The organism is Bradyrhizobium symbiodeficiens, assembly GCF_002266465.3.
Lineage (GTDB): Bacteria > Pseudomonadota > Alphaproteobacteria > Rhizobiales > Xanthobacteraceae > Bradyrhizobium > Bradyrhizobium symbiodeficiens.
This window is the reverse complement of record NZ_CP029427.2, coordinates 6809860-7025104: the sequence shown is the minus strand read 5'-3', so window position 1 is coordinate 7025104 and position 215245 is coordinate 6809860. Positions and strand designations below refer to the sequence as shown.

General features: G+C 64.3%; 185 protein-coding genes, 1 tRNA gene and 2 pseudogenes (1 of these 188 cut by a window edge). 86 read left to right on the top strand and 102 right to left on the bottom strand.

What is annotated here, in order from left to right; all coding sequences use genetic code 11:
• Positions 1–1217 precede the first annotated feature (1217 nt).
• Positions 1218–1484: a 30S ribosomal protein S20 gene (gene rpsT / locus CIT39_RS33130; RefSeq protein WP_094976146.1), complete on the bottom strand. Its 267-nt coding sequence runs from the start codon at positions 1482–1484 to the stop codon at positions 1218–1220.
• 404 nt (positions 1485–1888) lie between these two features.
• On the opposite strand from rpsT, the gene CIT39_RS33125 reads away from it, so the two are divergent.
• From CIT39_RS33125 to CIT39_RS33115, 3 genes are all read left to right on the top strand, one after another.
• Positions 1889–2206 (top strand): hypothetical protein, encoded by a 318-nt coding sequence (locus CIT39_RS33125; protein WP_028133689.1) that lies wholly within the window; start codon positions 1889–1891, stop codon positions 2204–2206.
• Positions 2207–2381: 175 nt separating this feature from the next.
• The gene (gene msrA / locus CIT39_RS33120; RefSeq protein ID WP_094976147.1) at positions 2382–3038 is read left to right on the top strand and encodes a peptide-methionine (S)-S-oxide reductase MsrA; all 657 of its coding nucleotides are present in this window, start codon (positions 2382–2384) and stop codon (positions 3036–3038) included.
• Between the two features lie 217 nt (positions 3039–3255).
• Positions 3256–4002 carry a polysaccharide biosynthesis/export family protein gene (locus CIT39_RS33115; RefSeq protein ID WP_094976148.1) on the top strand — a complete coding sequence of 249 codons (747 nt, stop codon included), beginning with the start codon at positions 3256–3258 and terminating at the stop codon, positions 4000–4002.
• Positions 4003–4064: 62 nt separating this feature from the next.
• Here CIT39_RS33115 and CIT39_RS33110 read toward each other — a convergent pair whose 3' ends face one another.
• The 5 genes from CIT39_RS33110 to CIT39_RS33090 form a co-directional block, all read right to left on the bottom strand.
• Positions 4065–5183, bottom strand: coding sequence for an acyltransferase family protein (locus CIT39_RS33110; protein WP_162308819.1), 1119 nt, complete (start codon positions 5181–5183; stop codon positions 4065–4067).
• Positions 5184–5324: 141 nt separating this feature from the next.
• Positions 5325–5807, bottom strand: a complete 483-nt coding sequence (locus tag CIT39_RS33105; RefSeq protein WP_094976149.1) for a hypothetical protein — start codon at positions 5805–5807, stop codon at positions 5325–5327.
• 93 nt (positions 5808–5900) lie between these two features.
• A complete protein-coding gene (locus CIT39_RS33100) occupies positions 5901–6572 on the bottom strand; it encodes a dienelactone hydrolase family protein (protein ID WP_094976150.1) in 672 nt (223 codons plus the stop codon).
• Positions 6573–6729: 157 nt separating this feature from the next.
• Positions 6730–7068: a hypothetical protein gene (locus CIT39_RS33095; protein ID WP_094976151.1), complete on the bottom strand. Its 339-nt coding sequence runs from the start codon at positions 7066–7068 to the stop codon at positions 6730–6732.
• Between the two features lie 20 nt (positions 7069–7088).
• Entirely contained in the window at positions 7089–7853 is a 765-nt protein-coding gene (locus CIT39_RS33090) for an alpha/beta fold hydrolase (protein WP_094976152.1), read from the bottom strand.
• A gap of 388 nt (positions 7854–8241) precedes the next feature.
• On the opposite strand from CIT39_RS33090, the gene CIT39_RS33085 reads away from it, so the two are divergent.
• On the top strand, positions 8242–8733 hold the full coding sequence (locus CIT39_RS33085) for a (2Fe-2S)-binding protein (RefSeq protein ID WP_094976153.1): 492 nt from the start codon (positions 8242–8244) through the stop codon (positions 8731–8733).
• Positions 8730–11015, top strand: a complete 2286-nt coding sequence (locus CIT39_RS33080; RefSeq protein ID WP_094976154.1) for a xanthine dehydrogenase family protein molybdopterin-binding subunit — start codon at positions 8730–8732, stop codon at positions 11013–11015. The genes CIT39_RS33085 and CIT39_RS33080 overlap by 4 nt, the downstream gene beginning before the upstream one ends.
• A 116-nt stretch (positions 11016–11131) precedes the next feature.
• Here CIT39_RS33080 and CIT39_RS33075 read toward each other — a convergent pair whose 3' ends face one another.
• Complete coding sequence (locus CIT39_RS33075; RefSeq protein ID WP_094976155.1) at positions 11132–12196, bottom strand: SDR family oxidoreductase; 1065 nt, start codon at positions 12194–12196, stop codon at positions 11132–11134.
• A gap of 145 nt (positions 12197–12341) precedes the next feature.
• Here CIT39_RS33075 and CIT39_RS33070 point away from each other — a divergent pair, with 145 nt between their 5' ends.
• Positions 12342–12968, top strand: a complete 627-nt coding sequence (locus CIT39_RS33070) for a cell envelope biogenesis protein TolA (protein WP_094976156.1) — start codon at positions 12342–12344, stop codon at positions 12966–12968.
• A 246-nt stretch (positions 12969–13214) separates the two neighbouring features.
• On the top strand, positions 13215–14309 hold the full coding sequence (locus CIT39_RS33065) for an HD-GYP domain-containing protein (protein ID WP_094976157.1): 1095 nt from the start codon (positions 13215–13217) through the stop codon (positions 14307–14309).
• Between the two features lie 53 nt (positions 14310–14362).
• On the opposite strand, the gene CIT39_RS33060 is transcribed toward CIT39_RS33065, so the two are convergent.
• Both CIT39_RS33060 and CIT39_RS33055 read right to left on the bottom strand, forming a co-directional pair.
• Positions 14363–15943, bottom strand: a complete 1581-nt coding sequence (locus CIT39_RS33060) for an AMP-binding protein (protein WP_094977010.1) — start codon at positions 15941–15943, stop codon at positions 14363–14365.
• Between the two features lie 221 nt (positions 15944–16164).
• Positions 16165–16575: a VOC family protein gene (locus CIT39_RS33055; RefSeq protein WP_094976158.1), complete on the bottom strand. Its 411-nt coding sequence runs from the start codon at positions 16573–16575 to the stop codon at positions 16165–16167.
• 124 nt (positions 16576–16699) lie between these two features.
• On the opposite strand from CIT39_RS33055, the gene CIT39_RS33050 reads away from it, so the two are divergent.
• The gene (locus CIT39_RS33050; RefSeq protein ID WP_094976159.1) at positions 16700–17674 is read left to right on the top strand and encodes a Bug family tripartite tricarboxylate transporter substrate binding protein; all 975 of its coding nucleotides are present in this window, start codon (positions 16700–16702) and stop codon (positions 17672–17674) included.
• Between the two features lie 148 nt (positions 17675–17822).
• The gene (locus CIT39_RS33045) at positions 17823–18101 is read left to right on the top strand and encodes a DUF3551 domain-containing protein (protein ID WP_094977011.1); all 279 of its coding nucleotides are present in this window, start codon (positions 17823–17825) and stop codon (positions 18099–18101) included.
• Positions 18102–18113: 12 nt separating this feature from the next.
• Here CIT39_RS33045 and CIT39_RS33040 read toward each other — a convergent pair whose 3' ends face one another.
• Entirely contained in the window at positions 18114–19361 is a 1248-nt protein-coding gene (locus CIT39_RS33040) for a S1C family serine protease (protein WP_094976160.1), read from the bottom strand.
• 193 nt (positions 19362–19554) lie between these two features.
• Between CIT39_RS33040 and CIT39_RS33035 the strand changes: the two genes are divergently transcribed.
• The 5 genes from CIT39_RS33035 (at position 19555) to CIT39_RS33015 (ending at position 22526) form a co-directional block, all read left to right on the top strand.
• Positions 19555–20172: a hypothetical protein gene (locus tag CIT39_RS33035; protein ID WP_094976161.1), complete on the top strand. Its 618-nt coding sequence runs from the start codon at positions 19555–19557 to the stop codon at positions 20170–20172.
• A complete protein-coding gene (locus CIT39_RS33030) occupies positions 20159–20533 on the top strand; it encodes a winged helix-turn-helix domain-containing protein (protein WP_162308818.1) in 375 nt (124 codons plus the stop codon). The genes CIT39_RS33035 and CIT39_RS33030 overlap by 14 nt, the downstream gene beginning before the upstream one ends.
• Before the next feature lie 31 nt (positions 20534–20564).
• Positions 20565–21302 (top strand): di-trans,poly-cis-decaprenylcistransferase, encoded by a 738-nt coding sequence (locus CIT39_RS33025; RefSeq protein ID WP_094976163.1) that lies wholly within the window; start codon positions 20565–20567, stop codon positions 21300–21302.
• Between the two features lie 123 nt (positions 21303–21425).
• A complete protein-coding gene (locus tag CIT39_RS33020; protein ID WP_162308817.1) occupies positions 21426–21962 on the top strand; it encodes a GNAT family N-acetyltransferase in 537 nt (178 codons plus the stop codon).
• A 78-nt stretch (positions 21963–22040) separates the two neighbouring features.
• Entirely contained in the window at positions 22041–22526 is a 486-nt protein-coding gene (locus CIT39_RS33015) for a Crp/Fnr family transcriptional regulator (protein ID WP_094976165.1), read from the top strand.
• Here CIT39_RS33015 and CIT39_RS33010 read toward each other — a convergent pair.
• The 3 genes from CIT39_RS33010 to CIT39_RS33000 form a co-directional block, all read right to left on the bottom strand.
• Positions 22465–23292, bottom strand: a complete 828-nt coding sequence (locus tag CIT39_RS33010) for a metallophosphoesterase family protein (protein WP_094976166.1) — start codon at positions 23290–23292, stop codon at positions 22465–22467. The two genes, CIT39_RS33015 and CIT39_RS33010, sit on opposite strands and share 62 nt — an antisense overlap.
• A gap of 78 nt (positions 23293–23370) precedes the next feature.
• Entirely contained in the window at positions 23371–24423 is a 1053-nt protein-coding gene (locus CIT39_RS33005) for a hypothetical protein (protein ID WP_094976167.1), read from the bottom strand.
• Between the two features lie 3 nt (positions 24424–24426).
• Positions 24427–25821 carry an MBOAT family O-acyltransferase gene (locus tag CIT39_RS33000; protein ID WP_094976168.1) on the bottom strand — a complete coding sequence of 465 codons (1395 nt, stop codon included), beginning with the start codon at positions 25819–25821 and terminating at the stop codon, positions 24427–24429.
• A 339-nt stretch (positions 25822–26160) separates the two neighbouring features.
• On the opposite strand from CIT39_RS33000, the gene CIT39_RS32995 reads away from it, so the two are divergent.
• The 3 genes from CIT39_RS32995 to CIT39_RS32985 all read left to right on the top strand — a co-directional run bounded on the left by CIT39_RS32995 (position 26161) and on the right by CIT39_RS32985 (position 27659).
• Positions 26161–26847: a DNA-3-methyladenine glycosylase I gene (locus CIT39_RS32995; RefSeq protein WP_094976169.1), complete on the top strand. Its 687-nt coding sequence runs from the start codon at positions 26161–26163 to the stop codon at positions 26845–26847.
• 26 nt (positions 26848–26873) lie between these two features.
• Entirely contained in the window at positions 26874–27167 is a 294-nt protein-coding gene (locus tag CIT39_RS32990) for a DUF1330 domain-containing protein (protein WP_094976170.1), read from the top strand.
• A 198-nt stretch (positions 27168–27365) separates the two neighbouring features.
• Positions 27366–27659 (top strand): hypothetical protein, encoded by a 294-nt coding sequence (locus tag CIT39_RS32985; RefSeq protein ID WP_094976171.1) that lies wholly within the window; start codon positions 27366–27368, stop codon positions 27657–27659.
• A 45-nt stretch (positions 27660–27704) separates the two neighbouring features.
• Here the strand turns inward: CIT39_RS32985 and dinB are convergent, their stop codons facing one another.
• A complete protein-coding gene (dinB, locus tag CIT39_RS32980) occupies positions 27705–28805 on the bottom strand; it encodes a DNA polymerase IV (RefSeq protein ID WP_094977012.1) in 1101 nt (366 codons plus the stop codon).
• A 43-nt stretch (positions 28806–28848) separates the two neighbouring features.
• Here dinB and CIT39_RS32975 point away from each other — a divergent pair, with 43 nt between their 5' ends.
• Entirely contained in the window at positions 28849–29292 is a 444-nt protein-coding gene (locus CIT39_RS32975; RefSeq protein WP_094976172.1) for a TspO/MBR family protein, read from the top strand.
• Between the two features lie 94 nt (positions 29293–29386).
• A complete protein-coding gene (locus CIT39_RS32970; RefSeq protein ID WP_094976173.1) occupies positions 29387–29596 on the top strand; it encodes a hypothetical protein in 210 nt (69 codons plus the stop codon).
• A 26-nt stretch (positions 29597–29622) separates the two neighbouring features.
• Here the strand turns inward: CIT39_RS32970 and CIT39_RS32965 are convergent.
• From CIT39_RS32965 to CIT39_RS32915, 11 genes are all read right to left on the bottom strand, one after another.
• A tRNA-Arg gene (locus tag CIT39_RS32965) sits at positions 29623–29699 on the bottom strand.
• Between the two features lie 62 nt (positions 29700–29761).
• Positions 29762–30853, bottom strand: a complete 1092-nt coding sequence (locus CIT39_RS32960; protein ID WP_094976174.1) for a sensor domain-containing diguanylate cyclase — start codon at positions 30851–30853, stop codon at positions 29762–29764.
• Positions 30853–33975 (bottom strand): bifunctional diguanylate cyclase/phosphodiesterase, encoded by a 3123-nt coding sequence (locus tag CIT39_RS32955; RefSeq protein WP_162308816.1) that lies wholly within the window; start codon positions 33973–33975, stop codon positions 30853–30855. Before CIT39_RS32955 ends, CIT39_RS32960 begins: the two co-directional genes overlap by 1 nt.
• A gap of 173 nt (positions 33976–34148) precedes the next feature.
• On the bottom strand, positions 34149–35234 hold the full coding sequence (locus CIT39_RS32950; RefSeq protein WP_181955128.1) for a branched-chain amino acid ABC transporter permease: 1086 nt from the start codon (positions 35232–35234) through the stop codon (positions 34149–34151).
• Positions 35231–36241, bottom strand: coding sequence for a branched-chain amino acid ABC transporter permease (locus tag CIT39_RS32945; protein WP_094976177.1), 1011 nt, complete (start codon positions 36239–36241; stop codon positions 35231–35233). The genes CIT39_RS32950 and CIT39_RS32945 overlap by 4 nt, the downstream gene beginning before the upstream one ends.
• Positions 36238–36960 (bottom strand): ABC transporter ATP-binding protein, encoded by a 723-nt coding sequence (locus CIT39_RS32940; RefSeq protein ID WP_094976178.1) that lies wholly within the window; start codon positions 36958–36960, stop codon positions 36238–36240. The genes CIT39_RS32945 and CIT39_RS32940 overlap by 4 nt, the downstream gene beginning before the upstream one ends.
• Positions 36957–37733 (bottom strand): ABC transporter ATP-binding protein, encoded by a 777-nt coding sequence (locus CIT39_RS32935; protein WP_094976179.1) that lies wholly within the window; start codon positions 37731–37733, stop codon positions 36957–36959. The genes CIT39_RS32940 and CIT39_RS32935 overlap by 4 nt, the downstream gene beginning before the upstream one ends.
• Positions 37734–37900: 167 nt before the next feature.
• Entirely contained in the window at positions 37901–39085 is a 1185-nt protein-coding gene (locus CIT39_RS32930) for a substrate-binding domain-containing protein (RefSeq protein WP_162308949.1), read from the bottom strand.
• Positions 39086–39445: 360 nt separating this feature from the next.
• Positions 39446–40888: a sigma-54 interaction domain-containing protein gene (locus tag CIT39_RS32925; RefSeq protein ID WP_094976181.1), complete on the bottom strand. Its 1443-nt coding sequence runs from the start codon at positions 40886–40888 to the stop codon at positions 39446–39448.
• Positions 40889–41039: 151 nt separating this feature from the next.
• The gene (locus tag CIT39_RS32920) at positions 41040–42776 is read right to left on the bottom strand and encodes a putative bifunctional diguanylate cyclase/phosphodiesterase (protein ID WP_162308815.1); all 1737 of its coding nucleotides are present in this window, start codon (positions 42774–42776) and stop codon (positions 41040–41042) included.
• A gap of 220 nt (positions 42777–42996) precedes the next feature.
• Positions 42997–43962 carry a sensor histidine kinase gene (locus CIT39_RS32915; protein WP_094976183.1) on the bottom strand — a complete coding sequence of 322 codons (966 nt, stop codon included), beginning with the start codon at positions 43960–43962 and terminating at the stop codon, positions 42997–42999.
• A gap of 179 nt (positions 43963–44141) precedes the next feature.
• Here CIT39_RS32915 and CIT39_RS32910 point away from each other — a divergent pair.
• Positions 44142–44975 (top strand): annotated as a pseudogene (locus CIT39_RS32910) (SDR family NAD(P)-dependent oxidoreductase); the annotation flags it as partial.
• Positions 44976–45107: 132 nt separating this feature from the next.
• Here the strand turns inward: CIT39_RS32910 and CIT39_RS32905 are convergent.
• Complete coding sequence (locus CIT39_RS32905; protein WP_094976185.1) at positions 45108–46484, bottom strand: cytochrome P450; 1377 nt, start codon at positions 46482–46484, stop codon at positions 45108–45110.
• A 159-nt stretch (positions 46485–46643) separates the two neighbouring features.
• Positions 46644–47879, bottom strand: a complete 1236-nt coding sequence (locus CIT39_RS32900) for an LLM class flavin-dependent oxidoreductase (protein WP_094976186.1) — start codon at positions 47877–47879, stop codon at positions 46644–46646.
• 205 nt (positions 47880–48084) lie between these two features.
• Between CIT39_RS32900 and CIT39_RS32895 the strand changes: the two genes are divergently transcribed.
• Together CIT39_RS32895 and CIT39_RS32890 are read left to right on the top strand one after the other, a co-directional pair.
• Positions 48085–48294 (top strand): hypothetical protein, encoded by a 210-nt coding sequence (locus CIT39_RS32895; RefSeq protein ID WP_244607489.1) that lies wholly within the window; start codon positions 48085–48087, stop codon positions 48292–48294.
• Between the two features lie 218 nt (positions 48295–48512).
• A pseudogene (locus CIT39_RS32890) lies at positions 48513–49695 on the top strand (extracellular catalytic domain type 1 short-chain-length polyhydroxyalkanoate depolymerase).
• Between the two features lie 61 nt (positions 49696–49756).
• Here CIT39_RS32890 and CIT39_RS32885 read toward each other — a convergent pair.
• Complete coding sequence (locus CIT39_RS32885) at positions 49757–50059, bottom strand: hypothetical protein (RefSeq protein ID WP_244607488.1); 303 nt, start codon at positions 50057–50059, stop codon at positions 49757–49759.
• Between the two features lie 131 nt (positions 50060–50190).
• Here CIT39_RS32885 and CIT39_RS32880 point away from each other — a divergent pair, with 131 nt between their 5' ends.
• Complete coding sequence (locus tag CIT39_RS32880) at positions 50191–50559, top strand: winged helix-turn-helix transcriptional regulator (protein ID WP_094976189.1); 369 nt, start codon at positions 50191–50193, stop codon at positions 50557–50559.
• A 3-nt stretch (positions 50560–50562) separates the two neighbouring features.
• Here the strand turns inward: CIT39_RS32880 and CIT39_RS32875 are convergent, their stop codons facing one another.
• Positions 50563–51243 carry an MBL fold metallo-hydrolase gene (locus tag CIT39_RS32875; protein WP_094976190.1) on the bottom strand — a complete coding sequence of 227 codons (681 nt, stop codon included), beginning with the start codon at positions 51241–51243 and terminating at the stop codon, positions 50563–50565.
• Between the two features lie 162 nt (positions 51244–51405).
• Here CIT39_RS32875 and CIT39_RS32870 point away from each other — a divergent pair, with 162 nt between their 5' ends.
• Positions 51406–53004 carry an alpha-amylase family glycosyl hydrolase gene (locus CIT39_RS32870; RefSeq protein ID WP_094976191.1) on the top strand — a complete coding sequence of 533 codons (1599 nt, stop codon included), beginning with the start codon at positions 51406–51408 and terminating at the stop codon, positions 53002–53004.
• 81 nt (positions 53005–53085) lie between these two features.
• Here the strand turns inward: CIT39_RS32870 and CIT39_RS32865 are convergent, their stop codons facing one another.
• Complete coding sequence (locus tag CIT39_RS32865) at positions 53086–54786, bottom strand: alpha-amylase family protein (RefSeq protein ID WP_094976192.1); 1701 nt, start codon at positions 54784–54786, stop codon at positions 53086–53088.
• A 178-nt stretch (positions 54787–54964) separates the two neighbouring features.
• On the opposite strand from CIT39_RS32865, the gene CIT39_RS32860 reads away from it, so the two are divergent.
• Positions 54965–55456, top strand: coding sequence for an MmcB family DNA repair protein (locus CIT39_RS32860; RefSeq protein WP_094976193.1), 492 nt, complete (start codon positions 54965–54967; stop codon positions 55454–55456).
• 117 nt (positions 55457–55573) lie between these two features.
• On the opposite strand, the gene CIT39_RS32855 is transcribed toward CIT39_RS32860, so the two are convergent.
• Both CIT39_RS32855 and CIT39_RS32850 read right to left on the bottom strand, forming a co-directional pair.
• On the bottom strand, positions 55574–56128 hold the full coding sequence (locus CIT39_RS32855) for an ActR/PrrA/RegA family redox response regulator transcription factor (protein ID WP_094976194.1): 555 nt from the start codon (positions 56126–56128) through the stop codon (positions 55574–55576).
• A 102-nt stretch (positions 56129–56230) separates the two neighbouring features.
• Positions 56231–57553: an ActS/PrrB/RegB family redox-sensitive histidine kinase gene (locus tag CIT39_RS32850; protein WP_094976195.1), complete on the bottom strand. Its 1323-nt coding sequence runs from the start codon at positions 57551–57553 to the stop codon at positions 56231–56233.
• A 106-nt stretch (positions 57554–57659) separates the two neighbouring features.
• Between CIT39_RS32850 and CIT39_RS32845 the strand changes: the two genes are divergently transcribed.
• The 4 genes from CIT39_RS32845 (at position 57660) to CIT39_RS32830 (ending at position 61996) form a co-directional block, all read left to right on the top strand.
• Entirely contained in the window at positions 57660–58463 is an 804-nt protein-coding gene (locus CIT39_RS32845; RefSeq protein ID WP_162308814.1) for an ABC transporter ATP-binding protein, read from the top strand.
• 208 nt (positions 58464–58671) lie between these two features.
• Positions 58672–59490 carry an ABC transporter permease gene (locus tag CIT39_RS32840; RefSeq protein WP_094976196.1) on the top strand — a complete coding sequence of 273 codons (819 nt, stop codon included), beginning with the start codon at positions 58672–58674 and terminating at the stop codon, positions 59488–59490.
• A gap of 121 nt (positions 59491–59611) precedes the next feature.
• Positions 59612–60940 carry a polyhydroxyalkanoate depolymerase gene (locus CIT39_RS32835; protein WP_094976197.1) on the top strand — a complete coding sequence of 443 codons (1329 nt, stop codon included), beginning with the start codon at positions 59612–59614 and terminating at the stop codon, positions 60938–60940.
• A gap of 216 nt (positions 60941–61156) precedes the next feature.
• Complete coding sequence (locus CIT39_RS32830) at positions 61157–61996, top strand: M48 family metallopeptidase (RefSeq protein WP_094976198.1); 840 nt, start codon at positions 61157–61159, stop codon at positions 61994–61996.
• A gap of 234 nt (positions 61997–62230) precedes the next feature.
• Here CIT39_RS32830 and CIT39_RS32825 read toward each other — a convergent pair whose 3' ends face one another.
• Positions 62231–64444, bottom strand: coding sequence for a transglycosylase domain-containing protein (locus tag CIT39_RS32825; RefSeq protein ID WP_094976199.1), 2214 nt, complete (start codon positions 64442–64444; stop codon positions 62231–62233).
• A 182-nt stretch (positions 64445–64626) separates the two neighbouring features.
• On the opposite strand from CIT39_RS32825, the gene CIT39_RS32820 reads away from it, so the two are divergent.
• Positions 64627–65052 (top strand): DUF1330 domain-containing protein, encoded by a 426-nt coding sequence (locus CIT39_RS32820; RefSeq protein WP_094976200.1) that lies wholly within the window; start codon positions 64627–64629, stop codon positions 65050–65052.
• Positions 65053–65187: 135 nt separating this feature from the next.
• Here CIT39_RS32820 and CIT39_RS32815 read toward each other — a convergent pair whose 3' ends face one another.
• The 3 genes from CIT39_RS32815 to CIT39_RS32805 all read right to left on the bottom strand — a co-directional run bounded on the left by CIT39_RS32815 (position 65188) and on the right by CIT39_RS32805 (position 68424).
• Positions 65188–66408: an ABC transporter substrate-binding protein gene (locus CIT39_RS32815; protein WP_094976201.1), complete on the bottom strand. Its 1221-nt coding sequence runs from the start codon at positions 66406–66408 to the stop codon at positions 65188–65190.
• A 238-nt stretch (positions 66409–66646) separates the two neighbouring features.
• Positions 66647–67873: an ABC transporter substrate-binding protein gene (locus CIT39_RS32810; RefSeq protein WP_094976202.1), complete on the bottom strand. Its 1227-nt coding sequence runs from the start codon at positions 67871–67873 to the stop codon at positions 66647–66649.
• 137 nt (positions 67874–68010) lie between these two features.
• A complete protein-coding gene (locus tag CIT39_RS32805; protein ID WP_162308813.1) occupies positions 68011–68424 on the bottom strand; it encodes a DUF1304 domain-containing protein in 414 nt (137 codons plus the stop codon).
• 40 nt (positions 68425–68464) lie between these two features.
• On the opposite strand from CIT39_RS32805, the gene CIT39_RS32800 reads away from it, so the two are divergent.
• Positions 68465–68995, top strand: coding sequence for a methylated-DNA--[protein]-cysteine S-methyltransferase (locus CIT39_RS32800; protein ID WP_094976203.1), 531 nt, complete (start codon positions 68465–68467; stop codon positions 68993–68995).
• A gap of 148 nt (positions 68996–69143) precedes the next feature.
• Here the strand turns inward: CIT39_RS32800 and CIT39_RS32795 are convergent, their stop codons facing one another.
• The gene (locus tag CIT39_RS32795; protein WP_094976204.1) at positions 69144–71933 is read right to left on the bottom strand and encodes a [protein-PII] uridylyltransferase; all 2790 of its coding nucleotides are present in this window, start codon (positions 71931–71933) and stop codon (positions 69144–69146) included.
• 250 nt (positions 71934–72183) lie between these two features.
• Between CIT39_RS32795 and CIT39_RS32790 the strand changes: the two genes are divergently transcribed.
• From CIT39_RS32790 to CIT39_RS32780, 3 genes are all read left to right on the top strand, one after another.
• Positions 72184–72693, top strand: a complete 510-nt coding sequence (locus tag CIT39_RS32790) for an OsmC family protein (protein WP_094976205.1) — start codon at positions 72184–72186, stop codon at positions 72691–72693.
• 182 nt (positions 72694–72875) lie between these two features.
• Positions 72876–73685, top strand: a complete 810-nt coding sequence (locus CIT39_RS32785; RefSeq protein WP_094976206.1) for a hypothetical protein — start codon at positions 72876–72878, stop codon at positions 73683–73685.
• 355 nt (positions 73686–74040) lie between these two features.
• Positions 74041–75717 carry a methyl-accepting chemotaxis protein gene (locus CIT39_RS32780; RefSeq protein ID WP_094976207.1) on the top strand — a complete coding sequence of 559 codons (1677 nt, stop codon included), beginning with the start codon at positions 74041–74043 and terminating at the stop codon, positions 75715–75717.
• A gap of 108 nt (positions 75718–75825) precedes the next feature.
• Here CIT39_RS32780 and mutS read toward each other — a convergent pair whose 3' ends face one another.
• A complete protein-coding gene (gene mutS / locus CIT39_RS32775) occupies positions 75826–78564 on the bottom strand; it encodes a DNA mismatch repair protein MutS (protein ID WP_094976208.1) in 2739 nt (912 codons plus the stop codon).
• Between the two features lie 227 nt (positions 78565–78791).
• Between mutS and pcaF the strand changes: the two genes are divergently transcribed.
• From pcaF to CIT39_RS32745, 6 genes are all read left to right on the top strand, one after another.
• Positions 78792–80000, top strand: coding sequence for a 3-oxoadipyl-CoA thiolase (pcaF, locus tag CIT39_RS32770; protein WP_094976209.1), 1209 nt, complete (start codon positions 78792–78794; stop codon positions 79998–80000).
• Positions 80001–80203: 203 nt separating this feature from the next.
• Positions 80204–80905: a protocatechuate 3,4-dioxygenase subunit beta gene (gene pcaH / locus CIT39_RS32765; protein ID WP_094976210.1), complete on the top strand. Its 702-nt coding sequence runs from the start codon at positions 80204–80206 to the stop codon at positions 80903–80905.
• Entirely contained in the window at positions 80906–81508 is a 603-nt protein-coding gene (pcaG, locus tag CIT39_RS32760) for a protocatechuate 3,4-dioxygenase subunit alpha (protein WP_094976211.1), read from the top strand. It begins immediately after the preceding gene.
• Positions 81509–81731: 223 nt separating this feature from the next.
• Positions 81732–83726: a methyl-accepting chemotaxis protein gene (locus tag CIT39_RS32755; protein ID WP_094976212.1), complete on the top strand. Its 1995-nt coding sequence runs from the start codon at positions 81732–81734 to the stop codon at positions 83724–83726.
• Positions 83727–83941: 215 nt separating this feature from the next.
• Positions 83942–85630 carry a methyl-accepting chemotaxis protein gene (locus CIT39_RS32750; RefSeq protein ID WP_094976213.1) on the top strand — a complete coding sequence of 563 codons (1689 nt, stop codon included), beginning with the start codon at positions 83942–83944 and terminating at the stop codon, positions 85628–85630.
• A gap of 48 nt (positions 85631–85678) precedes the next feature.
• Entirely contained in the window at positions 85679–86773 is a 1095-nt protein-coding gene (locus CIT39_RS32745) for a phosphotransferase (protein ID WP_094976214.1), read from the top strand.
• 92 nt (positions 86774–86865) lie between these two features.
• On the opposite strand, the gene CIT39_RS32740 is transcribed toward CIT39_RS32745, so the two are convergent.
• From CIT39_RS32740 to CIT39_RS32730, 3 genes are read right to left on the bottom strand one after another with little or no spacing between them, the layout of a single operon-like run.
• Positions 86866–88422: an MDR family MFS transporter gene (locus CIT39_RS32740; RefSeq protein ID WP_094976215.1), complete on the bottom strand. Its 1557-nt coding sequence runs from the start codon at positions 88420–88422 to the stop codon at positions 86866–86868.
• A 4-nt stretch (positions 88423–88426) separates the two neighbouring features.
• A complete protein-coding gene (locus tag CIT39_RS32735; protein WP_094976216.1) occupies positions 88427–89602 on the bottom strand; it encodes an HlyD family secretion protein in 1176 nt (391 codons plus the stop codon).
• A complete protein-coding gene (locus CIT39_RS32730; protein WP_094976217.1) occupies positions 89595–90077 on the bottom strand; it encodes a MarR family winged helix-turn-helix transcriptional regulator in 483 nt (160 codons plus the stop codon). The genes CIT39_RS32735 and CIT39_RS32730 overlap by 8 nt, the downstream gene beginning before the upstream one ends.
• A gap of 154 nt (positions 90078–90231) precedes the next feature.
• Between CIT39_RS32730 and CIT39_RS32725 the strand changes: the two genes are divergently transcribed.
• From CIT39_RS32725 to CIT39_RS32705, 5 genes are all read left to right on the top strand, one after another.
• Entirely contained in the window at positions 90232–90726 is a 495-nt protein-coding gene (locus CIT39_RS32725; protein WP_094976218.1) for a Fur family transcriptional regulator, read from the top strand.
• A gap of 36 nt (positions 90727–90762) precedes the next feature.
• Positions 90763–91716 carry a DMT family transporter gene (locus CIT39_RS32720; protein ID WP_094976219.1) on the top strand — a complete coding sequence of 318 codons (954 nt, stop codon included), beginning with the start codon at positions 90763–90765 and terminating at the stop codon, positions 91714–91716.
• A 13-nt stretch (positions 91717–91729) separates the two neighbouring features.
• Entirely contained in the window at positions 91730–93013 is a 1284-nt protein-coding gene (gene ispG / locus CIT39_RS32715; RefSeq protein WP_094976220.1) for a flavodoxin-dependent (E)-4-hydroxy-3-methylbut-2-enyl-diphosphate synthase, read from the top strand.
• A 143-nt stretch (positions 93014–93156) separates the two neighbouring features.
• Positions 93157–94053 (top strand): TauD/TfdA dioxygenase family protein, encoded by an 897-nt coding sequence (locus CIT39_RS32710; protein ID WP_162308811.1) that lies wholly within the window; start codon positions 93157–93159, stop codon positions 94051–94053.
• Positions 94054–94082: 29 nt separating this feature from the next.
• On the top strand, positions 94083–94853 hold the full coding sequence (locus CIT39_RS32705) for an N-acetylmuramoyl-L-alanine amidase (protein WP_244607643.1): 771 nt from the start codon (positions 94083–94085) through the stop codon (positions 94851–94853).
• Positions 94854–94875: 22 nt separating this feature from the next.
• Here CIT39_RS32705 and CIT39_RS32700 read toward each other — a convergent pair whose 3' ends face one another.
• The 5 genes from CIT39_RS32700 to CIT39_RS32680 form a co-directional block, all read right to left on the bottom strand.
• Positions 94876–95160: a type II toxin-antitoxin system RelE/ParE family toxin gene (locus tag CIT39_RS32700; protein ID WP_094976222.1), complete on the bottom strand. Its 285-nt coding sequence runs from the start codon at positions 95158–95160 to the stop codon at positions 94876–94878.
• Positions 95157–95387, bottom strand: a complete 231-nt coding sequence (locus tag CIT39_RS32695) for a hypothetical protein (RefSeq protein WP_094976223.1) — start codon at positions 95385–95387, stop codon at positions 95157–95159. The genes CIT39_RS32700 and CIT39_RS32695 overlap by 4 nt, the downstream gene beginning before the upstream one ends.
• Positions 95388–95424: 37 nt before the next feature.
• Positions 95425–97032, bottom strand: a complete 1608-nt coding sequence (locus CIT39_RS32690) for a Na+/H+ antiporter (RefSeq protein ID WP_094976224.1) — start codon at positions 97030–97032, stop codon at positions 95425–95427.
• Between the two features lie 48 nt (positions 97033–97080).
• On the bottom strand, positions 97081–97938 hold the full coding sequence (gene bla / locus CIT39_RS32685) for a class A beta-lactamase (protein WP_094976225.1): 858 nt from the start codon (positions 97936–97938) through the stop codon (positions 97081–97083).
• Between the two features lie 80 nt (positions 97939–98018).
• On the bottom strand, positions 98019–98393 hold the full coding sequence (locus CIT39_RS32680; RefSeq protein WP_094894613.1) for a nuclear transport factor 2 family protein: 375 nt from the start codon (positions 98391–98393) through the stop codon (positions 98019–98021).
• A 93-nt stretch (positions 98394–98486) separates the two neighbouring features.
• On the opposite strand from CIT39_RS32680, the gene CIT39_RS32675 reads away from it, so the two are divergent.
• Together CIT39_RS32675 and CIT39_RS32670 are read left to right on the top strand one after the other, a co-directional pair.
• Positions 98487–98915, top strand: coding sequence for a GFA family protein (locus CIT39_RS32675; protein WP_094976226.1), 429 nt, complete (start codon positions 98487–98489; stop codon positions 98913–98915).
• A gap of 179 nt (positions 98916–99094) precedes the next feature.
• A complete protein-coding gene (locus tag CIT39_RS32670; RefSeq protein ID WP_094976227.1) occupies positions 99095–100918 on the top strand; it encodes a caspase family protein in 1824 nt (607 codons plus the stop codon).
• 34 nt (positions 100919–100952) lie between these two features.
• Here the strand turns inward: CIT39_RS32670 and CIT39_RS32665 are convergent, their stop codons facing one another.
• Positions 100953–101645 carry a DUF1345 domain-containing protein gene (locus tag CIT39_RS32665; protein ID WP_094976228.1) on the bottom strand — a complete coding sequence of 231 codons (693 nt, stop codon included), beginning with the start codon at positions 101643–101645 and terminating at the stop codon, positions 100953–100955.
• Positions 101646–101653: 8 nt separating this feature from the next.
• Positions 101654–102577, bottom strand: coding sequence for a polyprenyl synthetase family protein (locus CIT39_RS32660; RefSeq protein WP_094976229.1), 924 nt, complete (start codon positions 102575–102577; stop codon positions 101654–101656).
• 161 nt (positions 102578–102738) lie between these two features.
• Between CIT39_RS32660 and mtgA the strand changes: the two genes are divergently transcribed.
• The 3 genes from mtgA to CIT39_RS32645 all read left to right on the top strand — a co-directional run bounded on the left by mtgA (position 102739) and on the right by CIT39_RS32645 (position 104561).
• Positions 102739–103413, top strand: a complete 675-nt coding sequence (mtgA, locus tag CIT39_RS32655; RefSeq protein ID WP_094976230.1) for a monofunctional biosynthetic peptidoglycan transglycosylase — start codon at positions 102739–102741, stop codon at positions 103411–103413.
• A gap of 168 nt (positions 103414–103581) precedes the next feature.
• Positions 103582–103764: a 50S ribosomal protein L32 gene (gene rpmF, locus CIT39_RS32650; RefSeq protein WP_007598106.1), complete on the top strand. Its 183-nt coding sequence runs from the start codon at positions 103582–103584 to the stop codon at positions 103762–103764.
• Between the two features lie 143 nt (positions 103765–103907).
• The gene (locus tag CIT39_RS32645) at positions 103908–104561 is read left to right on the top strand and encodes a hypothetical protein (protein WP_162308809.1); all 654 of its coding nucleotides are present in this window, start codon (positions 103908–103910) and stop codon (positions 104559–104561) included.
• Positions 104562–104567: 6 nt separating this feature from the next.
• On the opposite strand, the gene CIT39_RS32640 is transcribed toward CIT39_RS32645, so the two are convergent.
• On the bottom strand, positions 104568–104828 hold the full coding sequence (locus tag CIT39_RS32640; protein WP_162308947.1) for a hypothetical protein: 261 nt from the start codon (positions 104826–104828) through the stop codon (positions 104568–104570).
• A 221-nt stretch (positions 104829–105049) separates the two neighbouring features.
• Between CIT39_RS32640 and CIT39_RS32635 the strand changes: the two genes are divergently transcribed.
• Positions 105050–106744 (top strand): GGDEF domain-containing phosphodiesterase, encoded by a 1695-nt coding sequence (locus tag CIT39_RS32635; protein WP_162308808.1) that lies wholly within the window; start codon positions 105050–105052, stop codon positions 106742–106744.
• A gap of 97 nt (positions 106745–106841) precedes the next feature.
• On the opposite strand, the gene CIT39_RS32630 is transcribed toward CIT39_RS32635, so the two are convergent.
• The 7 genes from CIT39_RS32630 to CIT39_RS32600 form a co-directional block, all read right to left on the bottom strand.
• Positions 106842–108350, bottom strand: coding sequence for a tripartite tricarboxylate transporter permease (locus tag CIT39_RS32630; RefSeq protein ID WP_094976234.1), 1509 nt, complete (start codon positions 108348–108350; stop codon positions 106842–106844).
• A 4-nt stretch (positions 108351–108354) separates the two neighbouring features.
• Positions 108355–108840, bottom strand: coding sequence for a tripartite tricarboxylate transporter TctB family protein (locus tag CIT39_RS32625; RefSeq protein WP_094976235.1), 486 nt, complete (start codon positions 108838–108840; stop codon positions 108355–108357).
• A 183-nt stretch (positions 108841–109023) separates the two neighbouring features.
• Positions 109024–110001 carry a tripartite tricarboxylate transporter substrate binding protein gene (locus tag CIT39_RS32620; protein WP_094976236.1) on the bottom strand — a complete coding sequence of 326 codons (978 nt, stop codon included), beginning with the start codon at positions 109999–110001 and terminating at the stop codon, positions 109024–109026.
• Positions 110002–110208: 207 nt separating this feature from the next.
• Entirely contained in the window at positions 110209–113076 is a 2868-nt protein-coding gene (locus CIT39_RS32615) for a PAS-domain containing protein (protein WP_094976237.1), read from the bottom strand.
• Positions 113077–113319: 243 nt separating this feature from the next.
• On the bottom strand, positions 113320–114195 hold the full coding sequence (locus tag CIT39_RS32610; protein ID WP_094976238.1) for an acyl-CoA acyltransferase: 876 nt from the start codon (positions 114193–114195) through the stop codon (positions 113320–113322).
• 116 nt (positions 114196–114311) lie between these two features.
• On the bottom strand, positions 114312–115292 hold the full coding sequence (locus CIT39_RS32605) for an amino acid--[acyl-carrier-protein] ligase (protein WP_094976239.1): 981 nt from the start codon (positions 115290–115292) through the stop codon (positions 114312–114314).
• 39 nt (positions 115293–115331) lie between these two features.
• Positions 115332–116549, bottom strand: a complete 1218-nt coding sequence (locus tag CIT39_RS32600) for an acyl-CoA dehydrogenase family protein (protein WP_094976240.1) — start codon at positions 116547–116549, stop codon at positions 115332–115334.
• 357 nt (positions 116550–116906) lie between these two features.
• Between CIT39_RS32600 and CIT39_RS32595 the strand changes: the two genes are divergently transcribed.
• From CIT39_RS32595 to mtnA, 3 genes are all read left to right on the top strand, one after another.
• Positions 116907–117179: a phosphopantetheine-binding protein gene (locus tag CIT39_RS32595; RefSeq protein WP_094976241.1), complete on the top strand. Its 273-nt coding sequence runs from the start codon at positions 116907–116909 to the stop codon at positions 117177–117179.
• A gap of 124 nt (positions 117180–117303) precedes the next feature.
• The gene (locus CIT39_RS32590; protein WP_094976242.1) at positions 117304–118179 is read left to right on the top strand and encodes an S-methyl-5'-thioadenosine phosphorylase; all 876 of its coding nucleotides are present in this window, start codon (positions 117304–117306) and stop codon (positions 118177–118179) included.
• An 18-nt stretch (positions 118180–118197) separates the two neighbouring features.
• Entirely contained in the window at positions 118198–119304 is a 1107-nt protein-coding gene (gene mtnA, locus CIT39_RS32585) for an S-methyl-5-thioribose-1-phosphate isomerase (protein ID WP_094976243.1), read from the top strand.
• 101 nt (positions 119305–119405) lie between these two features.
• Here the strand turns inward: mtnA and CIT39_RS32580 are convergent, their stop codons facing one another.
• Entirely contained in the window at positions 119406–120041 is a 636-nt protein-coding gene (locus CIT39_RS32580) for an HAD-IA family hydrolase (protein ID WP_162308807.1), read from the bottom strand.
• A 100-nt stretch (positions 120042–120141) separates the two neighbouring features.
• Here CIT39_RS32580 and CIT39_RS32575 point away from each other — a divergent pair, with 100 nt between their 5' ends.
• Complete coding sequence (locus CIT39_RS32575; RefSeq protein ID WP_094976244.1) at positions 120142–120888, top strand: S1 family peptidase; 747 nt, start codon at positions 120142–120144, stop codon at positions 120886–120888.
• A 125-nt stretch (positions 120889–121013) separates the two neighbouring features.
• Complete coding sequence (locus CIT39_RS32570) at positions 121014–122516, top strand: flavin-containing monooxygenase (protein WP_094977017.1); 1503 nt, start codon at positions 121014–121016, stop codon at positions 122514–122516.
• 93 nt (positions 122517–122609) lie between these two features.
• Here the strand turns inward: CIT39_RS32570 and CIT39_RS32565 are convergent, their stop codons facing one another.
• Positions 122610–123536, bottom strand: coding sequence for a response regulator (locus CIT39_RS32565; RefSeq protein ID WP_162308806.1), 927 nt, complete (start codon positions 123534–123536; stop codon positions 122610–122612).
• The gene (locus CIT39_RS32560; RefSeq protein ID WP_094976245.1) at positions 123520–126891 is read right to left on the bottom strand and encodes a hybrid sensor histidine kinase/response regulator; all 3372 of its coding nucleotides are present in this window, start codon (positions 126889–126891) and stop codon (positions 123520–123522) included. The genes CIT39_RS32565 and CIT39_RS32560 overlap by 17 nt, the downstream gene beginning before the upstream one ends.
• A gap of 169 nt (positions 126892–127060) precedes the next feature.
• On the opposite strand from CIT39_RS32560, the gene urtA reads away from it, so the two are divergent.
• The 8 genes from urtA to CIT39_RS32520 all read left to right on the top strand — a co-directional run bounded on the left by urtA (position 127061) and on the right by CIT39_RS32520 (position 134819).
• A complete protein-coding gene (gene urtA / locus CIT39_RS32555) occupies positions 127061–128320 on the top strand; it encodes an urea ABC transporter substrate-binding protein (protein WP_094976246.1) in 1260 nt (419 codons plus the stop codon).
• 132 nt (positions 128321–128452) lie between these two features.
• Positions 128453–129379, top strand: coding sequence for an urea ABC transporter permease subunit UrtB (urtB, locus tag CIT39_RS32550; protein WP_094976247.1), 927 nt, complete (start codon positions 128453–128455; stop codon positions 129377–129379).
• A gap of 18 nt (positions 129380–129397) precedes the next feature.
• On the top strand, positions 129398–130540 hold the full coding sequence (urtC, locus tag CIT39_RS32545) for an urea ABC transporter permease subunit UrtC (RefSeq protein ID WP_094976248.1): 1143 nt from the start codon (positions 129398–129400) through the stop codon (positions 130538–130540).
• An 11-nt stretch (positions 130541–130551) separates the two neighbouring features.
• Entirely contained in the window at positions 130552–131307 is a 756-nt protein-coding gene (gene urtD / locus CIT39_RS32540; protein WP_027531396.1) for an urea ABC transporter ATP-binding protein UrtD, read from the top strand.
• A gap of 10 nt (positions 131308–131317) precedes the next feature.
• The gene (gene urtE / locus CIT39_RS32535; protein WP_094976249.1) at positions 131318–132007 is read left to right on the top strand and encodes an urea ABC transporter ATP-binding subunit UrtE; all 690 of its coding nucleotides are present in this window, start codon (positions 131318–131320) and stop codon (positions 132005–132007) included.
• Positions 132008–132034: 27 nt separating this feature from the next.
• Positions 132035–133264: a formamidase gene (gene fmdA, locus CIT39_RS32530; protein WP_094976250.1), complete on the top strand. Its 1230-nt coding sequence runs from the start codon at positions 132035–132037 to the stop codon at positions 133262–133264.
• A 92-nt stretch (positions 133265–133356) separates the two neighbouring features.
• The gene (locus CIT39_RS32525; protein ID WP_094976251.1) at positions 133357–133734 is read left to right on the top strand and encodes an FmdB family zinc ribbon protein; all 378 of its coding nucleotides are present in this window, start codon (positions 133357–133359) and stop codon (positions 133732–133734) included.
• Between the two features lie 44 nt (positions 133735–133778).
• On the top strand, positions 133779–134819 hold the full coding sequence (locus tag CIT39_RS32520; RefSeq protein ID WP_094976252.1) for an aliphatic amidase: 1041 nt from the start codon (positions 133779–133781) through the stop codon (positions 134817–134819).
• A 162-nt stretch (positions 134820–134981) separates the two neighbouring features.
• Here CIT39_RS32520 and CIT39_RS32515 read toward each other — a convergent pair whose 3' ends face one another.
• The 4 genes from CIT39_RS32515 to CIT39_RS32500 form a co-directional block, all read right to left on the bottom strand.
• Positions 134982–135812 carry an MlaD family protein gene (locus CIT39_RS32515; RefSeq protein ID WP_094976253.1) on the bottom strand — a complete coding sequence of 277 codons (831 nt, stop codon included), beginning with the start codon at positions 135810–135812 and terminating at the stop codon, positions 134982–134984.
• A 145-nt stretch (positions 135813–135957) separates the two neighbouring features.
• Complete coding sequence (locus CIT39_RS32510; RefSeq protein ID WP_094976254.1) at positions 135958–138177, bottom strand: acetate--CoA ligase family protein; 2220 nt, start codon at positions 138175–138177, stop codon at positions 135958–135960.
• Positions 138178–138478: 301 nt separating this feature from the next.
• Positions 138479–139090, bottom strand: coding sequence for a class GN sortase (locus tag CIT39_RS32505; RefSeq protein WP_094976255.1), 612 nt, complete (start codon positions 139088–139090; stop codon positions 138479–138481).
• A gap of 118 nt (positions 139091–139208) precedes the next feature.
• Positions 139209–141470: a marine proteobacterial sortase target protein gene (locus tag CIT39_RS32500; RefSeq protein WP_094976256.1), complete on the bottom strand. Its 2262-nt coding sequence runs from the start codon at positions 141468–141470 to the stop codon at positions 139209–139211.
• A gap of 186 nt (positions 141471–141656) precedes the next feature.
• Between CIT39_RS32500 and CIT39_RS32495 the strand changes: the two genes are divergently transcribed.
• Positions 141657–142427, top strand: coding sequence for a helix-turn-helix domain-containing protein (locus CIT39_RS32495; protein ID WP_094976257.1), 771 nt, complete (start codon positions 141657–141659; stop codon positions 142425–142427).
• 76 nt (positions 142428–142503) lie between these two features.
• Here CIT39_RS32495 and CIT39_RS32490 read toward each other — a convergent pair whose 3' ends face one another.
• Both CIT39_RS32490 and CIT39_RS32485 read right to left on the bottom strand, forming a co-directional pair.
• On the bottom strand, positions 142504–143727 hold the full coding sequence (locus CIT39_RS32490) for an ABC transporter substrate-binding protein (RefSeq protein ID WP_094976258.1): 1224 nt from the start codon (positions 143725–143727) through the stop codon (positions 142504–142506).
• A gap of 76 nt (positions 143728–143803) precedes the next feature.
• Positions 143804–145354, bottom strand: a complete 1551-nt coding sequence (locus CIT39_RS32485) for an acyl-CoA synthetase (RefSeq protein WP_094976259.1) — start codon at positions 145352–145354, stop codon at positions 143804–143806.
• Between the two features lie 265 nt (positions 145355–145619).
• Between CIT39_RS32485 and CIT39_RS32480 the strand changes: the two genes are divergently transcribed.
• From CIT39_RS32480 to CIT39_RS32445, 8 genes are all read left to right on the top strand, one after another.
• Positions 145620–146756 (top strand): acyl-CoA dehydrogenase family protein, encoded by a 1137-nt coding sequence (locus CIT39_RS32480; RefSeq protein WP_094976260.1) that lies wholly within the window; start codon positions 145620–145622, stop codon positions 146754–146756.
• Positions 146757–146926: 170 nt separating this feature from the next.
• The gene (locus CIT39_RS32475; RefSeq protein WP_094976261.1) at positions 146927–148090 is read left to right on the top strand and encodes an acyl-CoA dehydrogenase family protein; all 1164 of its coding nucleotides are present in this window, start codon (positions 146927–146929) and stop codon (positions 148088–148090) included.
• Positions 148090–148746, top strand: a complete 657-nt coding sequence (locus tag CIT39_RS32470) for a glutathione S-transferase family protein (protein ID WP_094976262.1) — start codon at positions 148090–148092, stop codon at positions 148744–148746. The genes CIT39_RS32475 and CIT39_RS32470 overlap by 1 nt, the downstream gene beginning before the upstream one ends.
• Before the next feature lie 176 nt (positions 148747–148922).
• On the top strand, positions 148923–149723 hold the full coding sequence (locus CIT39_RS32465) for an AraC family transcriptional regulator (protein ID WP_094976263.1): 801 nt from the start codon (positions 148923–148925) through the stop codon (positions 149721–149723).
• 198 nt (positions 149724–149921) lie between these two features.
• Positions 149922–150788, top strand: a complete 867-nt coding sequence (locus tag CIT39_RS32460) for a beta-keto acid cleavage family enzyme (protein ID WP_094976264.1) — start codon at positions 149922–149924, stop codon at positions 150786–150788.
• A 114-nt stretch (positions 150789–150902) separates the two neighbouring features.
• A complete protein-coding gene (locus CIT39_RS32455; RefSeq protein ID WP_094976265.1) occupies positions 150903–152519 on the top strand; it encodes an acyl-CoA carboxylase subunit beta in 1617 nt (538 codons plus the stop codon).
• Positions 152516–154489 carry an acetyl-CoA carboxylase biotin carboxylase subunit gene (locus tag CIT39_RS32450; RefSeq protein ID WP_094976266.1) on the top strand — a complete coding sequence of 658 codons (1974 nt, stop codon included), beginning with the start codon at positions 152516–152518 and terminating at the stop codon, positions 154487–154489. Before CIT39_RS32455 ends, CIT39_RS32450 begins: the two co-directional genes overlap by 4 nt.
• A 249-nt stretch (positions 154490–154738) precedes the next feature.
• On the top strand, positions 154739–155551 hold the full coding sequence (locus tag CIT39_RS32445; RefSeq protein ID WP_094976267.1) for a hypothetical protein: 813 nt from the start codon (positions 154739–154741) through the stop codon (positions 155549–155551).
• On the opposite strand, the gene CIT39_RS32440 is transcribed toward CIT39_RS32445, so the two are convergent.
• The 7 genes from CIT39_RS32440 to CIT39_RS32410 all read right to left on the bottom strand — a co-directional run bounded on the left by CIT39_RS32440 (position 155508) and on the right by CIT39_RS32410 (position 163921).
• The gene (locus tag CIT39_RS32440; protein WP_094976268.1) at positions 155508–156509 is read right to left on the bottom strand and encodes an ABC transporter ATP-binding protein; all 1002 of its coding nucleotides are present in this window, start codon (positions 156507–156509) and stop codon (positions 155508–155510) included. The two genes, CIT39_RS32445 and CIT39_RS32440, sit on opposite strands and share 44 nt — an antisense overlap.
• A complete protein-coding gene (locus tag CIT39_RS32435) occupies positions 156506–157513 on the bottom strand; it encodes an ABC transporter ATP-binding protein (protein WP_094976269.1) in 1008 nt (335 codons plus the stop codon). Before CIT39_RS32435 ends, CIT39_RS32440 begins: the two co-directional genes overlap by 4 nt.
• Entirely contained in the window at positions 157513–158406 is an 894-nt protein-coding gene (locus CIT39_RS32430; RefSeq protein WP_094976270.1) for an ABC transporter permease, read from the bottom strand. The genes CIT39_RS32435 and CIT39_RS32430 overlap by 1 nt, the downstream gene beginning before the upstream one ends.
• A 9-nt stretch (positions 158407–158415) precedes the next feature.
• Positions 158416–159363 carry an ABC transporter permease gene (locus tag CIT39_RS32425; protein ID WP_094976271.1) on the bottom strand — a complete coding sequence of 316 codons (948 nt, stop codon included), beginning with the start codon at positions 159361–159363 and terminating at the stop codon, positions 158416–158418.
• A gap of 40 nt (positions 159364–159403) precedes the next feature.
• Entirely contained in the window at positions 159404–161002 is a 1599-nt protein-coding gene (locus CIT39_RS32420; RefSeq protein ID WP_094977019.1) for an ABC transporter substrate-binding protein, read from the bottom strand.
• 195 nt (positions 161003–161197) lie between these two features.
• A complete protein-coding gene (locus CIT39_RS32415) occupies positions 161198–162748 on the bottom strand; it encodes an AMP-binding protein (protein ID WP_094976272.1) in 1551 nt (516 codons plus the stop codon).
• 18 nt (positions 162749–162766) lie between these two features.
• Positions 162767–163921: an iron-containing alcohol dehydrogenase gene (locus CIT39_RS32410; protein ID WP_162308805.1), complete on the bottom strand. Its 1155-nt coding sequence runs from the start codon at positions 163919–163921 to the stop codon at positions 162767–162769.
• 329 nt (positions 163922–164250) lie between these two features.
• Between CIT39_RS32410 and CIT39_RS32405 the strand changes: the two genes are divergently transcribed.
• The 3 genes from CIT39_RS32405 (at position 164251) to CIT39_RS32395 (ending at position 170097) form a co-directional block, all read left to right on the top strand.
• Positions 164251–165456, top strand: coding sequence for an efflux RND transporter periplasmic adaptor subunit (locus tag CIT39_RS32405; protein WP_162308804.1), 1206 nt, complete (start codon positions 164251–164253; stop codon positions 165454–165456).
• A complete protein-coding gene (locus tag CIT39_RS32400; protein ID WP_094976275.1) occupies positions 165453–168623 on the top strand; it encodes an efflux RND transporter permease subunit in 3171 nt (1056 codons plus the stop codon). The genes CIT39_RS32405 and CIT39_RS32400 overlap by 4 nt, the downstream gene beginning before the upstream one ends.
• A 280-nt stretch (positions 168624–168903) precedes the next feature.
• Positions 168904–170097, top strand: coding sequence for an ABC transporter substrate-binding protein (locus CIT39_RS32395; protein ID WP_094976276.1), 1194 nt, complete (start codon positions 168904–168906; stop codon positions 170095–170097).
• Between the two features lie 77 nt (positions 170098–170174).
• On the opposite strand, the gene CIT39_RS32390 is transcribed toward CIT39_RS32395, so the two are convergent.
• Genes CIT39_RS32390 through CIT39_RS32375 form a run of 4 tightly spaced genes read right to left on the bottom strand, consistent with a single transcriptional unit; the run spans position 170175 to position 174775 of the window.
• A complete protein-coding gene (locus CIT39_RS32390; RefSeq protein WP_094976277.1) occupies positions 170175–170561 on the bottom strand; it encodes an MAPEG family protein in 387 nt (128 codons plus the stop codon).
• Between the two features lie 29 nt (positions 170562–170590).
• The gene (locus CIT39_RS32385; protein ID WP_094976278.1) at positions 170591–171673 is read right to left on the bottom strand and encodes a lipocalin-like domain-containing protein; all 1083 of its coding nucleotides are present in this window, start codon (positions 171671–171673) and stop codon (positions 170591–170593) included.
• Positions 171663–174125 carry an ABC transporter permease gene (locus tag CIT39_RS32380; protein WP_094976279.1) on the bottom strand — a complete coding sequence of 821 codons (2463 nt, stop codon included), beginning with the start codon at positions 174123–174125 and terminating at the stop codon, positions 171663–171665. The genes CIT39_RS32385 and CIT39_RS32380 overlap by 11 nt, the downstream gene beginning before the upstream one ends.
• On the bottom strand, positions 174122–174775 hold the full coding sequence (locus tag CIT39_RS32375) for an ABC transporter ATP-binding protein (RefSeq protein ID WP_094976280.1): 654 nt from the start codon (positions 174773–174775) through the stop codon (positions 174122–174124). Before CIT39_RS32375 ends, CIT39_RS32380 begins: the two co-directional genes overlap by 4 nt.
• Before the next feature lie 155 nt (positions 174776–174930).
• Between CIT39_RS32375 and CIT39_RS32370 the strand changes: the two genes are divergently transcribed.
• Positions 174931–176265 (top strand): MFS transporter, encoded by a 1335-nt coding sequence (locus CIT39_RS32370; protein ID WP_094976281.1) that lies wholly within the window; start codon positions 174931–174933, stop codon positions 176263–176265.
• A 58-nt stretch (positions 176266–176323) separates the two neighbouring features.
• On the opposite strand, the gene CIT39_RS32365 is transcribed toward CIT39_RS32370, so the two are convergent.
• The 11 genes from CIT39_RS32365 to soxX all read right to left on the bottom strand — a co-directional run bounded on the left by CIT39_RS32365 (position 176324) and on the right by soxX (position 185643).
• A complete protein-coding gene (locus CIT39_RS32365; RefSeq protein WP_094976282.1) occupies positions 176324–178039 on the bottom strand; it encodes an N-acyl-D-amino-acid deacylase family protein in 1716 nt (571 codons plus the stop codon).
• 79 nt (positions 178040–178118) lie between these two features.
• Positions 178119–179336, bottom strand: a complete 1218-nt coding sequence (locus CIT39_RS32360; RefSeq protein ID WP_094976283.1) for an MFS transporter — start codon at positions 179334–179336, stop codon at positions 178119–178121.
• A gap of 116 nt (positions 179337–179452) precedes the next feature.
• Complete coding sequence (locus CIT39_RS32355) at positions 179453–179635, bottom strand: hypothetical protein (protein ID WP_094977020.1); 183 nt, start codon at positions 179633–179635, stop codon at positions 179453–179455.
• A gap of 79 nt (positions 179636–179714) precedes the next feature.
• Positions 179715–180752 (bottom strand): MBL fold metallo-hydrolase, encoded by a 1038-nt coding sequence (locus CIT39_RS32350; RefSeq protein ID WP_094977021.1) that lies wholly within the window; start codon positions 180750–180752, stop codon positions 179715–179717.
• A gap of 270 nt (positions 180753–181022) precedes the next feature.
• Complete coding sequence (locus tag CIT39_RS32345) at positions 181023–181481, bottom strand: DsrE family protein (protein WP_094976284.1); 459 nt, start codon at positions 181479–181481, stop codon at positions 181023–181025.
• Positions 181478–183229, bottom strand: a complete 1752-nt coding sequence (soxB, locus tag CIT39_RS32340) for a thiosulfohydrolase SoxB (protein WP_094976285.1) — start codon at positions 183227–183229, stop codon at positions 181478–181480. The genes CIT39_RS32345 and soxB overlap by 4 nt, the downstream gene beginning before the upstream one ends.
• A 56-nt stretch (positions 183230–183285) precedes the next feature.
• Complete coding sequence (locus CIT39_RS32335; RefSeq protein WP_094976286.1) at positions 183286–183591, bottom strand: hypothetical protein; 306 nt, start codon at positions 183589–183591, stop codon at positions 183286–183288.
• Entirely contained in the window at positions 183588–184451 is an 864-nt protein-coding gene (gene soxA, locus CIT39_RS32330; RefSeq protein ID WP_162308803.1) for a sulfur oxidation c-type cytochrome SoxA, read from the bottom strand. Before soxA ends, CIT39_RS32335 begins: the two co-directional genes overlap by 4 nt.
• Complete coding sequence (gene soxZ, locus CIT39_RS32325; RefSeq protein WP_094976288.1) at positions 184451–184762, bottom strand: thiosulfate oxidation carrier complex protein SoxZ; 312 nt, start codon at positions 184760–184762, stop codon at positions 184451–184453. Before soxZ ends, soxA begins: the two co-directional genes overlap by 1 nt.
• Before the next feature lie 13 nt (positions 184763–184775).
• Positions 184776–185261 (bottom strand): thiosulfate oxidation carrier protein SoxY, encoded by a 486-nt coding sequence (gene soxY, locus CIT39_RS32320; RefSeq protein ID WP_094976289.1) that lies wholly within the window; start codon positions 185259–185261, stop codon positions 184776–184778.
• Between the two features lie 25 nt (positions 185262–185286).
• Positions 185287–185643: a sulfur oxidation c-type cytochrome SoxX gene (soxX, locus tag CIT39_RS32315; protein WP_094976290.1), complete on the bottom strand. Its 357-nt coding sequence runs from the start codon at positions 185641–185643 to the stop codon at positions 185287–185289.
• Between the two features lie 238 nt (positions 185644–185881).
• Here soxX and CIT39_RS32310 point away from each other — a divergent pair, with 238 nt between their 5' ends.
• Complete coding sequence (locus CIT39_RS32310) at positions 185882–186553, top strand: DUF938 domain-containing protein (RefSeq protein ID WP_094976291.1); 672 nt, start codon at positions 185882–185884, stop codon at positions 186551–186553.
• A gap of 203 nt (positions 186554–186756) precedes the next feature.
• Here the strand turns inward: CIT39_RS32310 and CIT39_RS32305 are convergent, their stop codons facing one another.
• A complete protein-coding gene (locus CIT39_RS32305; protein ID WP_094976292.1) occupies positions 186757–188826 on the bottom strand; it encodes a prolyl oligopeptidase family serine peptidase in 2070 nt (689 codons plus the stop codon).
• Positions 188827–189031: 205 nt separating this feature from the next.
• On the opposite strand from CIT39_RS32305, the gene CIT39_RS32300 reads away from it, so the two are divergent.
• Positions 189032–190279, top strand: coding sequence for an MFS transporter (locus CIT39_RS32300; RefSeq protein ID WP_162308802.1), 1248 nt, complete (start codon positions 189032–189034; stop codon positions 190277–190279).
• A 140-nt stretch (positions 190280–190419) separates the two neighbouring features.
• Entirely contained in the window at positions 190420–191658 is a 1239-nt protein-coding gene (locus CIT39_RS32295; RefSeq protein WP_094976294.1) for an MFS transporter, read from the top strand.
• A gap of 102 nt (positions 191659–191760) precedes the next feature.
• Here the strand turns inward: CIT39_RS32295 and CIT39_RS32290 are convergent, their stop codons facing one another.
• Together CIT39_RS32290 and CIT39_RS32285 are read right to left on the bottom strand one after the other, a co-directional pair.
• Positions 191761–192255: a VOC family protein gene (locus tag CIT39_RS32290; RefSeq protein WP_094976295.1), complete on the bottom strand. Its 495-nt coding sequence runs from the start codon at positions 192253–192255 to the stop codon at positions 191761–191763.
• 109 nt (positions 192256–192364) lie between these two features.
• Complete coding sequence (locus tag CIT39_RS32285; RefSeq protein ID WP_094977022.1) at positions 192365–192910, bottom strand: carboxymuconolactone decarboxylase family protein; 546 nt, start codon at positions 192908–192910, stop codon at positions 192365–192367.
• 137 nt (positions 192911–193047) lie between these two features.
• Between CIT39_RS32285 and CIT39_RS32280 the strand changes: the two genes are divergently transcribed.
• Positions 193048–194247, top strand: a complete 1200-nt coding sequence (locus tag CIT39_RS32280; protein WP_162308801.1) for an acyl-CoA dehydrogenase family protein — start codon at positions 193048–193050, stop codon at positions 194245–194247.
• Between the two features lie 153 nt (positions 194248–194400).
• Complete coding sequence (locus tag CIT39_RS32275; protein ID WP_094976297.1) at positions 194401–195540, top strand: acyl-CoA dehydrogenase family protein; 1140 nt, start codon at positions 194401–194403, stop codon at positions 195538–195540.
• 249 nt (positions 195541–195789) lie between these two features.
• Here the strand turns inward: CIT39_RS32275 and CIT39_RS32270 are convergent, their stop codons facing one another.
• The 12 genes from CIT39_RS32270 to CIT39_RS32210 form a co-directional block, all read right to left on the bottom strand.
• Positions 195790–196827 (bottom strand): amino acid ABC transporter substrate-binding protein, encoded by a 1038-nt coding sequence (locus CIT39_RS32270; RefSeq protein WP_094977023.1) that lies wholly within the window; start codon positions 196825–196827, stop codon positions 195790–195792.
• 88 nt (positions 196828–196915) lie between these two features.
• Positions 196916–197509, bottom strand: coding sequence for a L,D-transpeptidase (locus CIT39_RS32265; protein ID WP_094976298.1), 594 nt, complete (start codon positions 197507–197509; stop codon positions 196916–196918).
• Between the two features lie 362 nt (positions 197510–197871).
• On the bottom strand, positions 197872–198846 hold the full coding sequence (locus CIT39_RS32260) for a hypothetical protein (RefSeq protein ID WP_094976299.1): 975 nt from the start codon (positions 198844–198846) through the stop codon (positions 197872–197874).
• Positions 198847–199116: 270 nt separating this feature from the next.
• Entirely contained in the window at positions 199117–200127 is a 1011-nt protein-coding gene (gene cydB, locus CIT39_RS32250) for a cytochrome d ubiquinol oxidase subunit II (RefSeq protein ID WP_094976301.1), read from the bottom strand.
• Positions 200124–201533 carry a cytochrome ubiquinol oxidase subunit I gene (locus CIT39_RS32245; RefSeq protein WP_094976302.1) on the bottom strand — a complete coding sequence of 470 codons (1410 nt, stop codon included), beginning with the start codon at positions 201531–201533 and terminating at the stop codon, positions 200124–200126. The genes cydB and CIT39_RS32245 overlap by 4 nt, the downstream gene beginning before the upstream one ends.
• A gap of 142 nt (positions 201534–201675) precedes the next feature.
• Positions 201676–202239 carry a thioredoxin family protein gene (locus CIT39_RS32240; RefSeq protein WP_094976303.1) on the bottom strand — a complete coding sequence of 188 codons (564 nt, stop codon included), beginning with the start codon at positions 202237–202239 and terminating at the stop codon, positions 201676–201678.
• Positions 202240–202270: 31 nt separating this feature from the next.
• Complete coding sequence (locus tag CIT39_RS32235; protein WP_094976304.1) at positions 202271–202969, bottom strand: cytochrome c biogenesis CcdA family protein; 699 nt, start codon at positions 202967–202969, stop codon at positions 202271–202273.
• Positions 202970–203431: 462 nt separating this feature from the next.
• Positions 203432–204043, bottom strand: a complete 612-nt coding sequence (locus tag CIT39_RS32230; RefSeq protein WP_094892568.1) for a sigma-70 family RNA polymerase sigma factor — start codon at positions 204041–204043, stop codon at positions 203432–203434.
• A 455-nt stretch (positions 204044–204498) separates the two neighbouring features.
• Positions 204499–205236 carry a response regulator gene (locus CIT39_RS32225; protein ID WP_094976305.1) on the bottom strand — a complete coding sequence of 246 codons (738 nt, stop codon included), beginning with the start codon at positions 205234–205236 and terminating at the stop codon, positions 204499–204501.
• A gap of 4 nt (positions 205237–205240) precedes the next feature.
• Complete coding sequence (locus CIT39_RS32220) at positions 205241–206986, bottom strand: ATP-binding response regulator (RefSeq protein ID WP_094976306.1); 1746 nt, start codon at positions 206984–206986, stop codon at positions 205241–205243.
• Positions 206956–209034, bottom strand: a complete 2079-nt coding sequence (locus CIT39_RS32215) for a sensor histidine kinase (RefSeq protein WP_162308800.1) — start codon at positions 209032–209034, stop codon at positions 206956–206958. Before CIT39_RS32215 ends, CIT39_RS32220 begins: the two co-directional genes overlap by 31 nt.
• Positions 209035–209040: 6 nt before the next feature.
• Positions 209041–210036 carry a TRAP transporter substrate-binding protein gene (locus CIT39_RS32210; RefSeq protein WP_094976307.1) on the bottom strand — a complete coding sequence of 332 codons (996 nt, stop codon included), beginning with the start codon at positions 210034–210036 and terminating at the stop codon, positions 209041–209043.
• A 197-nt stretch (positions 210037–210233) separates the two neighbouring features.
• On the opposite strand from CIT39_RS32210, the gene ugpB reads away from it, so the two are divergent.
• The 4 genes from ugpB to CIT39_RS32190 form a co-directional block, all read left to right on the top strand.
• Positions 210234–211556: a sn-glycerol-3-phosphate ABC transporter substrate-binding protein UgpB gene (gene ugpB / locus CIT39_RS32205; RefSeq protein ID WP_181955127.1), complete on the top strand. Its 1323-nt coding sequence runs from the start codon at positions 210234–210236 to the stop codon at positions 211554–211556.
• Positions 211557–211763: 207 nt separating this feature from the next.
• Positions 211764–212723 carry an aminoglycoside phosphotransferase family protein gene (locus tag CIT39_RS32200; RefSeq protein WP_094977026.1) on the top strand — a complete coding sequence of 320 codons (960 nt, stop codon included), beginning with the start codon at positions 211764–211766 and terminating at the stop codon, positions 212721–212723.
• Between the two features lie 375 nt (positions 212724–213098).
• On the top strand, positions 213099–214721 hold the full coding sequence (locus CIT39_RS32195; RefSeq protein ID WP_094976308.1) for an ABC transporter substrate-binding protein: 1623 nt from the start codon (positions 213099–213101) through the stop codon (positions 214719–214721).
• A 111-nt stretch (positions 214722–214832) separates the two neighbouring features.
• Positions 214833–215245: the start of an ABC transporter permease gene (locus CIT39_RS32190; protein ID WP_094976309.1), read on the top strand. Its footprint extends 601 nt past the window's final position; 413 of the gene's 1014 nt are visible here — the first part of the coding sequence; the start codon lies at positions 214833–214835; its stop codon lies off the right edge, out of view.

Sequence of the window (215245 nt, the reverse complement as noted above, 5' to 3'; positions counted from 1 at the left end):
CGTCAAAAAACTTCTCTTGAGAGATAAGGTTGCGTTGTGAGCGCCATGCAGGGGATCCCTGGTCACGGCGCGACCTCAAGCGAGTCCATCGTTAGACATAGCTCGACCGTTCGGCGGATGCGCCGCGGTCAGATCAGCGATGTCGGAGAAGGAGAGTTCGCGAGGTCAGCGCGTACTCGACGCGCCTTCGCATGTGGGAGGCTGAACGCTGGACGGATCGGAGACGGCATCGTTGAACGATGGAACTTGTGTCAATACCGCGTTGAATCCGTAGGACATGATACCTCCCCGTCCTGCCGTGATCGCTCACGGCAAGGTCCTGCGTGTGAAAGACAGTCGCTCACGTCGCGAATGTCCCGCCCGTCGTACTAGTCGTCCGCTCGGCTTCGCCATCGCTCGTGCCGGGGTAACTTTGCGATGTCCGTGCGCCTCGCGAGATTGGGATCGCAAGATCCCGCTTGGAGACGTTCAGACAAAGAGCTACCATTCCCATATTGCTATGGGTTTTTGATCCGACATTCGCTTTTTGAAGCGTCGCCTACGTGCACACCGCCGCCGATTTGCACGCTCGCCCCGTTTCCTAAACCGCGCTGGTCTGAAGATCGTGGGCGCCGCTGACACCTAAGGAATACACTAAGCGGAAAGACTCGCAACGAATTGATTCACACTTGAGCCTCCAAAAAAACTTGACGTCGGTTAACGCCGCACGCGACTTGTGCACAGGCTTCGGAGCAAGTTTCTGGATTCGTGCACAGAATCGAAGATGCCGCGCCTTATGTGACGATTCTCCGCCACCGCCGAAATTTTTTAACAAATTCGTCATGCACCCCGACGCGCGGGTGAATTTTCCAAACGCTTGCGATCGCTATGCCGATAAGTGATTAGCGAGACATCGTTTTTTGAGTCTCATTTCACAGGGTAACTCCCGACCGATGTGCGGACCTGGGAATCTACGGTGTGTAGAACTTTCGTCGCCGGCGGATTCAATTCGAGCCCGCGCCGCAGGGGCTTTTGCGACACACGGAAAGTTTCCGCTGTTGCAAAACATCGGCAGGTAGAACTACGGAACGAAACATAGCGCAGGCGGAGGGTCGACCGCGGTGTGACGCGTGCGCGAATATGACAGGCAACAAAAAAGCCCGGCGCGCTGCCGGGCTGTTTGACGCGTGTGATGTTGAATTGATCGTCGATCAATCCGTCGCCGTTGCTTGACGATCTTACTTGGCGAGCTTGGCGATCTGCGCGGTGAGCCGCGAGACTTTGCGGCTGGCGTTGTTCTTGTGAATGATGTTGCGCTGGGCGGCGCGCATCAGGGCGGGCTCGGCATTCGCCAGCGCCTTCACGGCAGCGGAGCGGTCGCCGGTCGCGATGGCTTCTTCGACGTTACGCACGGCACCGCGCATCTGGGTGCGGCGCGACTTGTTGACGGCGGTGCGGCGGGCGATCTTGCGCGTCGCTTTCTTGGCGGAGGTGGTATTGGCCATGGTCTCAATATCCTTTGCGGGTACCGGTCGCGTCTTGGTCGGGTAGCGCCGGCTTGCTTGACCGCGTAATCGACGCTCGGATTTAGGGTGTTCGGTTGCTGGGCTGTCCCCGGAACATGAGCGACAGCCTTGCGGCTGTCTCTGAGGCCCAAAGAGCCTCTAAGCTCAAGGCGCCTGCAACTGCTCAAAGAACAGCGGCGGCAGGATTGCGCCCGCCGCCAGTTGGCGCCCTTATAGAGAGGGTCTTCGGCACCGTCAACGCTTTCCCGGCTGGAAAAGCGGCTTCGGGGGCTCTCCAGGGGGCGTCGTAACGCCCTGAAGAGGTTGAATTTATGCCGTCTCCCGGCTATTGGCTGGCGGCGTTTTGTCGGCTTCTCCGATCGGACGACCATATAGGGTGAGGCATGATCCGCGGCTTTTTCCGACTGATTGGGCTGTTGCTGCTCGCCGGCGGGTTCATCTTCATGGTCTATGACGGCGCCCGCTGGGTGGCCGACCAGACCCTCAGATTCACCCGGTTCGGCCAGTTCTGGAACGACATCAATCAGGCCAGCCAATCGGCATTCCGCACCTGGGTCGAGGCCAAGGCGCCCTGGCTCTGGACCTCGGTGATACGCCTGCTGCTGGATCAGCCGGTCTTCGCCGTCCTCGGCATTCTCGGCATCCTGCTGATGATTCTGTTCCGTCCGCGGAAACCGCTGATCGGCTATTCCCGGGATTGAGCTAACAATTCCCGCCGGGATTGATCTTCAATTTCCACCGGGATCGATCGCGAGACGTGCGGCGTAACAAGGCTGCCCACGCCAGCGTAGATCCCTATATTCCCACCTGATCGCGAGCACGCCGCCCGAGCATCTGGCTCAGGCGACGGAGAGCTCGTTTCGCGGAGATCCGATCATGCTGTTCATGCGCAAGACCACCGCATTGCCGAGCGCAGCCGAGGCGCTGCCCGGCCGTGCGCAAGCGATTCCGACCGCGACCACCCATTTCGTCAACGGCCGCAAGCTGCAGCCGCCTTATCCCGCCGGTTTCGAGCAGGCGGTGTTCGGGCTCGGCTGCTTCTGGGGTGCCGAGCGCAAGTTCTGGCAGCTCGGCGACGGCATCTACACCACCGCCGTCGGCTATGCCGGCGGTCACACGCCGAACCCGACCTATGAAGAGACCTGCTCGGGCCGCACCGGTCACACCGAAGTGGTGCTTGTCGTGTTCGATCCGAGGAAGGTCTCCTACGAGACATTGTTGAAGACGTTCTGGGAGAGCCACACCCCGACGCAAGGCATGCGCCAGGGCAACGACGTCGGGACGCAGTACCGAAGCGCGATCTATACGTTTAGCGACGCGCAGAAGAAGGCGGCTGACGAGTCGAAGGCGCTCTATCAGAAGGCGCTCACAGCCAGGGGCCTCGGCGCCATCACCACCGAGATCGCGCCGGCAGGCGAGTTCTTTTTCGCGGAGGATTACCATCAGCAATATCTGGCGAAGAATCCCGCCGGCTATTGCGGCCTCGGCGGCACCGGCGTGTCCTGCCCGATTGGCGCCGGTGTGAGCGCGTAAGTAAGCTAGCTGCAGACTCGTCATGGCCGGGCTTGTCCCGGCCATCCACGTTCTTGGTGCCGCAAGAGACGGTCGTGGATGCCCGGGACAAGCCCGGGCATGACGGAGTGTGGGGCCGCCGTCGCGTCCGTTTCGTCGCGCCCGCGCCCCCTTCAACGCTTTGTTAACCATAACCGGTGCATCACTTAACCCGTCTCGTTTCGAGGGATTTGGTCCGGTGCCGGTTGCACGCGCGTTTCGATGGTCGATCTTGGCAGCGTCACTGGCAGCGTCCGCCGCGCTGACACTTGGCGGCTGCATGCAGACCGCCGGTCCCGACGCGATGATGCAGCCGCGCGCCGATCTCGACTCCATGGCCTATGGCCAGCCCTACAATGCTCCGCAGCCGGTCGTCGTTGCCAGTGGCGGCGGCGCCATCGGCGCGCTGACCAATTCCTTCGCTCCATCGCCTGCGCCGATGCCTGTCGGCTACGCCGTCCCCATGGCGGCACCAGTACGCTACGATGCCTCCTATCACCTCGACGCCGGCGACAAGCTTCGCGTCGTGGTCTACGGCCAGGAAGGTCTCACCAACAGCTACGCCATCGATGCCGGTGGTTCGATCACGATGCCGCTGATCGGCGGAGTGCCCGCACGCGGTCGCACTCCGGCAGGGCTCGCCGGTGAAATCGCCGCGCGGCTGCGCAACGGCTACATCCGCGAGCCATCGGTCGCTGTCGAGGTCGAGTCCTATCGCCCCTTCTTCATTCTCGGCGAAGTCACCGCGCCCGGCCAATATCCCTATGTGCCGAACATGACGGTCGAGAGCGCGGTCGCGATCGCCGGCGGCTTCTCGCCCCGCGCCAAGCGCGACGTCGTCACCGTCACGCACACCGAGAACGGCGGCTCCATGCGCGCCGTGGTGCCGCTCGGCACCCCCTTGAATCCCGGCGACACCGTGTTCGTCGGCGAGCGCTGGTTCTAGATCCCGCGAACGCCGTTGGGCATGCGCGCGAATGGTGTAGCCGACCGTGCTTGTCCGTCCGCTTAGGGAGTTGCCTCTTTCAACTCCTCGGCGCGCGTTTGGGAGCTGCCGAATCTCTGCAAGATCCAGCCCGCGAACTGCTTGTGGTTCGCCTCTGTGGCGCGAGCGAGTAGCCAGGCAACCAAATTCGAGATGACGATCGCAGTTGTGAACGTCATCCATAGCGGGGACGGCATGAGCCCCACGACGATCTTCACGATGGTATAGTGGACGAGAAAAAGGGTGTACGAATAACCGGCGAAGAACTCGACCACAGGCCTGGCCCGCAGAAGCCAGTTTTGCCCTTGTGCGGCGACCGCAAGGCTCACGAACCACATCGCAAAGTAAGGTTGCGCCGCCAGCGCATATTCGTCGCCGCGCACATGCGCGACGCGCCACCGCCAGAACAGAAAAAATGACAGGACTGCGCAGGCGACGGTCGTAAGCCGATCGATCTTCATGTTGATCGCGATGAAGTAGCCGCCGAAGCCGAGTAGCCAGAGCGCAAAAAGGCTGTGCGAGGCGTTCGGCCTCTCTGCAAAATGGAATAGCGGAAGGGCGCCAGCTGCGATCGCCAGCAAAAGGCCGGCAATTCGGTTGCGTCCCCTGCACAGGAAGAACAGGCCGCCGACGAAGAAGTAGATGTGAAACTCGATCGCGAGCGTGCCCAGCTGGCCTGCCGAGCCGAAGGCCCCTCCGCCCCACTCGCCCGGGTAGCCCTGCAACATCAGCAGGTTCCTGAAGAAGCTGGTCAGGCTGTCGAGCTGAAACGATGGCAAGCCGAGCGTGAACGCGACATAATCCAGCGCTGCGATGAGGAAGAGGGCCGGGGCGTAAGCTGAATAGATGCGTGCGACGCGCTCGACGCAATAGTTCAACAGAGAGTAGCCGGCGGACTTGGTTCGGTAGTGAAGGGTATAGGCTATCACGAAACCAGAGAGGACAAAAAACAACAGAACGCCGATCTCTGGGATGAGCGTCGGCTCGGCTCCGCCGAATTGCGCGAAAGTCCAATTCCAGGCGTGTCCAACGCACACCATCTGGGCTGCCAGCGCGCGGAGAAGATCGAGGAGCGTCGACGTGTCGTTCTTCGTCCGGTCAAGGCTGAACATCTTCGAAGACATTTCCGTGCTGACGGTCACCGATCTCGCGCAAAAGCTGCGTTAGACCTTACACAGCTTGGGGTCCATTGCACACTCTGCCATCAAGTTTTGGTTGAGCATGGTTTACCATCGCGACTTATCAGCTCAGGCCCCTCAGACGCGGCGCTCTTGTCCAGCCACTCACCTTCGAAAATCCAGCCGTCCGTCCGGAAAGCATCCGTCGATCCTATCAGCGTCGACCACGCGCCCGACCCATGGCCGTGTGATCGCCGGCGTGGTCAGGTTGATGTATTTCCCGACCAGGCGTCCCGCGCCGTCGCGCGCGGCGTCGATCAGCCCGTGCCGGCGTCCGTTGTCCCAGTCGAAGCGCAGGTAGATCCGGCTCCCAGCGATGCGGATCTCCGCGCGCCCCTGTTTCCACTTATCCTGGGTATCGCCGGCAATGGTCGGATCGGCGCCGCCGTTCCAGCGGCTTGCCCAGCGGCCTTCGAGCGGATCGGATGGCACTGCGATCACGACCCACGCCGCCGAGTTGCCGTCGGCGGCATCGCTGGGCAGCGTGGCCGTCGCAGCATAATCCATCACCTCGCAATCATCGGGTGAGGGAACATCCATGGTTCCGAACGGATTGCGGATGACGAGGTGCGTGATGGCCTGCTGCATGGCGATCTCCGGCGTAAGTTGGCTTGATCAGCCAGCTCTATCGCCGGGCGGCAGGATGCAGCCACCCGATTTCTGCTCTGAGGGATCCGCGCCCTATTTCAGATGCTTCGCGAAAAAGTCCATGCTGCGCGGCCAGGCGATGTCGGCGCTGGCCTTGTCGTAGCTGGCGCGTTCGTCGCAATGGAAGCCGTGCTGGGCGCCGGGATAGACGAACACCTCGACGTCCGGCCGCTTCGACTTGATGGTCTCGACGTCGGTCAGCGGGATGCCCGCATCCTTCTCGCCGAAATGCAGTTGCGTCGGCACCTTCGGTGTCTCCTCGGCAAAGCGCACGACCGCGCCGCCGTAATAGCCGATCGCAGCCTTCAGTCCCGACAGCCGCGTCGCCGCGACGAAGGCGATGCTGCCTCCCAGGCAAAAGCCGATGATGCCGACCGGACCCACGCTCTTCACCGCATCGATCGCGGCCTGGGTGTCGCGCAGCATCGCGGCCCAATCGGGGCTGGCGACGAACTTGCGCGCTTCGGCGATCTCATCGGGCGAATAGCCCGACTGGAAGCCCGGCGTGGTGCGGTCGAAGATCGACGGCGCGATCGCCACGTAGCCTTCCCCGGCGAGGCGGTCGCAGACCGAGCGGATGTGGTGATTGACGCCAAAGATCTCCTGGATCACCACCACCGCGCCCTTCGGCGTGCCACCGGGATCGGTGCGATAGGCACCGAGCTGGAAATTGTCGGAGGCCGTCAGCTTGATGTCTTGTCCCACGCGGGTTGTCCTTCTTGGTTGATCGTCGATTGCTCCACAAACTCGTCATGCCCGGGCTTGTCCCGGGCATCCACGTCTGCATGTCTTCGTCAGAAGAACGTGGATGGCCGGGACGAGCCCGGCCATGACGATCCGGAAAGTTCAGCGCGCAACGCCCTCACTCCCACATCCAGTTCTCGCCGTAATCCTCCTTCCATCCCGCCAGCCGTCCGTGACGGAATTGCAGGAACAGGCGGTGGCGGTAGGGGATCAAGCCGCTGCCGCCGACGTTGCGCAGGGCGAGATAGATCTCGTTGCCGGGGCGTCCGCGCACATAGTGCAGGGGTTGCCTGAGGGCACGGGCGGTCTGCTCGGCATCCATGCCGAAGGCGAGCGGAATGTTGTTTGATAAGGTCGTGACGAAGGGCTGGCGCGCCGGCACCGCCCCGAAGGGTTCGGCCTGCGCTGCCGACAACAGCGCCGCCATTGCGCCCGCCGCGAAGATCGCTCGCATCATGGTCTCGCGTCCCTGATTGCTTATGCCGGCAAGTTCTTCAGGAAAGGCTCGACCGCGTCAACAAAAGCCTTGGGCTGATCGATGTTGACGGCGTGGCCGGCCGCGGGGATCACGACCTTTTGTGCGCCCGGGATTTTTGCCTTCATGTAATCGGACGCTGCGAGGAACGGGGTGTCGTCGGCGCCGACCACGATCAGGCTGGGCACCTTGATGTCGGGCAACAGCTCGATCACGCGCGCATCCCGCTGGGTCAGCATGCCGCGCGCGGCCAGCGCCAATCCCCTGGCGTCGCGATGACTGGCAGTGGCGCGCTCGCGCGTCGCCGATTTCAGCATGTCGAGACCTTCGCGATCGAGCCTGTCGGCGGTGCCGAGCGCCCGCGCATTCCAGGCCTCGCGCGCGTCGTCCTTCTTGAAGCCGGGGCCGGTGTCGATGATCAGCAGCGCGCGGGCGCGTTCCGGATAGGCGCGATAGAACGCCAGCGACATGTAGCCGCCGAGCGAGAGACCACCGATGATGGCACGCTCCGCGCCGACGGCATCGAGGATCGCCGCCATGTCGCCGACCGTCAGCGCTTCGCTGTAGGCGTTGGGATCATCGGGATAACCGGACTGGCCGTGGCCGCGCATGTCCCACAGGATCAGCTGATGGTCCTTTGCGAGCGCATCGATTTGCCCGTGCCACATCGCCGAGGTCGAGGAATAGCCATGGGTGAGCAGCAGCGGCGGCCCGTTGCCGTGAACTTCGTAGTAGATCCCGACACCGTCCCGATCGATCCTTGGCATTGTTTCCGCCTCGTTCGTTTTTCATCCCGGTGACGGCCAGCGTCCGCGGTTCACCTCTCCCGAGAGGAGGGAAGGTAAGCGCCTCGCAATGGCTTCACCTCACTTGGTCTCAGTCTAGCCCGCTAAGTTACCTGGAAGAAACTGCCTGAACGCGATTGCACGCATGTCTGATGCCCGCGCTGTTGCGTTCAGTGGCTGCGCCGGCGCCATTGGCGCAGCGCACAACGAGCAAGTGCAGCGGTGGCTTTTTCGACTCGTTCCAAATTGCATTTGCCACCGCACCCGAACCCGATCATTCTTGCGGCCAAGGCTGGCGCCGGCCCGGTGGGCGTCCGCCATTCAAGTTGCCGCCGTAAGCGGCTTCATGCACCGGCAGGGGAAGACGCCTATGCCAACTCTCACCATCAACGGGCGGAGTCTGTCCGTGGATGCGGCGAACGACACGCCGCTCCTCTGGGCAATCCGCGAGCAATTGCAAATGACCGGCACCAAGTTCGGCTGCGGTGCCGGGCTGTGCGGAGCCTGCACCGTGCACGTCAACGGCGAAGCCGTGCGCTCGTGCCAGACCATGGTCGGCGATGTCGCCGGCAAGAAGATCACCACCATCGAAGGCCTCTCCGCCAAGGGCGACCATCCCTTGCAGAAGGCGTGGGTCGCCGAGCAGGTGCCGCAATGCGGCTACTGCCAGTCCGGGCAGATCATGCAGGCGGCGTCGCTGCTGTCGAAGAATCCCAATCCGACCAAGGAAGAGGTCGTGGCGCATATGGACGGCAATCTCTGCCGCTGCATGACGTATTCGCGGATCCAGAAGGCGATCATGCGGGCTGCCACCGAGATGCGCACCGCGTCCGCCTCCGGCAACGAACGGAGGCCCACATGAACAAGCACATCAAGAACGTCATGCCCGAGACGACCGATCTCAGCCGCCGCTCCTTCCTCGTCGGCACCGCCGCGACCGGCCTCGTGCTCGGCTATGCCGGCGTGCCCGGCATCGAGTCCGCATCGGCTGCGGCTCCCGCCAGTTTCGAGCCGAGCGTCTGGTATGCGATCTCGCCCGATGGTCTCGTTACCGTGACCTGCGGCAAGGCCGACATGGGCCAGCACATCGCCTCCACCATGGCGCAGATCGTCTGCGAAGAGCTTGGCGCGAAATGGAGCGATATGCGGGTGCAGCTCGCCTCCAACGACCCGAAGTTCAACGATCCCGTGCTGGGCGCGCAGATCACCGGCGGCAGCTGGTCGACCATGATGAACTTCGACGCCATGAGCCGGGCCGGTGCGGCCGGACGCATGGCGTTGACCGAAGGTGCGGCCGCTTCCATGGGCGTGCCGGCTTCGGAGCTTGTGGTGCGCGATTCCGTGATCTCGCATCCGAAGTCGAAGAAGCAGATGTCGTTCGCTGATGTCGTCAAGAGCGGCAAGGCGACGAAAACCTTCACGCCGGACGAGCTCAAGGCGATCAAGCTGAAGTCGCCGGATCAATACACCATGATCGGCGTGTCGGTGCCGCAGCTCGACATCCCCTCCAAGACCAACGGCACGGCCAAGTACGGCATCGACGTGATGCTGCCGGGCATGGCCTACGGCGCGATCGTCACCCCGCCGGTGCGCTTCGGCGCCACGGTGAAATCGGTCGACGACAGCGCCGCCAAGAAGGTGCCGGGCTTCATCAAGGCCGTCACCCTCGACGACAAGACGCAGACGACATCGGGCTGGGTCGTCGCGGTCGCCAGCACCTATGCCAACGCCAAGAAGGCGGCGCAGGCGCTGAAGATCGCCTATGACGGCGGTCCGAATGCGAAGGTGTCGAGCCAGTCGCTGCTCGATGAGGCCAAGCGGCTTCAGAAGCTGGAGGATTCCGGCCAGTTCTTCGTCAAGGACGGCGATCCCGCAGCCGCCTTCGGCTCGGCGGCCAAGGTGGTGGAGGCGGAGTACACCACCAGCATCAACATCCACGCGCCGATGGAGCCGATGAACGCCACCGCGGAGTTCAAGGGCGACATCCTGCACATCTATTCCGGCAACCAGTTCGCGACGCGCTCAGGTGCGATCGCGGCGGGCGCTGCCGGGATCGATCCGAAGTTCGTGGTCATGCACCAGATGTGGCTCGGCGGTGGCTTCGGCCGCAGGCTCGATGCCGACATGATGATCCCCGCCGTGCAGGCGGCGAAAGCGGTCGGCAAGCCGGTGAAGGTGATCTATACGCGCGAGAATGACATGACGATGGATTTCTCGCGTCCGCTCACCTACCAGAAAGTGAAAGCCGGCGTGGACGGCGACGGCAAGCTGACAGCGCTCAGCCACGACGTGGTCTCGGCCTGGCCGACCGCCCGCTGGGGAATCCCCGACTTCCTGACGCCCTCGGTCGACAAGAAGGGGCCGCTCGACAGCTTCACTGTCAACGGCGCCGACTTCTTCTACACGGTGCCCAACCATTATGTGCGCGCGATCAAGAACGAGCTCGCGCACAACGCGACGCCGTCCGGCCAGCTCCGTTCGGTGGCACCGGGTTGGACCTTCTGGGCGGTCGAAAGCATGATCGACGAGATCGCTGCTGCGACCGGCAAGGACCCGGCCCAGTTCCGCATCTCGCTGCTCGACGGCGCCGGCAAGAACGACGGCGGCGCGCAGCGGCTGCGCAACACGTTGCTCGCCGCGATGGGCCTTGCCGGCTATGGTAGCCGCAAGCTGCCGAAGGGTGAGGGAATGGGCGTCGCCTGCGTGTCGTCGCAGGAGCGCGCAAGCGCGAGCTGGACGGCCTGCGTCGCCCATGTCGCAGTGGCTCCCTCGGGCGAGGTGACCGTGAAGAAGCTCACGGTCGCAACCGACGTCGGCACCCAGGTGCATCCCGACAACATCCGTGCCCAGGTCGAGGGCGCGGCGCTGTGGGGCCTGTCGCTGGCCTTGTACGAGAAGGCGACGCTGAAGGACGGTGGCATCGAGCAGACCAATTTCGACAGCTACACGCCCTTGCGCATGAGCCAGGTGCCCGAGGTCGCGGTCACCGTGATCGCCAATGGCGAGAAGGCCACCGGCGTCGGCGAGCCCGCGGTGACGGTGGTCGCGCCGGCAATAGGCAACGCCATCTTCAACGCCAGCGGCGCCCGCGTGCGGGCCCTGCCGATCACGGCCGAAGCCGTGAAGGGCGCGATGAAGGCGTAAGGCTGGTCTAAGGCTGCTTGAGACAATCCGCCGGAGGGCCAACCTCCGGCGGATTTGCTTGTCATGCGGAAAGCCGCATCAACTTATTCCCAGTGCGCCGCTGCGATGGCAGGACATCATGGAATGATGCGAGCTTCACGCAGCCGCACAAACAGGTTGAAAAAGCTCTCGTCGGTCGCCTGGTAGTCCAGGAAGCCAAGCTTTCGGCTCTTGGTCATGTCGGTCACCACCTCGATTGGACGCCCGAGATCGGCATCGGTGTGCCAGGCCGAGGCTAATCGGCCGAGATCAGGCTCCGCCAAGCGATATTTGCGTGCGATGTCGGTCCAGACCGGACCAGCATCGATCAATTGGCGCTCCAGCGGAATTCCTTCCCCGGGATAGGGCGCCGGCGGGATCCCGAACCAATCAGCTAGCCGGGTCCACATCCAGCTCCAGCGAAAGACATCGCCGTTGACGATATTGAAGGCCTGGTTGCGCGCAGCCTCCGTCGTGGCGGCCCATTCGAGATGACGGGCCAGGAGTGTCGCATCGGTCATGTCGGTGAGACCGTTCCACTGCACGGCCGATCCCGGAAACGAAAACGGCTGCCCGGTTTCCCGGCAGATCGTCGCATACACCGCGAGGGTAACGCCCATGTTCATGGCGTTGCCGACGGCGTAACCGATGATGGTGTGTGGCCGGTGCACGCTCCAGCCGAACCCGTTGCGCTTCGATGCGGCAAAGACTTCGTCTTCCTGCGCGTAGTAGAAATTCTCGATATCGAGCCGCGCCTGGTCCTCGCGGAACGGAGTTGCCGGCAATTTGCCCTTGCCGTACGCCTCGAACGGTCCGAGATAATGCTTCAGGCCGGTGACGAGTGCGACATGCTTGACCGAACCCGCCGCCGCGACCGCGTCCAGCACGTTGCGCACCATCGCGGCGTTGACGCGGATGTTGTCCGCTTCGGTTTGCTGCCGAAGCCAGGTGCTGATGAAGACAGCGGTGGGGCTGAGTCCCATCAGGGCCGAACGAAGCGCAGCTGGATCGAGAAGATCCGCCGCAACCGGGGAAAGGCCGTCGATGTCGGTCGGTGGCCGCCGGGCCAGCCCATGGACCTCCCACCCGCGCTCGAGGAGGCGCCGGGCGAGATTGTTGCCGACGATGCCACTGGCGCCAACCACGAGTGCGGAGCCTGCCATGTTCCGTTGTTCCCATTTTGTGATCCACGTTAGATAGGGACGGACTACGGGTCGGCGAGCAATTTCAGTCGCGGTCGTCGATCACTGTTCCGACATCGCAAGGGTCTCCGATTGGGCGAAAAACCTGGAGGGCGTGGTTGGGCTGATGGCGAGAAAACTGAAGACCTATCAGACATCGCTGGGCTTCTTCGAGCAGGCCATCGCCGCGCCGTCGATGAAGGCTGCCCTGGAGGCGTGGGGCGCCGACAGCAATCTTTTCCACCAGGGCGCGGCGAAAGAGAGCCGCGATCCAGACATTATCGCCGCGACCATGGCGAAGCCGGGCGTCGTTCTCAAACGGCCCGTGGGATCCGACGGGCCGTTTGGTGAGAACGCCGAACTGCCGAAGAATCTCGGAGAGGACGGGCGCAAGAGGGCTGCCCCCAAGTCCGCAGGTCGCAAGTCGGCAGGTGGCAAGGCGAAAAAATCTTCGGCCCGATCGGCCAAGGCGGACGACCGGAAAGCGGCTCAAGCGTACGAACGCGAGCGGCAAAGCCGCGAGCGCGCGGAGGCCAAGGAGGAGGCGGCCCGGCAGAAAGAGCGCGAGCGCAGGCAGCGGGCCGTCGACAAGGCGCAGAAGACTTTGGACAAGGCCAGGGAAGAGCACACCCAACGCGTGGCTGCCTTGCGAGCCGAAATCGAGAGGATCGAGACGAGGCTGAATGCAGAAGATGCCGACTGGACCGAGAAGCACGACAGGCTCAAGGCGTCGTTGCGGCGGGCGCGCGATTAGATCGGGCCCGCCGGCGATGGCTGCGGAGGGCGGGCGCGATCGCCTGAAATATCCCTTTATCATCAATGGCCCGGCTACTGTGCATGGGGTTGTTTTCGACCTTTGAGGCTGGAGCCGCCCCGAACCGACATTCCGTAAAATTGCGCCCAATTCCGCAAGGTTCCATTGAGCACGCCTCTTAAGGGCCGGAGAACCTGATCCGGCTTAGGCTTGAGGCCAAATCCAGTCCCATGCTTTGGGGAAGTCATGAACGCGCCAGCCAAAACCGCCGCCAAACGCCGGCTTCTGCTCGCCTCCGACCGGAGCGATGCGAGCAGCGAACTCGCCAGCATCCTGAAGGCGGTCGGCGACGTCTCGATGGTGACGACGCAAGGGATTCCCGAGCAGCCCTCGCGCGATCTCTCCGGCCTCGTGGTCGACATCAACCTGCGCTCGCCCGAGAGCGTGCAGCGGGTGCGCAACAAGCTGCGCGGCGATGCCTATCGCGCGATGCCGCGGCTGTTCGTGCTCGCCGACGCCCTGCATCACGGCACCATGCAGGCCTGGGCGCTGGGCGCCACCGACACCATCTCGCGGCCGCTCCAGGCGGACGCCATCCTCCAGCGCATCCGCGCCGCCTTCCCCGACACAGCCGCCTATGACGCGACCGACCGCGGCAAGACGCTCAACCGCGGCGTCGAGGCCGCGCACGCGGTGCTGGCGAAGATGTTCGAGAAGCTGCCGCTCGGCGTGCCCCTGACCTTCGACGACGTCATCGCCGCCGAGAGCAAGATCCTGAAGGCGATCAAGCACTCCTCGCTGCGCGAATGGCTCACCACCGTGGGCTGCCACCATGTCGGCAGCTACCGGCACTGCCTGTTCGTCACCGGCTTCGCCGTCTCCTTCGCGCAGCATCTCGGCATGCGCGAGGACGACCAGCGCCGCCTGACCCGCGCCGCGCTGCTGCACGATGTCGGCAAGGCCTTCGTTCCCTCCGCGCTGCTCGACAAGCCCGGCAAGCTCACCGACGAGGAGATGTCCGAGGTCCGCCAGCATCCGCGCCGCGGCTATGACGCGCTCGCCGCGCAAGGCAGCTTCCCGCCGGAGATGCTCGACGTGATCCTGCATCACCACGAATTCCTCGACGGCTCGGGCTATCCGAACGGCCTGTCGTCGAACCAGATCAGCGACATCGTGCGTCTGACGACGATCGTCGACATCTACGCGGCCCTGGTGGAGAAGCGCGCCTATCGCATGCCGTTCACCCACTCGCGCGCCTTCACGATGATGGAAGGCATGGGCGGCAAGCTCGATCAGCAGCTGCTGCAGGCGTTCAGGCCGGTGGCGCTGGGGTCGTTCTGACAATAGCCTGTCATTCCGGGTTCGCGCTTCGCGCGCCCCGGAATGACATTCCTTCACCCCACCATCTTCCTGAGCTCCGCTTTCGCCACCTTTTCCAGCGTCGAGCGCGGCATGTCGTCGACGAGCCTGATCTCGCGCGGCACCTTGAAGTCGGCAAGGCCGTTGCGGCAGGCGGCCATCACGCGCTCGTGCAGATCTGGTGCAGCGCCCGCGACGCCGCCATGCGGGATGATGAAGACGACGGGCACCTCGTCCAGCATCGGATGTTTCTTCGCCACCACGGCCGCCTCGCGCACACCCGGAACCACCGCGATCACCTGCTCGATCTCGGAGGCCGCGACGTTCTCGCCGCCGACCTTCAGCATGTCCTTGGCACGGTCGCCGAATTTGATGAAGCCGTTCGCAAGCCGCTCGACGCGGTCGCCGGTGAGGAAGAAGCCGTGCGCGTCGAAGCTCTCGCGCGTCGCTTTTTCGTTGTGCAGATACTCGGCGAACAGCGACAGGCCGGGGATGCCCTTGATCGCGAGATTGCCGGTGTCGCCGATTTCGGTCGGCCGTCCATCGTCGTCGGTGATGCGGATTTGATATTCCGGCGCGGCGCGGCCGATCGACATGGGTATGTTGGGCTGGTCGACCTCGCCGACGATGCCGTGGGTGATGGTCTCGGTCATGCCCCACCAGCCGATCATCTTGATCCCGAAGGCGGCGAAGGCCGGCGGCTCGTTGATGGCGGTGCCCCACAGGCGGAAGCTGTGGTCTTTCGGGATCTCCTGCTCGAGCAGCGCCTTCATGCAGAACGGAATCGTCGAGGTCCAGGTCGCGCCGTGCTCGCGCGCGACGCCCCAGAACCGGCTGGCGGAGAAGCGTGGCTGGATCACGCAGGAGCCGCCGACCCACAGCGTCGCCAGCATGGAGTAGGCGAGAGCGTTGGTGTGGAACAGCGGCAGATAGGTCTGGTGCACGTCGCTCCCATGGAGGTCCTCGTGCGCGGCGTTGATCTTGGCGCCCCACAGCGCGTTGGCGTGGGTCCACAGCACGGCCTTGGGGCGCGAGGTCGTGCCCGAGGTGTACTGCACGCTGCACGGCGCCAGTGGATCGGCCGCGCGCCTGGGGCGGTCGGCACTGTCGGCGAACAGGGATTCAAAACTGTCGCCGCGCGAGACGCCGTGCACGGGCGCGGCGCCGGCATCATGCGAGGTCACCGCCATCCAGCCTATGTTGCGGCAGTTCTGCGCGACGATCTCGGCATAGGCCGGCTGCGTGATCGCGGCGACCGCGCCGCAATGATCGGCAAAATACGCGATCTCGGCCGGCGCCGAGCGGGTGTTGGTGGTGACTGCGATGGCCCCGAGCTCGACGCAGGCAAACCAGGCCAGCAGCGCCTCGATGCAATTGTCGAGATGAATGAGCACATATTCGCCCGGCTTCACGCCGCGCCGTGCCAGCCCCGCCGCGAGCGCACCGACCCGCTCGTGAAACTCGCCATAGCTCCAGCGCCTCGCCGGCGCATCGAACGGCGCCCAGATCAGGAATGGATGATCACGCCGCACTTCGGCGCGCATCCTCAGGAGCCAGGGTACGTCTAGGCCATCGAATGGGCTGACGATCCCGGCTGCGGTCTGTTGAACTGACATGGCTCCTCCCCGTGCAGCCTGCATCTTGATGGCGGCTGCCTTTTGATGATTGCGTCTTCCTGCCATCGGATGAAGCGGGGAGCAAATGAGGGGATGGCGCGCGCTGGGCAGTGACAGCGTGCTCGTTCTCTCCTTCGTCATTCCGGGATGGTCCAAAGGACCAGATCCGGAATCTCGAGATTCCGGGTTCGGTGCTACGCACCGCCCCGGAATGACGGAGCCTAATTCTCGTACGATGAAATCTCGATCAGGCTCCCATCCGGGTCACGGCAATAGACCGAGCGCAGCGTGCCGCGCGCGCCCTGCTTGAGAACCGGGCCTTCCTCGATCGCGACGCCGTGTGCCCGCAAATGCGCCACCACCTCGCCAGGCGAAGCCGAGGTGAGGAAGCAGAGATCCTCGCTGCCGGCGGTCTGGTGATCGGCGGTGAACCACTCCACCTTGTCGGCATCGCGCGGCCGGACGTTGATCTTCTGGTTACCAAAGTGAAGCGAAGTCCGCGGCGCTTTGCCGCCGCCGGGGTCGAATACCTTGACTTCCATGCCGAGAATCCTGCCGTACCACTCGGTGGTGGCCGCGACGTCGGAGACATTGATCACGAGATGATCGAGAGCTTCGATCTTGACCACCATGCCTTATCCTTTCGTCGTGATGCGCCCCGCGCACTTTCCGCCTGCGGCAAGCTTTGTTACAACCGCGCCGACTCGATTTTCAAGACATCCGGCTTTCAATAACAACACTGGGAGAACCCTTGAGATGATCACTCGCCGTACCGCGCTGGGCCTGCTCGCCGCCAGTCCGCTTGCAGCCACCCCGCTGTCGAAGGCCCTTGCCGCCGATTATCCGGCCCACCCGGTGAAATGGGTGGTCGGCTATCCGCCGGGTGGCGCCACCGACATCCTGGCGCGACTGATCGGCCAGCGGCTTTCCGAGAAGCTCGGCCAGCAATTCGTGATCGAGAACAAGCCTGGTGCCGGCAACAACATCGGCACCGAATCGGTCGTCAATGCCGAGCCCGACGGCTACACGCTGCAGCTGGTCAACCCGGCCAACTACATCAACGCCTCGCTCTACAAGAATCTCAAGTTCAACTTCGTGAACGACATCGCGCCGGTCGCCTCGTTCCAGCGCGTACCGAACGTGATGACCGTCAACAAGGACGTGCCGGCCAAGAACGTCGCCGAGTTCATCGAATACGTGAAGGCCAATCCCGGCAAGGTCAACATGGCTTCGTCCGGCAACGGCACCTCGGTGCATCTGTCCGGCGAGATGTTCATGGCCATGACCGGCTGCAAGATGCAGCACGTGCCCTATCGCGGCGCGGCGCCCGCGATCACCGACATGCTCGGCGGCCAGGTGCAGGTGATCTTCGACAACATGCCCTCGATCATCCAGCACATCCGCTCCGGCTCGCTTCGCGCCATCGGCGTCACCACCACGGAACGTTCGCCGCAATTGCCCGACGTGCAGCCGATCGCCGACACCGTCAAGGGCTACGAGGCCAGCGCGCTGTTCGGCATGGGCGCACCGAAGAACACGCCGAAGGAGATCATCGCCAAGCTCAATACCGAGGTCAACGCGCTGATGAAGGAGCCCGACATGACCAAGCGTCTGGTCGAGCTCGGCGGCGACCCGCGGGTGCAGACGCCCGAGGCGTTCGGCGAGGAGATCAAGGCCGAGACCGAGAAGTGGAAGAAGGTCGTCGAGTTCGCCGGCCTGAAGGTCGAGTAGCGATCTTGTGATAGCCGGAAAATCGAGCCCTGCCGCATGGCAGGGCTTTTTTCTTGCGTGCTTTGTTCGGTTGATCTGGAATAAAGCGGCGCGGCGAAACCTGATGATAGATGGCGCCGTATCTCGTGCCAGCCAAAGAGGAGTGATCATGCGCAAGACGCAATTGGTGCTGCTGACTTTCGGTGCGGTGGTCCTGGCTGGTTTCGCCACCATCACGCCCGCGGCCGCCCGTGACTATCCGTGGTGCGCCCAGGGCGGTGAATATGACTATCCCGGCGAATGCGCCTACAGCACCTATGAACAATGCCAGGCCAGCGTGTCCGGCCGGCTGCTGTACTGCGATCGCAATCCGCGCTTCGCCTACGGTCAGGGGCAGCCGGCGCAACCGCGGCCGCAGCGGCGTGGGCGGCCCGTCGCTCCGTATTGAGGGCAGAGCGGTTTACCGCTTCGCGTCCGCCTGTTCCGTGCCGGTACACGAGATCAGCATCGTGTAGGCGCGGGCGTTGGCGGCGATGTCGGCAGTCTTCAGTTCCCCCTTGGGCTCTGCGGTCTGGTAGGGCACCACGGAGTTGTCGAGGAAGTCGCGCAGCGCGCCGGTCTTGATGGCGAAGTTGATATTCTCCGTCAGCTGCCCGGTTTCCCTGATCATCCTGAGCGCGTTGAGCTTTGCAACGACGATGCCTGCGACTTGGCCGGACAGGTCGAACAAGGGGCCCCCACTGTTGCCCGCTTGAATCGCCGCGCTGATCTGCAAACGTCCGGTGTGATTGCGGAAGCCGCTGAGTGAGCTGACGATTCCCGTCGTCACGGTCAGGTCGGAGGAGAGATAGCCGTGCAGCGGGAAGCCGATGGCCACCACCGAGTCGCCGGAGTGCATCGAGCGGTCCCTGATCTTCGCAAAATCCTTGAACGCTGCCGTTGACGGCGCCTGCAGCAGCGCGAGATCGTTGGTCGCGTCGCTGGAGACGACGCGCAGAACCATCGCGGCCTCACCGGCGAGATTGCCCTTGATATCCCCGGTGCAGCTATCGATCACGTGGCTGTTGGTGACGATATGTCCGTTGGGACTGACCACAAAGCCAGTGCCGGTGAAGGTTCCGGTTCGTCCCGGCTTGGCAGGAGGCGCGCCTTGCTTGTCGCCGGCCACGGCGGGCTTCGCCGCAATCTTGGTGAAGTCGCCGGCCTTGTCGAGCCCGTCGGCTTTCACCTTGCTTGCGCAATTGGCCAATGCCGCGATGACCGGCCCGGTCGATGTCAGGTCGAAATTCAGAACGGCGCGGCCGGCTGTTGCGACCATCAGGCTCGCCTTCTGGAACGTACGCACGACATTCAGCGGCATGATGGCCGTGAGCATGTTGGACTGATACGCCGTCGCGTACAGCCTGGCCTGCTCCCGTCCGTCAAAGGTCACGTCGATCGCGGCGTTCTCGCCCTTGTTGAAGCGGTAGCTGGGACTCGCAAAAGCGAGTGACCAGGTGCCGGCGGAATTCTGGCTTACGACGAGGATGACGCCGTTCGCATAAGGCGTCGTCGCGGCGCAATGGGAGAAGGCGCCGGTCTGGTCATTGCTGAATGCGCCGCCGATCCAGTTGCCGATATTGACGCTGCCGAACGGTCCCGCCGCATTGGCGGCTCCGGCAATACCGACCTGCAACAAGGACGCGATGATCAACGACTTAAGCCACATAACAGCCCCCCGGCGCTCTTGGACGGTATCTTATCTACGGGAGCACGGGGTGCGCAACCGGCAGTTGTCCGGGCCGGCGGAATCCGCTCGCGGCGACTTTCGGCTTGCGTTTGCTTTGCAGTGCCATATACTTTGCATCACAAAGTAACGGGACGGGCAATCCCGGAAACACGGGCGGAACGAGGTTCTGGGGTTGCGCGATCTCGACAAGGCACTGGCCGATATCGGAGCGATCCGCAGCCAGATTGCGGCCGGTACCGCGTTCCGCGGTTACGGCCCCGCGACGATGGCCGCGACCGGCGCCGTCGCGCTGCTCACCGCTATCCTGCAATTCTGGCTGCTGGGCGATCCCACCGGCGAGCCGCTCGGCTTCTTCTTCGGCTGGTTCATCGCTGCCGCGCTCTCCGTCCTGATGATCGGGATCGAGATGCGCGCGCGTTCGCGCCGCCATCATTCGGGTCTGGCCGACGCCATGATCCACCAGGCGGTCGAGCAGTTCCTGCCGGCAGGCGTTGCCGGTGTGCTGCTCGCGGTGGTGTTGTGGAAGTTCGCGGGCGAGACGCTGTGGCTGCTCCCGGGCCTGTGGCAGATCCTGGTGTCACTCGGCATTTTCGCCTCCGTCCGCTCGCTGCCGCGCACTGTCGCGCTCGCCGGCGCCTGGTATTTCGTGTCCGGCTTCGCGGTGGTGGTGCTCGCGAGCCAGACCCATACGCTGTCGCCATGGACCATGGGCCTGCCCTTCGTGATCGGGCAGTCGGTGATGGCGGCCATTCTCTATGTCGCATCCGGAGACCATGATGTCGAAGATTGACAGCGCGCCCTTCTCCTATGAAGGGCTCGACCGTGTGATCCACGAGAAGGCGAGGCTCGGGCTTCTGACCTCGCTGATGGCGCATCCCAAGGGGCTGGCATTCGCCGACCTCAAGCAGCTCTGCGGCCTCACCGACGGCAATCTCAGCCGGCATCTCGGCGTGCTGCAGGAGGCCGGCCTCGTCGAGGTGACCAAGGGCTACGAGGGCAACCGCCCGCACACCACCTGCCGCCTCACCAAGACCGGGCGCCGCCGCTTCCTCGACTATCTCGCCGTGCTCGAGCGCCTGGTGCGCGACGCCGCCAAGGCCGCCGGTCGCGAGGCGCCGCCGCTCGGTCGCCTCGGTATCGTCTCGACCTGATCCTTCCCCTTTTTTGACCGGAGACTTTGCGATGCAAAGTGGTGCGTCCCGCAACGAGAAGCTTCATGTCGGCATCATCATGGACGGCAACGGACGATGGGCGACGCGGCGCGGCCTGTCGCGCGTGCGCGGCCACGAGGCCGGTGTCGAGGCGATCCGCCGCATCGTCGAGGCCGCGCCAAAACAGGGCATCGGCACGCTGACGCTCTACGCTTTCTCCACCGACAATTGGCGGAGGCCGAAGGCCGAGGTCGCGGCGCTGATGACCTTGCTGCGCTTCTATCTCGCCAACGAGGTGCAGAGCCTGGTCAAGAACGGCGTGCGCCTCACAGTGATCGGCCGCCGCGACCGGTTGCCTGACGGCATTGCCAATGCGATCACGCGTGCCGAAGACGCCACCGCTGAAGGCACCACGCTGCATTTGCGTATCGCCGTCGACTATTCCGCCCGTGATGCCATCCTCAATGCCGCGGCGAAAGCGGCGGCGCTGACGAGCCTTACCCGCGAAGCCTTCTCGCAGCTCGTCACCGGCGAAGCCGGCCTGCGCGACGTCGATCTCATCATCCGGACCTCGGGCGAGAAGCGGCTGTCGGACTTCCTGCTCTGGGAGGGCGCCTATGCCGAGCTGCACTTCACCGAGCGGATGTGGCCCGAATTCGACGCCGGCGATCTCGCCGCTGCCTTGGCGTCATTCCATGGCCGCGAGCGCCGCTTCGGCGGGCTTCAGGCGATCGTGCCCGAGGAGGTGCCTTCACTCTCCCGTGTGTGACGCGCGGCACATGGAAACGAACTGTTCGTTTTCAGCCGCATGATTGGCAGCTCCGTCCAAGCGTCCGGTGCGCGGCCTCGGCTAGGTCTGCAAGTCCCAGCAACCTGCCTGAAAGCATCGCGCATGTCCCAGCTGTTTCCGGGAGCCGTCGTCGAGCCGGTCGAATTGGCCGAAACGAAGGGCATGGTCTGCATCAGGACCGCGGGCGAATCCGATGTCGAGAGCCTCTCGGTCTATTTCACCGGCCTTTCCACGATATCGCGCAACAAGCGCTTCAGTGGCGCACGAACCGATCTCTCCGCGGTCGCGGCCGAGTGCGTCGCCAAGTCCGACCGGCTCGACCACTTCACCTTGCTCGCCGAGCTCAGGCAGGAGGGACAGGGCCGGATCATCGGCGAAGCGCGATACGCCTATGACGAGGCCGTCCGCCACGGCGAATTTGCCATCTCGGTCGCCGATGCCTTCCACCGCATGGGCCTTGGCCTTCAGATGATGACGGCGATGGAAACGCGCGCGATCGATCTCGGTCACGAGCTGATCGCCGCCGAAACCGCCCGGACCAATGCCGAGATGCGCGGCCTGGCGAAGAAGGCAGGTTTCAGGGATACCGGACTGGGAGATTGGCAGTCGGTCCACCTCGCGAAACGCTTGTCGCGTTAGCCGGGCTTGCTGTAAATTTGAGCAAGGGTGCGGCGCGGATCGTGCTCTACTGCAACCCGTGACGGGAGACTTCGCAGGATGCGCGCAGTTCTGAACTATTGCACGGGCGGGACCGAACGGCAGGTCGAGGCCGGGGCGGTCGTCGTTACCGAGGGCGGTACCACCGGCCATCTCTACGTGCTGATCCAGGGCAAGCTCGAAGTGCTCAAGGGCGAGATGGTGGTCGCCACCGTCACCGAGCCGGGCGCGGTACTGGGCGAGATGTCCGTGCTGCTGGGGCAGCCGCATACGGCGACGGTGCGGGCCTGCTCGGATTCCATCATCTACGAATTCGAGGATGCGGCCTCGTTCCTCGAGCAGGAGCCGGGCGTCGCGGTGCTCATCGCAAAAATGCTGGCGCAGCGGCTCAACGTCGCCAACACCTATCTCGCGGATCTCAAGCGGCAATATGCCGGGCACGGCACGCACCTGGCCATGGTCGGCGAGGTGCTCCAGAGCATGATCAACCTGCCGCCAGTTGAGGTCTCGCCAGGCTCGGATCTGCAATCCGATCCAAGGATGTGAGCCAGTCCGGCGGCGCATCGATGGGCGTGGCGGGCCGCTTCAGCGGCGCGTTGAGGTCGATCCATTGCGCCTCACCGGCCGCAAGCCAGAACGCCTTGTTTGCGTCGAGGTCGAGCACGATGTAGGTCGGGGGGCGGCCGGGCTGCAGGCCGGTGTTGAAGACCCAGCTCTCGCCCAGCCGGTCGAACCACGAGCCATCCTTGATGAAGGGCGACTGGTGCACGTGGCCTGAGATCACGATCGACGGCTGGTACTGCATGATCCATTGCACCAGCTCGACGTCGCCGAAGAAGCGCTTGCCGCCCCAGCTCGTCGGCGAATCCGCCGGCGGCGCGTGATGGGCCCAGATCCAGCGTGGCAGCCGGCCGGAAGCCGCGTCGCCGAGCTGGGCCATGAGGCGCTGCTTGACGAGCGGCCCGTCCCACCACGGGCACACCGTGAACAGGGTGTCGCCGATGGTGAGGCTGTCGCCATCGCAGGCAATGCCGATGTCGCGCACCTCCGAAATCCAGCGTGCGATCTTCTCGCCCTCTGCATTGCGCTCGTCGAGGTCGTGATTGCCGGAGCAGAGGATCACGCGGGTCTTCGCGGCGAGCAGCGCGAGGTACTTCTTCACCACCACGATCTGGGCCCGGAAATCCACTATCGAGCCGATGTCGAGCGCATCGCCGGCGAAGATCACGAGGTCGAATTGCGGAGCCGCGCTGACGAGCCAGTCGAGCTGAGGCAGCGAATAATGCAGGTCGGCAACGACCAGGCAACGCATCGAAAATCCATTGGTTAAGAGAAATCGAATTGCTTGCGAATTGACGGGCCAGCCGGCCGTTCAATCAGCCGCCTGATGCTATTTCAGGATTCCCCGGTCAGCCAGAGTCTTCGACAGTTGCTCAGTGTAGATCATCCGCGCCCATCGATGCAAATGCGACGGATAATGCGCATACAGGATGTCCAGCATCACGTCCGGGGTGTCCAGGAATTGCGATTGATCGAGGCCAAGCCGAGCCGCAATCCTTTGTCCTGCCTCGGCGTGGAAGCTCTGCGGGCCGCCCTGAGCATTGACGGAATTGACCGGCGAGATGACGAGATAGACCTTCGACCGGTCGAACTTCGACAGCGTCACGGACAGGGAGTCGAGCGCCTTCTCGAATTCCGCGTTGATCACGAAAGGCTTCGAGGCGGGGAGCGGCTTGAGAAGAACGTGGCCGGGCAGGGTGGCCTTGAAAGCTTCCAGCGAAGGAATATCGAGCATTCGGTTGGGCTCGACCGCGCCGCCGTGCTCGCTCCATATGGTCGAAATGAACTGGTCCTTGCCGCCGTAATAGATCGCATAAGCGCCCGGAAGCGGGGTGTACACGGTGCGCTCCATCAGCAGTCGGATATATTCGAGACCGCCGGCCGGAAAAGTCAGGCCGGAAGGAAGTTCGAAACGGTCGTTCCTGATGAAGGCCGGCCACTCATTCCATCTTGGATCGCGCTCGAACTGGATCGGATTGAACACGAGAATGAGCTTCTTGGGCTGGCGACCGCGGGCGACCATCTTGTCGAGCATGGCACCGTAGCCATCCGGGCCAACATAGCCGATGGTGCAGAACGCCTCGACGCTGGATCCCGGAAACGCATGCAACAAGGTCGGGACGTGAATCCCGAACAGACAAGAGCTGTCGCCGAGAAAGGCGAGATCGGATGCAGGCAGTCGCTCCGAACGCCTGATCTGCTCGAGGACGATGTAGGTCTCGATTCCGCGAGACCATTGATGCTTGCTCTGCCGATGGATGAAACTCGCGATCCCGAGGATGAGAGCCGTCAAGACCGCGACCGGAACGAACCTGTTTGCGACAAGCCGAAGCGCATTGATCAGCGGCGAATTCATGATCGGCTGGATCGCGCGTTTCAGCATGGCCTAGAACTGAAAATAGATGAAGGTTGCGTTGACGTGCCCGGACGCCGCGATCGTCACAGCCGCCAGGGCTGCAAACAGCGGATACTTCATCCATGCAGGGCAGCGAATCAGGAAATAATCCCCGTGCGACTGCAGCTGCCATTCCAGCAGCATCAGCGGGATTGTCAGCGATAGCACCGCGAGCGTGACGGCGCTGTGCACCGGAGCCCATTCCCAGTTCCTGAGCGCACTGAGCATGCCGACCAGCAAATTCCAGTTTGCCGCTCGAAAGAGAAACCAGCCGACGAAGACGACCAGCATGGTAACGGCCCAGCCGGCGCCGCGAGCAATCGTCGAAGGCGGCTCATCTCCCCCGGGCACTTTGCGCCATAGCGCAAGCACGGTGCCATGGAGCAGTCCCCAGAGAACGAACGTCCACGACGCGCCGTGCCAGAGGCCTCCCAAAGTCATGGTCAGCATCAAGTTCCGGTTCGTGATGGTCTCGCCACGACGGTTTCCGCCGAGGGGGATATACAAATAGTCCCGTAGCCATGTGCTGAGGCTGATGTGCCAGCGCCGCCAGAATTCGCTGATCGAGACCGACCAGTAGGGGTAGCGGAAGTTCCAAGTCAGCTCGAAGCCGAACAGCAGCGCGACGCCCTTTGCGATCAGGCTGTATCCGTTGAAATCGGCGTAGATCTGGATGCCGAAGGCGATCGTGGCGAGCACGACCGACCAGCCGAAGGGCTGTTCCGGAATGAAGAGCGTGTCGACGATCATCGCCAGGCTGTCGGCGACCACGACCTTCATGGCGTAGCCGTAGATCAGGAGCCAGAGCGCGCGGTCGGCATGATCGGCCGTGAATTGTCGCGGCTTCGAAAATTGATCCAGGAGATTGCTGGCTCTTTCGATCGGACCCGCCACGAGTTGCGGGAAGAACGCCTTGAAGGCGAGAAACTTGACGAGGTCTCTCTCCGCGACATGCTTGCCGCGATAAACGTCCACGACATAGGCGATGCCCTGGAAGGTGATGAAGGAAATGCCCAGCGGCAGGATGATGCGCAACGTCGGCAGGTTCGGTTTGAGACCCGCGTGTTGTGCGATCGTCACGAACGAATCGACGAAGAAGCTGAAGTACTTGAATATCGCGAGCACGACGATCGCCACGGCGACCGCGGAAAAGACCAGAAGCTTTCTTGTGTGCTCGTGAGGGCTCGCGGCGATCAGAATCGCCGCGGCATAGTTGACGACGGAAATCCCGACCAGCAAAGGCAGAAAACGCCAGTCCCACCAGCCGTAAAAGACGTAGCTTGCCGCCAGGATGATGAGGTTCTGGAGCGCGAGCCGGGAGGTGGCGTGGTAGAGCAGGAAGGTCGCGGGAACCAGACCTAGGAACGCCACCGAGACAAAGGACATTGCAGGAATGGTTCACATGATTGGGTCGCGCCGCCGCTCGTCGTTCTGCTCAGTCTGAAAACGATGCGAGCGGAGGGTGCTACCGGGATTGCTTAGATGAACCACAGGCCCACGAGGCGGCGACTGGGGCTGCTTCACTGGCGGAGGCATCCAATAACAACTATGAGATGAAATCAACCGCCATCCGCGGGCATGCCCGGTCACGGGCGGCGACGTCGTTTGCAAAGCGCTCGATGAATTGCGCTTGGCGCACCGGCATCAGGCATTTCCATCACGGTGGAACTGGACCTGTGGAGCGAATTCTGATGTCGTGGCGCACCTTCAACGGCTCGTGTCCGCATGACCTCCTTCAAGACCATTCGTGCCCGCGCCGAGAAGCGCAAGGGCGGGCCCAAGGCGCTGGAGAAGCTGATGCCGGCAAAGCCGGACCTCAAGCGGCTGGCCAGGCTCGGCGACGACCGCGTCCTCGCCGAAATGACCAAGCGGGTATTTTGCGCCGGCTTTGCCTGGAGCGTGATCGAGACGAAATGGGACGGCTTTGAGGACGCTTTCCTGCATTTCCAGCCGGCGAAGCTCACCTTTCAGCCCGAGGATTATTGGGAAGGCCTGCTGCTCGATGCGCGCATCGTGCGCAACGGTGCCAAGATCATGTCGGTGCGCGACAACGTTGCCTTCGTGCAGGCGATCGCGAAGGAGCATGGCAGCTTCGGCAAGTTTCTGGCGAAGTGGCCCTCGTCTGACGAGATCGGCCTGCTCGATCTCATGACCAAGCGCGGCAGCCGGCTCGGCGGCAACACCGGGCAGATGCTGCTGCGGTTTATCGGCTGGGACGGCTTTGTGACGTCCGGGGACGTGGTCGCCTGCCTGCGCGATGCCGGCCTCGACATTGCCGAACAGGTCAAGTCGAAGGGCGACCTCGTCAAGGTCCAGGCGCAGTTCGACGCCTGGGCTGAAGAGACGGGCTTGCCCTATACCTATATGTCACGTATCTGCGCGCTCTCGGTGGGCGAGAACCGCAGCGAGTAACCCTCACACCGACCTGGAGAAGAGCAATGGCAAAGGCCTATTGGGTTGCAACCTATCGCGCGATCAAGAACCCCGATTCGATGGCGGCCTACGCCGGCGTGTCGCGCCAGGCCATCGAAGCGGCGGGTGGCCGCGTGATCGCGCGAGGGATGCCGGCGGCCGTCTTCGAGCTCGGCCAGATGGAGCGCGTCGTTCTCATCGAGTTCGACAGCGTCGCGAGCGCCAAGGCGGCGTATGAGAGCCCGGCCTACAAGGCCGCGCACGACCTGCTCGGAGATGGTGCGGATCGCGATATCCGGATCGTCGAAGCTGTCGATTAGCCCACCGCGGACGGATCGTGCGCATCCTGTGGCGATCTCGTGCCGCGAGCGCGGCGGATGGAACGCGCGATCACGAAAAGCATTTCACCGGAACATTCCCGCGCAGCGCCTGTTCGGACTCAAGCCAGGCGGACTAAGGCGCAGGGAACACGTGCTCCCGCCCGGCCAATGAAACCGGACACAGAAACGGAGCAGCTCATGAAGCTCACATCCGAACAAGTGAAGCAGACCGTCAACCAACTCGGCGCTCAGGTGCTGCCCGACGAACATCCGGCCATGCCGCAGCTCAACAGCATGTTCGGCGAGCATACCTTCTTCGTCGACGAGATGGGCCTCAAGGTCCTCGAGCCCACACCATCGCCCGGTGCTGATCGGCAGAGCGGGGAAGTCGTCAGCCTCGCCGATTGGGGCGATTCCGACCTGACGCGCCTGATGGCGCACGAGCCCGAGCCGACCGGCGTGATCGTGGTGTTCGAGCACGTGCGCCATTGAACCGCCCCGGCCGGATCCCTTGGGGCCGATCGCATCTCGCCCCGTTCAAATGCCGAACGTCAGTTGTGGCTCCGCTTCGTCCCCGACCTGGAGGGCAGACAGCGACACCCCCAGCAGCCTGACGCGCTTGGGCAGCGGCATCTCGACTTCGAGCAGGCCGCTGGCCAGCCGTTCCAGATCGTCCGGGCCTGCAACCGCCGCCGGGACGGATTTGCTACGCGTGATGATCTCGAAGTCGGCGAATTTGATTTTCAGGGTGACAGTGCGGCCACGGTTGCCCGTCGTCTCGCAATGGCGCCAGACCTTGTCGACGAGGGGCTTGAGTTCGGTTGCGAGCGCGTCGAATTCGGTGAGATCGGTCGAGAACGTGGTCTCCGCGCCGATCGACTTGCGGATCCGGTTGGCCCGAACCGGCCGTTCGTCGACGCCGCGCGAGATCCAGTAGTAATAGGCGCCCGACTTGCCGAAATTCGCATTCATGAACGCAAGCGTCTGGTTGCGGATGTCGAGACCGGTGAACAGGCCGAGCGCGTTCATCTTCGCAGCCGTCGCCGGACCTATCCCGTGGAACTTGCCGACCGGCAGCGTCTCGACGAAAGCCGGTCCCATCTCCGGCGAGATCACGAATTGACCGTTGGGCTTGCGATGGTCGGAGGCGAGCTTTGCGAGAAACTTGTTGTAGGAGATGCCCGCCGACGCGTTGAGACCGGTCTCGGCCTTGATCTTCCCGCGGATTTTCAGCGCGATGTCGCGGGCCAGCGGAATGCCCTGCAGGTTCTCCGTCACGTCGAGATAGGCCTCGTCGAGCGACAACGGTTCGATGATGGGCGTGTGCTCGGCAAAGATGTCGCGGATCTGCCTGGAGATCGCCTTGTAGACCTCGAATCGCGGCCTGACGAAGATCAGATCGGGACACTGCCGCTTCGCCGTGACCGATGGCATCGCGGAGCGAACGCCGAACTGGCGCGCCTCGTAGCTGGCGGCCGCGACGACGCCGCGCTCCGCGGAGCCTCCGACCGCGACCGGCTTGCCGCGCAGCTCCGGATTGTCGCGCTGCTCCACCGACGCATAGAAGGCATCCATGTCGATATGAATGATCTTGCGGACCGGCGGGGCTTCGCCGGTCACCGTGTCGGATTCGCTCATGGAAAGATGATACAATTGCGCGACGGGATGCGCGAGGTGATGGATGCTGCAGCTGTTGTTGTTCGTGGTGGGCGTGGTCGGCATCGGCTGGCTGATCGGCGCAACCAATCTCCCCGGAGACTGGTATGCCGCCCTCGCCAAGCCGGCTTTCGTGCCACCGAACTGGGTGTTCCCGGTGGCCTGGACCCTCCTTTACATCATGATCGCCATCGCGGGCTGGCGGACCTTTCGCCGCGAGCCGTCGGGCAAGGCAATGCTGGCCTGGGCGACGCAACTCGCGCTGAACTTCGCCTGGTCGCCGGTCATGTTCACGATGCACCAGATCGGCGCCGCGCTCGTCGTCCTCATCGGCCTGTTCGTCGCGATCGTGACCTATATCATTATCGAGTCATCACGAGACAGGCTGGCCGCCGCGTTGTTCGTGCCCTACGCAGCCTGGGTCGCGTTTGCCGGCGTGCTCAATGCGGCCATCTGGCGTTTGAATTGAGACCTTCGGTCTCGACCAATTCAAAGAGCAATCTCAGGCTTGTGAGTGGCAAGCATGGTGACGCGACCTAATATGAGCGCACGGAGGACAGCCAATGCAATACAGCTCCGAGCTCATTCACACGATGCGTCAAGCGCTGGAGACGGTGATGGCGAGCATACCGGCCCATCAATCGGTGTTCGGCCTGAAAGCGGCCGTAGCCGAATGTATCCTGAACGCCGCCGCGCACGGCCAGACGTCATATGACGGATTGGTTTCGTCCGCTTCCGACCAGATCCAGGCGATCGTTGCGATGCTGACGTGAGCGCTGGCCCGAGACGGCGGCAAGACTGGCGCACCCGACACGATTCGAACGTGTGACCTTTGCCTTCGGAGGGCAACGCTCTATCCAGCTGAGCTACGGGTGCTAGTCGAGGTTCATTTAGCCGATTGGTGAGGGGCGGGCAACCGGTTCTCGCCACATTGCGCTTTAGGCGGTTTTGCGCCGGAAAGGGCCCGGAACCGCTGCGGCCTCCCGGCCGAGGCTTGCGAACTCGGCCAGCACCCTTTCGGCGCAGATGACGCGATTGCGGCCGAGGCGTTTGGCCACATAGAGCGCCTCGTCGGCCGCGCCCAGCAGCCGGTCGGGCCCGCCGTCGGCGCCGCCGGGAATGTGGCTGGCGACCCCAACGCTGAGGGTGACGTGGTCGCCGGCGCCCTCGGCGCCGTGCGCGATCGCCAAGGCCATCACGGCGCAGCGGATCTCGTCGGCGATGACGCAGGCGGTGTCGCAATCCCTGTCCGGCAGGATCAGCGCGAACTCCTCGCCGCCATAGCGGCCGGCGAGATCGAGCGGGCGCACGGCGTGCCGGCTGACGACCGTAGCGATCGCGCGCAGGCATTCGTCGCCGATCTGGTGGCCGTGTTGGTCGTTGAACAGCTTGAAATGATCGACGTCGACGAACAGCAGCGCCAGCGGCTTCTGCGTGCGGTGGGCGCGGGCCCATTCGGTCATCAGCATCTGGTCGAACGAGCGGCGGTTCGACAGGCCGGTCAACCCGTCCTTGGTGGCGAGCTCCTTCAGCGCCATCTCGGCGCGCTTCTGGTCGGTGAGATCGCGCAGTGTCTCCACCACGGCGATCAGATGTCCGGCCTCGTCGTGGATCGGACCGGCGTCGATGGCGAGATAGAGCTGGCTGCCGAGCTTCGGCATCGTGCACCAGTTCTCCGCGGAAAAGCCGAGCCCGTTATGGCCGCGCGCGGCATATTCCGAATAGAACTCCGGAAGCCGCTCGGGCCGGTCGAGCGCGACGAGGTCGGCAAGGCAGGGGCGCCTGGTCTCGTAGAAGGCCTGCCAGTGCTTGTTGGTGCCGATCACGTCGGATGCGGCGAGGCCGGTCAGCCGCTCGCAGGCCCTGTTCCAGATCACGACACGGCGCTTCGGGTCGATCACGAAGGTCGGTACGACCAGATGCTGCATCAGCCGCACGGCATAGGAATCCGCGACGTCGACGGATTTGGCCGAAGACTTACTTGAAGTCCTTCCCGGCGACTTGCTTGACGGCTTTGCTGGTTTCGTCATCAGGCCACCGCCGCCACCGGCAAGGCTTCGGGCAAGCCGTCACGCGAGCCGAACAGTTTCCGCACTTCGCTGGCCGGTACCGGCCGGCTGAACAGATAGCCCTGCATCTGCGTGCAGCCGAGCGCACGCAGGATATCGCGTTGCGCCTCGGTCTCGACGCCCTCGGCGACCGTGGTCATGTTGCTGGCGGCCGCGATGTTCACCACCGCCTGCACGATCACGGGCGCGCCGCTCGTCTCCGCGATGTCGGCGACGAAGCAGCGGTCGATCTTGATCTTGTCGAACGGGAAGCGCTTGAGATAGCTGAGCGAGGAGTAGCCGGTGCCGAAATCGTCGAGCGCGATGCGAACGCCGATCGAGCGGAGCTGGTGCAGGATCGAGAGTGCAGCTTCGTCGTCGCGGATCAGCACGGCCTCGGTGATCTCGAGCTCGAGCCGGCGCGGGTCCAGCCCGGAAGCGGCGAGCGCGCCCGCGATCCGCAGCGCCAGCGTGTCGCATTTGAGCTGCACCGGCGACACGTTGACCGCGACGCGGATATGCGTCGGCCAGGTCGCGGCCTCGTTGCAGGCCATGCGCAGCACCCAGTCACCGAGCTCGGTGATCAGGCCGGTGTCCTCGGCGACGGGAATGAACTCGGCCGGCGACACCATGCCGCGCTCGGGGTGGCGCCAGCGCAGCAGCGCCTCGCAACCCGAGACTTCGTTGGTGCGCAGGTCGACCAGCGGCTGATAGTGAATCTCGAAGCCGCCGTTCACCACCGCCTGCCGCAGATCCTGTTCCATGCTCAGGCGCGCCTTGGCGCTCGCATCCATCTCCGGCTCGAAGAAGCGGTGGGTGCGGCGCCCTTCGGCCTTGGCCCCGTACATCGCAAGATCGGCGTTCTTGACGAGCTGGTCGAGATCGGTGCCGTCCTGCGGCGCAAGCGCGATCCCGATGCTCGCATCGGTGGAGAGCTGATGACCGAGACAATGATAAGGCTGTCGGATCGCCTGGTAGATCCGGCTTACGAAGGACAGCACGTCGGCAGGGGATTGTATCCCGGTCTGGATCACCGCAAACTCGTCGCCGCCCAGTCGCGCGATCAGATCGCCCTGCTTGAGGCAGCCGCGGAGACGGCCCGCGATCGCCTTCAACAGCTCGTCGCCGACGTGGTGGCCGAGCGAATCGTTGATGCCCTTGAATTCGTCGACGTCGATGTAGAGCAGCGCAAACTGGCAGCCGTCGGCGACCTTCGCCAGCTCGCGTTCGATCTGCTCGCGGAACAGCGTGCGGTTCGGCAAGTCGGTCAACGCATCGTAATGCGCCATATGCGCGATCTTCTCGTCAGCCCGGCGCCGGTCGGTGACGTCGTCGATGACGTGAATGAGATAGCGCGGCTCGCCGGCTTCGTCGGGAATCCTGATCCGGGTCGAAGTAATGTAGCGGATCCCCTTGCCGGGCATCTGCCAGGCGTGCTCGTCCTTGAACGATCCTTTCGCCGATTGCAGCGCGTTGGTGTCGTCTTCGGTGATGCGGGCGGCGGGCGCCTCGGGGAAGATGTCGAAAGCAGTCTTGCCCACGACGTCCTGGCGCGAATGGCCGAACAGCTGCTCGGCGACGCCGTTCAGCAGCAGGTACTGCCGGGTGCGGGCGTCCTTCACCGTGATCTGCGACGGGATATGGTCGATGATCTCGCGCAGGAAGGTGTGGTTGCGATCGCGCTCCTGCTCGAGGTTGCGGCGCTCGGTGATGTCTTCGATCGTGGCGACCCAGCCGCCCTGTGCCAGAGGCGTGTTGATGACCTGAAAGGCGCGGCCGTTGGCCAGCTGATGCGTGCGCCTGGAGACCGTGCCTTCGGCAACGACCCTCATGACATCGGTGCAAAACGCCTCGACGTCGCCGTCGAATGCGCCGCGCTCCTTGCGGTGGTACATCGCCTCGCGGATGTGACAGCCGGGCTTGATGACCTCGTGGGAGAGGCCGAACATGTCGGTGTAGCGGCGGTTGCAGGTGACGATGGTGCCGCTCGCGTCGTAGAGGATCAGCCCCTGCGTCATGTTGTTCAAGGCGGTGTCGAGCCGCAGCCGCTCCGCTTCCAGCCGTTCCTGCGCTTCGCGGTTCTGCCGGTTGATCAGGCGGATGATCAGATAGAGGATCAGCGCGATGACGGCTGCCGAAAGCGCGGCGGTCGTGACCATGAAGCCGGTCTGATGGCGCCAGTCGGCCAGCGCCGCGGCCGTGGTGTTGGTGGCGATGATGACCAGCGGGAAATGCGTCAGTGACGCCGCCGATCCGAGCCGTTCCTCGCCGTCGACCGGACTCTTGCCGCGGAGCGTCTGCTGGCCACCCTTGGCCAGCACCTGCTGCATCAGCGGCGCATCCTTGAAGCTCCGTCCGATCAGCTCTTCGAGGTGCGGGTAGCGGGCCAGCATCTTGCCTTCGCGATCGAATAGCGAGATGGCCGTCCCCTCGGCCAGCGCGACAGATGCGAAATAATGCTGGTAGCTGTCGGGATCGATCCGGCGGACCATCACGCCGAGGAAGGTGCCGTCCGCGCCGGTCAAGCGGCGTGCGACGATCGTGGTCCATTTGTTGATGATGAAGCTGCGGACGGATTCCAGCAGCACCGGCTCGGACTGCGGATTGGTCTTGAACGTCTGAAAATAGCCCCGGCCCGAAACGTTGATCTTGGGCAACGGCTGGGGCCGCGACCAGTTGATCAGGTCACCGTCGGCATCGTAGATCGCGATATCGCCGAGATAGGACACCGAGCTGATCTTGCTGCGCAGCATCTGGTGCGCCGCCGGGCCGGACATGCGCTCGCGGAACATCGCCGGCGAGGTGATCTCCATCAGGCTCATCTGCCCGATCACGTCGGCGGCGACGACGTCGGAATCCTCGAATTGCTGGTCGAAGTGCCGCGCGATGAGCTGCACCGTGTTTTCCAGCTCGCGTTCGCGGTTGGTCAGGGTGCGCTCGCGAAATTCGCCGACGGCCATGGCCGTCACACTGAAGATGCCCGCGACCAGCAACACGCCGCACAGGGTCAGCCACAGGACGGGACCACGTCGCGCCAAAGCCTCCCAGCCGTTCCTTGCGGCTAGAGACATTCCGGCTGCCACCGTGGAAAAGACCTGGCGCATTCCCCCTCCCTGGAGGAACACGAATACACCGCACAAATGGCCTAAACCTTAGGAAAGCCAGTTACCTAAGCCTTAATCCAGTTGCGCATCGCCTCCGTATGCAGCGCAGCGGGAATCGCGTGGCGGTTGTGCGGCGGGCGCGGCAAACGCCGCACTGCATCATTAATCGCGGCCTAATGCGAATTGCCGGCGCTCTTGTCGCCAGCGGGATTACGCAGCCGTCCGACCACGCCGGTCGGGAAGAAGTAGACGCTGGCGATGAACAGCAGGCCGAGCCACAGCAGCCAGCGGTCGGGATGCAACAACCCCGGCAGCAGCGGCAGGCCGGCCTCCGACGCCGCCGTAGAGGCGACGCCCATCAGCGACTGCAAATAGTTCTGGGCGAGGATGAAGATGGTGGCGCCGATGATCGCGCCGTAGATCGTGCCCATGCCGCCGATCACGACCATCAGCAGGATGTCGAGCATGATCGAGAAGCTGAGCGAAGTATCGGGACCGGCATAGCGCAGCCACAGCGCGTTCAGGATGCCGGCGCTGGCAGCGACCAGCGCGGCGATGCAGTTGGCATAGGTCAGGTGGAACACCGTGCGGAAGCCAAGCGCCTCGGCGCGAAAGCGGTTTTCGCGGATCGCCTGCAGCACGCGCCCGAACGGCGAGTTCACAACCCGCAGAAGTGCGAGGATCATCAGGGCCGAGACGGCGAACACCAGATAGAAGGTCAGGATGCGGCCGTTCACCTCGAAGCCGAACAGGCTCTTGGAGATCAGTACCGTGCCGGGGCGCAGCAACTCCGGCAGCTGGAAGCTGCGCCCGTCCTCGCCGCCGGTCAGCCAGGACAGCTGCGAAGCCAGCACCTGGAAGGCGGAGGCGACCGCGAGCGTGATCATGGCAAAGAAGATCGCGGCGACCCGCAGTGAAAACAGCCCGATCGCGAGTGCGAGCAGGGCTGCGAGCGGCAGGCCGACCACGATGCCGGTGGCGACCGCGGCCCAATTCGGGCCCATGCCGTACAGTGCGATCGCGATCGCGTAGCTGCCGATGCCGTAGAACATGGTGTGGGCGAACGACACCGTGCCGGTATAGCCGAGCAGCAAATCGTAAGAGGCGACCAGGGCAGCGAAGACGCAGATCTTGGCCGCGACGTTCAGCGCCTTGGCGCCTGGAAACAGGAACGGCGTCGCCGCCAGCGCCAGGATGATGACGACGAGAACGAGCGTGAGGATCCGGCTACGCGGCGGATCGCCGGAGAGAAGCATCATCGGCTGGTCACCGCATAGAGGCCGCGCGGCCGCCACATCAGGATGGCGACCATCAGCAGGATGTTGGAGACGAGGGCGAGTTTCGGCACGAGGAAGCCGCCGTAATTGGCAACCATCGCAACCAGAATGGCGCCGATGAAGCAGCCGCCGATCGAGCCGAGGCCGCCGATGATGACCACGACGAAAATCAGGACGGTGAGCTCGTCGCTCATGGAGGCGTGGACCTGCTCGCGATAGAGCGCCCACATCACGCCGCCGAGGCCGGCCAGCGCCGATCCCGTCATGAACACGCCGAGGAACAGCCGGCGGATGCGATAGCCGAGTGCCTCGACCATCTCGCGGTTCTCGACCCCGGCGCGGATCAGCAGCCCGAGCTTGGTACGGTTGAGCACGAGCTGGATCGCGATGAAGACGGCCAGCCCGATCAGCGTCGCCAGCACGCGGTATTTGGCGATCGCGACGTCGCCGAGGATGAAGGAGCCGCGCAGCGAGGCCGGCAGCGGCATCGGGATGATCTGCGGCCCCCACAGCGCATAGAGCGTCTGCTCGGCGACGATCAGGCCACCGGTCGTCATCAGGATCTGCTTCAGGTGCTGGCCATAGACGGGCAGGATCAGCACGCGCTCGACGACGAGGCCGAGGGCGCCCGACACTGCCATCGAGAGCAGCGCCGCCGGCGCCAGCACCGCCAGGTTGATCCAGAGCGAATCCGCCTGGATGGAGGCCGCGAACGGCGCCAGCACCAGCGTTGCCACATAGGCGCCGACGGCGATGAAGGCGCCGTGGCCGAAATTGAGCACGTCCATCAGGCCGAATACCAGCGTCAGGCCCGAGGCCATGATGAAGATCATCATGCCCATGGCAAGGCTCGCGGCGGTCAGCGTCAGCCAGGTGCTGGGCGAGCCGATCAGCGGGATCGTCACCAGGGCGAGCGCGACCGGCAGCAGGATCGGCGCGATATCGCGCTTCGGCTTCGGCAGCGGATCGGTTGCGGCAAGGTCAGTCACTGATGTGCCTCCAGGCTCAGGCCGAGCAGCCGCTCCTGCAGCGGCACGTCGGCGGCGAGCGCCGCCATCTCGCCGCGATGGACGATGGTGCCGTTGTCCATCACCAGCACGTTGTCGCCGAGTTCGCGGGCGGCAAAGAAATTCTGCTCGACCAGGAGGATCGTCGCGCCCTTGCGCTTGATCTCCTTCAGGCACTCGATCAGCGCCATCACGATCGCCGGCGCCAGCCCCTTGGTCGGCTCGTCGATCAGCAAGAGCTTGCGCGGCTCGATGATGGCGCGCGCGATCGACAGCATCTGTTTCTGGCCGCCCGAGAGGCTTCCCGCCCGCGACAGCCAGAACCGGCGCAGCGCCGGAAAGAAGCCGAAGATCCATTCCAGCTGCTTGTCGTCCATCGGCGCGTCGCGCGCTGCGAGCACGAGGTTTTCCTTCACGGTGAGATCGGAAAACACCGCCATGCTCTCCGGCACGTAGCCGACGCCGAGCCGCGCGATGTCAGGCGTGGCGCGGCTCTCGATACGGTCGCCGGAGAGGCTGATCTCACCGCTGGACGCCTGCCACAGGCCCATGATGGTGCGCAGCGTCGTGGTCTTGCCGGCGCCGTTGCGCCCCAGCAGCATCGTGACCTGTCCCTGCGGGACGGTGAGGTCGATGCCCTGGAGGATGTGGTAGCGGCCGATATGGGTGTGCACGCCGGAGAGTCTCAGGAGATCGGTCATGCTGCGCTCTCTCCGGCAGTCTTGGGAGCAACGCCGAGATAGGCCTCCTGCACGATCGGCGAGGCAATCACCTCGGCGGGCGGGCCGTCCGCGACGAGTTGCCCGTTATGCAGCACGATGATGCGGTCGGCGAGCGAGCGCACCACGTCCATCTTGTGCTCGACGAGGAGGATGATCTTGCTCGTGTCCTGCTTGAGCTGCGCGATCAGGTTGAGCACGACAGGCACCTCGTCGATGCTCATGCCGGCGGTCGGCTCGTCGAACATGAAGACCTTCGGCTCCAGCGCGATCATCAGGGCGACCTCGAGCTTGCGCTGGTCGCCGTGCGACAGCGCTGTCGCGGCGACGCCGCGGCGGCTGCCGAGCGCGACCTGGTCGAGGATGGCGTCGGCGCGTGCGATCAGGTCACGGCGCACCATCCAGGGCCGCAGCATGTCGTAGTGGGTGCCGTTCGCCGCCTGCACCGCGAGGCGGACGTTCTCTTCCACGCTGAGGTTCGGGAACAGGTTTGTCAGCTGGAACGCGCGGCCAAGGCCAGCGCGGGTCCGCATCGGCGCGGAGTGCTGGGTGATGTCGATGCCATCGAACAGGATGCTGCCGTTCGAGGCGCGCAGCTGGCCCGAGATCAGGTTGAAATAGGTGGTCTTGCCTGCGCCGTTCGGCCCGACGATCGCAGTCAGCTCGCCCGGACGGAACGTGCAGGTGACGTTGTTGACCGCGACATGCCCACCGAAGCGGATGGTGAGATCGCGGGTTTCGAGGGTGAGGGACATTGGTCTGGTAACTGATGAGAGGAGGTGTTTCCGCGAGTCACGTTGCGCTCCCTCCCCCGCCTGCGGGGGAGGGCGGGGGAGAGGGCTGTTTCCACAGGCGAGAGCCCCCAAGAGGAGAAAGCCCTCTCCCGGCCTCTCCCGCAAGCGGGAGAGGTGAAGCAAGAAGATCAGCGCTTGTTCTTGATCGGAACGTCCATGTCCTCGATCTTCAGCTCGCGCACCGGCTCGAGGATCGCCCAGGCGACGTTCGGGTCGACCTTGACCTTGAAGTGATACATGCTCTGCAGCGCCTGATGGTCTTCCTTCCGGAACACCATCTTGCCCTTCGGCGTGTCGAACTCCAGGCCTTCCATCGCGGTGATCAACTTCTCGCTGTCGGTCGACTTCGCCTTGGTGACGGCGGCGACGACGGACATCGCAGCGGCAAAACCACCAGCGGTGAAGAAGTCCGGCGGCGCGTTGAAGCGCTTCTGGTGCTCGGCGACCAGCCAGTCGTTCACCGGGTTCTTCGGGATCTCGTAGTAGTAATAGGTCGCACCTTCCATGCCCGGCAGGCCCTTATAGGCGGCGAGCGCCGGCAGGATGTTGCCGCCGGTGGAGAGCTCGATGCCGTAGCGCTTCGGGTCCATGTCCTGGAGCTTGGCCAGCGGATTGCCCGCGCCGGCCCAGATCACCCAGATGACCTTGCGGCCCGGCTTGTCCTTCAGGGCGTCGAACAGGCGCTGGCCGACCGCGGTGAAGTCGGTGGTCGACGTCGGGGCATATTCTTCGGCAGCGAGCGTCGCGCCGGTCTTGGAGAGTGCTTCCTTGAAGGCGGCGACGCCATCGCGGCCGAACGCGTAGTCCTGCGCCAGCGTTGCGACGGTGACGCCCTGCTTGCCGATCGCGACCGCATTGGAGATCGCATCCTGCGAGGAGTTGCGCGCGGTGCGGAAGATGTAGCGATTCCACTTCTCGCCGGTAATCTGGTCCGCGACGGCGGGCTCGACGATCAGGATCTTCTTGTTCTCCTCGGCGACCGGGAGAATGGCGAGCGCCGCGGCCGACGACGTCGTGCCGATTGCGATATCGGCCTTGTCGTCCTGATAGGCTTCGGCGAGCGCGGCCTTGGCGAGGTCCGGCTTGCCCTGGTCGTCCTTGGTGATGATGACGATCTTGCGGCCATCGAGGGTCATGGTGCCCTTGGTGGCGTATTCGAAGCCCAGCTTCAGGCCGGTCTCGGTCTGCTTGGCGTAGGCCTCGAGCGGACCGGTCTTGCCGTAGATCAGCGCGATCTTGAGATCGTCGGCTTGCGCGGAACTGCTCGCGGCAAGGCCGATGATGGCTGCTGTGAGAATGAGCGATCGACGCACCATGGTTCCTCCTTGAATGAACTGCCTTGAACGAATTGCTTTGGTCACTGCGATTTGCACAAGTGTGTAGACATTGCAATTCCACCTTCCGGCGGAGCTTGCATGAGGCCGCATGTGACAGTCTGTTGACGTGTGCCTGCCGCGGCTTTGCGGCGCTTGCGCGTTGCCGCGGCGTGCATCAGCCCATGCGCTTCCTCGAACATGCGTTTCCTCGGACCGGCCCGGAGCAAGCCCTGCGCCAGATGCGGAGCCTGGAGTGAGAATGGCTGAAAATGCGGCACAAACGCTGAAGTCGCTGCAAGCAAGGGCCGGCGCCAAGGTGTCCGGAATCCGAGACTTCGGACACGTCAGTCTCGAAACTCAGACAGGCGGGGCACCCGAGGCCAGTCCGAACTTGGCGAGCTTCTTGTAGAAGGTTGCGCGCGAGATCTGAAGCATCCTGGCTGCTTCGGTGATCTGGCCGTTGCTCGCGGCGAGCGCATGTTCGAGCGTCTGCTTCTCGAACTCGGCCTCCGCCTCGGCGTAAGGCACCACAGATCCGGTCATCCGGGCCCCTGGCGTTGAGACGGCGGCCCCGTTCACCGGCAGGATGTGGACGAAATCGTCGCTGGTCAGCCGCCCGGAATCGCTCAGGATCAGCGCGCGTTCGAGAATGTTGCGAAGCTCGCGGACATTGCCGGGCCAATCGTAGCGCGCGAGGGCCGAGAGGCCGCTCGGCGTGATCCTGGCGTTGACGAAGTCGCCGGAGGCGCTGATGTCTTCGATCAGCCGCGCGCAGATGTCAGGCAGATCGTCGAGGCATTTGCGAAGTGGCGGCAGGTCGATCGAGAGCACGTTGAGCCGGTAGTAGAGATCGGCGCGGAAGGCACCGTCACTGACGCGCTTGCGCAAATCCACATTGGTCGCGGCGACCACGCGCACGTCCACCTTGCTGATCTTGTCCGAGCCGAGCGGTTCGATCTCGCGCTCCTGCAGCACGCGCAGCAGCTTGGCCTGCAATTGCAGCGGCATCTCGCCGATCTCGTCGAGAAACAGCGTGCCGCCGTCGGCGATGCGGAACTTTCCCTCGCGCCCCCTGCGGTCGGCTCCGGTATAGGCGCCCGGTGCGGTGCCGAAGAACTCGGACTCGATCAGTGTCTCCGGGATCGCTGCGACATTGACGCTGACGAACGGCTTTTCGGCGCGCGACGATGCATTGTGGATCGCCTGCGCCAGTAATTCCTTGCCGGTACCGGTCTCGCCGGTCAGCAGAACGGTCACGCTTTGCCGTGCCGCGCGCTTGGCGAATTCCTTCGCCTGCGCGATTCCCGCGGTGGCGCCGACGAAATCCGCGAAGGTGAAGCGCGCGGCGCGGGCGTTGGACAATTGCCGCCGCGCCAGCCGCAGGTCGCTCTCGAGCTGGGCGACGCGGGCAAGCAGCGGCTTCAGGCTTTCGATGTGATCGTAGAGCACGAAGCCGATCGCGCCGATCACCGTGCCGTTCTCGTCCTCGATCGGCATGCGCGTGACGACGAGCTGCTCGCCGCCGAGCTCCATGATGTCGAGCAGGATCGGCTCGCCGGTCTCGGCCACCTTCCGCATCAGGCTGTTGGGGATGACCTCCTCGATCGGCCGGCCGATCGCCTCGGAGGTCCGCTCGAGACCGAGTGCCGCGAGATATTTCTCATTAACGTAGACGACGCGCCCAGTGCGGTCGATCGCGATCGCGCCCTCGCAGAGCTGTTCCAGCCGCTCGAACAGCGTCTCCATCGCGCGCGCTCGGAGATAGGCGGGATCGCTGATCGAGGCGGAAGAGGCGGACATGATATATCCCGGGGAAGTCTGTCCGTGTATTAGCAAAAAGGCAGCAATTTCAAAGGGGAGAAATGGAGCGCGTCCCATACTCCGCTGTCTTCCGGACAAGCGAAGCGTAGATCCGGGACGACAGGGGTGCGTGCGGCGGCGGCTTGCTGCCCTACCTTCGATACCCGCTCGCGCGCGAATAGCCTTGGCGGTTCTGCTGGGTCGGCCGGCTCGCCACGCTGGCGCGCGACTCGCTCGAGGCCGGTGTCGCGAGCTTCAGCTCCTCCAGGAAGATCGGGCGGGAGAAATAATAGCCCTGCGCGTAGCGAATCTTGGTCGCGGCCTGGAGATAGGCGAGCTCCTCGTAGGTTTCGAGGCCTTCGGCGATCACGGTCATGCCGAGCGCCTCGCTCAGGGACTCGATCGCGCGCAGGATGCCCTGGCTGCGCGGACGCTGATGGATGTCGGTGATGAAGGAGCGGTCGATCTTGATCTCGTCGGCGGTGATGTCGGCCAGTGCCGAGAGCGAGGAATAGCCGGTGCCGAAATCGTCGATCGAGATGCCGACGCCGAGCTTGCGGAACATCGGCAGGATCTCGGCCTGGAAGTGATTCTTGGCGACGAAGGCGTCTTCCGTCACCTCGATCATGAAGCGCTGCGGAAAGCCGGTCTCCTCCAGCGCCCGCGCGAAGCTGCGCATGAATTCGGGGTTGCCGGCCTGCTTGGCCGCGACATTGATGCTGATGGTTGCTTCCGCGCCGAAGGTCTCGTTGATCAGATCAATCGATTTGACGATCTCGGCGAGTACGAGGTGGGTCAATTCGTCGATCAGGCCGAGCTCGCTGGCGAGATTGATGAACGAGCCGGGCGCCTGGATTACGCCTTCGTCGTCGCGCAGGCGCACCAGGGCCTCGATGCCCTTCACGGCCTGGGTGCGGATGTCGACCTTGGACTGAAAGGCGCAGCAGAAGCGCTTCTCCAGGATGGCCTGCCGCAGCGACTGCTCGATCTTCATCCGCGCCAGCGCCTCGCGCTCCATGCTGGAGTCGAAGAACGTCGCCGATCCCTTGCCGTCGTTCTTGATGCGGTACATCGCGACGTCGGCGTTCTGGCGCAGCGTCTCGAAGCTGCGGCCGTGATCGGGATAGAGGCTGATGCCGACGGAGGTGGAGGCGAAGACTTCCGAATTGTCGATGAAGAACGGCGCCGTCAGCCGCTCCAGCGTCGACTGCATGAATTCGGCGACCTCCTCCTGGCTCTGGATCGGCGACAGCAGCAGCAGGAATTCGTCGCCGGAGATGCGCGACAGCATGTCGGAATCGCGCAAGTCGCGTCCAAGCCGCTTCGACAGCTCGACAAGCAGCGCATCGCCGACGGCGTGGCCGTAATAGTCGTTGATGTGCTTGAAATTGTCGACGTCGAGGAAGGCCAGCGCGAAGCGCTCGCCGCCACGATCGGCCGCAAGCAGATTGCTGGCGTGATGTTCGATCACGCGCCGCGAGGGCAATCCGGTCAGCTCGTCGAAATAGGCCGAGCGGAACAGCTGGTCCTCGAAATTCTTCTGCTCGGTGATGTCGGAGGATGCCGAGATCAGCAACTCGCGTCCGGCGAGGCGAACGGGACGATGGGTCGTGAGCAGCACCTGGCGCGCGGTGCCGCGGTGGAGCGCCTCCTCGGTGACGACAGCCTGGCCGGCGCTCAGCGCCTGGCGGCAGGCTTCGCGGCGCGGCGCGAGATCTGGCGAAGGATGGCTGCCGTCCATGCCGAGCTGCGCGGCGGCGGCATCGTTAACCAGCAGAAGCTCGCCGTGCGCATCCTGCACGGTCAGGCCGGCCGGCAGCATTCTAACGATTTCCTTGAGAAAACCGAGCTCGGCTTCACTCGCGCCGGAATATTGGTTGTCGTTCATAGAAGTCATGAATCTTGTTGTTTCAGCGCGCCTTGCAATGGGCGCGATCTTGCGCGGTTCCCTCTTAAGTTTGGTTAAGGGCTACGGAGAAATACGGGGTTGTTTTGGGGGAAACTTGCGGCGATGCGACGCGCGCCGACGATCGTCATTAACAGGGCGTCAACAGCGCCTGCGAAACTGCGGGCGGGCGCGCGGGTCGGCTTTCGCTTGGCGCGCGATGCTATTCGCTTCGCGGGATGCGGCACTGCATGATGCAATGCAGCCCCGTCTTCAAGTAAGAGACATCGGTCCTGCCATCAAAAGCCGACAGTGCCGATTTCAGCAGCTTGGTGCCGAAGCCGGGCTCCGACACCTTGTCCACGCTCGGCCCCTCGGTCTCGTCCCAGGTGACAGTCAGGCGGTCGCCGCTCACGGTCCATGACACCTGCAGCAGACCGCGCGGCGAGGAAAATGCGCCGTACTTGCCCGCATTGGTGGCCAGTTCGTGAAACATCAATGAAAGCGTGACCGCGAGCTTCGGCGGCAGGAACAGCCGATCGCCGTTCAGGGTGAAGCGGACATGGCCGTAGGGGCCGAGCTCCGAGATCAGGAGGTCGCGAATGTCACAGCCGGCCTTGTCGATCCGCGAGATCAGATCGTCGGTCGCGGCCAGCGAGCGCAGCCGCGGATCGATCTTGGCCCAGACCTGCGGCTGGTCGTGCAGCACCTGGTGCAGCACGGCGTGCACCGTCGACAGCTTGTTCTTCAGCCGGTGCTGGAGCTCGTCGACCAGCAGCTTGCGATAATCTTCTTCCTCGATCAGGCGCTTGGCGATCCGGCGCTGCTCCGCCAGCATGGTGCGATAGTGCTCGACGCCCCAGATCGTGAGCGCACAGACTGCCCAATAGAGTGCCAGCAGGGCAAACCGCGCGCGATCGGCAAAGGCATCGCCGAAATTCACGACGACGCCGAGCATGCCGCCGACCAGCGCGGTCACGATCCCGATCCGGAAGCCTCCGAACGCGGCGGCAAAGAACACGGCCGGAAAATAGGGGGTGAAGTAGACGTCGGGCCGCACATGCGCCAGCGCCCAGCGCGTCAGCGTCGCAATCAGCAGGCAAGCCACCGCAAACGCAATGCTCAGACCGAGCGATGGCGGCGCCGCACCCTGCCAGCCCCTGCGGAATTCGTCGATCAACTTCCCCATGCGCAGCCCAGTTGCGATATGCGTCCGAAAATCGAGCGGCCTGTGAAGATGTTACGCATCCCGCCCGCACAAGCATAGCTTGCCTTGTCGGAGACAGGCAGGGATAGTGGCGCCCGCGGCGATGGCAGCGGTCGACGTTCGCCATTTGTCATCAAATCGTTCGAAAACAGGAACATTCCATGGGCAGGCTGGACGGCAAGGTTGCAGTGATCACGGGGGCCACGAGCGGGATCGGGTTGCGCACTGCGGAAGTCTTCGTTGCCGAAGGTGCCAAAATTGTGATCGCGGGACGGCGTCTACCGGAGGGCGAGGCGCTGGCCAGGCAGCTCGGCGCCAACTGCATCTTCCGCCAGACCGACGTGACGGTCGAAGCGCAGATGCAGGCGCTGATCGCGCTCGCCGTGGACAAGTTCGGGCGGATCGACTGCCTGTTCAACAATGCCGGCGGCCCGGCGCAGACCGGCGGCATCGAGGGTCTCGAGGTCGAGCGCTTCGACGCGGCGATGGCGACGCTGGTGCGCAGCGTCATGCTCGGCATGAAGCACGTCGCGCCTGCCATGAAGAAGCAGGGTTCTGGCAGCATCATCAACAATGGCAGCATCGCCGGACGCCTCGCCGGGTTCTCCTCGTCGATCGTCTACGGCGCGGCCAAGGCGGCGATGATCCATCTCACCAAATGCGTGGCGATGGAGCTCGGCGAATCCAACGTGCGCGTCAACTCGATCTCGCCCGGTGCGATCGCGACGGGCATCTTCGGCAAGGCGCTCGGCCTGACGACGGAAGCCGCCGAGAAGACGCAGGCGGTGATGCGGGACGTCTACAAGACCGCGCAGCCGATCCCGCGCGCCGGCATTCCCGACGACATCGCCCACGCCGCGGTGTTCCTGGCGAGCGACGAATCCAGCTTCATCAACGGCCACGACCTCGTCATCGACGGCGCCATCACCGGCGGCCGCAACTGGACCCAGCAGCAGCAGGGGTTGTCGGCCCTGCGCAAGGCGTTCGATCAGGGGCGTAACTGCGGCGGGCGACAAAGCTGCAGGGTGGGCAAAGGCGCGCTCTTCGCGCTGTGCCCACCATCAATATTCAAATGCGGAGAGGCGTGGTGGGCACGCTTTCGCTTTGCCCACCCTACGAAAGCAGTGCTAAACCGCCTTCACCCGCACCCTCAGCCCGTCACGCGGCTTCGGGATCGGCCACATCTGCCAGTCCGGCTTGTAGCCCTCTTCCAGCGACACCTCGATGTTCTGCAGGAAGTGCCGCGCAAAGCATTTCGCCTGCATGTAGGCAAAGTGCAGGCCGAGGCACATATGCGCGCCGCCGCCGAACGGGACCCAGGCGAAGCGGTGGCGGTTGCGCTGGGCTTCTTCAGTGAAGCGCAAGGGATCGAAGCGATCCGGTTCCGGCCAGATGTCCTTCATGTGATGCGTATAGAGCGGATTGACGCCGACCGCGGTGCCGGCGGGAATCGTAAAGCCCTTGAAGTTGAAATCGCGCATGGCGCGGCGCGGCATCGAGGGCACCGGCGGCTTGATCCGAAGCGCCTCCTTGAACGCCATTTCAGACAGCGGCATCTTTTCAAGATCGTCGAAGCTGCTCGGTGCATCGGCCGCGAGCCCGAGCGCGAGAACTTCCGCGCGCAGCCTGTCCTGCCAGTCCGGATTGGCGGCGAGTTCGCCGACGAACGACGTCAGCGACGAGGTCAGCGTGTCGTGCGCCGCCATCATCAGGAAGCTCATGTGGTCGATGATGTCCTGCTCGGACAGAAGCGCGCCGTCCTCATGGGTGGCGCGGCAGAGCTGCGAGAACAAATCATCGGCGCCGTGATTGCCGCGTCGCAGCGGGATCTGCTCGCGGAAATAGGCGACGATGCGTTTGCGCCCTCTGACGCCGGCGGCCATCTGGGTGCCGGGCAGGGGACGGCGGATCGGCGCGACAGCGGCGGCGACCATGTCGACGAAGGCGCGGTTGATCTCGTCGACCTCCGGCCCGATATCGGCGCCGAGGAAGGACGCCGCCGCGAGATCCAGCGTGAGCTGCTTCATCGCAGGGTAGAGCTGCATCTCGCCGGGCTTGGCCTTCCACTGCGCGACCCGCGCGGAGATGCCGCGGTCGAGATCGGCCAGATAGGATTTCATCGGCCCCGACTTGAACGCGACCGACAGCGCCTTGCGGTGCAGCCGGTGCTCGTCGAAATCGAGCAGCATCAATCCGCGTGGAAACAACAGGCCGAGCACCTTGTTCCAGCCGTGGGTCGAGGAGAATAGCTTTTGCTGATCGAACATCACGAGTTCGTTGGCCTCGGGCCCGAGCAGCACGACATTCGTCTCACCGAACACATGGGTCCGGTAGACCGGACCGTATTTGGCGCCGTTCGCCTCGATATGGCCCTTGGGATCGGCCAATACCTGAAAGGTCTTGCCGATGATCGGCCATCCTTCGTCGCCGGGGATGTGCGTCAGGGCGTTGCGTTTGGGCGCGGTGTAGTCGGGCGCCGGTGCGGCCACATTCTGCATCGACATGACGATTACTCCGGTTGGCAGGCTCCGCAACATAGCACGATCGGGGCGCGATGAGCTGCGATCGTCTTGCGCACAAAATCGTCACACCCACCACCGTCGTCCCGGCTTGCTTCGCAATTGCGCACGGGCGCCGGGACGACGAGGAGTGAAGGCTTAGGCCTATCGCTTCGCCGCTTCCTTCTGCAAATCCGGTGCGTTGACGGCGGGAATGGCGACTCGGCCGGGGCCGGTCACCTTTAATGCTTCGGCAGCCTTCTCGTTCTCCATGATCTTGGCCATCACGGCCTGGCCTGCACGCTCGAAGATGGCGCGGTTCTCGATTACGAATTTTTGCGACCGGCGCAGGCCGTCGATATAGCCGTTGATCTCCGGCACGACGTAGCGCGCCACCATGTCCCAGCTGCGGCGCGTGGCTTCCGGATTGGCCCAGTCGTGCACGAAGCCGATGATGGCGCCGACGCCCCCGGAGACCTGCATCACGTTCTTGATGGTTTTGATGAGATCGTCGGGCGTGCCGATGGTGGACGCGGCGCCCTCGACGAAGGCGGTCTTGTCCACGGCCTCGTCGGGCGAGGAGAACGCCGTCAGGCCCGGCCGCTGCAGCGTGCCGACATTATATTCGTTGTGCCAGCGCATCAGCCCGGCGCCGGCTTCCTTGCGCGCCTGCTCGCGGGTCTCGGCGATGTGGAAGGTCAGCAGCACGCGCCAGTTGGCGCGGTCGACCTTCGTGCCGTGCTTCTTCGCAGCGTCCTCGGCGAACTGCCATTGCTGCTGCAGCGACATCAGCCCCTGCGTCGTCATCGAGCCCAGCGAGATGATGCCGCAGCCGTATTTGCCGGCGAGCGTCATGCCCGAAGGCGATATTTGCGAGGCCACGACGAACGGCATCTCTTCCTGCAGCGGCAGGATCTGCAGCGCGGCGTCGTTCATGGTGAACCAGTCGCTCTTGGCCGTGACGCGCTCACCGTTGAACAACCGGCGGATGACGCCGATCGCCTCGTCCTGGCGGTCACGCTGCGTCATCGGATCGATGCCGAGCGTGTGCGCGTCGGAGGCAAGCGCGCCGGGGCCGGAGCCGAAGATGGCGCGGCCGCCGGTCATGTGGTCGAGCTGCACCATGCGCTGGGCGACGTTGTAGGGATGATGATAGGGGAGCGACACCACGCCGGTGCCGAGCTTGATCCGCTTGGTGCGCTCGCCGGCCGCAGCCAGGAACATCTCGGGCGAGGCGATCATCTCCCAGCCGGATGAATGATGCTCGCCGCACCAGAACTCGTCATAGCCGAGCGCGTCGAGCTGCTCGACCAGGTCGAGGTCGCGCCGGAACTGGAGCATCGGATGCTCCCCGATCGGGTGATGCGGGGCAAGGAAGGCTCCGAACTTCAGGCGCGCCATGGGGTTCTCTCCGGCTTTGATTTTCTGTTTGTTGAGGCGGTGAGGCTACGTGCCCGAAGGCGCGAACGCAATCGCGCGGTGTCCCGCGCGGCGGAATGCAGGCATGCGTGCCCTTGAGTCTTCTCCCTCTCCCCGCTTGCTTCATCCCGCTCGCGCTTGCCTTCGTCGCGGCGTCGCGCCATCGCCGCTCCTGCTCGCGTTCATCATGATCATCTCTGGCTACGGCCAGGGACTGGTGATGGCGCCGTTCTCCGGCGCGGGACTCAGGACCGTGAGGTCTGTCGCCGCAGGCTCGGCGTCCGGCTTGTATGGCACGACGGCGCAGTTCGGAAATGCGGCCGGAGTGGCCGCAATCGGCGCGGTGTTCTTCGCAGTCGAAGCGTTGCAATCAACGCGCGCAGGATTTCCGGTCTAGCTCGTGCTGTTTGTGACATTAATCATGATCTGTGCCGCATTTCTGTCGTGGAGGCGTCGCGCATCTGCATGAAGTTGAGGCAGTGCGGTTAATGCGTGCGGATTCCGGGGGATTTCCCGCGGTTTTACCGGATTGACAGCGCACGGTCTTTTTATTTTGCATTGCAGCAACTATCTGGTTTGGCTGGACGTTGTACGTCGCCCCACCAGGAAGTCGCCGTGTCGTTAGCCAAAAATGTCGATCTGTTGAGACGTCTGTCGAGGCTGGACGGTCTGCGCTTTGCCGAGTTCGGACGCAGCGCGGATGCCTCCAGTCCATTGCAGGAGGTCACCGGCTTCGGCGACAACCCGGGCGCCTTGCGCATGTTCGCGTTCGTGCCCGCGCAGTTGCAGAAGCCGCGCGCGCTGGTCGTCGTGCTGCATGGCTGCGGGCAGACGGCAGCGGGCTACGATCTCGGCGCCGGCTGGTCGACGCTCGCGGAGCACTATGGCTTCGCGCTGCTGATGCCCGAGCAGCAACGCATCAACAACGGCAAACACCTGCTTCAACTGGTTCAATCCGGAAGACACGGCGCGGGAGGGCGGCGAGGCGCAGTCGATCCGCGAGATGATCGCGCATATGGCGGAGGCCCATCGAATCGATCCCAGGCGCATCTTCATCACCGGCCTGTCCGCCGGCGGCGGCATGACGTCGGTGATGCTCGCGACCTATCCGGAAGTCTTCGCGGCCGGCGCGGTCATCGCCGGGCTGCCCTACGGCATCGCCTCGAATTTGCGCGAGGCGCTGGACGGCATGTTTCATTCGCCGACGCGTTCCGCGCGCGAGCTCGGCGATCTCGTGCGCAGCGCCTCGGATCATCGCGGCCCCTGGCCGAAGGTTTCGGTGTGGCACGGCAGCGCCGACCGCACCGTCAATCCGGGCAATGCCAACGAGATCGTCAAGCAGTGGCTCGATCTGCACGATCTGCCGGAAGCGCCGATGGCGGAGACAAAGGTCGATGGCCATCCGCGCCAGGCCTGGTGGGGCAAGGACGGCGAGACGCTGGTCGAGTGCTACGCCATCACCGACATGGCGCACGGCACGCCGCTTGGCCTTGCCGACAACGACCAGCGTTACGGCGTCGAAGGCGCGTTCCTGATCGAGGCCGGCATTTCGTCGTCCTATCACATCGCAAAGTTCTTCGGCCTCACCGGCTGGATTGCAGACGCTGCAAAGGCGGAGGCCAAGCCTATAAGCAAGCCTGCAGCGCAGCCGGCACTGACGCCGGCGCCGCATCTGGCCCGCTCGATCCGCGCAGCGGTCGCCGAACAGCCGGCCGAGCCGAAGCGCGAGGAGGTTCGCGGCTTCGATCTCGGCCAGATCATCACGCGCGCACTGACCGCCGCGGGATTGATGAAGTAGCCCTGCTGTCGTCCCGGACAAGCGCGCGCCGATCCGGAACCCATACTCCTGGGACGAGACGCTACGCCGTCTGACCGATCCACGCGATCGGCGTCACCGTCACCTCGCCGCCGGCGACCTTCCGCGTCATCTCCTGATAGGCCTTGAAGAAGTCGCGCGATTGCAGTGTCTTTTGCGCGGCCTCGTCGGCGACGCTGGCGAGATGGAAATAGCTGCCGCCGTCGCGGTTCTTCAACACGCGATAGCCGACCCGCCCCTTGAGCTCCGGATCGCCGTCGATCGCCTTGACGAAGCGGCCGATCTCCTGGTGCCAGGCGTCCGTAGTGCCGTTCCTGAATTCGTATCTGATCATGAAGTGCTTCATGTGACGCTCCCTGTTCGTCGTGTGCGTCATCATCTGCGGCTTGCGCGCGATCCTGCAAGTATGGACAAAATTGATAGTATGGACTTTTTCGACGCCGCTTCTATCTTCATCCCGCACATGGAGGTGACGACATGGCGAAGGCGAACCCGGCGCGCAACTGTCCGGTCGCGGCGTTTCAGAAGATGATCAGCGGCAAGTACAAGCTGCGCATCGTCTGGGACCTCAAGGACGGCCCGCGCCGCTATGGCGAGATCCGCAGCGGCCTGTTGCGCGGCACGAGCGGGAGCGCGGAGATCACCCCGCGCGTGCTCAGCCGTGAACTGAAGGCCCTGACCGCGAGCGGCCTGATCGACCGCAAGGATTTCGGCGAAGTGCCGCCGAAGGTCGAGTATCGCCTGACCCGTAAGGGCAAAAGCTTCGTGCCTGTGGTCGCAGCGATCCGCGACTGGGGCGATCGTCACCTCAGTGAAGCGGCGGCGTTTGTGGACGCGGCAGAATAAAGCTCACGTCTCGCCGGTGATGAACGGATTTGTCATCCGCTCCTGGCCGATGCTGGAGCCGGCGCCATGGCCGCAGATGAAGCCGACATCGTCGCCGAGCGGCAGCAGCTTGGTGAGGATCGAGTTGATCAGCGTGGCGTGACTGCCGCCGGGCAAATCGGTGCGCCCGACCGAGCCGGCGAACAGGACGTCGCCGACATGGGCGAAGCGCAGCTGCTTGTTGAAGAACACCACGCTGCCCGGCGAGTGTCCGGGGCAGTGGAAGATGTCGAACTTGAGATCGCCGATCGACACGGTGTCGCCCTCGGCGAGCCAGCGGTCGGGCGCAAAGTTGCGCACGCCGGTCATGCCGAAACGTGCGCCGCTCTCGACCACATTGTCGAGCAGGAATTTGTCTGCTTCATGCGGGCCCTCGATCGGAACTTTCAGTGCATCGCGCAAATCGGCCGCGCCGCCGACATGGTCGATATGACCGTGGGTCAGCCAGATCTTCTCCACGGTGACGCCGGTCTGCTTGATCGCGTCCAGGATCTTCGGCACGTCGCCGCCGGGATCGATCACCACGGCCTTCTTGCTGGGCTCGTCCCAGATGATGGTGCAGTTCTGCTCGAACAGTGTCACGGGAACGATGATCGCGCCCGCCTTGGCTTGCGAAGAGTCTTGGGTGTCGTTTTGCTCGGTCATGGCGCCACAATGCCGATTTTTGCCAGGCCGCCAAGCAAAAGATTCGGGCCGGCTCCCGGGAACAGCAGTCACACGGCGGTCCCAATTGGCCTGCCAATTTGAACCGGGGCGGTGTTGTCGCGTTCTCCCGCACAATACGCAGATTCCGGGTGGTCTTTTCGCATGGCTCAAAGCAACGAGAACTGGTGGCGCGACGGCATCTTCTATCAGATCTACCCGCGCTCCTTTCAGGACTCCGATGGTGACGGCGTCGGCGATCTCGCCGGCATCCTGCAGCGGCTGCCTTACGTCAAATCGCTCGGTGTCGATGCGATCTGGCTGTCGCCGATCTTTCCCTCGCCGATGGAAGATTTCGGCTACGACATCTCCGACTATACCGGCATCGAGCCGCTGTTCGGCACGATGGCCGATTTCGATGCGTTGATCGCGGCCGCCCACGACAACGGCCTGAAGCTGATCCTCGATCTCGTGCCGAACCACACCTCCGACCAGCATCCCTGGTTCGTCGCGAGCCGCGCCTCGCGCGACAATCCCAAGCGCGACTGGTACGTCTGGCGCGATCCGGCACCCGATGGCGGGGTGCCGAACAACTGGCTGTCCGAGTTCGGCGGCAGCGCGTGGCAGTTCGACGAGGCTACGGGGCAATATTATTACCACGCCTTCCTAGCCCAGCAGCCGGACCTCAACTGGCGCAATCCGGACGTCCGCGCCGCGATCTACGACGTGATGCGGTTCTGGCTCGACAAGGGCGTCGACGGCTTTCGCGTCGACGTGATCTGGCACCTGATCAAGGATTCCGAATTCCGCGACAACCCGCCCAATCCGCATTACGTCAAGGGCCGGCCGCCGAACGAAAGGATCATGACGCAATATTCCACCGACCAGCCGGAGGTGCATGATGTCATCGCCGAGATGCGGCGCGTCACCGACGAATTCGGAGCCCGTGTGCTGATCGGCGAGGTCTATCTGCCGCTGCACCGTCTCATGGCCTATTACGGCAACGACCTCACCGGCGCGCAGATGCCGTTCAACTTCGCGCTGCTTTCGACCTTCTGGAGCGCGCGATCGATCGAAAGGATCATCGAGGATTACGAAAAGGCGCTGCCGCGCGGCGCCTGGCCGAACTGGGTGCTCGGCAATCACGATCGCCCGCGGGTCGCGAGCCGCGTCGGGCCGGAGCAGGCGCGAGTCGCCGCCATGCTGCTGCTGACGCTACGCGGCACGCCGACGCTCTATTGCGGCGACGAGATCGGCATGCATCAGGTGGCGATCGCGCCGGAGGATGTTCGCGACCCCTTCGAGAAGAACGTGCCGGGCATCGGTGTCGGCAGAGACGGCTGCCGCACGCCGATGCAGTGGGATTCCTCCAAATTCGCCGGCTTCTCGGCGGCGCGGCCGTGGCTGCCGCTGCCGGAGCACCATGTGCACGACAATGTCGTCAATCTCGAAGCCGATGCGCGCTCGATCCTCAACCTCTACAAGCGTCTGATCACCCTGCGGAAGAGCAGTCGGCCGCTGGTCGCGGGCGATTATCGTCCGATCACGGCGCAAGGCGATCTCTTGATCTATCGCCGCGAGGCCGAGGGGCAGGCGGTGATCGTGGCGCTCAATCTGGGCCCCGCGCCCGTCGCGGTCACCACCAGCGCGATCCGCTTCGGCAGTAGCATATTGCTGTCGACGTTCCTGGACCGCGAGGGGGAGCGGATCGAAGGCGTGCTGGATTTGCGCGGCAATGAGGGGGTGGTGGTTGTTCCACCCTAGCTGTCGTTCCGGATCTACCCGCGCTTGAGGCGCGCTTGTCCGGACGACAGCGCTGAGTGTGGGGAAAGCGAAGCGGCAACATCAGCCCGGATGCTTGTTCCCTTGCGATGTCGTCCCGTCGATGTCGCTCCGCTTCAAGAGATAATCCAGCCCGCCGACGCGATACCAGCGATAGCCATACGGCTCCAGCACGATTCGATGCTGGTCGCGCTTGTCGGCGTGGCTGTGGTCCTCCGCGAGCAGATTGATCAGGTGCGCGCCGGCCTCGCCCGGCAGCCCCGTCGAGAACGCGGTCTCGCGCGGCTTGCCGTCGAGATTGTGCACGAATAGCACGGAGTTGTTGCGCCAGTCATAACGCATGACGAACACGGCGGGATCGCGCGTCGCAATGATCGCAAAATCGCCCCAGCCGATCTCCGGCACCTCTTTCCGCATGCGGACGATGCGCTCGGTCCAGTTCAGCATGGAATCGGGATCGCGACGCTGTTTGGCGACATTGATGTGCTGGTAGCCGTAGGGGCCCTTGTCGATGACGGGGCATGCCGGCTTGTCGCTCTTGGTGAAGCCGCCGTGGGGCTCGGTCGACCATTGCATCGGTGTGCGCGCGCAATTGCGTTCGGGCAGCGACAGATCATCGCCCATCGCGATCTCGTCGCCATAGCGGATGACGGGCGTTCCCGGCAGCGTGCACATCAGGCTATAGGCGAGCTCGAGCCGCCGCCGGTCGCCGCCGAGCATCGGCGCGAGGCGCCGCCTGACGCCGCGGTCGTAGAGCTGCATGTCCTTGTCGGGGCCGAAATTCCTGAACACGGTGTCGCGCTGGGCCTTGGTCAGCCGCCCCAGATCTAGCTCGTCGTGATTGCGCAGGAACAGGCCCCATTGCGCCGACGCCGGCCGCGGCTTGGTCGCTTTCAGCGCCTTCGCGAGCGGACGCGAGTCGGCGGAGGCCAGCGCGTAGAAAAGATGCTGGTTGACGTGGAAGTTGAACATCATGTGCATGCGGTCGGCGTCGCGGCCGAAATATTCCATGTCGGTTTCCGGCAACACATTGGCTTCGGCCAGGATGATGGCATCGCCCTGCCGCCATTGCAGGAACTCGCGGAACGCGCGCAGCATGTCGTATTGCTCGACCGGCTTCTTCACCTTGGCGCCCTTGGTGGCGATCACGAAGGGCACGGCGTCCATCCGGAAGCCGGAGACGCCGAGCTGGATCCAGAAGCCCATGATCTTCAGGATCTCGGCCTGCACATGCGGGTTCGACGTGTTGAGATCGGGCTGGAAATCGTAGAAACGGTGGAAATAATACGCGCCGGCTTCCTTGTCGCGTGTCCAGGTCGTCTTCTGTACGCCGGGAAACACCATGCCCGTGTTTGCGTTTGCGGGCTTCTTGTCGGACCACACGTACCAGTCCCGATAGGGCGAGTTCTTGTCGCGCCGCGCTTCCTTGAACCAATGGTGCTGGTCCGAGGTGTGGTTGACGACGAGATCGATGATGATGCGGATGCCGCGCTGCTTGCAGCCATGGGTGAATTCGACGAAGTCGCCGAGCGTGCCGTAACGGGGATCGACGCTGTAATAGTCGGCGATATCGTAGCCGTCGTCGCGGCCGGGCGAGGTCTGGAACGGCATCAGCCAGATCGTGGTGATGCCGAGCCCGTGCAGATAGTCGAGCCGGCGCAGCAGGCCCTTGAAGTCGCCGACCCCATCGCCGTTGGCATCCATATAGGTGCCGACGGAGAGGCAATAGATCACGCCGTTCTTGTACCAGAGATCATCGATCATGCGCGCAGCCCCGGTGGTTCCGCCGAGGTGCGGCGGCTGCGTGATAATTGTTAAGGTCGAGTGCGGTTCCGCGTCACACGCGCTGTCATCCCGGGGCGCGCGAAGCGACTTCGTCGCGCCCCGGAATGACGGGTGGGGGTAGTGTCAGCACCCAATGGAATCGGCTATCCTCCCACCCATGGACAACACCGCCCGCAATATCGCCCTCGTGCCGCCGCCCGATCGCCGCCAGTCCGAGACGGCGCTCGCCATTGCGCGCGGCACCGCGCGGCTGCTGCGCTCGCTCGGCTTTACCTGCATCAGCGAATTGCCGTTGCCTTCGGGCCGGCGCGCCGATCTGGTGGCGCTGAACGAGCGCGGCGAGATCTGGATCGTCGAGATCAAATCGTCGGTGGAGGATTTGCGCGCCGACCAGAAATGGCACGAATACCGTGCCCATTGTGATCGGCTGTTCTTCGCCTTCACGCAGGACCTGCCGTGCGAGATCTTTCCGGAAGGCACCGGCCTGATCATCGCCGACGCCTATGGCGCGCACCTGCATTGCGAAGCGCCCGAGCATAAGCTCGCCGCCGCCACCCGCAAGCAGATGACAGTACGGTTCGGAATGGCAGCGGCGCTACGGATCAACCGGCTGGTCGATCCGCAGGGACACGCGGATTTCTGGGAATAGCGGCGCCGCAAACATCGGTGCCGTAGGGTGGGCAAAGCGAAGCGTGCCCACGATCCCTATCCAATCCACAGATGGTGGGCACGGCGCTAAGCGCCTTTGCCCACCCTACGAAAACCGTTACCGCGGCGCGCGCTTGGCGAGAATGCGCTGCAACGTCCGCCGATGCATGTTCAGCCGGCGTGCCGTTTCCGAGACGTTGCGGTTGCACATTTCGTAGATGCGCTGGATGTGCTCCCAGCGGACGCGGTCGGCCGACATCGGGTTGGTCGGCAGATCGGACTTGTCGGCACTGGTCGACAGCAGCGCCGCGACAACGTCGTCGGCATCGGCGGGCTTGGAGAGATAATCGATCGCGCCCATCTTCACCGCCGTGACGGCCGTGGCGATGTTGCCGTAGCCGGTCAGCACGATCGCGCGTGCGTCGGGGCGCTTCTTCTTCAGCGCCGAGACTACGTCGAGGCCGTTGCCGTCACCGAGCCGCAGATCCACCACGGCGAATGCAGGCGCCGACCTGCCGATCTGCGCAAGTCCGTCGGAGACGGTGTCGCATGATGTCACGGCAAAGCCGCGCGTTTCCATGGCGCGCGATAACCGCTCCAGGAACGGCTTGTCGTCCTCCACGATCAGCAGCGAGCGATCGGTCTGTTCGTTCAGTTCGGCGATGGCGTTCAAGGTTTTGTCCTCTCTCCAGCGCGTTTACATATGGCGTCGCAATCGCGCAGTGCCAAGGCGGCAAATAGTCGATCCGCCCTGTCGTGCGACGCAAGGTCGCGGCTATCCTATTGTTTCTTCGAGGCTCTCGATAGCCTCAAAACGCTGTCGTGGCCATGTGATCTGGACCACGGCGCCGTGGTCCGGAAAGATCCGGTTGGTAAACAAGACCTTGGCGCCGGTGCGTTCCAGCAAGGTACGCGCGATGAACACGCCCAATCCGAGGCCGCGTCGCTCGCCGCCGCCGTCATCCGTGGTTCGCCGCCGCGACAGATAGGGCTCGCCGATCCGGTTCAGGATGTCGGGCGGAATGCCGGGGCCGTCGTCGGAGATCAGAAGCTCGATCGTGTCCTTGTTCCACCACGCGTTCACCTCGACGGTGGTACGGGCGAAATCGACCGCGTTCTCGACGATGTTGCCGACGCCGTAGAGGATCGCCGGGTTGCGCGAGCCGACCGGCTCGGACACGGCGGCGACCGCGATCCGCACCTTGATCTCGACGCCGAAATCGCGGTGCGGGGCCACCACTTCCTCGATCAGCTCCGACAGCTTCATGCGGTCGAACGGCGCGCCGGTGGAGGAGAGCTGGGTGATCTTGCTCAAGATGTCGCGGCAACGCTGGGTCTGCTCGCGCAGCGTCTTCAGGTCGGCGGCAAAGCTGGCATCCTTCACCGTCTTCTCCAACTCGCGCGAGATCAGGAAGATGGTCGCCAGCGGCGTGCCGAGCTCGTGCGCGGCCGCGGCGGCAAGGCCGTCGAGCTGGGTCAGATGCTGCTCGCGCGTCAGCACCAGCTCGGTCGCGGCCAGCGCGTCCGCGAGCTTGCGCGCCTCTTCCGTCACCTGGAACGAGTAGAGGCTGGTGACGCCGATCGCGAGCACGATCGAGAGCCAGACGCCGACGAGATAGATCGGCGGCAGCACCAGGGGATCGTCGGAATCCCAGGGCAGCGGCAAATGGAAGAAGAACAGGACCGAGGCGCAGGCGACCGCGAGCACGCCGAGGCCGAATGTGGAGCGCGCCGGCAGCGCCGTGGCCGAGATCAGCACCGGCGCGAGGAACAGGAACGAGAACGGGTTCTGCAGTCCGCCGGTGAAGTACAGCAGACCGGCCAGTTCCACGATGTTCAGCGCGAGGAGTCCGGCCGCCTGCATCGGCTCCAGCCGCTGCAGCGGATTGGAGACGGTCTGGAGCGCCAGATTGAGTGCCGCCGACAAGGCGATGATGCTGACGCAGGGGACGATCTCGACATTGAACTCCAGCCCCTGCGCCACGATGAAGATCGCGGCGAGCTGGCCGAGCACCGCCAGCCAGCGCAGCCGCAGGATGGTGTCGAGTCGGATATGTCGTTGTGCGTGGCGGAAGTCGGTATCGGCAGTCTCGGTCATCTCGGCCAATGTGGCGGTGCCTTCTCGATCACAAACGCGGGCTCGCGGAACCACCCGGATTACAAGCCTTGCGCTCTCCGCTGCAATAGCAGAAGAACGCCCCAGCATGACCGGGAACGACAAAGCTTCAAGTCCGCCGACTGTCGCGGGGCGCAGCTCCTCCGCGGCGATCGAGGTCGATCACCTCGTCAAGGTCTACAAGCAGACCCGCGCCGTTGACGACATTTCCTTTTCGCTGCCGCGCGGCAGTATCACCGGGCTTCTGGGCGGCAACGGCGCCGGCAAGACCACGACCATCGCAATGATCATGGGCCTGGTGCTGCCGACCTCCGGCCGTGTGCAGGTGCTCGGTCATGGGATGCCCGAGGAGAGCGCGTCCGTACTGGGGCGGATGAATTTCGAGAGCCCCTATGTCGATATGCCGATGCGGCTCACGGTGCGGCAGAACCTCACCGTGTTCGGCAAGCTCTATGCGGTGAAGCACCTGTCGGAGCGCATTGCCGCGCTCGCGGACGATCTCGACCTCACCGAATTCATCGACCGCGCCAACGGCAAGCTGTCCGCCGGGCAGAAGACCCGCGTCGCGCTGGCCAAAGCGCTGATCAACCGGCCCGAGCTGTTGCTCCTCGACGAGCCGACCGCCTCGCTCGACCCAGATACCGCCGACTGGGTGCGGGCGCATCTTGAGCGTTATCGCAAGGACAACAACGCCACCATCCTCCTGGCTTCGCACAACATGCTCGAGGTCGAGCGGCTCTGCGACCGCGTCATCATCATGAAGCGCGGCCGCATCGAGGACGACGATACGCCGGAGGCGATCATGGCGCGCTACAACCGTACCACGCTGGAAGAGGTGTTTCTGGACGTCGCGCGCGGCCGGGCGAACGGCGCGAAGGAGGCGGCGAGGTGAGGGCGAACTGTAGAACCCCGGCTAGAGTCCCGTCATTCCGGGGCGCGCGGAGCGCGAGCCCGGAATCCATAACCACAGGCCGCGGTTGTGAGGCGAGATCGGTAATTCCGAGTCTTCGTCCAATTCAATCCTGTGGCTATGGATCCCGGGCTCGCGACTTCGTCGCGCCCCGGGATGACAGTCTTCATCCGGACAACGGATTGCCCCGATGACCGAGCTCTCCCTCCACCGCGGCATCTCCGTCCACCGCATCGGCGCGATGATCCTGCGCTACTGGTACCTCCTGATGTCGTCCTGGCCGCGGCTGCTCGAATTGCTGTACTGGCCGGCGCTGCAGGTCATCACCTGGGGCTTCATCCAGTATTACATCGCCGAGAATTCCAATTTCTTCGCGCGCGCCGGCGGCACCCTGATCGGCGCCGTCATCCTCTGGGACATCCTGTTCCGCGGGCAGCTCGGCTTCTCCATCTCGTTCCTGGAGGAGATGTGGGCGCGCAACATCGGCAACCTCATGATGAGCCCCTTGAGGCCGATCGAGTTTCTGCTGTCGCTGATGGTCATGAGCCTGATCCGGCTCGCGATCGGGATCATTCCGATGACCGTGCTCGCGCTGGTGATGTTTCACTTCAATGTCTATGCCCTCGGCCTGCCGCTGATCGCATTCTTCTGCAATCTGATCTTCACGAGCTGGTCGGTCGGCATCTTCGTGTCGGGGCTGGTGCTGCGAAACGGCCTCGGCGCCGAGAGCATCGTCTGGACCTTGATGTTCGCGATCCTGCCGCTCGCCTGCGTCTACTATCCCGTCAGCGTGTTGCCGGTCTGGCTGCAACCCATCGCCTGGGCGCTGCCGCCGACTTACGTGTTCGAAGGGATGCGCGCGCTGCTGATCGAGCGAACCTTCCGGATCGATCTGATGCTGGATGCGTTGGCCATCAATGCGGTGCTGCTGGGAGCTTCTTTTTGGGCATTCCTTGCCCTTTTGCGCAGCGCCAAGCGGAATGGCTCCCTGTTGTCGGGTGGCGAATAACGTCGCTTTATCGTGGATTCAGGCCGGTTTAGCCGTTTTCGCTACGTAGATGTACGGAAGCATGCATTGACGCAATATTACGCATTCGGCAGTATGCTGCGATGCGAAGAAGGATATAGCGATGCCTATTGGTGAGTTTGGCGGCGCGCCGCCCCTGGCGGCCGAAGGCAGTCCGGTCCTGACGACGCCGATGTACTGGATGTACGAGATGGCGCACGCCTCTCTCAATCCGGCACGTGCGGTCACTGACGCGACCAAGCTGCTGTTTCAGAATCCCCTCAATCCCTGGGCACGCACCGAGGTCGGCAAGTCGGTTGCCGCGGCCTGCGAATTGTTCGAGCGGACCACGCGCCGTTACGGCAAGCCGGAATGGGGCCTCGACGACACCGAGGTCAACGGCATCCGCGTCCCCGTCGAGGTTCGCTCGGTCTGGGAAAAGCCATTCTGCCGGCTGCTCTATTTCGATCGCAAATTCACCCGTCCGCTGCGCAGTCCGCAGCCGCGTGTGCTGATCGTGGCGCCGATGTCCGGCCATTATGCGACGCTGCTCCGCGGCACGGTCGAGGCGTTCCTGCCCGCGCATGAGGTCTACATCACCGACTGGGCCGACGCCCGCATGGTGCCGCTCAGCGATGGCCGTTTCGATCTCGACGATTACATCGACTACGTCATCGAGATGCTGCACGTCCTCGGCGGCAACACGCATGTGCTGGCGGTGTGCCAGCCCTCCGTGCCGGTCGTCGCTGCCGTCTCGGTGATGGAATCGCTGCGCGATCCCTTCGTGCCGACTTCGATGACGCTGATGGGCGGGCCGATCGACACTCGCCGCAATCCGACGGCGGTGAACAATCTCGCCCAGGAGCGCGGCATCGACTGGTTCCGCAACCACGTCATCACCAAGGTGCCGTTCCCGCATCCGGGCATGATGCGCGACGTCTATCCGGGATTCCTGCAGCTCAACGGCTTCATCAGCATGAATCTCGACCGCCACATGGACGCCCACAAGCAGCTCTTCGCCCATCTGGTGAAGGGCGACGGTGACCTCGTCGACAAGCATCGCGAGTTCTATGACGAGTATCTCGCGGTGATGGACCTCTCCGCCGAATATTACCTGCAGACGGTCGACACCGTATTCGTGAAGCACTCGCTGCCGAAGGGCGAGATGGCCCATCGCGGAACACTTGTCGATCCCTCCAAGGTCACGCGCGTGGCGTTGATGACCGTCGAAGGCGAGAACGACGACATCTCCGGTCTCGGCCAGACCGAAGCGACGCACACATTGTGCAGCTCGATCCCCGATCATCGCCGCGTTCATTACGTGCAGAAGGGCGTCGGACATTACGGCGTGTTCAACGGCTCGCGCTTCAGGTCGGAAATCGTGCCGCGCATTCACGACTTCATGGTTTCAGCGGCAAATCCGAGCTCATTGCAGGCTCGCGCGGCCGAATAGCTTCTTTTTCGGCTTTCCCGTCGAAAATTCGGGCCCTGCCGACGCCTCCGGCAGGGTCAGGTTCCCTCCAGATTCGCGGTATTTAGGTAGCTTCATAGGAGTGAGTCCATCCTCACCCCTTGGGGGTGCCGCATGCGTCCAGCGGGGGCGAAAAAAGCCGGTTCCAACCCCAGTCTGTAGGGTCTCCCGGACGCCAGACCGCTGTATATTGGGCAAATGATTTGTTTTTGCGCCGAGCGCTTTCCCTGGCGGCGGTTATGGCAGAATCCGGGCGAACTCTTGCTCCCTGGACTGACAGACATGGCCACTCGCGCTCTCCTCTATCGGCGTCCCCACGAACCGAAGACCGTCCTGATCACCCACGGATCGCAATATTTTGCCATCCGATTGCGGCGGCACCGCCGCGCGCGTCGTTACACGCTCAGAATTCATCCGAGCGATCGCGAAGCCATCCTCACCATGCCGCCGCGCGGCACGCTGGCCGAGGCCAAAGACTTCGCGCAGCGCCACGGTGCGTGGATCGCCGCGCGCCTCGGTCGCTTGCCGAAGGCCGCGCCGTTCCAGCCGGGCACGGTGATACCGCTTCGTGGCACGCCGCATCGCATCGTTCATCGCGCCGGCACGCGCGGCACGGTGTGGACCGAGGTCCGCGATAGCGGTGAGCGCATTCTCTGCGTCGCCGGCGGGCTCGAACATGTCGATCGCCGCGTCAGTGACTTCCTCAAGCGCGAGGCACGCCACGACCTGCAGCGTTCGTCGGAGGCCTACGCCGCCGAGCTAGGTGTCAGGGTCAAGCGGCTCTCGATCCGCGATCAGTCCAGCCGCTGGGGTTCCTGCACCTCGGCCGGCTCGCTGTCGTTCTCCTGGCGGCTGATCCTCGCGCCGCCCTTCGTGCTCGACTACCTCGCCGCGCACGAAGTCGCCCATCTCGTCGAGATGAACCATTCGGCCCGGTTCTGGCGCGTGTGCGGAAAAGTCTGCCCGTCGATGGAGCGTGCCAAGAAGTGGCTCGACACCTACGGCAATGATCTGCACCGCTACGGGGTCGAGGATTAGGGGCGCGCTTTTGCTCCATCTGACGCTGTCATCGCCCGCCTTGTGCGCAAGTGCGCACTGGAGCGGGCGATTCAGTATTCCGGAGGCAGTTGTTTCTGAACCGAAGCGTCGCAGCGTACTGGATTCCCCGCAGCGCTGCCCGCGCAAGCCGTTGATTTTGCTATCGCCGGCTACTGTGCATGGGGTTGTTTTCGCACTTTTTGGTTTGAGGGGCTGAATGCCCTCCGCCCGAGCCTAGCGATTTCCGCCAAACAGGCGGTCCATCAACCAACCATCGAGCCCTGCCGCAGCCTCCGGCCGCGCATTGGCGCGCGTCGGGGGCGGCGGGCGATAGCCGCCATTGTTGGCCGCCGTCGGTGGCGCGGCCGCTGTCGGCGGCGACACCTGCGATGCCGCCTGCGCCAGGTTCGACAGGCCCCAGCCACCTTGTGTGCTCGGCAATGCCGCCACCGGCACGCCCTCGTGCGCCGTCTTCATGAAGCGCGACCAGACTTCCACCGGCAAGCCGCCGCCTGTGGCCTTCTTGGTCGGCGAATTGTCGTCATTGCCGAGCCAGACGCCGGTGACGAGGTTGGCGGTGTAACCGATGAACCAGGCGTCGCGATAATCCTGGCTGGTGCCGGTCTTGCCGGCGGCCGGCCAGCCGGGAATCTCGGCCTTCTTGGCGGTGCCCGATATCAGCGTCTCCCGCATCATCGCGTTCATCATGCCGACATAGCGGGGATCGACGACCTGGTTACGCTCCTCGGGTTGGCGCATGTAGAGCAGCTTGCCGCTGAGCGTCCTGATCCGCGTGACGACATGCGGCGTCACCGCGAGGCCGCCATTGGCAAAGGGCGCATAGGCGCCGACCAGCTCGACCATGGAGACCTCGGAGGTACCGAGCGCGATCGAGGCGTTGGGTTCGAGCTTGGAGGAGATGCCGAGCCGATGTGCGGTGCGCACCACGTTCTTCGGCCCGACCTCGAGGCCGAGGCGGATCGCGACCGTGTTGAGCGACATCGCCAGCGCCTGCGTCAGCGTCACCGCGCCGAAATATTCGTGGGTGTAGTTCTCAGGCCGCCAGCCTTTGACCTCGATCGGCGCATCCTGGCGCATCGTGTCGGGCGTCAGCCCCTGCTCGAGCGCGGTCAGATAGACGAACGGCTTGAACGAGGAGCCCGGCTGGCGCTTCGCGGTCACCGCGCGGTTGTACTGGCTCTCGGAATAGTTCCGTCCGCCGACCATGGCGCGCACCGCGCCGTCAGGCGTCATCGCCACCAGCGCGCCCTGGCTGACATTGAACTTCACGCTTTTTGCCGCAAGCTCGTCGATGATGGCGGCTTCCGCCACGCTCTGCAGCTTCGGATCGATCGTGGTCTCGACCTTGATGCTCTCGTCGATCTGGCCGACCAGATCGTCCAGTACCTCGCCGATCCAGTCGGCAACGTAGTTGATCGTGCCGGCGCCGACCGGCTTCACATTGTAGGAGGGATGGCCGATCGAGGCCTGCGCCTGCGCATCGGTGATGAATTTTGCATCCGCCATCGCCGCAAGCACGATTCGCGCGCGGGCTTCGGCGCCCTCGGGGTTGCGGTTCGGCGCGAGGCGCGAGGGCGATTTGACGAGGCCGGCCAGCATCGCGGCCTCGGCGACCGTGACGTTCTTCGCCGACTTGCCGAAATATCTTTGCGCGGCAGCTTCGACGCCGTAGGCGCCGGAGCCGAAATAGACGCGGTTGAGATAGAGCTCCAGGATCTCGTCCTTGGAATGCTTGCGCTCCAGCCAGATCGCGAGCTCCACCTCCTGCAGCTTGCGCTGCACGGTGCGCTCCTGGGTCAGGAACAGGTTCTTGGCGAGCTGCTGCGTCAGCGTCGAGCCGCCCTGCGAGACGCCGCGATGCATGACGTTGGTGACGAGGGCGCGCAGGATGCCGACGGGATCAATGCCGAAATGCGAATAGAACCGGCGGTCCTCGATGGCGATGAAGGCCTTCGGCAAATACGGCGGCAAATCCTTCAGCGCGATATTGGCGCCGGCCATTTCGCCGCGCTGCGCCAGAATGCTGCCGTCGATGCCGACGATCTGGATCGTCGGCGGGCGCTTCGGGATTTCCAGCGACTGGATCGGCGGCAGGTGGGCGCCGACATAGATCACGACGCCGATCACCGCGATCGCGCCCCACAGGCCGAGCACCGCGCCCCAATAGACCATGCGGCCGAGGCTGGCGCCGATGCGTGACTTGGACCGGCGTTTGGTGCCGCTGCGGCCGGCTTGCGCCTTGCGCTCGCGCGGCGGCTCGTCGCCGGACTCCCCAGTCTTGCGCTTGGCGGGTGATTTCGTCGATTTCTTCGGCTTGTTCTCGCCGCCGGGAATGCGATCCGCCGGGGTCAGGCGCAGATCGGCGAGCGCCGCGGGCAAGCCGAACAGCGGCTCCTTCCGCCCACCCTTTTTCTTTCCCCACGCCATACGCAAATACGCCCGGTCAGCCTGCCCCGCCGCACGCTAGCGGTCGCTGTTTAAGGCCCGGTTACCCCGACGTTAACGCGTGATTAGGAGGTGCGGCATTCGCCTGCCGCAGTTCCGCTGATCGCGCGGCGGAGCTAGGATCGCCGACACAAAATCCGAGGAAACACGCAAGGGAAACCCGCATGGGCCATATCGATCCGACCAAGGAAATCTTCGCGCAGTTCCGGGACAATAACCGCCCCGGCCCGATCCACATGCTCAACCTGGTGCGCCTGCGCAAGGAGGCGGCCTACCCGGACGGACGCAAGGCGAGCGGCGCGGAAGCCTATGCCGCCTATGGCCGCGAGAGCGGCCCGGTGTTCGAGCGCCTCGGCGGCCGCATCGTCTGGCAGGGCAGGTTCGAGCTGATGCTGATCGGCCCGCAGGACGAGCGCTGGGACCATTGCTTCATCGCCGAATATCCTGACGTCGGAGCCTTCGTCGAGATGATCCGCGATCCCGTCTATCGCGAGGCGGTCAAGCACCGCCAGGCCGCGGTGGAAGACTCGCGATTGATCCGGCATGCCGTGCTGCCCGTGGGGAAGAATTTTGGAGAGATACCTTCATAAGTTGTAGGGTGGGCAAAGCGACGGGGGGCGCGAATGCGCATCCCGGCGTGTGCCCACCACCTTGGTCGTGATCGTGGGGAAATGGTGGGCACGACGCTTGCGCGTCCTTGCCCACCCTACGACTGTTTCCGATAACTAACCCGCGGTGCCCGAATCCTCCAGGATCGGGCCGAACAGTTCCCAGCGCTCGCCGTTGAACTTCATCATCTGAAGCTGCTTGTTGACGCGGTAGTCGGTCGGCGAGGTGTTGACCTTGATGCCGGGGAGCGCCGTGTCGGTGGCGAAGTCCTTCACCGAGGCCGCCTGCTTCATGACGTTCTCACGGGTCAGATCGTCACCGCACTGCTTCAGCACATGCACCAGCAGCTGCGCCGTGCTGTAGCCGTAGGTGTTGAAGTTCGAGTCCTTGTCGCCATCAGGATAGTACTTCGCCATGAAGTCGAAATACTTCTTCAGGCCGGCATCGTCCTTCCAGGTCGGATCGAGCGGTTCTTTGCCGTAGTTGACGCTGATCAGGCCCTTGGCGGCGTCAAGGCCTGCGGGCTTGAGCACCGCGCCGACCGAGGTGGCGTTGATGTCGACGATCTGGACCGGATGCCAGCCCATTTCGGCGATCTTCTTGATCGCCTGCGCGGCCTGCTTCGGCGTGCTCGCACTGAAGAACAGGTCGGCGCCGGCATCCTTGATCTTGAGGACCTGCGAGTCGACGGTCGGATCGGACACCTCGTAGGAGGCTTCAGTCACGATCATCTTGGCGGCCTTGTCGCCGAGGCCGGCCTTGATGCCGTTCAGATAATCCTTGCCGAGATCGTCGTTCTGATAGAGCACGCCCACCTTGGCGTTCGGATGCTCCTTCAGAATGTACTGACCGTAGATGCGCCCCTCGACGAAGTAGTTGGGATTGAAGCCCATGGTCCACGGGAAGTTCTTGGGGTCCGTGAACCGCGAGGCGCCGGTCGCAGCGAACAGCTGCGGCACCTTCTTGGCGTTGAGATATTTCTGCACGGCCGCGTTCACGGGCGTGCCGATGATCTGGAAGGTCAGCAACACCTCGTCGCTCTCGACCAGCTTGCGGATCTGCTCCACGGCTTTCGGCGGCGAATAGGCGTCGTCGTACTGAATCAAATTGATCTTGCGGCCGTTGACGCCGCCCTGGTCGTTGATCATCTTGAAATAAGCGGCCTGCGTCTTGCCGATCGACGAATAGGCCGACGCCGGCCCCGAGAACGGCATGGTCTGTCCGACCTTGATCTCGGTGTCGCTGGCGCCCGGATCATATTTTTTCTGGGCATTGGCCGCTGAAATCGACAGCGCCAGAGCGAGCGCCGTGGCCAGATGCAGTTTTCCATTCCTCATTCGCAATTCCCTCACTTGTTATTGCCGATGATCTCCCGGCGCGCGCTTGCGCGTCCGATGCCATCGGTTGAGGGCAAGTGTGAAGGAACGGGTGTTGCAACGCAAGGTGGGCGTTCGTAGGGTGGGTCAGCTCTGCGGACTGCACGAAGCGCGGTGCGCGGCGCGTAACCCACCTCTTCTGTATCTGCGGATCGGAGCAGGGTGGGTTACGCCTTCGACCCACCCTGCGAGAACGAGACTAACCCGCGGGCCCGGAATCCTCGATGATCGGTCCGAACAGCTCCCAGCGTTCGCCGTTGAACTTCATCATCTGCATCTGCTTGTTGACGCGGAAGTCGTTGGGCCCGGTGTTGATCTTGATGCCGGGCAGCGCGAAGCTCGGGGTGAAGTCCTTGATGTTGGCGACCTGCCTCATGATGTTCTCACGCGTCAGATCGTCGCCGCATTGCTTGAGCACCTGCGTCAGCAGCTCGGCCACCGAATAGGCGTAGGTGTTGACAGTGTTGAGCTTGTCGCCTTCCGGGAAATACTTGTCCATGAAGGCGAAGAAGGCCTTCACGCCGGGATCGTCCTTCCACTGGGGATCGCTGGGCTCCTTGCCATATTGGGTCGAGATGATGCCCTTGGAGATATCGAGGCCGGCCGGCTTCAGCGTCGCCGAGATCGGGCTCGCATTGATGTCGAGGATATGAACCGGCGTCCAACCGAGGTCGGCGAGCTTCTTGATCGCTTGTGCCGCGAATTTCGGCGTCGAGGCATCGAAGAAGACGTCGACGCCCATCGACTTCAGCTTGACCACCTGGGAATCGACCGTCGGGTCGGTGACCTCGTAGGAGACCTCGCCGACGACCATGCTGGCGGCCTTGTCGCCGAGGCCGCTCTTGAGCCCCGCGAGATAGTCTCGGCCCATGTCGTCGTTCTGGTAGAGCACGCCGATCTTGGCGTTCGGATGCTCCTTGAGAATGTATTTGGCGTAGATCCGTCCCTCGGACACGTAGTTGGGATTGTAGGCGATGGTCCAGGGATAGTTCTTGGGATCGTTGAATCGCGCGGCGCCGGTCGAGGCCAGCAATTGCGGGATCTTCTTGCCGTTGAGATATTTTTGCACGGCGGCGTTCGCGGCCGTGCCGATGATCTGGAAGGTGAACAGCACTTCGTCGCCTTCGACCAGCTTGCGCACCTGCTCGACGGTCTTCGGCGGCGAATAGGCGTCGTCATACTGGATGAGGTTGATCTTGCGGCCGTTGATGCCGCCCTGATCGTTGATCATCTTGAAGTAGGCGGCCTGGGTCTTGCCGATATTGGCGTAGACGGAGTAGGCGCCGGAGAACGGCACGGTCTGGCCGATCTTGATCTCGGTGTCGGTCGCCCCGGTGTCGTATTTCTTCTGGGCGAAGGCTTGATTGGCGGAGACCACGAAGGCGAGCGCCGCCGTGGCAGCTATGAAGGCTCTGTGATTGCTCATGTTGGGTTGTTCCTCCTGACGGAATTTTTCCGGTCGACGGTCTTTTCCCGTTGATTGCCAACGGTCGCCATCGCTGCCGAAGATTGTGGAGGAAGGACTTGCGCCGCGCAAGGATCGCGGTGCTGCGCTCTAGCGCCTCAGGTCAGGAACAGTACAACCAGCGCGATCGCCGCGGGCAGTGCCTGCACCATCAGAATGCGGCTGCTGACGGTTGCGGCGCCGTAGGCGCCGGCCACGATCACGCAAAGCAGGAAGAACGCCTTGATCTGGAATGCGAAGGCCGGGTTGCCGTGGACCAGACCCCAGATCAGGCCGGCGGCGAGGAAGCCGTTATAGAGGCCCTGATTGGCGGCCAGCACCTTCGTGATCTCGGCCTTCTCCGGCGTGTTGCGAAATACCTTCAAGCCCTGCGGCTTGTCCCAGAGGAACATCTCTAGGATCAGGAAGAAGACGTGCAATGCGGCGACCAGCGCCACCAGGATATTGGCAACGAGAATCAAGTTGAGCTCCCCCAGCGTCAGCTTTCGGGTGGACGGTAGCACGGCCGGCATGGCAAGTGCGATGGGTGTGTTTCGATGCAATGGTGCCGCGATGGCCAGCCGATCGACCAGACCGTCCGTAAGCTTCGGCCTTGATCGCGTGACGACGCCGATCGGCGTCGCGCTGCTCGTCACCGATGCGGAGGGTGCGCTACGTGCGCTCGACTGGGAGGACTACGAGCACCGCATGCGTGGGCTCCTGCGTCTGCACTACGGTGCGGTCGATTTGAGCGACCAGTCTGCGCCGACGGAAATGCGGACGGCGCTGTCGGGCTATTTCGACGGCGATTTCAGTCGACTCTCGGCCATCGCATGGCGGATCGCCGGGACGCCGTTCCAGCAGAGGGTCTGGAACGCGCTGGCTCACATCCCCGCCGGCACCACGATGAGCTACGGCGCGCTCGCCGCAAAAATCGACCTGCCAAAAGCCATTCGTGCCGTCGGTCATGCCAACGGCTCCAACCCGATCAGCGTGGTGCTGCCCTGCCACCGCCTGATCGGTGCCGACGGCTCGCTGGTGAAATACGGCGGCGGGCTGGAGCGCAAGCGCTGGCTGCTGCGGCATGAGGGGGTGGAGATTTAGGTCTCTCACCATCGTCATTCCGGGGCGCGCGTAGCGCGAGCCCGGAATCCATCTATCCGCGCAATCGGTGGCTCAATGGATTCCGGGTTCGCCGCTTGCGCGGCGCCCCGGAATGACGAAAGAGAAAGCCGGGCCCGAACGGTGCTCCTCACGCCGCCGGCTGGGCCGCCTTTTCACCGGCCATCACATGGGTCAGCGCGCTCTTGATGGCCGATTGTCGCGTCGGCGCGTTGATCTGCGCACCCAGGAGGTCGGTGACGTAGAACACGTCGCGGGCGCGCTCGCCGAACGTCGCGACGTGGGCCGAGGCGATGTTGAGGTTGAGCTTCGAGATCGCGGTGGTCAGCTCGTAGAGCAGGCCGGGCCGGTCGAGGCCGGACACCTCGATCACGGTGTAGCGGTCGGACCATTGGTTGTTGATGGTGACTTCCGGCTCGATCACGAAGGGGCGCGCCTTGCTGCGCACGGTGCGCCGCGCCACCACTTCGGGCAGGCGTAGCTTGCCTTCCAGCACGTCCTCGATCATCTCGCCGATGCGGGTGGCGCGCCGTCCCTCGTCCTCGTCGCGGTCGTATTCCCGGGAGATCGAGATGGTATCGAGCGCGCGGCCGTCGGTCGTGGTGTAGATCTGGGCGTCGACGATGTTGGCGCCGGCCGAAGCGCAGGCGCCGGCGATGATCGACAGCAGCCAGGGATGGTCGGCCGCGAAGATCGTCAGCTCGGTGACGCCGCGCGCCTCGTCGAAACCGACATTGATCGCGAGCTTGTGGCCGGCCTGTTCGCTGGAGCGGACGAAGCGGGCGTGGCGGATCTTTCGCGGCAGCTCGACCTTGAGCCAATAGGCCGGATAATGACGGCCGATATAGGCATCGAGCTCCTCCGCCGGCCATTCGGCGAAGGCGTTGCGGAATTCGGCGTAAGCGGCGGTAAGACGTTTTCCCCGGTCGACTTCCGAGAAGCCGCCGGTCAGCACCGGCTCGGTCTCGTAGTAAAGCGAGCGCAAGAGCTGCGCCTTCCAGCCGTTCCACACGCCGGGACCGACGCCGCGGATGTCGGCGGTGGTCAGGATCGTCAGCAGCTTCATCTGCTCGACCGACTGCACCACGGCGGCGAAATTCTCGATGGTCTTTCGGTCGGACAGGTCGCGCGACTGTGCGACCGTGGACATCGTCAGATGCTCCTCGATCAGCCAGGCGATGAGCTCGGTGTCGGCGGCGCTGAAGCCGAGCCGCGGGCAGAGCCGCCGCGCCACCTTGGCGCCGGCGATCGAATGATCCTCGGGCCGGCCCTTGGCGATGTCGTGCAGTAGCGTCGTGATGTAGATCACCGCGCGATGCTCGGGGCGAATCTTGCGCATCAGGTCGCTCGCGAGCGCGAATTCATCGAGGCCGCCGCGCTCGATGTCCTGGAGGAAGCCGACGCAGCGGATCAAATGCTCGTCGACCGTATAGTGATGATACATGTTGAACTGCATCATCGAGACGATCTTGCCGAAGGCGCGGATGAAATGTCCGAGCACGCCGGTCTCGTTCATCCGCCGCAGCACGATCTCGGCGTTGTCGGAGGTCAGGATCTCCATGAACAGCCGGTTGGCCTCGGGATTCTCGCGCATCTGCGCGTTGATCAGGCCGAGCGAGCGCGTCACGTCGCGCATCGCGTCCGGATGGAAGGCGAGGTTGTTCTTCTGCGCGAGGCGGAAAATGCGGATCAGATTGACCGGGTCGTGCTTGAACACGTCGGGTGCGGCGACGTTGATGCGGTTGTTGTCGACGATGAAGTCGTCGCTGTCGGGGACGCGCCGCTTCGCCGCGGTCGGCCGCAGCCGCGCCATCATCCGGCTCAACACCGGCGCGGGCTTGGCCTGCTGGTCCTCGAGCTTGGCGCAGAGGATGGCGGTGAGGTTGCCGACTTCCTTGGCGACCAGGAAGTAGTGCTTCATGAAGCGCTCGACGTCCTGCATGCCGGGATGCGAGGTGTAGCCGAGCCGCACCGCGATCTCGCGCTGCAGGTCGAAGGAGAGACGCTCTTCGGCGCGGCCGGAGTAGAAGTGCAGATTGCAGCGCACCGACCAGAGGAAGTCGGCGCAGCGGCGGAAGCTGCGGTATTCCTGCGCATCGAACACACCGCGCGCGACCAGTTCGCCGGTGTCGCGCACGCGGTAGACGTATTTGGCGATCCAGAACAGCGTGTGCAGGTCGCGCAGCGCGCCCTTGCCGTCCTTGACGTTGGGCTCGACCAGGTAGCGCGACTGGCCGCCGCGGCGATGGCGCTCCTCGCGCTCGGCGAGCTTTGCGGTGACGAATTCCGATGCGGTGCCTTGCACCACCTCCTTGTCGAAGCGCGCGACCAGCTCGTCGTAAAGCGGCTTGTCGCCGGTGAGGAAGCGCGTCTCCAGGATCGCGGTGCGGATGGTCATGTCGCCGCGCGCCTGCCGGATCGACTCGTCCACCGATCGCGTGGCGTGGCCGACCTTCAGCCCCATGTCCCACAGGCAATAGAGGATCGCCTCGGCGACCTGCTCGCCCCAGGCGGTCTGCTTGTAGGGCAGGATGAATAACAGGTCGATGTCGGATTCGGGCGCCATCAGACCGCGGCCGTAGCCGCCGGTCGCGACCACCGCCATGCGTTCGGCACCGCTCGGGATCGGCGAGCGGTAGAGATGGCGGGTCGCCGCCGAATACAGGATGCGGATGATCTCGTCCTGCACGTGACACAGCCGCTCGGCACAGTGCCTTCCGTGGCGGTCCTTGAGCAGGATCGCTTGTGCGACGTCCCGCGCCGCGATCAGCTCGGCCTTGAGCAATTGCGCCATGGCCGTGCGGAACGCGTCTTCGCGTCCCTGGTGCTTTTCGGCAAGCGCATCGACCGCAGCGGTGATCCGCGCAGTGTCGAAACGATCATCCCCTTCGGCCTTGTGCTCAGTCGCGATGCTGTCCATGTCTCACCGGATATAAGAGGCGACAGGCGCTGTCACGAGACATTCGTGAGGGGGCGGCAGATGTGTCCGGCTACCCAGATCGGAGCGCCGCGGGGCGGCCTCGATAGCCTGGCATAACATCATGAATATACTTGATTTTCTGGCTTTAGTTCCGGCCGCTCATGGCAGCCTCCATTAATCATGGGCTGACACGAAATGGATCGCCTTCTATACCGTTCGTCAAATGCGACTCACGGGGGAGAGAACGAAAATGGACGCTGTAGAGCTGCGCCAGATGCAGGCTCCGATCAAGGAGCGCTACAAGACCGATCCCAAGACCGCGCTGATCACGCTGAAGGCCAAGGGCTCCACCGATGGCGAAGGCATCGCCTGCAAGGTCGAGACCGGCCGCGCCATCGCGATGGCGGGCCTGCATCCGGCGACCGGCGGCTCCGGCCTCGAGCTCTGCTCCGGCGACATGCTGCTGGAAGCCCTGGTCGCCTGTGCCGGCGTCACGTTGAAATCGGTCGCGACCGCGATCGAGGTGCCCTTGAAGACCGGCAACGTCTATGCCGAGGGCGATCTCGATTTCCGCGGCACGCTCGGCATCGACAAGGAGACCCCGGTCGGCTTCGCCGAGATCCGTCTGCGCTTCGAGGTCGATACGCCAGCGCCGCAGGACAAGCTCGATCTGCTGCTGAAACTCACCGAGCGCTATTGCGTGGTCTATCAGACCATCAAGAACGGCCCGAAAGCGTCGGTGTCGATGCAGCGGATGTGAGGCGAAGGTCGTAACCCCGAAATTTGTGTCGTCCCGGGGCGCGCCGCTTGGCGCGAGCCCGGGACCCATAACCCCAGGCCGTTGTGATCCAGGATCGTCGTAGCTCCAGCCTTCCAAAACAATCACGGTCTGTGGTTATGGATTCCGGGCTCGCGCTCCGCGCGCCCCGGAATGACGGATGAATGTCCCCCGATCTCTACTTCCTCCTCTTCCTCTTCCTGCGCATGGCGATCGCGGCGGCGTTCGTCGTCTCGGCCTCGATCATCACCGAGCGCGCGGGTCCGGTGATCGGCGCGCTGGTCGCGACCTTGCCGATCTCGGCCGGTCCCTCCTACGTCTTCCTCGCGCTCGACCACGATGCCGCCTTCATCGCGCAGGGCTCGCTGGCGAGCCTTCCGATCAATGCGGCGACGATCTTCATGTGCCTCATCTATGTCGTGCTGGCGCAGCGGCACAATCTCGCGGTGAGTTGCGGAAGCGCGGTTGCGGTCTGGATCGTGCTTGCCTCGATCATCCGCCAGTTCGATTGGTCGCTCACCGCCGGGCTCGCCGCCAATCTGATCGCCTTCGGCATTTGCATTCCGCTCCTGGCGGGCTATCGCCACGTGAAGATGCCGCTGGTGACGCGCCGCTGGTACGATGTGCCGATGCGCGCTTCGCTGGTCGCGACCCTCGTTGCCATCGTGGTCTCGACCTCGGGCTGGGTTGGCCCCCGCATCAGCGGCATCATCGCACTGTATCCCGTGGTGTTCTCCAGCATCATGTTGATCCTGCACCCGCGCATCGGTGGCCCGCCGACCGCCGCCGTGCTCGCCAACTCCGCCTGGGGTCTGCTCGGATTCGGCACGGCAATCGCCGTCCTGCACGTGGCGGTGGTGGCGTTCGGCTCGGCCGTTGGTCTGTGTCTCGCGCTCGGCACCTGCATCGCCTGGAATCTGACGCTGTGGGGCATCGGCCGCCATGCGATGCACAAGGCACGGCCACAGCCGTGAGACTACGGATATGCGCGACGCAGTGTCGCGAAAAGTCATTTGCGGGATGACGATCCCATGTGCAACGGCCTTGCGGCATCCTGGCAAGCCATTGAATGAGATGTGTCATTTCAAGTTGCGTCGACGCTGGTCATTCCAGCTCCCGCCGATTTCCGACAATTCTATTAGAACTTTCTTCGCGCTTTTCGCTTACGAATGACTCAGCGTACCCGCTTCCGCTCTCGTCAGCGCGAACTCGTCCGAGCTGCATCCGAGTGCAGGGACCCGCGGGAATTGTCGATTTGAGTGCGGCCGTGTTGCCGCAACGGTACCTCCCCTACAGCCTCCCACGTTATTTCGAGATGGAGATTCCTTGATGTTCGGTCGCAAGTCCCCCAGTGATGCCCAAGCGCGGCTCGACGCCATCGGCCGTTCGCAGGCTATGATCGAATTCAATCTCGATGGCTCGATCATCACGGCCAACCAGAATTTTCTCGACGCGCTCGGCTATCGGCTTGACGAGATTCAGGGCAAGCATCACTCCATGTTCGTGCCGGCCGACCAGCGCGACGGCGCCGAGTACAAGGCGTTCTGGGCTGCGTTAAACCGTGGCGAGTATCAGGCACGCGAGTTCAAGCGGATCGCGAAGGGTGGCCGCGAGGTCTGGATCGAGGCGTCCTACAATCCGGTGCTCGATGGCAGCGGCAAGGCGGTGTTGGTTGCCAAGATTGCAACCGAGATCACGGCGAAGAAGATCCGGAGCATGACGGATGCATCGAAGATCGCCGCCATCGGCCGCGCGCAAGCCGTCATCGAATTCAAGCTCGACGGCACCGTCGTTACGGCAAACGAGAATTTCTGCAAGGCGCTCGGCTATTCGCTGGCCGAGATCGAGGGCAAGCATCACAGCCTGTTCGTGGCCGAGGCCGAGCGCAACGGCACCGCCTATCGCGAGTTCTGGGCCGCGCTCAACCGCGGCGACTACCAGGCCGGCGAGTTCAAGCGTATCGGCAAGGGCGGCCGCGAGATCTGGATTCTCGCTTCCTACAATCCGCTGCTCGACGAGAGCGGCAAGCCGTACGGCGTCGTCAAATTCGCGACCGACGTCACCGCGGACAAGCTGAAGAACGCCGATCTCGCCGGTCAGATCGCGGCGATCGACAAGGCCCAGGCCGTGATCGAATTCAACATGGACGGCACGATCATCACCGCCAATGCCAATTTCCTCGGCGCGCTCGGCTATTCGCTGGCCGAGATCAAGGGCAAGCATCACAGCATGTTCGTCGAGCCCAGCGAGCGCGATGGCGCCGCTTATCGCGAATTCTGGGCCGCGCTCAACCGCGGTCAATATCAGGCGGCCGAATACAAGCGTATCGGCAAGGGCGGCAAGGAGGTCTACATCCAGGCCTCCTACAACCCGATCCTCGATCTCAACGGCAAGCCGTTCAAGGTGGTGAAATATGCAACCGACACCACCAAGCAGGTGCTGGTCCGCATGGGCAACGAGCGCGTGCGCGGCATGATGGAATCGGTCGCGGCCGGTTCGGAGGAGCTGAACGCCTCGGTGCGGGAGATTTCCGAGGCCATGACCAAATCTCGCGAGACCGCGATGAGCGCGGTGGATCAGGTCGCTTCCGCCGACGCGCAGGCCCAGCGCCTAACCGAGGCGGCGCAGTCGATGAGCGGCATCGTCGAGATGATCAACAGCATCACCGGTCAGATCAACCTCTTGGCGCTGAACGCCACGATCGAATCCGCCCGCGCCGGCGAAGCGGGCCGCGGCTTTGCCGTGGTCGCCTCCGAAGTGAAGAGCCTCGCCAACCAGGCCAAGCAGGCCACCGACAAGATCGGTGCGGAGATCGGCAGCCTCAACGGCATCTCGGGCGACGTCGTCAGCGCGCTCGGCTCGATCAAGCAGGCCATCACCAGTGTCAGTGAATACGTGACGTCCACCGCCGCCGCCGTCGAGGAGCAGAGCACGGTCACGAACGAGATGTCGAACAGCATGCAGCGCGCCGCCGCGGAAGCCGCCGCGATCGCGGCAAGGGCGTAGGGCGCCACTTTTCTCTCGGCGCAAAAAGTATCGTAGCCCGTATGAGCGAAGCGATATGCGGGAACAGGCGTCCCGGATATCGCTTCGCTCATACGGGCTACGGCACGCTCACTGCTTCGGCAGCTTGGCCTTCAACGCATACAGCGCATCGAGCGCCTCGCGCGGCGACATCTCGTCCGGATGCAGCGCCTTCACGGCTTCCATCAGTTGCTCCGCCTCGCTCGGCGGCGCCGCTTCGGCGGCCGCGCGGGAGGGCACCGCGAACAGTGGCAGATCGTCCACCAGGGCTCGTGCGGTCTGGCCGCGGTCCTGCGCCTCCAGCTTGGAGAGCACCGATTTCGCGCGCGTGATCACCGCCGGCGGCAGGCCGGCGAGCTTCGCCACCTGGATGCCGTAGGAGCGGTCGGCCGAGCCAGGCAGCACCTCGTGCAGGAACACGACGTTGCCCTGCCACTCCTTCACCCGCACGGTGGCGTTGAACATGCGCGGCAGCTTGGCCGAGAGCGCGGTCAGCTCGTGATAATGCGTGGCGAACAGCGTCCGGCAACGATTGCTTTCGTGCAGATGCTCGATCGCGGCCCAGGCGATCGAGAGACCGTCGAAGGTCGCGGTGCCGCGGCCGATCTCGTCCAGGATGACGAGCGAGCGCTCGCCGGCCTGGTTCAGGATCGCAGCCGTCTCGACCATCTCCACCATGAAGGTGGAGCGGCCGCGGGCGAGATCGTCGGCGGCGCCGACGCGCGAGAACAGGCGGTCGATGATGCCGATCCGCGCGCGCGTAGCCGGCACGAAGCTGCCGATCTGGGCAAGAAGGGCAATCAGCGCGTTCTGGCGCAGGAATGTCGATTTACCGGCCATGTTCGGACCGGTGAGCAGCCAGAGCTGGCCGGATTTTTGTGCGGGTGCCGGCGACAGATCGCAGGCATTGGCGATGAACGGCTCGCCATTGCGCTTCAGCGCCTGCTCGACCACGGGATGGCGACCGGCCTCGATCGCAAAGCCAAGCGACGAGTCCACATCCGGCCGCACATAATTATCGTCGACCGCGAGCTTGGCCAGTGAGGTCGCGACGTCGAGCAAGGCGAAGGCGTGGGCAGCGGCGCGCAGATCGTCACTGATGGCCATGGCCTTCGCTGACAGCCGCTCGAAAATCTCGAGCTCGAGCCCGAGCGCACGGTCGCCCGCGTTGGCGATCTTGGCTTCGATCTCGCCTAACTCGGAGGTGGTGAAGCGTACCTGGCCCGCCAGCGTCTGGCGATGGATGAAGGTGGCATTCAGCGGCGCCGACATCAGCTTCTCGCCGTGCTGCGCGGTGACCTCGACGAAATAGCCGAGCACGTTGTTATGCCGGATCTTGAGACCTTTCACGGCGGTCGCGTCGGCGTAGCGCGCCTGCATCGAGGCCACCACGAGGCGTGAGGCGTCGCGCAGGTTGCGTGCTTCGTCGAGGGCGGGTTCATAGCCCTGCCGGACGAAGCCGCCGTCGCGCTTGATCAGGGGCAGCTGCTCGTCGAGCGCGCTGGCGAATTCCGCCGCGAGCTCGCGCGAGGGCCTTTGCAGCGCCGCCATCACCGCGGCGATTTCCTGCGGCGGCTGATCGAGCTCGCCAAGCCGCGCCAGCACCTGGTCGGCGGCGGTGATGCCGTCGCGCAGCCCCGCGAGATCGCGCGGGCCGCCGCGGCCGACCGACAGACGCGCCAGCGCACGCGACATGTCGGGCGCGCCGCGCAATATGCTGCGGATGTCTTCGCGTGCAGCTGAATCGCCGACGAAGACGCTGACCGCATCGAGCCGGCGTGCGATCGCCGGCGCGTCCGTCAGCGGCGCGGCCAGACGCTGGGCGAGCAGGCGCGAGCCCGCCGAGGTCACCGTGCAGTCGATCGCATCGAGCAGCGAGCCGCGGCGTTCGCCCGCGAGCGTCCGGGTCAGCTCGAGATTGGCGCGCGTCGCCGGATCGATCGCCATGGTCGCGCCGGAAGCTTCGCGCGCGGGCGGCGACAGCGGCGGATGCTTGCCGACCTGGGTGCGGTCGACATAGGTGACGGCGGCCGCTGCGGCGGTGGCTTCGAGACGCGTGAGCTGCGCCAGTCCGTCCATGGTCGCGACGGCAAAATAGTCGCACAGCCGTTTCTCGGCGGTGGCGCCGTCGAAGACGTCGCGGGTCAGCGGCGTCACCGCCGGCAGTTCGCGCAGGGTCTGCCCGAGCTCGCCGTCGTTGTAGAGTGCGTCGGTGACGATGGCCTCGTTCGGGTTGATGCGCGCCAGCGTCGCGGCCAGCTCGCCGCCCGAGCACTCCATCACGGTGAATTCGGCAGTCGAGATGTCGATCCAGGCGAGCCCGAAGCGATCGCCGCCGCCGGAGGCGCGGGCGCGCGCAATGGCCAGCAGATAATTGTTGGCGCGGGCGTCGAGCAGCGTGTCCTCGGTCAGCGTGCCCGGCGTCACCAGCCGCACCACGCCGCGGCGCACGACGCTCTTGTTGCCGCGTGCTTTCGCGGCAGCGGGATCCTCGGTCTGCTCGCACACCGCGACCCGGTGGCCGGCCGAGATCAGGCGGTGCAGATAATCCTCGGAGCGCTCGACCGGCACGCCGCACATCGGGATGTCATTGCCCTGATGCTTGCCGCGCTTGGTCAGCACGATGCCGAGTGTCTTCGAGGCGATCTCGGCGTCCTCGAAGAACAATTCGTAGAAATCACCCATCCGGTAGAACAGCAGCAGGCCCTGATGCGCCGCCTTGATTTCAAGGTACTGTTCCATCATCGGCGTGACTCGCGCGGCGGCTTCCGCCTGGGGCGCGGGCGTGGATTCGGGCTCTGGAGCGGAGATGGGCTGTTGCATCGTCATGGGCGGCGCAACCTACAAAATTTCGTCCCGTGCTCCTATCGCTTTGGCCGGCGAGGGCGGGTTTTCCACGTTGTCCGCATTGCGGCATGCATGGCCAGCGTGCGGGCCCCTCGGAACACGCGTGTATCAGTCAATTGACCTGCCGCGGGCGCCCTCCTAAAACTCCGCCGTCATTGAAGAATTCTGGAAGAATTCTGGCCGAACCGCGGCATTCAGGGAGAACAACGATGCGTGATGTCTTTATCTGCGATGCCGTGCGGACCCCGATCGGCCGTTTCGGCGGCTCACTCGCCAAGGTGCGCGCCGACGATCTGGCCGCAGCCCCGATCAAGGCGCTGATGGCCAGGCACCCCAATCTCGACTGGGCGCAGGTGGACGAAGTCTTCTTCGGCTGCGCCAATCAGGCCGGCGAGGACAACCGCAACGTCGCGCGCATGGCGCTGCTGCTGGCGGGCTTGCCGGATTCGGTTCCCGGCCAGACGCTGAACCGGCTCTGCGCCTCCGGCCTCGATGCGGTCGGTGCCGCAGGCCGCGCCATTCGTTCCGGCGAGATCGAGCTTGCCATCGCCGGCGGCGTCGAATCCATGACGCGCGCGCCCTTCGTGATGGGCAAGGCGCAGGAAGCCTTCTCGCGCTCGGCCGAGATCTTCGACACCACCATCGGCTGGCGCTTCATCAATCCGCTGCTGAAGGCACAGTATGGCGTCGATGCGATGCCGGAGACCGGCGAGAACGTCGCCGAGGAATTCCAGGTCTCGCGCGCCGACCAGGACGCCTTTGCGATCCGCTCGCAGCAGCGTGCCGGTGCGGCGATCGCCGCCGGCTATTTCGCCGAAGAGATCATTCCGATCACCATTCCCGGCGGCAAGGCCGGCCCGATCACGGTCGACAAGGATGAGCATCCGCGTCCCGAGACCACGCTCGAAGGCTTGGCAAAACTGAAGCCGATCGTGCGCAACCCTGGTACGGTCACCGCCGGCAACGCCTCCGGCGTCAATGACGGCGCGGCCGCGATGATCCTGGCGTCCGAAGCTGCCGTGAAGAAGCATGGTCTCACGCCCCGCGCGCGCATCCTCGGCCTTGCCTCGGCGGGCGTGCCGCCGCGCATCATGGGCATCGGCCCGGTGCCCGCAACCCGCAAGCTGATGGAGCGGCTCGGCAAGAGGATCAGCGATTTCGACCTGATCGAGCTCAACGAGGCCTTCGCCTCGCAAGGCATCGCCTGCATGCGTCAGCTCGGCGTGCCTGATGATGCAGACTTCGTCAATCCGCATGGCGGCGCCATCGCGCTTGGCCACCCCCTCGGCATGAGCGGCGCGCGCCTCGCGCTCACCGCGGTCCACGGCATGGAGAAGCGCGGCGGCAAGCTCGCGCTCGCCACCATGTGCGTCGGCGTCGGCCAGGGCGTGGCGGTTGCAATCGAGAAGCTGAACTGAGTCTCCCTCCTTCTTTCGGCCTGTGCGCGGAGAGGTGGACGAAGTTTCTTACACCACGAATTCGTCATGCCCGGGACAAGCCCGGCCATGACGGAATCGAGGAGCCAGGGTCCCCGAAACCTGCTTTCCTAAATTAGTTATATCCTATAATGATTGGCGGAAGTTGTCCGGCCGGACCACAATGGCCGGGGAGGAATTCGCCAATGACATTCATCTATCCCACTGACAGCAACAAGGCGCATCCGCTGCCGCTGTCGCCCGACTACAAGAGCTCGATCAAGCGCGCGCCGAACAAGCCCTTGATTCCGATGCGCCACACGCTGTCGGAGCTGACCGGTCCGGTCTATGGCCACGAGACCGTCCGCGAGGGCGACAGCGATCTCACCACCCAGCATACGGGCGAGCCGATTGGCGAGCGCATCATCGTGCACGGCCATGTGCGCGACGAGGACGGCCGTGGCGTGCCGAATTCGCTGGTCGAGATCTGGCAGGCCAATTCCTGCGGCCGCTACGTTCACGTCCGCGACCAGCACCCTGCGCCGCTCGATCCGAATTTTACGGGCGCCGGCCGCACCGTGAGCGATGCGAGCGGCTACTACCGCTTCGTCACCATCAAGCCGGGCGCCTATCCCTGGGGCAATCACCACAATGCGTGGCGTCCGGCACATATCCATCTGTCTGTGTTCGGCCATTCCTTCATCACGCGCCTCGTGACGCAGATGTACTTCCCGAACGATCCGCTGTTCCCGTTCGATCCGATCTTCAACTCGGTGCCGGATGAGAAGGCGCGCGCGCGGATGGTCTCCTCGTTCGATCTCGAGAACACCCAGCCCGAATGGGCGCTGTGCTACCGCTTTGACATCGTGCTGCGCGGCAAGAACGCCACGCCCATGGAGAACCATTAAGTGCAGGATTCTGTGAAGCCCAACGGGATCACCCCATCGCAGACCGTCGGCCCATTCTTCAAATACGGCCTGACGCCGAACGGCGAATATGCCTGGAACGACGCTTTCACCAACTCGACGCTCACGTCCGACGTTTCCGGCGAGCGCATCCGCATCGAGGGTCGCGTGTTCGACGGTGACGGCGTTGCCGTGCCGGATTGCATGCTGGAGATCTGGCAGGCGGACGCGCAAGGCCGCTTCGCCGATCCGCAGGACAAGCGTGCGCTGCCGAATGCGAGCTTCCGCGGCTTTGCGCGCTGCGGCACCGACAAGGATGGCAATTACGCTTTCGAGTCCATCAAGCCGGGCGTGGTGCCGGATCCCGACGGCAAGCCGCAGGCGCCGCACATCCTCCTTGCGGTGTTCGGCCGCGGCATGCTGCGGCATCTCTATACCCGGCTCTATTTCAACGACGAGGTCGGCAATGCCGCCGACCCGGTGCTCGCGCTGGTACCCGCCGACCGCCGCGCCACGCTGACGGCGGTGCGCGAAGCCGGCAAGGCGGTCTATCGCCTCGACCTGCGGCTTCAGGGCGACAACGAGACGGTGTTCTTCGAGGTGTGAAACGACGGGTTTGTTTGCCATCTGTGTCGCGATGCCCGGGGCCCGCCCGGTCATTCGCGTTTCGGCTCTCAAGTTATTGGTATCTCGATGTGGGCCTTCGCCCGCGAGCCTGCGACCTCCGGTATCGTACGTAGCTCTCGCTTGCCAGTTTCCGACAGCTTCATTCAATGTCCGTTGAGGACAACGGGCTAAGAATAGGACTGCTCATACTGCGGGTCCTTTCATGAAGCCTCGTTTGTCGATCTCCTCGGCGATCATTCTCTTCGGCGTTCTGCTCGTCCTCGGCTTTGTGGCTGTCGTCGCCAGCAGTGCCTACGCGCTACGCGAACTCAAGGTTGGCGGACCGCTCTATTCCGACATCAAGCTCGGCAACGATCTCATTGCAGATATTCTGCCGCCGCCGGCCTATGTGCTCGAAGCCTATCTCGAAGCAACATTGGCGATGCGCGAGCCGGATCAACTTACCGCTCATGGCGAGCGGCTCGTCCAGCTCCGCAAAGACTATGAGGACCGCAAGACGTTCTGGAGCGGCTCAAGTCTTTCCCCGGACCTGAAGACCGCGCTGGTCGCGAAATCGGATGCCGAGGTGCAGAAGTTCTGGAAGCTCGTCTCCGATCAGCTCCTGCCGGCACTAAAAAGCAAGGATGGAGCCGCCGCCGAGCGCGCTTATGCCCAGCTCAAGGATACTTACAGCGCGCACCGCAGCGTTATCGACAGTATCGTCGAGGGCGCCAACAAGAAGAACGCGGACGTTGAGAAGCTCGCCGCCGATCGCGATGCCTCGATCTCCTATGTCGTGTGGGGCGTGTCCGCCGCCGTGCTCGCCCTGATCGCGGGAGGTCTTGCCTTCGTCGCTCTCGGGGTCGTCCGTCCGATCGTCCGCATGACCGGTGCCATGCAGCAGCTCGCGACCGGAGATCTCACGGCGGAGGTGCCCTATGGCGACCGTCGCGATGAAGTTGGCTCGATGGCGAGCGCACTCGCGGTTTTCAAGCAGAGCGCGCTGGACAATGCCAGGCTTCGCGAGGAACAGCTCCGCGTCGAAGAGCAGTCCGCCGTTGCCAAGCGCTCCGCGCTGCTCAGCATGGCCGAGACCGTTGAGCGTGAAGCCGGGGTGTCGGTCGAGACGGCGACCGGTGCAGCGCAAGACGTTGAGCGCGCTGCGTCCAACCTGTCGGGACTCGCGTGCGATCTGTCGACGGAATCGCAGGCCGTCGCGGCTGCTTCCGAGCAGGCGCTGGCCAGCGCGGAGACCGTCTCCTCGGCCGCGGAAGAACTGACCGCTTCGATCCGCGAGATCACGAGCCAGCTCGCGCGTGCAAGCCAGGTGACGAAATCAGCCGTGGTCGGCCGCGAGCAGGCGCGCACCACCATCCAGGCGCTGTCGGGCTCGGTGAAGAAGATCGCCGAGGTCTCCGATCTCATTGGCGGCATCGCCGGCCAGACCAATCTGCTGGCGCTGAACGCCACGATCGAGGCAGCGCGTGCCGGCGAGGCCGGGCGCGGCTTCGCGGTAGTCGCCGCCGAGGTCAAGTCGCTGTCCAACCAGACCGCCAAATCGACCGAGGAGATCGCGCGTCTGATCGCCGAGATCCAGGCCTCGACCGACGCCGCCGTGGCCGCGGTTGAGGAGATGGGCGGCCAAATCTCGGAGATCGATGGTGTAGCGACCTCCGTCGCGGCCGCGATGGAAGAGCAGGATGCCGCAACGCGCGAGATCGCGCGCTCGATTTCGGAGTCGGCTACTGCCGCCAGAGAGGTTTCCGCCAAGATCGCTCATGTCAGCCGGGATGCCGATTCCGTCAACGAGCGTGCGTCCGAAATGCGCCAGGCGATCTCCAGCGTGTCGTCGAACCTCGCGTCGCTCAAGTCGGTCCTGGTCCGGACGGTGCGCAGTTCGGCGACCGAAGTCGATCGCCGCGCCAGCAAGCGCTATCCAGCCGATCTGCAGGTCTCGGTGATCGACAGCAGGCAGGCGACGCATGAGACGACGCTGGTCGACATCTCGGAAGGCGGTGCCTGGATCCGCTGCGCGCCTCAGATCAATGTCGGGGAAGCCGGTGTGCTGCGCATCAAGGGCCTCGCGCTGGCGCTGCCGTTCAGCGTGCGCACCCATGACGGCGAGGCCGCGCATGTCGCCTTCGGGTTGGACGCCGGTCAGAGGGTCGAGTTCGCTGGCTGGTTCGGACGCAATTTCGGCGCGGCCGCGGCAGCTTGAGCGCAAGACCCGGTGTACGATCTGGGCGGCGGTGCAGTTTTTTGCGAGGGTTCTTTGCAGCATGAGTCAGCTTCGCTGACCCAAAAGCGATAATTCAGCGCTTTCGCCCGTACTAATGCGGAACTCCCCCGCGACGACGTTCCGGCAATGCAATCCCGTATTTACCATATTGATCTAGGCTTCACGCGGTTTCGGCGTGCGCCCTGGAATATTTCATGAAGATCCGTTTGTCGTTGTCCTCCGCGATCGTCGCGTTCGGGATCGTGCTGGCCATCGGTTTTGCCGCGGTGGTCTCGACCAGCCTCTATGCCCTGCGGGAGCTCAAGGTCGGTGGTCCGCTCTACTCCGACATCAAGCTTGGCAACGACCTCATCGCGGACATTCTGCCGCCGCCAGAATACGTCATCGAGGCCTATCTCGAGGCGACCCTGGCCATGCGCGAGCCGGACCAGCTGGCAGCCCACGGCGAACGTCTGGTTCAGCTCCGCAAGGATTACGACGAGCGCAAGGCGTTCTGGGTCACCTCCAGCCTCTCGGCCGACCTGAAGACGGCGCTGGTGTCGAAATCCGATGCCGAGGTGCAGAAATTCTGGAAGGCGTCCGACCAGCTCCTGCCGGCCCTCAAGGCCAAGGATGCAGCTGCGTCCGAGCGCATCTATGCGCAGCTCAAGGACGCCTACACCGCACATCGCGCGGTGATCGACAGCATCGTCGAAAGCGCCAACAAGCAGAATGCCGACATGGAGAAGCTGGCCGCGGACCGCGACAGCTCCATGCTCTATAACCTGCTCGGAGTCTCCGCCGCTGTCCTCGCCTTCATTGCCGCGGGCCTGCTCGGTGTTGCCGTCGGTGTGGTGCGCCCGATCGTGCGCATGACGGGCACGATGCAGAAGCTCGCGACCGGCGATCTGGCCGCCGACATTCCGTTCGCGCACCGCCGGGACGAGGTCGGCTCGATGGCGGGTGCGCTTGTGGTGTTCAAGCAGGCGGCGGTCGAGAATTCCCGCCTGCGCGAGGAGCAGTTGCGGCAGGAGCAGGCGGCGGCGCTTGCCAAGCGCTCCGCCCTGCACCAGATGGCCGAGACCGTCGAGCGCGAGACCGGCCGATCGGTCGACACCGCGGGGGCGGCGACGCAAGGCGTCGAGCGGGCCGCCTCCAGCCTGTCCGAGATCGCAAGGTCGCTTTCCGCGCAGTCGCAGGCGGTCGCGGTGGCCTCCACCCAGGCCCTCGGCAGCTCGCAGACCGTCTCGGCCGCGGCCGAAGAACTGAGCGCCTCGATCCGCGAGATCGCAAGCCAGGTCGCTCGCACCAGCACCGTCACAAAATCCGCGGTCGCCGGCCGTGAGCAGGCGCGGTCGACCATCCAGGCGTTGGCCGGATCGGTGAAGAAGATCGCCGAGGTTTCAGACCTGATCGGCGGCATCGCCGGCCAGACCAACCTCCTGGCGCTCAACGCCACCATCGAGGCGGCACGCGCCGGCGAGGCCGGTCGCGGCTTCGCCGTGGTCGCCGCCGAGGTGAAATCCCTGTCGGATCAGACCGCCAAATCCACCGAGGAGATCGGGCGGCTCATTGCCGAGATCCAGACCTCGACGCAGGCCGCGGTCGAAGCCGTCGAGACTATGGGAGATCACATCGTCGAGATCGACGGCGTGGCGACCTCGGTTGCCGCCGCGATGGAGGAGCAGGACGCCGCGACGCGGGAGATCTCGCGGTCGATTTCCGAATCGGCTTCCGCAGCGAAGGAGGTCTCGGCCAAGATCGGCAATGTCAGCCGCGACGCAGCTTCCGTGGACGAGCGCGCGGCGGAAGTCAGGCAGGCGATCGCCGGCATGGCGGCCAATCTCGAGCAACTCCGGTCGGTCGTGGTGCGGACCGTGCGCGACTCGACCGCGGCGGCTTGAGCGTAGCATCGGTTCGGCCGCTGGGGCTTGGGGCTATGATCGCGCAGTATGGCGCGGGACAGGGACATCGTGAATTTCATGACACCTCCACAACTGCCTGATGTCGTTGAGCCCGCCCGCTTGACGGCGGCGCTACGGCGAGGCGGCGTGCTGGACGCCGGCGCGGTCCGCGAGGTGAAGGTGCTGCATCAGCACCCGGCCCTGGTGTCGCACGTCATCCGACTTGGGCTGCGCTATGTCGGAGAATCCGCCGGGGCCCCGCACTCCGTCATCCTCAAGATGCCGCATTCGGCCTACGCCAAGTCGCTGGCCAATTCTGGTCGGCAGGAAGTGGCCTTCTACACCCGCCTTGCGCCAAATATGCCGTCGCAGATCGTTCCGCGCTGCTACGATGGCCATTTCGATGACGAGAGCCAGGCTTGGCATCTCCTGCTTGAGGATCTCACCGATAGCCATGAGGTTGCGGCTGCTTGGCCGTTGCCGCCCTCGCGCGATCAGGCGATGGCGATCGTCACGGCGCTGGCCCGTTGGCATGCATGCTGGTGGGACCATCCCGGTTTCGGCGAAACCGTCGGTACTTGGTTGAGCGCCGATGACGCTGCGAGCCTGATGGAAACGTTCGCAGGCCATTACGACCGCTTTGCTGACTTGCTTGGTGATCGCCTCAGTGAGGAGCGACGTATCCTCTACCGACGCTTCATCGAGAAAGCGGAGCAGCTGTTGCAGCGCTACCATTCGCATCGCCACGTAACCATCGCGCACGGCGATGCCCATACCTGGAATTTCCTGTTGCCGCGCGCGGGCGTCGCGGACGCCGTGCGCATCTTCGATTTCGATCAGTGGCGCATCAACGTTCCTACCCACGATCTCGCCTATATGATAGCGACGCAATGGTATCCAGAGCGCAGGCAGGCGCTCGAACGTCCACTGCTCAACCGCTACTACGAGATGCTGATCGCGCACGGTGTCACCGGCTACACGCGCGGCGCGCTCGATCGCGACTACCGCTGGGCGGTGCTGTGGCACATCACCAAGCCCATCTGGCAGTGGAGCATCAACATCCCGCCGGTGATCTGGTGGAATAATCTGGAGCGGATATTCGCGGCCGTGGACGATCTGGGCTGCGAGGAGTTGCTGGGGTAGCTCGTGTCCCGGGCGCGGCGCAGCGCCGAGAGCGCGTCCACAGCGCACCGCTGAAGAAGCGCTGCGCTGCGTCCGGAGCACGCGAGCGAGCCCTACTCTATCACCGCATGTTCCGGTCCCGCGGCCTGCTTGCGCAGCGTGGCTTTGGTCGAGCCGATCAGCAAGGCGAGCGGGATGGTGCAGAGGACGAAGAGCATCACCAGCTGGTAGTCGTGCGCGAAGGCGATGATCTGTGCCTGCACGCTCACCATCCTGTCGGCCATGGCGCGGCCGGCGTCGGTGGACAAGTTGATCAGGCCCCTGACGTCGGGCATCTGCAGTGCATGGTTGAACGGATTGATGTGCTCGGACAGGATCGCGTAAGTTCGTCGCGTTCCCTGCGTCAGTTGCGCGATCACCACGGAAATACCGACCGAGCTCGCGACGTTGCGCATCAGGGTCAGCATCGCGGTGCCGTCGGTGCGCAACTCGTTCGAGAGCGTCAGGAACGCCACGGTCGAGAGCGGCACGAAGACCAGGCCGAAGCCAAAGCCCTGGACGACGCTGACGGCGACGATCTCCGGCACCTGGGTCAGATCGGTCCAGCCGGTCATCTGGAACAGCGAGCCGGCGGTCAGCGTCAGACCGGAGATGATCAGCGTGCGCGCCTCGACATAGCGCATCATGCGGCCGACCAGCATCATCGCGAAGAAGGTGCCGAAGCCGCGGCTCGCCAATAGCAGTCCGGCAGTGATGATGGGATAGCCGATCACGTTCTGCATGTAGGGCGACGCCAGCGCCATGGTCGAGAACAGCACGAGCCCCATCACGACCATGAACATGCAGCCGGTGACAAAGTTGCGATCCCGAAACAGCGCGAAGCGGATGAACGGCGTCGAGGTCGTGAAGGAGTGCGCGAGGAAGAAATAGAACGCTGCGGCCGAGACGATGAATTCCGCCAGGATCTCGTTCGATTCCAGCCAGCCCAATTGCTCACCGCGGTCGAGCGCAAGCTGCAGCGAGCCGATCGCCACCGCCAGCGCGGCGAAGCCGAACCAGTCGAATTTGAGGCTGATATTCCTATCCGTCTCGTCCATGAAGACGATCAGCCCGAGCACGGTGATGAAGCCGAACGGCAGGTTGACGAAGAACACCCAGTGCCAGGAATAGGTCTCGGTCAGCCAGGCGCCGAGCGAGGGGCCCATGATCGGGCCCATCATCACGCCCATGCCCCAGATCGACATCGCCTTGGCGCGTTCCTGCAGCGTGTAATAGTCCAGCATCACGGATTGCGACAGCGGCACCAGGGCTGCGCCGAACACGCCCTGGAGAAGCCGGAACAGCACCATCTGGTTGATGTCCTGCGCGAGGCCGCACAGCACCGAGGCCATGGTGAAACCGGCCGCGCAGATGATGAAGATGCGCTTGCGGCCGAAGCGGTTGGCAATCCAGCCCACCGGGGCCGTCATGATCGCGGCGGCGACGATGTAGGAGGTCAGCACCCAGTTGATCTGGTCCTGCGAGGCCGACAACGAGCCCTGCATGTAGGGCAGGGCGACGTTGGCGATGGTGGTGTCCAGCGCCTGCATGATGGTCGCGGTCATGGCGCAGATCGTCACCATGTTCCGGCGCAGGCCAGGGACCATCAGGGCGGGATTGGACTCCGCCATCGGATCAGTCCTTGTCCTGATCTTTGTCTTGGCTCGCGGTCGCCGACAGGCCGAACAGGCCGGCGAGCGACCGCTTGTGGCCGGTGTCGATCGTGGCATAGACGCTCATGCCGGCCTTCAGCTTCCGCACATATTTGTCGGTCTCGTCGAAATAGATTCTGATCGGCACGCGCTGCACGACCTTGACGAAATTGCCGGTGGCATTCTGCGGCGGCAGGATGGCGAATTGCGCACCGGTGCCGGGCGAGAGCGATCCGATCTTGCCCTTGAAGACGTGGCTCGGGAAGGCGTCGACCTCGAGCGTGACGGGCTGGCCTTCGGTGACGTGGGTGAGGTCGCTCTCCTTCGGGTTGGCGTCGACCCAGGGATGGGCGACGTCGATGATGGAGAAGACCGGCGTGCCGGCGGTGACGAACCGGCCGAGCTGGATCTGCTCCACCTGTGTGGCCACGCCGTCCATCGGGGCGCGCAGCACGGTGTGGTCGAGGTTGCGCTGGGCATCGTCCAGCCTGGCTTTTGCCTGTGCGTAAGGCGGGAATTGCTCCAGCGGCAACGCTGAATCGCCGAGTAGCTGCGTCTTGGCGTTGGAGAGTTGCTGTTTGATATATTGCGCCTGCGCGCCTGCGGTGACCAGCGCATTCGAGGCGTTGTCAAGATCGAGCTGCGAGCCGAAATTGTTCTTCACCAGCGCCTGCTTGCGCTCGACGTCGCGCTGCTTCAGATCGATGCCTTGCTGGGCAAGGTTGAGCATGTCGCCATAGATCTTGATGTTGGCGACGAGATTGTCATAGGTCGTGCGGGTTTGGGCGAGTTGCGCCTTGGCTTCGTCCACAGCGTGGCGGAACGGAACGGGGTCGATCTCGAACAGCTCGTCGCCGCGCTTGACCGACTGGCCTTCCTTCACGACCACCTTCAGGATCTTGCCGGAGATATCGGGCGTCACCAGCACTTTCTGCGCGCCGACATAGGCGTCGTCGGTGCCGACATAGCGGCCGCCATGCAGATAAAAGGTGAGGCCGCCGACGATGGCGACGAGAGGCAGCACGACCAGAAGCAGGAAGCGGCGATAACGCCGCAGGCCCGCGACCAGACGGCGTCGGGGATCGGTGCCGGCCTTCTTGGTGGGCTTGCCGGTGTCGGTCTTCTGCTCGGGCTGGAACTTGAGGACTTGATCAGCCATAGCGCTGCTCCTTGCGCGCCTGTTCCGCACCGCTGGTCTGGATCGCGGTGCGCACGTTTTCCTTGATGGTTTCGAGCTGGGTCAGCAGGCGATGAGCGTCGGCCGGCGTGATGCCGTCCAGCGCGTTGGCGGTCAGCTCCGACTTCAGCCCGCTCATCCGGCCCAGCAATTGCCGGCCGGCCTTCCTGAGATAAAGCCGCTTGACGCGGCGGTCCGAAGCGTCGCTGCGACGCTCGATCCAATCGCTGTCGCAGAGCTTGTCGATCAGGCGGGTCAGCGTGATCGGCTGCATCTCGAGCAGCTCGGCGAGTTCCGATTGCTTCATGCCCTCGCTGCGCTCGACCTTGGCCAGCACCGCCCATTGCGCGCGGGTGATGCCGAAGCGCGAAGCCTCCTTGTCGGCATAGACGCGCAAGAGGCGGTAGAGCTCGCCCAGCGTGAACAGGAAATTCTGGTCGACGGACCCGCGGGTCATAAGCTTTGTCTCCAATAAGCTTGAATATAATAAGCAAGCTTATGATTATTTCATGCCGGGTTAGCGGGACGCTGTCCCGCAGCAAAAGCATGGCTGACCGCCACTCGGCGGTCGTGCTTTGGGTTCCCCCGCCGAAATGCTAGAAGCGGGCCGCATGACCCTCGCAAAGCCGGCATTTCCTGCGCCCGACCATGATCACGGCCGCTGCACCGCGGATGCGCTGGCGCATGCCGAGGCCGTTTGCGAGCAGCGCGCGCAGAAGTTCACACCCATTCGTCGTCACGTGCTGGCGGCCTTGCTCTCCAGCCACCGCCCGCTCGGCGCCTACGAGGTGATCGACGAATTGGCCAAGTCGATGGCCCGTCCGGCGCCGATCACGGTCTACCGCGCGCTCGATTTCCTGATGGCCAACGGCCTCGTGCACCGCATCGAAAGCCGCAATGCCTATCTCGCCTGCGCCGCCCATGACCACGACGCGACCTCGGCGGTGGCGTTCCTGATCTGCGAGCGCTGCGGCCTGGTCGGCGAGATTTCGTCGGCGTCCTTTGCCAATGATATCAACGTTGCCGCGCGCAGTTCAGGCTTCGCACCCAAGCTGTCCGTGGTCGAGATCACGGGCATCTGCACCCATTGTCAGAAAGCTGCATAAAGCAAACAACGGCGCAAAGCCGGTTTTCGGGAAGAGATGTCCTCACCACAAGCCAACCCCTCCGCCGCACGCCCCCTCAGTGCCGGCGCCATCGCCCTGATGCTCATGCTGTGCCTGACCTGGGGGTTCAACCAGATCGCGGTGAAGCTGGTGCTGCCGGACATCCCGCCGATGCTGCAGGCCACGATCCGGTCGGCGGGCGCGCTGCCGGTGCTGTTCCTCATCGGCACGTTTCGCGGCGTCAAATTCTTCGAGAACGACGGCACGTGGAAGCCGGGCCTGATCGCCGGGCTGATGTTCGGCATCGAATTCGTGCTGATTTTCCAGGGGCTACGCCTCACCTCGGCGTCGCGCGCGGTGGTGTTCCTCTATACCGCGCCGTTCTTCGTTGCGCTCGGCTCCTACCAGGTGCTCGGCGAGCGGCTCGGCGCCTCGCAATGGCTGGGCCTCGCCATCAGCTTTGCCGGCGTCGCCCTCGCGATTGGCGTGCCGCAGCCCAACGTCGATTCGCATGTTCTGCTCGGCGACCTCATGATCGTCGGCGGTGCCGCGCTGTGGGCGGCGACCACGCTGGTTGCCAAGGGGACGCGCTTGCGGTTCGCCGCGCCCGAGAAGGCGCTGGGCTATCAGGTCGCGATCTCGATCCCGATCCTGGGGCTGGCGGCCTGGCTGTTCGGCGAGACCATCACGCACACCCCCGCGCCGCTGTCGCTCGGCCTGATGGCGTTCCAGGCGATCTGGGTGGTTGGAACCACGTTCACGCTTTGGTTCGCTCTCGTGAAGACCTATTCGGCCAGCAAATTGTCGGCTTTTACCTTCATCACCCCTTTGTTTGGCGTGGTGGGTAGCTATTTCATCATGCATGACACCCTAAGCTTGGCGTTCGGGGCGGCAGCCGTCCTTGTAATTGCTGGGCTTTTTCTGGTTAACCGTCCGAGCCAAGTCGCTGCGGCGCCGCGCGACGCATTGCTGAACGTCACCAAAACCTGATATTTGGACCCCCATGAACAAGCCCGAAACATCAATCGATTCCGACATCGCGGGGCCCGCGCCGCGCCATCGTACCACTCAGGTCAAGGTCGGCGACGTCGCCGTCGGCGGCGGTGCGCCGATCGTCGTGCAGTCGATGACCAACACCGATACCGCCGACATCGACGGTACCATTGCCCAGGTCGCAGCGCTCGCGCGCGCCGGCTCCGAAATGGTCCGCATCACCGTGGATCGCGAGGAAGCCGCTGCCGCCGTTCCGCACATTCGCGACGGCCTCGCCAAGCGCGGTATCACCACGCCGCTGATCGGCGACTTCCACTATATCGGCCACAAGCTGCTCGCGGCCTATCCGGCCTGCGCCGAGGCGCTCGCCAAGTACCGCATCAATCCCGGCAATGTCGGCTTCAAGGACAAGCGCGACACCCAGTTCGCCGACATCATCGAGATCGCCAACAAGAACAGCAAGCCGGTCCGCATCGGCGCCAATTGGGGCTCGCTCGACCAGGAGCTGCTGACCAAGCTGATGGACGAGAATACCGCCTCGTCCAATCCGCGCGATGCGCGCGCGGTGATGCGCGAAGCCATGGTGCAGTCGGCGCTGCTGTCGGCCGCGCGCGCCGAAGAGCTCGGCATGCCCAAGAACCGCATCATCCTCTCCGCAAAGGTCTCGGCGGTGCAGGATCTGATCGCGGTCTACGAGGTGCTCGCCAGCCGTTCCGACTACGCCATCCACCTTGGCCTCACCGAGGCCGGCATGGGCACCAAGGGCATCGTTGCTTCCTCCGCCGCGCTCGGCATCCTGCTGCAGCAGGGCATCGGCGACACCATCCGCATCTCGCTGACGCCGGAGCCCGGCGGCGATCGCACCCGTGAGGTGCAGGTCGGCCAGGAGCTGCTGCAGACCATGGGCTTCCGCACCTTCGTGCCGCTGGTCGCGGCCTGTCCCGGTTGCGGCCGCACCACCTCGACCACGTTCCAGGAGCTGGCAAGCTCGATCCAGGAGTTCATCCGCGACGAGATGCCGACCTGGAAGACGAAATATCCCGGCGTGGAAGAGCTCAACGTCGCGGTGATGGGCTGCATCGTCAACGGCCCCGGCGAATCCAAGCATGCCAATATCGGCATCTCCTTGCCCGGCACCGGCGAAGCCCCGGCCGCGCCTGTCTTCGTCGACGGCAAGAAGTTCCGCACGCTGCGCGGTCCCACGATCTCGGCCGACTTCAAGGCGCTGGTGATCGACTATATCGAGCAGCGCTACGGCCAAGGCATCAAGGTGCCGGTGACCGCGGCGGAGTAGTTTTACTCCAGATCAGGAATGGTAGGGCGGGTTAGCGAAAGCGTAGCCCGCCTTTTTTGCGCCCGCGAAGTGGCGGGTTACGCTTCGCTAACCCGTCCTACATTGCTACCATGCTCCCAATCAAAACGATCGGGAGACTCGCCATGAGTTCGTTATCCGGCAAGCAAGGCCCGCGCTATCGCCACACGGCCGAGGATGGCGCGCCCTACGAAACCATCGCGGTCGAGAAGCTCACCCCCATCATCGGCGCCGAAATATCGGGCGTGGACATCGGCAGGCTCGTCTCCGACGACGCCCGGTCCAACCAGCAGATGGACGAGATCCACCGCGCGCTCGCCGAAAACCTCGTCATCTTCTTCCGCGACCAGAACATCACGCCGCAGCAGCACCTCGCTTTCGGCCGCAAGTTCGGCGAGCTGCATTTTCATCCCGCAGCTCCCCACGAGGACGAAGACCCCGCGCTGATGAAGATCTACGCCGACAAGAATTCGCCGCGTGCCAATGGCGAGGGCTGGCATTCCGACGTGTCCTGCGATCTCGAACCGCCGATGGGCTCGATCCTCTACATCAAGCAGTGCCCGCCGCGCGGCGGCGACACGCTGTTCGCCAACATGTATGCGGCCTATGATGCGCTGTCCGATCGCATGAAGGCCTATCTCGATGGCCTCACGGCTCTGCACGATGGCGAGCCGATCTATCGCGGGCTCTACGCGAATTACGGCGTCGCCGACCGCCCGGCCTATCCGAACGCCGAGCACCCCGTGGTGCGCACGCACCCGGTCACAGCCAAGAAGGCGCTCTATGTCAATCGCGGCTTCACCCGCCACATCAACGGCATCCCTCGCGACGAGAGCGACGCGATGCTCGCCTATCTCTACCAGCACGCCGAGAACCCCCTGTTCCAGTGCCGCTTCCGCTGGACCGAGAACGCCATCGCATTCTGGGACAACCGCTGCACCCAGCACCGCGCGATGTGGGATTACTGGCCGCATACGCGCTCGGGGACGCGGGTGACGGTGAAGGGGGAGCGGCCGGTGTGAGAAGGTCGTGGCGTGCTCTCGCGGTCTCGCTGATCCCGCTTTTGCTTTCGCCAATCGACGTTGCGTGGGCAGCCGGTGCACCCAAGCTTGCAAAGGCGAGGTCGAGAGCGATCGCGCTGGAGGCATGCGAGCCGCGCAAATTCCGAATCGTCGTGGATGTCGGCCACACCCCGGATTCCTACGGCGCGCTGAGCGCTCGCAACGATCCGGAGTTCGGCTTCAACTTCAGGCTCGCGAGGTTGGTCACGACCAAACTCAGGCACGAAGGCTTTGCGGCGACCCGCCTGCTCGTCACCGACGGCAAGGCGCGACCGAGCCTGTTCAAGCGGGTCAGTGCCGCGAATGACGGCCGGGCCGATCTCTTCCTGTCGATCCACCATGATTCGGTGCCCGATAAACTGCTCGAGAGCTGGGAGTTCGATGGCGCGAAGAGCTATTTCAGCGACCGCTTTTCGGGCCACTCGCTGTTCGTGTCGCGGCAGAATTCGCACTTCGCCACCAGCCTGATGCTGGCCCGGTTGATCGGCAGGCAGTTGAAGGAGCAGGGGCTGCATTATGCCAGTCAGTACACCTTGCCGCTGATGGGCCGTTACCGGCGTCAGTTGCTCGACAAGGATGTCGGCGTCTACCGCTATGACGGGCTCGTCGTCCTGTCGCGGACGAGCAGTGCCGCAGTGCTGCTCGAGGCCGGCTCCATCATCAACCGCGACGAGGAAATGGCGATGAACTCGCCGGAGCGGCACGAGACGATTGCGGCGGCCGTGGCTTCGGCCATAGGAGAGTTCTGCGCGAGGCGGTAGATTGCGTCAGACATGGCAGGATTCAAGGCCGAGGCTGCTGCGCTCCATGACGCACATGGAGGATTACGATCTCGGCGTCTGCAGGATTGACCGTGTAAAAGATGAGATATGGGTAGCGAACGGTGGGGAACATGCGGACGCCGGGCTCGTCTGTAAGATGACCGACCTCGGGAAAATCCTGGAGCAGGCCGGCGACCGCTTTGATGTGCTCGACCACAGCGACCGCGGCCGTGCGATTACGCTCGTGAATATAGGAAAATATGTCGTCTATGTCCGAAAGTGAACTCTCGGACCAGCGCACCCTCATGCACTGTAGCGATTGAAGACGGCGGCAACCGCCTCGTCGCTCGCGAGCCTCCCTTCGCGCATGTCCTTCAGGCCACGGTGCACGGCATTTCGCTCGTCGTCGCTGAGGCGATAGATGCCGAGATGCCTGTTCTCGATGTCGGTCAGGGACCGCATCAGTTCCTCTTGGGCCTCTTCGGGCCAGGCGGACACGCGCTCCAGCAGGATTTCGAGAGCTTGCTTGGTCATTTGGCAATCGTAGCAGATCACGGGGCGATTTGCACGCCTACAGCGGCGTCCGCCGATACTCGCGGTTCGCCAGGCTCGCCTCCTCCAGATCCAGATCGCGCTCGATCCGGCGGCGGGTCTCGTCGGTGATCTGGCCGTCGCGCAGGAGATCGTGGATGAATTTTCGTTCGGCGGTGATCAGGTCGCGGGTCAGCGCGGTGCCGGCGGCGGAGACGTCGTGGTGGGTGGGGTCGAGTGAATCGGGGAGCTGACTGATACGGATGTCATGGCGGGCTCGCAGCAGCCGCATCACTTCGTCGGAGACGTCCTTCTCCTCAGTCAGCGCGTCGAGCGATTTCAACGCGGCGTCGAGGGCCTGGCGTCTCGCCGCGATCTCGGCCTCGTGCTCGGCGGCATGCTCGTTGCGGCCGGCCTCGGCGACGCCGAGCCAGCGCACCACCGGCGGCAGCGTCAGGCCGACGCCGATCAGCGTGACGAAGATGACGCCGAAGGCCACGAACAAAATCAGGTCGCGATACGGAAATGCATCGCCGTCGGGCAGCGTGAATGGCAGCGCCAGCGCAGCCGCGAGCGACACCGCCCCGCGCACGCCGGTGAAGGCGAGCACGAACGGCCACTGCCAGGGCGGCGCCGGGTCGCGCTTGCGCAGCGACTTGCTGAGCATCCGCGGCAGATAGGTTGCGGGATAGAGCCAGGCAAAGCGCGCGGTCACGATGATGACCAGAACCAATGCGGTCGCGATCAGGATGTCGTCGAGCGGGAACGCCTTCGATTTCTCGTAGAGCGCGCGCAGCTGGAAGCCGGTGAGCAGGAACAGCACGCCCTCGATCAGGTAGATCACGAGATCCCAGAAGAAGATGCCTTGCAGGCGCGTCGCCGACGAGATCAGCAACGGGCCGTTCCAGCTCACATAGAGGCCGCAGGCCACCGTCGCGATCACCCCGGAGCCCCCGATATGCTCGGGCAGCCAATAGGAGACGTAGGGGGTGATCAGCGACAGCGTCAGCTCGACCTGGGGATCCCCGGACCATTTGCGGAGGCGAAGGGAGAGCCAGCCGACGCCGATGCCGAAGGCGATCTCGCTGGCGACGATGAGGAGGAATTCGCCGGCGGCCAGCGGCAGCGAAAAATGACCGACCATGATGGCGGCCAGCGCGAAGCGATAGAGGATCAGCGCCGTGGCATCATTGGCGAGCCCTTCACCCTCGAGGATGACCAGCAGACGCCGCGGCATGTTGAGCCGGCGCGCGATCGCGAGCGGCGCCACCACGTCGGGCGGCGCGACGATGGCACCGAGCAGGAAGCCGATGGTCCAGGGCAGGCCGATCATGTAGTGCGTGGCGGCCGCCACCAACGCCGCAGTGAAGATCACGGCGCCGACCGCGAGCAGCACGATGGGGCGCAGATTTTTCCGGAATTCGCGCCAGCTCATGGCGACGCTGGCCGAGTAGATCAGCGGCGGCAGCACCATCAGCAGCACCAGTTCCGGCGGCAATTCCACCGCCGGCATGCCCGGCACGAAGGCGAGGCCGACGCCGGCCAGCATCAGCAGGATGGCAGGGGCGACGTTGAAGCGGCGCGCAGCGAGAGCCACGCCCGCCAGTACGGAGAGCAGGATGAGAAAGGTCTGAAACTTCGCTTCCATGACGGCCTGTCTTGACCCGGAAGCGACTGCTGCGTCAATGCGTGCGGCTTACGCCAGCCGTTCGGCCACCATCCGCCCGATGCGTGCAAAAGCGGCTTCGATCTGCGCCGCGTTCGGCGTGCCGCCCTGGGTATAGGCCGCCATCAGGATCGGCGTTTCGGGCTTCGGCCAGGCGACCGCGATATCGCCCGAAGCATCCTTGCCGTTGTTGCCGGTCTTGTCGCCTATGGTCCAGCCTGCGGGCAGGCCGCCGCGCAGCCGGTTCGCGCCGGTCTTGCAGTTCACCATCCACTCCGTGAGCAGGGCACGCGAGGCCGGCGTCAGGGCCTCGCCCACCACCAGGCGCCGCAAATTTCCCGCCATCGCTGCCGGCGTCGTGGTGTCATGGGGATCGCCGGGCGGCGAGCGGTTGAGTTCGGGCTCGTTGTGATCCAACCGCGAGGTGGTGTCGCCGAGCGACCGCCAGAACGCGGTGAGCGCGGCGGGGCCGCCGATCCGCGCCAGCAGCAGATTCGCGCAGGTGTTGTCGCTGAGTTCGACGATCGCCTTGCACATGTCGCTGACCGACATCGCGCCGGCCGCAAGCTTCTGCTTGGCGACCGGCGCATACTCCAGCAGATCGGCCTTGCCGTAAGCGATCGTGGCCGCAAGCTTCTCTTCGCCGCGATCGACCCGAGCCAGCACGCAGGCCGCGAGCGAGGCCTTGAAGGTCGAGCACATCACGAAGCGCTCGTCGGCGCGCCAGGTGAGCTTCTTGCCGGTCGCAAGGTTCTCCGCATAGACCCCGATCCGCCCGCCGCTCTCGCGCTCATAGGTTTCGAGTTCGGGCGGGGGCTCGGCGGCCAACGCGGGGGAAGCCGCGATCCAGCATAGCGAGGCGAGCAGGGAACGGCGATCGAGCGGCATGGGAAGCCATCATGCGAGTGGAGACCACCCAGAATGGGCGCCGAGCGCGGCGGATATTGGGCAACAGAAGTGCTGCGCCTTCACTCCCTCAAATCGTACCGATACGACTTCGACACGATCTGCCAGCCGTCCGCGAGCTTCATCGCCACCAGGTAATCGGTGAAGAAACGCGGCGGCAGCTGACATCGCACCTTGATGAAGGCGGTCTTGTCGTCCGAACGGTCGATGGTGACGATGAAATCCTCGCGCGGCTTGCCCTCGGCCTTGGCGGAGGCGCGTTTGCGGACGCGGTCGAGCCAGTCGGGGACGGTCAGGACCTGGAGCTCGCCCTTCTCGACCCAGCGCAAGTCAGCGGAGGGATGGAAGATGGTGCCGAGCTTCTCGGCGTCGCCCTCGTAAAGCCCGTCGAAATAGGATTGCACGACGGCTTCGACACTCGAACGGTTCTGGCTCATGGGTCATCCTTTTGAATGATGGCTTGGGCGGAACTTAGTCGTACGCATCGAAATGCGCTATGGGTGTCTCGCTCATCGCGCGAGGGTGTTGGCATGACCGGATCAGAAAATTCGAACGTTCGTATCCTGATCGGCGAATGCTACTGCCGCACCGTGCGGTTCGAAGTGGTCGACGCGTTCTCCTATGCGATGAACTGCCACTGTTCGAACTGCCGTCGTACCACCGGCTCAGCGTTCAAGCCGTTCGCCGGCATCGCGCAGGACAAGCTCCGCATTGTCCGGGGTGGCGACCAGAGGATGATTTTCGGCGACGACACGACCCATGATGCCCATTGTGGGCGATGCGGCTCGCTGCTTTATTCCCGGGTGCGTGAAGGACAATGGGTCCATGTCGCCATGGGAACCCTGGTCGATGCCCCCTCGATCCGGCCAAGCGCCCACATCTTCGTGGCCTCGAAGGCGCCCTGGCACGACATAACGGACAATCTGCCGCAATATCGGGGGCATATCGGGGTTGTCTGAGGGAAACCGGTTTGCCCGCATCGGTCGGCGAACCGCGACCGCGCTGGTGCGACAAACTAAGGGGGCTCTCTGGTAGTTGCCGGCACAGCCTTCGTGACCTCCATCACAAGTGCCGGCACCAGATCCTGCTAAAACGATCCCAAAGGGGCCCAGATGGCCCGAACTTCGGAAGTCGTGTCATGCGCAATCTGCTCAGACTTTGCCCGCTTCTCCTCGCTGCCGCGTTGCTGTTCGGCGCCGGGCCCGCTTTCGCCGGAAAGCGGGTCGCTCTGGTGCTCGCCAACTCGGCGTATCAGCACGCGCCGTCGCTCGCCAACCCCGTCAATGACGGTGCGGTGATGGCGAAGACACTGAAGGAAGCCGGTTTCGATGTCGTCGATTCCCGGCACGATTTGTCGGCGCAGGAAACGCGGCGCGTGCTGCGCGAGTTCGCCGACGCGACCCGAAGCGCCGACATCGCAGTGGTCTACTATGCCGGCCACGGCATCGAGGTCGAGGGCTCGAACTATCTGATTCCTGTCGACGCCAAGCTCGAGCGCGACACCGACGTCTATGACGAAGCGCTGTCCCTCGACCGCGTTCTGGTCGCGGTCGAGCCTGCCAAGCAGCTCCGCCTGGTGATCCTGGATGCCTGCCGCGACAATCCGTTCGGCAAGACCATGAAACGCACGGTGGCATCGCGCGGCATCGGCCGGGGCCTCGCCCAGGTCGAGCCGACCAGCCCCAACACCCTGATCGCCTATTCGGCCAAGGCCGGCTTCACGGCCCAGGACGGTGACGGCGCCAACAGCCCATTTACGGTCGCGTTGTCAAAGCATCTGGCGACGCCGGGTCTCGATGTTCGCCGCGCCTTCGGCTTCGTGCGTGATGACGTGCTCAAATCGACCGGCAACAAACAGGAACCGTTCGTCTACGGCTCGCTGGGCGGTGAGGACGTGCCGTTGGTGCCGGTCAAGGTGGCGGCTGCAGCTCCGGGGGCACCCGTGGCAAACCCGCAGGCCGATATCCGCCGCGACTACGAACTCGCGCTCCAGGTCGGCAACCGGGCGGCGTGGGCTGCCTTCCTCGCCCAGCATCCCGATGGCTTCTATGCGAGCCTTGCCAAGCTTCAGGTCGAGAAAATTGGTGCCGAGCAGGCCCATGCGGCTGCCACCGAGAAGGCGAAACAGGCCGAGGCAGAACGCGATCGTCTTGCCGCGCTTGGCGCGCAGAAGGATGCGCAGGTCAGGGCGGCGGCCGATGCGAAGGCCGCCGAGCAGGCGCAGCTCGCCGCGCAGAAGGCCAAGGAGCAGGCGCAGCAGCAGGCAGCTGCCGCCGAGCAGCAGCGCGTCAACCTCGCCGCCGCGGCGCCGGGCGCTGCGCCGACCAGCACGGTGAGCCCTGCCGGCACCAACGTCGCCTACCTGACGCCGGCGACCGCGCCGGCCGATCTCAGCCGCTCGGTGCAGACCGAGCTCGGCCGCGTCGGCTGCTACTCCGGGCAGGCCGACGGCAACTGGAATACGCCCTCTCAGCGCTCGCTGTCGCAGTTCAACCGCTATGCCGGCACCAAGCTCGACGTGAAGGTGGCGAGCACGGACGCGTTGGATGCGGTCAAGGCCAAGCCGTCGCGGGTCTGCCCGCTGGTCTGCGAGCACGGTTTCAAGGCCGATGGCGACAAGTGCACGAAGATCGTCTGCCGTGAGGGCTATGCGGTCAACAACGATAATGAGTGCGAGAAGCAGCGCGCGGCCAAGCCGGCCAAGCCCGCAACGGCGAAGCGCGACGACGGTGATGAGCGTCCCGCCCGGCAGCGTCGTCAGGGCGGCGGCGCCGCTGGCACGGCGGGCGGCTATGGCGCCGCGGCCGGCATTGCTGCTGCAGCAGGTGCCAGCCGTCCCTCGGGTGGTGGCCAGATTTTCTGCAACAACACCGGCTGTCGCCCGGTCAACCGTGGTTGCCATCTCGAATATCGCGGCGGTGGCGGTCCCTCCAATGACGCCAATGCCGAGGTTTGCAACTGACACTGCAAGTCGTCCCGGCAGTGCCGGGACGATGTCAGTTCGAGATGGCGCTCGCCGCGATATTGACCGTCAGTGCGAGCAGGGCCGTGTTGTAGATGAACGACACGATCCCGTGCGCCGTGGCCGTGCGGCGGATCGTCTTGTCGGTGATGCCGACGTCGGAGACCTGCGCGGTCATGCCGATCACGAAAGAGAAATAGACGAAGTCCCAATAGTCGGCGTGGTCTTCCTTGTCGCTGCTCGGGAACTGAAGGCCGCCCGGCTTGGCGTTGCGATAATAATCGTGCGCGTAGTGCAGCGCGAAGGTGGTGTGTACGCCGGCCCATGACAGCGCGATGGTGCTGATCGCGATGGTCAGCTCCAGCACGCCCCGATGCGGTGTGCCGAGCTCGGAGACGATCGCGGCGATGCTGGCGAAGGCGCCGATCGCCGTCACCAGCAGGATCACGAAACGGCCGTCGTCCTGCATCGCGGCGGCGCGCCTGATGTGCTGGTGGTCGTTGCAAAGCATCATTGCGTAGACCAGCACGAGATAGACCGCGATCAGCGCATCCCACCCGAACAGGAGCCGTGTCACCAGCCGGTGCGAGCCCGGCAGCAGCAGGCAGACCAGGACACCAGCCGCGAGCGCGATGAAGGTCCGGGGCCGTGCATAGATCAGCCGGACCGGCCGCGACATCTTGCGGAATCGGGCGAGGGCGGGATCTTCTTTGCCCCCGACCGCCATTGGTATCGTCAGTTCTTCCGCTCGGCGACGAAGCGCGCGGCGGCCTGCAGCACGGCGGCGCGATCGCCGAAGATCGAGACGGCGCTGTCGGCCCGCGCGAGCAGGTCGCGCACGCGCTGCTTGGCGCCTTCGATGCCGAGCTGGGTGACGAAAGTGGTCTTGCCGAGCGCCGCATCGGCGCCGGCCGGCTTACCGAGGGCCGCCGCGTCGCCCTCGACATCGAGCAAGTCGTCGGCGATCTGGAAGGCTTCGCCGAGCGCGCGGCCGTAATCGTCGAGCGCCTGATATTCTTTCTGCGAGGCCTCGCCGAGGATCGCGCCGGCGATACAGCCGTAACGCAAGAGCGCACCGGTCTTCATCTGTTGAATGCGGGCGACGTCGATCGGCTCGTTGCCCCCAAAGCGGCCTTCGCCGGCGAGATCGAGGATTTGGCCGCCGACCATGCCGCCGATGCCGGCGCAGCGCGCCAGCGCGCGCGTCAGCAGCAGCCGCACATTGGCGTCGCGATGGATCTCGTCGCGGGTGACGATGTCGAAGGCGAGCGTCAACAGGCCGTCGCCGGCGAGGATCGCGGTGGCGTCATCGGTCTTCTTGTGCAGGGTCGGGCGGCCGCGGCGCAGGTCCGAATTGTCCATGGCCGGCAGATCGTCGTGGATCAGCGAATAGCAATGGATGCATTCCAGCGCAGCGCCGACCAGCAGGGCGGCTTCACGGGGGACCCCGAACACAGCCGCGCTCTCGACCACCAGGAACGGTCGCAGGCGCTTGCCGCCGTTCAGGCTCGAATAGCGCATTGCGTCCATCAGTCGCTTGGGCCGGGCGATCTCATCGTGCAGGATGTTGTCCGACAGCAGGCGGCCGAGCAGGGCCTCGGTATCATCAGCGGTCTTGTCCAGACGTTTGGCGAAATCGGACGGGGACGTGCCGGTCATCAAGAAGGGCTCCAGAACTAAAATTCGGCGGGACAATCCTTTATGAGCCCGCCTCAGTCAATCGTTTGGAAGGCCTAAAAAGTGCTGGAAAAGGTCCGAATTATCACAGACTTAATGGCAGGATCCGTGGCCGCTTCTGGTTCGGGGCCGGAGAGGTCGATTTGCGCATCGTCAAATTCCTGCTGATAGCGCTCGCGGTCGTCATTCTCGCGCCCTATGTGATCGCGCCGTTCTACCGCATCGGCCATCCCGTTTCGACGCTGATGGCGTGGCGCTCGCTTCGCGGCGCGCCGATGCAGCGGGAATGGATCGACCTGGCGGCGATGTCGCCCGCACTTCCGCGATCGGTGATCGCAGCCGAGGACGCCCATTTCTGCAAGCATCACGGCATCGATTGGGGCGCGCTGCGCGAGGCCATCGACGACGCCCAGGAGGACGGGACGCCGTTCCGGGGCGCCTCCACGATCACCCAGCAAGTCGCGAAAAACCTGTTCCTCTGGCAGGGCCGGGACTTCGTCCGCAAGGCGCTCGAATTCCCGCTGGCGCTCTGGATCGACCTCGTCCTGCCCAAGCCGCGGATCCTGGAGATCTACCTCAACATCGCCGAGTTCGGTCCGCGGGGCCAATTCGGCGTCGAGGCGGGCAGCGCCTATGCCTTTGGCAAATCGGCCGCCGGCCTTTCCCCCCGCGAGGCGGCCCTTCTGGCCTCGATCCTCCCAAATCCGGTCAAACGCAGCGCCAAAACCCCCGGCCCGGGCGTCCGGCGGCTGGCAGGGACCTACGTGGCGAGGGCGCAGGCGAACTCGCTCGCGACCTGTTGGCGGGAAAATCGCTGATTTTGGGCCCTTTTCGGGCGCATTTTCCGGCCCAAGAGCCTAGCTTTGCGGCCAGCCTTCCTCTATAAGCGCGGCCTTGATCGGCATTCAGCTCGCCTCGGATTGCGGGTGCTGAGCCGTCCCTCGCGGACGATGCCCTGATAACACCAATCCCTAGAGGATGTAGAAATGGCTGTTCCGAGAAGAAAAACCTCGCCGTCGCGCCGTGGCATGCGCCGCTCGGCAGACGCCATCAAGAAGCCGACCTATGTGGAAGACAAGGACTCCGGTGAGCTCCGTCGTCCGCATCATCTCGACCTCAAGACCGGCATGTACAAGGGCCGTCAGGTCCTGAAGAAGAAAGAGTCCTGAGTTAAGGACCTTTCTCCGGGCAGGATCATTTCGCCTGCCTGATTTCGGCCAACCCATGAGATATGACAGTGGCGGCGGCGGAGCTAATGCTTCGCCGCCGCATTGTCCTGTCTGGATATCTTGATCGAGAAGGCCTTTCGCCGATGGTCGGTTTCCCGCTGCTTCTGATTCCGCTCGCGGTCTACAACATCATCGCCTTCCTGATGCCGACCGTGTCCTTCACGGATGTGCTGTTCAAGGTGCCGATGGTGTCAGGCGAGGCTTGGCCGGTCACGCTGGCCGACTTGATGCTGGCGCTCGGTATCGTGCTGCTGCTGCTCGAAGTGGTTAAGGGCGCGCGGCCCGGCTCGAAATTCCTGATGGATCATCTGTTGTCGCTGATCCTGTTCGGCGGGGCCGCGGCCGAATTCGTGATATGGCCCAAATTCGGCAACTCGACCTATTTCCTGCTGGTGCTGCTCGCAATGGCCGATTTCCTCGGCGGCATTGCCCAGCGCACGCGCCGTCGCGTCACCTATGTCGCCGAGACAACCGTGCCGGCGCCGCGCAAGGCCAGGCGTCAAGTGGAAGCTCCGGCGGACGACGCCGTGGCCGAGCCCAAGTTCGAGCCGGTGTCCGCGCCGCTCGCAGCACCGGTGACGCCGCCCGCGCCCTCGGCACAGTCGGTCGCCGAATCCGTCTTGATGGACCCTCCCGCGCCGAAGCCGGTGCAGAGCGCGCCCTCGCCGGAAGTCCCCTCGCCGCATTTGCAGCCGGGCGACGGCACGTCTCCGTCCCCCGACACGCCGCCGCGCTGATTGATCTCAAACCACCTGCCGCGTGCGCGCGCTGACGCTTTGAAGCGGGCGCTTGCCGCCATAGGCCGTCTGCGCATCTTCGGAGGAGGCGCGGCGCAGCCGGTTCGCCTGGGGCAGATGTTCGGCATTGGCGATCAGCTGGGCGACGAAGCTCGGATCGGGACGCGGCAACGGCGTCTTGTAAACCCGTTGCAAAATCGGCAGGAGCGGCACCATGGCCGTGCCTGTGCCGTTCTCCGTCGCGTCCGATCGATCCGTACTCAACATCGCAATCACCGTTGATCCGGCAGAGCCTGTCGCATTTCGGGACGCTGGCGCCGGGGGCGTGTCAGTACTCGCAAGGCCTATGCCGGACGGGCCGGTCTGGTTCCCCGGCCCGTAGAAACGTGGTTTCCAAATTGTTTATGAACTTTGCCTAGGGTTGGCGACGAATCTGGCTTTATCCTGTGTCAGCTCAGGACTTCCCGCTGTCCCGAAACGAGGCGACTTTGACCCCCGCATTACCGCAAGCCTCTGACATCCTGGCCGCCCTCGGCCAGGCCGTGTTCGCCTGGGATATCGGCAGTGATGCGATCGTCTGGGGTGATCAGGTCGCCAGCGTCTTTCCCGGCATTCCCGTCGAGCGACTGGCGACCGGCGCCGAATTTGCCAAGCTGATCGAACCCGCGCAAACGCTGCGGACCGCAGCGCTGGCGCAGACCTCCGCCGTGCACGGCGCCGACGGTACGCCCTACCGGGTCGAATACGGCGTGCGCATGAGTGCCTCCGATCCCGTGGTCTGGGTCGAAGAGACCGGCCGCTGGTTCGCCGGCCCCGACGGCCGCCCCACGCGTGCGATTGGCTCCGTTCGCATCAACAGTGAGCGCCATGCCCGCGACGAGGAGCTGACGAAGCTGGCCCGGCTCGATCCGCTGACCGGCGAGCTCAACCGCTCTCATCTGATTGCAGCGCTGGCCGAGGCGATCGAGGAGACCACCCGCTTCCGCTCGACCGCGGCCTTCATGCTGGTCGGCATCGACCATCTCGCCCGCGTCAACGACGCCTTCGGCTTCGACGTTGCCGACGCCGTGATCCTCGACATCGCCAAGCGCATCCGCTCGCGCCTGCGTGGCGGCGACGTGCTCGGCCGCTTCTCCGGCAACAAGTTCGGCCTGATCCTGAAGACCTGCACCGTCGACGACATGAACGTCGCCGCCGAGCGTTTCCTTGCCGGCATCCGCGATGAGGTGGTGCCGACCAAATCCGGCCCGGTCTCGGTCACCGCCTCGATCGGCGCGGTCAGCCTGCCGCGCTATGCCCGCAACGCCGACGAAGCCGTCAACCGCGCCCATGAGACGCTGGATGCCGCCAAGCGCCGCCGCGTCGGCTCGTTCGCGGCCTGGCGTCCGGATGCGGCGCGCGACGCACAGCGCCGCGTCAACATCCGCGTCACCGACGAAATCGTCACTGCGCTGAACGAGCGCCGCATCAAGCTCGCCTATGAGCCGGTGGTGTCGGTCGCCTCGCGCGAGCGCGCGTTCCACGAATGCCTGGTGCGGATGGACCAGGGCGACGGTCAGGTGCTGCTCGCGCCCGACATCGTGCCGGTCGCCGAACGGCTCGGCCTGATCCGCCTGGTCGATCACCGCGTGCTCGAGCTCGTGGTCGCCGAGCTCGCCGCCGCGCCCGACATCAGCCTCAGTCTCAATATCTCGCCTGATACGACCATGGATCCGGACTGGTGGGCGGGGATCGAGTCGCTGATGCTGGCCCATCCCGGCGTCGCCGAGCGGCTGATCGTCGAGATCACCGAGACGGTCGCGATCCAGGACATCGACGATGTCCGCGGCTTCGTCACGCGGCTGAAGAATTTCGGTAGCCGCATCGCCATCGACGATTTCGGCGCGGGTTACACCTCGTTCCGAAACCTGCGCAAGCTCGGCGTCGATATCGTGAAGATCGACGGCGCGTTCGTGCAGAACATCACACATTCCGCCGACGATCGCGCCTTCGTGCAGACCTTGATCGATCTCGCCCGACGGCTCGACATCAAGACGGTGGCGGAATGGGTGCAGGACGAAGAGGCCGCAAACATGCTGCGCGACTGGGGCTGCGACTACATCCAGGGCCGCCTGATCGGCTTGGCATCGGCCGAGCGGCCGTGGGGCGCGCCGCCGGATAGCGCGCTGCCGGCGGCGGGGTAGCGTTCCACGTTAGAATTTTCCCTTTGAAATCAATCCCCATCTACTGTGCATGGGGTTGTTTTCGCAAAATTGCACTTTAGCCGACCTCTGCAAAACGTCATGCCCCCTCATCCAGCGCCACCAGCTCGCGTTTCTTGCGCAGCGACGGCAGCAGCGGCGCGATCAGCAGCACCAGTGCGAAGGTGAGGCACACTGCCGAGATTGGCCGCTGCACGAAGGTCCACAGATCGCCCTGCGACAGGATCAGCGATTTGCGCAGATTGTTCTCCATCATCGGCCCCAGCACGAAGGCCAGCACCAGCGGCGCCGGCTCGTAGCCGAGCTTGCGCATGAAATAGCCAATGATGCCGAACGCGATCATCACGTAGACGTCGAACACGTTGTTGCTGGAGCAGTAGACGCCCAGGATCGTGAACAGGATGATCAGGGGGAATAGGATGTTGTAGGGCAGCTTGAGCAGTTGCACCCACATGCCGATCATCGGCAGGTTCAGGACCAGCAGCATGACGTTGCCGATATACATGCTGGCGACGATGCCCCAGAACAGGCCGGGGTTCTGCGTGATCAGCAGCGGTCCCGGCTGCAGGCCGTGAATGACGAAGGCGCCGAGCAGCAGCGCCATCACCACGTTCGGCGGAATGCCGAGCGTCATCAGCGGAATGAAGGCGCCGCCCGCCGCGGCGTTGTTCGCTGATTCCGGCCCGGCGACGCCTTCGATCGCGCCATGGCCGAATCGTTCGGGCGTCTTCGACAGCCGCTTCTCCAGCGCGTAGGAGGCAAAGGACGCCACCACCGCGCCGCCGCCCGGCAGGATGCCGAGGAAGAAGCCGAGGATGGTGCCGCGGCCGACCGGCCCTGCGCTCGCCTTCCAGTCCTCTCTGCTGGGCAGCAGATGGGTGATCCTGGTGTTGATGATGTCGCGCTTGATCGCCTGCTCGGTATTGAGCAGCACCTCGGCAACGCCGAACAGGCCCATCACCACGGGCACGAGCCCGATGCCGTCGATCAGCTCCATGCGGCCGAAGGTCAGACGCGGCTGCGCCGTGATGCTGTCGAGCCCGATCAACCCGAGCACGACACCGATGCACGCCATCAGCAGCGCCTTTGGCATCGAGCCCTGCGTCAGGAAGGTGAGCACGATGAGGCCGAGCACCATCAGGCTGAAATATTCGGCCGGGCCGAACGCGATGGCGACGCTGGCAAGCTTCGGCGCGACCAGCATCAAGGCGATCAGCGCAAACGTGCCGGCAAAGAAGGAGCCGAAGGCGGAGATGCCGAGCGCGGGACCCGCGCGTCCCTGCTTCGCCATCTGGTGGCCGTCGATGCAGGTGACGACGGAAGCGGCCTCGCCGGGAATGTTGACCAGGATCGAGGTGGTCGAGCCCCCATACATCGAGCCGTAATAGATGCCGGCCATCATGATGATGCCGGATTCCGGCGTCCCCGACAGCGTGACCGGCAGCAGCAGCGACATCGCCGAGATCGGCCCGATGCCCGGCAGCACGCCGACCAGCGTGCCGATGAAGACGCCGATGAAGCAGTAGAGCAGGTTGACCGGCAGAAGCGCGACGCCGAACCCATGGGCGACATTGACAAGCGTATCCATAGGGTCAACCGATCCCGAACTGGCCCGAGGGCAGCTGGATCAACAGCAGCCGCTTGAGCACCCACCACATGCCTGATGGCACCAGCACCGCGATCGGAATCGCCAGCGTCCAGCGCACGGGATCGATCAGCCGCAACAGCAGCAGCATCAACGGGATCGAGGACAGCAGGAAACCGAGCGGCTCCAGAGCAATGGAGAATGCCACCAGACAAGCGATCAGCAGGAGCGGCTTGCTCCAGCGCGCATTCTCCCAGCGCGAGGCCAGCGTCGGCGCGCCTTCGGTGACCGCCGAGACGATGATGGCACCTGCGAACACGCACATCAGGATGCCCGTGTAGAACAGCACGTAGCCGGAGCCGGGATCGTTGATGGTGCCGAGCTTGAGCTTCATGCCGGACCAGATCACGAAGCCGCCGAGCGCGAGCCCGATCAGCCCGCCCCAGAGTTCGGAGTTGCTGAGGCGGAGCTTGACGTTGGTTTGATTGTTCATCGTGATCCTCTCGTGCCACGGACTCAGCGCAACACCATAAGTGCGTTCACGCACGTCTTCGACGTGCTATGGTGATGCGATGCAGAGCCGGGGCCCATGAGTGTGGACGAAAAGATGGGTCCCGGACGCGGTGCACCACTGAAGAAGCGCTGCACCGCGTCCGGGACACGCAGGCCGCCTAATCTACTTCTTCGCCAGCCCGAGCGTTTCGATCACCTTGCGCTCTGACTCCGTGACCTCGACGACGAACTTCTTGTAGTCCTCCGTGTTCTTGTAGTTCGGCACCATGTCGTATTTGGCGAGCGTTGCCACGACGGCGGGGTCCTCGACCGCCTTCTTGAAAGCATCGTGCAGCTTGGCGACGATCTTTGGATCGAGGCCCTTCGGGCCGGCGATGCCGAACGGGGAGTCATAGACCATGGGATAGCCGAGCTCCTTCAGCGTCGGAGTGTCGGGATAGTTCGGCGAGCGTGCGCCGGTCCATACCATCAGCAGCCGCAGCTTGCCGGCATCGACCAGCGGCCGCCATCCCGTGGAATCCGCCTGAAGCATCGTGTGCTGTCCCAGCACCGCGGCGTTGGTCTCTGCGCCGCCCTTGAAAGGAACTTGCGTCAGCTTGATGCCGGACATCCCGGCGATCTGCTCCATGCCGATATGCAGCGAGGTGCCGGCGCCCGGTGTGGCATAAGTCACCTTGCCCGGGTTCGCCTTCGCGAACTCCACCACGTCCTTCCAGGTCTTGAACTGGGATTCCGCGCTGGTGGTCACACCGAAGGTGTAGCCGGTGAGATGGATGATGTAGGTGAAATCCTTGGCCGGATCCCACGACACCTCCTGCATCAAAGGCAGGCGGAACACGGTGATCGGAATCTGCGAGATAGTATAGCCGTCCGGCTTCGCGGCCGCCGCCATGGTCGCAGGTCCCACTGTGCCGCCGCCGCCGGCCTTGTTGTCGATCACGATCGGCTGCCCCAGCACCTTCGAGGCGCTGTCGGCGATGGCGCGCATCGAGATGTCGGTCGATCCGCCGGCCGGCCACGGCACGATCAGCGTGATCGGTTTGCTGGGATAATCCTGTGCGGTGGCGGCCGTCGAGAGCAATGCGCCCATGACGGCATGCATCGTGGCAAATGCGATCGTCTTCAGCCCGTATCGCGGCATCGAAACTCCTCCCTCGCGGCGGCCTCTTCGCGGGCCGCCGTTTCTCGTTCTTGCGAGGCGATTGTTCCTGAAATCGAGCGAGAAGAAAAGCGCATTGCGCGGGCCGAGGGCGCCGGGCGGTGCTGCAATCCCTGCAGGGACGGCACATGCGACAATTCGTCGTTTGGTCGTGTGCCGAGAGGCGGAATTTGAGGGAGCAGAAAGCCGCTACGCCACGCGCCGGACCGTGCTCAGCGTCTCGATGGTGCGGCCAACTTCCGATGCGGGGCATGGCCTGCCGAAATAATAGCCCTGCACGGCGGTGCAGCCGCATTCGCGGACGAAGTCGAGTTGCTCTTCGGTCTCCACACCCTCTGCCGTCGTCTCGACGCCAAGCACGGAGCCGAGGCTTGCGATGGTGCGGACGATGGCAACGCTCTCCGGGCTTTCGCCGAGCGTGCCGACGAAGGAGCGATCGATCTTGATGCGGTCGAACGGAAACTTGCGCAGGTAGCTCAGCGAGGAATAGCCGACGCCGAAGTCGTCGAGGCTGACGCGTACTCCGAGTGCGCGCAGCTGGTGCAGGATCTCGATCGTCGCCTCGCTGTCGTCGAGCAGCGCCGTTTCGGTGACCTCGAGCTCGAGCCGCTGCGGCGGCAGGCCGGCTTCGGCCAGCGCGCTCGTCACCATCGCCACCAGCCCGCGCGAACGGAACTGCACCGGCGACAGGTTCACCGCGACGGTGAGATCGGGCCAGGACACGGCGGTCGCACAGGCGCTGCGCAGCACCCATTCGCCGATCGGAACGATCAGCCCGTTCTCCTCCGCGATTGGAATGAACTCGGCTGGCGAGACGAAGCCGCGCGAGGGATGTTTCCAGCGTAGCAGCGCTTCGAACCCGGTGAGCTCGGACGAATCGAGCCGCACCTGAGGCTGGAACACCAGGTGGAATTCGCCTGCCTCCAGCGCTCCGCGCAGATCGTGCTCCAGCGCGTGCCGGCGGCGCGCCTCTTCCTCCATTTCGGGCTCGAACAGCTGATAGGCGCCGCGCCCCTTGGCCTTGGCCTGGTACAGCGCGAGGTCGGCGCATTTCATCAACTCGTCGGCATCGAGCCCGTGGTCGGGTGCGATTGCGATGCCGACGGAGACGCCGACATGGATCGACTGATTTTCCAGCGGCGGGGGATGACCGATGACCTCGACCACCCTTCTGGCCAGCTGCTCCGCCGATTGCGGCTGCGGTCCGCGCTGGAGCACGGCGAATTCGTCGCCGCCTAGGCGCGCGACGGTGTCGTGCTCGCCGACATTCTCCTTCAGCCGCGCCGCGACCCAGCGCAGCAGCCGGTCGCCGGCGGCGTGGCCGAGGCGGTCGTTGACGGTCTTGAAATTGTCGAGGTCGAAGCACAGCACGGCCATCGCGCCGCCGGCGATCGCGACCTGGTTCAGTCCCTCGCCCATCTTCTCGCGGAACAGCGCGCGGTTGGGCAGGTCCGTCAGCGAATCGTGCTGCGCCATGTGCGCGACGCGCGCCTGGGCCTTGTGGCGCTCGGTGACGTCCTCGTAGGTGACGACCCAGCCGCCATGCTCCATCCGCTTGTGATTGAGCTTGATGATGCGGCCGTCGCTCAAATGTCGGTGCAGCGTATGCTCGCCCTCGCGCAGCCGTTCGACATAGTCGGCATAGAGCCTGGCCCCTGTCATGTTCGGATGGATGCCGAGCTCGCAGCTGTGCTCCATGATCTCGCGCATCGAGACGCCGGGCTTCACGATGTCAGGCGACAGGCCGTACATCTCGATATAGCGGCGATTGCAGACGATGACGTGCAGGCTCGCATCGAGCATGCACAGGCCCTGGCTCATGTTGTTGAGCGCCGCGTCGAAGCGGAGATACTGCTCGCTCAATTCCTCGACCGCGTGCTCGCGCTCGGTGATGTCCTCGTAGGTGGCGACGAAGCCGCCCTCGGCGAGTGCGCAATAGCGCACCGAGATCACGGCGTCGTTGGACATACGCCGGCGCATCGGCGAGCTGTCGCGGTCCGCGATCCGGGCGCGGGCGGCTTCGAGGATTTCCTGAGGGCTAAATTCCGATGCAAACGCCCCGTTCGCCATCGCACGCTCGATCAACTCACCCAGATGCGTGCCCGGCCGCGTCTCCTCCGGCGACAGCCGGTAGAGCTTGCGGTAGGTGGTGTTGCAGACGCGCAGGCGCATCTCGCTATCGTAGAAGGCGAGCCCGTGCGCCATGTTTTCCAGCGCGGCGTCGAGAATGAAGTTCTGCTGCCGCAGCGTTTCCTCGTATTGCAGCCGCTCCGTGACGTCCTCGTGCACGGTGACCCAGCCGCCGTCGGGCAGGAAGCGGGAGACCGTCTGCACCATGCGTCCGTCGTAGCGCATCACCAGCAGGGATTTCGCCCTTCTGGTGCGCACGTCCTCCAACCTGGAGACGTGGAATTCGTCGGTCGGCATGCCCGGCAAATTGCCGCGCGAGACCCAATGGTCGAGCACCGTGCGATGCGAGGCCCCCTGCTTCACGATGCCGGGGTCGAGGTCGTAGAGGCTCAGGAAACGTTCGTTGCAGACGACAACGCGGCTGTCGGCGTCGTACATGATGAGGCCGTGCGACATGTTGGCGAGCGCGTGCTGACTGCGTTCGGTCTGCACGCGCAATTCGGCTTCGAGCCGGGCGAGGCGGGTGACATCGTCGCAGATCGTCATCCAGCCGCCGCCGGGTAGCGGCTTCAGCTCGAGCGCCATGACGAGGCCGGTCGCCAGCCGCTGCTCGGTCCGGAACGGCTGTCCGCCTGCGATCTGCGCGATCCGCGACGAATACAGCGTTTCGAGCTGATCCCGGGGAAAATTGCCGCGCGCCGCACTATGCGCGAGCACCTCGCGGTAGCTCGTGCCCACCCGCACGATGTCGGCCGACATGTCGAACAACGAAAGATAGCGTTGGTTGACCAGCACGATCCGGTTGTCGGCATCGTAGACGCAGACACCCTGTTCCATGTGGTCGAGCGCAAGCTGGCTCAGCGCGACCAGGGCCTCCGGGCCTTGCTCGCGGCGTGCACCAAGCTCGTTGTCGCGGGTCGACATCATGGGGGCGGCGGGTCTCGGCGGGCAATAGACTTAACGCAACCTAATTCAACCACCGAGTGTAGCGAAGAGCCCGGAAAATTCCCTTAAGCACTGTAGTTTACGGAGGGTGACCGGCGATGGAGAGAGGCCGCGCAAATGGCCAGCTGACAAAGCGATAGGCTGTAGCTCGGATGAGCGCAGCGATATCCGGAGCGGACGTTTCGCATGCCGCTGCGTTCATGCGGGCAACAGAGCCGGGGTTGGCTAGGGGCCGTACAACACCAGTTCCGTATCGGTGAGATCACCGAGTTGCGGCCGGTGCGGGCCTTTGAAATATTTGCGCCCGCGCCGCTCGGTATAAATACCGGCCAGGCCGGGAATCGGCCCGTTGGAATCGATCGTCACCGCAATCTTGCCGAGCCGAAGCAGCAGGCGGCCGATTCGCCCTGCGCAGAGGGCGTATTCAGCAGCGCTGCGGCAATAGATCAGCTTCATCGCAGGGGGCGCGAGGAAGCCGCGGCGGATGCGCACCGGTTGCAGGATGAAGGGGAATGTTCCCTTCGGCGTGCGGCAGACGAGGCTGAGGCAATTGTAGCGCGCTTGCCGCGTCAGCAGCTCGGCTTCGGCTTCGGACAGCCCCTCGATCGTCTTGGCGTGAGGCGAGATGACCTCGATCTCGCTCCAGCGCGGGGGCCGCGCCAGGGCAGGCACCGAGAAGAATATGCCGCGGCAATAGGCGCGAAAGCCCTGCGTTTCGATGATCGGCCAGGTCCACGGCGCCGGGCTGATGTTGAAATAAGTCACGTCCTTGTGTCGCTGCGCGATCTTGGTCAGCAACGGGGCATAGTTGCGGTAGGCGGGATCGACATACCAGCTCGACAGATTGCACTGGATGGTTGTCTCTTCGCCGTTCTTCCGCGCCGTGTAGATCAGCAGCAGCACGCCGACTGGCGTGCCGTCACTGTCGAGCATGTAGCCGAAGCGGGGATAGCCCTCCGGGACGGACCGGAAGGCCTGCCGGCGCAGACCCTGGATCCAATAGTTCCGTGAGCGACCGACGAAGCCGCGCGTCAGCAGGTCCGCGACCGCTTCGGCGTCGGACTCGGTGATCTCGCGGCATCGCACCTTGGTGTGAGTCACGCTCGTCTTACCCGTGGAAATGGCAGGCCTCGTTCGATCTATTGTTTCAGCATGGTCTTTTCGGAAAGCCGCTTCGCACTTTCTGCCGACGCGGCCTTCGGGTCCGGATCAAGCTGTTAGCGCCAACCTTCGACATGCGCGTCGGCCGTGACCTGCGGCTGCAGGCCGAGGATGTCCCGCACCTTGGCGGGCCAGGCCGAAAGGTCGGTGCCGTGAGTGTGGAACATGGCGACCGCCAGCCGGTCCATGCCGAAGGCGACGCAGCCGGTGTGGGCCGGTTCGCCACCGGCATCCTGGATTCCCCAGGTCGTGCCGAAATGCTCGCGGTGATAATTGAAGCTCATGCAGGCGGTCGGCTGCTCTTCCGAGCGCAGCGGAATGAGCAGTTCGAACTTGAGCTGCTGCTGCTTCTGGCTCACCGCCTTCATCTGGCCGACGCGACCGAAGAACGGATCGCTGGCATAGTCGACGCGGAAGGTGAGACCGAGGTCGGTCGCGATCGCCTGCGCGCGCACCATCCAGCGCTCACGGAAATCGGCGACGTCGTCGGGGCTGCCGATGCAGACATATTCGCGCATCCGGAACGATTGCAGCCGGTCGAGATGCTTCGACGGCTCGCGGCGGAAGCAATCCGCGGCAACGTCGAAGCGCAGGCCGCCTTTCGGCAAAGGTCCGCGGCTCGCCGCGATCGGATACACCGGATAGCAGGCGGCGGGCGACAGCACGAGGTCGGCAGGAGACAGCGAGGTGGTCCAGTCGCCGCCGGCATCGAAGCGGCTCACCGCGGCGTTGATCTCGCGTTCGGTGCCGTGCAGGCCGCAGACGCAGCCGAGCAGGTTCGGGAAGCTCTTGAGATAGCCGGATTTTTCCAGCTGGGCCCGGCTCATCACCGGCGGGAAGCGCATCACCTCGGTGCCGCTCTCGCGATGGCCAGTGATCAGCGCGGCGAGCTTCTCGACGACGCCTTCATAGAGCGCGGTGCGGGCGTAGACGCCGTCGGCGCCCATGCGGTGAAACAGCTTGTCGGCGAGATGATCGAGCGGATCGATCATCTGCGGCGCGGTCGCGGGCGAGTCGGAGAGAATGGCAATATTCATGGCGCGATGTCCTGCTATCTCGAATTTGTTGTTATTGATTCAGTCGCGAAGGCTTGTCGGCACGCCGCTCATCAGTGTCGATGTCGCGGCATTGGCCAGAATGCGGTCGTTGTTGATCATGATCGGGGACGACAGCACGTCGCGGAGGTGCCGGCCCATGGTGAACTCGCCGTCGTTGCGGTAGCCGGAGAGGCCGGCCGTGCGCATCGCATGCATCACGGTCTCGACCGCGAGCTCGGAGGCCTGCACCTTCAGGAGCGTGATCGAGGATTGGAAGTCGAGCGAGCTCAGCGCGCGCTCGTCATGCTCGGCGCGGGCGAAGGCATCGATATTGGCCGACAGCAGCGCGCGAAGCTTCGCCAGCGACATCTTGGCGGCGGTGAAATGCGCCGCGGCCGGCGGCATCTGGCCGCCGGAGCTGCGGGCCGCCTTGCGGATGAAGGCCTGCGCGCGGGTCACGGCTGCGGCGGCGATGCCGGTCCAGGCCGACGACCAGCACAGATGCGCGAACGGCGTCATGGTCTGGGCGTGGATCTTGTCATAGGATTCCGGGAAGACGCGATCGGCGGGGCAATCCACCTTCAGCTCGAAGCCGGTCGAGCAGGTGCCGCGCATGCCAAGCGTTTCCCAGCCCAGCGTCCGCTTCAGCGAATAATCGTCCTTGGCGAGCGCCAGCAGCACCTGGTCGGAGGCGGCGGCCTCGGTGGCGCGGCGGGCGATGGTGACGAGGCCGTCGGCTTCCGCGCCGTAGGAGATCACGGTGGCGTCGCGCACCAGCGAAACGGTATCGCCGGCGTGGTCGACGGCCGCGGCGCTGGCGCGGATGTTGCCGCCGTTCTGGCCTTCGGTGGTGGAGGAGGCGAGCAGCCACTGGTCGCGGGCGACCCGGCGCATCATGGTTTCCATCCAGGGGATGCCGTGACCGTGCCTGATGACGCAGGCAACCTTGGTCTGGTGCATGGCGTAGATCATCGCGGTCGAGGCGCAGGCGCGTCCGAGCGTGTAGCAGATGTCGGTGACGTCGTAGATGGAGGCACCGAAGCCGCCGAACTCGACCGGGATCATGACGCCGAGCAGCTTCTGCTCGCGGGCGACCTCGAAAGCCTTGTGCGGGAAGCGGGCGTCGCGATCGACCCCGTCTGCGTCGGCTGCGGCCGCTGCGGCGGTCCGGGCGGCGCGCTCGATCAGAGAGGGACCCTGCTCGAGGAAGCTTGTTTCTGCTTCGTCGACAGTGAGGACTGCTTCACGCACGTTCATACTCGTCCGCCTCCGGTTTGCCGTTCGAGATCGCCGGCATCATTCGCGATGCCGCCGGCGATCTTCCGGTCATCTTTGCTTGTGAGATAAGGCTACGGATTTAATTCAAATTCGTCGATGAAATAGAGGGTAAACAAAGCCCAATTCCGGACGAACAGTTAAGGTCCGGTTGTCTGCATCCGCCGTTTTTCCGGCATCGCGTTAGGAATCTGGAAGAGGGTCGAATTCCGGACAATCTGAGTCATCGTTTACTAAGAAACGTGAAGTATTGGTGTCGCCCATTGCGGGACCGGCAGGCCGTACCCATCGTAGGCGGCAAGCCGGTGCGACCTTTGACAGACAGACGGGAATTTGCCGATGCAAGCCTTTGATACCGAACTGCGCAATCGCATCATCAAGCTGGTGAAGGGTATCCTCGAACAGAATTCGCTCACCGCTGACGTCACGCCGTCCGCCAAGCTCGTCGATGTCGGCCTGACCTCGATGGATATGGTCAATCTGATGCTCGGCGTCGAAGCCGAGTTCGACTTCACCATCCCGCAAGCCGAGATCACGCCGGAGAATTTCCAGTCCGTCGAGACGCTGGAGCGGATGGTGGCAACGCAGTTGCAGCTGGCGAATGCGGCATAACTCTCCGCTGTCGTCCCTGCGCGCCCCTCACACCACCGGCATCGCCCCACCACCCCCGTTCCAAAACCGCCGCAAAACTGGCATAGCTTAACCATGTCGCAGGTGGCGAACAGGTGGAGCAGGTATGACGCAGGCGGTATTGGGCATCATCGGCGGCTCGGGCATCTATGACCTGCCAGGCCTTGAGGGTGCGCGCGAAGAGGTGATCGAGAGCCCCTGGGGCGAACCGTCGGCTCCCTTGAGGCGCGGCACCATCGCCGGTTTGCCGATCGTGTTCCTGCCGCGGCACGACAAGGGCCACCGTCTCTCGCCCTCCGACATCAACTATCGCGCCAATATCGACGTGCTAAAGCGCGCCGGCGTCACCGACCTGATCTCGCTGTCGGCCTGCGGTTCCTTCAGGGAGGAACTGCCGCCGGGCACCTTCGTTCTCGTCGATCAATTCGTCGACCGCACCCACAAGCGCGAGAGCTCGTTCTTCGGCCGGGGCTGCGTCGCGCATGTGTCGATGGCGCATCCGGTCTCGCCACGTTTGCGCATTCATCTTGCCGCGGCCGCAGAAGCCGAAAGCATCGCGATCGCGCGTGGCGGCACTTATGTCTGCATGGAGGGGCCGCAATTCTCCACCTATGCGGAAAGCATGACCTACAAGACGCTGGGCTATTCCGTGATCGGCATGACCAACATGCCCGAGGCGAAGCTCGCGCGCGAGGCGGAGCTCTGTTACGCCACCGTGGCCATGGTGACGGATTTCGACTGTTGGCATCCCGATCATGATGCCGTCACCGTACAGGATATCATCCGCGTGTTGACGTCGAACGCCGACAAGGCCAAGGCCCTGGTGGCGCGGTTGGCGAAGGATTTTCCGCGCGAGCATGAGCTTTGCCCGATCGGCTCCGACCGCGCGCTCGACACCGCGCTGATCACGACGCCCGAGGCGCGCGATTCCGAGCTTCTGAAGAAGCTTGACGCGGTGGCCGGGCGCATCCTGCGCGGTTGAGACAAAAGGCAGAATGCCATGAAAGTCGACGGCAAGCATTTCCGCAGCATCTGGCGCGAGCATGACGGCTGGTCAATCGGCGCGATCGACCAGCGCCGGCTGCCGCATGAGTTCGTCGTCGCGAAGCTGACTTCGTGCGAAGACGCAGCCGTCGCAATCCGCGACATGCTGGTGCGTGGCGCGCCGCTGATCGGTGCGACTGCAGCCTACGGCATGGCGCTCGCCATGCGTGAGGACGCCTCCGACGCCGGCCTGAAACGGGCCTACGAGACGCTCGTGGTGGCGCGGCCGACGGCGATCAATCTGAAATGGGCGCTGGACGAGATGCGCATGGCGATCGCGCCGATCGATCCGCTGGAGCGGGCCGAGGCGGCGTATGCGCGTGCGGACGAGATCGTCGAGCAGGATGTCGAGATCAACCGTGGCATCGCCGGCAACGGCCTGAAGCTGATCGAGGCGATCGCATCGAAAAAGCCGGGCGAGACCGTCAACGTGCTGACCCATTGCAACGCCGGCTGGCTCGCCACCGTCGATTGGGGCACCGCAACGGCGCCGATCTATCTTGCGCATGAGCGCGGTATCAAGATCCATGTCTGGGTCGACGAGACGCGCCCGCGCAATCAGGGCGCCTCACTCACCGCGTGGGAACTCGGCCATCACGGCGTGCCGCACACGGTGATTCCCGACAACACCGGCGGGCATCTGATGCAGCACGGCATGGTCGATCTGGCCATCGTCGGCACCGACCGCGTCGCCGCCAACGGCGACGTCTGCAACAAGATCGGCACCTATCTGAAGGCGCTCGCCGCGCACGACAACGGCGTGCCGTTCTATGTCGCGCTGCCGTCGCCGACGATCGATTTCGCCGTCCATGACGGCATCCGCGACATTCCGATCGAGCAGCGCAGCGGCGTCGAGGTCACCGACATGACCGGCCGCACCGCGGATGGAAGGCTGGAGACGGTGCGCATCGTGCCCGAGGGATCGCCGGTCGCGAACTATGCCTTCGACGTGACGCCGGCACGGCTGGTCACCGGCCTCATCACCGAGCGCGGCGTGCTGAAGCCGGATCGTGCCTCGCTGGCGGCGGCGTTTCCGGAGCGGATCGCTGCCGCGGCAAAGTAGGGTCTCGTAGGGTGGGCAAAGGCGCGAAGCGCTGTGCCCACCATCTGCTTGTGGTGGGCACGCTCCGCTTTGCCCACCCTACGGCTGCGGAATAAATTGCGCTAGTTCAGCTTCATCCCCGTCGCCGCCTCTAGCTCGGCAATCGCCTGGGCGCCGCTGGCAACCTTGATCGTGGTCATGCCCATCTCGCGCGCCGGCTTCAGATTGACGCCGAGATCGTCGAGATAGACGCAATTGCCCGGGTCGACCTTCAGCGTCTCGACCATCAGCCGGTAAATGCGCGGATCAGGCTTGCGCAGGCCGATCTTGGCGGATTCGATCACGTGGTCGAACAGCACCATGACTTCGGCGATATAGAGGGAGCGTCCGGTCATGCTGCCGATGGCGTTGGCTGGCAGGTTGTTGGTGATGCATCCGGTCTTGAATTGCGCCTTGATGCGCTTCAGCGCCTCGACCATCTCGGGACGCAGATGGCCCTGCAGCAGCGGCAGCACGTCTCGGCCGCGCACCTCCGCGCCGAGTGCGAGCGATTCCGTGGCGAACAATTCGTCGAAGGCATCGATATCGATCTCGGCTCGCTCGAACCTGGCCCAGGCGTTTTCCAAATGGTTGGCGGCGTTGGTCCGACGTATGATGTCGACGGGCAGCCCGCGCTCGGTCTCGAACCGCGCGAACGCCTCGAACGGCGAACTCGTCAGCACGCCGCCAAAATCAAAGATCACAGCTTCGATCGCCACTATCCTGCCCTCGTCAATTCCTTTCCAAGAGCGCTAGCATGCGGTATCGGCAAGAGCCAGTCCGAAGCAATCTGCCGCCGCCAATCCGAAGCGTGTTCCCATGAAGAAGTTTGCCACGTTCATCACGACTGCTCTGCTGCTCGCCACGCCCGCTCATGCCATCGTCGGCGGCGGCACGCCGCAGACCGACGGCGCCGCGCGCGCCGTCGTAACCATCGTCGGTTCGCGCGGCAATTCCTGCACCGGCACTCTGATCGCGCCGAAGATCGTACTGACCGGCGCTCACTGCGTGCCGCCGGGCGCGGACTACAAGATCGTCGATCGCAGCGGTGCCGAACCTCAATTGCTGAACGTTCGCACCATCGCGATCCATCCGGGCTACAAAGCGCAGGTGCATCGCGCCGGTGCAGACGTGGCGCTGTTGCAGCTGGAAATTCCACTCAAGGGAAAATCGACGGTGCCAGTCGGCACGCCGAACATTCCGATCCGGGTCGGGAGCCGTTTCGTCATTGCCGGTACTGGGGTCACCGTGCGCGGTGATGGCAGGAGCGGCGGGGCCACGCGCGTCGCGGGCCTTGTCGTCACGGGCCAGCCCGGCACGCTTCAGATCCGCCTGGTCGATCCCGTAACCAACGGTGTTCGCGACGGAATTGGAGCTTGTACCGGCGATTCCGGTGGTCCCGTGTTCGAGGACAAGCCGAACGGCGCCGTGCTTGTCGGGGTCATCAGCTGGGCGACGGGACCGAACGCCGGCGATGGCTGCGGCGGATTGACCGGGGTCACGCCACTCACACTCTATCGCGACTGGATCGTGCAGACCGCGCGGAGCTGGGGTGCGGCACTGTGATTTGGACCGCGACTTGATCTATGTCATTTTGAAGGGGAAGCGCGGTGGGTGATCATGCCGGCCGCGGAGGAAACGCGTCGTCCGTCAAGGGCGGCCACAAAAACAAGCAAGGCATAGAAGCAACAATGAATGTCGCTGTTCGCAGTCACGCCACGGCCAAACAGGCTTCTGAACATTTCGACGTGCTGATCGTCGGCGCCGGCATCTCCGGCATCGGCAGCGCCTATCACATCGACAAGCAGCTTCCGGGTACGAGCTACGTGATCCTGGAAACGCAGGCGACGTTCGGCGGCACCTGGAGCACGCATCGCTATCCCGGCATCCGCTCGGACAGTGATCTCCATACCTTCGGCTATAGCTTCAAGCCCTGGGTGGGGCCGCCGATCGCGACCGCCGCAGAAATCCTCGCCTATATGAACGAGGTGATCGACGAGAACGATATCGCGCGGCACATCCGCTACAAGCACAAGATCAATTCCGCCGGCTGGTCGAGCGAGCAGAATCTCTGGACCATCGAGGCCGTGACGACAGACACCGGCGAGGCCAGGACCTTCACAGCGAACTTCCTCTGGATGTGCCAGGGCTATTACCGTCATTCGGAAGGCTACACGCCGGAATGGAAGGGCGCCGATCGCTTCAAGGGCCGCATCGTCCACCCGCAGACCTGGCCTGACGATCTCGATCTCACGAACAAGAAGGTCGTCGTGATCGGCTCGGGCGCCACCGCGGCAACGCTAGTGCCGAACATCGCGGACAAGTGCGCGCATGTCACCATGCTGCAGCGTTCGCCGACCTATTTTAGGCTCGGCCGTAACGCCATCGAGATCGCCGAGGAGTTGCGCCGGCTTCAGGTCGACGAGGCCTGGATCCACGAGATCGTCCGGCGCAAGATATTGTTCGAGCAGGATGCGTTCACCAAACTCTGCCTGTCCAAGCCCGAGCAGGTAAAGAAGGAGCTGATCGGTCAGATCAGCGCGGTGCTCGGTCCGGACTACGACGTCGAGACGCATTTCACGCCGACCTACCGGCCGTGGCGGCAGCGCATCGCCTTCGTGCCGGATGCCGATCTGTTCAAGGGCATCGCCAGCGGCAAGGCCTCCGTGGTCACCGACGAGATCGAGTGCTTCGTCGAGAACGGCATTCAGCTCAAATCCGGCAAGCTGCTGGAAGCCGATGTCGTCGTCACCGCGACCGGCTTCAATCTCGCCGCGCTGGGCGACATCGCCTTCGAGATCGACGGCAAGCCGCTGGCCTTCGGCGACACCGTCACCTATCGCGGCATGATGTTCACGGGCGTTCCGAACATGGTCTGGGTGTTCGGCTATTTCCGCGCCAGCTGGACGCTTCGCGTCGATCTGGTCGCAGATTTCGTCTGCCGGTTGCTCGGCCATATGAAGGCGAAGGGCAAGAAGAAGGTCGAGGTGCGCTTGCGCGCCGAAGACCACAACATGCCGATCCTGCCCTGGATCGATCCGGAAAACTTCAACCCCGGCTACATGATGCGCAACATGGACCTGCTCCCCAAGCGCGGCGACAAGCCGGAATGGCAGCACAGCCAGGATTACTGGACCGAAAAGGACGAGATCCCGAAGACGGATCTGGATGACAAGGCGTTCGTTTACGGGTGAGGCGTTGTAGGTGAGGGGTCGTGTGGCGGGCGGCGCTCGCCACATACTCCGCCGTTTGCAGGATTGGTGGCGTCCCGACTCACTCTTGGCAGCTCACGAATTCCTCCGCGTCGCGTTCGCCGCAATCGCCGCCGCTGCCGTCCGGTTCTCCACGCCGAGCTTGGCGTAGATCTGCTCGAGATGCTTGTCGACCGTGCGCGGGCTGAGGCCCAGGATTTGCGCGATGTCGCGGTTGGTCTTGCCCTTGCTGAGCCAGGCCAGCACCTCGCCTTCGCGGGTGGTGAGGCCGAGCTCGCTGGTGAATTCAGGGGGAAGCGCGGTGCCGGACTCCCTGGAGAGCCGCAGCAGAAACTCGTTCGGCGCGGTTTCGCCCATGTAATAGAGCCGAAGCTGCGGATTGTCCGGCAAGGAAACCGCTTGGGATTTCGAGCTGCCCTTGGCCTTGGCCTGCTCCAGCCATTGCAGCAGCGATGGCGGCAGGACGAAGTCGTCGGCCTGCGCGCCGTGATGATCGGACAGCAGCTTCTGCGCCTGCGGCGTTGCCCACAGCAAATTGCCCTGGCGATCGACCGCGAACAGGAAACGGCCGGAGACGTCGAGCGCGGCGCGCGCGCTCTGCGTCAGGCGGGCATTGCCGAGATGGACGCGGATGCGCGCCAGCATTTCCTCGATCACGATCGGCTTCGTCACGTAATCGACGCCGCCGGCCTCGAGCCCACGAACGATATGCTCGGTATCAGCGAGCCCCGTCATGAAGATCACGGGGACATTGGCAAGGCCCGCATCGCGCTTGAGCCGGCGACAGGTCTCGAAGCCGTCGATGCCGGGCATCATGGCATCGAGCAGAACGATGTCGGGCGTGATCTGGTCGATGATGCGTATCGCCGCCGCGCCGTCGAGTGCCACCATCACCGTCATGCCGGCGCCGTCGAGCGCATCGGTGAGCAGCCGCAGCGTCTCGGGAGAGTCATCGACAACGAGCGCGACGTCGCGCTTCTTCGACTCAATGTTCATGCGCATGCAACGTCTTCAATGTGGCCATGTACTGGTCGAGATCGAAGCGGTCGACGAGCGACCGCATCTGTGCGACGAAATCGGCATGTTCAGGATGCTCGTTGCCGATCTCGTCGAGCTTCAACTGGATGCCCCTGACGTAGCCGATCTGGCCGAGCCCGATCAGGGCCTCGATATGCCGCGCCGGGGGCCTTGATCCGCTTTCGGGGTGCCAGAACGACACCGGAATCTCGTCCGAGCCATATTGCCATTCGATCTTGAGGAGCTGGCGGACCGTCTCCAGCAGCCGCGGGATGTCGATCGGCTTCATCAAATAGCCGTCGTGGAAGGGCTGCGCCAGCGGCGCGCCGTGGGCCTCGATCGCGCTGGCCGACACCATCAGGATGCGGGCCTGGTGATGGCCGTTCGCCCGCAAGGCCTCGGCGACAGCCCAGCCGTCCATGGCAGGCATCGAGATGTCGAGCAGAAACAGATCGGGCCGGCAATGCTGAGCCAGCGCGAGGCAGCCGGGGCCGTCGGGCGCGCTGAGCAGGATGAAGCCGAGCGGCGTCAGCACCTCGCGCAGGAGGTCGCGATGCACGGGATCGTCGTCGGTGATGAGGATGGTCTTGCGCGCGCCGTGATAACCGGAGATCGGCGCCTCCACCGGCGCGATGCGCCGCGGATTGGTGACCTCCGACAGTAGGATCTTGACCTTGAACGTCGAGCCGGTGCCGACGGTGCTTAAGACCTTGATGTCGCCGCCCATCACTCCGGCGAGCAGTCGGCTGATGGTCAGGCCGAGTCCCGTTCCGGTTTGCGGCTGCGAAACGCCGAGCGCACCGCGCTCGAACGGCGCGAAGATGCGTTCGAGATCGTCGCCCTGGATGCCGGGACCGGTGTCGATCACCTCGAACTCCGCGACGGGGCTGCGATAATGCACGACGAACTGCACGCTGCCGGTCTGGGTGAATTTGATGGCGTTCGAGAGCAAATTGATCAGCACCTGGCGCAGCCGCTTCTCATCGGCGTAGACCACGAGCGGCAAATACGCCGGCCGCCTGAACACGAAGTCGATGCCCTTGGCGGCGGCCTGCAGGCGGAACATGCCGACCAGCTGATCGAGGAACTCGCTGAGGCGCACTTCGTCGCGCGACAGATACAGCCGCCCGGCCTCGATCTTGGAGATGTCCAGAATGCCGTCGATCAGGCCGGAGAGGTGATCGGCACTACGGCGGACGACGCGGACCTGGTCGCGCGGCTTGGTGTTCAGCGTCGTGTCCTGCTCCAGGAGCTGGGCATAGCCGCTGATCGCGTTCAGCGGCGAGCGAAGCTCGTGGCTCAGGCCCACCACGTAGCGGCTCTTGGCGAGGTTGGCGGATTCGGCGACCTCCTTGGCGCGCTGCAGCTCGGCGTCCGTGCGCTTGTGCGCGTCGATCTCCTGAATCAGCAGCGCGGTCTGCCTTCGGGTCTCCTCCTCGGCGGCGCGGCGGCTCTGCTGTGCCAGCACGAACAGCCAAGCCACCACGCCGATGATGATGCTGAGCGAGAAGAACACCTTCCAGAGCACGTCGGAGACGAGCGCGTTCTCGCCATGCACGCTTGCCGAGGTCTGCAGATAGATCAGGCCCAGCACCAGCGCGACGAGACCGGCGGAAACCACGAACACGCCGACATAGTGGCCGAGTTGCGAATTGATGCGCGCGTAGATCGGCTGCGGCATCAGCTTGCCCAGCGTCTCCGATATCTGCGCCTGGATCCGCGCATGCGGCTTGCAGAGATCGTGGCATCGGGCATCCAGCGAACAGCACAAGGAGCAAATCGGTCCGGCGTAAGCGGGGCAGGAGGCCATGTCCTCCGGCTCGAACGAGTGCTCGCAGATGCAGCACTGGATCGCCTCGAGGTCCTGCCAGCTCCGCTTCGGCTTGCGCGCGATGTAGTACTTGCCATCCGTGGCCCAGGCAATCAACGGCGCGACGATGAAAGCAACCGCGAGCGCGATGAAGGCTGACAGCGCCTTCGCAGTAGGCCCGAACAGGCCGTAAAAGGCGCTGATCGAGACGATGGTCGCGATCGTCATCGCGCCCACGCCGACCGGATTGACGTCGTAGAGATGCGCGCGCTTGAATTCGATCTGCTGTGGCCGCAAGCCAAGCGGCTTGTTGATGACGAGATCGGCGACCAGCGCCCCGACCCAGGCGATCGCGACGTTGGAATAGAGCGCCAAGGTTTGCTCGAGTGCCTTGTAGACGCCGATCTCCATCAACAGCAGCGCCACGATCACGTTGAAGACCAGCCAGACGACGCGGCCGGGATGGCTGTGGGTCAGGCGCGAGAAGAAGTTCGACCAGGCGATCGAGCCGGCATAGGCGTTGGTGACGTTGATCTTCACCTGGGACAGGATCACGAACGTGCCGGTCAGCGCCAGCGCGAGATCAGGCTGCGACAGCACGTAGCGGAACGCTTCGAGATACATATGCGCCGGCTCGGCAGCCTCTTCGGGCGGCACCCCATGGCTGAGCGCGAAGAAGGCGAGGAACGAGCCCGCCAGCAGTTTCAGGGCGCCAAGCACGATCCATCCGGGGCCCGCGCTCATCATAGCTATCCACCAGGACGCCCTGGACGCGCGGCGGTCGCGCGGAAGGAAGCGCAGGAAGTCGACCTGCTCGCCGATCTGCGCCACCAGCGAAAACACCACCGAGGCCGCAACCCCGAACAGTAGCAGGTCGAAATGCCCGTTGAGATCGCCGTGCTCGCCCGAGAATTTGCGCCACTCCGTAAAGGAGTGCGGGTTGTGCCAGGCGATCGCCGCGAACGGAATGATGTGGAGCACGATCCACAGCGGCTGCGTCCACAATTGGAAGCGGCTGATCAGCGTGATGCCGTAGGCCACCAGCGGGATGATGACGACGGCGCTGATGAGATAGCCGACCGGCCGCGGAATCCCGAAGCACATCTCGAGCGCGGAGGCGAGGATTACGGCTTCGATCGCAAAGAAAATGAATGTGAAGGAGGCGTAGATCAGGGAGGTGACGGTCGAGCCGATGTAGCCGAAGCCGGCGCCGCGCGTGAGCAGGTCGATGTCGATGCCGCATTTCGCGGCATAATAGGCGATCGGCACGCCGCAGCAGAAGATGATGAGGGAGACCACGAGGATGGCGGCAGTCGCGTTGGTGACGCCGTAGTTCAGGGTGATGGTACCGCCGATCGCCTCCATCGCCAGGAACGAAATCGCGCCCAGCGCCGTGTTGGCGACCCGGGCGGCGGACCAGCGCCGCGCGCTCTTGGCGGTGAAGCGCAGCGCATAGTCTTCCAGCGTCTGGTTGGCGACCCATTGGTTATACTGTCGCCTGACGCGGTCTATTCGCTGCCGCCCTGCCACGCTTTACCCCACTTCCGATACGGACCTGGATCCCTCGCAAATTCCGTACCAAAGCCTACGTCGGCATTTTGCGGTGCAGTATACGCGATCTTGCGTATGCTTCCGCCACCCGGATCCGAGCCATCCTCACGGCACCAATCGCGTGTTCTCGAACAAAAGTGGGGTGCTCATGTCAGACGAACCAAACAAGGGCCTTTTGTCGCCGCTCCGGCGCAAACTATTGATGGGAATGGCCGCCGTGCCCGCCATCACGATGCTGCCGCGGGCGTCATTTGCGCAGGCCCCGGCGACTTCGGCGGTCAACACCACCGGCCTTGCGGTCACCGACACCGAGGTGACGGTCGGCATCCTGCACTCGGCGACCGGCACCATGGCCATCTCCGAGACCGGCTCGATCGAGGCCGAAAAGCTCGCCATCGAGCAGATCAACGCCATGGGCGGCGTGCTCGGTCGCAAGATCAAGTTCATCCAGGAAGACGGCGCCAGCGACTGGCCGACTTTCGCGGAGAAGGCCAAGAAGCTGCTTGTCAACGACAAGGTCGCGGCAATCATGGGTTGCTGGACCTCAGCCTCGCGCAAGGCGGTGCTGCCGGTCGTGGAGCAGTATAACGGCATGCTCTATTATCCGACCTTCTACGAAGGTCTCGAGCAGTCCAAGAACGTGATCTACACCGGCCAAGAGGCGACCCAGCAGATTCTCGCCGGCCTGAACTGGATCGCGAAGGAGAAGGGCGCGAAGAGCTTCTTCTTCATCGGCTCCGACTACATCTGGCCGCGCACCTCCAACAAGATCGCGCGCAAGCATGTCGAGAACGTGCTCAAGGGCAAGGTCGTCGGCGAGGAATACTATCCGCTCGGCAACACCCAGTTCAACTCGGTCATCAACAAGATCAAGCTGACCAAGCCCGACGTGATCTTCACCGACGTCGTGGGCGGCTCGAACGTCGCCTTCTACAAGCAGCTCAAGGCCGCCGGCATCGATCTCTCCAAGCAGGCGCTGCTGACGATCTCGGTGACCGAAGACGAAATCGACGGCATCGGCGGCGAGAACATCGCCGGCGCCTATGCCTGCATGAAGTACTTCCAGTCGCTCGACAATCCCAACAACAAGGCCTTCGTGCCGGCGTTCAAGAAGATGTGGGGCGAAAAGACCGTCATCGGAGACGTCACCCAGGCTGCCTATCTCGGCCCGTGGCTGTGGAAATTGACGGTCGAGAAGGCCGGTTCCTTCGACGTCGACAAGATCGCGGCGGCTTCGCCCGGCGTCGAGTTCAAGGGCGCGCCGGAAGGCTATGTGCGCATCCACGAGAATCATCACCTCTGGTCGAAGACCCGGGTGGGACGCGCCAAGCTGGATGGCCAGTTCGAACTGATCTACGAGACCGCCGATCTCGTCGAGCCCGATCCGTTCCCGAAGGGCTACCAGTAAGAAGCGCTCCTCGCCGCGCATTCTTCCAAACACCAAGCCTCTCCCTGGCGTGGACAGCAAATCCACGCCCAAGACCCCCGCGCCGCGAATCTGCTCGCGGCGCGGGGACCTTATCCCCGACGGAGGACATCGATGTTCGGCGACTACTCGCTTGGTGATCTCGGCTCCATCTTCGTCATGCAGGGCTTTGCAGGACTGATCCTGTTCTCGGTCTACGTGCTGATGGCGCTCGGGCTTGCGATCATTTTCGGCCAGATGGGCGTCATCAACATGGCCCATGGCGAATTCATGATCCTCGGCGCCTACGTCACCTGGATGACCTCGAGCTTCTTCCAGTCCTATTTACCGAGCCTGTTCAGCGGCTACTTCTTTCTCGCGATGATCCTGGCCTTCATCGCCTCCGGTGCGTTGGGAATGCTGGTGGAATGGGTGCTGATACGGCACCTCTACAAGCGTCCGCTCGACACGCTGCTGGCGACCTGGGGCCTCAGCCTGATCCTGCAGCAGGCCTATCGCTCCGTGTTCGGCGCGCGTGAAGTCGGCGTCGAATTGCCGCAGTGGATGCTGGGATCGCTGCACGTCACCGACAGTATCGAAGTCCCGATCAACGGCGTCTTCGTGATGTGTCTGACCTTGCTGATCACCATCAGCGTCGCCTATGTCATGTACAAATCGCGCTGGGGTCGCCAGGTGCGCGCCGTTGTGCAGAACCGCATCATGGCCGGTGCTGTCGGCATCAACACCGAAAAGGTCGATCGCTACACTTTCGGTCTCGGCTGCGGCATCGCCGGAATCGCCGGCAGCGCCTTCACGATGATCGGCTCGACAGGCCCGACCTCCGGACAGCTCTACATCGTCGACACGTTCCTCGTGGTCGTTTTCGGCGGCGCGGCGAGCCTGGTCGGCACCATCGCCTCGGCCTTCTCGATCTCGCAGACGCAATCCACCCTCGAGTTCTTCATGTCGGGCTCGATGGCCAAGGTGCTGACGCTGCTCGCCGTTGTCGGAATCCTGATGCTGCGGCCGCAAGGGCTGTTCGCCCTCAAGGTCCGCAAGTGAGAAATAGAGGCTGATGCAATGACCGACAATCGGTTCTTCAATCGATCGGAGCTCATCGGGATTCTCGTGCTCGCGGTCTTCCTGGTGGTGGTGCTGCCGCTCACGCTCGACGTCTTCAGGCTCAATCTGGTCGCGAAATACCTGACCTATGCCTTCGTCGCGCTGGGATTGGTGATCTGCTGGGGCTATGGCGGCATTCTCAGCCTCGGCCAGGGCGTGTTCTTCGGGCTCGGCGGCTACTGCATGGCGATGTTCCTCAAGCTCGAGGCATCGAGCGTCGAGAACACCAAGATCCAGTCGACCCCCGGAATTCCGGACTTCATGGACTGGAATCAGATCACGTCGCTGCCGCTGTTCTGGCAGCCGTTTCACAGTCTCACCTTCACCATCCTCGCCATTATCCTGGTTCCCGGCATCTTCGCGCTGATCATCGGCACCGCGATGTTCAAGCGCCGCGTCGGCGGCACCTATTTCGCGATCATAACCCAGGCGGTTGCGGCCATCCTCACCATCCTGATCGTGGGCCAACAGGGCTATACCGGCGGCATCAACGGCATGACTGATCTGCGGACGCTGAAAGGGTGGGACATCAGGCCCGATCACGCCAAGGTCGTGCTGTACTTCTTCGAGGTCGGATGTCTGCTCGTCTGCATCATGATCGCGCAGTTCGTCCGGCATTCCAAGCTCGGACGCATCCTGGTCGCGATGCGCGAGAAGGAGGATCGCGTCAGGTTCTCCGGCTACAGCGTCGCGAATTTCAAGATCTTCGCCTTCTGCATCGCCGCCGTGTTCGCCGCGATCGGCGGCGCCATGTTCGCACTCAATGTCGGCTTCATGTCGCCGTCCTTCGTCGGCATCGTGCCGTCGATCGAAATGGTGATCTACACCGCGGTCGGCGGACGGTTGTCGATCCTCGGCGCGGTCTACGGCACGCTGCTGGTCAATTTCGCCAAGACCAGCCTGTCGGAGACGTTTCCCGAATTGTGGCTGTTCGGACTTGGCGGATTGTTCATCGCCGTGGTGCTCGCATTTCCGAACGGCCTTGCCGGAATCTGGGGCGACTATGTGCAGCCGCGCATCGACCGCCTGATGCCGTCGCGCAAATCGAAACCCGACGGTTGGACCGATAGCTCGGTCGCCGACGGCGCTCCGGCAGAGTGAGGAGATAGATCATGCTCGTCGGTCACCAGCCCAAGGAATTCCTGCTTGCTGTCGAGGCCCTCACGGTGTCGTTCGACGGGTTCAAGGCGGTCAATGATCTCTCCTTCTACGTCGACGAGAACGAGATCCGCGTCATCATCGGTCCCAACGGTGCCGGCAAGACCACGGTGCTCGACCTGATCTGCGGCAAGACCAAAGCCACGTCGGGTTCGATCCAGTTCCGCGGCAAGGAGCTGACGCGGATGAAGGAGAACGAGATCGTCAAGACCGGCGTCGGCCGCAAGTTCCAGAACCCCTCGATCTACGACGATCTCACGGTGTTCGAGAATCTCGAGATTTCCTATCCGCGCGGACGCTCGGTGTTTGGCGCGCTGACCTTCACCCGCGATGCCGCGGTGCGCGACCGGGTGCACGAGGTCGCCGAAATGATTTTCCTGAAGGATCGGCTGAACATGAGCGCCGATCTGCTCAGCCACGGCCAGAAGCAGTGGCTCGAGATCGGCATGCTGCTGATCCAGGATCCCGACCTTCTGATGCTGGACGAGCCGGTCGCCGGCATGAGCGTGTCCGAGCGCACCAAGACCGCGGAGCTGCTCAATCGCATCATCAAGAACCGCTCGGTGCTGGTGATCGAGCACGACATGAAGTTCGTCGAGGACATCGCGCACAAGGTCACCGTGCTCCACCAGGGCCAGATCCTCTCGGAGGGGACCATGGAGAAGGTGCAGAACGATCCCAAGGTCATCGAAGTCTATCTTGGCCACTAAGGAGCGCGCGATGCTGGCTATTTCTGATCTCCACGTCGCCTACGGCCAGAGCGAGGTGCTGCACGGCCTCAACGTCAAGGTCGCGCCCAACGAGATCGTTGCGATCATGGGCCGCAACGGCATGGGCAAGACCACGCTGATGAAATCGCTCATGGGCATCCTCCCTGCGAAGAGCGGCTCGGTGACCATGGACGGCGCCGAGCTCGGTGGCCTGCCGAGCTATGACCGCGTCGCCAAGGGCCTCGCCTATGTGCCGCAAGGCCGCATGATCTTTTCGACCATGACGGTGAAGGAGAACATCGAGACCGGTCTCGTCGTCTCCGGCGGGACCGAGGTCCCCGCCGATATCTACGAACTATTCCCGGTGCTGCTGGAGATGAAGGGCCGCCGCGGCGGTAATCTTTCCGGCGGACAACAACAGCAGCTCGCCATCGCGCGTGCGCTGGCGACCAAGCCGAAGGTGCTGCTGCTGGATGAGCCCACCGAAGGCATCCAGCCCTCGATCATCAAGGAGATGGCGCGCACGCTGAAGCGCATCCGCGATGAGAAGGGCTTGTCGATCGTCGTGTCCGAGCAGGTCCTGAGCTTCGCGCTCGATATCGCCGACCGCGTGCTGGTCATCGAGAACGGCGCGATCGTGCGCGACGATCCGCGCGACGCCGTCGATGCCGCGCAGGTCTCGAAATATCTGTCCGTCTAACCAACCGTGTAAAAGGGGAGCTTCTCGATGCCAGAGACACTGATCAAGGTCGATCTCACCAAGTCGGCCTACGAAAATGACATGGTGCACAACCGCTGGCACCCCGATATCCCGATCGTGGCGTGGGTCAATCCCGGCGACGATTTCATCATCGAGACCTATGACTGGACCGGCGGCTTCATCAAGAACAATGATTCCGCCGACGATGTGCGCGACATCGACCTCTCGATCGTGCACTTCCTCTCGGGTCCGATCGGCGTCAAGGGCGCCGAACCCGGCGACCTTCTCGTCGTCGATCTGCTCGACGTCGGCCCGATGAAGGAGAGCCTCTGGGGCTTCAACGGCTTCTTCTCCAAGCAGAACGGCGGCGGCTTCCTGACCGACCACTTCCCGCTGGCGCAAAAGTCGATCTGGGACATCAAGGGCCTCTACACCTCGTCGCGCCACATCCCCGGCGTCAACTTCGCCGGCCTGATCCATCCCGGCCTGATCGGCTGTCTGCCTGATCCGAAGATGCTGGAGACCTGGAACAAGCGCGAGGCCGAGCTGATCTCGACCAACCCGACCCGCGTGCCCGGCCTGGCCAACCCGCCCTTCGCGGCGACCGCCCATGGCGGTCGCGCCAAGGGCGACGTGAAGGCCAAGATCGGCGCGGAAGGCGCCCGCACCGTGCCGCCGCGCGAGCATGGCGGCAATTGCGACATCAAGGATCTCTCCCGCGGCTCGAAGATCTACTTCCCGGTCTACGTGCCCGGCGCCGGTCTTTCGATGGGCGATTTGCATTTCAGCCAGGGCGACGGCGAGATCACCTTCTGCGGCGCCATCGAAATGGCCGGCTGGCTGCATCTCAAGGTCGAGGTGATCAAGGACGGCATGGCGAAGTACGGCGTCAAGAATCCGATCTTCAAGCCGTCGCCGATCACGCCGAACTACAAGGACTATCTGATCTTCGAGGGCATCTCGGTCGACGAAGCCGGCAAGCAGCACTATCTCGACGTCACCGTCGCCTATCGCCAGGCCTGCCTCAACGCGATCGAATACCTGAAGAAGTTCGGCTACTCCGGCGCCCAGGCCTATTCGATCCTCGGCACCGCACCGGTCCAGGGCCACATCTCCGGCGTGGTCGACGTGCCCAACGCCTGCGCCACGCTGTGGCTGCCGACGGAGATCTTCGACTTCGACGTCATGCCGTCGGCGGCAGGTCCCATCAAGCACATCAAGGGCGATATCCAGATGCCGATTTCGCCGGACAAATGATCCCTGCACGACGGGATGCGGGGCGGTGTGTACTTGCCGCCCCGCATCCGTCGCGAGGAGTGTTGAACAGGCGACAGCGTGGGGATGATGCGATGCCGGTCTACGAATATCTCTGTGACGATTGCGGTCCGTTCAAGGATCTGCGCCCGATGGCGGAATGCGACGATCCGCAGAGCTGTCCGCACTGCGAGACGATGGCGCCTCGGGTGATCCTGACCGCACCGAATTTCTTCTGCATGCCGTCGGAGACGCGCAAGGCGCATGCCGTCAACGAGCGCAGCTCGCACGCGCCACAGACGCTTGCGCAGTACAAGGCCTCGCACGGTCCCGGCTGCGGCTGCTGCTCGTCGGGCAAGACGGTGAAGGACAGGGGCTCGCCGGACAAGAAGAAGCCGGCGCGGCTGGTGACGAAGACCAGGAGCGGCGCGAAGGGCTTTCCAACGGCGCGTCCCTGGATGATCAGCCACTAACGCAGGCGATGACCTCAAACGAATAAAAGACAGGAGCGCTCAACATGCTTCACGGTGACATTTCCAGCAGCAACGACACGGTCGGCGTCGCCGTCGTCAATTACAAGATGCCGCGCCTGCACACCAAGGCCGAGGTGCTCGACAACGCCCGCAAGATCGCCGACATGGTGGTTGGCATGAAGGTCGGCCTGCCTGGCATGGACCTCGTCATCTTCCCCGAATACTCCACGCAAGGGATCATGTACGATTCCAAGGAGATGTACGAGACGGCATGCGCGGTGCCCGGTGAGGAGACCGCGATCTTCGCCGAGGCCTGCCGGAAGGCGAAGGTGTGGGGCGTGTTCTCGCTGACCGGCGAGCGCCACGAGGAGCATCCGAACAAGGCGCCCTACAACACCCTGATCCTGATGAACGACAAGGGCGAGATCGTTCAAAAATATCGCAAGATTATGCCGTGGGTGCCGATCGAGGGCTGGTATCCCGGCAATTGCACCTACGTCTCCGACGGCCCGAAGGGCATGAAGGTCAGCCTGATCATCTGCGATGACGGCAATTTCCCGGAGATCTGGCGCGATTGCGCCATGAAAGGCGCCGAACTGATCGTGCGTTGCCAGGGCTACATGTATCCGGCCAAGGAGCAGCAGGTCCTGATTTCCAAGGCGATGGCGTGGGCCAACAACGTCTATGTCGCGGTCGCCAATGCCGCCGGCTTCGACGGCGTCTATTCCTACTTCGGCCACTCCGCGATCATCGGCTTCGACGGCCGCACACTCGGCGAGTGCGGCGAGGAGGATTACGGCATCCAGTACGCACAGCTCTCGAAGCATCTGATCCGCGATGCGCGCCGCAACGGCCAGTCGCAAAACCATCTCTACAAGCTGGTCCACCGCGGCTATACCGGCATGATCAATTCCGGCGAGAGCCCGCGCGGCGTTGCGGCCTGTCCCTATGATTTCTACAAGAACTGGATCGCCGATCCCGAAGGCACACGGGACATGGTCGAGGCGATGACCCGCTCGACGCCGGGGACCGACGAGTGCCCGATCGATGGCATCCCGAATGGCTCGTCTCCGAGCAACTACTAAGGCATGATCCGGGAAAGTGCGCAGCGGCTTTCCGAAAAGATCATGCTTGAACACAACCTGAAGCGCGATGGCGATCTATCCTGATCGCATCGCGCTTTAAGGCATTGCCGGCACCAACCCCCGCTTCCGCGCGCGCAAGGGCATCGTGCGCTGCGCGTCATTCTATCGCTTCTGCTGTGCAGGTTTGCGCGGCGGGCGCGGCGCGGCGGCGGGCGTGGGCGTCCCGCTCATCTTGTTGGCGGCCTCGCTGACGTCGAGCAGCGAGCGACGGATGTCCTCGAGGTAGCCGGCCGATTTCTTCCTCATGGTGTCGGCAAGCTCGTGCAGCCCCTGTATCTTTTCGAACAGTTCGTCGGCCTTGCCGTCGACGAAGCCGGGCACTGCGCCCTCGATCTTCGTGACCGCCTTGTCGAAGCCCGCGAAGGCGCTGTCGACCTTGGCCATGACGGAGTCGATCTCGCCGCCCTTGCTCCGGAGGTCGGCGGTGTAGTCCTCGAACGTGCGCAGGCCTTCCTTGATCGCGGGGGCGTTGCTGACGATCGTGCGGTCGACGCTGTGCAGGGTGTCGACGATGGATTCGGCGTCGCTGAGGTCGGCGGTCAGCACGGGGACGCCGTCCGCGTCCAGCGGCACCGGCGGCGCGGAGGGCGCGCCCCCGATCAGCGAGATCGCGGCAACGCCGGTGAGGCCCTGGAACTCGATGCCCGCCACGGTGTCCTTGCGGATCGGCGCGGTGTTGTCGAGCATCACCAGCGCCACGATCCTGCGCGGACTGTCCAGCTTGATCGACAGGATCTGGCCCGCGGGCACGCCGTCGAAATTGACCGGTCCGCCGCGGCGCAGCCCGGAGGCCGAGCCGCCCTCGAATACCACGCGCAACTGGCTGCGGCTCTGGATGGTGCGCCATTTCTGCAAGCCGAGCACGCCGCCGAACGCCACGGCGATCACCGCCAGCGTCGCCGTTCCAATCACCAGATGACTCGCGCGTGCCATGCGGGAGGTTTTACGGCCAAAGCAGGGAAGTTGGAAGGAGTTCGCGATGTTAAGTGGGGCGGGTTAGCGAAGCGTAACCCGCCGCCTTCTTCTCCCCCCGCAGCGGATTACGCTGCGCTAATCCGCCCTACGGGTTTTTGGCGCCTCAATGCCTGGCCGCGCGTTTTGCCGCGGCGTTGTTGAGGACGATCAGGGCGTCGACCGCTACGCCCGTCCTGGTGTTGATCAGGAACGGGTTGATGTCGATCGAGGCGATCCGGTCGCCGGCATCCGCGATCAGATTGGACAGGCCGACCAGCGCCTTCACCGCGGAGGCTTCGTGCAGGGCCGGCTTGCCGCGATAGCCGCGCAGCTTGATGCCGGCCTTGGTGCGGCCGATCAGGAGCCGCGCCTCGGCCTCGTCCAGCGGCGCACCGGCGAGCGCGACGTCTTTCATCAGCTCGATGTCGATGCCGCCGGTGCCGAACAGCACGACCGGCCCCATCTCGGCATCGAGCGAGGCACCGACCACGAGCTCCAGCTCGGCCTTGACCTGCTGTGCAATCAGGATGCCGTCGAGCTTCGGCTTGCCCTTCAGCTTCGCGACCCGCGCGGTGATGTCGGCAAACGCCTTCTTCACCTCGGCGGCGCTGTTGAGGTTCAGCACCACGCCTCCGATGTCGGACTTGTGCAGGACCTCGGCGCTGACGAGTTTTGCCACGACCGGAAAGCCGATCTGCTTGGCGATCTTCACCGCCTCGGCCGCCGTCTGTGCGATCGCTTCCTTCGAGATCGGAATGCCATAGGCCTTCAATAGCTTCTTCGAGGCGACCTCGTCGAGCGCGGCACCGCTGGCGGATTTCAGCGCCTTTTCCAGCACGGCGCGCGCGGCGGGTTTCGAGCTCGAGACGATATCGGGTACCTCCTTGCGCAGCCTGGCATAGTCGAGCAGCGACTTGATTGCGGTCACCGCGCGGTCCATGCCCTGCATGACCGCGAGATGCGGCAGCGACTTGCGCAAGGATTTGGTGAACTCGGTGAAACCGATCGACATCGCGCTGATATAGATCACAGGCTTGCCGCCCTGGCGCGCCATCTCGTCGACGATGCGCAAATTGCGCTCGCGCAGCTCGTGCGGAGCCTTCGGCAGCTCGGCATCGACGATGACGATGTCGATATCCGGATCGTCGATCATCAGCTTGATCGACTTCATATAGACCGAGGGATCGACCACCGCGGCAAAGCCGGCATCGAGTGGATTGCCAACGATCGAGCCCGGCCCGAGCATCTTCGCCAATTCGGCGCCGACATGCGGGCTCAGCGGTGCAAAGTTCAGGCCTTCGGCATAGAAGGCATCCAGCAACATGCCGCGCTTGCCGCCCGACAGCGTGACGGCGGCGAGCCGGTCGCCCTTGGGCACGCCGGAATGAACGAAGCACTCGGTGGTCTCGATCAGCTCGTCGAGGCCGCCGACCCGGATCACGCCTTCGCGCGTTGCTACGGCGTCGAACGTCTCGATCGAGCCCGCGAGCGCGCCGGTGTGGGCCATCGCCGCGGCACGGCCGCCTTCGGAGGCGCCGAGCTTGAGCGCGATCACGGGCTTGCTCGCGGCGCGCGCCGCCTTGCAGGCGTCACGAAAAGCCTTGGTGTTGCGCACGCCCTCAAGATAGACGACGATCACCTTGATGCTCGGGTCCTCGGCGAAATAGCGCATCAAGTCCGGCGTCTCGAGTCCGGCCTCGTTGCCGGTCGTCACCATGTAGCCGACACCGACGCCGCGATCTTCCAGCGCCTGGCGGATCGCCATGACGATGGCGCCGGACTGCCCGGCGATTGCCACCGCACCCTGCTCCATGGTGACGATGCGGTCGTCGATGTTGGTGAAGAGCTTTTCGCCAGCGCTCAGATTGCCGAGGCAATTCGGGCCGGTGACGGCAAGGCCCGTCTCGCGTATCGCCGCTTTCAACTCGGCGGCGAGCTTCTGGCTTTCCTCGTCTTGCAACTCGCTGAAGCCGGAGGTGACGATGGTGGCCGACCGTGCGCCGGCTGCCGCAGCGTCGCGGATCACCTGCACCGCAAACCGCGCCGGCACCAGCACCAGCACGTGGTCCGGCTTCTCCGGCAGGCTCGCGAAGTCCTTGTAGCAGGGCACGCCCCAGATGGCTTCCCGCTTGGCGTTGACCGGGTAGAGGCCGCCCTCGTACCCGTACTTGATCAGATTATTCCAGATGCGTTCGGCATAGTTGCCGGGCTTGTCGGTCGCACCCACCAGCACGATGTTGTGCGGGTGCAGCATGGCGTGGATGCCCTTGACGATGTCTCCGGCGTCGGGCGATGGAGACCAGGGGCGCGGAGAAACCGATGCGGCGGGCACTTGAGCTTCCATGCGCTTCCTTCGCTTCTTGTTATTGTTGCAACGCGTTGCCGCGCGCTGGCTTCGGGGCTGATCGTGGCCGCTCCATGCCGCGAGACGGAATGGGCAGGATGCGACGACTAGGCTAGCATCACGAGACTTTTGGCGAAAGTACGAACGGTCCGGCAAGATGCCAGGAAACCGTGACCCTCATTCTCTCAAATCGTAATCGTGCCGCTGCTGTCCATCGTGGTGCCGACCCTCGATCGTCCCGACACGCTTCGCCACGCGCTCGCGACCATGGCGTGCCTGCCTGCGCATGCAGATTGCGAGTTCATCGTTCAGAACAATGGCGGCAATCCCGAGATCGCGAAGATGGTCGCAGATCTTCGATCAAGGTGGCATGCAGCACATAGCGTTCCGGGCCGGACGTGACGGCGTCGAACGGCCAACAGGTCGCGAGCACGAGTTCCACACCCTGCGTCGAGGGATCGATGCCGGACGTGTCGAAACGGACAACGGCCGAAGAATCCGCCCGATAGCGAAAATGCCTGCCGTCGCGGCGCGTGATCTCAAGCACGTCACCGACGGCGACATTCCGCAGGAAACGGAAATGTGTGTTGCGATGCGCTGCGTATACGGCAACTCCACGCTCACCGGCATCAACCGTTTGCTGGATATGGCCCGGCCCGAAGGCGAGCGCCTGGCCGCTGGTGCCTTCCAGCACGATCGCGCTGGCGCCGATCCGCTTCACCTCGATCCGCGCGACCGGCCAGGTGTCGGCCCATGCCCACGGTTTGACCGGCTCGCCCGTCGCAAGGCTCTTGTCGAAGGCGCGCTCAAGCAGCACCTGCGCCAGCCACGCCTTGGCGTGGATGTAGGCGCCGTCGCCAACCAGGATGAGGCCGATCAGGGCCAGAGTCAGGGGAAATAAGAGGCGGGGCATGGCATGGACTCTCGTCGCTTCGCTCGCCGCGATGACAGTACGAAAAAGGCGCGCGCGGCCGTTGGTATGGGACGGGCAGCCGCGCGCGCTAACAGAGGAGTTCGGGGAGGCTCCTCTCTCAAGCGGCGTCGATGAGCAAGAGCCGACGCCGGTTGAACACGAACAGGGTTAAGGCGAGCACGATCAGGATCAGGCCTGCGATCATCTTCAGCTCGGCTGAGGTTGCCGTCTTGGGCAGACGGATCGCATCAGGCGCTGCGGGTGCCGGACGCCGCGCCGCCGGTGCGGTACGCGCATCGGCATGCCGTTCGCGCAACTGCGCCGGGATCTGCGGCCGTTCGCCGAACACCTTCTCGAAGTCCCAGCCGGCCGGCAGGTTGATCGGCAATTCGCTGAGCTTGAGCGGCGCGCCTTCGGGCCGGCTCGGCGTCTTGTCGACGGCGACAAGGCTGGTCAGGCGCGTGACGATCTGATGGTCGAGCGCCAGCGCCAGGATCGCCTTGTCGGCCTCCTCGGGCGCGAGCTCCCGCATCGCGCGCGCCACTTCGGCGTCACCGATCTTGCGCTTGGCCCAGAGTTTCGACAGGCCGTTGCCTTCGGCGGCATCTTGCAGCGGCAGCGTCACCGACCATGGACGATCACCGACGCGCCCCTTGATCTCGAGCGAGCCTGCGAGCTTGTCGAGCCTTGCCGCCAGCACCAGCGGCTCGTCGCGATAGACGTCGGGGATGATCGCCGGGGTGACGTCGGCCCTGGCCTCGGAGAATTTCGCGGTGAGCCCGGTCACGGCCGGATTTTCGAGCTTGGCGAACAAGCCGCGCATGCGCTCCTCCACCTGCTCGACGGATCCGATATGGGTGAAGGCGCCCCGGCCGAGCTCGGCGGCGCGTGTCATCAGATAGGTGTTTGGCGTCGACCCGATGCCGACCATGAAGACGCGCGAGCGGCCGCGCATCGCCGTGATGGCTTCGAACAATTGCTGCTCGTTGCCGATTGCGCCGTCGGTCAGGAAGACGACCTGGCGAACCATGCCGGTGTCGCCGAGCTTGTCGGCCAGCGCGGCGCGCATCGCCGGCACCATCTCGGTGCCGCCGCGCGCCTGCAACGCGCTCACGAACGAGGTTGCCTCGCCGACATGGGCGGCGTCTGCCGGGACGGAGGTGGGAAACAGCAGGTCCATGGTATCGTCGAAACGGATGACGTTGAAGCGGTCGGTCGGCTGGAGCCGGGACAAGGCGTAAGCGAGGCTCGCCTTGGCCTGGACGATCGAGGTGCCGCCCATCGACCCCGAATTGTCGATCACGAACACGACCTCACGCGGTAGCGGCTTTTGCGCCGTCTGCTCGGCGCTGGGCGGAGTGACGAAGGCCAGCAGATAGTCGGCATCGCCGACATGTTCGCGGAACAGGCCGACCGACGGCGCCTTCTCGGCGGCGGGCTTCCAGGTCAGCTCGAAGTCGCGGTCCGCCGGAACGGCGCCATCGGCGAGCGTGACGACACGCGCCATGTTGTCCGGGCTCTCGATCTTGACGTTATGGTGATGACTCCTGACCTCGCCGAGCGCGAAGCCGGCCTTCAGGCGCACCGTGATGCTGGTCGGATTGACCGGTGCATTCCTGGCGGGATCCAGCACAGTCGGCGAGATGCGGTCACGGTCCGGCACGGGGTCCGAGGTCGCCGCGCCCCAGCCCGATCCGTCCTTGCGGAAGTCGACGCTCTGGACGATCGGCGCCGGATTGTAGCGCGGTCCGACCACCAGCGGCAGGCGCAGTGAATATTCGTTGCCGGATTGATGCACCGACTCCTGATATTCGATCTGCACCAGCACGGTCTCGCCAGGGCCGATATTGGCGACCGAATTGGTGAAGATGTTCGGCCGTTCCTGCTCGGTGAGTGCCGCCTTCTGGCCGGCGCGGCGTGCCTCTTCGTAGATCACGCGGGCCTGCTGCCGTTCCTTGATATCACCGACGATGACGCGACCGCCGACCACCATCTTCAGCGTATCGACGGCGCCGTCGGTCGCGAGCGGATAGACATAGGTTGCCTCGACCCAGTCCTTGGTCGGGTTGCGGAAGATTTGGGTGACGCGCGCGCGCAGCGTCGGGCCGGAGACCGTGATGTCGATGTCGGTGCCGAGGCGGATCGCTTCGGTGGTGGCGCCATCCTCCTTCAGGAGCAGGGAGCCGGACTTGGCGTCGCCGGGCTGAAGCAGGCTCGCCTGCTCGATCGTTGCGGACCAGCTGGTCCCGAAACTGACCAGCAGGGCCACGAAGGCCATCAGCATCACCGCGACGCCTTGCGCGAGAAGAAACAACCCGAGCTTGATCAGCGCCTTCAACATGGGGTGCTCTTCGTTGTCGGCCGTATCGTAGCTGTCCATTGGTCTGCTCCCGGAGGGACGTTTGCTGGCTTTGAGCTTTCGCCGGGAGGGGTCGATTTCGCGAGCAGAATGATCGGTCATGTTCCGCCGCGGCCGGCCCGGGCAAGCCGCCGCGGGGCGCTCATGTGCGGTTTTGTGCTGGTTTGTCCGCCCTGCTAGAGTGGCCGTGCTGGAGCAGGGCTAGCGATGCAGATGCAGGACAAGATCACCGACAAGCAGCTTTCGGACGAGCAGAGCCGCGAGATCGCCGAGACCATTCGCGAGGAGCTCGCCAGGCGCCGAATCTCCCGGCAGACGCTGGCCGAGCAGGCCAAGCTGAGCCTGTCGACGCTGGAGAAGGTGCTCGGCGGCCGGCGACCGTTCACGCTGGCGACGACGGTCCGGCTGGAGCAGGCGCTGGGCGTCTCCTTGCGCAACAACCCGGTCGTGGCGGCGCCTCAGGCCGCCAACGATGTCGCCCCTGACAGCCTCGGCTCCTATGCGCATCGCGCCGTGACCTGGCTCGAGGACGTCTACATCACCTTGCGGCCGTCCTTCGGCGACAAGGACGCAATCTTTGCGTACCGCACCGAGATCGTCTGGGAGCCGAAGGTCTCTTCGCTGGTCTTTCGGGAGGGCGATCGGACCGATGCCGCCTACGAGCATACCGGCGAGGTTGCCGTCCCGCATCAGTCAGGCTTCATCTACCTCGTCATCATCAAGCACGGCCAGCATCGCGTGATCACGGTGTCGCGGCCGACGGTCGCCGGCGAGATGTACGGAATCATCTCGACGCTCCGCGCCGGCCCTGGCTCGCAGTTGACGCCGATCGCGGCGCCGATCGCCTACGTGCCGCTGAAGAACATCTCGAAGCCGTCGCTGGGACGAATCGGCTCCGATGATGCAAGCTACGAATTATATCGAAAGCACCTGCGCCGCACAGTGGAGGAGTCTTTCGCGTTCTTCGTATCGGGATAGCTCGCATTTGCGGGTGCAAAAAAAATAGCGGCCCTTCGGCCGCTATTTCGTCGAGATCGGTTCGCCGGCCGCGACCTTAGCCGCCAGTTTCGGCGCTGATGATATCGCCGAACAGCTCCCATTGCCCCTTCTTGAAGCGCCACATCTTGAGCTGCTCGATCGGGGCGAAGTCGGTCGCGGATGTGTTGATCTTGATGCCGGGGATCAGCGTGTCAGGCGCGAAGTCCTTGAGGCTGGCGGCCTGCTTCATCACGTTCTCGCGGGTGAGATTGTCACCTGCTTGCTTCAGCACCTGCACCATGGTCTGCGACGCGGCGTAGCCATAGGCCAGGTTGGCGTCCGAGATGTTGGCGCCGGGCATGTATTTGTCGATGAACGCCATGAACTTCTTCATGCCCTCATCGTCTTTCCACTGGGGATCCGAGGGGTCCTTGAGGTAGCCCGCCGAGAGCACGCCCTCGGACGCTTCCAGGCCGGCCGGCTTCATCACCGCGCCGATCGAGACCGAGACGTCGGTCATCAGGTGCATCGGCTTCCACTCGAGCTCGGCGATCTTCTTGATCGCCTGTGCCGCGAATTTCGGGGTTGCGATGTTGACGAAAACGTCAGCGCCGGTGCCCTTGAGCTTGACGATATGGGCGTCGATCGAAGGCTCCGACGTTTCGTAGCTCTCTTCGGCAACGATCATCTTGGACGCCTTGTCGCCGAACACCTCCTTGATACCTGCGAGGTAGTCCTTGCCGAAATCGTCATTGGCATAGAAAATCGCGACCTTGCCGTCCGGCTTTTCCTTCAGGATGTACTTGGCGAAGATCTGGGCCTCGACCCGGTAGCTGGGCTGAAAGCCCATAGTCCAGGGAAAGTTCTTCGGGTCGTTCCACTTGCTGGCGCCGGTGGCGAGGAACAGCTGCGGTACCTTCTTGGCATTGTGATATTTCTGCACGGCTGTCTGGGTCGGCGTGCCCAGCGCGTTGAAGATCAAAAATACCTCGTCGCTCTCGATCAGCTTGCGGACCTGCTCCACGGTCTTGGGTGGCGAATAGCCGTCGTCATAGGAGATCCAGTTGATCTTGCGGCCGTTGATGCCGCCCTGGTCGTTGATCATCTTGAAATAGGCTTCCTCGGTCTTGCCGATGATGCCGTAGGCCGAAGCGGGGCCGGAATAGGCCTCGACATTGCCGATCTTGATCTCGGTATCGCTGGCGCCGGTGTCGTATTTCTTCTGCGCGAAAGCGCCCTGGTTGGAGAGCAATGTCAGGGCAGTTGCCGCGGCGAGCAGGACGAGTTTCTTGTTCTTCATCGAAATTCCTTGGGGTTTCTTGTTGGATGGAGCAGGCACGTCAAAAAGAAAATGCGCCCGCGAGGGGCGCTTGGGGTCAGGCGTTGGCGACTTTCTTGTCGACTTCGGAAGTGACTGAGAAGTCCTTGCGCAAGGTCGGCTTGTGGATCTTGCCCGTGGCGTTGCGCGGCAGCGCTTCGACGAAGCGGATCTGGCGTGGGCATTTGAAACGCGCCAGATTGGCCGCACAATGCGCGATGACATCGGCCTCGGTCAGCTTTTGTCCCGGCTTGACCGCGACAATGGCAAGGCCCACTTCACCCCATTGCGGATCGGGAAGGCCGATGACTGCGGCTTCCGCGATCGCGTTGAGCTGGTGCAGGACGTTCTCGACCTCGGCCGGATAGACATTCTCGCCGCCGGATATGTACATGTCCTTCCAGCGGTCGACGATGTAGTAGAAGCCCTCTTCGTCGACGCGCGTCGCATCACCGGTGTGCAGCCAGCCGTCGGTGAAGGAGGATTTGTTCGCCTCGGGTCTGTTCCAGTAGCCCGGCGTGATGTTGGGTCCCTTGACCCAGAGCTCGCCAAGTTCGCCGACATCGGCATCGGTGCCGTCGGGCCGCACGATCCGCACCTCGGTGTGCAGCACCGGTTTGCCGGCGGAGCCGGCCTTCCGCGCCGCATCCTCGCGGTCGAGCACCAGAACCGCCGGCGAGGTCTCGGTCATGCCGTAACCCTGCTGGAGCGCGACGCCTCGCGCCTCCCAGACTTTCAAGAGTGGCACCGGCATCGGCGCACCACCGACACCGCCGACGATCAGCCGGCCGAGATCGGTCGTCGCGAAGGCGGGGTGTTGCGCCATGAACTGGTAGATCGCGGGCACGCCGAAGAACACGTTGATGCCCTGTGCGGGATCGTTGATCAGGCCGAGCGCGGCGCCGGGATCGAACGCGCGCATGATCATCACGGTGCCGCCGGCGTGCAGCACCGGATTGGTGTAGCAATTGAGCCCGCCGGTGTGGAACAGCGGCAGCACGGTGAGCAGCACCGAGGCCGGCCCGATGCAGGCGGGGCCGCCGAGATTGACGCAATTCCAGAAGGTCATGCCATGGGTGATGGTCGCGCCCTTCGGATGTCCCGTCGTGCCGGACGTGTACATGATGGTCGAGACGTCATCGAGTGTGACCTGCTCGATCGTCTCAAGCGGCCTTGCGGCCGCGATACCGGCCTCATAGGACCCGTCGGGGCCGAGCAGCAGGCTGGTTGCGATGCCGCACCGCTTTGCAACAGCAAGGGCGGTCTCGGCGAGATCGGTGTCGTGGATCATCACCTTCGGCGCGCAGTCGGCGGTGATGAACTGAAGCTCGGGGACGGTGAGGCGGGTGTTCAGCGGTACGAAGATCGCACCGAGGCGCCCGCAGGCGAATTGAACCTCCAGCGTGTCGGTCGTATTCAGCGCCAGCACCGCGACGCGGTCGCCGCGTGAGACGTTCAGCGTGTGGCGCAGGAACGAGGCGAGGCGCGAGACGCGGGCGTCAAGCTGCGCATAAGTGAAACGGCGCTCGCTCGCGAGGTCGATCACCGCGACCTTGTCAGGCGTGCGGCGGCCATGATGAACGATCCAGTCGTAGTAACGAACGGCCAAGAATTCCTCCCTCGGCGGCTGGTGCCGCCTGCATCCCAATTGTCGTGCACCATGCCCGGCGTGGCCTCGGGGCCAGCCGGAGTTGGTGCATCGACGTCTTTTTTGATTTGGAGTTGGCGCGCGAGGGGTCAAAATCGTCTTGCGTTGAGTTGCTAGGCCAGAGCCTGCGCCGAAGTGGTTCGCCGGTCAGCCACTCTGCGCAAGTGAGCCGCCGATGTTCCGGCCATGGTGAGCGAGACGAATCCGTCCGCGAGGCGAGACTGCGATGAAGAGCCCGTTCTATACCGCCGAGCACGACGCCTTCCGCGACATGATGCGCCGCTTCGTCGAGAAAGAGATCACCCCGCTTGCCCATGAATGGGACGAGGCCGGCGAATTCCCGCGCGCGCTGTACCGCAAGGCGGCCGAGATCGGCCTGTTGGGGTTGGGATTCCCCGAGGAATATGGCGGGATCGCCGCGGACCAGTTCATGAAGATCGTGGCCAGCCAGGAACTGGCGCGGGCGGGCGCCGGAGGCGTCAGCGCCAGCCTGATGAGCCACACCATCGGCTCGCCGCCGATCGCGCGGGCTGCGCGACCCGAGGTGAGGGCGCGCGTGCTGCCGCAGGTGCTGTCGGGCGACAAGATCTCCGCCCTCGCGATCACCGAGCCCGGCGGCGGCTCCGATGTTGCGAACCTCGCCACAAAAGCGCGGCGCGACGGCGATCACTACGTCGTGAGTGGCGAGAAGACCTTCATCACGTCAGGGATGCGGGCCGATTATCTGACCGTTGCGGTGCGCACGGGCGGCGAAGGTGCCGGCGGCGTCAGCCTCCTCCTGATCGAGGGCGACACGCCCGGCCTGTCCAGGACGAAACTGAAGAAGATGGGGTGGTGGGCCTCCGATACCGCGACGCTGCATTTCGACGCATGCCGCGTGCCGGCCGAAAATCTGATCGGCGAGGAAGGCCAGGGATTCAAGATCATCATGCAGAACTTCAACAGCGAGCGCATGGGCATGGCGGCAGGCTGCACCGCCTTCGCGCGGGTCTGCCTCGACGAGGCGATCGCCTATGCGAAGGAACGCAAGACGTTCGGCAAGCCGCTGGCACAGCACCAGGTCATCCGCCACAAGATCGTGGATATGGCGCAGAAGGTGGCTGCAAGTCAGGCGATGCTGGAAATGCTGGCGTGGCGGCTCGAGCAGGGCGAGAGCCCGGTTGCGGAAATCTGCATGATGAAGAACCAGGCGACGCAGACCATGGCCTTCTGCGCCTCGGAGGCCGTGCAGATTTTCGGCGGCGCCGGTTTCATGCGCGGTATCAAGGCCGAGCGCATCTACCGCGAGGTCAAGGTCAACGCCATAGGCGGCGGCACCGAGGAGATCATGAAGGATCTGGCAAGTAGGCAGATGGGGTTGTGAATGTCTCCTCCGTCACGCCCGGGCTTGTCCCGCCTGCGCGGCCGAAGCCGCTTCGGCGCGGCGAAGTCCCGGGCATCCACGTTCTTGCTACCGCGTGACGAAGGCGTGGATGGCCGGGACAAGCCCGGCCATGACGAGCACATCAGAGATATCGAGAGCTGAGTCGACAAATGCTATTCACCGCCGACCACGACGACATCCGCCGTTCCCTGCAAAAATTCATCGCCAATGAGATCAACCCTCATGTCGATGACTGGGAGAAGGCCGACATCTTCCCCGCGCACGAGCTGTTCAAGAAGATGGGCAGCCTCGGCTTCCTCGGCCTGAACAAGCCCGTGGAGTTCGGCGGCTCGGGCCTCGATTATTCCTATGCGCTGATGATGGCCGAGGAGCTCGGCGCCATCACCTGCGGCGGCGTGCCGATGGCGATCGGGGTGCAGACCGACATGGCGACGCCGGCGCTGGCGCGATTCGGCTCCGACGAGGTGCGGCGCGAATTTCTGGCACCCTCGATCTCGGGCGATTTCGTCGCCTGCATCGGCGTCTCCGAGCCCGGCGCGGGCTCCGACGTCGCCTCGATCAAGACCCGGGCGCGCTCCGATGGCGACGATTACGTCATCAACGGCGGCAAGATGTGGATCACCAACGGCACCCAGGCGGACTGGATCTGCCTGCTCGCCAACACCGGTGACGGGCCCGTTCACCGCAACAAGTCGCTGATCTGCGTGCCCATGAAGAGCAAGGGCGTCACCATCGCCCGCAAGCTCGACAAGATGGGCATGCGCTCGTCCGACACCGCGCAGATCTTCTTCGACGAAGTCCGTGTGCCCAAGCGCAACCGGATTGGCGAGGAAGGCAAAGGCTTCACCTACCAGATGATCCAGTTCCAGGAAGAGCGGCTCTGGGGCGCGGCCGCCTGCCTGAAGTCGCACGAATACATCATCAACGAGACCATCGAATACACCCGCAACCGCAAGGCTTTCGGCCAAAGCATCCTCGACAACCAGGTCGTGCACTTCAAGCTGGCGGAGATGCAGACCGAGGTCGAGCTGTTGCGTGCGCTGATCTATCGCGCCGCAGAGCAGCTGGTCGCCGGCGAGGATGTGACGAAGCTTGCGACCATGGCCAAGCTGAAGGCCGGCCGGCTCGGCCGCGAGCTCACCGACGCCTGCTTGCAATATTGGGGCGGAATGGGCTTTACCAACGAGACGCCGGTCAGCCGCGCCTATCGCGACAGCCGCCTGACCTCGATCGGCGGCGGTGCCGACGAGGTCATGCTGATGGTCCTGTGCAAGATGATGGGCACGCTGCCCGGCAGCAAGGGAAGTTCCTGATGATCACGCTCTATCACTGCGACGCCGCGCGCTCGTTCCGTCCGCTCTGGATGCTGGAGGAGATGGGGCTGCCCTACGAACTGAAGATGCTGCCGTTCCCGCCGCGGGTCTTCGCCAAGGAATACCTCGCACTCAATCCGCTCGGCACGATTCCCTTCATGGTCGACGGCGAGAGCAAGATGACGGAGTCCTCCGGCATCTGCCACTATCTCGGCATCAAGCACGGCCGGACGCCGCTGATGGTCGGCCCCGAAGATCCCGCCTATGCCGCCTTCTTGAACTGGATGTATTTCAGCGACGCCACGTTAACCTTCCCGCAGACGCTGGTGCTCCGCTACACCCAGCTCGAGCCGGAAGAGCGCCGCAACCCGCAGGTCGCCGGCGACTATGCAAAATGGTTTCTGGGCCGGTTGCGCGCTGTCGAGGCAGCGACGGCCAATGCTGAAACATTGTGCGCCGGCCGCTTCACCGCCGCCGACATCGTCATCGGTTACGCGCTTCGGCTGGCCGACAATATCGGGCTCGCCAAGGATTTCGGGCCAAATGTCGCGGCCTATTGGGCGCGCCTGCAGCAGCGCGACGGCTACAAGCGCGCGGTTGCTGCGGAGCAAAAGGCCGGCGCCGAGCAGAATGTTGCACCGCGCGCGAGGGCTTAAGCCTTCGCGCAGGCGGGGATTGCTGTCTGATGACGGTTCGGGGCGGCCTCGTCGCCGTCCTGAACTGATATTGTTTTGCGCTCCATGATAGCGCTATCGCGCCGTGACAGCGCCCAAATTTCCGCTAAGGTGACCTCCGTCCGCAGCGGCCATAGAGCCGCGCGAGGAGGATCCCAATGGAAGATAAAGGTCGCGAATCCGACCATCTGATGCTGATCACGCCGGAGCGGGTATTCTATGCCGGTCTGCTCGGTCGCCCTCGCAAGCGGACCCCCGGCTGCTGTCACATCTACGTTGCGGTGAAAGGCAGCCTGCATCTGACGATCGACGACGTCCAGAGTTCGGACGAATTGATCGTGACCCTGCCGAACCAGCGCCACACCATCGCCAGCGACTATCGCACCGTCATCAGCGTGACGCTGGAGCCGGAGAGCATGCCGGATGGCGTGATCGAGGCCTTGGCCGAGCGGCTGCGAGGGCCCGACAAGGCCGCCTATTCCCGCAAGATCCTGGCCGCCTACGCGCTGCTGCGCCAACGTCGCTACGGCGACATCACCACCGCCGAGTTCGACGAGATGTGCTTTGGCGAGGCATTGCCGCGCCGCGTGCTCGATCCTCGCGTGATGCGCGCGGTTGCGCGCATCGGGCGCTTCTCCGGCGAGCCGGTGACGGCGGACACCTGCGCAGCCGAAGCGGGCCTCTCCGCCTCGCGCTTCCTGCATCTGTTCAAGGAAGAGACCGGCATCTCGTTCCGCTCCTTCCGCGCCTGGAAGCGCGCGCGGCATCTGCTGCACTTCGCCAATCAGGATCTCAACCTAGCCCATCTCGCGCAGGACATCGGCTATCCCGATTCCACGCATTTCAGCCATTCGATCCGCCGCTTCTACGGATTGAAGCCCCGCGCGATCTTCGTCGGCTCGCGCGACCTTGCGATCTACCGCAGCACCGAGACGGTGGGGCTCGCGGAGGCGAGTTGACGTCGCTGCCGTAGGGTGGGCAAAGCGGAGCGTGCCCACGCATTTCTTGCGATCGAGAGAGATGGTGGGCACGGCGCTACGCGCCTTTGCCCACCCTACGAATTCGTCGTTTTTTCCAGCTTCTCCGCGCAAGAAGCCGCATGCCGCGCATCACATGATCGCAGCCGTTGAATTCTCAACGTGCGAGACATTTTTGGCATGAGCGACAAGGCCGTCATCACCTGCGCGCTGAACGGCGTGCTCACCGACCCCAAGCAGCACAACGTGCCGGTCACGCCCGAGCAGATGGCGCGCGAGGCCAAGGCTGCGTTCGATGCCGGCGCATCCGTCATGCACATCCATCTGCGCCAGCAGGCGCCTGGAAAGGGTCACCTGCCGTCCTGGGAGGTCGCCGTCAGCAAGGAGATCCAGCAGGCGATCCGCGAAGCCTGTCCCGGCGTGATCATCAACCACACCTCGGGTGTGTCAGGGCCGAACTACTCCGGCGCGCTCGACTGCATCCGCGAGACCAGGCCTGAGATCGCCGCCTGCAACGCCGGCTCGCTGAATTACCTGAAGGTCAAGGCCGACAACAGTTGGGCCTGGCCGCCGATGATGTTCGACAACGCGGTCGAGAAGGTGAAGGACTATCTCGACGTCATGAACGCTGTCGGCACCATCCCCGAGTTCGAATGTTTCGACGTCGGCATCGTTCGCTGCGTCGGCATGTACACCCAGGTCGGCATGTACAAGGGACCGCTCGAATATAATTTTGTCATGGGTGTCGCTTCGGGAATGCCTTCGGACCAGGAGCTGCTGCCGATCCTGATCAAGCTGAAGCGTCCCGAGGCGCATTTTCAGGTCACGGCGATCGGCCGGGAGGAAATCTGGCCGCTGCACCAGCGCTGCGCCGAGCTCGGCGGCCATTTGCGCACCGGTCTCGAAGACACCTTCTATCTCGCTGACGGCAAGAAAGTGACCTCGAACGGTCAGCTCATCGAGGCGATCGCCGCCTGCGCAAGGCGCGCGGGCCGCGAGATCGCAAGCCCCGCCGAGGCGCGGAAGATCTTTGGGACGAACAGGTAAGGTATCGCCTCACCCGTCATTGCGAGCGAAGCGAAGCAATCCAGAGTCTTTCCGCTGAGGCAGTCTGGATTGCTTCGTCGCTTCGCTCCTCGCAATGACGATTGGGATCAAGTCATGTCCATTCTGGAAAACACCGTCTCCACCGGTAGCGCTGCCTACCACGCCAACCGCGACGGCATGCTCGGCCTGATCGATCGCATGCGCGCGCTCGAAGAGCGCACGCGCGCGGCGTCGGCCGCGGCCAAGGATCGCTTCCACAAACGCGGGCAGCTGCTGCCGCGCGAGCGCGTCGCGCTGGTGCTCGATCCCGGTGCGCCCTTCATCGAGCTGTCGACGCTCGCCGGCTACATGTTCGACGTGCCGGATGCCGGCAAGAGCGTGCCCGGCGGTGGCGTCGTCGCCGGCATCGGCTTCGTCTCGGGCATCCGCTGCATGATCAGCGCCAATGATTCCGGCATCGACGCCGGCGCGCTGCAGCCTTACGGCCTCGACAAGACGATCCGCGTGCAGGAACTGGCGCTGGAGAACAAGCTGCCATACGTGCAGCTGGTCGAAAGCGCCGGAGCCAATCTCTTGCGCTACCGCGTCGAGGATTTTGTTCGCGGCGGCAATATCTTTCGCAATCTGGCGCGGCTTTCGGCCGCGGGCCTGCCCGTCGTCACCGTGACACACGGTTCCTCGACTGCGGGCGGCGCGTACCAGACCGGCCTGTCCGACTACATCGTCATGGTGCGCGGCCGGACCCGCGCTTTCCTCGCGGGCCCGCCGCTGCTCAAGGCCGCGACCGGCGAGATCGCGACCGAGGAAGAGCTCGGCGGCGCCGAGATGCACACGCAAGTGTCCGGCCTTGGCGACTACCTTGCCGAGGACGATCGCGATGCGTTACGCATCGCCCGCGAGATCATGGCGGCGCTGGAATGGGAACGGCCAGGCAAGCCGGCCCGGGAATTCAAGCCGCCGCGCTACGACCAGGATGAGCTGCTCGGCATCATGCCGATAGACCACAAGCGCTCCGTCGACATGAAGCAGGTGATCGCGCGCATCGTCGACGACTCCGACTTCACCGAGATGGCGCCGAATTACGGTCCCGCCACGGTCTGCGGCCATGCCCGCGTCGAAGGCCAGGCGATCGGCATCATCACCAACAACGGTCCGCTCGATCCCGCCGGCGCCAACAAGGCGACGCATTTCATCCAGGCGTGCTGCCAGACCCGCACGCCGATCCTCTACCTCAACAACACCACCGGCTACATGGTAGGCCGAGCCTATGAAGAAGCTGGCATGATCAAGCACGGCTCCAAGATGATCCAGGCGGTGACCTCGGCGACGGTGCCGCAGATCACGATCTATTGCGGCGCCTCGTTCGGTGCCGGCAATTACGGCATGTGCGGCCGCGGCTTCCATCCACGCTTCTGCTTCTCCTGGCCCAACGCAAAGACGGCCGTGATGGGCGGCGAGCAGGCCGCCGAGACCATGGCGATCGTGACCGAGGCTGCCGCAGCCCGCCGCGGCAAGCCGGTCGAGAAGGAAAAGCTCGACGCCATGAAGGCGCAGATCATCGGCGTATTCGATGGCCAGATGGACGTGTTCTCGACCAGCGCGCGCGTGCTCGATGACGGCGTGATCGATCCGCGCGACACCCGCGCGGTGCTCTCGGAAGTCTTGGCCATCTGCCGCGAGGGCGATGCGCGGACGCCGCAGCGCATGCAGTTTTCGGTGGCACGCCCATGAGGAACGGATCAGTGCAGCACCGGCCGTTCTCCAGGGTCCTGGTCGCCAACCGCGGCGAGATCGCGCTCCGCGTGATGCGCAGTGCGCGAAAGCTCGGGCTTGGTGTCGTTGCGGTGTATTCGGATGCGGATCGGGATGCGCTTCACGTGAAGCAGGCCGATCAGGCCGTGCGCATCGGCGAAGCCTTGCCGGCGCAGTCCTATCTCAACATCCCCGCGATCATCGCCGCGGCGAAAGCGAGCGGCGCGGACGCGGTTCATCCTGGCTATGGCTTTCTCGCCGAGAACGAGGACTTCGCGCAAGCCTGCAAGGAGGCCGGTCTCGTCTTCATTGGTCCCTCGCCGCAGGCGATCGAGGCGATGGGCAACAAGGCCGGTGCCAAGGAGATCATGAAGAAGGCCGGCGTTCCCTGCGTGCCCGGCTATCAGGGCGCCGAGCAGGGCGACGAGGTCATGCTCGCTGAGGCCAGGAAGATCGGCTTCCCCGTCATGATCAAGGCGGTTGCCGGCGGTGGCGGCCGCGGGATGCGGCTTGTGACAGAGGCAGCGTCGTTTCCCGATGCGCTGCGCAGTGCGCGGTCGGAGGCGAAGGCGGCGTTCAGCGATGCCACCGTGATCCTCGAACGCGCAATCCAGAATCCCCGCCACATCGAGATTCAGGTGTTCGGCGACAGCCACGGCAACGCCGTCCATCTCGGCGAGCGCGACTGCTCGGTGCAACGGCGGCACCAGAAGCTGATCGAGGAGGCACCGTCACCGGCGGTCACGCCGGAGCTGCGCGCGAAGATGGGTGACGTTGCGGTCGCTGCGGTCAAGACGCTGCGTTATGAGGGAGCCGGTACGCTGGAATTCCTGCTCGATGCCAGCGGCGCATTCTACTTCATGGAGATGAACACCCGCCTCCAGGTCGAGCACCCCGTGACCGAAGCCATTACGGGGCTCGATCTGGTCGAGCTGCAGCTGCGCGTCGCCCGCGGCGAAGCGCTGCCGGTGAAGCAGCAGGACATCAAGTTCACCGGCCATGCCATCGAGGTGCGGCTCTGCTCGGAGGATGCCGGGCACGACTTCATGCCGCAGTCGGGCCGCATGGCGCTTTGGCGGGTGCCTGAAGGCTTCCGCGTCGAGCACGCGCTGCAATCGGGCTCGGAAATCCCGCCATTCTACGATTCCATGATCGCCAAGGTGATCAGCTATGGCCCCACGCGTGAGGAGGCGAGGGGACGGCTGATCGTCGGCCTGGAGCAGCTCACCGCTTTCGGTGTGACCACCAACCAGGCGTTCCTGATGTCCTGCCTGCGTCATACCGGGTTTGCCAAGGGCGAAGCGACGACAGCCTTCGTCGGCGCGCATCGCGACGAGTTGCTGGCACCGCGGACAGATGCCGTATTCGATACAGCGCTGGCAGGCCTGCTGCTCTACGTCACCAACCCGCGCGCGCCGTCATGGCGGTGTGGCCGCAGCCTGTCGGCGACGTTTCCCCTGCCGGCGAAGATCGAGATCGCCGGTCAGACCTACGAACTCGAAGTCACGCGCGAGCGCGATGGTGGCTACACTGTCGCCAGCGACGGCCGGCAAGACACATTCGAAATTGATCAACTCGATTCCGACGCCATCCGCTTTCGCCACGACGGCGTGATGGACAGCGCAAAGTTCCTGCGCGACGGCGATCGGCTTTACTTCCAGCACCGAGGCATCCCGCTCGCGGTCACCGATCTCACGCTCGCCGCGCCGAAGGCCATTGCCGCCAATGGCGGTGACGGCAAGGTGCGCGCCGCCATGAACGGGCGCGTCGTCGCCGTACTGGTCAAGCCGGGGGAATCTGTCAAAGCCGGCCAACCGGTGCTGACGCTGGAAGCGATGAAGATGGAGCACGTCCACAAAGCCGGCATCGACGGCGTGGTCGCCGCGATTGAGGTCGCTGAAGGCGAGCAGGTCACCACGGGCAGGATCGTCGCCGAGATCGGAGCATAGTCGGCGCCACGAGCTCCGAAATGGTAGGGGAAAGGCGCAAAGCGTCAGGCGCAACTTCGATATTCAAAGTGGTGGAGAGGCATGGTGGGCGCCGCTTGACTTTGCCGACCCCATGCGGCGCGCCGTTCGCCCAAAATTTTATGGTATTACAGAAGGTTAGTTGAATTTCGAACGAGGTCCAAAATTTATTTTGAACCTTGTTCATTCTTCGGCTACATATATTGAACATTGTTCAATTGTGGGGCCGGCATGTTGCGCGCCAATGATCCCGTCCAGGCGACCAATCCCACGCTACCCTCGGTATCCCGCCGTCCCCCGTTCGCCGCGCCGCAACGCCGCGAGGGTTACGTGATCGGCGCGCTCTGCGTTCTGACGCTGACGGCGCTCCTCGCCCCCGCGCTGCCCGCCGCCGCCTGGCACGTCCCGCACTTCGTCGACAGTCGTACCTGGCTCGGTGTGCCCAACGCCGGCGACGTGCTGAGCAATCTCGCCTTTCTCGCGATGGGCGTTTGGGGTTCGGAGCGGCTGCGCGCCCGCAATGAGGCGCCCGTGGGTGCAAGCTGGTTCTTCGTGGGACTGATCCTCACTTGCCTGGGTTCTGGCTTCTATCACCTGGACCCCGACATGCCGCAACGGCTCCTGGCCGATCGTCTCGGCATGGCGGTGGCGTTCGCGGGCTTTCTGGGCATCGCCGCCAGCGAGCGCGTCAGCGTGCGCGCCGGAGAGGCGGTGCTGGTGCTGATGATGATCGCGGGCCTGCTGGCTGCCTGGGTGGCACGCGAGAATCTCACGCCATGGGTTGTCGTGCAGTTCGGCGGCATGGCACTCGCCGTGGCACTGGCGTTGACGCGCCCCCGGCCTGGCGCGCTCGGCGTGCCGCTCGGGGGAGTGATCTTCTTTTATGTGCTGGCCAAGCTTTTCGAGCTGGGTGACGCGCTCATTTTCGAAGCGACAGGACACATCGTCTCGGGTCACACGCTCAAGCATCTGGCTGCCGCGATGGCGGCCTGGCCGGTGATCAGGTCGTTGGCGCCAACTGGCTCCGTCCCGTCCCGTCATTGAGCAGGCACGCCACCTGATGCCCGTCGCCGGCTTCCAGCAGCGCCGGCCGTTCAGTCTTGCACCGGTCCATCGCAAACCGGCAGCGGGTGTGAAACGCGCAGCCCGAAGGCGGATTGACCGGGCTCGGCACATCACCGTCGACCAGCGGCGCGAGCTTCTTCGCGAGCGGATTGGCGACCGGCACCGAGGCCAGCAGTGCTTGCGTATAGGGATGCCTGGGATTGCGGAACAGCTCGTCCTTGCCAGCCATCTCGACGATCCGGCCGAGATACATCACCGCGACACGGTGGCTGATATGGGCGACCACGGCCAGATCGTGGGCGATGAACAGGTAGGAGAAGCCGTGCCGGCGCTGCAGGTCGATCAAGAGGTTGATCACCTGCGCCTGGATCGAGACGTCGAGAGCGGAGACCGGCTCGTCGCAGACGATCAGGCGCGGCTCGAGTGCGAGCGCGCGTGCGATGCAGATGCGCTGGCGCTGGCCGCCGGAGAATTGATGCGGGAAGTTGCGCATCTGGTCGGGGCGCAGGCCCACCTGCTCGAACAGCTTCGCGACCCGTACCTCCAGCGCCTTGCCGCTGGCGAGCCCGTGCACCGCGAGCGGTTCGCCGACGATGTCGCCGGCGGTCATGCGCGGGTTGAGCGAGGCGAACGGGTCCTGGAACACGATCTGCATCGAGCGCCGGTGCGGCCGCAGTGCCGTCTTGGACAGATGGGTGATGTCCTCGCCGTCGAGCCGGATCCGGCCCGAGGTCGGCTCGACCAGCCGCAGCACGCTGCGCGCCACCGTCGACTTGCCGCAACCGGATTCGCCGACGAGGCCGAGCGTCTCGCCGGCATGAAGCGAGAACGAGACGCCGTCGACCGAGTGTACGGTGCCGACCTGTCGTCGCAGCACGCCGGCGCGCACCGGATAGTGTTTCTTGAGGTCGGTGACTTCGAGCAGGGCCTCGGTCATGCCACCTCCGCGACTTCTTCCGCGCGCCAGCAGGCGGCTAGATGGCCGCCACCCCAATCCGCCAGCGGCGGATATTCTGCCTCGCAGCGCTTGATCGCGAGCTTGCAGCGCGGCGCGAAAGCGCAACCCTTCGGCAGCCGCACCAGCGACGGCACGGTGCCGGGGATCTCGTTCAGCCGCGCCTGCGCCGGAACGCCGGCGGCCGGCACAGCCGGGATCGACGCCATCAGCCCGCGCGTATAGGGGTGCTTGGGCGCGGCGAACAGCGCTTCGACGCTGGCTTCCTCGACCTTCCGCCCCGCATACATCACGATCACGCGCTGCGCGGTCTGCGCGACGACGCCGAGATCGTGCGTGATCAGCACGAGCCCGGTGCCGAGCTCCTTCTGCAGGTCGAGGATCAGCGCCAGGATCTGCGCCTGAATGGTGACGTCGAGCGCGGTGGTCGGCTCGTCCGCAATCAGCAGCGCCGGCCGGCACGCCAGCGCCATCGCGATCATCGCGCGCTGGCGCATGCCGCCGGAGAGTTGATGCGGATATTCTTTCGCGCGCCGCGCCGGTTCGGGAATGCGGACCAGACGCAGCATCTCGACGGCGACATTCTGGGCCTCCTTGGCCGAGATGTTCCGGTGCAGCCGCACGGCCTCGACGATCTGGTCGCCGATCCGCATCACCGGATTGAGCGAGGTCATCGGTTCCTGGAAGACCATGGAGATGCGGTTGCCCCTGACGGCGCGCATCTCCGCCTCATCCAGTGCCAGCAGATCGGTGCCTTCGAGCGAGATGGAGCCGCCGACGATGCGGCCGGGCGGATCGGGCACCAGCCGCATCAGCGACAGCGCGGTGACGCTCTTGCCACAGCCGGATTCGCCGACGATCGCCAGCGTCTCGCCGCGCTTCACGGTAAAGGAGAGGTCGTCGACGGCCTTGAACAGGCCGGAGTTGGTGAAGAACACCGTCTTCAGGTTCTTCACGTCGAGCACGAGATCGGTTTTTTCAGCCATCAGCCGCGCTGCCGGGGATCGAGGATGTCGCGCAGGGCGTCGCCGAACAAATTGGCGCCGAATACGGCGAGGCTGATCGCGATGCCCGGGAAAATCACCAGCCACGGCGCGGTGCGGACATATTCGGCGGCGGATTCCGACAGCATGCGGCCCCAGGATGGATAAGGCTCGGGAATGCCGAGACCGAGGAACGACAGCGAGGCTTCGGTCAGGATGGTCGAGCCGAGCTGCGCAGTGGCGAGCACGATCAGCGGCGCCATCGTGTTCGGCAGCACGTGGCGGAGCGCGATGCGCACCTCACTCATGCCGATCGACTTGGCGGCCTCGATGAAGGGGAGTTCCCGCAGCGCCAGCGTGTTGGCGCGGATGACGCGCGCGACCGTCGGGATCAGCGGAATGGCAATCGCGATGATCACGTTCGGCAGCGACGGGCCGAGTGCCGCCGTCATCACCAGCGCCAGCACCAGCAGCGGCAGCGCCTGGAGGACATCGGAGACGCGCTGAAACACCAGATCGACCCAGCCGGAGAGATAGCCGGAGGTCAGGCCGACGATGACGCCGATCGTGCCGCCGAGCGCGGTCGAGCCGATTCCGACGGCAAGCGAGATCCGTGCGCCGTGGATGATGCGGCTGAACACGTCGCGGCCGAACGAGTCCGTTCCCATCCAGTGCGCCAGGCTCGGGCGAGCCAGAGCGCGGGCCGAATCGATCGAGAGGGGATCATAGCGCGCAATGAAGTCGGCGAAGATTGCCATGAATACGAACACGGCCATGATGACGAGGCCCGCGGCGCCCAGCACATGCCGCTGTGCCAGAAACAGCACGCGCCGCCAGCCGCCGGTCGCATGCGCGCCGGCCCGCCTCAGTTCAACGTCGAAGTCGATAGCGGCCAAATTGATCTCCTAATCCGTGTACCTGATGCGCGGATCGAACACGGCGTAGAGCATGTCGACGATGAAATTCGCGCTCACCACCACGACGGCGATCAGCATCACGAGGTTCTGCACGATCGGATAGTCGCGCCAGCGGATCGCCTCGACCAAGAAGCGGGCGACGCCGGGGATGTTGAACACCGTCTCGGTGACGATCAGGCCGCCGATCAGGAATGCCGCTTCGATGCCGATCACGGTGATGACGGGCAGGATCGCGTTCTTCAGCGCGTGCCGATAGTTGACGGCGGCGTCGGAGGCGCCTTTCGCGCGCGCGGTGCGGATGTAATCCTGGCGCAGCACCTCCAGCATCGAGGACCGCGTGATGCGCATGGTCAGGGCCGCGCTGCGGAAGCCGACGGCGGCGGCGGGCACGGCGTAGGTTGCGAACGCCTCGAGCCAGGTCTGCGGATTCGGATTGAAGATCGGCATCTGGCCGAACATCGCCACCGACGCTGTCAGTATGAGCAGCCCGAGCCAGAACGAGGGCAGCGACAATCCGCTCAAGCTGACGACACGCAAGGCGTAATCCAGCCGCGTGCCTTGCTTCACCGCGCTGATGACGCCGAGCGGGATGCCGATCGAGGCCGAGAACAGCAGCGCGAGGCCGGCGAGCCGCGCTGTGATCGGGATCCGCGGCAATATCTCCTGAAGCGCCGGCTTCTCGGAGACGTAGGAGTAGCCGAAGTCACCGCGCAGGAAGCCGCTAATCCAGTGCCAATATTGCATCACCAGCGGCTGGTCGAGGCCGAGCTCCTTCTCCAGATTGGCCTTGTCGGCGGGATCGACATAGCCGGCCGCGGCGAACAGGATGTCGACGATATTGCCGGGCACGATGCGCAGCAGCAGGAAAATGACGATCGAGATCCCGAACAGGGTCACGAGCATCAGGAACAGGCGTCGCACCAGATAGGCAAGCATCCTCCGCCCTCCGCGAGCCGCTAGTCTTCAGCCTGGCGCGCTACTTGTCGAGCCACACATCCTCGTAGCGAAAGCCGTTATAGGAGCTGTTCGACATGATCGTGACGCCCTTGACATAGGGCTGCCAGCACGTGCCGGCCCGTGCGTGGAAGATGATCGGGCGTGCGACATCTTCTTGCAGCTTCTTGTCGATCTCCCACACCTGCGGCTTGCGCTTGGCGATGTCGGTCTCCTGGGACTGCGCGTCGAACAGCTTCTCGATCTCCTTGTTGCAGTAATTGGTGTAGTTCCGCTCCGAGCCGCAGGAATAGTTCTCGTAGAAGGACTGGTCGGGATCGTCGACGGAATTGCCGGTCAGGTTGAGGCCCAGCATGTAGTCCTTGCGCGCGACCTTCGGGAACCAGTTCGCGGTCTCGACGACGTCGAGCTCGCCGTCGATATAGATGCTCTTGAGCTGGTCGATCAGGATCACGGCGGGGTCTCGATATTCCGCGATGTTCCGGGTCGAGACTTTCACCGCGAGATGCTTGTCCGGGCCGTAGCCCGCCTTCTGCATCAGCTTCTTCGCCTCCTCGCGGTTCGCATTCACGTTCGGCCCGTAGCCCGCAATGGTCTCGAGCTTGTCCTTGGGCATGCCCCAGATGCCTTGCGGCGGCGGCAGCATGGTGCCGCCGATATCGGCCTGGCCTTCGAACAGGATATCGACGAAGGCCTTGCGGTCGAGCGCCATCGCCATCGCCCGGCGGATATCGATGTTGTCGAACGGCGGCGAGCTCGAATTGACGATGATGTTGGTCGAAACGTTGGTCGGCTCGACGACGCAGGTCGCGTTCGGCGCCTGCGACTTGATGTCCTTCAGCAGTGGGATGGTGATGTGCGTCGGGAAGGTCATGTCGAACTTGCCGGCGACGAAAGCGAGGATCGCGGTCGAGCGGTTCGTGATGATGGTGTACTCGATGCCGTCGAGATGGGGCAGACCCTTCTTCCAATAGTCCGGATTGCGCGTCAGCTTGATCGATTCATTGGCCTTGAACTCGACGAATTTGAACGGTCCGGTCCCGATCGGATGGGTGCGCATGTCCGCCGGCGAGACGTGACAGGGATAGATCGGCGTATAGCCGGACGCCAGCATCGCCAGCAGCGAGGGTTGCGGCCGCTTCAAATCGAAGGAGACCTCGAAATCGCCGCTTGTCGTGATGTCGTTGACCTCGCTGTACCAGGCCTTGCGCGGATTCTGCCGAAGCTTCTGCTGTGATTTTCCCATCAGGAGATCGAAGGTGCATTTGACATCGGCCGACGTGAACGGCTTGCCGTCATGCCATTTGACGCCCTGGCGCAGTTTGAACGTTAGCTTCTTGTTGTCGTTGCCCCAGGACCAGCTTTCGGCCAGTTCGGGCCGAAGGGTATCAGGACTATTCTGCGCGATGTGCTGGTCGTAAATGACGAGATTGTTGAAAACGCCCATGAACGGCACGTTGACCGAATAGGTCGCGCCTTCGAGGATGGATGCGTTTGCCGGACTGTCGCGGTGATACATCCGCAGGACGCCGCCTTGCTTGGGCTCGCCGGCGAGCGTGATGGTTGAGGCCGTCAGCACAGATAGCGCCGCCATTGCGGCGAGCGTCCATACGCTCCGCATGCTCATCCTCCCTGGAGATCGGCCTTTTGCGGCCTGTTTGTGTTGACGATAGCGAGGCGCGCGCAGCGAGGCAACCCGCAAGGACGTCCGACCTCTCGACAATTGGGATGACGGAACGCTCCGGAGTTTCGCCTGCGCACAATGTGAGAGTGCAAGTGCGAACAAGCGGCTGTTGTGCCGAAGTTGCGGGGAGCCTCACACGATCCGTGACGCCTTGTTGCCCCAATACCGGTCCCGCAGCAGGCGCTTGTACAATTTCCCCGTCGGCAGCCGCGGCAATTCCTTCTCGAAATCCACCGAGCGCGGCACCTTCTGCCGCGACAGCGATTTTGCGCAGAACGCGATCAGCTCTTCGGCGAGCGCCGCGTCCGGCGCGATTCCGGGCATCGGCTGCACCACCGCCTTCACCTCTTCGCCGAGATCGGGATTGGGCACGCCGAACACGGCGGCATCGGCGACCTTGGGATGGGTGATCAGCAGATTCTCGCATTCCTGCGGATAGATGTTCACACCGCCGGAGATGATCATGAAGGTCGCCCGGTCGGTCAGGTACAGGAAGCGGTCGGCATCGACATAGCCGACATCGCCGACCGTGCTCATGCTGCCGTCGGCCGAACGTGCCTCCCTGGTCTTCTCCGGATCGTTGAAATATTCGAACGGCGTCGCCGTCTTGAACCACACCTGGCCGGGCGTGCCGGTCGGGCAATCCCGCATGTTCTCGTCGAGGATGTGGAGGTCGCCGAGCAGCACCTTGCCGACGGTACCGCGATGGGCGAGCCATTCCTCACTGTTGCAGGCAGTGAAGCCGAGGCCTTCGGTCGCGCCGTAATATTCGTGGATGATAGGGCCCCACCATTTGATCATGTCGTCCTTGACCAGCGCCGGGCAGGGCGCCGCGGCATGGATCGCGATCTCCAGCGATGACAGGTCGTAGCGGCCACGCACCTCCTCCGGCAGCTTCAGCATGCGCGAGAACATCGTCGGCACCAGCTGGGTGTGCGTGATGCCCCAGCGCTGGACCAGCTCGAGGTAGCGTTCGGGATCGAAGCTCTCCATGATGATCACGGTGCCGCCCATGCGGATCGTGAGGTTCACGGCCGCCTGCGGCGCGGAATGATAGAGCGGCGCCGGCGAGAGATAGACCATGCCCTCGCGGTAGTGCCAAAGTTTTGTCAGGAAATCGAACAGCGGCAGATTGTACTTCGGCGGCTCCTCCGGCAGCGGTCGCAAAATGCCTTTCGGCCGTCCCGTCGTGCCGGACGAATAGAGCATGGCGGTGCCGAGCCACTCGTCCGCGATCGGTGTTGTCGGCATATCCGCGGTCACGTCCGCAAGACCGACGATGCGCTCGCTCTCGCCGGGGCCGTCGGCGACGATGCAGAGCTTGATATCGGGACAAGCCTGGATCGCCTCGCGGGCGATGTCGAGCTTCGCCACCGAGGTGATCAGGATCTTCGACTGGCTGTTGACCAGCAGATAGGCGAGTTCGCCCGGCGTCAGGAAGGAGTTGATGCAAGTGTAATACAGCCCGGAGCGCTCGCCCGCGCCGCAGGCCTCGAGATAGCGCGAATTGTTCTCCATGAAGATCGAATAGTGGTCGAGCCGCTTCAGGCCGTGCTTGCGGAACAATTGGGCCAGCCGGTTGCTGCGCGCATCGAGCTCGCGATAGGTGACGGCCTCGCCTGTTGTCGCCATGATGAAGGCGGGCTGCAGCGGGCGTAGGCGGGCATGCTGACCTGGGTACATCTATCCTCCGGCTCTGGATCAGGCGGCGAGAAGCAGGATTTCGCGCAAATCGACAGGACCCTCGATCTTGCGAGGATTGCGCGGAATCCAGTTCGTCCGCATCGCCTGTTCGGCGATATCGTCGAAATGCTCGGGCGAGACGCGCATCTCCGCGAGGCTGCGCGGCATGCCGAGCGAGCGGATGAAGGCATCGAGCACGTCGGCAGCGGCGTGGCCGGGATAACCCATGGCGGCGGCGACGATCATCTGCCGCTCGGCATTGTCGCGCGCGTTCCAGCGCATCACCGCCGGCAGCATGATGCAGGAGGTGTAGCCATGCGGCACGTCGAAGGCCGCGCCCAGCACGTAGCCGATGCCGTGGCTCGCGCCCATGGGAACGCCGGCCGCGAGCGCGCCCATCGACAGCCAGGTGCCGATTTGCGCATCCATCCGCGCGTCGAGATCGGCGGGATCGGCTTTCACCCGCGGCAAGGCGTCGGCGAGCATCGCGAGGCCCTTCACCGATTGCGCGTCGGCGTAAGGATGCGTCTCGCGCGAGCAGATCGCCTCGACGCAATGGTCGATGGCGCGGACCCCGGTCGACAGGAACAGCCATTCCGGCGTGTGCACGGTAATGGCGGGATCGAGGATGGTCGCGCGCGGCACAGCCAGCGGGTGCCGCAGCATCTGCTTCACGTTGGTGCGGCGGTCGGTGACGCCCGCGATCGCGCTGAACTCGCCGCCGGCGATCGTGGTCGGCACGCTGACCTGCCGCACCGTCGGCGCATTCATCTCGGGCGCTATGCCCTTGTGCACGCGGATGCGCTCGATACCGTCGACATCGTCGATGCCGTTGGCGAGGCAAAGCTGCACCGCCTTGGCACCGTCGGTGATCGAGCCGCCGCCCACGGTGACGATCAGATCGGCACCCGCCTCGCGCGCGGCATTTGCAGCCGCGATCACCGCCTCGCGCGGCGTATGCGCCGGCATCGCATCGAACAGGCCGGCGCAGCGGGAGCCCAGGGCCTGCTTGATCTTCTCGATTTCATCGGTCTGCCGGTTGAGCGTGCCCGACACCATCAGGAAAGCACGATGTGTTCCCAGCCGGTCCATCTGCGCGACGATGGCCTCAGTCGCAGGATGGCCGAACACGACCTCCTCGATCGCGCCGAAAACGACACGTCCTTGATGCACGCCTGTCCTCCCGGACAATTCGTCTTGTTTTTGTGGAAGTAATCTAGCCGAGCCACCGGCTCCCGTCATGTGCGAAGGCGCTGGCTTGTTTCCTTTATCCTTCTCCTTCAGGGGTGGGTGGCATCGTGCCTTCGTCACAGTCTCGCATCGCGTGAGAGAGCTCCGCTCGGGTCCGTCAACCCGCCATCCGGTCAGGGTGCGCTTGGACGCCCCGCACGCGCTTTGGCCTTGAAGTGTTCATCAACTCCACCCATCTTGGGACGCCCGCGGGTAAATGCCTACCCTGCTTTTTCCGCGGCTTTTGACAAAGGACGATGCGAGGACCTGGGATGGCTGGACCGGATGGAAGCGAGCGACTTGTCAAAAAGCACGAATTCGTCCAGCCGCGGCATTACGCACTAGCGGGTCTCCTCGTCGCTTCGTTCGCGCTCACCGGTTGCGGGCAGCCGACTTCGCAAGCAGCCGCGCCGCCGCCGCCGCCGGTGACGGTCGCCCAGCCGGTCAAGCGCACCGTCACCGATTGGGACGAGTTCACCGGACGCTTCGAGGCGGTCGAGGAGGTTCAGGTGCGCCCGCGCGTCGGCGGTTTCGTCAACTCGGTCGAATTCCAGGACGGCGCCATCGTCCATCAGGGCGATCTGCTCTATGTGATCGACCCGCGTCCATTCGAGGCCGTCGCCACGCAGGCGGAGGGACAGCTGTCGGATGCCCGCGCCAAGGTGGAGCTGGCCAAGCGCGAGCTCGACCGCGGCCTCAGCCTGGTGCAGACCAGCGCGGTCTCAGAGCAGGTCGTCGACCAGCGCCGTCAGGCCCTGCAAGCTGCGCATGCCGCGGAGGTGCAGGCGGAAGGCGCGCTGAAAGCCGCCAGACTGAACATCGAATTCACCCATGTGACGGCACCGTTGACCGGCCGCGTCAGCCGCCATCTCATCAGCCCCGGCAATCTCGTGCAGGGCAGCGACAATGGCTCTTCGACCCTCCTGACCTCGATCGTCACGCTCGACCCGATCTACGTCTATTTCGACATGGATGAGGCGACCTTCATGAAATACAGCAAGCTGTGGTTCGAAGGCCGGCGCCCGAGCTCGCGTGACACGGCCAATCCGGTGCAGGTGACGCTGGCCGGCGAAACCAAGCCGTCGCATGAAGGCACCATCAACTTCCTCGACAACCGGCTCGACGTTTCGACCGGCACGTTGCGCAGCCGCGCTGTCGTCAAGAACACGGACCTGTCGATCCTGCCCGGCCAGTTCGGCCGCGTCCGGCTGATCGGCAGCGCGCCCTACGAGGCGCTGCTGATTCCGGACGTCGCTGTTGCGACCGACCAGTCCCGCAAGATCGTGTTCGTGGTGAAACCCGACGACACCGTCGAGGCGCGCCCTGTGGTGCTCGGGCCGCTCGACGAAGGCCTGCGCGTGATCCGCGAGGGATTGAAGGCCGATGACCGCGTCATCGTCAACGGCATCCAGCGCGCCCGTGTCGGCGCCAAGGTCACGCCGCAGACGGCGCAAGCCCCAGCCGGTGGCAAGTCATGAATCTCGGCCGTCTTTCCATCAACCAGCCGATCCTGGCGATGGTGCTGTCGATCGTGCTGCTGATCGTCGGCGCGCTCGCTTACACCACCCTGCCGGTGTCCGAATATCCGCAAGTGGTGCCGCCGACCGTCGTCGTCACGACGCAATATCCCGGCGCCTCCGCGCAGACCGTGTCCGACACGGTGGCCGCTCCCATCGAGCAGGAGATCAACGGCGTCGAGGACATGCTGTATCTCTACAGCCAGGCCACCTCGAACGGCCAGCTCACCATCACCGTCACCTTCAAGCTCGGCACCGATCTCGACAAGGCCCAGGTGCTGGTGCAGAACCGCGTCGCGATCGCGCAGCCGCGCTTGCCCGAGGAGGTCCAGCGCAACGGCGTCACCACCCGCAAGAACTCGCCCGATATCCTGATGGTCGTGTTCATGCTGTCGCCGGACGACACTTTCGACCAGCTCTACATCTCCAACTACGCGCTGCTCCAGGTCCGCGACCAGCTGCTGCGTCTCGACGGCGTCGGCGACATCCAGATGTTCGGCGCGCGCGACTATTCGATGCGGCTGTGGCTCGACCCTGATCGAATTGCCAATCTCGGCCTGACCTCGGCGGAGGTGCTGGCCGCGATCCGCGCCCAGAACGTGCAGATCGCGGGCGGCCAGATCGCCGAGCCGCCGATCGCCGATCGCGCCTTCCAGCCCAACCTCACCTTCACCGGCCGCCTGAAGGACCAGAAGCAGTTCGAGGACATCCTGATCAAGGCCGGCTCCGACGGCCGTATCGTGCGATTGCGCGACGTCGCCCGCATCGAGCTCGGCGCGCTCTCCTACACCACCAACAGCTTCCTGCTGCGCAAATCCGCGGTCGCGATGCTGGTGACGCAGCGGCCGGGATCGAACGCGCTCGCCACCGCGAAGAACATTACCGACACCATGACGAGGCTGAAGGAGAGCTTTCCGAAAGGCCTCGACTACAATATCGGCTATAATCCCACCGAGTTCATCGCCCAGTCCGTCCACGAACTGATCAAGACCATCTACGAAGCCATGCTGCTCGTGGTCATCGTCGTGCTGGTGTTCCTGCAGGGCTGGCGGCCCGCGATCATTCCGATCATCGCAATACCTGTGTCGCTGGTCGGCACCTTCGCGGTGATGGCGGCGCTGGGCTTCTCCATTAACAACCTCACTTTGTTCGGCCTCGTCCTCGCCGTCGGCATCGTCGTCGACGACGCCATCGTGGTGGTAGAGAACGTCGAGCGCCATCTCGAGCACGGCATGAGCCGGCGCGACGCCGCGCTCAAGACGATGGAGGAGGTCGGCGGCGCGCTGGTCTCGATCGCGCTGGTGCTTTGCGCGGTGTTCGTGCCGACCGCGTTCCTCGGCGGCATCTCCGGGCAGTTCTTCCAGCAATTCGCCGTCACCATTGCGGTTGCGACCGCGATTTCCTGCTTCTGCTCGCTGACCCTGTCGCCCGCGCTGGCTTCGCAGATCCTCACGCCGCACGTGGAGAAGCGGCCGCCGGCGAGCTGGAATGTCATCGCGCGGGCGTGGGGTGCCTTCACCGGCGTGTTCAACCGCGTGTTCGACCGGCTGGCGCACGGCTATGCCGGGCTTGCCAATTTTGTCATTCGGCATTCGGTGGTGATGATCCTGATCTACGTCGTGCTGATCGGCAGTGCCGGCTGGCTGATCGCGACCACGTCGCAAGGCTTCATTCCGGCGCAGGACCGCGGCTACGTCATCATCTCCGCGCAATTGCCGGGCGCGGCGTCGCTGGCGCGCACCACGGAGGTCGTGCGCGAGATCGAGCGGATCTCGCTCGATACGCCGGGCATCGTCCGCGTCGCTGCCTTCGCCGGCTTCTCGGGCGCCACCCGCACGCAGGCCGGCAATGCGGCCGCGCTGTTCCCGGTGTTCGACGAGCCCGAGGCTCGGATCAAGAAAGGGCTCACGGCCAATGCGATCACGGCCGAGCTGCGCAAGCGCCTGTCCGCGATCCAGGGCGCGTTCATCATCGTGATCCCGCCGCCGGCCGTACCGGGCATCGGCACCGGCGGCGGCTTCACCATCCGCATCCAGGACCGCCAGGGGCGCGGAGCGGAGATGCTTGCCGCAGCCACCGACGAGCTTGTCGCCGCGGCGCGCAAATCGCCCTCGCTGCTCGCTCCCACGGTGTTCTCGCCGTTCTCGGCCAACACGCCGCAGCTGTTCGTCGACATCGACCGCACCAAGGCGCAGAAGCTCGGCGTACCTATCTCGAATATCAACGACACGATCCAGAGCTATTTCGGATCGACCTATGTCAACGACTTCAACCTGTTTGGCCGTACCTATCACGTCACCGCGCAGGCTGACTTCCCGTTCCGGAAAGAGCCGAGCGATCTCGCGCGCCTGCGCACGCGCAACGCCTCCGGCGACATGGTGATGCTCGGCAGCGTGGTCGAGTTCAAGGATGTCTCGGGTCCCGACCGCGTCGCGCGCTACAATCTCTATGCGGCGTCCGAGCTCCAGGGCGAGCCGGCGCCGGGCACCAGCTCGACCACGGCGCTCAACACCATCAAGAAGCTGGCGGACGACACCTTGCCGAGCGGCTTCACCTTCGAATGGACCGACCTGTCCTATCAGCAGATCACCGGCGGCAATGCCGGCCTCTACGTGTTCCCGATCTGCGTGCTGTTCGTCTATCTCGTGCTCGCCGCACAATATGGCAGCTGGACCCTGCCGTTTGCGGTGATCCTGATCGTGCCGATGTGCCTGTTAGCTGCCACCATCGGCGTGCGCATCATGGGGCAGGACGTCAACATCCTCACCCAGATCGGCTTCGTCGTGCTGGTGGGGCTGGCGGCCAAGAACGCGATCCTGATCGTCGAGTTCGCGCGCGACATCGAGAACGAGGGCAAGCCGCGGCTGGAGGCCGTGATCGACGCCTGTCGGTTGCGCCTGCGGCCGATCCTGATGACGTCCTTCGCCTTCATCCTCGGCGTGCTGCCGTTGGTGATATCGAGCGGCTCCGGCTCGGAGATGCGGCAGGCGGTCGGCGTCGCCGTCTTCTTCGGCATGATCGGCGTCACCCTGTTCGGCCTGTTGTTCACGCCGATCTTCTATGTGGTGGTGCGGAATCTGGCCGAGGGGCGGAACGAGGGGAAGAAGCCGGAGGTCGTGGCGGGCTGACCATTGTGGTCGCCTGCGGTGCCACACTCTCGGTGTCGTCCGCGCGAACGCGGGGATCCATAACCCCAGGGAGCAGTTTGGCGAGGATTGGCAACCACGAGTCTTCGTCAAACCTCTCCCTGTGGCTATGGGTCCCGGATCTTCGCTTCGCTCGTCCGGGACGACACCATTTTCATGGCGACCTCCATACTAACGGCCAACGTGAAATGGATGGGCAGGCGCGGGGTTCTTCACTACTATCCGCACGATTTCAAAACAGAAAACTGCTGGGAGCTAACAGATGAAATCTGCACTTTTGGCCGCCGTCGCAACCTCCGCCCTGGTGCTGGCGGCGCCGGCGTCTGCGCAAGGCGTCAAGATCGGCATTCTCAACGACCAGTCCGGCGTCTATGCCGATTACGGCGGCAAATGGTCGGTCGAGGCGGCCAGGATGGCGATCGAGGATTTCGGCGGCGAGGTGCTGGGGCAGAAGATCGAGCTCGTCACCGCCGACCATCAGAACAAGCCTGACCTCGCGACCTCGATCGCGCGGCGCTGGTACGACGTCGAGAACGTCGACATGATCACGGAGCTGACGACCTCCTCGGTCGCGCTCGCGATCCACGAGCTCTCCAAGGAAAAGAAGAAGATCGACATCGTCGTCGGCGCCGCGACCTCGCGCCTCACGGGCGATGCCTGTCAGCCCTATGGGTTCCACTGGGCTTACGACACCCGCGCGCTCGGCGTCGGCACCGGCGGTGCGCTGACCAAGGCCGGCGGCGACACCTGGTTCTTCCTCACTGCCGACTACGCCTTCGGCTACGCGCTGGAAAAGGACACCAGCGAGATCGTCACCGCCAATGGCGGCAAGGTGGTCGGCTCGGTGCGCGTGCCGCTCAACTCCTCGGACTTCTCCTCCTTCCTGCTGCAGGCGCAGAGCTCGAAGGCCAAGATCGTCGGCCTCGCCAATGCCGGCCTCGACACCACCAACTCGATCAAGCAGGCCTCCGAGTTCGGCATCGTCTCCGGCGGCCAGAAGCTCGCCGGTTTGCTCATGACCGTGGCCGAAGTTCACGGCCTCGGCCTGCAGGCGGCACAGGGCCTGGTGCTGACGGAAGGCTATTATTGGGATGTCAACGACAAGAGCCGCCATCTCGGTGAACGCTTCTTCAAGCGCACCGGTCGGATGCCGAACATGATCCAGGCCGGCACTTATTCGGCGACGTTGAGCTATCTGAAGGCAGTCAAGGCCGCCGGCACCAAGGATCCCGACGCTGTCGCCAAGAAGCTGAAGGAGCTGCCGGTCGACGACGACTTCGCGCAAGGCGGCAAGGTTCTCGAGAACGGCCGCATGGTCCACGACATGTATCTTTTCGAGGTGAAGAAGCCCTCGGAATCGAAGAAGCCCTGGGACTATTACAAGCTGCTCGCCACCGTTCCCGGCGACAAGGCCTTCTTCACCGCCAAGGACAGTGGCTGCCCGCTGACGAAGTGACGCTCTGGTGTCCCGGACGCGCAGCAGCGTTGCACGCTGCACCGCGCCCGGGACACGAGAATGCGTGCTGCGGCGTCTCACACCAGCCGCAACACCACCGCCCCCAGCGCCCCCGCCCATAATGCGATGGCCGCGATGCCCTGGATCGCAAAGCCCGGACCGCGCTTGGCGGCCGCCTTCGAATAGCCGATGAAATAGACGATGCGGCCGATGATCCAGACCGCGCCGATCGCTGCTGCGATGCTGTCGCCGATATAGACCGCGAACAGCCAGAGCGCCGGCAGAAAGATCGGCATCCATTCCAGCGTGTTCATCTGGATGCGGAAGGCGCGTTCGAAATCCGGATGGCCCGACATTGCCGGCACCTTGACACCGGTCTTGCTGCGCAAGCGCGACACGTTGATGCAGGTGAGGAAATAAAACGCGATCGCCAGCAGCGTGACGAGAGCGGTGAAATGATACATCGCGGAATTCCTTTGAAGAGGTCGCGGCTTCAATAGCCGGTCAGCTCGAGATAGCCAACGCCGTCATGCGTCCCGGCGAAGCTGATCGGCCCCTCCCAGTAGGAGAAGCCGGTCCCCATCCAGGCTTTTGGATTGAGCGGCTTGCAGAGGATCGAGAACGATCGCGACGGGATCGCGATCTGCCATTCCACCGGCAGCTTGCGCCCGGCGACCTCCGCTGTCGCCTTCGGGATCATTTGAATGTCGCCGCCCGCGATCATCTGCGTCTCGCCAGCAGCGCTGATCCAGTTGCCGAACGGATAATCCCGGCCGTCCTTCTGCCGCAGCCGGTACAGCATCAGCTTGTCGCCGGACGCGAGATGCAGCGACAGCCAGTCCCAGCCGGTCTGATCGGTATCGAGCGGCTGGCTGCTCCATTCGCGGTCCATCCAGGCCTGGCCCGAGACATCGACCGGCTTGTCGTCGATGGTGAGCGTGCCGCGGGCGCGGTAGAACGGCTGGCTGTAATAATAGGACGCTTGGCCGCGCTCCGACTTGCGGCTGTAGCCGCGGTCGCCCTGCAGCACGACCGGACGATCGGCCTCCAGCGTCAACGCGTAGCTGAAATCGGTGCTGGACGCCTTCAGCGCCAGCGGCGCCAATGTACGATCGTCGGTGCGGTCAAAACCCTTCAGTTCCCAATCGTCGATCCAGGCATCGAACGGCTTGGCCGTGACGCCGGCCTGGCCCACGCCGCCGCGTGAAAAGACCTCGTTGAAGCGGTGGGTGTCGGCCCGCGTCACCGCGGCATGCGCCATCCACACCTGCTGATTGGCCCAGCCCTCTCCTTGCGGGCCCGGCTGCGCCGCCTGACGGAACAGCGTCCATTGCAGGCCGCAAGCCGCGCCGCTGGAATCGACGAGGTTTGCCGTCAGATACCACCACTCGATACGAAACTCCGGATGCGGTCCGTGATCGCCGGGAAATGTGAAGGTCTTTCCCGGCACGACCTTCGCAAATCCGTCCGCGCTCTCACCCAGCCCGGCATAGCCTTGCGCGCCGGCGCGGCGTGCCAGCGCCAGCGCAGCGATGCCGCCGGCGAAGGCGCGGCGCGAGATCCGATCAGCGCTCATTGGCAAACACCTTGACGAGGCTGGCCGGCTGCATCCGCGCCAGCCTTATCACCGGCAACAGCGCCGCAAGCATCGACGCGACCAACGCCACCGCGACCAGCTCGACCAGTTGCAGCGGGAATACATGGAACGGCAGCCGCCAGCCGAACGCCTTCACGTTCACGATCGCGATCAGGCACCACGCCACCAGCAGCCCGAGCGGCACCGCCAGCAGCGCCGTGAACAGCGCCACCGACAGCGTCTTGGTCAATTCGATCGCGGCAAGGTGCGGCCGCGTGATGCCGATCGCCCATAGCGGCGCAAGCTGCGGCAGGCGGGAATTCGCCAGCGTCAGCAGGCTCGTGAACAGCGCGATCCCGGCGACACCGAGCGTGAAGGCATTCAACGCCGACGTGACGGCAAAGGTGCGGTTGAAAATCCGGATCGATTCGGCCTTCACCGTGGCCTGGTCGGCGACACTGCGGTCGTCGAGCGCAAACTGTCTCTGCAAATCCGCGATCAGGCCGGGGATGTTCTCCTTGGCGACGATCAGCCCGATCCGCGTCTGCGGCGTCTGCGGAAACTGCCGGATCAACGCGGCGACGTTGACGGTCAACTGTCCCTTGGGGTTACCGTAATCGGCGTAGATGCCGACGATGTCGAGCTCCCAGCTCCCGCCCGGCGCCGGCACTTCGACGACGTCGCCGATGCGGACGTTGAGACGGCGGCTGAGCTGCTCGCTGATGAAGGCGGCATTGCCCGGCACGAGCCGGGTCCAGGCCTGCGGCGCGGCCTCCAGCAGCGGCCAGCGCTCGCGATAGAGCCCGTGATCGGGCAGGCCGAGCAATTCCACCGGCTGGCCCTGAACCTGCGTCTCGGCGCGGCCGCCCGACAGGATCGCCTGCACGTCGCTGCGCTCCTTCAGCCAGTTGCGGATCGCGACGCCTTGCGCGTTGTCGGCGGCGCTGATGTAGACGTCGGCTGCGAGCCGACCGTTGAGCCAGCCGAGGAAGGTGCGGCTGAACGTCTCCACCATGGTGGAGACCCCGACATTGACGGCGAGGGCGAGCAGCAGCGCCATCAGCGCCAGCGATAGTCCGGAGAGTTGCTGCCGGCTGTCCGCCCAGAACCAAAGCGCAAGCGGTCTTCGCGCAGCGCATTGCCCTGCGAGCAGGAGAAGTTCGAGGAAGGCCGGCAGGATCAGCGCCGCACCGAGCATCAAGGCCGCCAGCAAGCCAAAGCCTGCGATCAGCGATTCGCCATAGCCAAGCAGCAGCAGCCCGACCGCGAACACGACGCAGGCGGCAAGACTCTGCAGGACCAGCCAGCGGCGCTGCCGCTGTTGCCAGGCGCGTGGCTGCGCCGTCGCCAGCACCGGCATCCTGATCGCCTTGATCAGGCTGGTCGTCGCCGCAACGAGCGCGCCGGCAATGCTGATGCCGATCCCGGCGAACCACCATTCGGGCCGCAAGCTGAGCTGTCCCGGGATCTGCGCGCCATAGAGCCCGCGAAGCGACGCTGCGACATCAGGCAGCAACACGGCCGCGATGAAATAGCCGCAGACGAGCCCGATCAGGCCTGCAACCAGCGCCAGCGCGACGAGCTCAACCACCAGCACGCTGTTGACCAGCCGCGCCGAGGCGCCGCAGGCGCGCAAGGTGCGCAGCATCGGCAGTCGCTGCTCGAAGGCGAGCCCCACGGCCGAGTTGACGATGAAGAGCCCGACGAAGAACGACAACAGGCCGAACGCCGTGAGGTTGAGATGAAAACTGTCGGTGAGGCGCTCCAGTTCGGTCTCCGCAGTCGGTTCGATAAGTTGCAACTGGTCTCCGACGACGCGGGCCAGCGGCGCAGGCTTGCTCTTTGGTCGGCCGATCAGCAGCCGCGAAACCTGATCCGGCTTGTTCAGCAGACGCTGCGCCACGCCGATATCGACCACCAGCACGCCCGGTGCGAGCTGCGGCAGCACGCGCAGCGGCGGCAGCTTTGCGCCGTTGCTGATCGGGAGCGACGCACCTTCGGTTTCCTGCAAATCGCTCAGCGTCTCCGGTGCCACCAATGTCTGGCCCGGCGGCGCCACGAAGCTGCTCAGGTCGGAGGCGCCGAGACGCGGTGCGTTGCCGATTTCGACCGGCAGCGTCACCGGCTCGATGCCGAGCAGCCGCACCGAGCGGCCGTTGACCTGGACGCGGCCCTCCAGCGTCGGCGACACCGGCCAGCCGGCGCGGCGGAGTTTCACGTACAACTCTTGCGGAAAGGTCGCCGCGTCAGGCGCGACCAGCATCGCGGTGCGTGCGCCACCAAAGGTCGCTGCGGCGCGGTCATAGGCGGTGCGGGCCTGCTGGTTGATGGCCTGCACGCCGCTCCACAGGGCTGTCGCCGCGATCAGCCCGACCAGAAGCGTCGCGAACTGCATCTTGTGACGCCGCCAATGACTGAGCAGCACCGCAAGCACCCACAGCGCGCGTCTCATGCGATCCGCCCCGCATGCAAAGTGAGATGGCGGTCGAGCGTCGCTGCCAGATGCAGGCTATGCGTCACCATCAGGAAGCCGCAGCCGGTGCGCGCGACGAGGTCGCGCGTCAGCGCCAGCACATTCTCGGCGGTGGCCTCGTCGAGATTGCCGGTCGGCTCGTCCGCCAGCAGCAGCGATGGCTTTGTCGCCAGCGCCCGGCCGATCGCGACCCGTTGCTGCTGACCGCCGGACAATTGCTCGGGATAGCGCTTCAGGAGAGCGCCGAGCCCGAGCCGCTCGACCAGTTCCTTGGTCCAGGCCGCATCGTGACGCTCGGCGATCCGCGCCTGAAAGGCCAGATTGTCCGCGACCGACAGGCTCGGGATCAGGTTGAATTGCTGGAAAACCAGCCCGATCCGGTTGCGCCGCAAGCGGGCGCGCCCCGCATCGGACAGCGCGGTAACCTCGATGTCTTCGAGCCGGATCGTGCCGCCATCGGCGGCGTCCAGCCCCGCGATCAAATGCAGCAACGTGCTCTTGCCGCTGCCGGACTCGCCGGTCAGCGCGACGCGTTCGCCGGCCCTGAGGTCGAGATCGACGCCACGCAGCACATGCACCGGCTCGCCGGCCGAGGAGAAGGTCTTGGAGAGATTCTTGATGCTCAACACGATGAATGGCGCCGGGCGGAATTAGCGGAATTGCTGCGTAGCACACTTGCTGCGGAAATGCCGGGTTGCGTTGGTCTCGAAGCCGTTGTTAGCTCCCAAGACGGCCAAATCAAAAAAGTGCCAAAAGCCAAAAAAGACATCGATGGGGGAGAATCATGAGCGTTGAGCGAACGACGGAGGTGGCCGGCAAAACGATCGGCACCAAGGCAACGCCGAAGGGCGCCTGGACCGTCACGTTTCTCCTCTTTCTCTTCATGGTCGTGAACTTCGCCGACAAGATCGTCGTCGGTCTCGCCGGCGTGCCGATCATGACCGATCTGAAGCTCAGCCCGGAGCAGTTCGGCCTGCTCGGCTCCTCGTTCTTCTTCCTGTTCTCGATCGCCGCCATCGTGGTCGGCTTCATCGTCAACAAGGTGCCGACGCGCTGGGTGCTGCTGGCGCTCGCCGTAATCTGGGCGCTGGCGCAGTTTCCGATGGTCGGCACCGTCTCCTTCACCACCCTGTTGATCTGCCGCATCGTGCTGGGCGCCGGTGAAGGCCCGGCCTTCTCGGTCGCGGCACACGCGATCTACAAATGGTTCCCCGACGAGAAGCGCACGCTGCCCACCGCGCTCCTGTCGCAGGGCTCGGCCTTCGGCGTGATCCTGGCGGTGCCGGCGCTGAACTGGGTCATCGTCAATCATTCCTGGCACTATGCCTTTGGCGCGCTCGGTATCGTCGGTCTGATCTGGGTCTGTGCCTGGCTCGCGCTCGGCAAGGAAGGCCCGCTGGAGGACACGCAGGTCCTGGCCGCGACCGAGCAGAAGATCCCTTACTTGCAGCTCCTCACCTCGCGCACCTTCGTCGGCTGCGTCGCCGCGACCTTCGGTGCTTATTGGGCGCTGTCGCTCGGCCTGACCTGGTTCACGCCGTTCATCGTCAAGGGCCTCGGTTTCTCGCAGAGCCAGGCCGGCTTCATCTCGATCCTGCCCTGGGTGTTCGGTGCCACCATTGTCATTCTCACTGGCTGGATCTCGCAGGTGATGATGGCCCGCGGCTACAACACCCGCGTGGCGCGCGGCGTGCTCGGTTCGGTGCCGCTGGTGCTCGGTGGGCTGATCCTGGCGATGATGCCGCATGTCCAGGGCGCAGGCCTGCAGATCGCACTGCTCGTGGTCGGCTCGGGACTGTGCGGGGCGATCTACGTGGTCTGCCCGCCGATGCTCGGCGAGTTCACGCCGGCGTCGCAGCGCGGCGCGATCCTCGCGATCTACGGCGCGCTCTACACGCTGGCCGGAATCATCGCGCCGGCCGTGATGGGAGCAATGATCCAGCGTGCCGGCAGCATGATCGACGGCTACATGACCGGCTTCACCATCAACGCCGTGATCATGGTCGGCTCCGGCCTGCTCGGCCTGCTGCTGCTGTGGCCGAACACGGAAAAGGCCAGGCTGACCCGCGGTGCGGCTCCGCAAGGCGCAGCGCTGAAGGGCGCGGTGTCGCCGACGTAAGGGGGCTCTGGCTCTCTCTTACCCTCCCCCTTCAGGGGAGGGTAAGGCGATTGCCTCGCTAGTTAACCCCCTGCGCCCCACGAATCAGCTTCCCTGGCCGTCGTCCTGTCGCTTCACCGTGCCGACGCGTCACCACGCCCGAGACGATCGTGGCGTCATAGCCGTCGACGTCCTGCAACAGCCGTCGCCCACCCACCGGCAGATCGTAATGCACCTTCGGCGGATGCAGATGCAGCCGGTCATAATCGATCACATTGAGGTCGGCCTTGTAGCCCGGCGCAATCAGCCCGCGATCGGTGAGGCCGACCGACAGCGCGGTTTTGCGCGACTGCGCCGCGACCACGAACGGGATCGACAGCTTCTCGCCGCGCCTGCGGTCGCGCGTCCAGTGTGTCAGCAGATAGGTCGGGAAGCTGGCGTCGCAGATGATGCCGCAATGTGCGCCGCCGTCGGACAGGCCCGGGACCGATTGCGGGTCGATCAGCATTTCGCGCGTCGCATCGAGATTGCCGTCGGCATAATTGAGGAAGGGCACATAGAGCATGCCGCGGCCCTCGTCCGACAGCATCGCTTCATAGGCGAGCTCTTCCGGCTGGCGTCCCTGCCGCCGTGCCTGCGGCCCCAGCGCGTTCTCCGGCGGCTGCTCGTAATCGGGGGGATCGCCGAGCAGGAACATCTTGTCGTAGTTGGGCCGGAAGAACAGCGGATCGTCGGTGGCGGTCGCTGTCTCGCTCAGGATCGCCTTGCGCACCTCCGGTTGATGCAGCCTCGTCAGCCGCTCCTTCAGCGGCAGATGCGCGATCGCCTTATAGCTGGGATGAGTCTGGAACGGGTTGCGCGACAGCTCGAGCCCGAGCAAGAGACCGACGGGGCGCGCCGCGATCTGCGCTGTGATGGAGAGGCCGCGTTTGGCGGCCGCGTTGATCTCGTCGAGCGTCTGGCGCCAGCGCTGCGGCGCCTTGTCGTTCTGCGTGATCGAGAACGAGATCGGGCATTTCGTGCTATCTGCGACCCGCAGCATCATCGGCAGGTCCTCGTGGATGGTGGAGAGGTCGAGCACGAATTGCAGCACGCTGCGGCCCTCACGATGCATCGCGCCGGCGATGGCGGTGAGCTCGTCCTCGCCGGCCTTCAGCGTCGGCGTGAAATCGCCGGTCGAGGTGCGGTGGTTGAGCGTGCGCGACGTCGAGAAGCCGAGCGCGCCGGAGCGGACCGCTTCGCCCGCCAGCTTCGCCATCGCGGCATTGTCCTCGGCAGTCGAGGGATCGCGGCGCGCGCCGCGCTCGCCCATGACATAGACCCGCAGCGCCGCATGCGGCAGCTGTGCGCCGACATCGATGTCGAAATCGCGCTTCGAGAGCCAGTTCATGTAGTCCGGAAAGCTCTCCCAGGCCCAGGGAATGCCTGCGCTCAGGACAGGCTCGGGAATGTCCTCGACGCCTTCCATCAGCTGGATCAGCCTTGTGTGATCGGCCGGCTTGCAAGGCGCGAAGCCGACGCCGCAATTGCCCATGATCGCGGTGGTGACGCCGTTCTGCGAGGATGGTGTGATATCCTGGCTCCAGGTGACCTGGCCGTCGTAGTGGGTGTGCACGTCGACGAAGCCTGGCGTGACGAGCTTGCCGCGCGCGTCGATTTCCTCGCGGCCCTTGGCCGAGATCTTGCCGACTTCGGTGACCTTCCCGCCGCTGATGGCGACATCAGCCTCGAACAGCTCGCCGCCGCGACCGTCCGCAACGGTGCCGCCGCGGATCACGAGGTCAGGATTGCTCATGGTGCTTCTTCCCGGTTGTTGTTTTGCTTGGGCGCATTTTCGGGTGCGCAGTCGCAGTGTCAACCGCGGGGAAGTGCGCTCAGGGTTGCGTTGCAGCCTTGGCCGGCTTCCGTTCCGTGAACGGCGACAGCAGCACGGTCGCGACCATGAAGATCACCGACGCGCCGAACACCCAGTGCGGCGCGCTCTGGTCCATGATCCAGCCGAACAGCAGCGGCGAGACGATGCCGCCGAGGTTGAAGCCGGTGGAGACGATGCCGAAGGCGCGTCCCGCGGCGCCTGCCGGCGCGGCATTGCGCACCAGCATGTCGCGCGAGGGTGCGATCACGCCGGAGAGGAAACCTGCAGCGGTCATGGTCGCGGTCAAGGCCCAGCCCGGCAGCGTCACCAGCGCGATCAGCAGCACGATCGCCGCGTTCGCGGCAAAGCAGGCCGCGGCGACATAGCCATGGCGTTCGGTGTGATCGGCAAGGAAACCGCCGGCCAGCACGCCGGCGGCGCTGGCGCCGAGGAACGCGGCCAGCGCGACGTTGGCGATCGAATAGGAGGTGCCGTAGCCGCTCATCAGCGCCACCACGCCGAAATTGTTGATGCCGGCCACCGACAGGCTGAGCAGCATGAATAGAGCGGTCAGCGTGATCAGCGCCGGGGTGATGACGGCCTGCTTCGGCGCGTTCTCGTGGCCCGGCTTCTTCTTGTGGGCGCCGGCCTCGGGGATGCCGATGGCCACCAGCAGCAGCGCCACCAGAATGGCGATGGCGCCGGATGCGATCAGCGCGCCGACCCCGCCCGACACGATGACGAGCGCGGCGATGATCGCCGGCGTCACCGCGCCGCCGAGATAGCCGGCAAAGGTGTGAATCGAGAAGGCGCGGCCCATCCGCGCCTCGTCCATGTGCTCGGCCAGGATGGCGTAATCGGCGGGGTGATAGACGCTGTTGGCGAGCCCGAGCAGCACGGCGCAGGCGATCAGCGAAGCGTAGCTCACATGCAGGCCGAGCAGGATCAGCGCGCAGCCGCCGAGCACCAGCCCGATCAGCAGGATTTTGCGCGCACCGAAATGGTCGACGAGATAGCCGGTCGGCGCCTGCGTCAGGCCGGAGACGACGGCAAGCGTGGTCAGCGAGAAGCCGAGCTCGACATAGCCGACGCCGAGCTTGTCCTTGAGGAACGGGAACAGCATCGGCAGGACCAGCAGATGGAAATGGCTGACCCAATGCGCGATCGAGATTCCGGACAGCGTGCGGAGCGCGCTGTCCGCCTTGCCTTGCTGCGGTGCGGCAAGAATGTCGACCATTGCAGTTTCGGTTTCACTCCCTGGAAGGCGCGCAAACTATCGGGGAGAGCGGTTATTTGTCCACGAACGCAGGCGCATGGCAGCTAGTGCGCATGGGGGCGCCCCGTCGGGCCCCCTCACAACGGCTCGTCATCCGGGCCATAGCGGTCGCGCTTGGGCGTTGCGATGTCGCCGTCCTCGTAGTCGTCGTCATCGAGAGGCGGCGGAGGTGTCTTCACCTTGCCTTCCGCCGGCTTCTTCTCGGCGATCTTGTTCTCGGCGACCTTGGGCGGCTCGCTTGGTTTGCAGATCCTGGTCATGCCTTGTCCCGGATGGTGATGCTTCATCCGATCCTACCCGGAACATATGTGCAGTTTCTGACCTATCGCAAGCAGGCCGTCAGTGCACCAGCGGCCCGCCTGCCTTCTTCCAGGCGTCCACGCCGCCGGCGATGTGGGCGGTGTTGGACAGGCCGGCCGCCTTGGCGGCAGCCACCGCCATCGCCGAGCGCTCGCCGAACGCGCAGAAGAACACGATGCGGCGGCCGGTGGCGGCGGCGACCTCGCGCAGCATGCCGCCCGGTTTGAGGCTTTCCTCGACGGACGGATAGGGCGTATGCAGCGCGCCTTCGAGCATGCCGTGCTTCATCCGCTCGTTGGCTTCGCGCAGATCGACCAGCAGCATGTCGGGCCGGCCGAGGACGCGGATCGCCTCGACCGCGCTGAGCGCACGCCCTTCCTTCTCCAGCTCTTCCTGATGCAGGCCGACATGCATGTTGGCGGGCACCGCCACGTCCATCATCTTCGGGTTGGGCAATTTCAGGTTTGCCATCAGCTCGATATATTCGTCGACCGAGCGTACCTGGAGCCGCGGGTTGTAGCGCTTCTCCTCGCCGATGGTGGAGACGGTGTCGCCCTTGTAGTCATGCGCCGGGAACACCATCGTCTCCTCCGGCAGCTTGAGCAGCCGGTTGAAGATCGAATCGTACTGCGCACGCGAAGAGCCGTTCTGGAAATCGGTGCGGCCGGTGCCGCGGATCAGCAGCGTGTCGCCGGTGAAGACGCGATCGCCCATCAGATAGGAATAGGAATCGTCGGTGTGGCCCGGGGTGTACATCACGTCGAGCGACAGGCCCTCGATCGTCACCTTGTCGCCCTCGGCGACCCGCATCGCCACCACGTCGGCCTTGGTCTGGTCGCCCATCACGGTCATGCAATGGGTGCGGTCGCGCAGCTCACCGAGGCCGGTGACGTGGTCGGCATGCAGATGGGTGTCGACCGCCTTGACCAGCTTGAGGTCGAGCTCGCGCAGCAATTGGCAGTAGCGATCGACCTTCTCCAGCACGGGATCGAGGATCAGCGCCTCGCCGCCGGGGCGGCTGGCAAGCACGTAGCTGTAGGTACCCGAAACGCTGTCGAAGAGTTGGCGGAAGATCATGGCAGCACCCGGCATGGAACTGATTTCGAGGATTCTACTACGCCCGGGGCCAGAAAGAGAAGCAATTCACTGTGTGGACCATGAAGTTTGGAAGATTTTGTTTTGCGTGAACGCGCCCCACCCGCCCCGTCATCGCCCGCGAAAGCGGGCGATCCAGCAGTCCAGAGGCCGTAGTGGGATACGGAAAAGCCGCGGCGTACTGGATTCCGCGCTTTCGCGGGAAATGACACCGGGTCTGTCGCGGCGGTGTGCCAAAAGCTCAGGACAGCCTTACGGCCTCACCACCGTATACCCGTTCTCCGCCAGGAACAGGATCTGCCCGACGCCCACCTGCACCGGTGTCGCGGCGGGGATGAAATCCGGCCGCTTGCCGGTCTCGCGTTCGATCGTATCGACCGTGTTGAGGCAGATGTCGAACCGCACGCCCTGCGCGATCAGGCTTTCGACCTGCTTGCGGCGCTCGCTGCCGGACAGCAGGAGGTCGATGCCGGGCCCGAACGTCACCACTTCGATCGCGATCTTGTCGGGAGCGTAGGCCTTCAGAAGATTGTTGGCGACGCTCAGCACCAGCGCTTGCTTCTTCGCATCGCCGTCGGAGAGCTGCAGCACGATTCTGTGCTCCGCGAACGGCTTGTCCTGAAGCGGCACCTGCTGCGCCGAGGTCGGCGAAATCGCGGCTCGGACCAGCAGCGCCAGCATCAGCGCAAATGAGATCTGCGCTCGCCTCATCCCTGTCCCGCAATGCCCGGATTGTCCTCGACGCCCCTCAGCGTCACGCCGGAGCCGAGCCGCTCCTGAAACATCCGGCCCGAGCGCAGATATTTGCCGACGACATCCCACACCGGCGCGCCCTGCTGGCCGTTGACCGAAGCCCAGCCTGCGACCTTGTAGCGGTGGTGGGCGCTGAGCGCCTTGCCGCTATTGAGCTTCAACTCCGAGATGCGGCCGCCGATAGCGCCCGTCGGCGTGCAGGTATAGCTGAGCCCGCCGGTGCGCACCATGTCGCCGCCCTGCTGGTAATAGGGGTCGGCATTGAAGAGGTTGTCGCAGACGTCTTCCAGCACGTCCTTGATCTGGGCGCCCGTCATCTCCTGCACGTAGGTCTCAGGATAGGTGATCGCGGTCTCTGCGAGCAGATCCTCCATGGTCAGCGGCTGGCCTGACAGCGCGGTAATGCCCCAGCGGAACCCCGGCGACAGCGCGATCTCGGCATCGAGCTCGGTGCGCAGCGCGGTGCAGATCAGCTCGTCGACCGGCCCGGAGAAATTGCCGCGGCGATAGAGCAGGCGGTCGGGTGTTGCGATCTTCTCCGACCAGTCGGTCACGTGCGGCGCGCGCAGCCGGCCGATCAGCTCGGCCATGGCGGGATCGGGCTTCAGCAGCTCGGAATAGACCGGCAGCAGGCGATAACGAACGTCGCCGACCTTGCCCTTGTCGATCGCAAGGTCGAGCACCGCGAGGAATTTTCCGTTGGAGCCGGCATTGGTGACGAGCGTGGTGCCGGCGGCGTTCTTCACTGGCATCGGCTGCGGCACGGCGTCATGGGTATGGCCGCCGAGAATGACGTCGATGCCGGTGACGCGACTTGCGAGCTTGAGGTCGACATCCATGCCGTTGTGCGACAGCAGAACGACCGCATCGACCTTGTCGGCGCTGCGCAAGGCATCGACATGCTTCTGCAATTCCTCCTCGCGGATGCCGAAAGTCCAGTCCGGCGTGAACCGCTTGGGATGGGCGATCGGCACGTAGGGGAAAGCCTGGCCGACGATTGCGATCCGATGACCGCCGATCTCCTTGACGACGGAGGGCTTGAACACGCGCCCGGTCGCCTTGTCGAAGGCGGTTGCGTCGTTGAACGCGGCTTCCTCGGTCAGGAACACGTTCTGTGCCAGGAACTCGCCCTTGAAGCGCTCCAGATTGTCGCGCAGCACCTGCTCGCCATAGGTGAACTCCCAATGCCCGGTCATCGCTTCGATGCCGAGCAGATTGGCGACCTCGACCATGTCGCGACCCTGCATGACGTTGGCAAGCCCGGTGCCCTGCCAGAGATCGCCGCCGTCGAGCAGCAGCGAACGCTTCTCGCCGACCTCGTCGCGCAAACGATCGACTAGCGTCTTCAGATGGGCAAAGCCGCCGAGCTTGCCGAAGCGGCCCGCGGACTTGTCGAACTCGAGACAAGTGAAGGCATAGGCATCGGCGCTGTCGGGGCGGATGCCGAACCGGTCAAGGAAGGCGCGGCCGACCAGATGCGGCGGTCGCCCCGCCATCTCACCGATGCCGATATTGACACTGGGTTCGCGGAAATAAACCGGGTTCAGCTGCGCATGCGTGTCGGTGATGTGCAGGATCCGCGCATTGCCGAACTTTTCGAGGTCGTAAATGCTCGCCGTCTCGGTGCCCCGCGCAAGCCGCGGCAGACCGAGCGATGCAGCGGCAAGGCCCGCGCTCTTCAGGAAATCACGGCGGCGGATCGCCATCCAAAAAATTCTCCGCGCCCTCAACGATCGCAAGACGGTTCCACTTAAGGCCCAGTCTAGCGGATTTCCATCGCTTTCCAGGCTTCTTTTTCGGTCGTCGCCTGGAAGATCGACGCTTTTGCCAGCGCCTCGGCTTCCCTGGCTGCGGCTGTGGCGCGGTCGAAATCGCCGCCATCCGCCGCTTTCCTGGCCGCGGTCAGCGTCGCGACGGTGGTGGTCCACTGGTTGCGCAAGCCGGCAGCCTCCTTCGATGCGGCTTCGGCGGTGGCGTAGGCCGCCTTGTAATCCGCTTCATTTGCCGCGCGCGCCGCTGGCGCGAGGCTCAAGGCCAGCAGCATGGCGAGGGGAAGTGACCGCTTCATGGCCGCGCTCCCGGGCCTGAGATCGGCAGGCCGTTGGCGACGTAGGACAGGAAATATTCGACGTCGCGGTATTCGTCCGACTGCGGCTCCAGCGGAACCGCGCGGGTCTGGCTGTTGCAGGTGACGAAGCGGCGGCTGATGGTGCCCATGCCGCTCCATTCGGAGCGGTAGATTGGCATCGCGTTGAGAATGCCGAGCGCCGGCGCCAGGACCTCGGCACGGATGCGCTCGCCCGGGCTCTGCACATGGCAGCTGGCGCAGGAGAAGTTCATCTGGCCGCGCCGCGTGTAGAAATAGCGCTTGCCGTTCTCGAACGCCGCGAGCGCGCGCGGGTCGTCGGGAATCCTGATGTCCATCGGCTTGCCGCGCGAGGTGAAGGCCATGTAGGCGGTGAGCGAGGCCATCTCGTCCTTGACGTAGGAATAGGGTTGTTCGCCATTGGCCTCGCGGCAGCGGTTGAGCGCGAGCTCCAGCGTGACGACCTTGCCCTCCTTCTCGTCGAAGTAAGGATAGTTCTGGCGGACGCCGACGCCGCCATTGGGGAAGCAATCGGCATAGGTCTTGCCGTTCTTGAACGGGGTCGCGAACATCTCCTTGCCGGCGTCGAGCGCGAATTCGTAAGGCGGGAATTCTTCCTTCTCCTGCCACTGCCGCTTCATGTCCGCGTTCATGGAATACGGACCGTTGACGAAGTCCTCGTGCTTCACGTCAGGAAATTTCTGGAAGAAGAAGCTTTGGAACGCCTTGGCGTCGGCAACGGGATCGACCTTGTCCGCCGCGACGACGCGCGGCGAGGTGAGGGCGAACGCTGCGAGAGCGGCGCCGAGCGAGCCAAGCAGCAGGGCGGATCGGGTCTTCATCACGCGATTTTCGCGGTGGTCGTATCCGACGCACCCTTGTTGTCGGTCCAGGAGATCTTGAGGTCGTCGCCCTTCTTGGCGCCCTTGAAGCTGAACTTGACGTAGGGGTCCTTGGAGACCGCGGTACCCCAATCGGCGACGAAGACGTCCTTGCCGTTACATTCGAATGTCAGCTGCTGGATGTAGTGTGCCGGGATCACCTCACCCTTGGGATCTTTGACCAGGCCGGTATCCATGGGGTGCTGGATCAGCGCCTGCACCTCGGTGATGTCGCCATTGGATGTTGCGCGCACGCGAATGCTTGATGCCATCGGACCGATCCTCCTAGCCGCCGCAGCCGCCGACGGTGACCTTCACTTCCTTGGTCGCGCTGTAGAGCTTGCCGTCAGCCTCGACGATGGCGACCAGTTTGGTGGTCTTGGCCATCTTCAGCCGGTTGGCGACGCCCGGAATGGTGCCCTCGGCGATCTTGTAGGATGCGGCAAGCGCGAACGGGTTCTCGGTCACGAAGAACGAGATCGAGCTCACCTTGTCGAGAGTCGTCGTCACCGACACCGGGACCACGCCGCCATTCTCGGCGATCTCGGGCGCATCCAGCTTGACCTTGTCGGAGGGCTCGGCGTTCCTGCCATAGAGCGCCTTGATCGCGTCGGCCTCGTTCTTCTGCTTGAAGGCCTCTTCCGGATATTTGTCATTGGCCGCGGCACGCGCGGGCGCGAATGGCAGATTGCCAAGGCCGAGCAGGGCGACGGAGGCCGCGCCCTGAAGGATCAGGCGCCTTGTCGCAAGCGGGCCGCTGGTCGTGGTCATCTCAAATCTCCTGGGCAGCCGGCCGTTATAGGGTTTGCAGGAAATCGACGATCGCGCTGATCTCCTGTTCGGTCAAAATCCGGTTCCGGCCGAACGGCGGCATCATGGTCTGCGGGTTGCGCTTGGTCTCGTCGAAGATGATCGCGGTGAGTTCGCTGCGATCGGGGTATTTGGTCTTGAGGTCCCTCAGTTCCGGCCCGATCGTTCCCGGCAGGTCGCCGCCCTTGATGACATGGCAGGTCAGGCAATTGCCCTTGCCGCGATCGAAAGCGAGCTTCTGGCCGTCGGCGACAGCGGATTGTGCCCGCGCCGGAGCCACAGCCGCTCCGGCGGAGAGGACCAGCGCCACCAGGACGGCAAGCTTGCAAGGAAAGGCGGTCAAGGCATCGTCCCAAGCGTTATGTCGATGATCTCGTTTGCGGAAATATAAGCGTTCCAAAGCACAAAGGGCATCGCCTGACAATCAAGACTATGCTTGCGGCAAAATGGAGTTAATATCCTCCGCATTGCAACCGGCGAGATAAAGTTCGTTCATCTAACGGGGCGGTATTAGCAAATTATTCCAGGGGCGTTTGGCCCTTCTTGCCGGCTTTTCTGTTTCGCATTCATTGGGGACTCACTTGACAGAATATGTCGTCGAATTTGGCAGGGACGGCGGACGGGTCGAGCCGGACGGGCGGCTCGATGCTCCGGCATTTCATCGCAATCACGAGCCGCTATGGACGGCGCTGGAAAAGCACCTCGCCGGGATGACCGGCGACGTGGTCGAACTCGGCAGTGGAACAGGCCAGCACGTGGTCCATTTCGCTCGCCATACGCCCGGCCTGATCTGGTGGCCCAGCGACCTCAACCAGCGCCACCTCAAGAGCATCGAAGCCTGGCGCGTCTATGCGGGCCTGCCAAACATCCGCAGCCCGCTGCGGATCGATCTCACCGATCCCGGCTGGTGTCAGGAGATGAAAAGCGGGCAGGCGCCGACGAGCCTTGCGGCCGTGTTCTGCGCCAATGTCATCCACATCGCGCCCTGGGCGGTGGCCGAGGGTCTGTTCGCCAGCGCCGGCCGCTACCTGCGACCCGACGGCAAGCTGTTCCTCTACGGCCCGTTCAAGCGCGACGGCAAGCACACCGCGCTCAGCAATGCGGTGTTCGACACCTCGTTGCGTGAAGGCAATCCCGATTGGGGCGTGCGCGACATCGGCGATGTCGAGATGCTCGCGAAGGCCGCGGATCTTCGCCTCGTCGATTCCATCGACATGCCCGCGAACAATCTGACGTTGGTGTTTGCGCGGTAGCTACGCGGCAGGTGCGCTCCCTCCCCCGCTTGCGGGGGAGGGCTGGGGAGAGGGTGTCTCCGCAACGGGACAATCCCCCAGAGGAGAGAACCCTCACCCGGCGCGCGGGACGATGCTTCGCATCGCCCGGGCGCGCCGACCTCTCCCGCAAGCGGGCGAGGTGCACCGCCTGTTGGGCTCGTGCTCGGCAAATCAAGACTCAATCACGTCTCGCCATCCCGCCACCCGATCTTCTCCTTCAAGAACCGATAGCCGAGCACCTCGAAGCCGGCGCGCTCCTTGTTGTCCTTGCCGTAGCCGTGGCCGCCGGCTTCCGGCTCGTAGAACCAGGCCTCGTAGCCCATGGCCTGCAGCTTCGCCGCCATCTTGCGGGCGTGGCCGGGATGCACGCGGTCGTCACGCCGCGTGGTGGCGATCAGGATCGGCGGATAGGATTGGCCAGCCCTTACGTTGTGATAGGCCGAGTAGGTCTTCAGCCACTCCCAATCTTCCGCCTTGTCGGGATCGCCATATTCCGCGATCCAGCTCGCGCCCGCGAGCAGCTTCGTGTAGCGGCGCATGTCGATCAGCGGGATGGTGCAGAACAGAGCGCCGAAGCGCTCGGGATAGCGCACCAGCATGTTGGTGATGAGGATGCCGCCGTTCGATCCGCCCTGTGCCGCGATCCGTCTTGGGTTCGTCACGCCGCGCCGAACGAGATCGGCGGCGACGGCAGCGAAATCGTCATGCGAGAGTTTCTTGCCGGCGAGCCGGCCAGCATCGTGCCAGCGCGTGCCAAACTCGCCGCCGCCGCGCAAATTGGCCTGCACAATGGTGCCGCCGCGCTCCAGCCACAGCTTGCCGAGCGAGGAATTGTAGTACGGCTTCACCGAATGTCCGAAGCCGCCATAGGCGCTCATATAGACCGGCGCATCGCCCGTCTCGCCTCGCGGGCCGGTCTGGACATAGGGAATGCGCTCGCCGTCAACAGAGATCGCTTCGTGCTGCGTCACCACGAGCCCGTCGGCGGTGAACGTCTTCGGCGCCTGCTTCAGCACGACCGGGCTTGCGACGCCGCGTTCGATCAACAGCAGCGACGGCGGGGTCAGCGGATCCTGCACATTGGCGAGCAGATCGCCGTTGCTCTCGGATGGATGACGATCGAGCGGCCAGACGTCGACGACGCCGATCTCAGGCAGGCCGGGAAGCGTCGAGCGGCTCCAGCCGGTCGCGGATGGCGTGCAGATCTCGAAGCGCGGGCGCAGCTCGTCGAGGATCGACAGCACGAGCTTGCCCGCCGCCCAGAACAGGCCTTGCAAGGCGCGCCGCGGCGCCGGCTCGAACAGAACCGAAAAATCGCGGCTGCCGTTGAGGAACGCCGACAGCGAGATGCCGAGCACGGTGTCGGTGGCGTAGGTCCGCCCCTGCACGGCCCAGTCCTTGCGGAGCTTCATCGCGAACCAGTCGCCATGGGCCTGCAGCCAGATCCCGGTCGGCAGATCGAGTTTCGTCATGTGACCGACCGCATCGCGCAGCCAGACCGCGTGATTGAAGAAGTCGATCTGCTCGACGATCCAGACCCGCGGCTCAGGTCCGGTGTCGTCGGCGCTGCCATAGATCATCATGTGATCGGCGGTGGTCTCGATGATCACCTCAGCCTGATCGACCGGCTGGCCACGCCGCCACAGCCGAACTGTCCGTGCATAGCCGGAGCTCGTGACCATGCCCTCGCCATGGGCGCTCGATAGCAGCAGCGTATCGGCATCGAGCCAGTCCGCGCCGCCCTTGGCTTCCGGCAGCGTAAAGCCGTCCGCCACGAAGCTCTTCGTAACGAGGTCGAATTCCCGCAACGTGACGGCGTCGCTGCCGCCGCGCGACAGGCTCAAGATGGCGCGCGGGCTTCCCGGAATCGTGGCGATCCCGCTCAGCAGCCAATCCTCGCCTTCGCGCGCTGCGAACTCGTCGATATCCAGCATGGTCTCCCACGCAGGAGCAGCCTTGCGAAACTCGGTCAGCGTGGTCCGCCGCCACAGGCCGCGCGGGTTGGTAGCGTCCTTCCAGAGATTGTGCAGGTCGGTGCCGCGCCGGCTGACATAGGGAATGTTGTCGGAGCGATCGTAGATCGACGCGAGAATGTCGCGGTCGTGCTCGAAGGCCTTGCCGCCGAACGCCGTGAGCGTCAGCTGATTCTGCCGCGCGACGAAATCGAGCGCCTGCGTGCCCTCGATCTCCTCCAGCCACAGAAAGGGATCGTCGTCGGGAGCGCTGAGCGTGGGCCTGGCGTCGACGGTCATGAACGAAACTCCGAAAAATGGCGGCATAGGATTTGATCGAGCGCAAGCCGTCAAGAGCGCGGCCCGCTATCATCGCACCGATTGCGTCAGAGGCATGGCCTGCGCCCGTTTGCGCCGGTTGCCCGGCCACGCGCGTCCCTCCATAGTGCCGGGAATCAACAAAGCCCTTGAGCTCCTTGATAGTCCCCTCGGGGCGGAAATGCCGATGCTTGACGTGACGTCTGCCCATGAGATCGCCGCCGACGCCCGCGTGCGCGCCAATGTGGTGCGCCTGGCCGCAGCCCAGGCGCTGACCGGCGCCAACTCGGCCGTGATCTTCGCCACCGGCGCCATCGTCGGAGCCACGCTCGCGCCCGACATGTCGTTCGCGACCGTGCCGATCTCGATGTATGTGGTCGGACTCGCGGCCGGCACGCTGCCGACCGGCGCGATCTCGCGCCGCTTCGGGCGCCGCGCGGCCTTCGTCATCGGCACCGGCCTCGGCACGCTCACCGGCCTGCTCGGCTCGTTCGCGATCCTGCACGGCTCGTTCGCGCTGTTCTGCATCGCGACCTTCCTCGGCGGCCTCTACGGCTCCGTGGCGCAGTCCTACCGCTTCGCCGCCGCCGACGGCGCCAGCGCGGCCTACCGGCCCAAGGCGGTGTCCTGGGTGATGGCGGGCGGGGTGTTCGCCGGCGTGCTCGGTCCGCAGCTCGTGCAATGGACCATGGATGTCTGGCAGCCCTATTTGTTCGCCTTCAGCTTTCTGGTCCAGGCCGCCGTTGCACTGATCGCGATGGGGATCGTCGCCGGCGTCGACATGCCCAAGCCCGCGCCGGCCGATCTGCATGGCGGCCGGCCGCTGCTCACGATCGTGACGCAGCCGCGCTTCATCGCCGCGGCGCTGTGCGGCATCATCTCCTATCCGATGATGAATCTGGTGATGACTTCGGCACCGCTCGCCATGAAGATGTGCGGCCTGTCCGTCTCCGATTCCAATTTCGGCATTCAATGGCACATCGTCGCGATGTACGGGCCGAGCTTCTTCACCGGCACGCTGATCTCCCGCTTCGGCGCGCAGAAGGTCGTCGCCGCCGGCCTGCTGCTGGAGGCCGGCGCCGCCGGCATCGGCCTCTCGGGTCTCACCGCGATGCATTTCTGGGCCACGCTGATCGTGCTCGGCGTCGGCTGGAATTTCTCCTTCATCGGCGCCTCCGCGCTGGTGCTGGAGACGCACCGCTCGCAGGAGCGTAACAAGGTGCAGGCCTTCAACGATTTCCTGGTGTTCGGCATGATGGCGATCGGCTCGTTCTCCTCCGGGCAATTGCTCGCCAACTATGGCTGGTCGGCGGTGAACCTGGTGGTGTTCCCGCCGGTGATTCTCGGCCTCGTCGTGCTCTCGCTGGTCTCCTGGGCCCGCCGCCGCAAGGCGCGGCTGGAGGCGGCGATGGGCGAGTTCCCGGACGCGATTTGACTGGCAGGAGATTGTCAGCAGCGTTGATACTTCGATCCAGGTCGAAGTGATTTTTGGGGACGCGGTTGTTACATGATGCTCGTCATCAACAGACGAGCGTAAGGCAGTGCGCTCGCGGGGGAAACGAAGGACCAGCGCAAATGCTCGACAATCCCCACACCACCGCGCCCGTCGACGAAGCCTCCCTCCGCTACGAAGGCTGGCGCATCGTCGCGGTCTGCTTCCTGCTGGCGACCTTCGGCTGGGGGCTCGGCTTCTACGGCCAGAGCGTCTATGTCGCCGAGCTGCAGCGCGCGCGGGGCTGGCCGACCACGCTGATCTCGTCAGGCACCACGTTCTTCTATCTGTTCGGCGCGCTGCTCGTCGTCTTCGTCGGCGAGGCCGTGAGGAGATACGGCCCGCGCCTCTGCCTGGTTGCCGGCACGCTGGCGATGGCGGCAGCCAGCGTTGCCATCGGCGCGGTGCGCGAGCCCTGGCAGCTTTATCTCGCCGACGCCGTGCTCGCCTTCGGCTGGGCCGGCACCAGTCTCGCCATGATCACCAACACGATCAGCCTGTGGTTCGACCACAAGCGCGGCATGGCGATCAGCCTCGCGTTGAACGGCGCCAGTTTCGGCGGCATCGTCGGCGTGCCGCTGCTGGTGACCCTGATCGGCCATATAGGCTTTGCCGGCGCGATGTATGCCGCCGCCGGCGCCATGCTGGTGCTGCTGCTGCCGGTGATCCTTCTCGTCGTCGGCCGGCCGCCCGATCTCCACGGCCGGCACGCGTCGGCGAAGGCGAAGCCGCAATCATCGACGCAGATCCGCGCATGGGCGCTGCGCGACGTCGGCTTCCTCACGGTGACGATTGCGTTCGCGCTGGTGCTGTTCGCGCAGGTCGGCTTCATCGTCCACCTGATCTCGTTCCTCGATCCCGTGATCGGCCGCGAGCGCGCCGCGGTCGCCGTCGCGGTGCTGACCGCGATGGCCGTGGTCGGCCGCGTACTGTTCTCATTGGTGATCGACCGCCTCAACCAGCGCCTGGCCTCCGCGCTGTCGTTCCTCAGCCAGGCCGCGGCACTCCTCGTCGTCATCAACCTGCACGACGACTATGCGCTGATCGCAGCCTGCGCATTGTTCGGCTTCTCGGTCGGCAACCTCATCACGTTGCCTTCGCTGATCGTGCAGCGGGAGTTCGATTCGGCGTCGTTCGGCGTGCTGATCAGCCTCAACACCGCGATCAACCAGGTGACCTATGCGTTCGGCCCGGGTGTCGTCGGGGCCTTGCGCGACTGGTCCGGCGGTTACGCGCTGCCGTTCTATCTCTGCATTGCGTTGGAGGTGGTGGCAGCTGCGCTGATCATGGTGCGAGGGGCGCCGCGGACGAAGCTCTCGTAGGGTGGGCAAAGGCGCGAAGCGCCGTGCCCACCATCTTCCTCTCGACGCGCGATGAGAGAATCGGTGGGCACGCTTCGCTTTGCCCACCCTACGGCTACGGCATCATGCCTCCCGCTCTCGCAACAATGCCTCCACGTCCAGCCGCTTGGTGAACATCGAAAGCTTGCCGTCCGGCCCGAGCGGCCATTGCTCCTTCGGCCTGTCGCGATACAGCTCGACGCCGTTCTGGTCGGGATCGCGCAAATACAGCGCCTCGCTGACGCCGTGATCGCTGGCGCCGTCCAGCGCAATGCCGGCCGTGAGCACGCGGTGCAGCGCGTCGGCAAGAGCTGCGCGCGTCGGATAGAGGATCGCGGTGTGATAGAGCCCCGTCGTGCCGGGCGGCGGCGGCGAGCCGCCCTTGCTCTCCCAGGTGTTGAGCCCGATGTGGTGATGATAGCCGCCGGCCGAGATGAAGGCCGCGCCGGAGCCCATGCGCTGCATCAGCTCGAAGCCGAGCACGCCGCAATAGAAGCCGAGCGCGCGATCGAGATCGGCGACCTTGAGGTGAACGTGGCCGATCCTTGTGCCGGCATCGACGGCTGCGCTTTGCGACATGGGATTGCTCCGTTGAAAGCATGCACATAGGGCGAGCACCGGCGCGGTGCTACGGCCGATCCCGAAACCCAGCGTTTCCCGTTGCGCAATTGCGCCTCGGGATCAGAAGCTAGGTCAGCTCCGGCACCTCGCCCTCCGGCAGCTCGAACTCGAACGTGTTCAGCGTCATCGACACCATCGTGTAATAGCCGCACAGGCCGATCACCTCGACCACGCCGCGCTCGCCGAGCAGCTTCACCGCCTCATTATAGAGAACCTTCTCGACGCCGTGGCCCTCGTGCAGCGACTTCGCCAGATCGTAGATCATCTGGCCCTTGGGATCGTCGAACGCGGGCGTGCGGCGGTCGCGGATGGCGTCGATGATCTCAGGCTTCATGCCGCCGGCGAGCGCGAGGCGCTTATGCGCGTACCATTCGTAATGCGCGGTCCAGTGCCGCGCCGTGACCAGGATCGCGATCTCCGAAAGTTTTGCGGGAAACATCGTGTCGTAGCGCAGCACCTCGCCGAGCCGCGTGGCGTGACGGGCCATGTCCGGGCTGTTGAGCCAGGCCATCATCGGCGCTGGCGGCTTGCCGCGCTTGCCGGCGATCGACTCGTCATAGGTCTGCCGCTGACTCTCGTTCATTTCGCCAGGCGAAAGAAGTTTCAGGCGCATTGTCGTTTCCTCTTTGTTTTCAAGCACCGTCATGGCGGCGACTATAGCCGAATGTGGGCTCGCGGAAGTGGTTGAATTCCACGAGGGCTTGGCCCAGAGTCGTGCCCAACAAGTCGATTTGATTGATGGAAACGACCATGAGTGACACTGAGACGGCCGATCTCGAAACATTCCGCGCCGAGACGCGCGCCTGGCTGGAAGCCAATTGCCCGCCGGAGATGCGCAAGCCCGCGACCTCGGATGCCGACGTGTTCTGGGGCGGCCGCAACGCAAAGTTCTCGTCCGAGCCGCAGCGCATCTGGTTCGAGCGCATGCGCGACAAGGGCTGGACCGTGCCTGATTGGCCCAAGGAATATGGCGGCGGCGGCCTCAGCGCCGCCGAGCACAAGGTGCTGCGCGCCGAGATGGGCAGGATCGGCGTCCGTCCGCCGCTGTCGAGCTTCGGCATCTGGATGCTCGGACCGGCGCTGCTCAAATACGGCAACGACGCGCAGAAGAAGGAGCACCTGCCGAAGATCGCAGCTGGACAGATCCGCTGGTGCCAGGGCTATTCCGAGCCGAACGCCGGCTCCGACCTTGCTTCGCTGCAGACCCGTGCCGAGAGCGACGGCGACGATTTCGTCATCACCGGCTCGAAGATCTGGACCTCCTACGCCAACTATGCCGACTGGATCTTCTGCCTCGTCCGCACCGATCCCGCGGCCAAGAAGCACGACGGCATCAGCTTCATCCTGTTCGACATGACCTCGAAGGGCGTGACGACCAAGCCGATCCTTCTGATCTCCGGCTATTCGCCGTTCTGCGAGACCTTCTTCGACGGCGTCCGCGTGCCGAAGTCGCATGTGGTCGGCACCGTCAACCGCGGCTGGGACGTCGCGAAATATCTGCTGCAGCACGAACGCGCGATGATCTCGGGGATGGGCGAGCGCGGCGTCGGCCGGCCGCTCGGCCAGATCGCGGCGGATTCCGTCGGCACCGATGCGCAAGGCAAGCTGGACGATTCGATGTTGCGTGCAGAGATCGCGACGTTCGACGTCGATGAAGCCGCGCTCGCGGCCTGCGCCGAGCGCGCGGTCGATCTCGCCAAGGCGGGACAGGCCCATCCGGCGTTCTCGTCGGCGATGAAATATTACGGCACCGAGCTTAACAAGCGCCGCCATGAGATCCTGATGGCGGCCGGCGGCATCGATGCGCTGGAATGGGAGAGCGAGCGCTCCAGGCAGGGCGCCCGCCCGCGCGCATGGCTGCGCACCAAGGCCAACTCGATCGAGGGCGGCACCACCGAGGTGATGCTCGGCATCGTCGCCAAACGCATCCTGGATTTGCCGGGGGCGTGAGCCGCGCTCTCACCACCCGTCATTCCGGGGCGCCGCGGTAGCGGCGAGCCCGGAATCCATAACCACCAGTCGGGAGTATGGATTCCGGGCCTGCGCCTTACGGCGCATCCCTGAATGACGAAGACCAACAGATTTCGAATCGGAAACACGCACATGGCCCTCGTCCTCACCGAAGAACAATCGATGCTCCGCGACTCAGCGCGCGGGCTGATCAGCGACAAGGCGCCGGTCTCGCATCTGCGATCCCTGCGCGATGACAAGGACCCGACCGGCTTCTCCAGGGAGCTCTGGCATTCCTTCGCCGAGATGGGTTTTGCCGGCCTGCTGGTGCCGGAAGAATTCGGCGGCAGCGGGCTCGGCTATGTCGAGGCCGGTGTCCTGATGGAGGAGATCGGCCGCACCCTGATGCCGTCGCCGTTCCTCGCCACCTCCGTGGTCGCGGCCTCGGCGCTGAGCCGCGGCGGCAATGCCGCGCAGAAGTCGGAATATCTGCCTAAGATTTCGAATGGCTCGCTGCTCGCGACGCTGGCGATCGAAGAGGGCGCCAAGCATCGGCCGCTCCAGACCAGCCTGCAGGCCGTGCGCGCCGGCAACGGCTTCAAGCTCTCGGGCGCCAAAGCGCTCGTGCTGGACGGTCATGTCGCCGATCTCCTCATCGTTGCCGCGCGCACCGCTGGCGCCGCCGGTGAGCGCGACGGCTTGACGCTGTTCCTCGTCAGTCCCAAGGCCAAGGGCGTCGCGATCGAGCGCACCATCATGGTCGATTCGCACAATGCGGCGCGGATCGAACTCACCAATGTCGAGGTCAATGCCGACCATGTGCTCGGCGAGGTCGACCAGGGCGCCGCCCTGCTCGACGGCGTGCTCGATATCGGCCGCGGCGCGGTCGCCGCCGAAATGGTGGGCTTGAGCGAGGAAGTCTTCAATCGCACCGTCGAGTATCTCAAGAGCAGGAAGCAGTTCGGCAAGCTGATCGGCGAATTCCAGGCACTGCAGCACCGCGCCGCCGAGCTCTATGTCGATATCGAGATCACCCGCGCCGCCACCATGAAGGCGCTGCAGGCGCTGGACGCCGATGTTGCCAAGGCAACGTCAGCCGTCGCGGTGGCAAAGGCCCGCGCCGGCACCACCGCCACGCGCGCGGTGCAGGAGGGCGTGCAGATGCACGGCGGCATGGGCATGACCGATCAGTTCGACATCGGCTTCTTCATGAAGCGCGCAAGGGTGTGCGAGGAGCTGTTCGGCGACGCGAACTACCACACCGAGCAGCTGGCGCGGGCGCGGGGATATTGAGGCTGGCCATTGGGTAGAGCTTGTAGCCCGGATGAGCGAAGCGACATCCGGGAATGTCGCGCGGCCCGCCCCGCATATCGCTTCGCTCATGCGGGCTACGGTGCTGGCACGAGCCGTCATGGCCGGGCTTGTCCTGGCCATCCACGTTCTTAACGTGACTCAAAAACGTCGATGCCCGGGACAGGCCCGGGCATGACGATCGAGAACGTAGCGCGAGCCTAAGATCGCAAATGAGGGCCGTTAGGCCCCTTACCTCATCGGCGGTGCATACTGCACGCCGCCCGCGTTCCACAGCTGGTTCATGCCGCGCGGGATCTTCAGCTTCGACTTCTCGCCGATGTTGCGCTCGTACATCTCGCCGTAATTGCCGACGTGGCGGATGATGCGGACGGCCCAATCCTTGGTGAGGCCGAGCTGTTCGCCGTAATTGCCTTCGGTACCGACCAGCCGCATCACTTCCGGCTTCTTCGACTTCAGCGCCTCGTCGATGTTCTCCGAGGTGACGCCGAGCTCCTCGGCGTTGATCATCGCATAGAGCGTCCACTTCACGATCATCATCCAGTCGTCGTCGCGCTGGCGCACCACGGGGGCGAGCGGCTCCTTGGAGATCATGTCCGGCAGGATCATGTTGTCGCCGGGCTTCGCCAGGTTGATCCGCAGCGCGTAGAGCTGGGAGACGTCGGCGGAGAGCGTGTCGCACTTGCCGGTGTCGTAAGCCTTCACGACATCGTCGAGCTTGTCGAACTTCATCTCCTCATACTTCATGTTGTTGGCACGGAAGTAATCGGCGACGTTGAGCGCGGTCGTGGTGCCGGCCTGGACGCAGACCTTGCTGCCATCGAGGTCCAGCGACGTCTCCTTGTTGCGCGAACGCGGCAGCATGAAGCCGGCGCCGTCGTAATAGGCGACGGCGGGGAAATAGAGGTCGTAATCGAGCTCGCGCGCCATGCTCCAGGTCGAGTTGCGCGAGAGGATGTCCACCTTGCGGCTCTGCAATTCCTTGAAGCGTTCCCCGGCATCGAGCGGGATGAACTTCGCCTTGCCGGGGTCGTTGAAGATCGCCGAGGCCACCGCGCGGCAGAAATCGACGTCGAAGCCGGTCCAGGTCTTGTTGTCCTCGGAGTAGGAGAAGCCCGGCAGGCCCTTGTTGACGCCGCACAGCACCTCGCCGCGGCGCACGGTGCGCTTCAGCGTGCGGGTGTCGTAGAATTCGTAGATGATGGCCACAACGGCGACCAGCACGGCGACCGCGAGCCCGATCAGCAGGCCGCCACGAAAAGTGCGCATCATTTTTGATCTCTCGAATAATCGGGAAAAGGAATTAGGAAGGAGAGGCGACGAGCATGCTCTGGAGGACCATGCCCGGATCAAAGCCTCAGAGTTCGGGCTTCTGCCGGATCACCACCTTGGTGCCGACAGGGACGCGGTTGTAGAGGTCGGCGACGTCGTTGTTGACGAGGCGGAAGCAGCCCGAGGACACCTTGGTGCCGATCGTGTCGGGGCGGTTGGTGCCGTGGATGCGATAGACGGTGGTGCCGAGATACATCGCGCGGGCGCCGAGCGGGTTGCCGGGACCGCCGGCCATGAAGCGCGGCAGATAGGGCTGGCGCTGGATCATCTCCGGCGGAGGCGTCCAGTCCGGCCATTCCTTCTTGTTGGTGATGGTCACCAGCCCCTGCCACTGGAAGCCGTCGCGGCCGACGCCGATGCCGTAGCGGATCGCGCGCCCGCCCGGCTGCACCAGATAGAGATGCCGCTCGGCGGTCGAAACGATGATTGTGCCCGGCGCCTCGGTGGTGCGGAAATAGACGACCTGCTTCTGCCATTCCGGGTCGAGCTGGTAGGCGTCGTCGGCGACCAGGCCCGGCTCATCGCCGCGGTCGGGCTGCTGGGCGAAGGCCTGCGGGGCGGACAGGATAAGCCCCACCGCAGCCATGAAAATCCCGGTCAGGCGACGAAAATCCGTCATTTCAAGCTCTCCCCACTGCCACGGCGCAAATCATTCGGAACCATCAAACCTGAGGGGCATGTTCATGGCAAGTTGATGGCGCGCCGTCCTGATATGTCACGAGAATGCTTTGGTTTTTTGACGGTATCGGAGAATGCCACAAACAGGGGATGGCGCGAAAAGCAGTATTCGTCGCCACGAGGGCGGTGTGCTCCCTCCCCCGCCTGCGGGGGAGGGCTGGGGAGAGGGTGTCTCCGCAACGGGACACCCCAAGAGGATAGAACCCTCACCCGGCGCTGCGCGCCGACCTCTCCCGCAAGCGGGAAAGGCTCAGACCGAACGCGCGGTGAAATCGAACTGCGCCAATTGGCACGCGATGCCAGCTAAATCTTGTTGCTCTCCGCCCCAATCCCCAGCCGTCGCACGATCTCCGTCCCCACCGCCCGCGCCTCCGGCCGTGAGCCGATGCGCGGGCTGCGAAATCGTCGCCCCGAGTGCAGCCGGATCACGACGATGCAGTGCTCGTCCTCGGATCGGCCGCGGCGCTCGACGTTGATCGTCTTCACGTCGGGTCCTGCGATATGATCGGCGCGCAGGCTGCCGTTGCCCCACAGGCGTTCGACGCGAATGTCGGCCTGCCGGATGATCCAGAACGCGCCGGTCACGAGGTTGGCGTATCGGTAGACGGCGAACGCGGCGATCGCGCCGATCGGCAGCAGCATGATATCGACCGGGCCGGGCGGCAGGCCACGCCAGAGCTTGTAGGCGTAAGGAACCGCGCACAAAGCCACGGCGATCATCGCGACGATCCGGATGTCCCTCGCGGGAAACGGCTCCAGCGGCTCGCCGAGACGCATCTCGGCATTGCTGGCATCGAGCGGATTGATCGGGGCCTCGACGTCGGGAACGTCGAACTGGGCGGCGATCCGGGCCACGGTGTCATGAACATGCGTGACGTCGGAGATCGGCGGCGACGTCAGCCGTTCGCCCGAGGCCAGCGTGAAGGCCAGCTGGAACCGCGCCTTCGCCCGCTTGCTGCCGGGAACCTGTAATCCCGCGATGTCGTCCTTCGCGACGACCCTGGTGTGGAGTTTTCCGAACGGGCGCTGCTGACCAATCAGGATTTCGTCCGGCGTGATGATCCACACCACCGCCGGCGCCATCATGATGCCGACGACGAACACGGCACCGAGGACGAGCGCCACGACAGAGATGATCACCTCCGTCGTATCATGCGTGAACAGGCCCGGCGTGAAGCAGAGGGCGACGGCGGCGGAGAAGCCGGCCATCACCAGCCGCTGCGCGATCGAGGCGCCTTCACGAAGGCGAATGTCGGTGGTGGTGATTGTGTCGTCCATTGCGGGCGGCTGATTGCGTCAGCGCGAAACTCCACGGACGGGTCCGTGGAGTCAAGCAGCATCAAGGCCCGCTTCATCCGGCATCAGCTGTCGGCGTTGAGCAGCGGAGAACGAGGTTCCGCTCAGGGTGTGGCCGGCCCGATCATTTCGGCGCAAGCCACAGTCTGAGACCGAATGAAATCACGGTGACTGCGCCCACGCCGCCGAGCCAGAGAACGGCGAACCATATCAGCCGTCGCCCCAGCGGCGTTGCTTCTGCTTTGTGCGGCATCAGTGATAACCGCTCCCGGCCCGGACCTTGCCGCGGAAGACCCAATAGGCCCAGCCGGTGTAGCCAAGAATGAGAGGCACCAGTCCGGCCACGCCGACGAGCATGAAGATCTGGCTGTTCTGCGGCGCAGCCGCCTGCCAGATCGTGATGCTCTGCGGCACGATGAAGGGATACATGCTGATACCCAGCCCGGCATAGGACAGTGCGAACAACGCCAGCGCGAGAAAGAACGGCCGGGAGTCCTGCTTTTGCCCAAGGCTGCGGATCAGGAGTGCGGTGACGGCGGCGACCGCGATCGGCACCGGCGCGGCCAGGGCGACGTTCGGCCAGGCGAACCAACGCTGCGCGTATTGAATGTTGAGAAACGGCGTGGCGATGCTGACCAGTGCGATCGCCGCAAGCATCGCGAACAGCAGACCCCAGCTCAGCCGGTAGGCCTTCTCGCGCAGCGCGCCCTCGGTCTTCAGGATGAGCCAGGTGGCGCCAAGCAGGGAATAGCCAATCACCAGGGCAACACCCGTCAGCAGGCTGAACGGCGTCAGCCAGTCCCACCAGCCGCCGGCATAATGCCGGCCCTCGACATGCACGCCTTGCAGGATGGCGCCAAGGGCGACGCCCTGTGCCAGCGTCGCCAGCAACGATCCTCCGGCAAAGGCGATGTCCCATCGGTTTCGAGCGGCGGTGGTGCGCCAGCGGAACTCGAACGCGACACCGCGGAAGACCAGTCCGATCAGCATGGCGATCATGGGTGTGTAGAGCGCCGGCATCAGCACCGCATAGGCGAGCGGAAAGGCGGCCATCAGGCCGCCGCCGCCCAGCACCAGCCAGGTCTCGTTGCCATCCCAGACGGGTGCCACGCTGTTCATCATGACGTCGCGGTCGGCCTTGGCGGGAAACAAGGGAAACAGCATGCCGAGACCGAGATCGAAACCGTCCATCACGACATAGACGAATACCGCGAAGGCGATGATGAAGGCCCAGACAGTGGCAAGGTCGACGGCGGCAATCATGACGGCGCCCCCTGTCCCGCAACGCCCGAGGCCGGTGTGATGCCGGCGGCGCGCGCCGGCATGTCGCCGCGCGGCCCTTCCTCGCCGTGATGGGGCGAGGCCGCCATCAGGCGCAGGATGTAGATGGCGCCCGCCGCGAACACGATGAAATAGACGACGACGAAGGCCAGCAATGACGAGCCCACCGCGGGCGCAGCCAGTGGCGAGACGGCGTCCGCGGTTCGCAACAGGCCGTAGACCGTGAAAGGCTGCCGGCCGGTCTCTGTGGTGATCCAGCCCGCGAGCACCGCGATGAAACCCGCGGGCCCCATCGTCAGCGCGAAGATGTGCAGCGGCCGGGAGTCGAACAAGGTGCCGCGCCAGCGTGTCCACAGGCTGAACAGCCCGAGCGCGAAGATCAGGAAGCCGAGCGCGACCATGATGCGGAACGACCAGAACGTGATAGCTACCGGCGGCCAGTTTTCGCGCGGTACCGTATCAAGTCCCGCCAGCGGCGCATCGAGGGAATGCTTGAGGATGAGCGAAGACAGCTTCGGGATCTCGATCGCGTAGTCGACCCGGCCGGCCTCCTGATCGGGCAGGCCGAACAGAATCAGCGGCGCACCGTCCTTGTGGCTCTGGTAATGCCCTTCCATCGCCATCACCTTGGCCGGCTGATGCTCCAGCGTGTTCAGGCCGTGCTGGTCGCCGGCCAGGATCTGGATCGGCGCGATCAGGGCCGCCATCCACATCGCCATCGAGAACATCACCCGCGGGCCGGCAAGATGCGGGTCGCGCAGCAGGTGATATGCGCCGACCGCGCCGACCACGAGCGACGTCGTCAGGTAGGCGGCGAGCACCATATGCACGAGGCGGTATGGGAAGGACGGATTGAAGATCACCTTGAACCAGTCGGCGACCACGAACTGGCCGTCGGGATTGATTGCGTAGCCGGCCGGGGTCTGCATCCACGAATTGGCGGAGAGGATCCAGAACGCCGAGATCAGCGTGCCGATCGCGACCATCAGCGTCGCGACGAAGTGCAGCCGCGGGCCGACGCGTTCGAGACCGAACAGCATGACGCCGAGGAAGCCCGCCTCGAGGAAGAACGCGGTCAGCACCTCGTAGGCCATTAACGGACCGATGACCGGTCCGGTCTTGTCGGCGAACACCGACCAGTTGGTTCCGAACTGGTAGGACATCACGATGCCCGACACCACGCCCATGCCGAACGCGATCGCGAAGATCTTCAGCCAATAGTGGAACAGGTTGAGGAATACCTCGCGGCCGGTCCACAGCCAGAGGGCTTCCAGCACCGCAAGATAACTTGCAAGCCCGATCGAGAACGCAGGAAACACGATGTGGAACGACATCGTGAAGGCAAATTGCGCTCGTGCGAGTACGATGGGATCAAGGTTCGATAGCATCGGCGCTCCCGTCACAACGCGAAAGTTGTGGGCTGCGGGGGCGCCGATCTCGCTGCTCAGCTATACTATCGCGCCCGGCCTATGCATGATGACCCATGCCGGGCTCTTATCCTATAGGACTCTTTGTCTAACCCGTACGACATCAGCTGTTCGCATTCAGCAGCCGCGCCACGGTGCGGTCGATCTCCTCGTAGCGGCCTTCGCCCGCGTGCTGAAATACGATCTTGCCATTCTGGTCGATGATGTATTGGGCCGGCCAATACTGGTTGCGGTAGGCATTCCAGGTCTTCGAATCGTTATCCTGCGCCACCGGATAGGTGATGCCGTGGCGCTTCAGCGCGGCCTGGACGTTGGAGGCCGAGTGCTCGAACGGAAATTCCGGCGTGTGGACGCCGACCACGATGAGGCCCTTGTCCTTGTATTTGGCGTAGAGATCGGTGACGTGCGGCAGCGTGTTGACGCAGTTGACGCAGCCATAGGTCCAGAAGTCGACCAGCACGACCTTGCCGCGAAGGTCTGCCAGGCTCAGCGGCTTCGAGTTGAACCAGTTGTTGATGCCGGTGAAATCGGGCGCGGTCTGCTGGCCTGCGGCCGCGGTGACGACGGGCGTGGCGCGCGCGGCCTCCTCGCAGATGCCGGGGATGACCGCGCCGGTGACGGTGATGCCGATCAGGGCGGCCGAGACGGCGAGCAATTTGAAAGTCATGGAAGCGTCCTCCGGTGATGATGAGGGATGATCACAGGCCGATCTGGCCGGTGGGATAGAAGCCGGTGAGCCACGCCACGATCAGCGTGTCGTATTGGAAATAGGCGGCGACCGCGAAGCCGATCACGACGACGCCAAAGCCCTGCTGAAGCCGCGGCGATATCCGCGCGAGGCTGCGCACCCGCGTGGTTGCGGCCTGTCCGCCATAGGCGATCGCCAGCATCGGGATCGCCGCACCGATGGCGTAGGCAATCAGCAGCGTGCCGGCCCAGGCGGCATTCGTCGACGTCGCAACCAGGGTCAGGATCGAGCCGAGCACGGGCCCGGCGCAGGGCGTCCAGACCAGCCCGAGCGTGGTGCCGAGAATGAGGCCGCCGAGCGCGCCCTCGCGCTGGGTGGCGCTGGAATTGCCCAGATCGAGCCAGCCGTTGAGCCGGCTCGACAGCCATTCGAACGGCGCCGGCCACAGCATCAAAAGGCCGAAGCCGAGCAGCAGGATCGACGCCGCCTCGCGCAGCACATTCGGATCGAAATCGAACAGCCGCGTGATCGCGCCCAGCAGCAGCGCGGTCGCCGAGAACGACAGCACGAAGCCGAGCGCGATCATCGCCGGCCGCAAATGTCCCGCGCGCCCGATCGAGGCGCCGAGCAGGATCGGCAACATCGGCAGCGTGCAGGGCGCGGCGATGGTGAGGATGCCGGCGAGGACGGCGAAGAGAAGTTCGAACATGGCGCACTCGTGATGGAGGTCACGAGGGTGGTTCGGAGGCAGGTGGGATGTCGTTACGCGGCGTCACGCCTTCGTGACGGGGGCGGCGCTCGGGTCACGGAGACGGTGCGCTCCTTCCCCCGCCTGCGGGGGAGGGTTGGGGAGAGGGTGCTTCCACAACGGGATACTCCCCCAGAGGAGAGAACCCTCACCCGCCGCTACGCGTCGGCCTCTCCCGCAAGCGGGAGAGGCGGGAGCCTGCGGCGGCCACCTCGGGCCTCCAAATACAAAACGACCCGGACGGGGGCATCGTCCGGGTCGCTGGAGGTCTTGGGAGGTTTAACGAAACCGTATGTGAGATTTATAGGAGGGAAGTTTTTCCGCCTGATGTTGTGCTTTGTTTCAATTGTTTCGTCGGCGGTAACACTTCCGTGTCCGGGGAGGGGCCAGATCGGCGGCCCTATCCCTCTGAATTCGTTGACCTTAGGCGGCGAAACGCTCGACGCCGGCTCCTTTAAGCAATTCGGCCAGCTGCTTGCGGGCGTAGAACATCCGCGTCTTCACCGTGCTCTGCGGGATGCCGATGATCTGGCCGACCTCCTCCACCGACTTCTCGTGGTAGTAGACGAGCGTGATGATCTCGCGATGCGCGGGCGACAGCTTCTGCACGCAGGCGCGCAGGATGGCGCTGGTGTCGCTGCGGTCGAGCGACGTCTCCGGCGTATCGGAACCGTCGGGAATCTGGCGCACGTCCTCCTGGTCGATGTCCTCGAAGCGGCGCTGGCGCATCGCGGTCAGCGCCTTGAAGCGGGCGATCGACAGCAGCCAGGTCGAAACCTGCGAGCGGCCCTGGAACTGGCCTGCGGTCCGCCACACGTCCAGGAACACCTGGCTGACGAGGTCTTCCGCCGCGGTGGCGTCGCGCACGATGCGCAGGATGAAGCGGTACACCCGCACATTGTGGCGGCAATAAAGGATATGCATCGACGTCCGGTTGCCGTCGGCAATGCTCTCGAGAAGCATATCGTCCGAAGTCGCCTGAGCGGCGATGATGCTCTGGCTGGCCTGGGCGTTGATGGCGATGACGTTCCGCATTGACTTGGCTCCCCGTAGCGCCGCAACCGAGCGGCGTTTCCTTGGATCAAAGTGTTAATGAGCCAACGTTTCGGGACGTCTGCACGAAAAGCGGAAAATGGTTTCGTGCGCCGCCAAATTGTTTCGTCGGAAGGGGCGCGACGAAACAATCGGGGGAAAAAAGCGTGGAATTTCAATGTGCGGAAAATACGGGAGTGGGGGGTTGGAGGCGCTCTGAACCGCCGGGAACGAATTTTTGGGTTGGGCGTTCGGTCGCGCCAGGCACTTTCCTGTCGTCCCGGGGCGCGAAGCGAGCCCGGGACCCATAATCCCAGGGAGCAGTTTGACGAAGACTCGAAGTTACCAGCTCGGCGTCATCACCACACTCTGTGGTTATGGATCCTCAGATGCGCAATTGCGCATCATAGCTCGCGCTGCGCGCGCCCCGGGATGACAGCTGTATTTGCCGTCCGCCTTTAAGCCTTCTCGCCAGCGGGCGAGAACAGGTAGCCGCCGCCGCGGATGGTGCGGATCACGGCGGGCTTGGCGGGATCCGGCTCGATCTTGCGGCGGATGCGCATGATGCGGAGATCCACCGCGCGGTCGAAGGCTTCGGCGTCGCGCGCATTGGCGAGTTCGAGCAGCCGCTCGCGCGACAGCACGCGCTTCGGATTGGCCGCGAACACCTTCAGGAGCCCGAACTCGGACGCGGTCAGTGGATGCTCGTTGCCCTCGTCGTCGCGCAAGGCCTGGGCTTCGAGGTCGAGCCATTTGGTGCCGAAGCGCACCAGCTGCTCCTTGTCCGACTTTGCGGCTGCAGCTTCGGGCGCCGCGGCCCTGGCCGGCACGCTCCTGCGCAGTACCGAGCGGATGCGCGCCATCAGCTCGCGCAGCTCGCAGGGCTTGGCCACGTAATCGTCGGCGCCGAGCTCCAGCCCCACCACGCGATCGATCGGGCTCGCGGTTGCCGTCAGCATGATGACAGGCACGTTGATGCGGCTCTTGAGGTCGCGGATGATCGAGAGGCCGTCTTCCTCGGGCATGTTGAGGTCGAGCACGACGAGGTCGGGCATGCGGCCCTGGATCGCTGCGCGAAGCGACTTGCCGCCGTCGCACAGCGTCACGGCGAAGCCGTGCATCTTGAGATAATCGCCGACCATCTCCCGGGCGGGGGCTTCATCGTCGACGATCATGATGTGCTGGCTTTGGGTCATGGCTTCACGGCAGTTCGGTCGCGGGGAGGGTGATGGTGAAGGTCGAGCCCTTGCCGGGGCCCTCGCTGTCGGCGGTCACCTCGCCGCCATGCATGTCGACGATGCGCTTGACGATGGAGAGCCCGAGGCCCGTCGAGCTTTCGCCGGCGGTCGGCTTGGCCGACAGCCGCTGGAACCGGCCGAACAGGCGGCCGAGATCCTCCGGTGACAGGCCGGCGCCCTCGTCGCTGACACGGACGATGGTCTCGCTGCCTTCGTGGCTGACGACCACGTCGATCCTGCCGCCGATCGGCGAGTATTTGATGGCGTTGCTGATGAGGTTGTCGATGGCCTCGCGGATGCGGTCGGTGTCGCACATGGTGACAATGTTGGGCGGCGCGGTGACGCCGATCGCCTGCTGCTTGTTGACGGCGAGCGGCTGGTTGGCCTCGGCGACCTCCTTGACCAAAGCGGCGACGTCGACCGGCTCGCGGCGGATGGTGATGTCGAAGGCGTCGGCCATCGCGTCCGAGATCAGATGGTCGACCATCGTGGTCAGGCGCTTGGTGGCGTCGCGGATGTGGTCGACCTGGGCGACCACGCCGCTTTCCGAGGCGCCGGTCGAGATCAGCTCCTTCAGCATCTCGGTGCGGCCGAGGATGACCCCGAGCGGGTTCTTCAGGTCGTGCGCGACCGTGCCCAGGATCTCGTTCTTGAAGCCGTTGGCGCGCTGCAGCCGCAGCCATTGCGCCGACAGGCGGCGGTTGGCCTGCATCAAGGCGCGGGTGCGCTGGGCGACGCGGTCCTCCAGCTGGGTGTTGGCATCCTGGAGCTGCTGATAGAGGATGACGTTATCGAACGCGATCGATAGCCTGGAGGAGAAGATCTCGACCAGCGAGCGGTCGGTCTCGGACAATTCGCGCTCGGCCTGCAGCAGCACCACCACCTCGCGGCCGCTTCCGGTGCGCAGATAGATCACGCTGCGGTGGTCGGCGAATTCGTTCTTGCGGCCCTGGAAGGCGGCTTCCACCATCGCGCGCAGATCGGGGTCGAGCGCCTTCGACGAGGTGGTGCCGATGAAGCGGCTGTAGCAGCCGCTGCCGGCGAGCACCGAGAGTTCGGGGTCGATGCCGCCATTGTCGCGCAAAACCAGGATACCGGCGCAATCGACGTTGAGCAGCGAGGCGAGCTGGGTCAGCACGCCCTCGGCGAGCCGCTGCATCGACTTGAAGTCGTACAGCGTCGAGGCCGCGTCGATGATGATCTCGAGCCCGCGCCTGGTCTGCAGCATGCGCTCGAGCTGCTGATAGGAGCGCAGCGCCGCGGTCAGCGAGGTGAACAGCTTGTCGGCGGTGAGCTCGGTCTTGGCCTTGTAGTCGTTGATGTCGTACTGCACGATCACGCGCCGCTCAGGCGCCTGGCCGGGCTGGCCGGTGCGCAGGATGATGCGCACGGTCTCGTTCTTGAGCTCGTTGCGGATGTATTCGACCAGCTCGAGGCCGGCGACGTCGGTCTCCATGATGACGTCGAGCAGCACCGCGGCGATGTCGTTGTGCGCGGCCATCAGCTTGCGGCCTTCGGCCGCGGAATGCGCCGACAGGATCTCCAGGCCCTGGCCGTTCAGGCTGTAATCCGAGAGGGCAAAACGGGTGCCGTCATGCACGGCCGGATCGTCGTCGATGACGGCGATTTTCCATTTCCGGGCGTTGGCATCCTCCGACGCGGTACCGGTATCGTCGATCAGGTGGAGGACATCGTCCTGTTCGGCCATTGAGAAGTCCCGTCACTTTCTGTGCTTTGCGCGCCGCCCTTGGCGACCCGGGGCATGATAATGCGAAAAGTGGTGCCTTGTCCCAGCTTGGATTCCAGCATCATGCGCCCGCCGAGCTGCTGGGTGACGAGGTTATAGACGATATGCAGGCCAAGTCCCGTACCGCCTTCATTGCGCCGGGTGGTAAAGAAAGGGTCAAAGGCCTGGCGCTGCACGTCGGGGGTCATGCCGGCCCCGTCGTCGGTGAAGATGATCTCGATGTCGTCGGCCCCGCGCGGCCGCGCCGAGATGATGATCGTGCCGGCGCGCCCGTCGGCGAAGGCATGGTTGGCGGCGTTGAGGAAGAGGTTGGTCAGGATCTGGCCATAGGAGCCGGGGTAGCCGTCGAGCAGCAGCCCCTCGGGCACGTCGACTTGAAGCGTGATCGGCGAGCGCTTCAACACGGGGCGAAGGCTCGCGATGATCTGGTCGGTGGCCTCGCTGAGAGAGAATTGCCGCCGCTCGGCATGCGAGCGGTCGACCGCGACCTGCTTGAACGACTGGATCAGCTCGCCGGCGCGCTGCAGATTGGCGACCAGCTGCTGCGAGGCGTCGCGCGAGGACTGCACGAATTCCTCCAGCTGCGAGCGCCGCAGGCCCCCGTCGCCCCTGAGCTGGGCCTCGAAGATCTCGCTGCGCCGGGCAAAGCTCGATGCCACCGTGAGGCTGATGCCGATCGGGTTGTTGACCTCGTGCGCGACGCCGGCGACGAGGCCGCCGAGCGCCGCCAGCCTCTCGGCATCGATCAAGTTCTGCTGGGCGGTATTGAGCTCGAGCAGCGCGCTTTCGGCCTTCTCCTTGGACGCGCGCAGCTCGTCCTCGGTCTCGCGCTTCGCGATCGCGTTCTCGCGGAACACCTCGACCGCGCGCGCCATGGCGCCGACCTCGTCGCGGGCCTTGGTGCCCTGTACCTCGCGGCCGAGGTCGCCGAGCGTGATCGCGCGCATCGCGGTCAGGATCTGCTGCAGCGGCAGGCGGATCGACAGCGCGATCATCACGCCCGCGGTGAGGATGATGCCGAGGAAGATCACGGCGATCGTCAGCACCCGCCGGGAAATATCCGCCAGCGTGCGGTCGAAGGTCTCCTGCGCCTTCTGCTCGCGCTGGCGCATCTTGCCGGAGAGGTCGTCGATGGCGCCGATCGCCTCGGCCTGGCTGGCGTCGATGGTGTTGCGGAGCAGCTCGGTGCGGCTCGCAAGCTGCTCGGAGAGTTTCGCAAAGCCCTCGCGCAGCGCGGCGGTGCGGGCGCCAAGGCGCCGCAAGGCCATCTTCTGCAAATCGTTGTCGGCGAGATCGATCATCACGGGGATGGTCTTCTCGATCGTCTCGGTGTTGCGGCGCGCGTCGTCGGCTGCGCCCGTCGACAGCGACAGGTAATAGGAATTGGCCGCCACCAGCATCGCCGTGAAAGCCTCGCGGGATTTGCCGAGCGAAGGCCAGATCAGCGCGTCGCGATGGCCGGTGGCGCCTTCGATGATGGAATAGAGGCCGGCCATGTCGCGGGCAGGCCCCTGCACCTGCTCCTCATAGGTCTTCGCGATGGTCGCCTGCACGCTGCGCAGCTCGCCGAAGCCGTTGAGGAAGCGGTCGGTGGTGCGCTCCAGCTCCTCGACCGAGCCCGACAGCATCGGGTCCTTGGCGGCTCGGTTGCTCAGCGTGCCCAGCACCGCCTCGCGCAGCAGCAGGATCTCGGCGAACAGGTCCGGGCTCGGCTGGTTGATGTAGCGGTGGATCAGGTTCTGCAGCCGCCCGGTCTCGCTTTCGAGCAGCGCCAGGATCCGGTCGGATTCGCGCACCTGACGCACGTCGTCCCAGGCCGAGCCCAGCACCTGCGCGCCGTTCCAGATCATCGCCACCAGCACCACCACCACGGCGGAATTCAGTGCCGCGATCGACAGGATGCGCCAGCGGATCGGCACCGCGCGCAGCACGCCGACGAGGCGCGCGCGCAGCCGTCCGACCGGGCCCGACGGCCGCTCTGCGTGCTCGCTGTGTCCAAGCCCGGTCAACAGGCCTCACTCCACCTTGCGAATGCGTTCGATCAGCGCGGCCGCGGCGGGATCGCGCGCCGCCTTGGCGTAGATCGGGACCATCGCGTCCTCGAACGGCTTGCGGTCGATATCCCTGACGATGGTGACGCCGGCTTCCTCCGCCTTGCGCTGCGACTGCTCCTCGAGGTCGCGCCATTTCTCGCGCATGAACCGGCTGGAGCGCTGCGCGGCCTCCCGGAAAATGGTCTGATCGTCTGGCGACAGGCTCCGCCAGGCCTTCAGCGAGATCACCAGCACCTCGGGGCTCATCGTGTGCTCGGTAAGCGTGTAATGGCCGGCATGCTTGAAATGGTCCGTCGTCACGAAAGATGGCCAATTGTTCTCGGCGCCGTCGACCAGATGGTTGGCGAGCCCGGTGAGGACCTGCCCATAGGGCATCTCGACGGGCTCGGCGCCGAGCGAGCGGATCATCTGGCTCATCAACTCCGACTGCTGCACCCGGATCCGCAATCCCTTGAGATCCGCGATGGACTTTACCGGCCGGACGCCGTTGTAGATCGACCGCGCCCCGGAATCGTAGAAGGCCAGCCCGACGAAGCCATAGGGCTCGAAACTATCGAGGATCTCGCTGCCGACGGGCCCGTCCAGCACCTTCTGCATGTGCTCGAAGGACCGGAACAGGAACGGCATGGCGAGCACGTTCATCGCCGGCACGAAATTGCCGATCAGCGCGACGTTGGTCCGGTTGAGGTCGATCGCACCGACCCTGGTCTGCTCGATGGTCTCCTTTTCCTCGCCGAGCTGGCGGGAGTGGAACACCTTGATCTCGTGGCGGCCGCCGCTGCGCTCGGCGATCAGGGCGCCCATGTAGCGCAGCGCCTGGACCGTCGGGTAATCCTCGGTCTGGGTATCGGCGGCGCGAAACTCGCGTGCACTGGCGCCCGTCATGCAGACGGCAAGCAGAAGCGCGACGAAGATCACCCCGGTCCGCGAGAGTTCGGCACGGTTCAGCACTGGCACACTCAACCCCTCAGTGATGGAGTCTATGGCGGGAGCAAAAGGTTCAATGCAATCTAGCAGATGGGAAGGACAAGGCTACCCGCTGCGGGCGCGGCCGATTGTGCAGCGCGGCCGGGACGCATTGCCGGTTGAAACCGCACCGGAGGCGCCGTAAGCAGGGTCGCCGCCGGTTGGCGCTGGAAACGAGAAAAGCCATCGTGACGTCAGCATTGCGCCCCTTGTACCTCGCCATTCTTGCGGCGCTCTCCTTGGCAGCTCCTGCTCGCGCCGCGACCGACATCGCCTGGTGGCACGCCATGTCCGGCGAACTCGGCCGCCAGCTCGGGAAGCTCGCCTCGGACTTCAACGCCTCGCAGTCCGACTACCGCATCGTGCCGGTTTACAAGGGCAACTACACCGAGACGGTGACCGCCGCGATCTTCGCCTTCCGCTCGCGCAGCCAGCCCGCCATCGTCCAGGTCAACGAGGTCGCCACCGCCACCATGACCGCGGCCAAGGGCGCGATCTATCCGGTGTTCAGCCTGATGCGGGACATGAACGAGCCGTTCTCGCTCGACGACTACCTGCCCGCCGTCTCCGGCTATTACACCGATGCGGCCGGCAATCTGCTGTCGTTCCCGTTCAATTCCTCGACGCCGATCCTCTATTACAACAAGACCATGTTCCGCGATGCGGGTCTCGATCCGGAGACGCCGCCGAAGACCTGGCCGGAACTGGGCGCGGCTGCAAAGCGCCTGCGCGACCGCGGTGCTGCGTGCGGCTTCACCACGTCCTGGCCGTCCTGGATCCATGTCGAGAATTTCTCCGCTTTCCATGATCTGCCGCTGGCGACGCGCGGCAACGGCTTTGCCGGGCTGGACGCGGAATTGACCATCAACAATCCGGTCGTGGTCAAACACATCGCCCAGCTCGCCGAATGGCAAAAGACGAAATCGTTCGACTATGGCGGCCGCGGCCAAGCGGCCGAGCCACGTTTCCAGAACGGCGAATGCGGCATCTTCATCGGCTCCTCGGCGACGCGCGCCGACATCAAGGCGAATTCGAAATTCGAGGTCGGCTACGGCATGATGCCATATTGGCCCGACGTGAAGGGCGCGCCGCAGAACTCGATCATCGGCGGCGCAACCCTGTGGGTGCTGCGCGACCGCCCGCGCGAGGAATACAAGGGCGTGGCGCGGTTCTTCGCCTATCTGGCGCAGCCCGGCGTGCAGGCCGCCTGGCACCAGAACACCGGATACCTGCCGATCACCCGCGCCGCCTCCGAGCTGACGCGCGCGCAGGGCTTTTACGAGCGCAATCCGGGCGCGGCGATCTCGTTCGAGGAGATCACGCTCAATCCGCCGACGGAGAACTCGAAAGGCATCCGGCTCGGCTCCTTCGTCCTGATCCGCGGCGCGATCGAGGACGAGCTGGAGCAGGCCTTCGCCGGTCACAAGAGCGCGCAAGCAGCGCTCGATGCAGCGGTCGAGCGCGGCAACAAGATCTTGCGCCAGTTCGAGCGCGCGAGTCCGGATCGGTAGTGTGCTGCGATTGAACACCACTGCAGCCGCGCGGGCGGTGCGCTCCCTCCCCCGCTTGCGGGGGAGGGGTGGGGAGAGGGTGTCTCCGCAATGGGACAATCCCCTAGAGGAAAGAACCCTCACCCGGCACTACGTGCCGACCTCTCCCGCAAGCGGGAGAGGTGCACCGTCTTCTTGGCTCGGACTGAGCCAGCCAAAAGCAGCCGAATGACGATGACTTCATCGCAAGAACTGCCAGCTTTCACCGACGCCGAAAGCTTCCGCGCCTTTCGCTTCGATCCCGCGCAATGGCTCCCGATCGCGCTCGACATCGCGCGCAGCCACGGCTTCGATACCAGCGCACCGCATGTGTTCGCGACCGGCACCAATCTCGTGGTTGGCCTCGGCGACAAACTGATCCTGAAGATCTTCCCGCCGATGCTGCACGCACAATTCGTCTCCGAGCGCGGCTCGCTGACGCAGCTCGCCGGCCACCTCGATCTCCCGATCCCCGAGATCGTCGCGGAGGGAGCGCGCGACGGCTGGCCCTATCTCGTCATCACACGTCTCACAGGCACGCTCGGCTCGGAGGTCTGGCCGCAATTGCCGGAAGACCAGAAAGAGCGGCTGCTGCGCCAGATCGGCGAGACCATCGCGAGCGTCCAGCGCGTCCCGCTCGGACCGCTCGCGAGCATCGAGCCGCGCTGGAACGATTTGATGCGTGCCCAGATGCAGGGCTGCAAGGCCAGGCACACCCGTCTCGGTCTCGCGCCGAAATTCCTGGAAGGCCTCGACGACCTCCTGCGCGATGCGGAAAAGCTCATTCCGATGGATGCGCCGCCGGTCTTTCTGGTCGGCGAATACATTCCGGAGAACTTCCTGCTTGCCTGCGATGACGGCCAATGGTCGCTCGCAGGCCTGTTCGATTTCGGCGACGTGCTGGCGGGATGGCGCGATTACGATCTGCTCGGCCCCGGCGCGTTCATGGCGGCGGGCCGGCCCGGCAGGGTAAAGAGCCTGCTCGAAGGCTTTGGCTACGAGAAGCTCGACACCACGCTGAAGCGCCGGCTGATGGCCCTGATGCTGCTGCACCGCGCCAGCGACCTCAACAGCCATGTCTGCATCGAGGGCTGGCAGGAGCAGGCGGATGATCTGGTCGAGTTGCAGGAGTTGATCTGGGCGGAGTGAGCGGTCGCGCTCCACCTCTCTTCGTCATTCCGGGGCGCCGCGCAGCGGCGAGCTATGGTACGCAATTGCGCACCTGAGAATCCATCGTCCCGCGCACGCTGCCGCCCCCGATGGAGTCCGGGCTCGATGCTGCGCATCAGCCCGGAATGACAATGATGCTTATTGGGAGGGCGACCATCAAATGTCGCTTATTAAATGAGCAAATCTGCATCTTTGTATGCAATCTTCGAGATCGAGGTGAAGGCCGCGCACGCGCTGAAACTGATATTCACAAGTGATTTCAGTACCATGAAGTGATTTCAGGCTCCCGTTGAGCCTTGGCACGAACCTTGCGAATCCGGTTCCAACCAAAAACGTCGTGTTGGAGCAATTGCCATGAAGCGCCGCGATTTCCTCAAGTCCGTTTCCGGATTGGCCGCCGGAGCGGCACTTCCGGCCATGCCGTCCGTGGTCTCCTCGGCCTATGCCGACGCCCGCTCGGAGACGCTGCTGATCGTCTCGGAAGGCGGCCCCAACAATCTCGACATCCACGGCGTCGGCACCAACGTGCCCGGCTATGAAGTGTCCTGGAATTGCTACGACCGCCTGATCAGCCACGAGATGAAGAGCGGCCCCGGCGGCGTGCCCTATTACGACCGCGACAAGTTCAAGGGCGAGCTCGCCGAGGAGTTCAAGATCGACGACAAGTCGGTCACCTTCAAGCTGCGCAAGAACGCCAAATTCCACGACGGCACGCCCGTGACCGCGAAGGACGTGAAGTGGTCGCTCGACCGCGCCGTCAGCGTCGGCGGCTTCCCGACCTTCCAGATGAGCGCGGGGTCTCTCACGAAGCCGGAGCAGTTCGTCGTCGTCGACGACCACACCGTGCGCGTCGACTTCCTGAAGAAGGACAGGCTGACGATCCCCGATCTCGCCGTGATCGTGCCCTGCATCGTCAATTCCGAGCTGGTGAAGAAGCACGCCAGCGAGAAGGATCCCTGGGGTCTCGAATACACCAAGCAGCAGACCGCGGGCTCCGGCGCCTACAAGGTGACGAAGTGGACCGCCGGCACCGAAGTCATCATGGAGCGCAACGACGACTGGGTCTGCGGTCCGCTGCCGAAGATCAAGCGCGTGATCTGGCGCATGGTGCCGCAGGCCGGCAACCGCCGCGCCCTGCTGGAGCGTGGCGACGCCGACATCTCCTACGAACTGCCGAACAAGGACTTCCAGGAGATGAAGGCGAACGGCAAGCTCAACGTGGTGTCGCTGCCGTTCTCCAACGGCATCCAGTACATCGGCATGAACGTCACCAAGCCGCCGTTCGACAATCCCAAGGTGCGTCAGGCCGTCGCCTATGCGCTGCCCTATCAGAAGATCATGGACGCGGTGATGTTCGGCCTCGCCAACCCGATGTTCGGCGCGCCGAAGGACAAGGCCACCGAAGTCGCCTGGCCGCAGCCGCACAAATACAACACCGACATCGAGAAGGCGAAGGCGTTGATGGCCGAAGCGGGCATGGCCAACGGCTTCGAGACCACGATCTCGTTCGACCTGAACTTCGCCGGCGTCAACGAGCCGCTCTGCGTGCTGGTACAGGAGAGCCTGGCCCAGATCGGAATCAAGACCACCATCAACAAGGTGCCCGGCGCCAACTGGCGCACCGAATTGAACAAGAAGGAGATGCCGCTCTTCACCAACGTGTTCTCGGGCTGGCTCGATTACCCCGAATACTTCTTCTACTGGTGCTATCACGGCAACAATTCCGTCTTCAACACCATGAGCTACAAGTCGGCGGAGATGGACAAGCTGATCGACGGCGCGCGCACCGCGGCAGCAAGCGGCGACACCGCCACCTACGACAAGGACGTGAAGGGCTTCGTCGATCTCGCCTTCACCGACATCCCGCGCATCCCGCTCTACCAGCCCTTCGTCAACGTCGCGATGCAGAAGAACATCAGCGGCTACCAGTACTGGTTCCACCGCAGGCTGGATTACCGTGCGCTGGTGAAGGGGTGAGAGGTGCAAGTGGGGAGTGGCGAATAGCGAATAGGGGGACGTGATGGCCGACAGGTGCGAATACCCACTCGCCATTCGCTATTCGCCATTCGCGCGAGCGGAGCGAGCCCCATGCTGACCATGATCGGCAAGCGCCTGATGTTCGCGATTCCGTCGCTGATCGGCGTCGTCATCGTCACCTTCCTGCTGACGCGCGCGCTTCCGGGCGATCCCGCCGCTTACTTCGCCGGTCCTGCCGCGACCAAGGAGGCCGTCGAGCAAATCCGCAAGAAGCTCGGCCTCGACAAGCCGCTGATCGAGCAGTTCTTCCGCTACACCAACGATCTCGCCCATGGCGATTTCGGCAACTCGCTGACCACGGGCCAGCCGGTCGCGGCCGAGATCCGCAACCGCCTGCCGGCCTCCGCCGAGCTGACGCTGCTCGGGTTGATCGTCTCGGTCGTGATCGCCATTCCGCTCGGCGTGCTGGCGGCCACGCGGCCGGGATCATGGGTCGATCATTTATGTCGCGTCACGACCACGGC

Coding starts and splice junctions, on each gene's coding strand:
- rpsT (WP_094976146.1), bottom strand. CDS start 1,484: ATGGCCAATACCACCTCCGCCAAGAAAGCGACGCGCAAGATCGCCCGC.
- CIT39_RS33125 (WP_028133689.1), top strand. CDS start 1,889: ATGATCCGCGGCTTTTTCCGACTGATTGGGCTGTTGCTGCTCGCCGGC.
- msrA (WP_094976147.1), top strand. CDS start 2,382: ATGCTGTTCATGCGCAAGACCACCGCATTGCCGAGCGCAGCCGAGGCG.
- CIT39_RS33105 (WP_094976149.1), bottom strand. CDS start 5,807: ATGCAGCAGGCCATCACGCACCTCGTCATCCGCAATCCGTTCGGAACC.
- CIT39_RS33095 (WP_094976151.1), bottom strand. CDS start 7,068: ATGATGCGAGCGATCTTCGCGGCGGGCGCAATGGCGGCGCTGTTGTCG.
- CIT39_RS33090 (WP_094976152.1), bottom strand. CDS start 7,853: ATGCCAAGGATCGATCGGGACGGTGTCGGGATCTACTACGAAGTTCAC.
- CIT39_RS33085 (WP_094976153.1), top strand. CDS start 8,242: ATGCCAACTCTCACCATCAACGGGCGGAGTCTGTCCGTGGATGCGGCG.
- CIT39_RS33080 (WP_094976154.1), top strand. CDS start 8,730: ATGAACAAGCACATCAAGAACGTCATGCCCGAGACGACCGATCTCAGC.
- CIT39_RS33075 (WP_094976155.1), bottom strand. CDS start 12,196: ATGGCAGGCTCCGCACTCGTGGTTGGCGCCAGTGGCATCGTCGGCAAC.
- CIT39_RS33070 (WP_094976156.1), top strand. CDS start 12,342: ATGGCGAGAAAACTGAAGACCTATCAGACATCGCTGGGCTTCTTCGAG.
- CIT39_RS33065 (WP_094976157.1), top strand. CDS start 13,215: ATGAACGCGCCAGCCAAAACCGCCGCCAAACGCCGGCTTCTGCTCGCC.
- CIT39_RS33060 (WP_094977010.1), bottom strand. CDS start 15,943: ATGTCAGTTCAACAGACCGCAGCCGGGATCGTCAGCCCATTCGATGGC.
- CIT39_RS33055 (WP_094976158.1), bottom strand. CDS start 16,575: ATGGTGGTCAAGATCGAAGCTCTCGATCATCTCGTGATCAATGTCTCC.
- CIT39_RS33050 (WP_094976159.1), top strand. CDS start 16,700: ATGATCACTCGCCGTACCGCGCTGGGCCTGCTCGCCGCCAGTCCGCTT.
- CIT39_RS33045 (WP_094977011.1), top strand. CDS start 17,823: ATGCGCAAGACGCAATTGGTGCTGCTGACTTTCGGTGCGGTGGTCCTG.
- CIT39_RS33040 (WP_094976160.1), bottom strand. CDS start 19,361: ATGTGGCTTAAGTCGTTGATCATCGCGTCCTTGTTGCAGGTCGGTATT.
- CIT39_RS33030 (WP_162308818.1), top strand. CDS start 20,159: ATGTCGAAGATTGACAGCGCGCCCTTCTCCTATGAAGGGCTCGACCGT.
- CIT39_RS33025 (WP_094976163.1), top strand. CDS start 20,565: ATGCAAAGTGGTGCGTCCCGCAACGAGAAGCTTCATGTCGGCATCATC.
- CIT39_RS33020 (WP_162308817.1), top strand. CDS start 21,426: ATGTCCCAGCTGTTTCCGGGAGCCGTCGTCGAGCCGGTCGAATTGGCC.
- CIT39_RS33015 (WP_094976165.1), top strand. CDS start 22,041: ATGCGCGCAGTTCTGAACTATTGCACGGGCGGGACCGAACGGCAGGTC.
- CIT39_RS33010 (WP_094976166.1), bottom strand. CDS start 23,292: ATGCGTTGCCTGGTCGTTGCCGACCTGCATTATTCGCTGCCTCAGCTC.
- CIT39_RS33005 (WP_094976167.1), bottom strand. CDS start 24,423: ATGCTGAAACGCGCGATCCAGCCGATCATGAATTCGCCGCTGATCAAT.
- CIT39_RS33000 (WP_094976168.1), bottom strand. CDS start 25,821: ATGTCCTTTGTCTCGGTGGCGTTCCTAGGTCTGGTTCCCGCGACCTTC.
- CIT39_RS32995 (WP_094976169.1), top strand. CDS start 26,161: ATGACCTCCTTCAAGACCATTCGTGCCCGCGCCGAGAAGCGCAAGGGC.
- CIT39_RS32990 (WP_094976170.1), top strand. CDS start 26,874: ATGGCAAAGGCCTATTGGGTTGCAACCTATCGCGCGATCAAGAACCCC.
- CIT39_RS32985 (WP_094976171.1), top strand. CDS start 27,366: ATGAAGCTCACATCCGAACAAGTGAAGCAGACCGTCAACCAACTCGGC.
- dinB (WP_094977012.1), bottom strand. CDS start 28,805: ATGAGCGAATCCGACACGGTGACCGGCGAAGCCCCGCCGGTCCGCAAG.
- CIT39_RS32975 (WP_094976172.1), top strand. CDS start 28,849: ATGCTGCAGCTGTTGTTGTTCGTGGTGGGCGTGGTCGGCATCGGCTGG.
- CIT39_RS32970 (WP_094976173.1), top strand. CDS start 29,387: ATGCAATACAGCTCCGAGCTCATTCACACGATGCGTCAAGCGCTGGAG.
- CIT39_RS32960 (WP_094976174.1), bottom strand. CDS start 30,853: ATGACGAAACCAGCAAAGCCGTCAAGCAAGTCGCCGGGAAGGACTTCA.
- CIT39_RS32955 (WP_162308816.1), bottom strand. CDS start 33,975: ATGCGCCAGGTCTTTTCCACGGTGGCAGCCGGAATGTCTCTAGCCGCA.
- CIT39_RS32950 (WP_181955128.1), bottom strand. CDS start 35,234: ATGATGCTTCTCTCCGGCGATCCGCCGCGTAGCCGGATCCTCACGCTC.
- CIT39_RS32940 (WP_094976178.1), bottom strand. CDS start 36,960: ATGACCGATCTCCTGAGACTCTCCGGCGTGCACACCCATATCGGCCGC.
- CIT39_RS32935 (WP_094976179.1), bottom strand. CDS start 37,733: ATGTCCCTCACCCTCGAAACCCGCGATCTCACCATCCGCTTCGGTGGG.
- CIT39_RS32925 (WP_094976181.1), bottom strand. CDS start 40,888: ATGTCCGCCTCTTCCGCCTCGATCAGCGATCCCGCCTATCTCCGAGCG.
- CIT39_RS32920 (WP_162308815.1), bottom strand. CDS start 42,776: ATGAACGACAACCAATATTCCGGCGCGAGTGAAGCCGAGCTCGGTTTT.
- CIT39_RS32915 (WP_094976183.1), bottom strand. CDS start 43,962: ATGGGGAAGTTGATCGACGAATTCCGCAGGGGCTGGCAGGGTGCGGCG.
- CIT39_RS32905 (WP_094976185.1), bottom strand. CDS start 46,484: ATGTCGATGCAGAATGTGGCCGCACCGGCGCCCGACTACACCGCGCCC.
- CIT39_RS32900 (WP_094976186.1), bottom strand. CDS start 47,879: ATGGCGCGCCTGAAGTTCGGAGCCTTCCTTGCCCCGCATCACCCGATC.
- CIT39_RS32895 (WP_244607489.1), top strand. CDS start 48,085: ATGATCATCTCTGGCTACGGCCAGGGACTGGTGATGGCGCCGTTCTCC.
- CIT39_RS32885 (WP_244607488.1), bottom strand. CDS start 50,059: ATGAAGCACTTCATGATCAGATACGAATTCAGGAACGGCACTACGGAC.
- CIT39_RS32880 (WP_094976189.1), top strand. CDS start 50,191: ATGGCGAAGGCGAACCCGGCGCGCAACTGTCCGGTCGCGGCGTTTCAG.
- CIT39_RS32875 (WP_094976190.1), bottom strand. CDS start 51,243: ATGACCGAGCAAAACGACACCCAAGACTCTTCGCAAGCCAAGGCGGGC.
- CIT39_RS32870 (WP_094976191.1), top strand. CDS start 51,406: ATGGCTCAAAGCAACGAGAACTGGTGGCGCGACGGCATCTTCTATCAG.
- CIT39_RS32865 (WP_094976192.1), bottom strand. CDS start 54,786: ATGATCGATGATCTCTGGTACAAGAACGGCGTGATCTATTGCCTCTCC.
- CIT39_RS32860 (WP_094976193.1), top strand. CDS start 54,965: ATGGACAACACCGCCCGCAATATCGCCCTCGTGCCGCCGCCCGATCGC.
- CIT39_RS32850 (WP_094976195.1), bottom strand. CDS start 57,553: ATGACCGAGACTGCCGATACCGACTTCCGCCACGCACAACGACATATC.
- CIT39_RS32845 (WP_162308814.1), top strand. CDS start 57,660: ATGACCGGGAACGACAAAGCTTCAAGTCCGCCGACTGTCGCGGGGCGC.
- CIT39_RS32840 (WP_094976196.1), top strand. CDS start 58,672: ATGACCGAGCTCTCCCTCCACCGCGGCATCTCCGTCCACCGCATCGGC.
- CIT39_RS32835 (WP_094976197.1), top strand. CDS start 59,612: ATGCCTATTGGTGAGTTTGGCGGCGCGCCGCCCCTGGCGGCCGAAGGC.
- CIT39_RS32830 (WP_094976198.1), top strand. CDS start 61,157: ATGATTTGTTTTTGCGCCGAGCGCTTTCCCTGGCGGCGGTTATGGCAG.
- CIT39_RS32825 (WP_094976199.1), bottom strand. CDS start 64,444: ATGGCGTGGGGAAAGAAAAAGGGTGGGCGGAAGGAGCCGCTGTTCGGC.
- CIT39_RS32820 (WP_094976200.1), top strand. CDS start 64,627: ATGGGCCATATCGATCCGACCAAGGAAATCTTCGCGCAGTTCCGGGAC.
- CIT39_RS32815 (WP_094976201.1), bottom strand. CDS start 66,408: ATGAGGAATGGAAAACTGCATCTGGCCACGGCGCTCGCTCTGGCGCTG.
- CIT39_RS32810 (WP_094976202.1), bottom strand. CDS start 67,873: ATGAGCAATCACAGAGCCTTCATAGCTGCCACGGCGGCGCTCGCCTTC.
- CIT39_RS32805 (WP_162308813.1), bottom strand. CDS start 68,424: ATGCCGGCCGTGCTACCGTCCACCCGAAAGCTGACGCTGGGGGAGCTC.
- CIT39_RS32800 (WP_094976203.1), top strand. CDS start 68,465: ATGGCCAGCCGATCGACCAGACCGTCCGTAAGCTTCGGCCTTGATCGC.
- CIT39_RS32795 (WP_094976204.1), bottom strand. CDS start 71,933: ATGGACAGCATCGCGACTGAGCACAAGGCCGAAGGGGATGATCGTTTC.
- CIT39_RS32790 (WP_094976205.1), top strand. CDS start 72,184: ATGGACGCTGTAGAGCTGCGCCAGATGCAGGCTCCGATCAAGGAGCGC.
- CIT39_RS32785 (WP_094976206.1), top strand. CDS start 72,876: ATGTCCCCCGATCTCTACTTCCTCCTCTTCCTCTTCCTGCGCATGGCG.
- CIT39_RS32780 (WP_094976207.1), top strand. CDS start 74,041: ATGTTCGGTCGCAAGTCCCCCAGTGATGCCCAAGCGCGGCTCGACGCC.
- mutS (WP_094976208.1), bottom strand. CDS start 78,564: ATGACGATGCAACAGCCCATCTCCGCTCCAGAGCCCGAATCCACGCCC.
- pcaF (WP_094976209.1), top strand. CDS start 78,792: ATGCGTGATGTCTTTATCTGCGATGCCGTGCGGACCCCGATCGGCCGT.
- pcaH (WP_094976210.1), top strand. CDS start 80,204: ATGACATTCATCTATCCCACTGACAGCAACAAGGCGCATCCGCTGCCG.
- CIT39_RS32755 (WP_094976212.1), top strand. CDS start 81,732: ATGAAGCCTCGTTTGTCGATCTCCTCGGCGATCATTCTCTTCGGCGTT.
- CIT39_RS32750 (WP_094976213.1), top strand. CDS start 83,942: ATGAAGATCCGTTTGTCGTTGTCCTCCGCGATCGTCGCGTTCGGGATC.
- CIT39_RS32745 (WP_094976214.1), top strand. CDS start 85,679: ATGGCGCGGGACAGGGACATCGTGAATTTCATGACACCTCCACAACTG.
- CIT39_RS32740 (WP_094976215.1), bottom strand. CDS start 88,422: ATGGCGGAGTCCAATCCCGCCCTGATGGTCCCTGGCCTGCGCCGGAAC.
- CIT39_RS32735 (WP_094976216.1), bottom strand. CDS start 89,602: ATGGCTGATCAAGTCCTCAAGTTCCAGCCCGAGCAGAAGACCGACACC.
- CIT39_RS32730 (WP_094976217.1), bottom strand. CDS start 90,077: ATGACCCGCGGGTCCGTCGACCAGAATTTCCTGTTCACGCTGGGCGAG.
- CIT39_RS32725 (WP_094976218.1), top strand. CDS start 90,232: ATGACCCTCGCAAAGCCGGCATTTCCTGCGCCCGACCATGATCACGGC.
- CIT39_RS32720 (WP_094976219.1), top strand. CDS start 90,763: ATGTCCTCACCACAAGCCAACCCCTCCGCCGCACGCCCCCTCAGTGCC.
- ispG (WP_094976220.1), top strand. CDS start 91,730: ATGAACAAGCCCGAAACATCAATCGATTCCGACATCGCGGGGCCCGCG.
- CIT39_RS32710 (WP_162308811.1), top strand. CDS start 93,157: ATGAGTTCGTTATCCGGCAAGCAAGGCCCGCGCTATCGCCACACGGCC.
- CIT39_RS32700 (WP_094976222.1), bottom strand. CDS start 95,160: ATGAGGGTGCGCTGGTCCGAGAGTTCACTTTCGGACATAGACGACATA.
- CIT39_RS32695 (WP_094976223.1), bottom strand. CDS start 95,387: ATGACCAAGCAAGCTCTCGAAATCCTGCTGGAGCGCGTGTCCGCCTGG.
- CIT39_RS32690 (WP_094976224.1), bottom strand. CDS start 97,032: ATGGAAGCGAAGTTTCAGACCTTTCTCATCCTGCTCTCCGTACTGGCG.
- bla (WP_094976225.1), bottom strand. CDS start 97,938: ATGCCGCTCGATCGCCGTTCCCTGCTCGCCTCGCTATGCTGGATCGCG.
- CIT39_RS32680 (WP_094894613.1), bottom strand. CDS start 98,393: ATGAGCCAGAACCGTTCGAGTGTCGAAGCCGTCGTGCAATCCTATTTC.
- CIT39_RS32675 (WP_094976226.1), top strand. CDS start 98,487: ATGACCGGATCAGAAAATTCGAACGTTCGTATCCTGATCGGCGAATGC.
- CIT39_RS32670 (WP_094976227.1), top strand. CDS start 99,095: ATGCGCAATCTGCTCAGACTTTGCCCGCTTCTCCTCGCTGCCGCGTTG.
- CIT39_RS32665 (WP_094976228.1), bottom strand. CDS start 101,645: ATGGCGGTCGGGGGCAAAGAAGATCCCGCCCTCGCCCGATTCCGCAAG.
- CIT39_RS32660 (WP_094976229.1), bottom strand. CDS start 102,577: ATGACCGGCACGTCCCCGTCCGATTTCGCCAAACGTCTGGACAAGACC.
- rpmF (WP_007598106.1), top strand. CDS start 103,582: ATGGCTGTTCCGAGAAGAAAAACCTCGCCGTCGCGCCGTGGCATGCGC.
- CIT39_RS32645 (WP_162308809.1), top strand. CDS start 103,908: ATGGTCGGTTTCCCGCTGCTTCTGATTCCGCTCGCGGTCTACAACATC.
- CIT39_RS32640 (WP_162308947.1), bottom strand. CDS start 104,828: ATGTTGAGTACGGATCGATCGGACGCGACGGAGAACGGCACAGGCACG.
- CIT39_RS32630 (WP_094976234.1), bottom strand. CDS start 108,350: ATGGATACGCTTGTCAATGTCGCCCATGGGTTCGGCGTCGCGCTTCTG.
- CIT39_RS32625 (WP_094976235.1), bottom strand. CDS start 108,840: ATGAACAATCAAACCAACGTCAAGCTCCGCCTCAGCAACTCCGAACTC.
- CIT39_RS32620 (WP_094976236.1), bottom strand. CDS start 110,001: ATGCCGCGATACGGGCTGAAGACGATCGCATTTGCCACGATGCATGCC.
- CIT39_RS32615 (WP_094976237.1), bottom strand. CDS start 113,076: ATGATGTCGACCCGCGACAACGAGCTTGGTGCACGCCGCGAGCAAGGC.
- CIT39_RS32605 (WP_094976239.1), bottom strand. CDS start 115,292: ATGAATATTGCCATTCTCTCCGACTCGCCCGCGACCGCGCCGCAGATG.
- CIT39_RS32600 (WP_094976240.1), bottom strand. CDS start 116,549: ATGAACGTGCGTGAAGCAGTCCTCACTGTCGACGAAGCAGAAACAAGC.
- CIT39_RS32595 (WP_094976241.1), top strand. CDS start 116,907: ATGCAAGCCTTTGATACCGAACTGCGCAATCGCATCATCAAGCTGGTG.
- CIT39_RS32590 (WP_094976242.1), top strand. CDS start 117,304: ATGACGCAGGCGGTATTGGGCATCATCGGCGGCTCGGGCATCTATGAC.
- mtnA (WP_094976243.1), top strand. CDS start 118,198: ATGAAAGTCGACGGCAAGCATTTCCGCAGCATCTGGCGCGAGCATGAC.
- CIT39_RS32575 (WP_094976244.1), top strand. CDS start 120,142: ATGAAGAAGTTTGCCACGTTCATCACGACTGCTCTGCTGCTCGCCACG.
- CIT39_RS32570 (WP_094977017.1), top strand. CDS start 121,014: ATGAATGTCGCTGTTCGCAGTCACGCCACGGCCAAACAGGCTTCTGAA.
- CIT39_RS32565 (WP_162308806.1), bottom strand. CDS start 123,536: ATGCGCATGAACATTGAGTCGAAGAAGCGCGACGTCGCGCTCGTTGTC.
- urtA (WP_094976246.1), top strand. CDS start 127,061: ATGTCAGACGAACCAAACAAGGGCCTTTTGTCGCCGCTCCGGCGCAAA.
- urtB (WP_094976247.1), top strand. CDS start 128,453: ATGTTCGGCGACTACTCGCTTGGTGATCTCGGCTCCATCTTCGTCATG.
- urtC (WP_094976248.1), top strand. CDS start 129,398: ATGACCGACAATCGGTTCTTCAATCGATCGGAGCTCATCGGGATTCTC.
- urtD (WP_027531396.1), top strand. CDS start 130,552: ATGCTCGTCGGTCACCAGCCCAAGGAATTCCTGCTTGCTGTCGAGGCC.
- urtE (WP_094976249.1), top strand. CDS start 131,318: ATGCTGGCTATTTCTGATCTCCACGTCGCCTACGGCCAGAGCGAGGTG.
- fmdA (WP_094976250.1), top strand. CDS start 132,035: ATGCCAGAGACACTGATCAAGGTCGATCTCACCAAGTCGGCCTACGAA.
- CIT39_RS32525 (WP_094976251.1), top strand. CDS start 133,357: ATGCCGGTCTACGAATATCTCTGTGACGATTGCGGTCCGTTCAAGGAT.
- CIT39_RS32520 (WP_094976252.1), top strand. CDS start 133,779: ATGCTTCACGGTGACATTTCCAGCAGCAACGACACGGTCGGCGTCGCC.
- CIT39_RS32515 (WP_094976253.1), bottom strand. CDS start 135,812: ATGGCACGCGCGAGTCATCTGGTGATTGGAACGGCGACGCTGGCGGTG.
- CIT39_RS32510 (WP_094976254.1), bottom strand. CDS start 138,177: ATGGAAGCTCAAGTGCCCGCCGCATCGGTTTCTCCGCGCCCCTGGTCT.
- CIT39_RS32505 (WP_094976255.1), bottom strand. CDS start 139,090: ATGCCCCGCCTCTTATTTCCCCTGACTCTGGCCCTGATCGGCCTCATC.
- CIT39_RS32500 (WP_094976256.1), bottom strand. CDS start 141,470: ATGGACAGCTACGATACGGCCGACAACGAAGAGCACCCCATGTTGAAG.
- CIT39_RS32495 (WP_094976257.1), top strand. CDS start 141,657: ATGCAGATGCAGGACAAGATCACCGACAAGCAGCTTTCGGACGAGCAG.
- CIT39_RS32490 (WP_094976258.1), bottom strand. CDS start 143,727: ATGAAGAACAAGAAACTCGTCCTGCTCGCCGCGGCAACTGCCCTGACA.
- CIT39_RS32480 (WP_094976260.1), top strand. CDS start 145,620: ATGAAGAGCCCGTTCTATACCGCCGAGCACGACGCCTTCCGCGACATG.
- CIT39_RS32475 (WP_094976261.1), top strand. CDS start 146,927: ATGCTATTCACCGCCGACCACGACGACATCCGCCGTTCCCTGCAAAAA.
- CIT39_RS32470 (WP_094976262.1), top strand. CDS start 148,090: ATGATCACGCTCTATCACTGCGACGCCGCGCGCTCGTTCCGTCCGCTC.
- CIT39_RS32465 (WP_094976263.1), top strand. CDS start 148,923: ATGGAAGATAAAGGTCGCGAATCCGACCATCTGATGCTGATCACGCCG.
- CIT39_RS32460 (WP_094976264.1), top strand. CDS start 149,922: ATGAGCGACAAGGCCGTCATCACCTGCGCGCTGAACGGCGTGCTCACC.
- CIT39_RS32455 (WP_094976265.1), top strand. CDS start 150,903: ATGTCCATTCTGGAAAACACCGTCTCCACCGGTAGCGCTGCCTACCAC.
- CIT39_RS32450 (WP_094976266.1), top strand. CDS start 152,516: ATGAGGAACGGATCAGTGCAGCACCGGCCGTTCTCCAGGGTCCTGGTC.
- CIT39_RS32445 (WP_094976267.1), top strand. CDS start 154,739: ATGTTGCGCGCCAATGATCCCGTCCAGGCGACCAATCCCACGCTACCC.
- CIT39_RS32440 (WP_094976268.1), bottom strand. CDS start 156,509: ATGACCGAGGCCCTGCTCGAAGTCACCGACCTCAAGAAACACTATCCG.
- CIT39_RS32435 (WP_094976269.1), bottom strand. CDS start 157,513: ATGGCTGAAAAAACCGATCTCGTGCTCGACGTGAAGAACCTGAAGACG.
- CIT39_RS32425 (WP_094976271.1), bottom strand. CDS start 159,363: ATGCTTGCCTATCTGGTGCGACGCCTGTTCCTGATGCTCGTGACCCTG.
- CIT39_RS32420 (WP_094977019.1), bottom strand. CDS start 161,002: ATGCGGAGCGTATGGACGCTCGCCGCAATGGCGGCGCTATCTGTGCTG.
- CIT39_RS32415 (WP_094976272.1), bottom strand. CDS start 162,748: ATGTACCCAGGTCAGCATGCCCGCCTACGCCCGCTGCAGCCCGCCTTC.
- CIT39_RS32405 (WP_162308804.1), top strand. CDS start 164,251: ATGGCTGGACCGGATGGAAGCGAGCGACTTGTCAAAAAGCACGAATTC.
- CIT39_RS32400 (WP_094976275.1), top strand. CDS start 165,453: ATGAATCTCGGCCGTCTTTCCATCAACCAGCCGATCCTGGCGATGGTG.
- CIT39_RS32395 (WP_094976276.1), top strand. CDS start 168,904: ATGAAATCTGCACTTTTGGCCGCCGTCGCAACCTCCGCCCTGGTGCTG.
- CIT39_RS32390 (WP_094976277.1), bottom strand. CDS start 170,561: ATGTATCATTTCACCGCTCTCGTCACGCTGCTGGCGATCGCGTTTTAT.
- CIT39_RS32385 (WP_094976278.1), bottom strand. CDS start 171,673: ATGAGCGCTGATCGGATCTCGCGCCGCGCCTTCGCCGGCGGCATCGCT.
- CIT39_RS32380 (WP_094976279.1), bottom strand. CDS start 174,125: ATGAGACGCGCGCTGTGGGTGCTTGCGGTGCTGCTCAGTCATTGGCGG.
- CIT39_RS32370 (WP_094976281.1), top strand. CDS start 174,931: ATGAGCGTTGAGCGAACGACGGAGGTGGCCGGCAAAACGATCGGCACC.
- CIT39_RS32365 (WP_094976282.1), bottom strand. CDS start 178,039: ATGAGCAATCCTGACCTCGTGATCCGCGGCGGCACCGTTGCGGACGGT.
- CIT39_RS32360 (WP_094976283.1), bottom strand. CDS start 179,336: ATGGTCGACATTCTTGCCGCACCGCAGCAAGGCAAGGCGGACAGCGCG.
- CIT39_RS32355 (WP_094977020.1), bottom strand. CDS start 179,635: ATGACCAGGATCTGCAAACCAAGCGAGCCGCCCAAGGTCGCCGAGAAC.
- CIT39_RS32350 (WP_094977021.1), bottom strand. CDS start 180,752: ATGATCTTCCGCCAACTCTTCGACAGCGTTTCGGGTACCTACAGCTAC.
- CIT39_RS32345 (WP_094976284.1), bottom strand. CDS start 181,481: ATGAGGCGAGCGCAGATCTCATTTGCGCTGATGCTGGCGCTGCTGGTC.
- soxB (WP_094976285.1), bottom strand. CDS start 183,229: ATGGCGATCCGCCGCCGTGATTTCCTGAAGAGCGCGGGCCTTGCCGCT.
- CIT39_RS32335 (WP_094976286.1), bottom strand. CDS start 183,591: ATGAAGCGGTCACTTCCCCTCGCCATGCTGCTGGCCTTGAGCCTCGCG.
- soxA (WP_162308803.1), bottom strand. CDS start 184,451: ATGAAGACCCGATCCGCCCTGCTGCTTGGCTCGCTCGGCGCCGCTCTC.
- soxZ (WP_094976288.1), bottom strand. CDS start 184,762: ATGGCATCAAGCATTCGCGTGCGCGCAACATCCAATGGCGACATCACC.
- soxY (WP_094976289.1), bottom strand. CDS start 185,261: ATGACCACGACCAGCGGCCCGCTTGCGACAAGGCGCCTGATCCTTCAG.
- CIT39_RS32305 (WP_094976292.1), bottom strand. CDS start 188,826: ATGACCGTCGACGCCAGGCCCACGCTCAGCGCTCCCGACGACGATCCC.
- CIT39_RS32300 (WP_162308802.1), top strand. CDS start 189,032: ATGCTTGACGTGACGTCTGCCCATGAGATCGCCGCCGACGCCCGCGTG.
- CIT39_RS32295 (WP_094976294.1), top strand. CDS start 190,420: ATGCTCGACAATCCCCACACCACCGCGCCCGTCGACGAAGCCTCCCTC.
- CIT39_RS32290 (WP_094976295.1), bottom strand. CDS start 192,255: ATGTCGCAAAGCGCAGCCGTCGATGCCGGCACAAGGATCGGCCACGTT.
- CIT39_RS32285 (WP_094977022.1), bottom strand. CDS start 192,910: ATGCGCCTGAAACTTCTTTCGCCTGGCGAAATGAACGAGAGTCAGCGG.
- CIT39_RS32280 (WP_162308801.1), top strand. CDS start 193,048: ATGAGTGACACTGAGACGGCCGATCTCGAAACATTCCGCGCCGAGACG.
- CIT39_RS32275 (WP_094976297.1), top strand. CDS start 194,401: ATGGCCCTCGTCCTCACCGAAGAACAATCGATGCTCCGCGACTCAGCG.
- CIT39_RS32270 (WP_094977023.1), bottom strand. CDS start 196,827: ATGCGCACTTTTCGTGGCGGCCTGCTGATCGGGCTCGCGGTCGCCGTG.
- CIT39_RS32265 (WP_094976298.1), bottom strand. CDS start 197,509: ATGACGGATTTTCGTCGCCTGACCGGGATTTTCATGGCTGCGGTGGGG.
- CIT39_RS32260 (WP_094976299.1), bottom strand. CDS start 198,846: ATGGACGACACAATCACCACCACCGACATTCGCCTTCGTGAAGGCGCC.
- cydB (WP_094976301.1), bottom strand. CDS start 200,127: ATGATTGCCGCCGTCGACCTTGCCACTGTCTGGGCCTTCATCATCGCC.
- CIT39_RS32245 (WP_094976302.1), bottom strand. CDS start 201,533: ATGCTATCGAACCTTGATCCCATCGTACTCGCACGAGCGCAATTTGCC.
- CIT39_RS32240 (WP_094976303.1), bottom strand. CDS start 202,239: ATGACTTTCAAATTGCTCGCCGTCTCGGCCGCCCTGATCGGCATCACC.
- CIT39_RS32235 (WP_094976304.1), bottom strand. CDS start 202,969: ATGTTCGAACTTCTCTTCGCCGTCCTCGCCGGCATCCTCACCATCGCC.
- CIT39_RS32230 (WP_094892568.1), bottom strand. CDS start 204,043: ATGCGGAACGTCATCGCCATCAACGCCCAGGCCAGCCAGAGCATCATC.
- CIT39_RS32225 (WP_094976305.1), bottom strand. CDS start 205,236: ATGACCCAAAGCCAGCACATCATGATCGTCGACGATGAAGCCCCCGCC.
- CIT39_RS32220 (WP_094976306.1), bottom strand. CDS start 206,986: ATGGCCGAACAGGACGATGTCCTCCACCTGATCGACGATACCGGTACC.
- CIT39_RS32200 (WP_094977026.1), top strand. CDS start 211,764: ATGACGATGACTTCATCGCAAGAACTGCCAGCTTTCACCGACGCCGAA.
- CIT39_RS32195 (WP_094976308.1), top strand. CDS start 213,099: ATGAAGCGCCGCGATTTCCTCAAGTCCGTTTCCGGATTGGCCGCCGGA.